The organism is Croceicoccus sp. Ery5, from assembly GCF_020985325.1.
Taxonomy (GTDB): Bacteria; Pseudomonadota; Alphaproteobacteria; order Sphingomonadales; family Sphingomonadaceae; genus Croceicoccus.
In genome coordinates this window covers 1347479-1578164 of the sequence record NZ_CP087587.1, presented here as the reverse complement: position 1 = coordinate 1578164, position 230686 = coordinate 1347479, and the positions used below count along the sequence as shown (strand labels likewise).

At 62.7% G+C, this 230686-nt stretch carries 197 protein-coding genes, 4 tRNA genes and 1 pseudogene (2 of these 202 cut by a window edge); 97 read left to right on the top strand and 105 right to left on the bottom strand.

What is annotated here, in order from left to right:
• From LOZ74_RS07275 to lexA, 8 genes are all read left to right on the top strand, one after another.
• A protein-coding gene (locus LOZ74_RS07275; protein ID WP_230293488.1) for a peptidyl-prolyl cis-trans isomerase crosses the window boundary here: on the top strand, positions 1–990 show its 3' portion. It extends 948 nt beyond the left edge of the window; the window shows 990 of its 1938 coding nt (coding positions 949–1938); its start codon lies beyond the left edge, outside the window; it ends in the stop codon at positions 988–990.
• A gap of 30 nt (positions 991–1020) precedes the next feature.
• Complete coding sequence (trpE, locus tag LOZ74_RS07270; protein WP_230293487.1) at positions 1021–2571, top strand: anthranilate synthase component I; 1551 nt, start codon at positions 1021–1023, stop codon at positions 2569–2571.
• Between the two features lie 61 nt (positions 2572–2632).
• Positions 2633–3250: an aminodeoxychorismate/anthranilate synthase component II gene (locus LOZ74_RS07265; RefSeq protein WP_230281283.1), complete on the top strand. Its 618-nt coding sequence runs from the start codon at positions 2633–2635 to the stop codon at positions 3248–3250.
• A complete protein-coding gene (gene trpD / locus LOZ74_RS07260) occupies positions 3247–4236 on the top strand; it encodes an anthranilate phosphoribosyltransferase (protein WP_230293486.1) in 990 nt (329 codons plus the stop codon). Before LOZ74_RS07265 ends, trpD begins: the two co-directional genes overlap by 4 nt.
• Positions 4233–5063 carry an indole-3-glycerol phosphate synthase TrpC gene (gene trpC, locus LOZ74_RS07255; RefSeq protein WP_230293485.1) on the top strand — a complete coding sequence of 277 codons (831 nt, stop codon included), beginning with the start codon at positions 4233–4235 and terminating at the stop codon, positions 5061–5063. Before trpD ends, trpC begins: the two co-directional genes overlap by 4 nt.
• Positions 5063–5557: a cyclic pyranopterin monophosphate synthase MoaC gene (gene moaC / locus LOZ74_RS07250; protein WP_230293839.1), complete on the top strand. Its 495-nt coding sequence runs from the start codon at positions 5063–5065 to the stop codon at positions 5555–5557. Before trpC ends, moaC begins: the two co-directional genes overlap by 1 nt.
• Complete coding sequence (locus LOZ74_RS07245; protein WP_230293484.1) at positions 5554–6774, top strand: molybdopterin molybdotransferase MoeA; 1221 nt, start codon at positions 5554–5556, stop codon at positions 6772–6774. Before moaC ends, LOZ74_RS07245 begins: the two co-directional genes overlap by 4 nt.
• Positions 6775–6893: 119 nt before the next feature.
• Entirely contained in the window at positions 6894–7595 is a 702-nt protein-coding gene (gene lexA / locus LOZ74_RS07240) for a transcriptional repressor LexA (protein ID WP_230281287.1), read from the top strand.
• Positions 7596–7608: 13 nt separating this feature from the next.
• Here lexA and LOZ74_RS07235 read toward each other — a convergent pair whose 3' ends face one another.
• Positions 7609–9807 (bottom strand): ComEC/Rec2 family competence protein, encoded by a 2199-nt coding sequence (locus LOZ74_RS07235; RefSeq protein WP_230293483.1) that lies wholly within the window; start codon positions 9805–9807, stop codon positions 7609–7611.
• 85 nt (positions 9808–9892) lie between these two features.
• Between LOZ74_RS07235 and gltX the strand changes: the two genes are divergently transcribed.
• The 3 genes from gltX to LOZ74_RS07220 all read left to right on the top strand — a co-directional run bounded on the left by gltX (position 9893) and on the right by LOZ74_RS07220 (position 13017).
• The gene (gene gltX / locus LOZ74_RS07230; protein WP_230293482.1) at positions 9893–11383 is read left to right on the top strand and encodes a glutamate--tRNA ligase; all 1491 of its coding nucleotides are present in this window, start codon (positions 9893–9895) and stop codon (positions 11381–11383) included.
• A 111-nt stretch (positions 11384–11494) separates the two neighbouring features.
• Entirely contained in the window at positions 11495–12778 is a 1284-nt protein-coding gene (locus LOZ74_RS07225; protein WP_230293481.1) for a citrate synthase, read from the top strand.
• Between the two features lie 35 nt (positions 12779–12813).
• Positions 12814–13017, top strand: a complete 204-nt coding sequence (locus LOZ74_RS07220) for a hypothetical protein (protein ID WP_230293480.1) — start codon at positions 12814–12816, stop codon at positions 13015–13017.
• 23 nt (positions 13018–13040) lie between these two features.
• On the opposite strand, the gene LOZ74_RS07215 is transcribed toward LOZ74_RS07220, so the two are convergent.
• The 3 genes from LOZ74_RS07215 to LOZ74_RS07205 are packed head-to-tail and all read right to left on the bottom strand — an operon-like array spanning position 13041 to position 16605.
• Positions 13041–14411, bottom strand: coding sequence for a sensor histidine kinase KdpD (locus LOZ74_RS07215; RefSeq protein WP_230293479.1), 1371 nt, complete (start codon positions 14409–14411; stop codon positions 13041–13043).
• 5 nt (positions 14412–14416) lie between these two features.
• The gene (locus tag LOZ74_RS07210; RefSeq protein ID WP_230293478.1) at positions 14417–15391 is read right to left on the bottom strand and encodes a hypothetical protein; all 975 of its coding nucleotides are present in this window, start codon (positions 15389–15391) and stop codon (positions 14417–14419) included.
• Positions 15392–15414: 23 nt separating this feature from the next.
• Positions 15415–16605 carry a hypothetical protein gene (locus tag LOZ74_RS07205; RefSeq protein WP_230293477.1) on the bottom strand — a complete coding sequence of 397 codons (1191 nt, stop codon included), beginning with the start codon at positions 16603–16605 and terminating at the stop codon, positions 15415–15417.
• Between the two features lie 287 nt (positions 16606–16892).
• Here LOZ74_RS07205 and LOZ74_RS07200 point away from each other — a divergent pair, with 287 nt between their 5' ends.
• The gene (locus LOZ74_RS07200; RefSeq protein ID WP_230293476.1) at positions 16893–20171 is read left to right on the top strand and encodes a hypothetical protein; all 3279 of its coding nucleotides are present in this window, start codon (positions 16893–16895) and stop codon (positions 20169–20171) included.
• Positions 20172–20214: 43 nt separating this feature from the next.
• Here the strand turns inward: LOZ74_RS07200 and LOZ74_RS07195 are convergent, their stop codons facing one another.
• From LOZ74_RS07195 to LOZ74_RS07085, 24 genes are all read right to left on the bottom strand, one after another.
• Positions 20215–20532 (bottom strand): DUF1467 family protein, encoded by a 318-nt coding sequence (locus tag LOZ74_RS07195; RefSeq protein ID WP_230293475.1) that lies wholly within the window; start codon positions 20530–20532, stop codon positions 20215–20217.
• 16 nt (positions 20533–20548) lie between these two features.
• Positions 20549–22204 carry a ribonuclease J gene (locus tag LOZ74_RS07190; protein WP_230293474.1) on the bottom strand — a complete coding sequence of 552 codons (1656 nt, stop codon included), beginning with the start codon at positions 22202–22204 and terminating at the stop codon, positions 20549–20551.
• Positions 22201–22989 carry a type III pantothenate kinase gene (locus LOZ74_RS07185; protein ID WP_230293473.1) on the bottom strand — a complete coding sequence of 263 codons (789 nt, stop codon included), beginning with the start codon at positions 22987–22989 and terminating at the stop codon, positions 22201–22203. Before LOZ74_RS07185 ends, LOZ74_RS07190 begins: the two co-directional genes overlap by 4 nt.
• 1 nt (position 22990) lies before the next feature.
• Positions 22991–23746 (bottom strand): biotin--[acetyl-CoA-carboxylase] ligase, encoded by a 756-nt coding sequence (locus tag LOZ74_RS07180; protein WP_230293472.1) that lies wholly within the window; start codon positions 23744–23746, stop codon positions 22991–22993.
• A 4-nt stretch (positions 23747–23750) separates the two neighbouring features.
• Positions 23751–25220 carry an NADH-quinone oxidoreductase subunit NuoN gene (gene nuoN / locus LOZ74_RS07175; protein WP_230293471.1) on the bottom strand — a complete coding sequence of 490 codons (1470 nt, stop codon included), beginning with the start codon at positions 25218–25220 and terminating at the stop codon, positions 23751–23753.
• The gene (locus tag LOZ74_RS07170) at positions 25220–26776 is read right to left on the bottom strand and encodes an NADH-quinone oxidoreductase subunit M (protein WP_230293470.1); all 1557 of its coding nucleotides are present in this window, start codon (positions 26774–26776) and stop codon (positions 25220–25222) included. The genes nuoN and LOZ74_RS07170 overlap by 1 nt, the downstream gene beginning before the upstream one ends.
• Positions 26777–26780: 4 nt before the next feature.
• Complete coding sequence (nuoL, locus tag LOZ74_RS07165; RefSeq protein WP_230293469.1) at positions 26781–28781, bottom strand: NADH-quinone oxidoreductase subunit L; 2001 nt, start codon at positions 28779–28781, stop codon at positions 26781–26783.
• Positions 28782–28791: 10 nt separating this feature from the next.
• The gene (gene nuoK, locus LOZ74_RS07160) at positions 28792–29097 is read right to left on the bottom strand and encodes an NADH-quinone oxidoreductase subunit NuoK (protein WP_230281303.1); all 306 of its coding nucleotides are present in this window, start codon (positions 29095–29097) and stop codon (positions 28792–28794) included.
• Positions 29098–29108: 11 nt separating this feature from the next.
• Complete coding sequence (locus LOZ74_RS07155; protein WP_230293468.1) at positions 29109–29726, bottom strand: NADH-quinone oxidoreductase subunit J; 618 nt, start codon at positions 29724–29726, stop codon at positions 29109–29111.
• A gap of 27 nt (positions 29727–29753) precedes the next feature.
• Positions 29754–30239, bottom strand: a complete 486-nt coding sequence (gene nuoI, locus LOZ74_RS07150; RefSeq protein WP_230281305.1) for an NADH-quinone oxidoreductase subunit NuoI — start codon at positions 30237–30239, stop codon at positions 29754–29756.
• Positions 30236–31279, bottom strand: a complete 1044-nt coding sequence (nuoH, locus tag LOZ74_RS07145; RefSeq protein ID WP_230293467.1) for an NADH-quinone oxidoreductase subunit NuoH — start codon at positions 31277–31279, stop codon at positions 30236–30238. The genes nuoI and nuoH overlap by 4 nt, the downstream gene beginning before the upstream one ends.
• On the bottom strand, positions 31276–33282 hold the full coding sequence (nuoG, locus tag LOZ74_RS07140; protein ID WP_230293466.1) for an NADH-quinone oxidoreductase subunit NuoG: 2007 nt from the start codon (positions 33280–33282) through the stop codon (positions 31276–31278). The genes nuoH and nuoG overlap by 4 nt, the downstream gene beginning before the upstream one ends.
• Positions 33282–34571, bottom strand: a complete 1290-nt coding sequence (gene nuoF / locus LOZ74_RS07135) for an NADH-quinone oxidoreductase subunit NuoF (protein ID WP_230293465.1) — start codon at positions 34569–34571, stop codon at positions 33282–33284. The genes nuoG and nuoF overlap by 1 nt, the downstream gene beginning before the upstream one ends.
• Before the next feature lie 3 nt (positions 34572–34574).
• Positions 34575–34709: a hypothetical protein gene (locus tag LOZ74_RS18225; protein WP_255671210.1), complete on the bottom strand. Its 135-nt coding sequence runs from the start codon at positions 34707–34709 to the stop codon at positions 34575–34577.
• The gene (locus tag LOZ74_RS07130; protein ID WP_230293464.1) at positions 34709–34876 is read right to left on the bottom strand and encodes a hypothetical protein; all 168 of its coding nucleotides are present in this window, start codon (positions 34874–34876) and stop codon (positions 34709–34711) included. Before LOZ74_RS07130 ends, LOZ74_RS18225 begins: the two co-directional genes overlap by 1 nt.
• Complete coding sequence (locus tag LOZ74_RS07125; RefSeq protein WP_230293463.1) at positions 34876–35544, bottom strand: NAD(P)H-dependent oxidoreductase subunit E; 669 nt, start codon at positions 35542–35544, stop codon at positions 34876–34878. Before LOZ74_RS07125 ends, LOZ74_RS07130 begins: the two co-directional genes overlap by 1 nt.
• On the bottom strand, positions 35544–35879 hold the full coding sequence (locus tag LOZ74_RS07120; protein ID WP_230281786.1) for a nuclear transport factor 2 family protein: 336 nt from the start codon (positions 35877–35879) through the stop codon (positions 35544–35546). The genes LOZ74_RS07125 and LOZ74_RS07120 overlap by 1 nt, the downstream gene beginning before the upstream one ends.
• A 10-nt stretch (positions 35880–35889) precedes the next feature.
• Positions 35890–36102 (bottom strand): hypothetical protein, encoded by a 213-nt coding sequence (locus tag LOZ74_RS07115; protein WP_230293462.1) that lies wholly within the window; start codon positions 36100–36102, stop codon positions 35890–35892.
• The gene (locus LOZ74_RS07110) at positions 36099–37310 is read right to left on the bottom strand and encodes an NADH-quinone oxidoreductase subunit D (RefSeq protein ID WP_230281312.1); all 1212 of its coding nucleotides are present in this window, start codon (positions 37308–37310) and stop codon (positions 36099–36101) included. Before LOZ74_RS07110 ends, LOZ74_RS07115 begins: the two co-directional genes overlap by 4 nt.
• A complete protein-coding gene (locus LOZ74_RS07105) occupies positions 37307–38188 on the bottom strand; it encodes an NADH-quinone oxidoreductase subunit C (protein ID WP_230293461.1) in 882 nt (293 codons plus the stop codon). The genes LOZ74_RS07110 and LOZ74_RS07105 overlap by 4 nt, the downstream gene beginning before the upstream one ends.
• Positions 38188–38739, bottom strand: coding sequence for an NADH-quinone oxidoreductase subunit B family protein (locus tag LOZ74_RS07100; RefSeq protein WP_230281314.1), 552 nt, complete (start codon positions 38737–38739; stop codon positions 38188–38190). Before LOZ74_RS07100 ends, LOZ74_RS07105 begins: the two co-directional genes overlap by 1 nt.
• Positions 38730–39104 carry an NADH-quinone oxidoreductase subunit A gene (locus LOZ74_RS07095; protein WP_230281315.1) on the bottom strand — a complete coding sequence of 125 codons (375 nt, stop codon included), beginning with the start codon at positions 39102–39104 and terminating at the stop codon, positions 38730–38732. Before LOZ74_RS07095 ends, LOZ74_RS07100 begins: the two co-directional genes overlap by 10 nt.
• 128 nt (positions 39105–39232) lie before the next feature.
• Positions 39233–40120, bottom strand: a complete 888-nt coding sequence (locus tag LOZ74_RS07090; RefSeq protein WP_230293460.1) for an A24 family peptidase — start codon at positions 40118–40120, stop codon at positions 39233–39235.
• Complete coding sequence (locus tag LOZ74_RS07085) at positions 40099–40707, bottom strand: SH3 domain-containing protein (protein WP_370638884.1); 609 nt, start codon at positions 40705–40707, stop codon at positions 40099–40101. Before LOZ74_RS07085 ends, LOZ74_RS07090 begins: the two co-directional genes overlap by 22 nt.
• A gap of 2 nt (positions 40708–40709) precedes the next feature.
• On the opposite strand from LOZ74_RS07085, the gene LOZ74_RS07080 reads away from it, so the two are divergent.
• Entirely contained in the window at positions 40710–41759 is a 1050-nt protein-coding gene (locus LOZ74_RS07080) for a 2-hydroxyacid dehydrogenase (RefSeq protein ID WP_370638883.1), read from the top strand.
• Positions 41760–41763: 4 nt separating this feature from the next.
• Here LOZ74_RS07080 and LOZ74_RS07075 read toward each other — a convergent pair whose 3' ends face one another.
• From LOZ74_RS07075 to LOZ74_RS07045, 7 genes are all read right to left on the bottom strand, one after another.
• A complete protein-coding gene (locus LOZ74_RS07075; protein ID WP_230293459.1) occupies positions 41764–42168 on the bottom strand; it encodes a GFA family protein in 405 nt (134 codons plus the stop codon).
• Between the two features lie 35 nt (positions 42169–42203).
• Positions 42204–43610: a nitronate monooxygenase family protein gene (locus tag LOZ74_RS07070; protein ID WP_230293458.1), complete on the bottom strand. Its 1407-nt coding sequence runs from the start codon at positions 43608–43610 to the stop codon at positions 42204–42206.
• Positions 43607–44368, bottom strand: coding sequence for a class I SAM-dependent methyltransferase (locus LOZ74_RS07065; RefSeq protein WP_230293457.1), 762 nt, complete (start codon positions 44366–44368; stop codon positions 43607–43609). Before LOZ74_RS07065 ends, LOZ74_RS07070 begins: the two co-directional genes overlap by 4 nt.
• Positions 44369–44394: 26 nt before the next feature.
• Complete coding sequence (gene prfB, locus LOZ74_RS07060; protein WP_230293456.1) at positions 44395–45522, bottom strand: peptide chain release factor 2; 1128 nt, start codon at positions 45520–45522, stop codon at positions 44395–44397.
• Positions 45523–45675: 153 nt separating this feature from the next.
• Positions 45676–46227: a peroxiredoxin gene (locus LOZ74_RS07055; RefSeq protein ID WP_230293455.1), complete on the bottom strand. Its 552-nt coding sequence runs from the start codon at positions 46225–46227 to the stop codon at positions 45676–45678.
• A 28-nt stretch (positions 46228–46255) separates the two neighbouring features.
• The gene (locus LOZ74_RS07050; RefSeq protein WP_230293454.1) at positions 46256–48772 is read right to left on the bottom strand and encodes a penicillin-binding protein 1A; all 2517 of its coding nucleotides are present in this window, start codon (positions 48770–48772) and stop codon (positions 46256–46258) included.
• Positions 48773–48861: 89 nt separating this feature from the next.
• Complete coding sequence (locus LOZ74_RS07045) at positions 48862–49764, bottom strand: N-acetylmuramoyl-L-alanine amidase (RefSeq protein ID WP_230293453.1); 903 nt, start codon at positions 49762–49764, stop codon at positions 48862–48864.
• Between the two features lie 678 nt (positions 49765–50442).
• Here LOZ74_RS07045 and LOZ74_RS07040 point away from each other — a divergent pair.
• Positions 50443–53235, top strand: coding sequence for a ribonuclease E/G (locus LOZ74_RS07040; protein WP_230293452.1), 2793 nt, complete (start codon positions 50443–50445; stop codon positions 53233–53235).
• A 49-nt stretch (positions 53236–53284) separates the two neighbouring features.
• Here the strand turns inward: LOZ74_RS07040 and LOZ74_RS07035 are convergent, their stop codons facing one another.
• Both LOZ74_RS07035 and LOZ74_RS07030 read right to left on the bottom strand, forming a co-directional pair.
• A complete protein-coding gene (locus LOZ74_RS07035) occupies positions 53285–54013 on the bottom strand; it encodes an SDR family NAD(P)-dependent oxidoreductase (RefSeq protein WP_230293451.1) in 729 nt (242 codons plus the stop codon).
• The gene (locus LOZ74_RS07030; RefSeq protein WP_230293450.1) at positions 54010–54792 is read right to left on the bottom strand and encodes a nucleotidyltransferase family protein; all 783 of its coding nucleotides are present in this window, start codon (positions 54790–54792) and stop codon (positions 54010–54012) included. The genes LOZ74_RS07035 and LOZ74_RS07030 overlap by 4 nt, the downstream gene beginning before the upstream one ends.
• 79 nt (positions 54793–54871) lie before the next feature.
• On the opposite strand from LOZ74_RS07030, the gene LOZ74_RS07025 reads away from it, so the two are divergent.
• Positions 54872–56044, top strand: coding sequence for a CDP-alcohol phosphatidyltransferase family protein (locus LOZ74_RS07025; protein WP_230293449.1), 1173 nt, complete (start codon positions 54872–54874; stop codon positions 56042–56044).
• A 13-nt stretch (positions 56045–56057) separates the two neighbouring features.
• Positions 56058–56486, top strand: a complete 429-nt coding sequence (locus LOZ74_RS07020) for an HIT family protein (RefSeq protein ID WP_230293448.1) — start codon at positions 56058–56060, stop codon at positions 56484–56486.
• Positions 56487–56554: 68 nt separating this feature from the next.
• On the opposite strand, the gene LOZ74_RS07015 is transcribed toward LOZ74_RS07020, so the two are convergent.
• A complete protein-coding gene (locus tag LOZ74_RS07015; RefSeq protein WP_230293836.1) occupies positions 56555–57304 on the bottom strand; it encodes a sugar phosphate nucleotidyltransferase in 750 nt (249 codons plus the stop codon).
• A gap of 112 nt (positions 57305–57416) precedes the next feature.
• Between LOZ74_RS07015 and LOZ74_RS07010 the strand changes: the two genes are divergently transcribed.
• The 5 genes from LOZ74_RS07010 to LOZ74_RS06990 all read left to right on the top strand — a co-directional run bounded on the left by LOZ74_RS07010 (position 57417) and on the right by LOZ74_RS06990 (position 62121).
• Positions 57417–58784 (top strand): lipopolysaccharide biosynthesis protein, encoded by a 1368-nt coding sequence (locus LOZ74_RS07010; RefSeq protein ID WP_230293447.1) that lies wholly within the window; start codon positions 57417–57419, stop codon positions 58782–58784.
• A 146-nt stretch (positions 58785–58930) separates the two neighbouring features.
• Positions 58931–59716, top strand: coding sequence for a succinate dehydrogenase iron-sulfur subunit (locus tag LOZ74_RS07005; protein ID WP_230293446.1), 786 nt, complete (start codon positions 58931–58933; stop codon positions 59714–59716).
• Positions 59717–59721: 5 nt separating this feature from the next.
• Positions 59722–60165 carry a PaaI family thioesterase gene (locus tag LOZ74_RS07000; protein ID WP_230293445.1) on the top strand — a complete coding sequence of 148 codons (444 nt, stop codon included), beginning with the start codon at positions 59722–59724 and terminating at the stop codon, positions 60163–60165.
• 4 nt (positions 60166–60169) lie between these two features.
• Complete coding sequence (gene zapE / locus LOZ74_RS06995) at positions 60170–61285, top strand: cell division protein ZapE (RefSeq protein ID WP_230293444.1); 1116 nt, start codon at positions 60170–60172, stop codon at positions 61283–61285.
• Between the two features lie 137 nt (positions 61286–61422).
• The gene (locus LOZ74_RS06990) at positions 61423–62121 is read left to right on the top strand and encodes a pirin family protein (protein ID WP_230293835.1); all 699 of its coding nucleotides are present in this window, start codon (positions 61423–61425) and stop codon (positions 62119–62121) included.
• Here the strand turns inward: LOZ74_RS06990 and LOZ74_RS06985 are convergent.
• Both LOZ74_RS06985 and LOZ74_RS06980 read right to left on the bottom strand, forming a co-directional pair.
• Complete coding sequence (locus tag LOZ74_RS06985; protein ID WP_230293443.1) at positions 62118–63341, bottom strand: pyridoxal-dependent decarboxylase, exosortase A system-associated; 1224 nt, start codon at positions 63339–63341, stop codon at positions 62118–62120. The genes LOZ74_RS06990 and LOZ74_RS06985 overlap by 4 nt on opposite strands.
• Positions 63338–64876, bottom strand: coding sequence for an acyl-CoA ligase (AMP-forming), exosortase A system-associated (locus LOZ74_RS06980; protein ID WP_230293442.1), 1539 nt, complete (start codon positions 64874–64876; stop codon positions 63338–63340). The genes LOZ74_RS06985 and LOZ74_RS06980 overlap by 4 nt, the downstream gene beginning before the upstream one ends.
• Positions 64877–64954: 78 nt before the next feature.
• Between LOZ74_RS06980 and LOZ74_RS06975 the strand changes: the two genes are divergently transcribed.
• Positions 64955–65236: an acyl carrier protein gene (locus tag LOZ74_RS06975; protein WP_230281337.1), complete on the top strand. Its 282-nt coding sequence runs from the start codon at positions 64955–64957 to the stop codon at positions 65234–65236.
• Positions 65237–65242: 6 nt separating this feature from the next.
• Here the strand turns inward: LOZ74_RS06975 and trxB are convergent, their stop codons facing one another.
• From trxB to thiE, 5 genes are all read right to left on the bottom strand, one after another.
• Complete coding sequence (gene trxB, locus LOZ74_RS06970; RefSeq protein ID WP_230293441.1) at positions 65243–66208, bottom strand: thioredoxin-disulfide reductase; 966 nt, start codon at positions 66206–66208, stop codon at positions 65243–65245.
• A 93-nt stretch (positions 66209–66301) separates the two neighbouring features.
• On the bottom strand, positions 66302–66754 hold the full coding sequence (locus LOZ74_RS06965) for a cupin domain-containing protein (protein ID WP_230293440.1): 453 nt from the start codon (positions 66752–66754) through the stop codon (positions 66302–66304).
• A gap of 1 nt (position 66755) precedes the next feature.
• Positions 66756–67277 carry a M23 family metallopeptidase gene (locus tag LOZ74_RS06960; RefSeq protein ID WP_370638905.1) on the bottom strand — a complete coding sequence of 174 codons (522 nt, stop codon included), beginning with the start codon at positions 67275–67277 and terminating at the stop codon, positions 66756–66758.
• A 194-nt stretch (positions 67278–67471) separates the two neighbouring features.
• Complete coding sequence (locus LOZ74_RS06955) at positions 67472–68713, bottom strand: L,D-transpeptidase family protein (RefSeq protein ID WP_230293438.1); 1242 nt, start codon at positions 68711–68713, stop codon at positions 67472–67474.
• Between the two features lie 78 nt (positions 68714–68791).
• The gene (gene thiE / locus LOZ74_RS06950; RefSeq protein WP_230293437.1) at positions 68792–69433 is read right to left on the bottom strand and encodes a thiamine phosphate synthase; all 642 of its coding nucleotides are present in this window, start codon (positions 69431–69433) and stop codon (positions 68792–68794) included.
• A gap of 41 nt (positions 69434–69474) precedes the next feature.
• On the opposite strand from thiE, the gene LOZ74_RS06945 reads away from it, so the two are divergent.
• Entirely contained in the window at positions 69475–69873 is a 399-nt protein-coding gene (locus tag LOZ74_RS06945; protein ID WP_230293436.1) for a hypothetical protein, read from the top strand.
• A gap of 74 nt (positions 69874–69947) precedes the next feature.
• Here the strand turns inward: LOZ74_RS06945 and LOZ74_RS06940 are convergent, their stop codons facing one another.
• Genes LOZ74_RS06940 through tkt form a run of 5 tightly spaced genes read right to left on the bottom strand, consistent with a single transcriptional unit; the run spans position 69948 to position 75642 of the window.
• Entirely contained in the window at positions 69948–70820 is an 873-nt protein-coding gene (locus LOZ74_RS06940; RefSeq protein ID WP_230293435.1) for a fructose bisphosphate aldolase, read from the bottom strand.
• A gap of 57 nt (positions 70821–70877) precedes the next feature.
• Positions 70878–72077 (bottom strand): phosphoglycerate kinase, encoded by a 1200-nt coding sequence (pgk, locus tag LOZ74_RS06935; protein WP_230293434.1) that lies wholly within the window; start codon positions 72075–72077, stop codon positions 70878–70880.
• Positions 72074–72544, bottom strand: coding sequence for an MOSC domain-containing protein (locus tag LOZ74_RS06930; RefSeq protein ID WP_230293433.1), 471 nt, complete (start codon positions 72542–72544; stop codon positions 72074–72076). The genes pgk and LOZ74_RS06930 overlap by 4 nt, the downstream gene beginning before the upstream one ends.
• 22 nt (positions 72545–72566) lie before the next feature.
• Positions 72567–73574, bottom strand: coding sequence for a type I glyceraldehyde-3-phosphate dehydrogenase (gene gap, locus LOZ74_RS06925; protein WP_230293432.1), 1008 nt, complete (start codon positions 73572–73574; stop codon positions 72567–72569).
• A gap of 43 nt (positions 73575–73617) precedes the next feature.
• Positions 73618–75642 (bottom strand): transketolase, encoded by a 2025-nt coding sequence (gene tkt / locus LOZ74_RS06920; protein ID WP_230293431.1) that lies wholly within the window; start codon positions 75640–75642, stop codon positions 73618–73620.
• A 303-nt stretch (positions 75643–75945) separates the two neighbouring features.
• Between tkt and LOZ74_RS06915 the strand changes: the two genes are divergently transcribed.
• The 4 genes from LOZ74_RS06915 (at position 75946) to LOZ74_RS06900 (ending at position 77586) form a co-directional block, all read left to right on the top strand.
• Complete coding sequence (locus LOZ74_RS06915) at positions 75946–76233, top strand: hypothetical protein (protein ID WP_230293430.1); 288 nt, start codon at positions 75946–75948, stop codon at positions 76231–76233.
• Positions 76234–76245: 12 nt separating this feature from the next.
• On the top strand, positions 76246–76578 hold the full coding sequence (locus LOZ74_RS06910) for a cell division protein ZapA (RefSeq protein WP_230281350.1): 333 nt from the start codon (positions 76246–76248) through the stop codon (positions 76576–76578).
• 193 nt (positions 76579–76771) lie between these two features.
• The gene (locus LOZ74_RS06905) at positions 76772–77368 is read left to right on the top strand and encodes a 5-formyltetrahydrofolate cyclo-ligase (protein WP_230293429.1); all 597 of its coding nucleotides are present in this window, start codon (positions 76772–76774) and stop codon (positions 77366–77368) included.
• Positions 77365–77586 (top strand): DUF2842 domain-containing protein, encoded by a 222-nt coding sequence (locus LOZ74_RS06900; RefSeq protein ID WP_230293428.1) that lies wholly within the window; start codon positions 77365–77367, stop codon positions 77584–77586. The genes LOZ74_RS06905 and LOZ74_RS06900 overlap by 4 nt, the downstream gene beginning before the upstream one ends.
• A gap of 94 nt (positions 77587–77680) precedes the next feature.
• Here the strand turns inward: LOZ74_RS06900 and LOZ74_RS06895 are convergent.
• A tRNA-Asp gene (locus LOZ74_RS06895) sits at positions 77681–77757 on the bottom strand.
• 136 nt (positions 77758–77893) lie between these two features.
• On the bottom strand, positions 77894–78781 hold the full coding sequence (thyA, locus tag LOZ74_RS06890; protein ID WP_230293427.1) for a thymidylate synthase: 888 nt from the start codon (positions 78779–78781) through the stop codon (positions 77894–77896).
• 282 nt (positions 78782–79063) lie between these two features.
• Here thyA and LOZ74_RS06885 point away from each other — a divergent pair.
• The 4 genes from LOZ74_RS06885 (at position 79064) to LOZ74_RS06870 (ending at position 85092) form a co-directional block, all read left to right on the top strand.
• Positions 79064–79140 (top strand) — tRNA-Pro (locus tag LOZ74_RS06885).
• A 295-nt stretch (positions 79141–79435) separates the two neighbouring features.
• On the top strand, positions 79436–80101 hold the full coding sequence (locus tag LOZ74_RS06880) for a DUF6875 domain-containing protein (RefSeq protein WP_370638904.1): 666 nt from the start codon (positions 79436–79438) through the stop codon (positions 80099–80101).
• A gap of 4 nt (positions 80102–80105) precedes the next feature.
• Positions 80106–82763 (top strand): amino acid adenylation domain-containing protein, encoded by a 2658-nt coding sequence (locus LOZ74_RS06875; RefSeq protein ID WP_230293425.1) that lies wholly within the window; start codon positions 80106–80108, stop codon positions 82761–82763.
• A gap of 166 nt (positions 82764–82929) precedes the next feature.
• Positions 82930–85092, top strand: a complete 2163-nt coding sequence (locus tag LOZ74_RS06870; RefSeq protein WP_230293424.1) for a M3 family metallopeptidase — start codon at positions 82930–82932, stop codon at positions 85090–85092.
• A gap of 70 nt (positions 85093–85162) precedes the next feature.
• On the opposite strand, the gene LOZ74_RS06865 is transcribed toward LOZ74_RS06870, so the two are convergent.
• The gene (locus tag LOZ74_RS06865; protein WP_230293423.1) at positions 85163–85534 is read right to left on the bottom strand and encodes a helix-turn-helix transcriptional regulator; all 372 of its coding nucleotides are present in this window, start codon (positions 85532–85534) and stop codon (positions 85163–85165) included.
• On the bottom strand, positions 85531–86217 hold the full coding sequence (locus LOZ74_RS06860; RefSeq protein WP_230293422.1) for a peroxiredoxin: 687 nt from the start codon (positions 86215–86217) through the stop codon (positions 85531–85533). Before LOZ74_RS06860 ends, LOZ74_RS06865 begins: the two co-directional genes overlap by 4 nt.
• A gap of 76 nt (positions 86218–86293) precedes the next feature.
• Between LOZ74_RS06860 and LOZ74_RS06855 the strand changes: the two genes are divergently transcribed.
• The 8 genes from LOZ74_RS06855 (at position 86294) to LOZ74_RS06820 (ending at position 92583) form a co-directional block, all read left to right on the top strand.
• Positions 86294–87226 (top strand): MBL fold metallo-hydrolase, encoded by a 933-nt coding sequence (locus LOZ74_RS06855; RefSeq protein ID WP_230293421.1) that lies wholly within the window; start codon positions 86294–86296, stop codon positions 87224–87226.
• Complete coding sequence (locus LOZ74_RS06850; RefSeq protein WP_230293420.1) at positions 87223–87666, top strand: YeeE/YedE family protein; 444 nt, start codon at positions 87223–87225, stop codon at positions 87664–87666. Before LOZ74_RS06855 ends, LOZ74_RS06850 begins: the two co-directional genes overlap by 4 nt.
• A complete protein-coding gene (locus LOZ74_RS06845; RefSeq protein WP_230293419.1) occupies positions 87663–88100 on the top strand; it encodes a YeeE/YedE family protein in 438 nt (145 codons plus the stop codon). Before LOZ74_RS06850 ends, LOZ74_RS06845 begins: the two co-directional genes overlap by 4 nt.
• Positions 88097–88525 (top strand): TIGR01244 family sulfur transferase, encoded by a 429-nt coding sequence (locus LOZ74_RS06840; protein ID WP_230293418.1) that lies wholly within the window; start codon positions 88097–88099, stop codon positions 88523–88525. Before LOZ74_RS06845 ends, LOZ74_RS06840 begins: the two co-directional genes overlap by 4 nt.
• Before the next feature lie 33 nt (positions 88526–88558).
• Positions 88559–89803 carry an FAD/NAD(P)-binding oxidoreductase gene (locus tag LOZ74_RS06835; protein ID WP_230293417.1) on the top strand — a complete coding sequence of 415 codons (1245 nt, stop codon included), beginning with the start codon at positions 88559–88561 and terminating at the stop codon, positions 89801–89803.
• A gap of 21 nt (positions 89804–89824) precedes the next feature.
• On the top strand, positions 89825–90583 hold the full coding sequence (locus LOZ74_RS06830) for a sulfite exporter TauE/SafE family protein (protein WP_230293834.1): 759 nt from the start codon (positions 89825–89827) through the stop codon (positions 90581–90583).
• A complete protein-coding gene (locus tag LOZ74_RS06825) occupies positions 90580–90729 on the top strand; it encodes a helix-turn-helix domain-containing protein (RefSeq protein WP_230293416.1) in 150 nt (49 codons plus the stop codon). Before LOZ74_RS06830 ends, LOZ74_RS06825 begins: the two co-directional genes overlap by 4 nt.
• A 93-nt stretch (positions 90730–90822) precedes the next feature.
• Positions 90823–92583, top strand: a complete 1761-nt coding sequence (locus tag LOZ74_RS06820) for a cation:proton antiporter (RefSeq protein ID WP_230293415.1) — start codon at positions 90823–90825, stop codon at positions 92581–92583.
• Positions 92584–92606: 23 nt separating this feature from the next.
• On the opposite strand, the gene alaS is transcribed toward LOZ74_RS06820, so the two are convergent.
• From alaS to smpB, 5 genes are all read right to left on the bottom strand, one after another.
• Entirely contained in the window at positions 92607–95267 is a 2661-nt protein-coding gene (gene alaS / locus LOZ74_RS06815; RefSeq protein ID WP_230293414.1) for an alanine--tRNA ligase, read from the bottom strand.
• Positions 95268–95431: 164 nt separating this feature from the next.
• Entirely contained in the window at positions 95432–96502 is a 1071-nt protein-coding gene (gene recA, locus LOZ74_RS06810; protein ID WP_230281358.1) for a recombinase RecA, read from the bottom strand.
• Between the two features lie 114 nt (positions 96503–96616).
• Positions 96617–99055: a response regulator gene (locus LOZ74_RS06805; protein WP_230293833.1), complete on the bottom strand. Its 2439-nt coding sequence runs from the start codon at positions 99053–99055 to the stop codon at positions 96617–96619.
• Positions 99052–99606, bottom strand: a complete 555-nt coding sequence (locus LOZ74_RS06800; RefSeq protein WP_230293413.1) for a DUF2062 domain-containing protein — start codon at positions 99604–99606, stop codon at positions 99052–99054. The genes LOZ74_RS06805 and LOZ74_RS06800 overlap by 4 nt, the downstream gene beginning before the upstream one ends.
• 193 nt (positions 99607–99799) lie before the next feature.
• Positions 99800–100282 carry an SsrA-binding protein SmpB gene (gene smpB / locus LOZ74_RS06795; protein ID WP_230293412.1) on the bottom strand — a complete coding sequence of 161 codons (483 nt, stop codon included), beginning with the start codon at positions 100280–100282 and terminating at the stop codon, positions 99800–99802.
• 190 nt (positions 100283–100472) lie between these two features.
• On the opposite strand from smpB, the gene LOZ74_RS06790 reads away from it, so the two are divergent.
• Entirely contained in the window at positions 100473–102479 is a 2007-nt protein-coding gene (locus LOZ74_RS06790) for a S9 family peptidase (RefSeq protein ID WP_230293411.1), read from the top strand.
• A 30-nt stretch (positions 102480–102509) separates the two neighbouring features.
• Here the strand turns inward: LOZ74_RS06790 and dapA are convergent, their stop codons facing one another.
• Positions 102510–103400 carry a 4-hydroxy-tetrahydrodipicolinate synthase gene (gene dapA / locus LOZ74_RS06785; protein WP_230293410.1) on the bottom strand — a complete coding sequence of 297 codons (891 nt, stop codon included), beginning with the start codon at positions 103398–103400 and terminating at the stop codon, positions 102510–102512.
• Positions 103401–103511: 111 nt separating this feature from the next.
• Between dapA and LOZ74_RS06780 the strand changes: the two genes are divergently transcribed.
• The 3 genes from LOZ74_RS06780 (at position 103512) to LOZ74_RS06770 (ending at position 106590) form a co-directional block, all read left to right on the top strand.
• A complete protein-coding gene (locus LOZ74_RS06780) occupies positions 103512–105572 on the top strand; it encodes a lytic transglycosylase domain-containing protein (protein WP_230293409.1) in 2061 nt (686 codons plus the stop codon).
• Between the two features lie 69 nt (positions 105573–105641).
• Positions 105642–106121 (top strand): GreA/GreB family elongation factor, encoded by a 480-nt coding sequence (locus LOZ74_RS06775; RefSeq protein WP_230293408.1) that lies wholly within the window; start codon positions 105642–105644, stop codon positions 106119–106121.
• On the top strand, positions 106114–106590 hold the full coding sequence (locus LOZ74_RS06770) for a hypothetical protein (protein ID WP_230293407.1): 477 nt from the start codon (positions 106114–106116) through the stop codon (positions 106588–106590). Before LOZ74_RS06775 ends, LOZ74_RS06770 begins: the two co-directional genes overlap by 8 nt.
• A 75-nt stretch (positions 106591–106665) precedes the next feature.
• Here the strand turns inward: LOZ74_RS06770 and LOZ74_RS06765 are convergent, their stop codons facing one another.
• The gene (locus tag LOZ74_RS06765; protein WP_370638882.1) at positions 106666–107349 is read right to left on the bottom strand and encodes an outer membrane protein; all 684 of its coding nucleotides are present in this window, start codon (positions 107347–107349) and stop codon (positions 106666–106668) included.
• A gap of 236 nt (positions 107350–107585) precedes the next feature.
• Here LOZ74_RS06765 and LOZ74_RS06760 point away from each other — a divergent pair, with 236 nt between their 5' ends.
• Positions 107586–108323, top strand: coding sequence for a 2OG-Fe(II) oxygenase family protein (locus tag LOZ74_RS06760; protein WP_230293406.1), 738 nt, complete (start codon positions 107586–107588; stop codon positions 108321–108323).
• A 61-nt stretch (positions 108324–108384) separates the two neighbouring features.
• Positions 108385–109632 carry a 23S rRNA (adenine(2503)-C(2))-methyltransferase RlmN gene (rlmN, locus tag LOZ74_RS06755; protein WP_230293405.1) on the top strand — a complete coding sequence of 416 codons (1248 nt, stop codon included), beginning with the start codon at positions 108385–108387 and terminating at the stop codon, positions 109630–109632.
• Here the strand turns inward: rlmN and LOZ74_RS06750 are convergent.
• Positions 109629–110069: a helix-turn-helix domain-containing protein gene (locus tag LOZ74_RS06750; RefSeq protein ID WP_230293404.1), complete on the bottom strand. Its 441-nt coding sequence runs from the start codon at positions 110067–110069 to the stop codon at positions 109629–109631. The genes rlmN and LOZ74_RS06750 overlap by 4 nt on opposite strands.
• Positions 110070–110105: 36 nt before the next feature.
• Between LOZ74_RS06750 and LOZ74_RS06745 the strand changes: the two genes are divergently transcribed.
• From LOZ74_RS06745 to LOZ74_RS06715, 7 genes are all read left to right on the top strand, one after another.
• On the top strand, positions 110106–110699 hold the full coding sequence (locus tag LOZ74_RS06745) for an FMN-dependent NADH-azoreductase (RefSeq protein WP_230293403.1): 594 nt from the start codon (positions 110106–110108) through the stop codon (positions 110697–110699).
• Between the two features lie 209 nt (positions 110700–110908).
• The gene (locus tag LOZ74_RS06740; RefSeq protein ID WP_230281369.1) at positions 110909–111265 is read left to right on the top strand and encodes a glycine zipper 2TM domain-containing protein; all 357 of its coding nucleotides are present in this window, start codon (positions 110909–110911) and stop codon (positions 111263–111265) included.
• Positions 111266–111362: 97 nt separating this feature from the next.
• Positions 111363–112127, top strand: a complete 765-nt coding sequence (locus LOZ74_RS06735) for an SDR family oxidoreductase (RefSeq protein WP_230293402.1) — start codon at positions 111363–111365, stop codon at positions 112125–112127.
• A 115-nt stretch (positions 112128–112242) separates the two neighbouring features.
• Positions 112243–113538: a cyclopropane-fatty-acyl-phospholipid synthase family protein gene (locus tag LOZ74_RS06730; RefSeq protein ID WP_230293401.1), complete on the top strand. Its 1296-nt coding sequence runs from the start codon at positions 112243–112245 to the stop codon at positions 113536–113538.
• A 109-nt stretch (positions 113539–113647) separates the two neighbouring features.
• Positions 113648–114871, top strand: a complete 1224-nt coding sequence (locus tag LOZ74_RS06725; RefSeq protein WP_230293400.1) for an argininosuccinate synthase — start codon at positions 113648–113650, stop codon at positions 114869–114871.
• A 163-nt stretch (positions 114872–115034) separates the two neighbouring features.
• On the top strand, positions 115035–115184 hold the full coding sequence (locus tag LOZ74_RS06720; RefSeq protein WP_230293399.1) for a hypothetical protein: 150 nt from the start codon (positions 115035–115037) through the stop codon (positions 115182–115184).
• A 534-nt stretch (positions 115185–115718) separates the two neighbouring features.
• On the top strand, positions 115719–116255 hold the full coding sequence (locus tag LOZ74_RS06715; protein ID WP_230293398.1) for a septal ring lytic transglycosylase RlpA family protein: 537 nt from the start codon (positions 115719–115721) through the stop codon (positions 116253–116255).
• Between the two features lie 3 nt (positions 116256–116258).
• On the opposite strand, the gene LOZ74_RS06710 is transcribed toward LOZ74_RS06715, so the two are convergent.
• Together LOZ74_RS06710 and recG are read right to left on the bottom strand one after the other, a co-directional pair.
• On the bottom strand, positions 116259–116705 hold the full coding sequence (locus LOZ74_RS06710) for a hypothetical protein (RefSeq protein ID WP_230293397.1): 447 nt from the start codon (positions 116703–116705) through the stop codon (positions 116259–116261).
• Positions 116706–116780: 75 nt separating this feature from the next.
• The gene (recG, locus tag LOZ74_RS06705) at positions 116781–118847 is read right to left on the bottom strand and encodes an ATP-dependent DNA helicase RecG (RefSeq protein WP_230293831.1); all 2067 of its coding nucleotides are present in this window, start codon (positions 118845–118847) and stop codon (positions 116781–116783) included.
• Between the two features lie 64 nt (positions 118848–118911).
• On the opposite strand from recG, the gene LOZ74_RS06700 reads away from it, so the two are divergent.
• The 6 genes from LOZ74_RS06700 to LOZ74_RS06675 all read left to right on the top strand — a co-directional run bounded on the left by LOZ74_RS06700 (position 118912) and on the right by LOZ74_RS06675 (position 125927).
• Positions 118912–119208, top strand: a complete 297-nt coding sequence (locus tag LOZ74_RS06700; protein ID WP_230293396.1) for a succinate dehydrogenase assembly factor 2 — start codon at positions 118912–118914, stop codon at positions 119206–119208.
• 80 nt (positions 119209–119288) lie between these two features.
• Positions 119289–122834, top strand: coding sequence for a transcription-repair coupling factor (gene mfd / locus LOZ74_RS06695; protein WP_230293395.1), 3546 nt, complete (start codon positions 119289–119291; stop codon positions 122832–122834).
• A gap of 95 nt (positions 122835–122929) precedes the next feature.
• Positions 122930–123712, top strand: a complete 783-nt coding sequence (locus LOZ74_RS06690; protein ID WP_230293394.1) for an NAD kinase — start codon at positions 122930–122932, stop codon at positions 123710–123712.
• 114 nt (positions 123713–123826) lie between these two features.
• Positions 123827–125305, top strand: a complete 1479-nt coding sequence (locus LOZ74_RS06685; protein WP_230293393.1) for an NAD-dependent succinate-semialdehyde dehydrogenase — start codon at positions 123827–123829, stop codon at positions 125303–125305.
• Between the two features lie 160 nt (positions 125306–125465).
• Positions 125466–125540, top strand: a tRNA-Asn gene (locus LOZ74_RS06680).
• A gap of 216 nt (positions 125541–125756) precedes the next feature.
• On the top strand, positions 125757–125927 hold the full coding sequence (locus tag LOZ74_RS06675; RefSeq protein WP_230293392.1) for a CsbD family protein: 171 nt from the start codon (positions 125757–125759) through the stop codon (positions 125925–125927).
• Between the two features lie 77 nt (positions 125928–126004).
• Here the strand turns inward: LOZ74_RS06675 and LOZ74_RS06670 are convergent, their stop codons facing one another.
• The 3 genes from LOZ74_RS06670 to LOZ74_RS06660 form a co-directional block, all read right to left on the bottom strand.
• Complete coding sequence (locus LOZ74_RS06670; RefSeq protein WP_230293391.1) at positions 126005–127573, bottom strand: Ppx/GppA family phosphatase; 1569 nt, start codon at positions 127571–127573, stop codon at positions 126005–126007.
• A gap of 13 nt (positions 127574–127586) precedes the next feature.
• The gene (locus tag LOZ74_RS06665; RefSeq protein ID WP_230293830.1) at positions 127587–129710 is read right to left on the bottom strand and encodes an RNA degradosome polyphosphate kinase; all 2124 of its coding nucleotides are present in this window, start codon (positions 129708–129710) and stop codon (positions 127587–127589) included.
• 381 nt (positions 129711–130091) lie between these two features.
• A complete protein-coding gene (locus LOZ74_RS06660) occupies positions 130092–130454 on the bottom strand; it encodes a hypothetical protein (protein ID WP_230293390.1) in 363 nt (120 codons plus the stop codon).
• A 279-nt stretch (positions 130455–130733) separates the two neighbouring features.
• Here LOZ74_RS06660 and LOZ74_RS06655 point away from each other — a divergent pair, with 279 nt between their 5' ends.
• From LOZ74_RS06655 to LOZ74_RS06645, 3 genes are all read left to right on the top strand, one after another.
• On the top strand, positions 130734–132290 hold the full coding sequence (locus LOZ74_RS06655) for a hypothetical protein (protein WP_230293389.1): 1557 nt from the start codon (positions 130734–130736) through the stop codon (positions 132288–132290).
• 127 nt (positions 132291–132417) lie between these two features.
• On the top strand, positions 132418–135174 hold the full coding sequence (locus LOZ74_RS06650; protein WP_230293388.1) for a TonB-dependent receptor domain-containing protein: 2757 nt from the start codon (positions 132418–132420) through the stop codon (positions 135172–135174).
• Between the two features lie 195 nt (positions 135175–135369).
• Positions 135370–138159, top strand: coding sequence for a DUF3857 domain-containing protein (locus LOZ74_RS06645; RefSeq protein WP_230293387.1), 2790 nt, complete (start codon positions 135370–135372; stop codon positions 138157–138159).
• Positions 138160–138165: 6 nt separating this feature from the next.
• On the opposite strand, the gene LOZ74_RS06640 is transcribed toward LOZ74_RS06645, so the two are convergent.
• The 5 genes from LOZ74_RS06640 to guaA all read right to left on the bottom strand — a co-directional run bounded on the left by LOZ74_RS06640 (position 138166) and on the right by guaA (position 144398).
• A complete protein-coding gene (locus tag LOZ74_RS06640; protein WP_230281394.1) occupies positions 138166–138840 on the bottom strand; it encodes a response regulator transcription factor in 675 nt (224 codons plus the stop codon).
• Positions 138841–138996: 156 nt separating this feature from the next.
• Complete coding sequence (secA, locus tag LOZ74_RS06635; protein ID WP_230293386.1) at positions 138997–141795, bottom strand: preprotein translocase subunit SecA; 2799 nt, start codon at positions 141793–141795, stop codon at positions 138997–138999.
• A 151-nt stretch (positions 141796–141946) separates the two neighbouring features.
• Complete coding sequence (locus LOZ74_RS06630; RefSeq protein WP_230293385.1) at positions 141947–142213, bottom strand: hypothetical protein; 267 nt, start codon at positions 142211–142213, stop codon at positions 141947–141949.
• A 116-nt stretch (positions 142214–142329) separates the two neighbouring features.
• A complete protein-coding gene (locus LOZ74_RS06625; RefSeq protein WP_230293384.1) occupies positions 142330–142554 on the bottom strand; it encodes a hypothetical protein in 225 nt (74 codons plus the stop codon).
• A gap of 227 nt (positions 142555–142781) precedes the next feature.
• On the bottom strand, positions 142782–144398 hold the full coding sequence (guaA, locus tag LOZ74_RS06620; RefSeq protein ID WP_230293383.1) for a glutamine-hydrolyzing GMP synthase: 1617 nt from the start codon (positions 144396–144398) through the stop codon (positions 142782–142784).
• A 257-nt stretch (positions 144399–144655) separates the two neighbouring features.
• Between guaA and LOZ74_RS06615 the strand changes: the two genes are divergently transcribed.
• From LOZ74_RS06615 to gyrB, 3 genes are all read left to right on the top strand, one after another.
• A complete protein-coding gene (locus tag LOZ74_RS06615; protein WP_230281399.1) occupies positions 144656–144961 on the top strand; it encodes a UrcA family protein in 306 nt (101 codons plus the stop codon).
• Positions 144962–145311: 350 nt separating this feature from the next.
• Positions 145312–145539, top strand: coding sequence for a hypothetical protein (locus LOZ74_RS06610; protein ID WP_230293382.1), 228 nt, complete (start codon positions 145312–145314; stop codon positions 145537–145539).
• Positions 145540–145882: 343 nt separating this feature from the next.
• Positions 145883–148387 carry a DNA topoisomerase (ATP-hydrolyzing) subunit B gene (gene gyrB, locus LOZ74_RS06605; protein WP_230293829.1) on the top strand — a complete coding sequence of 835 codons (2505 nt, stop codon included), beginning with the start codon at positions 145883–145885 and terminating at the stop codon, positions 148385–148387.
• 40 nt (positions 148388–148427) lie between these two features.
• On the opposite strand, the gene LOZ74_RS06600 is transcribed toward gyrB, so the two are convergent.
• The gene (locus LOZ74_RS06600; RefSeq protein WP_230293381.1) at positions 148428–149345 is read right to left on the bottom strand and encodes an ROK family protein; all 918 of its coding nucleotides are present in this window, start codon (positions 149343–149345) and stop codon (positions 148428–148430) included.
• A 66-nt stretch (positions 149346–149411) separates the two neighbouring features.
• On the opposite strand from LOZ74_RS06600, the gene LOZ74_RS06595 reads away from it, so the two are divergent.
• Genes LOZ74_RS06595 through LOZ74_RS06585 form a run of 3 tightly spaced genes read left to right on the top strand, consistent with a single transcriptional unit; the run spans position 149412 to position 156234 of the window.
• Positions 149412–152798: a DUF2126 domain-containing protein gene (locus tag LOZ74_RS06595; RefSeq protein ID WP_230293380.1), complete on the top strand. Its 3387-nt coding sequence runs from the start codon at positions 149412–149414 to the stop codon at positions 152796–152798.
• A complete protein-coding gene (locus tag LOZ74_RS06590) occupies positions 152798–155320 on the top strand; it encodes a circularly permuted type 2 ATP-grasp protein (RefSeq protein WP_230293379.1) in 2523 nt (840 codons plus the stop codon). Before LOZ74_RS06595 ends, LOZ74_RS06590 begins: the two co-directional genes overlap by 1 nt.
• Complete coding sequence (locus tag LOZ74_RS06585) at positions 155317–156234, top strand: transglutaminase family protein (protein ID WP_230293378.1); 918 nt, start codon at positions 155317–155319, stop codon at positions 156232–156234. The genes LOZ74_RS06590 and LOZ74_RS06585 overlap by 4 nt, the downstream gene beginning before the upstream one ends.
• Positions 156235–156247: 13 nt before the next feature.
• Here the strand turns inward: LOZ74_RS06585 and proC are convergent, their stop codons facing one another.
• Positions 156248–157102: a pyrroline-5-carboxylate reductase gene (gene proC, locus LOZ74_RS06580; protein WP_230293377.1), complete on the bottom strand. Its 855-nt coding sequence runs from the start codon at positions 157100–157102 to the stop codon at positions 156248–156250.
• A gap of 149 nt (positions 157103–157251) precedes the next feature.
• Here proC and putA point away from each other — a divergent pair, with 149 nt between their 5' ends.
• Positions 157252–160890 carry a bifunctional proline dehydrogenase/L-glutamate gamma-semialdehyde dehydrogenase PutA gene (gene putA, locus LOZ74_RS06575; protein WP_230293376.1) on the top strand — a complete coding sequence of 1213 codons (3639 nt, stop codon included), beginning with the start codon at positions 157252–157254 and terminating at the stop codon, positions 160888–160890.
• Between the two features lie 40 nt (positions 160891–160930).
• Here the strand turns inward: putA and LOZ74_RS06570 are convergent, their stop codons facing one another.
• The 5 genes from LOZ74_RS06570 to LOZ74_RS06550 form a co-directional block, all read right to left on the bottom strand.
• Complete coding sequence (locus LOZ74_RS06570) at positions 160931–162778, bottom strand: hypothetical protein (protein ID WP_230293375.1); 1848 nt, start codon at positions 162776–162778, stop codon at positions 160931–160933.
• Between the two features lie 177 nt (positions 162779–162955).
• The gene (gene fghA, locus LOZ74_RS06565; RefSeq protein ID WP_230293374.1) at positions 162956–163795 is read right to left on the bottom strand and encodes an S-formylglutathione hydrolase; all 840 of its coding nucleotides are present in this window, start codon (positions 163793–163795) and stop codon (positions 162956–162958) included.
• A complete protein-coding gene (locus LOZ74_RS06560; protein ID WP_230293373.1) occupies positions 163792–164184 on the bottom strand; it encodes a VOC family protein in 393 nt (130 codons plus the stop codon). Before LOZ74_RS06560 ends, fghA begins: the two co-directional genes overlap by 4 nt.
• 52 nt (positions 164185–164236) lie before the next feature.
• Positions 164237–164629 carry a VOC family protein gene (locus LOZ74_RS06555; RefSeq protein ID WP_230293372.1) on the bottom strand — a complete coding sequence of 131 codons (393 nt, stop codon included), beginning with the start codon at positions 164627–164629 and terminating at the stop codon, positions 164237–164239.
• 38 nt (positions 164630–164667) lie between these two features.
• Complete coding sequence (locus LOZ74_RS06550) at positions 164668–165780, bottom strand: S-(hydroxymethyl)glutathione dehydrogenase/class III alcohol dehydrogenase (protein ID WP_230293371.1); 1113 nt, start codon at positions 165778–165780, stop codon at positions 164668–164670.
• A gap of 93 nt (positions 165781–165873) precedes the next feature.
• On the opposite strand from LOZ74_RS06550, the gene LOZ74_RS06545 reads away from it, so the two are divergent.
• Positions 165874–166773, top strand: a complete 900-nt coding sequence (locus LOZ74_RS06545) for a LysR family transcriptional regulator (RefSeq protein WP_230293370.1) — start codon at positions 165874–165876, stop codon at positions 166771–166773.
• Positions 166774–167032: 259 nt separating this feature from the next.
• Here the strand turns inward: LOZ74_RS06545 and LOZ74_RS06540 are convergent, their stop codons facing one another.
• The 7 genes from LOZ74_RS06540 to LOZ74_RS06510 all read right to left on the bottom strand — a co-directional run bounded on the left by LOZ74_RS06540 (position 167033) and on the right by LOZ74_RS06510 (position 174082).
• The gene (locus LOZ74_RS06540; RefSeq protein ID WP_230293369.1) at positions 167033–167227 is read right to left on the bottom strand and encodes a helix-turn-helix domain-containing protein; all 195 of its coding nucleotides are present in this window, start codon (positions 167225–167227) and stop codon (positions 167033–167035) included.
• Positions 167224–167430 carry an AlpA family transcriptional regulator gene (locus LOZ74_RS06535; RefSeq protein ID WP_067673162.1) on the bottom strand — a complete coding sequence of 69 codons (207 nt, stop codon included), beginning with the start codon at positions 167428–167430 and terminating at the stop codon, positions 167224–167226. The genes LOZ74_RS06540 and LOZ74_RS06535 overlap by 4 nt, the downstream gene beginning before the upstream one ends.
• Positions 167431–167799: 369 nt before the next feature.
• Positions 167800–169551 (bottom strand): ATP-binding protein, encoded by a 1752-nt coding sequence (locus LOZ74_RS06530; RefSeq protein WP_230293368.1) that lies wholly within the window; start codon positions 169549–169551, stop codon positions 167800–167802.
• A gap of 9 nt (positions 169552–169560) precedes the next feature.
• A complete protein-coding gene (locus LOZ74_RS06525; RefSeq protein ID WP_230293367.1) occupies positions 169561–170583 on the bottom strand; it encodes an SIR2 family protein in 1023 nt (340 codons plus the stop codon).
• Positions 170580–173396 (bottom strand): DNA methyltransferase, encoded by a 2817-nt coding sequence (locus LOZ74_RS06520; protein ID WP_230293366.1) that lies wholly within the window; start codon positions 173394–173396, stop codon positions 170580–170582. The genes LOZ74_RS06525 and LOZ74_RS06520 overlap by 4 nt, the downstream gene beginning before the upstream one ends.
• 136 nt (positions 173397–173532) lie before the next feature.
• Positions 173533–173754 (bottom strand): conjugal transfer protein TraD, encoded by a 222-nt coding sequence (locus LOZ74_RS06515; protein ID WP_230293365.1) that lies wholly within the window; start codon positions 173752–173754, stop codon positions 173533–173535.
• A gap of 22 nt (positions 173755–173776) precedes the next feature.
• The gene (locus LOZ74_RS06510) at positions 173777–174082 is read right to left on the bottom strand and encodes a conjugal transfer protein TraD (protein WP_230293364.1); all 306 of its coding nucleotides are present in this window, start codon (positions 174080–174082) and stop codon (positions 173777–173779) included.
• 173 nt (positions 174083–174255) lie between these two features.
• Between LOZ74_RS06510 and traA the strand changes: the two genes are divergently transcribed.
• The 3 genes from traA (at position 174256) to LOZ74_RS06495 (ending at position 178663) form a co-directional block, all read left to right on the top strand.
• Positions 174256–177141 (top strand): Ti-type conjugative transfer relaxase TraA, encoded by a 2886-nt coding sequence (gene traA / locus LOZ74_RS06505; RefSeq protein WP_230293363.1) that lies wholly within the window; start codon positions 174256–174258, stop codon positions 177139–177141.
• A gap of 10 nt (positions 177142–177151) precedes the next feature.
• Positions 177152–177910, top strand: coding sequence for a DUF6118 family protein (locus LOZ74_RS06500; RefSeq protein WP_230293362.1), 759 nt, complete (start codon positions 177152–177154; stop codon positions 177908–177910).
• A 171-nt stretch (positions 177911–178081) separates the two neighbouring features.
• Complete coding sequence (locus LOZ74_RS06495) at positions 178082–178663, top strand: hypothetical protein (protein WP_230293361.1); 582 nt, start codon at positions 178082–178084, stop codon at positions 178661–178663.
• A 73-nt stretch (positions 178664–178736) separates the two neighbouring features.
• Here LOZ74_RS06495 and LOZ74_RS06490 read toward each other — a convergent pair whose 3' ends face one another.
• Together LOZ74_RS06490 and LOZ74_RS06485 are read right to left on the bottom strand one after the other, a co-directional pair.
• The gene (locus LOZ74_RS06490) at positions 178737–179936 is read right to left on the bottom strand and encodes a site-specific integrase (protein ID WP_230293360.1); all 1200 of its coding nucleotides are present in this window, start codon (positions 179934–179936) and stop codon (positions 178737–178739) included.
• Between the two features lie 197 nt (positions 179937–180133).
• A tRNA-Tyr gene (locus tag LOZ74_RS06485) sits at positions 180134–180219 on the bottom strand.
• Between the two features lie 178 nt (positions 180220–180397).
• On the opposite strand from LOZ74_RS06485, the gene rlmB reads away from it, so the two are divergent.
• Both rlmB and LOZ74_RS06475 read left to right on the top strand, forming a co-directional pair.
• A complete protein-coding gene (rlmB, locus tag LOZ74_RS06480) occupies positions 180398–181201 on the top strand; it encodes a 23S rRNA (guanosine(2251)-2'-O)-methyltransferase RlmB (protein WP_230293359.1) in 804 nt (267 codons plus the stop codon).
• Positions 181202–181251: 50 nt separating this feature from the next.
• The gene (locus LOZ74_RS06475; protein WP_230293358.1) at positions 181252–182079 is read left to right on the top strand and encodes a hypothetical protein; all 828 of its coding nucleotides are present in this window, start codon (positions 181252–181254) and stop codon (positions 182077–182079) included.
• 250 nt (positions 182080–182329) lie between these two features.
• Here LOZ74_RS06475 and LOZ74_RS06470 read toward each other — a convergent pair whose 3' ends face one another.
• The 3 genes from LOZ74_RS06470 to LOZ74_RS06460 form a co-directional block, all read right to left on the bottom strand.
• Positions 182330–182905: an IS110 family transposase gene (locus tag LOZ74_RS06470; protein WP_230293357.1), complete on the bottom strand. Its 576-nt coding sequence runs from the start codon at positions 182903–182905 to the stop codon at positions 182330–182332.
• A 45-nt stretch (positions 182906–182950) separates the two neighbouring features.
• Entirely contained in the window at positions 182951–183346 is a 396-nt protein-coding gene (locus LOZ74_RS06465) for a transposase (protein WP_230293356.1), read from the bottom strand.
• A gap of 169 nt (positions 183347–183515) precedes the next feature.
• Positions 183516–183788, bottom strand: a complete 273-nt coding sequence (locus tag LOZ74_RS06460; protein WP_230281440.1) for an HU family DNA-binding protein — start codon at positions 183786–183788, stop codon at positions 183516–183518.
• A 91-nt stretch (positions 183789–183879) separates the two neighbouring features.
• On the opposite strand from LOZ74_RS06460, the gene LOZ74_RS06455 reads away from it, so the two are divergent.
• A complete protein-coding gene (locus tag LOZ74_RS06455) occupies positions 183880–184113 on the top strand; it encodes a hypothetical protein (RefSeq protein ID WP_230293355.1) in 234 nt (77 codons plus the stop codon).
• On the opposite strand, the gene lon is transcribed toward LOZ74_RS06455, so the two are convergent.
• The 3 genes from lon to LOZ74_RS06440 form a co-directional block, all read right to left on the bottom strand.
• Positions 184110–186497, bottom strand: coding sequence for an endopeptidase La (gene lon / locus LOZ74_RS06450; RefSeq protein ID WP_230293354.1), 2388 nt, complete (start codon positions 186495–186497; stop codon positions 184110–184112). The two genes, LOZ74_RS06455 and lon, sit on opposite strands and share 4 nt — an antisense overlap.
• Positions 186498–186806: 309 nt before the next feature.
• Positions 186807–187151, bottom strand: coding sequence for a YbaB/EbfC family nucleoid-associated protein (locus LOZ74_RS06445; protein WP_230281442.1), 345 nt, complete (start codon positions 187149–187151; stop codon positions 186807–186809).
• A gap of 11 nt (positions 187152–187162) precedes the next feature.
• Positions 187163–189013 carry a DNA polymerase III subunit gamma/tau gene (locus tag LOZ74_RS06440; RefSeq protein ID WP_230293353.1) on the bottom strand — a complete coding sequence of 617 codons (1851 nt, stop codon included), beginning with the start codon at positions 189011–189013 and terminating at the stop codon, positions 187163–187165.
• 175 nt (positions 189014–189188) lie between these two features.
• On the opposite strand from LOZ74_RS06440, the gene exbB reads away from it, so the two are divergent.
• The 9 genes from exbB (at position 189189) to LOZ74_RS06395 (ending at position 197862) form a co-directional block, all read left to right on the top strand.
• Entirely contained in the window at positions 189189–189941 is a 753-nt protein-coding gene (exbB, locus tag LOZ74_RS06435) for a tonB-system energizer ExbB (protein ID WP_230293352.1), read from the top strand.
• Between the two features lie 5 nt (positions 189942–189946).
• On the top strand, positions 189947–190372 hold the full coding sequence (exbD, locus tag LOZ74_RS06430) for a TonB system transport protein ExbD (protein ID WP_230293351.1): 426 nt from the start codon (positions 189947–189949) through the stop codon (positions 190370–190372).
• Positions 190369–191157: an energy transducer TonB gene (locus LOZ74_RS06425; RefSeq protein ID WP_230293350.1), complete on the top strand. Its 789-nt coding sequence runs from the start codon at positions 190369–190371 to the stop codon at positions 191155–191157. The genes exbD and LOZ74_RS06425 overlap by 4 nt, the downstream gene beginning before the upstream one ends.
• A gap of 18 nt (positions 191158–191175) precedes the next feature.
• Entirely contained in the window at positions 191176–193524 is a 2349-nt protein-coding gene (locus LOZ74_RS06420; protein ID WP_230293349.1) for a TonB-dependent siderophore receptor, read from the top strand.
• 65 nt (positions 193525–193589) lie between these two features.
• Complete coding sequence (locus LOZ74_RS06415; protein ID WP_230293348.1) at positions 193590–194273, top strand: Fe2+-dependent dioxygenase; 684 nt, start codon at positions 193590–193592, stop codon at positions 194271–194273.
• Positions 194273–194872 carry a ferric reductase-like transmembrane domain-containing protein gene (locus tag LOZ74_RS06410; protein ID WP_230293347.1) on the top strand — a complete coding sequence of 200 codons (600 nt, stop codon included), beginning with the start codon at positions 194273–194275 and terminating at the stop codon, positions 194870–194872. Before LOZ74_RS06415 ends, LOZ74_RS06410 begins: the two co-directional genes overlap by 1 nt.
• Positions 194869–195195 carry a PepSY domain-containing protein gene (locus tag LOZ74_RS06405; protein ID WP_230293346.1) on the top strand — a complete coding sequence of 109 codons (327 nt, stop codon included), beginning with the start codon at positions 194869–194871 and terminating at the stop codon, positions 195193–195195. Before LOZ74_RS06410 ends, LOZ74_RS06405 begins: the two co-directional genes overlap by 4 nt.
• Before the next feature lie 164 nt (positions 195196–195359).
• A complete protein-coding gene (locus tag LOZ74_RS06400; RefSeq protein WP_230293345.1) occupies positions 195360–197135 on the top strand; it encodes a hypothetical protein in 1776 nt (591 codons plus the stop codon).
• A gap of 43 nt (positions 197136–197178) precedes the next feature.
• Positions 197179–197862: a 4'-phosphopantetheinyl transferase gene (locus LOZ74_RS06395; protein ID WP_230293344.1), complete on the top strand. Its 684-nt coding sequence runs from the start codon at positions 197179–197181 to the stop codon at positions 197860–197862.
• Here the strand turns inward: LOZ74_RS06395 and LOZ74_RS06390 are convergent.
• From LOZ74_RS06390 to LOZ74_RS06355, 8 genes are all read right to left on the bottom strand, one after another.
• Positions 197755–203832, bottom strand: coding sequence for a non-ribosomal peptide synthetase (locus LOZ74_RS06390; RefSeq protein ID WP_230293343.1), 6078 nt, complete (start codon positions 203830–203832; stop codon positions 197755–197757). The two genes, LOZ74_RS06395 and LOZ74_RS06390, sit on opposite strands and share 108 nt — an antisense overlap.
• A gap of 334 nt (positions 203833–204166) precedes the next feature.
• Entirely contained in the window at positions 204167–205678 is a 1512-nt protein-coding gene (locus LOZ74_RS06385) for a hypothetical protein (protein WP_230293342.1), read from the bottom strand.
• Between the two features lie 140 nt (positions 205679–205818).
• Positions 205819–207330, bottom strand: coding sequence for a M20/M25/M40 family metallo-hydrolase (locus LOZ74_RS06380; RefSeq protein WP_230293341.1), 1512 nt, complete (start codon positions 207328–207330; stop codon positions 205819–205821).
• 73 nt (positions 207331–207403) lie between these two features.
• Complete coding sequence (locus LOZ74_RS06375) at positions 207404–207685, bottom strand: DUF3325 domain-containing protein (protein WP_230293340.1); 282 nt, start codon at positions 207683–207685, stop codon at positions 207404–207406.
• 6 nt (positions 207686–207691) lie between these two features.
• A complete protein-coding gene (locus LOZ74_RS06370) occupies positions 207692–209461 on the bottom strand; it encodes a PepSY domain-containing protein (RefSeq protein ID WP_230293339.1) in 1770 nt (589 codons plus the stop codon).
• Positions 209458–209754, bottom strand: a complete 297-nt coding sequence (locus tag LOZ74_RS06365) for a hypothetical protein (RefSeq protein ID WP_230293338.1) — start codon at positions 209752–209754, stop codon at positions 209458–209460. Before LOZ74_RS06365 ends, LOZ74_RS06370 begins: the two co-directional genes overlap by 4 nt.
• Positions 209755–209773: 19 nt before the next feature.
• Positions 209774–211753 (bottom strand): TonB-dependent receptor domain-containing protein, encoded by a 1980-nt coding sequence (locus tag LOZ74_RS06360; RefSeq protein WP_230293337.1) that lies wholly within the window; start codon positions 211751–211753, stop codon positions 209774–209776.
• Between the two features lie 92 nt (positions 211754–211845).
• On the bottom strand, positions 211846–212751 hold the full coding sequence (locus LOZ74_RS06355; RefSeq protein WP_230293336.1) for a LysR family transcriptional regulator: 906 nt from the start codon (positions 212749–212751) through the stop codon (positions 211846–211848).
• A 597-nt stretch (positions 212752–213348) separates the two neighbouring features.
• On the opposite strand from LOZ74_RS06355, the gene LOZ74_RS06350 reads away from it, so the two are divergent.
• From LOZ74_RS06350 to LOZ74_RS06310, 9 genes and pseudogenes are all read left to right on the top strand, one after another.
• The gene (locus LOZ74_RS06350; protein ID WP_230293335.1) at positions 213349–213768 is read left to right on the top strand and encodes a hypothetical protein; all 420 of its coding nucleotides are present in this window, start codon (positions 213349–213351) and stop codon (positions 213766–213768) included.
• 60 nt (positions 213769–213828) lie between these two features.
• Positions 213829–214053, top strand: a pseudogene (locus LOZ74_RS06345) (hypothetical protein); the annotation flags it as partial.
• A 289-nt stretch (positions 214054–214342) separates the two neighbouring features.
• On the top strand, positions 214343–215404 hold the full coding sequence (locus LOZ74_RS06340) for a hypothetical protein (RefSeq protein ID WP_230293334.1): 1062 nt from the start codon (positions 214343–214345) through the stop codon (positions 215402–215404).
• A gap of 225 nt (positions 215405–215629) precedes the next feature.
• The gene (locus LOZ74_RS06335; protein WP_230293333.1) at positions 215630–217801 is read left to right on the top strand and encodes a polysaccharide biosynthesis tyrosine autokinase; all 2172 of its coding nucleotides are present in this window, start codon (positions 215630–215632) and stop codon (positions 217799–217801) included.
• A 130-nt stretch (positions 217802–217931) separates the two neighbouring features.
• Positions 217932–218969 (top strand): endonuclease/exonuclease/phosphatase family protein, encoded by a 1038-nt coding sequence (locus LOZ74_RS06330; RefSeq protein ID WP_230293332.1) that lies wholly within the window; start codon positions 217932–217934, stop codon positions 218967–218969.
• A gap of 74 nt (positions 218970–219043) precedes the next feature.
• Positions 219044–220198, top strand: coding sequence for a glycosyltransferase (locus LOZ74_RS06325; RefSeq protein ID WP_230293331.1), 1155 nt, complete (start codon positions 219044–219046; stop codon positions 220196–220198).
• Positions 220195–221289, top strand: a complete 1095-nt coding sequence (locus LOZ74_RS06320) for a glycosyltransferase family 4 protein (protein WP_230293330.1) — start codon at positions 220195–220197, stop codon at positions 221287–221289. The genes LOZ74_RS06325 and LOZ74_RS06320 overlap by 4 nt, the downstream gene beginning before the upstream one ends.
• Positions 221290–221331: 42 nt before the next feature.
• The gene (locus tag LOZ74_RS06315; protein ID WP_230293329.1) at positions 221332–222738 is read left to right on the top strand and encodes an O-antigen ligase; all 1407 of its coding nucleotides are present in this window, start codon (positions 221332–221334) and stop codon (positions 222736–222738) included.
• A 38-nt stretch (positions 222739–222776) separates the two neighbouring features.
• On the top strand, positions 222777–223448 hold the full coding sequence (locus LOZ74_RS06310) for a serine O-acetyltransferase (RefSeq protein ID WP_230293328.1): 672 nt from the start codon (positions 222777–222779) through the stop codon (positions 223446–223448).
• On the opposite strand, the gene LOZ74_RS06305 is transcribed toward LOZ74_RS06310, so the two are convergent.
• Genes LOZ74_RS06305 through LOZ74_RS06295 form a run of 3 tightly spaced genes read right to left on the bottom strand, consistent with a single transcriptional unit; the run spans position 223383 to position 226962 of the window.
• A complete protein-coding gene (locus tag LOZ74_RS06305) occupies positions 223383–224306 on the bottom strand; it encodes a glycosyltransferase family A protein (protein ID WP_230293327.1) in 924 nt (307 codons plus the stop codon). The genes LOZ74_RS06310 and LOZ74_RS06305 overlap by 66 nt on opposite strands.
• A 1-nt stretch (position 224307) precedes the next feature.
• Positions 224308–225315 carry a glycosyltransferase family A protein gene (locus LOZ74_RS06300; protein ID WP_230293326.1) on the bottom strand — a complete coding sequence of 336 codons (1008 nt, stop codon included), beginning with the start codon at positions 225313–225315 and terminating at the stop codon, positions 224308–224310.
• Positions 225316–225348: 33 nt separating this feature from the next.
• A complete protein-coding gene (locus LOZ74_RS06295) occupies positions 225349–226962 on the bottom strand; it encodes a lipopolysaccharide biosynthesis protein (RefSeq protein ID WP_230293325.1) in 1614 nt (537 codons plus the stop codon).
• Between LOZ74_RS06295 and LOZ74_RS06290 the strand changes: the two genes are divergently transcribed.
• The 4 genes from LOZ74_RS06290 to LOZ74_RS06275 all read left to right on the top strand — a co-directional run.
• Positions 226961–228007, top strand: coding sequence for a phosphoribosyltransferase (locus tag LOZ74_RS06290; protein WP_230293324.1), 1047 nt, complete (start codon positions 226961–226963; stop codon positions 228005–228007). The genes LOZ74_RS06295 and LOZ74_RS06290 overlap by 2 nt on opposite strands.
• Positions 228007–229461, top strand: a complete 1455-nt coding sequence (locus tag LOZ74_RS06285; protein WP_230293323.1) for a GMC oxidoreductase — start codon at positions 228007–228009, stop codon at positions 229459–229461. Before LOZ74_RS06290 ends, LOZ74_RS06285 begins: the two co-directional genes overlap by 1 nt.
• A gap of 24 nt (positions 229462–229485) precedes the next feature.
• The gene (locus LOZ74_RS06280) at positions 229486–229941 is read left to right on the top strand and encodes a hypothetical protein (protein WP_230293322.1); all 456 of its coding nucleotides are present in this window, start codon (positions 229486–229488) and stop codon (positions 229939–229941) included.
• Positions 229942–230153: 212 nt separating this feature from the next.
• Positions 230154–230686, top strand: the 5' portion of a protein-coding gene (locus tag LOZ74_RS06275) for a hypothetical protein (RefSeq protein ID WP_230293321.1). Its footprint extends 310 nt past the window's final position; only the first 533 of its 843 coding nucleotides appear in the window; the start codon lies at positions 230154–230156; its stop codon lies off the right edge, out of view.

Here is a 230686-nt window from a genome sequence, read left to right as displayed (position 1 = left end):
ACCAGCCGCCAGCAACTGGCCTCGACATCGACGCCGCAGGTCGCCGCTGCCGTTTATGATGCGGCGTCGGGCAGCATCGTCGGGCCGGTTCGCGGCCCGCTGGGTTTTTACCTGATCCGCATCGGCAAGGTCACGCCGGTCGCGGCGCGCGGTATCGATGCCGTGCGCGGCGAGATTGCCGAAGCGATCGGGCAGGAAAAAACCCGTAGCCTGATGGCCGACCGCGCCTCGCAGATCGAGGATCGCCTGCAGTCGGGCGCAAGCCTTGCCGATGTCGCCAAATCGCTGAATGCCAAGGTGACCACCACGCCCCCGCTGACCGAGGATGGCAGCGTGTTCGGCGAAGGCGAAGTCGATCCGTCGGAAGCGCGTCTGGCACAGACCGTGTTCGCCATGCAGCCCGGCGGCGATGCGCAAATCGCGGCCAGCATGGACGGACAACGCTATGTGATCTTCGAACCCGGTGAAGTCACCCGTGCCGCGCCGCCGCCGTTCGACGACATCAAGGACGTGCTGACCCGCAATTACAAGCTGGAACAGGGCTCTGAAAAGGCAAAGGCGGCCGCCGACAAGGTGATGGCCGCGATCAAGGGCGGCAAGACCCTGTCCGAGGCGCTGGCCGCTCTCGATGTTCGCACGCCGCCGGTCGACAGCATCGATCTGTCGCGCCGCCAGCTGATGGCGCAGCGCCAGCAACGCGGTATCGCGCCGCCGCTGGCCCTGATGTTCACCATGGCACCTAAGACCGCAAAGCGGCTGGAAGCGCCCAATGGTCTGGGCTGGTTCATCGTCTCGCTCGACAGTATCGACGTTCCCGAACTGGCCGACGACGATCCGATTATCGCGCAGACGCAGGCCGAATTGTCGCGCCTTCGCCAGCAGGAGCTGATCGACCAGCTTCGCGTTGCGATTGCAAAGGAAGTGCCGGTGACGCGCAACGACAATGCGATTGCCGCCGTGCGCACGCAGCTTGCGCCCCAGCGCAATTGATCGCCCGTATATAAGCGAACCGCCGACACGATGACCGACACTGCCGCCCCCGAAAACGCGGATCACGCCCGCGACGCCTTTGCCGCCAGCCAGTTGCGCGCCGGTCGCGCGGGCGTGGTCTGGCGCAAGGTGATCGCGGATTGCGAAACGCCGGTGGCCGCCGCGGTCAAGCTGATCGAACCGGGTCGCGGCGATTTCCTGCTGGAATCGGTCGAAGGGGGCGAGACGCGCGGGCGTTACTCGCTTGTCGGGCTGGACCCCGACCTGCTGTTCCGCGCAAGGGGCGATACGGCGGAAATCAACCGCATCTGGCGGCATGACCGCAACGCTTTCGTCCAGCTGAAGGACGAGCCGCTGACCGCATTGCGCAATCTGGCGGCCAGCTGCCGTTTCGATGTGCCCGATGAATTGCCGCCCGCGCTTGCCTGTCTTGTCGGCTATTTCGGGTATGAAACGATCGGTCTGGTCGAGGATATCGCACGGCCCGCGCCCAATCCGCTGGACCTGCCCGACATGATCTTCGCGAGGCCCACGCTGATCCTCGTGTTCGACCGGCTGAAGGACACGCTGTTCTGCATCGCGCCCGTCTGGCCCTCGGAAAGCAGCGCCGATAATGCCGTTTCCGCCGCGGCAGAGCGGATCGAGGCCTGTCTGGCAAAGCTGCAGGGCGCGCGCCTTTCCACGCCTCCGCTTTTGCCAGAAGAGACCGAGGCAGCGCTGACCCCGCAATTGCCCGCGGGCCGCTATGCCGAGATGGTGCGCGCGGCCAAGGACTACATTACGGCGGGCGATATCTTTCAGGTGGTTCTGGCCCAGCGTTTCACGTGCCCCTTCCCGCTGCCTCCGCTGGCGCTCTACCGCGCGCTGCGACGGGTGAACCCGTCGCCCTTCCTCTATTTCCTCGACCTGCCCGGCTTTGCGCTGACGGGGTCCAGCCCCGAAATCCTCGTGCGCGTGCGCGGCGGGGCGGACGGCAAGCCCGAGGTGACGATCCGGCCCATCGCGGGCACCCGTCCGCGCGGCAAAGACGCCGAGGAAGACCGCGCCAATCGCGACAGCCTGCTGGCCGATCCCAAGGAACGCGCCGAACATCTGATGCTGCTGGATCTTGGCCGCAACGATGTGGGCCGCGTGGCGAAACCGGGCACGGTGCGCGTGACCGAAAGCTATACGGTCGAACACTACAGCCATGTCATGCATATCGTGTCGAACGTGGTGGGCGATCTTGCGGCCGATGCCGATGCCATCGACGCCATGTTCGCAGGCTTTCCCGCAGGCACGGTCAGCGGCGCGCCCAAGGTGCGGGCCTGCCAGATCATTGCCGAGCTTGAGCCGGAAACCCGCGGTGCCTATGCGGGCGGCGTCGGCTATTTCGCGCCGGACGGATCGGTGGACAGCTGCATCGTCCTGCGCACCGCCGTGGTCAAGGACGGGGTGATGCATGTGCAGGCAGGCGCGGGCATCGTGGCCGATTCCGATCCCGCCTATGAACAGCGGGAGTGCGAGGCAAAGGCGGGCGCATTGCTCGCCGCCGCGAAAGAGGCGCTCAGCCTCGCGGGTGAGCCGGGATACGGGCAATAGGCCCGCCCCGCTTCCCCCGCCGCCTTGATCTCGGTCCTATTCGCGCGCAAAGGCGGGCATCATGATCCTTGTCATCGACAATTACGACAGCTTCACCTGGAACCTCGTCCATTATCTGATGGAAATGGGCGCAAAGGTGGAAGTGGTGCGCAACGACGCCATCACGGCGGCAGACGCATTGAAAACCGGCGCGAAAGGCTTTCTGATCTCGCCCGGGCCCTGCACGCCGGACGAAGCGGGAATCAGCCTCGACCTCGTCGGCGCTTGCGCCGATGCGCGGCTGCCGCTGCTGGGCGTGTGCCTTGGCCACCAGTCCATCGGGCAATATTTCGGCGGCAAGGTCGTTCGCGGCGGGCTGATGCATGGCAAGACCTCACCCGTCGATCATGACGGAACGGGCGTGTTCGCGGGCCTGCCCTCGCCCTTTACCGCCACGCGCTATCACAGCCTTGTGGTAGAGGACGTGCCCGACTGTCTGAAGATCAACGCCACCACGCCGCGTCCGGACGAAGATGGCACCCATGCGATGGGCTTCCGCCACGAAAGCCTGCCGATCCACGGGGTTCAGTTCCACCCCGAAAGCATCGCCACGCAGCACGGCCATGCCATGCTCGCCAATTTCCTTGCGCTATGCGGTATCGACGCGGTTCTGCCCGCCGAACAGGCCGTGGTCGCATGATGGCATCGACCGGACTGACCATCGACGAAGCCGAAGCGCTGGTCGGGAAGATGCTCGACGGCGAAATGGCGGACGATGCCATTGCCGATGCGCTGACCGCCATGGCCGAGCGCGGCGAAACGGCAGAGGAAATCGCCGGTGCCGTGCGCGCCATGCGCGCAAGGATGAAGCCGGTTCCCGCGCCCGCACTTGCCATCGATGTTTGCGGTACGGGCGGCGACGGGCAGCATTCGCTGAACGTATCCACTGCCGTGGCGCTGGTGGTGGCCGCTTGCGGCGTGCCGGTGGCGAAACACGGCAATCGCGCGGCCAGCAGCAAGGCGGGCGGGGCCGATACGCTGGAAAGCCTAGGCCTGAACCTCGACAAGGCCGGTGCGCTGGCGGCTCAGACCCTGCCGGATCTGTCCATCGCCTTTATGTTTGCCCAATCGCACCATCCCGCGCTGGGCCGCATTGCCCCGATCCGCAAGGCACTGGGCCGCCGCACCATCTTCAACTTCACCGGCCCGCTGGCCAATCCCGCCGGTGTCACCCGCCAGCTGGTCGGCGTCGCCAGCCCCGCTCTGGTGCCCGTTTACGCGTGCGCCATGCGCGATCTGGGCACCGAACGCGCACTGGTCGTGTCGGGCATGGAAGGTCTGGACGAATTATCGATTGCCGGGCCCAGCAGGACCGAAGCGATCGGGTTCGACTTTCCGTCCGAGATCGGCCCCGAAGACGCGGGCCTGCCTGTCCATCCGCTTGACGCGATCAAGGGGGGCGACGCGGATTTCAACGCCGCTGCCCTGCGCGACTTGCTGATGGGGGCCAAAGGTGCCTATCGCGACACGGTGATCTTCAACGCCGCCGCCGCCCTTGTGGTTGCGGGCGAAGCCGAAACCTTGCGCGAAGGCGCGGAAGAAGCCGCCGAAGTCATCGACAAGGGGCTGGCGAAGGCCTTGCTCGACTGCTGGATCGGCGTCGTGAATTCGGGACAATTGGCATGAGCAACCGTCTGCTCGAAATTTGCGACGTCAAACGCGGCGAAGTCGCCCTTCGCAAGGCGCAGCGTTCCCTGCGCGATCTGGAAGTGCTGGCCCGCGCACAGGAAGCACCGCGCGGTTTCGCCGCGCGGCTGGAACAGGCATCGCGGCGCGGCTTTGGCCTGATCGCGGAAATCAAGAAAGCTTCGCCTTCCAAAGGCCTGATTCGCGCTGATTTCGACCCACCCGAACATGCCCGCGCCTATGCCGCCGGCGGGGCGACCTGCCTGTCGGTGCTGACCGATGCGCCGCATTTTCAGGGGCACGAGGATTATCTCGTCGCCGCGCGCGCCGCCTGTACCCTGCCCGTGCTGCGCAAGGATTTCATGGTCGACCCCTGGCAAGTGACCGAAGCGCGCGCCATTGGCGCCGATGCGATCCTGATCATCGTCGCCGCGCTCGACGATACGCTCGCCGCCGAGATCGAGGCCGCCGCCATCGAAGCGCATATGGATGTGCTGGTCGAAGTGCATGACGAGGCCGAGATGGAGCGCGCGCACCGGCTGCGGTCGCGGCTGATCGGCGTCAACAACCGCGATCTGCGCACATTCACGACCGACATCGCCACCACCGCCCGGCTCGCCCCGCTGGCACCCCAAGGCGCCCTGCTGGTCAGCGAAAGCGGCATCGCCAGCCATGCCGACGTGCAGACCGTGTGCGAAACCTCGGGCGCGCGCTGTTTCTTGGTGGGAGAGAGCCTGATGCGGCAGGACGACGTGGCCACCGCCACGCGCGACCTATTGGGTCTTCCCCGCCTGTCCGGCATGGCCGGTCCGCTCGGAACGCGATGATGGGCAGCAGGCTGTCCCATATCGATGCCGCCGGCAATGCGCGCATGGTCGACATCGGCGGCAAGTCCGCAGCGCGCCGCATCGCGGTCGCCAGCGGGATCATCACCATGTCGGACGAAGCATTGCAGGCGATCCGCGAAGGCAGCGTGAAAAAGGGCGACGTGCTGGCGACGGCCCGCATTGCCGGTATCATGGCGGCCAAAAAGACGGGCGAGCTGGTGCCGCTGTGTCATCCGCTGCCCATCGATGCGGTGAATGTCGATTTCGCGTTCGAACACGGTGCGATCCGCGCCAGCGCCAGCGCCGCGATCGAGGCGAAGACCGGCGTAGAGATGGAAGCGATCACGGCCGTTTCGGTGGCGCTGATCACGATTTACGACATGGCCAAGGCTCTGGACAAGGGGATGGTCATCGGCGGTATCCGCCTGATCGCCAAGGATGGCGGCAAATCGGGCCGCTGGCGCGCCGCAGGGCACGAGGATCTGGAGCTTTGACGGCTCGCCCGTCGCCCGGGTCGCTGCTCGATCTGGACGAGGCGCAGCGACGCCTGCTGGCGATGGCACAGCGGTTACCCGCCGTCGATTTGCCTGCCGAAGAGGCATCGGGCCGCTGGCTGGCGCGCGATGTCATGGCGCTGCGATCGCAGCCGCCCGATCCGATGTCGGCCATGGACGGCTATGCCGTGCGGCAGGCCGATATGCCGGGACCGTGGAACATCGTCGGCGAAAGCGCGGCGGGCCATGTGTATCAAGGCTCTGTCGGTGCGGGTCAGGCCGTGCGCATCGCCACGGGCGGCGTGGTGCCCGACGGTGCGGACATGGTCGCCGTCCAGGAAGATTGCCGCCGCGAGGGCAACCGCCTTTATTTCGAAGGGGAACCGCCCGTCCCGCTTCACCGCCATATTCGGCCGCGCGGACTGGATTTCAGCGACGGCCAGACAGTCGCCAGGGCGGGCGAAAGGCTGACACCGGCACGGCTGGCGCTGGCCATCACCGCAGGTCATGGCATCTTGCCAGTGCATGAAATCGCCAACGTCGCCGTCATCGAAAGCGGCGATGAATTGCGCCCTGCCGGTGAACCGCTGCCCGCCGGTTCCATCCCCGCCAGCAACGGGGCGATGCTGGGCGCGTTGTTCGCAGATATCGGCTGCACGGTTCAGCGTCAGGGCCCCGTCCCCGACCGGCGGGATGCCTTGCGCAGCGCCTTCGAAAATGCAGGCGATGCGCAGATGATCGTCACCAGCGGGGGCGCTTCGGTGGGGGACCACGATCTCGTGCTGCCCGTACTGCAGGAGATGGGTGCCAAAATCGATTTCTGGCGCGTTGCGATCAAGCCGGGCAAGCCGATCCTTGTCGCAAGGCTGGGCAAGCAGCTCGTCATCGGCCTTCCCGGCAATCCGGTTTCCAGCTTCGTCACCGCGCATCTGTTCGCCCTGCCCGTCGTGCGCGCGCTGATGGGCGACCGGTCGCCGCTGCCCGCGCTGCAGCCCGCGTTCTGCCTTGCCGATCTGCCCGCAACCGGCAGGCGGACGGAATTTCTGCGCTGCCGCTTTACCGATGCAGGCGTCATGCCCCTGTTCCTTCAGGATAGTGCGGCATTAAGCCCGCTGGCCGAAGCCGATGCGCTGATCCTGCGCCCTGCAGGAAGCGGAACGGTTGCCAGCGGCGATATCGTACAAGTCATGCCCTTTGCCCCGCGCAATCGCGCCTAGTGGAACATTGCGTTAACATGGCTTGACGATCATTCTGATGTTGCTTAATTGTTCCGCATTCGTTCGCGCCATTGGGGTGCGGAACGGAACAGGACTTTGGGCGGAACAGGATATCGGCCATGCTTACGCGCAAACAGCACGAATTGCTGCTCTTCATTCAACAGCGGCTTGAGGATACGGGCATTTCCCCCTCGTTCGAGGAAATGAAGGAAGCGCTCGACCTGAAATCGAAGTCGGGTGTCCACCGGCTGATTTCCGCCTTGGAAGAACGCGGGTTCATCCGCCGCCTGCCCAATCGCGCCCGCGCGCTTGAAGTCATCCGTCAGCCCGACGACGTGACCGGCACGGCGAAACCGGCGGCAGTGGCGCCAAGCGCGGCGAAAGCCGATAATGTGGTCGAATTCAGGCGTCCGTCCCCGCCGTCCGGCGCGTCGAACGATGTGATCGAAATTCCCCTGCACGGTCGGATCGCCGCCGGCGTCCCGATCGAAGCGATGGAGGATACGCAGGTCCTGCCTGTTCCCGCAGCCTTGCTGGGCAGCGGTGAGCATTACGCGCTGGAAGTATCGGGCGATTCCATGGTGGAGGCCGGTATTTTCGACGGCGATTACGCTCTGGTCCGCCGCACCGACACCGCCCGCGACGGAGAGATCATCGTCGCGCTGGTGCGGGGCGAGGAAGCGACGCTGAAATATCTGCGGCGCGAAAACGGCATGGTCCGGCTCGATCCCGCCAATGCTGCCTATGAACCGCAAATCTACGATCCGTCGGAGGTTCAGGTTCAGGGACGGCTCGCCGGATTGCTTCGCCGCTATCACTGATCGGATGATTAGGTCACCATCCGTGGCGGTCGCCTTGGGGTCTGACCGCGCGGATGGTGCCGTTCGATAGGTCGACGGCCAGCCCGCCGCGCCGCGTCAGCAGGCTGCTGTCCGCCTTCAGCATGGCCGGCTGGCAATCGGCGGGAAGCCGCCTGCTGGCGATCACGATATCGGCGCGCGCACATGCCGCGACCATCGGGCCATAGGGCACCTCTGCCGGTCGCTGGGCGACAAGTAACACGCGCCCCTCCGCTTCGATCTGGCAGAAATCGCCATTGCATCGTGCCCCCGGCCATTCTGGAAACTCGGCGAACGGCTCGACGCCATATTGCGCGCCTTTTCCCATCGCCTCCACCATGGCCTCGGCAGAGAAGCTGGTACTGTTGCGCAACAGGTAAAGCCGTCCGTCCGGCGCCAGTAGCGCAGCGTTGCGGCCACTTTGCTCGATCAGCAAATCGGCTGGCCGAGCCAGAAACAATGCAGGCAGCCCGATCGCCAACGGTGCCAACCCCCACAGGCGGAGCCGCCCAGACCAAAGCGCCAGCCACAATCCGCCCGCAACACAGGCAAGCACGGCCCACAGGGCGATCTGCGGCAGTTGCAAAACCGCCCCCCGCAATGACGACGTGCCATGCGCCAGCGCGATAATCAGATCGAGCGATTTGGCCCCCGCCCACCAGAACGGTGCACCCCAGCCGACGGCATCGAAGACCAGCCCGCCGATCAGCACCGGCAGCGTCAATCCCGTCATCAGCGGAATCGCGATGACATTGGCCAGCGAGCCGTAAACCCCTGACCGCTGGAAATGGAACAGCACCAAAGGCGTCAGCGCCGCCTCTACCACAAGACCGGTCAGGAACAGCAGCAAGCCGGCGTGGAGCAGTCGCCCCGGACGACCCTCTCCCCGCCTCTCTCCCCGCTTCCCCCGCAGCCATGCGACGAACCGGCTGTTATGGAACGCCACGATCGCGATCACCGCGGCAAAGCTGAGTTGAAACGACGGGCCGATGACGGCCTCTGGCCAGAACAGCATCACGCCCATTGCGGCCAGTGCAATCAGGCGCAACGACAATGCCTGCCGCCCCAGCGCCAGCGCGCCCACCACCAGAAGGGCCGCAAGGCAGGCGCGCACCGTGGGCAAGGCCGCTCCCGTCAGCAGCGTATAGGCGATACCCGCCACCGCGCCCGTCCCCGCTGCCGCCAGAGGCAGCCGGACCCGCAGGGCCAGCCATGGGAACAAGGCCCCCACACGGACGACCAGAAGCCACGCGATTGCCACGATGGCGCCCACATGCAGCCCGCTGATCGAGAGCATATGCGCCAGACCTGCATCGCGCATCGCTTGCCCGTCGCTGTCGGGAATTGCGCCCCTGTCACCGGTAATCAGCGTGGCCGCGATCGCCGCGGACGCCGTGCCGCCGAACCGCCCGACCTGTTCGCGCACATGCGCGGCCAGCCTGCTGCGCCAACCCGCGATTCCGCCGCCCTCGCGCGTGATCGCCGGCTGCTCGAGCAGAGAGCCCGAAGCCGCCAGCCCGTCGAACCATGCTGCCCGTGCGAAATCATACCCGCCCGGCACGGCAGCGCGCTGGGGCGGTATCAATCGCAGCTTTGCGCGGAATTGCGCCCCCGCCGTCAGCCGCGGATCATCCATCTCCTCCGGCACGTTCAGCCGTGCGCGGATCGACCTTGCATCCAGCGGATCCCGCGTGGCGACGATCAGCCGTACCCGTTCGCGCGCCGGTTGTTCCTCGCGCTCCAGTACCAACGCCTCGACCACGGCGACACGCGGGCCTGCCACCGGCTCTGTCCCGATCAGGGCGGATCGCGCCCAGATCAGCACGATCCCCGCCGCGATCATCAGCGGCACCGCAACGGCGGCAATGCGCAGCAGGGCGCGATCGTCTGCCCGCAATGCAATCAGGGCCAGACCGGCCGGCAATCCGCACAGCCCCAGCGCGATCAGCCAGTCGCCGGGGCCCGGCAGGGCGAACCAGATACCGATCCCCGCCAGCATCGCGACCGCCAGCCATGGCATGCGTTCAAAGCCGCGATCGGCAAGCAACGCCTCTAATCGTGCCACGGCACTGGACAAATGCGCTTCGCTCCCCCATTTCCGCAACCGCGAAGGAAGGCGGGAATCGCCTTCGTCCTCGCCCGCTATCGGGACGATGGTATTGGCAACGATGGTATTGGCACGGGCCTTCCCCATGGCACCGCGCAAGTCATTCATACCAAATCGTCTCCGGTTCGAGCGGCTCGCCCATGACATGTATTGAAAGAGGAAGCACGCGCAGATGGCAAGCGGCCAGGCAGACGGAACCGGCAGCGGAACGGGGAAAAACCCGACGCAAGGAACTGTCGTCACGCGTTTCGCACCCTCGCCCACCGGTTTCCTGCATATCGGCGGCGCGCGCACCGCGCTGTTCAACTGGCTCTATGCCCGCCACTTCGGCGGCAAGACGCTGCTGAGGATCGAGGATACGGACAAGGCGCGGTCCACGAAGGAAGCCATCGACGCCATTCTCGACGGGCTGGACTGGCTGGGCTTCGATTACGACGAAGCGCCTGTGTTCCAGTCCGAACGCGCGGCCCGCCATGCAGAGGTTGCGAACACGCTACTGGAAGCGGGCCATGCCTATCGCTGCTATGCCACGGCCGAAGAGCTTGAGCAGATGCGCGCCGAGCAGCGCGCCGCGAAAAAGCCGCTGCGCTATGATGGCCGCTGGCGCGACCGCGATCCTGCCGAGGCTCCCGAAGGCGCGCCCTTCGTCGTCCGCCTGAAAACGCCGACCGACGGCGTGACCGAGATCGAGGATGCCGTGCAGGGCAAGGTCAAGGTTCGCAACGAAGAGATCGACGATTACATCCTGCTGCGTTCGGACGGTTCGCCGACCTATATGCTGGCCGTGGTGGTCGACGATCACGAGATGGGGGTGACCCATGTGATCCGCGGCGACGACCATCTGAACAATGCCTTCCGCCAATTGCCGATCTATCGCGCGATGAACGCTATCGAAGGCGGATGGGACGATCCGGTCTATGCCCATATCCCGCTGATCCACGGTGCGGACGGCGCGAAACTGTCCAAGCGTCACGGCGCGATGGGTGTCGATGCCTATCGCGACGAGCTGGGTCTGCTGCCCGAAGCGGTTGTGAACTATCTGCTCCGTCTGGGCTGGGGCCATGGCGATCAGGAAATCTTCAGCCGGGACGAAGCGGTCGCCTTGTTCGACCTGCCCGCCGTCGGCAAAAGCCCGTCGCGCTTCGATTTCAAGAAGCTCGCCAATATGAACGGGCAATATATGCGCGAGGCGGATGATGCGCGGCTTGCCGATCTGGCCGCACCGCGCATTGCCGCGCTGGAAGCCGGTTTCGACGCTGACAGCCATCGCGATCTGCTGGTGCAGGCCATGCCATCGCTAAAGGCGCGCGCCAAGAATCTCGACGAGCTGGCCGAAGGAGCCTTGTTCCTGTTCCGCCAGCGTCCCTTGCCGCTGGACGACAAGGCCGCCTCTCTGCTGCAGGCCGAAGGCGCGGGCGAATTGCTGGCCGATGTGGCCGATCGTCTGGAACAGGCATCCGACTGGTCGATCGGGCCGCTGGAAACCGAATTGAAAGCCATGGCCGAAGAGCGCGAGCTGGGCCTTGGCAAGATCGCACAGCCGCTGCGCGCGGCACTGACCGGGCAATCGACATCGCCCGGGATTTTCGACGTGCTGGTGCTTTTGGGCCGCGAGGAAAGCCTTGCGCGCATCCGCGAGCACGCGGGCGCGGCAGTGCCATAGGCATCGGGGCCATAGGCATCGGGGCCATAGGCATCGGGGCCGGATGCCATTCCGGCTTGACGGGTGCGCCGGCACAGGAAATTGAGACGTTAGAAGAAGAGGAGTGAGTAAGTGGGCGATACGGCGAAACTGACCGCAGGGGGCGGCGACTACGAATTTCCGGTAAAGAGCGGAACGCTTGGTCCGGATGTCGTCGATATCGGCAAGCTTTACGGCAAGTCGGGCATGTTCACTTATGACCCCGGCTTCACCTCCACCGCCAGCTGCGATTCAGGCCTGACCTTTATCGATGGCGAAGAAGGCGTGCTGCTGCACCGCGGCTATCCCATCGGCCAGCTGGCCGAACAGTCCAGCTTCATGGAAGTGTCCTATCTGATGCTGAACGGCGAGCTTCCTTCCAAGGAAGAGCTCGACAAGTTCGAATTCACCATCACGCGCCACACCATGCTGCACGATCAGCTGCGCCAGTTCTATCAGGGTTTCCGCCGCGACGCGCACCCGATGGCGATCATGTGCGGCGTTGTCGGCGCGCTGTCGGCTTTCTATCACGACAGCACCGATATTTCGGACCCCGAACACCGCAAGATCAGCTCGCACCGCCTGATCGCCAAAATGCCGACCATTGCGGCGATGGCGTATAAATATTCGATCGGTCAGCCCTTCCTGCAGCCCGATAACTCGCTGAGCTATACCGGCAATTTCCTGCGCATGACCTTTGGCGTCCCGGCCGAGGAATATGAGGTGATCCCCGCCGTCGAAAAGGCGATGGACCGCATCTTCATCCTGCATGCCGACCATGAACAAAACGCCTCGACCTCGACCGTGCGTCTGGCCGGTTCGTCGGGTGCGAACCCGTTTGCCTGTATCGCGGCGGGCATCGCCTGTCTGTGGGGTCCGGCGCATGGCGGCGCGAACGAAGCCGCGCTGAACATGCTTCACGAAATCGGCACCCCCGACAAGATCCCCGAATATATCGCGCGCGCCAAGAACAAGGACGACCCGTTCCGCCTGATGGGCTTTGGCCACCGCGTCTATAAGAACTACGACCCGCGGGCGACCGTGATGCAAAAGACGGTGCGCGAAGTGTTCGACGCGCTGAAGGTCAACGACCCTGTGTTCGAAGTTGCCCTGCAGCTGGAAGAAATGGCGCTGAACGATGAATATTTCATCGAGAAGAAGCTGTTCCCGAACGTCGACTTCTATTCGGGCGTGATCCTGTCGGCCATCGGCTTCCCGACCGAGATGTTCACCGCACTGTTCGCCCTTGCCCGCACCGTCGGCTGGGTCGCGCAGTGGAACGAGATGATTTCCGATCCCGGCCAGCGCATCGGCCGTCCGCGCCAGCTTTACACCGGCCCGGCAGAGCGCGATTATGTGCCTATCAATCAACGCTAATTTCTGGCGCTGATTCGGCGATAAAGGATATGACGATGCTGAGACTGGCTTTTACCATCCTCGGCATCGTCATTTTTCTTATGGGGACCTTGTGGACGCTGCAGGGTCTGGAACTGGTCTCATGGCCTGCCAGCAGCTTTATGATCGGCAAGCGGCAATGGGCCTATATCGGCGTGCTGGCGATGGCCGCGGGGCTGATCCTGGCATGGCTGATGCAGCGTCGACGCAGCGACCGCTGACGGCATTCCGGTAAGGGGCGCGTTCAGCCTTCGGCCGTTTCGGCGGCCTTCAGGCGAAGCGTAAAGCAGTTTCCGCCCTGCGATGCAGGCGTAACGGTCAGGCTTCCGCCCATCGCCTCGGCCAGACGGCGCGAAATATGCAGGCCAAGGCCTGTGCCCCCGCCCCCCTCGCGGCCCAGCCTTTCATATTTGCTGAAGATCAACTCGCGCTCTTGCGCGGACAGGGGCTTGCCCTCGTCGCTGACGCTGACGCTAGCCCATTTTCCCTCGACCTTACAATCGACAAAGATTTCCCCGCCGCGCGGGCCGTAATCGACCGCATTGCCCAGCAGGTTCAACAGTACCTGCATGCACCAGCGCCGGTCGCCCAGCGCATGGGCAGGGTGATAGGCAATGGTGAACCGCGCCTGCCTGCGTGCCGCGCGCGTCGTTTGCAGGCGGCACGCGCTCTCGGCAATCTCGCCCAGTATCAGCGGCACCATCTCGGGCTCGGGCTCGTCCTCGCCATCGGCCAGCGATTGCGCCAGCCCCGCCAGATGGGCGCCCGCATTCACGATATCGCCAGCGTAATTGACATATTCGCGCGCAAGCGGCCCCGCCAGACGGTCGCGCATGATCTCACCCAGCCGGATGATCCGCCGCACCGGCACGTCGAGCGCGGGGGCAAGCTGGTCGGCCAGCAGATTATCAGGCAGCAAATCCTCGTCATTCGCGGGTTGCGAGCTGATAAGCTCCTCGTGCCTGCGGATCAGGATCTGCTGCCCCGCATTGCCCGTCGTGCCGCCTGCCAGCATCAGGTGCCAGCGCCGCTGCGACCCTTCGATCCCTGCGACGATCCCGCTGCGAATGCCCCATTGCGCCTGATGCTCGCCGCCCGTCTGGAACAGGGTGGACCAGTTCTGCCCCCGCTGGTGCCGCGCGCGGACCACCAATGGCGACAATTCGGCGCATTCCGTCTCCAGCGCGACGATATTCTGCTGCGCGTCGAGCCACAGCACGGCCTCGGCCAGCAATTGCTCGATCGCAAGGCGGGTTTCGGCGGCTTCTTCGTCTCCGTCCGCAATCGCGCCGGCGGACGGCGTATGATCAACGGCGGTCCAGTCCGACAGCCGGATCGCACAGCCATTCTCGTCCGGCTCGATCTCTGCCCAACCCGACAGCGAGCCGCCCGGATGCGTCACCGCCAGCGCCTGCGCCAGTTTCATCCCGTAAACGCGCGCCTTGCGCACCAATTGCAGCAATTCGGGCGCCGCAATGGCGCCCGGCAGGTCACCGCCACACGCCCTTTGCAGCGCGGCAATACGGCCATCGGCCTCGACCAGGCGGTCCTGCCGGTCGCAACGCGCCGTCAGCGGAATTGTCGCGCCGGTCGCCGCCATGGTGCCGCCCGCCACTGCCTTCAGCCTTCCGGCACTTCGCCGGAAGCGGGAGCGGAAGCCCCGCCCGTCAGCAACGCCTGTGCGTCATTGCCGCGAAGCGCCGCGAAATTATCGGGCAGCGTGATGTCGGGATGGATCGCAAAGAACTCGCGCTCGATCTCCTTGTCCCCCAGCCCCGCCGCGCGCAGCGACAGCGCAAGCCGCGCCAGCTGGCTCTCACCCGTGGATGAAGCGATATCGTCACGCGTCTCGCCCGTGGTTGCGGCCAGCGCCGACAGGAACACCGCGACGCCCGCATGGCTGACCGACAGCGCCGCAAAGGCCCCTGCCCCCAGCGCGCGCACCAGCCGGTTGGCGACCGCGATGCGCGTGGTCGATTCGTCATAGGCGGTGCGGATCTTGTGCTCTGCCGTGCGCGCATGTTGTTCGAACGAGAGATCGCCCGCCACCACACCGCGCAATGTGTTGAGCACCGCGAACAGCACATCGGCGGGCAATTCGGTCATCGGCAGCGTCATGCGCTGCATATGGCGCACGAAAGCCGCCTGCCCCGTCAGCAGATCCATCGCCAAAGAGCTTGCATTGGGATCGTCCGCGCTGATCAGCGCCTGCAGCAGCGGCGACAGAGCGGGATCCATGCCCGCCCTTCGTTCAAGGCTTTCGGTCAGCTGCCATTCCATCGCCACCGAATGCAGATGTTCCAGCAACAAAGGTTCATCGATCAGAGCGCCCGCCAGCGGTTCCGAAAGATGCTCGACCCATTGGTCGGGGTCTTTCTCTCCCGCGGCTTCGGCCAGTTTCACGGCCAGCTGCGCGGCAATATCATTGGCCAGTCCGCGCACGCGCGCGACAATCGCGTCCGAGAACATGGCGCGATCCTCGCACCCGATGATATGGCGCAGCACGACCCCGCGCGCACCCAGCACCCGATCTCCGCGCTTCAGTTCGGAGCGCATGGCGGAAGCGATTCCGCCGGTCTTTTCCAGTTCGCCCATGGGCTTGGCTTATCACCGTGTGGTTAAGGGCGCGTTAGTTTCGTGCGAGCCGTGCCCGATTGGAACGTAAGCACAATCCACCCCAGTGCAATCACCCCTGCGAGCAGCATCGAAAGCGTTACCGGCCCTGCCCAGATGGCCGATAGTGCCAGCGCAAGGCACAGCAGAAACCGGTCGTCCAGCCACGGGCGAATCGGGGCAAAAGGCAGTTCCGCCGCGCCCAGACGCAGCAGCGCCACCGCCATAAAGGCCGCAAACCACGCGGGCGGCCGCGCCAGCCCCGGCCCGCCATTCACCGCGATTACCGCGACCAGCAAGGCATCGAATGCCAGAAACAGCACCGGCCCCATGTCGCGTCCGCGCGGCCGCATACGCGCCTGCCGCCGAACTGCCTGCAAAACGCGGTGTCCGCGCAGCACCATCCAGCTCAGCCCCATGAACAGGAATGCCAGCCAGCCCAGTTGAAACCCCGTCGCTGCCAGCGCCGCGCCCGCCAGCAACATGCCAAAGGCCGCGACCAGCAGATCGCCGTGGTCCTGTTCCAGAAACCTGCCGCCGACTTGCTGGGCGACGCGGCCAGCGATCTTCGTGCCCACCGTCTGCCCGCTCGCTTCGGCTATCGTACTGTCCAGCCTGCGTTTTTCGGCGGCCTGCGCATCCGTTTCGCTGCGGATCAGGTTCCAGCGCCCCTCGGCAATCGCCACAGGGTCCACCGGTCGTGCCTGCAACCGCGTCATCAGTGCGATGCGCAGCAGCGAGGATGCAATATCGCAATCGCGCGGCAATTCGCGCAAGCGCTCGGCCAGAGAGCCGGGCACGATCATCAGCCCCGCCCATGCATATTCGGCATCGATCCGTTCGAAACCGGCAGCCAGCCCCTGCTCCACCGGCAGGGTCGCCACGCCCCGCCCGCTGCACAGGTCCAGCGCCATGGTCGCATCGGCCATCAGCGAATCGCCGAATATCAGCATTTCATCGGCAGCGGTCACTTCGGCGCATAAGGCCGGGGCGTCGCGGATGATCTTAGCCTGCAGCCCGGCTACGCGCGCCGCGCCCAGCATCATTTCCACCCGCTCGTCCCCCGGATCGCCCAGCACCAGCAAGCGCTTGGCACCGGCAGCGGCGGCGATTTCCAGCTGGTGCCGGGCAATCGGCTCCCCCGCAATGCGCAGCGAGGCCGACGGGCGATTGCCGCCCTCTACCCAATCCAGCATTGGAATGACTGCTATGCGCAAGGATCACACCCGTCTTGGCCCGTCGCCCGCAAGGCAGGCTGCACCTCTATTGCGGTGGAATGTGCCCGTCGCGCAAGATGGCGCGCGCGATCTGTGCAAAGGCGGCAAGCGATTGCGCCGTCCAAGGGGTCGCCCATCCCGCCCTGTCAACGATTTATCCACTGCTATGTCCCGCAGGCTTCCCCGATAAAATTGCGCTGCGGGGCCTGTTTCGCGCTGCCTTTCGTGCTAGATCATCCTGCCTAAGGTCGGGACGGGCGAACAGAATGGACAGACGGCGTAATATCATCCGCTTTGGGCAGGAAGATCAGCAGGATACGGCAGACAATGCCGAATCCGGCGAATATGGTCATGGTGCCAATTTCGACCATTCCGGCCATGATCAGGCCGATCCCGCATCGCATTACGAGTTGACCGAAGACATGGCCTATGCCGAACCCGCGTTCGAGGCAGAGGCACCGCGCCGCGCCGGATGGATCGTTCCCGTCTTCGCCGTGCTGGCGCTGGCCGCATGGACCGGCGTTTTCGCCTATGCGCAGTGGCTGGGCGGTACCGTTCCTGCCGATATTCCGGCGTGGACCGCGCTGATCGCGCAATGGTCGATGCCGGCCGCCCTGATCGTGGCGCTGTGGATGCTGGCCCTGCGGCACAGCCGTGCCGAGGCCGGACGTTTCGCCGATGCCGCCGCGTCGCTGCGCAACGAATCGCGCGCGCTGGAAGAACGGTTGGGCAAGGTGAATGCCGAATTGTCGATCGCGCGCGAATTCCTGACCTCGCAAGGCCGCGACCTTGAATCGCTGGGCCGCATTGCCAGCGAACGCCTTTCTGAAAATGCAGAGCGTTTGCAGGGCCTTATCGTCGACAATGGCCAGCAGGTCGATCGTCTGCACGGCGTATCGGGCGCCGCGCTCGACAATATGGAAAAATTGCGCGGACAGCTGCCGGTGCTGACCAATGCTGCGCGCGATCTGGTCAATTCGATCGGACAGGCAGGCGAAGGCGCGCACGGACAGATCGCGCGGCTGACTGAGGGATTCGGCCGCCTGGGCGAAGCGGGCGAGGCTTCGACGCTGAAGGTTGACGAGATGCGCGCCCGCGTGAACGAGGCGCTGGCCGAATTCGAACGTTGCGCCGATCAGCTGGGCACGATCGCGGCAGACCGCTTCGCTGCGCTGGATGCCGAAGGGGCCGTGCTGCGCGAGCGTCTGGACCAGCAGGAAATCGATGCTCTGGCCGCCGTGCGCGATCGCGCCGACGCGATGGAACGCATTCTCGAACAGGCCCGCGCCCGTCTGGCCGAAGCGGAAAACGAGGCATTGGGCGCCTTGCGCGACCGCCTGGCGCAGCTGGAACGCGAAAGCGGCGATATCGCGGGCCGCGTCGCTCGCGGAGAGACCGAGGCGCTCGACCGCTTGCGCAATCAGCTCGCCAGCCTCGGGCAAGAGGCGGAGAGCCTGTTCGCAGGCTTCGACAGCTCGGGCGACAGCGCGATCCACGGCTGGCGCGACCGCCTGACCGCCGTAAACGACGAGGCGGACGCGCTGATGCAGCGCTTTGCGGAAGTGGGCGCCGAGGCCGTGGCCGCATGGCGCGACCGCATGGCCGAGGGTGGACGCGAGGCCGCGACGATGTTCTCGGGGCTGGATCGCAAGAGCGAGGAAACGCTGGAAACCGTTGGCTCGCGCATATCCCTGCTGTCGCTGGAAATCGGGCGCTTGCACGGCGAATTGCTTCAGCACGGCGAAACGCTGGAAAGCGAGATTTCGGGCCGCATCGAACGCAGCGAGGCCGCAACCCGGACGCTGGCAGATCGCTTGCGCGCCGGTCTGGAGGCATTGGACAGCGAAATCGATCAGCGCCGCCAGAAGGGCGAGGCCGCCGGTCGCAGCCTGACAGAGGCACTGGCCACCCAGCTCGACGAAGTCGATGGCCGGATCGAGGAACGCCGCCAAAGCTATCTGACCGCGCAGCGCGAGTTCGGCGATGCCGTCACCGGCCAGCTCGACGATTTCGACGCGCGCATCGAACAGCGCCGCGCAACATACCAGAACGTCCAGCGCGAATTCGGTGAGGCGATCGCCCAGCAATTCGCCGCCATCGAGCAAGGATTCGAAGAACGCCGCCTGCGCCAGCTGGCTGCGGGCCGCGAAATGACCGAGGCGGCCGCCGAACAGCTCGATGCCATCGACCGCAGCTTCGACGAACGCCGCGAGGCGCGCATCGCCGCAGGACAGGAAGGCCTGCAGACGCTGGAACAGCAGCTTGCCGAGATCGACAGCCAGCTCGACGAGCGTCGCCGTCGCCAGCAGGCAACCAGCGAATCGCTGGCGCGCCATGCCGAGATTATCGCCGGACGCATCGCCGACTTCGGCAAGCGCATGGAGCAAGTCGCCGACTGCGGGCGCGAGGCCGAATCGATCGTCGGGGCCAGCCTTGCCTCGCTGGCGGCCAAGCTGACCGAAAGCCGCGAGGCTTTGGCAGGCACCGATACCGCGGTGCTGGCGCTGACCGATAATTCGGTGCGCTTGCTTGAACTGATCGAAGCCAGCGCGCGCCACAGCCGCGAAGCGCTGCCCGAATCGCTGACCGAGGCGGAAACGCGCCTGACGGGCGTTTCCGAACGCATGGACGGCCTGCGCGCGGCGCTGGGCGAAGCGGGCGAGAACAGTAAGGCGCTGGACACGGCGGTCGAAACCGCCCGCCAGAGCACCCGTTCCGCCATTGCCGAGCTGGAGCAGCTGCATGCCAGCCTGCACGAACGCGGCAGCGAGCACGCGAGCCAGATCGCCGAGTTGCGCGATACGCTGGCCCTTGCGCGCAGCGATAGCGAAGCCATGGCCGAAGCCGCAGAGGCCACCCTGGGCGGCGCCATCAGCCGCCTTGCCGAAGCAAGCCGCGAAGCCGTCGCCAATATCGAGGGCACATCATCCGAAGCCGTGCGCGCCATTGCCGAAAAGCTGGCCCACGAGAGCAGCATCGTGGTGCGCGAAGCCGTCGAAGCGAGCACAAAGGACACGCTGGAAACACTGGACGCCGCCGTGTCGCGTGCGACCAGTGCGGCCCGCGACGCCGCTGGCGAGCTTGAGGATCATCTGAACCGCGTGAACGAAATCACCGGTCATCTGGAATATCGCGTGGCCGAGGCGCGTCGCCGTGCCGAAGAGGACATCGACGATCATTTCGCACGCCGCGTGTCGCAGATCACCGAATCGCTGAACTCGACGGCCATCGACATCGACAAGGTGCTCTCTGCCGATGTCAGCGACAGCGCATGGCAGGCCTATCTCAAGGGCGAACGCGGCATTTTCACCCGCCGCGCCGTGCGCCTGATCGACAATGCCGACGCCCGCCTGATCGTCGAACATTTCGAAGCGAACGGCGAGTTCCGCGAACACGTCAACCGTTACATCCACGATTTCGAGGCCATGTTGCGCAATCTGCTGGCCACTCGCGAGGGCAATTCGCTGGCCGTGACCGTGCTGTCGAGCGATATGGGCAAGCTCTATGTCGCGCTTGCCCAGTCGATCGAGCGGCTGCGTCGTTGAACGTAGAAAGGGGCGGAAACCTTAACGGTTCCGCCCCTTTTCTTTATTCGCCCGCCGCGTGGCCGGTCGTCAGGCTCTGTTCGGCCGAAATATCCGGGGGCGCGGGGAAGAAATCCAGATCCTCCGCCGTGATCCAGCCCTGTGTGTAATTCAGATAGAACAGCACGAACAGGACGACCGCCAGCAATGTGGTGCGCCACACGATACGCCACGGACGAAAATTGACCGGCGCGCTATCGGCATGGCCCGTTTCGGGCACCGTCCCCGCATCGTGATGGGTCCGCACGCCGAACGGCATGACGATAAAGGCGCTGAAGATCCACAAAAGGAAGTAGATCGCGATTCCCGAAGTCCATTGCATGGACGGGGGATTAGGCTCAGCCCGCTTCCATCGCAAGCACCGCGACTTGCGGGTTTTTGCCGGACCACCGCCGCGCCGCACGGCGGGCAGCCAGTCGAGCCGCTTCCTGCACCGCCTCGGGATCGCGCGCACGCCCTTTCAGGCGTGAAATGGCGGTCAGAACGTCGCTTTTCGCTTCGTCGAGAAACTCGTCCATATCCTCGACCAAAGGCAGGCCGATCGCATTGATCAGCACGTCGCCCTTGGCGCCGTCGGGCGGCAGCACCACCGTAATATGGCCGTTATGCGCCAGACGCCGCCGCTCGACGATGGAATCGCCGTCGGCGGGGACGATGATGTCACCATCCAGCACAAGCCTTCCCGCCCTGCTTTCGCCGATCTTGCCCGGCTTTCCGGGCGCAAGGCGGATGATATCGCCGTTTTTCTGCACGATCTGCTTCGGAATGCCCGCAAGCGCACCGACGCGCGCCTGTTCGGCCATGTGCCGCATCTCACCATGCACGGGGACAAGAATTTCGGGCCTGATCCAGCCATAAAGCGCTTCAAGCTCCGGCCTGCCGGGATGGCCCGATACGTGAATCAACTCCTGCCGGTCGGTCACCATGTCGATCCCGCGCGCGGCCAGCTGGTTCATGATGCGCCCGATGGCCAGCTCGTTGCCCGGAATCTGCCGACTGGAGAACAGGACGACATCGCCTTCGTCCAGATCGATCGGATGCTGCTCTGCCGCAATGCGCGCCAGTGCGGCGCGCGGCTCGCCCTGACCGCCGGTCGCGATGATCAGCACCTCGCCGCGCGGCAGAGCCATCGCGGTGTCGAAATCGACAGTCGTCGGGAAATCGCGCAAATATCCGTTCGATTGCGCCGCACGGATGATACGGTCCAGCGACCGCCCCGCCACGCACAACTTGCGCCCCGAATCCCTTGCCACCTGCCCCAGGGTTTGAAGCCGCGCCACATTCGACGCGAATGTCGTGACCAGAACACGCTTGCCGCGATGGCGGGCAATCTCGCTCTCCAGCCCCGCACGCACTTCGCCCTCGCTGCCCGAAGGCTTGGGATTGAAAACATTGGTCGAATCGCACACCAGCGCGAGCACGCCCCCGTCGCCGATCTCGGTCAGCTCCTCGGGCGTGGAGGGTTCGCCGATCTGCGGATCCTCGTCCAGCTTCCAGTCGCCGGTGTGAAACACGCGCCCGAACGGCGTTTCGATCAGTACCGCGTTCCCCTCGGCAATCGAATGGGCCAGCGGGACATAGCGGACCTGAAACGGCGAAATCGAACCGCCGGGCCGGAAATTGTCCAGATGGTCGATGACATGCAGCTCGACCTCGTCCTCGATCCCCGCCTCGACCAGCTTTTCGTGCACCAACGCCGCCGTGAACGGCGTCGCGTATAGCGGCACGCCCAGATCGCCCGCGAAATAGGGGACCGCGCCAATGTGATCCTCATGCGCATGGGTCAGCACGATGCCGACCAGATCCTCGGCCCGCTCCTCAATGAAATCGAGGTCGGCGAACACCAGATCGACGCCCGGATAGCCGGGATCGGCAAAGCTCATGCCCAGATCGACCATCAGCCATTTGCCGTCGCATCCATAGAGATTGACGTTCATGCCAATCTCTCCCGACCCGCCGAGGGCGAGGAATATCAGTTCTTCTTTCGGAGTCATCGCGCCTTCATATCGGCGCGCTCTGCCAGAATTGCGAGGCCCCGAAGGGTCAAATCCACATCGATATGGTCGAAAATATCGGTGCATTCGTCGAACAGCACCGCCAATCCGCCCGTGGCGATCACCTTGGCCGGTCGACCGACTTCGGCCTGCAGCCGTGCGACCAGCCCCTCGATCATGGCGACATAGCCCCAGAACACGCCGATCTGCATCTGGCTTTCGGTGTTGCGCCCGATGACGCTGCGGTCGGCACCGGGCGCTTCGATGGCGATGCGCGGCAGCTTCGCCGCAGCATTGACCAGCGCGTCGAGCGACAGGTTGATGCCCGGCGCGATGATCCCACCCTTATAGGTGCCGGCAAAGTCCATCACGTCGAATGTCGTTGCCGTGCCGAAATCGATGATGATCTGGTCGCCCTGCCATAGCTCGTGCGCGGCGACCATGTTCACCGCACGGTCGGCGCCCAGCGATCCGGGTTCGTCAACATCGGCGCGGATGCCGTAACCGACGGGCGGTTCGCCCGCGAACATGGGTGTGCCGCCGAAATATTTCTCACCCAGCACGGTCAGATTATGGCGCGCACGCGGGACGACGGTCGAGACGATCATCTGCGACACCGCCTTGAAGTCCAGCCCTTCCAGCGCGAACAGCTGCATCAGCCAGACGGCATATTCATCCGCCGTGCGTCGCGCATCGGTCGCGATGCGCCAGCGTGTGCGGGCCTTGCGCCCCTCCATCAAGGCGAAAACAATATTGGTATTGCCGACGTCGCAGGCGAGCAGCATGTCAGTCTTCCCCGTTGCCGAGCAGTTCAACCTCGCCCGCGTGAATGGCACGATCGGCCCCGCCCGCCAAGCGCATCAACAGCGCGCCGTCAGGATCGAGCCCCCGATAGGTTCCGGTCAGTTGCCCCTCTCCCGCAGGATTGGCAGCGACGCGGGTTCCCAGAACGGGGCCGCGAGCGGTCCAGCGGGCGAGAATATCGGCAAGGCCGTTCGTTCGCCATCGGATGAGTTCGTCAGCCATCGACGCGGCGAGCCGGTTCGCGAACCGGTCACGGTCCACTGGTGTATCGTTGACCGCAAGCGATATGGTGGCCCGGTCGGCCAGATCGGGCGCGCTGGCCAGATTGACGCCTATTCCGATAATGACGTGATCGCCCTTGCGCTCCAGCAATATCCCCGCCAGCTTCGCACCGCGCAGCAGCAGATCGTTCGGCCATTTGAGCATGAGCCCGCCACGGTCAGGCAGAAAAGCAGCGACCGCATCATGGACGGCGATCCCCGCCACAAGGGCCAGCGTATGCGGCATCGGATCGCCGGCGCGGATCGCCACGCCGGTCGAACCCATGAAATTGCCGCTCGCGTCCTGCCACTGGCGGCCGAGTCTTCCGCGGCCCGATTCCTGCCGGTTGGCGATCAGCCAGTCGCCCTCCCGAAGCCCCTCGCCGCGGGAGAGGCGGTCGAGCAGTTCGCCATTGGTCGAAGCGATCGTTTCGACGACCTCGAGCCTGTGAGGGAAGGATGGCGCAGGGGCCTCCACCCGATCAGCCGACGAAGAACAGCGCCTGCGCAGCCTTGTCCGCCAGCGCGCCCAGCCATGGGGTCAGCACATAGCCCAGCGGCGAAATGAACAAGCACGAGACAAGCAGGATGATCTGGTGCGACAGCGGACCGCCTTCCTTGGCGATACGCCCGCTGGGCTCGTCAAAAAAGGCGACCTTCAGCACTTTGATATAATAGAACGCACCGATCACGCTGGCCGCGATGCCCAGCGCCGCCAGCACGATCATATCGGCATCGACAGCGGCCTGAAACACGACAAACTTGCCCCAGAAACCGAACAGCGGCGGAATGCCGGCAAGGCTGAACATCACCGCAAGCAGCGCCCATGCCATTGCCGGCCGGACCGAGGACAGGCCTGCCAGATCGGCAATCGCCTCCACCGGCTTGCCGTCGACGTCGCGCAGCATCAGCACCACGGTAAAGCCCGCAATGCTCATCGCCACATAGATCGCCAGATAGACGAGCATGGCCGATGCGCCCTGCGGCGTCGCGGCAGCAAGTCCGATCAGCAGGAAGCCGATATTATTGATCGAGGAGAACGCCAGCAGCCGCTTGATATTGGATTGCCCGATGGCGCCCAATGCACCCACGATGATCGAGGCGAGTGCCACGAAGATCACGATCTGCTGCCATGCGCCGGTCTGCCCGCCGAATGCGCCCAATGCGACCCGCATGGTCAGCGCAAGGGCGGCAACCTTGGGTGCGGTGGCGAAAAAGGTGGTGACCGGCGTCGGCGCGCCTTCGTACACGTCGGGCGTCCACATGTGGAACGGCACGGCGCTGATCTTGAACGCAAGACCAGCCAGCACGAAGACAAGGCCGAAGATCGCGCCCGTCCCGATCTCGCCATCCATGGCGGCGCGCACGGCGCTGAAATCGGTGCTTCCGGTAAAGCCATAGGTCAGGCTCATGCCGAACAGGATGATGCCGCTGGCCAGCGCGCCGAGCACGAAATATTTAAGGCCCGCCTCGGCAGAACGTTCGTCGGTCCGCAGGAAAGCGGCGAGCACATAGGCCGACAGCGAGTTCAGCTCCAGACCGATATATAATGTCAGGAAATCGCCCGCCGACACCATCATGTTCATGCCCAGCACCGCGAACAGCACCAGCACGGGGAATTCCGCCCGCATCGCGCCATAATGTTCGAGGAAGCGCGGCGCGACCATCAACGTCACCGCTGCCGAGATATAGATCAGCAGCTTGGCGAACGCAGAGAAGGCGTCGGCATTATACTGGCCCAGAAATGCCAGACGATCCGGCCCCATCAGCCCGCCGCACAATGTGGGCACAGCAAAGGCAGCACAGGCGACCAGCACGGCGACCGCTGCGATCGAAATGGCGCGCGATGCCTTGTCGCCCATCCATGCGGCGGCAAGCAGCAGGACAAGGCCCGCTACGGTGAGGATTTCCTCTGCGACGATAAGCGCGAGGGATTGCGAGAAATCGGTCATCAGTGGGCACCCTCACCCGCATCATGGTGTTCTTCGGCAGCGGCCGCTGCGGCAGCTTGCTCTTCCGCGCTCGGCATGGCGAGATGCGCATCGCCGGCGGGCGCCACGCTTTCAAGCCGTTGGTCGAGCCATTCGATATCGCCGCGCATCGGTGCAAGGAAGCTTTCGGGATAGACGCCCATCCACAAAGTCGCTGCCGCGAGCGGGACCATCATCATCCATTCGCGCGCATCCATGTCGGGCATGGCGGCGGCATCGGCGTTCTTCTGGTCGCCAAAGGCCACGCGGCGATAGAGATAGAGCATATAGCCCGCGCCCAGAATAATGCCGGTGGTGCAAACGAACGCCACCCAGCTCGACGCCTGATAGATGCCTGCAAGGCCGAGGAATTCGCCGATGAAATTGCTGGTCCCCGGCAGGCCGATCGAGGCCATGGTGAACAGCAGGAAGAAGGTTGCGTATTTGGGCATGTTTATCGCCAGCCCGCCGTAACGCGAAATTTCTCGCGTATGCAGACGGTCATAAATCACGCCCACGCACAGGAACAGCGCACCCGACACAAGGCCGTGGCCCAGCATCACCATCATCGCGCCTTCGAAACCCTGCACGTTGAAAGCAAACAGCGCCGCCGTCACGATCGCCATATGCGCGACCGACGAGTAGGCGATCAGCTTCTTCATATCGTGCTGGACCAGCGCGATCAGGCTGGTGACGACCACTGCGATCATCGACATCGCAAAAACCAGCCATGCGAAATGCACGGATGCGTCGGGGAACATCGGGATCGAGAAGCGGATGAAACCATAACCGCCCATCTTCAGCAGCACGCCGGCCAGAATGACCGAGCCGGCCGTCGGCGCCTGCACGTGCGCGTCGGGCAGCCAGGTGTGGACCGGCCACATCGGCATCTTCACCGCGAAGCTGGCGAAGAAGGCCAGCCACAACCAGTTCTGCGCGCCCGCCGGGAAGTCATAGGACATCAGCGTCGGGATGTCGGTCGTCCCCGCTTCGCGCACCATCCAGAACATCGCGATCAGCATCAGCACCGAGCCGATCAGCGTGTAGAGGAAGAATTTATAGGCAGCATAGATGCGGTTATCGCCGCCCCAGATACCGATGATCAGATACATCGGGATCAGTCCTGCTTCGAACATGATGTAGAACAGGAACAAATCCTGCGCCGCGAACACGCCGATCATCAGCGTTTCCATGATCAGGAACGCGGCCATGTACTCGCCAACGCGCTTTTCGATCGAGTTCCAGCTGGCACCGATGCAGATCGGCATCAGGAACAGCGTCAGCATGATCAGCAGCAGGGCAATGCCGTCAATGCCCAGCGCATAGCTGAAGCCCGCGAACAGTTCTGCCCGTTCGGTAAACTGCCACTGCGCGCCGCCGACGTCGAATGCGCCCCAAAGCACGATGCCCAGCGCCAGATTGACCAGCGTTGCCGCCAGCGCGACCACGCGCGCCGTCTGCGCGGATACGAAGAAGCATGCGATGGCGCCGACCAGCGGCACCGCAAGCATGAGCGAAAGGATCGGAAAGCCGTCCACGAACTTAATGCCCCGCCATGGTTGCAATGACCCAGCTGATCGCGGCGACAAGGCCAAGCAGCATGGTCAGAGCGTAGGAATAGATATAACCCGACTGCGTCCGGCTAGCGATGCGCGAGCTGGCTGCCACGACCAGCGCCGCGCCGTTGGGCCCGAAGCGGTCGATGATGCCGACATCGCCGATCTTCCAGAACTTGCGCCCCAGCCAGAAAGCCGGCTTCACGAAGATCGCATTATACAGCTCGTCGAAATACCATTTGTTCTTAAGGAACTGGTACAGGAAGCCGAACTGCGCCACGAAGCGCGCCGGTGCCGAGGTGTCGCGGATGTAATTGTTCCACGCGATCGCAAGGCCGATCAGCATCACGATGCCCGGTGCGACCTTAACCCAGGTCGGCACATTGTGCATCGCATGGACCAGATGCTCGTTATAGTACAGCGACCCGCCCCAGAATGCCTCGCTGTCGAGGAAGCTGTGGGTGAAGACAAAGCCTGCGAACACGGCACCGACCGACAGCACGATCAGCGGTATCAGCATGACAAGCGGGCTCTCATGCGGGTGATAGCCACCGGTGGTGTCCGCACCTGCCTGTTCGGGCGTCTTGTGAACGCTGTGCTGGATGTGCTCGCTCTCGATCCAGCGGGGCTTGCCCCAGAAGGTAAGGAACATCAGGCGCCAGCTGTAGAAGCTGGTCAGCAGCGCGGCGAAAATGCCGAGGAAGAAGGCCACCTGCGACAGTTCGGTGCCCTTGGCAAAGGCCGATTCAAGAATCGCATCCTTGGAATGGAAGCCCGCGAAACCGGCATGCGCGAACCACAGGCCCACGCCCGTAATCGCAAGCGTCCCCGCCATCATCGCCCAGAAGGTGATCGGGATCTGCTTACGCAGGCCGCCGTAATAACGCATATCCTGTTCGTGGTGCATCGCATGGATGACCGAGCCCGCGCCAAGGAACAGCAACGCCTTGAAGAAAGCGTGGGTGAACAGGTGGAACATCGCCGCATTGTAAGCACCAACGCCCGCCGCGAAGAACATATAGCCCAGCTGCGAACAGGTCGAATAGGCGATCACGCGCTTGATGTCGGTCTGCGTGGTGCCGACGGTCGCGGCGAAGAAGCAGGTCAGCGCGCCGATGGCAATGACGAAGCCGGAGGCGACCGGCGCCACCTCGAACATGGGGGACAGGCGGCAGACCATGAATACGCCCGCCGTCACCATCGTCGCAGCGTGGATCAGCGCCGACACGGGGGTCGGGCCTTCCATCGCGTCGGGAAGCCATGTGTGCAGACCGAGTTGCGCCGACTTGCCCATCGCGCCGACGAACAGCAGCAGGCACAATATGTCCATCGTGTAGAGACGCATCCCAAGGAAGGTAATCGTCGAACCCTGCATGCCCGGAGCCGCCGCCAGTATTTCGGAGATCGACGTCGTGTTGAACACGAGGAAGGTGCCGAAAATACCCAGCATGAAGCCAAGGTCGCCGACGCGGTTCACCACGAAAGCCTTGATCGCGGCGGCATTGGCGCTGGGCTTCTTGAACCAGAACCCGATCAGCAGATAGGACGCAAGACCCACCCCTTCCCACCCGAAGAACATCTGGACGAGGTTATCGGCCGTCACCAGCATCAGCATGGCGAAGGTGAACAGCGACAGATAGGCGAAGAAGCGCGGCTGGTCCGGATCGTCGGACATATAGCCCCACGAATAGAGGTGCACGAGGGCCGAAACGCTGGTGATCACCACCAGCATCACTGCCGTCAGCGTATCGACACGCAGCGCCCAGTCGAAGCTCATGTCACCCGACTGGACCCATTTCAGGACCGGCGCGACATAGGCCTCCGCGCTGCCCGCGATGAACGGGATGAAGATCGACCATGCCAGAGCGCAGGACAGGAACAGCGCGCCGGTGGTGATCACCTTGGCCGGAAACGCCCCGATGGAACGGTTGCCGAAACCGGCGATGATCGCCGCCAGCAGCGGCGCAAAGACGAGAATCTGGATCATCGCGAGCGGCCTATCCCTTCATCCGGTGGATATCGTCCACCGCGATCGTTCCGCGGCCACGGAAATAGATCACGAGGATTGCAAGGCCAATCGCCGCCTCGCCCGCAGCAACAGTCAGGACGAACATGGCGAATATCTGGCCGGTCAGATCGCCCAGAAAGGCGCTGAAGGCGACAAGGTTCAAATTCACCGCCAGCAGGATCAGTTCGATCGCCATCAGGATGACGATAACGTTCTTGCGGTTGAGGAAGATGCCCAGCACGCCCAGCACGAACAAAATCGAGCTGACGACGACGTAATGTTCGATTCCGATCACGGCGCCCTCCTTTAAAGCTTCACGCCCGCGCCCACGTCGGGACGGGTCTTGACGATGGCCTCTTCCGGACGGCGCTTCACCTGCTTGGAGATGTTCTGGCCGCGCACGTCGGGGCGATGGCGCAGCGTCAGCACGATGGCGCCGACCATGGCGACCAGCAGGATCACGCCCGCAGCCTCGAACAGGAAGAGATATTTCGAATAGAGCAGAGCCCCGATCGACGCGATATTGCTGTGGTCCATCAACGGAGCATTGGCACCGTCGGGCGTGCCCAGCACGATGCCGCCTGCGCGGTAAGCGCCAAGGCCCAGCACCAGTTCGGCCAGCAGCACGACGGTCAGCACCATGCCCAGCGGGAAATTCTTGACGAAGCCCGCACGCAATTCGGCAAAATCGATGTCGAGCATCATCACGACGAACAGGAACAGCACCGCGACCGCGCCGACATAGACGATGACAAGCAGCATCGCGATGAACTCTGCCCCCACCAGCACCATCAACGCCGCCGCGTTGAAGAAGGCAAGGATCAGCCACAGCACGGAATGCACAGGGTTCCTCGCCATGATGACGAAGCAGGCCGATGCAATCACGAGGGCCGCGAAGAGGTAGAAGGTGATGGTCTGGATCATGGGTTTTGATGTCCCGCGAGCGCGCCCCTAGCGATACGGCGCGTCGGCTTCAAGGTTCGCGGCGATCGCACGCTCCCACTTGTCCCCGTTCGCCAGCAGTTTCGCCTTGTCGTAAAGCAGTTCTTCACGCGTTTCGGTGGCATATTCGAAATTCGGCCCTTCGACGATCGCGTCGACCGGACATGCTTCCTGACAGAAACCGCAATAGATGCATTTCGTCATATCGATGTCGTAACGCGTGGTCCGGCGGCTGCCGTCATCGCGCGGCTCGGCCTCGATCGTGATCGCCTGCGCAGGGCAGATCGCCTCACACAATTTGCAGGCGATGCAACGCTCTTCGCCGTTCGGATAGCGGCGCAGCGCATGTTCTCCGCGGAAACGGGGCGACAGCGGGTTCTTCTCGAACGGATAGTTGATCGTCGCCTTGGGCTTGAAGAAATACTTCAGCGTGAGGGCGTGCGCCTTCACGAACTCCCACAGGGTGAACGATTTTATCAGGTGAGCGACGCTCATGAATACCTCGTGATCATAAGCCAGCCCGAAACGAGCACGACGAACAGCAGGCTCATCGGCAGGAAGATTTTCCAGCCAAGACGCATCAGCTGGTCATAGCGGAAGCGGGGCACGGTGGCCTTTACCCAGCTGAAGACGAAGAAGAAGAACAGGATCTTCAACAGGAACCAGATGATGCCGGGCACATAATACAGCGGCGCCCAGTCGATCGGCGGCAGCCAGCCACCGAAGAACAGGATCGCGTTCAGCGCACACATCAGGAGCACGTTCGCATATTCGCCCAGCCAGAACAGCGCAAAGCTCATCGACGAATATTCGGTCTGGTAACCGGCGACGAGTTCGCTTTCCGCCTCGGTCAGGTCGAACGGCGCGCGCGCGGTTTCGGCCATGCCCGATATCAGGAACAGCACCCACATCGGGAACAGCAATATGTGGAAGAAGAACCCGTTGACGATGCCAAAGCCAAAGCCGCGCTGCGCCTCGATCATTTCCGACAGATTGTTCGTGTTGGCGAACAGGATCACGCAGATCAGGATGAAGCCGATCGACACTTCATAAGAGATCATCTGAGCAGCGGCACGCATCGCGCTGAAAAACGGATATTTCGAATTCGATGCCCAGCCCGCGATCACCACGCCGTAAACCCCCAGTGAGCTGATCGCGAGGATATAGAGCAGGCCGATATTGATATCCGCCAGCACCACGCCGGGGCCGAACGGCACGACCGCCCAAGCCATCAGCGCGACGGTGAAAGTGATGATCGGCGCGATCAGGAACAGGCCCTTGTTCGCGGCCGAGGGGATGATGGTTTCCTGCAGAAACACCTTCAGACCGTCTGCGAAGCTTTGCAGCAGGCCGAACGGACCGACCACGTTGGGACCGCGGCGCAATGCCATGGCGGCCCAGATCTTGCGGTCCGCATAGATGATCATCGCCACGCCCAGCATCAGCGGCAGGGCGATCAGCAACACGCCAATGACCGTGGCAATAAACCACGCCCATTCGTACTGCATGCCGAGGGATACGAAAAAGTCGGTCATTCCGCGGCCTCCGCAATGTCCTCGCCATGGAACAGTTCTGCCGAGCAGCGCTGCATCGTCGGGCTGGCGCGCAGGATCGGATTGGTGAGATAGGGATCGGCAATCGGATAGGCCGCGATCACGCCCGAAGCGTCACCGCCACCCGCCGGAAGCGTGCCGCCGGTCACGGCCAGTCCTTCATTCGCGAGCGCCGGCGTATCCGCGAACATCGCCGCGCGCAGCTGGTCGAAATTGTCAAAACCGACCGAAACGCCCAGCGCATCCGCCATGGCACGCAGGATCGTCCAGTCCTCACGCGCGTCTCCGGGCGCGAATACCGCCTTCTCCGACCGCTGCACGCGGCCTTCGATATTGACGTAGGTGCCCGCTTTTTCGGTATAGGCCGCTGCAGGCAGGATGATATCCGCCGCATGCGCGCCCTTGTCGCCGTGATGGCCGATATAGACCTTCAGCGCATCCTCGAACGGCGTGTAATCCATCTCGTCCGCACCCAGCGACAGCAGCAGCTTGGGCTTGGCCGCGACGATATCCGCCATCCCGCCCTTCTGCGCGAGGCCGAGCAGCAACCCGCCCATGCGCGAGGGCGAGAAATGGAGCGCGTTGAACCCGTTCCAGCCGTCTTTCACGACATGGAATTCCGCCGCCAGCGCCAGCGCCTTGCCCAGCGCGCCGCGGCCCAGCGCCGCGCCGCCGACGATGATCGCAGGCCGCTCGGCCCCCTTCATCGCATCGACCACTTCGGCAGGCAGCGCGTTCAGCACCGCCAGATCATTGCCAAGGAAGCGCGTCTTGTACGTGGTGTCATATTCGGGGCCGACGTGGAAAATCGCCGCGCCCTTCTTCACCGCCTTGCGCAGCCGGACGTTCAGCAGCGGAGCCTCGTGCCGGATCTGGCTGCCGATGACCAGCACCGCATCGGCATTCTCGATACCGGCGAGCGTGGTGTTGAAATTCACGGCGGTCAGGCTCGACGTGTCATAGACCAGGCCGGTCTGGCGCCCTTCGATCAGGGTCGAACCGCAAGCCTTCAGCAGTGCCTTGGCCGCGAACATGGTCTCGCAATCGACGAGATCGCCATAGACGGCGGCAATATCCTTGCCGGCCTTGGCGGCCTTGATCTTCTTAAACGCCTCGTCCCAGCTCGCCTCTTCCAGCTTGCCCCGCTTGCGGATCCAGACCTTGTCGAGACGACGACGCGTCAGCCCGTCGACCGCATAGCGCGATTTGTCGGCGATCCACTCCTCGTTCACATCGTCGTTGATGCGCGGCAGGATGCGCAGCACTTCGCGGCCGCGGCTGTCGATGCGGATATTCGCGCCGACCGCGTCCATCACGTCAATGCCCAGCGTCTTCTTCAGCTCCCACGGACGCGCTTCGAACGCATAGGGACGGCTGGTGAGCGCGCCGACGGGGCACAGGTCGATCACATTGGCCGAAAGCTCATGCTTGGCGGCCTGCTCCAGATAGGTCGTGATCTGCATGTTCTCGCCACGGAACAGCGCGCCGATCTCGTCCACGCCCGCGATTTCCTCGCTAAAGCGGACGCAGCGCGTGCAGTGGATGCAGCGGGTCATCACCGTCTTGATCAGCGGACCCATATATTTCTCGGTCACTGCGCGCTTGTTTTCGTCATAACGCGTCGCGCCGCGGCCGTAGGCGATCGACTGGTCCTGCAGATCGCATTCGCCACCCTGATCGCAGATCGGGCAATCGAGCGGATGGTTGATGAGGAGAAACTCCATCACCCCTTCGCGCGCCTTTTTGACCATCTCGGTATCGGTGCGGATTTCCTGCCCGTCGGCAGCCGGAAGCGCGCACGAAGCCTGCGGCTTGGGCGGTCCGGGCTTCACCTCGACGAGGCACATGCGGCAATTGCCGGCAATCGACAGCCGCTCGTGATAGCAGAAGCGCGGAATTTCCTTGCCCGCAAGCTCTGCCGCCTGCAGCACGGTTGCGCCTGCCGGAACCTCGATTTCCTGTCCGTCTACGGTTACCTTGGGCATCACTCCGCCGCCTCTGCCATGTTACCTGCCGCCGCGATCCGCCGTTCAAGCTCGGGGCGGAAATGCTTGATCAGGCCCTGGATCGGCCATGCCGCCGCATCGCCAAGGGCGCAGATCGTGTGGCCTTCGACCTGTTTGGTGACCTGGAACAGCATGTCGATTTCCTCGACCGCCGCCTCGCCGGTGCGCAGCCGTTCCATCACGCGCCACATCCAGCCGGTGCCTTCGCGGCAAGGCGTGCACTGGCCGCAGCTTTCATGCTTGTAGAAATAGCTGAGGCGGCTGATCGCCTTTACGATGTCGGTCGACTTGTCCATCACGATGACCGCGGCAGTACCAAGGCCCGAGCCCTGTTCCTTGCAGCCATCGAAATCCATCGGCATGTCTAAACACTGGTTGGCAGGCACCAGCGGCACCGACGAACCGCCAGGGATCACCGCGAGCAGATTGTCCCAACCGCCGCGAATGCCGCCGCAATGCTTTTCGATCAGTTCGCGGAAGGGAATACCCATTTCTTCTTCGACCACGCAGGGGCGTTCGACATGCCCGCTGATCTGGAAGAGCTTGGTGCCCTTGTTGTTCTCGCGCCCGAAGCTGGAAAACCATGCCGCGCCGCGCCGCATGATCGTTGGGGCAACCGCGATGGATTCGACATTATTGACCGTGGTCGGGCAGCCATAAAGCCCCGCGCCTGCCGGAAACGGCGGCTTCAGGCGGGGCTGGCCCTTCTTGCCTTCAAGGCTTTCGATCATCGCGGTTTCTTCGCCGCAGATATAGGCGCCCGCGCCGCGATGGACAAAGACGTCGAAATCATAACCCGAACCGCTTGCATTCTTGCCGATCAGGCCCGCGTCATAGGCCTCCTGCACGGCAGCGAACAGCACTTCGGCCTCGCGGATATATTCGCCGCGGATATAGATATAGGCCGCACGTGCGCGCATCGCGAAACCGGCGACCAGCGCCCCTTCGATCAGCTTGTGCGGGTCGTGACGGATAATCTCGCGGTCCTTGCACGAACCGGGTTCGGATTCGTCGGCATTGATGACCAGAAAGCTGGGACGACCGTCGGGGCTTTCCTTGGGCATGAACGACCATTTCAGACCGGTCGGGAAACCCGCGCCACCGCGACCGCGCAGGCCCGATGCCTTGATCTCGTCGATAATCGCATCCTGCCCTTTGGCAAGGATGTCCTTGGTATTGTCCCAGTCGCCGCGCTTTTGCGCAGCGGACAGGTTCCACGGCTGGTAGCCGTAGACGTTCGTGAAGATGCGGTCTTTATCAGCCAGCATCGATCAAACTCCGAATACGAAAATAGCGGCGGCGATCAAGATCGCGACCAGCGCGACCGTCTTGACGACGCCCTTGAGGACTTTCCACGCGATAATCACACCAAGCAGCGCGACCGCGATCGGGATCAAGCTTTCCATCACTGGCCATCCTGCTTCCCGTTCTTGTACGAAAGCGCGAGGAATACAGCGCCCAGCGCGACAAAGCTGGCGCCCATGGCGGTGTTCTGCGTAGCGAAGAAAATCGCCGCCGCGAACATAAAGCCCGCGCCCGCGAAACGGTAATTGCGTTGCTGAAGCGAGGCCATCACCATTCACCCCGGTAATCGTGGTTTTCGTCCACCATCGCGGTCAGCGTGGTCGGGCCGCCGACGGGTTCGACGGTGTGACGGGCCGGATCCTGCGTGCCTTCCTTGGGCGTTTCGCCCTTGGCCAGCGCGTCGAGCACAGCGTCGAAACGCTCGGCCGTCAGATCCTCGTAATTGCCGTCATTGATCTGGACCATGGGGGCGCTGGCGCAATTGCCCATGCATTCCACCTCGGTCAGCGTCCACATGCCGTCGTCGGTCGTGTGGCCCTTTTTCATGCCGCGCGCCTTGCAGCGTTCCATGATGTCGTCGCTGCCGCGCAGCCAGCACGGAGTGGTGCCACACACCTGCACGTGGAATTTGCCCACGGGAACAAGGTTGTACATGGTGTAAAAGCTGGCCACCTCGACCACGCGGATCACCGGCATGTCGAGATAGCTCGCCACATATTCCATCACCGGAATCGGCAGCCAACCCTGCGTGCCGGTTTCCTCGCCCACTTGCCGCTGCGCGTAATCGAGCAGCGCCATGACGGCCGATTTCTGGCGACCCTCGGGATAGCGGGCAATCGCCGCCCTGGCTTTTGCGTCCCATTCGGGATTGAACGCAAAACCGCCCCAGCGGGCGCGCAATTCAGGCGTATCGGGTTCGAGGTAACGGTCGGCCATTAGCGGATGAACTCCACCCGAGAGCATTTGTCGCCCTCGAAACTATAGACGGCAAGCACGTCGAAGGGCTGCGCATCGGCGCTGCGCCACACGCGTTCGTGCAGGGTGACGAAAGTGCCGAACTGCTTTGCATCGATCACTTCGGCGCGGTTTTCGGGAAATTCGGCGAACATCGCTTTCAGACCGGCGCGCGTTCCTTCACGCCCATCGCGCACGACAGCGCCGCGATAACCCGCTTCGCAGGCATCCTCGGTCATCAGGGCGACATAGGCGTCGGCATCCTGCGCATTATAATGCGCGATCATCTGCCGTGCGGTTTCCAGATTGTCGGTCATAGTCTCGGTCTCAGCCACGCGGACCTCCGCGGCGGCGTTTCCAGTTTCGGTATTGCGACTGCCCGAAGGCAAAGAATTCATAGCCCGCGACGCAGGCGATCAGTTCGGGCAGCCAGTAATTGGTATCGAACCCCAGCAGCAATGCGCCGAAGAACACCGCGATCAGGGCAAGACCCGTCCCCGATGCCAGCACGCTCATCTGCTCGGAATGCGACAGGTTCAACGGTCGCACTCCCCGAACACCACATCGATCGCGCCCAGAATGGCGGTCGCGTCGGGCAGCATGTGGCCCTTGCACATCATGTCCATCGCCTGAAGATGGCTGAACGCGGTCGGGCGGATCTTGCAGCGATAGGGCTTGTTGCTGCCGTCGCTGACCAGATAGACGCCGAATTCGCCCTTGGGGCTTTCCGTCGCCACGTAAACCTCGCCCGCAGGGACATGGAACCCCTCGGTGTACAGCTTGAAGTGGTGGATCAGCGCTTCCATCGACTGCTTCATCTCGCCGCGCTTGGGGGGCGAAACCTTGCGGTCGTCGGATGCGATCGGCCCTTCGGGCATTTCGGCGAGACATTGCTTGATGATGCGCGCCGACTGATAGACCTCTTCGACGCGGACCATGAAACGATCGTAGCAATCGCCATTGGTGCCGACGGGAATTTCGAAATCCATCCTGTCGTAAACGTCATAGGGCTGCGACTTGCGCAGGTCCCAGGCGATGCCGCTGCCGCGGATCAGCGGGCCGGAAAAGCCCCACTTCACCGCATCGTCCTTGCTGACGATGGCAATGTCGACATTGCGCTGCTTGAAGATGCGATTGTCCATCACAAGGCTCATCGCGTCGCCGAACAGTTCGGGCAGACGCTTGTCCACCCAGTCGCCGATATCGGTGAGCAGCTTTAGCGGCACGTCCTGATGCACGCCGCCGGGACGGAACCATGCGCTGTGCATGCGCGCACCCGAAGCCCGCTCGAAGAAATTGAGGCAATCCTCGCGCAGTTCGAACACCCACAGGTTCGGCGTCATCGCGCCCACGTCCATAACGTGCGACCCGATGTTGAGCATGTGGTTGCAGATGCGCGTCAGTTCCGCGAACAACACGCGCAGATATTGCGCGCGCTGCGGAACCTCGACATTCAGCAGCTTTTCGATGGCGAGCACATAGCTGTATTCCTGCGCCAGCGGCGAGCAGTAATCCAGCCGGTCGAAATAGGGCAACGCCTGCAGATAGGTCTTGTATTCGATCAGCTTTTCGGTGCCGCGGTGCAGCAGGCCGACATGCGGATCGATACGCTCGATAATCTCGCCGTCAAGCTCCATCACCATGCGCAGCACGCCATGTGCCGCCGGGTGCTGGGGCCCGAAGTTGATCGTGTAATTGGTGATGACCTCGTCGCCGGTTGTGGGCGACTGTTCGAGTTGCAGGCTCATGCGTCCTTACCCTTCTCGCCGCCCTCATCCGCGTCCGGATCGTTCTTGTCGACTTCGGTCGCGCCTTCGGTGTCGGCGGTCTTGCCCTCGCGCCGTGGCTGGCCTTCGCGGCTTTCGGTCGGCTCCGGAGCGTCGGAGGCCTTACCTGCGTCGCCTTCGGGCGCCTTTTCTGCCGCCTTGGCGTCGGTTTTGGCGCCCGCACCGGTATCCTTGGGACTGTCGGTGGTTTTGGGCTTGTCCACCGGCGGCGGTGCGGGTGTTTCGGCGGCCTTTTCATCGCCGGGCAGCACGTAATCAGCGCCTTCCCACGGGCTCATGAAATCGAAGCTGCGGAAATCCTGCGTTAGTTCCACGGGCTGATAGACGACGCGCTTCTCATCTTCGGAGTAGCGCAGTTCGACATGGCCCGTCAGTGGGAAATCCTTGCGGAACGGATGCCCTTCGAAGCCATAATCGGTCAGGATGCGGCGCAGGTCGGTATTGCCGGCGAACAGCACGCCGAACATGTCGAAAACCTCGCGCTCCAACCATCCGGCGACAGGCCAGATATCGGTCACGGTCGGCACCGGCTTTGCCTCGTCAGTACAGGTCTTGACGATGATGCGATGGTTCCTGGTAAGCGACAGGAGGCAATAGCACACCTCGAACCGCTCGGCCCGCGAGGGATAGTCGACGCCCGCGATTTCCATCAGCTGCTGGTAATCATGCGCATCGCGCAACAGGCGCAGCGCGGCATTCAGCTGCGGACGCTCGACCGTCAGCAGAATTTCGCCATGCTCTTCATGCGCCTCGACCAGCATCGGGCCGAGAGCCGACGCCAGCGCATCCTTCACGCCGTCATTGGGCGCAAATCGGGGAGCGGAATGAACGACAGCCATCAGCGTTTCACCGTGCCTTCGCGGCGGATCTTCCGCTGCAATTGCATCACGCCGTACAGCAGCGCCTCTGCCGTGGGAGGGCAACCGGGGACGTAGATATCGACCGGCACGATCCGGTCGCAACCGCGCACCACCGAATAGCTGTAATGGTAATAGCCGCCGCCATTCGCACACGAACCCATGCTGATCACATATTTGGGATCGGACATCTGATCGTACACCTTGCGCAGTGCCGGAGCCATCTTGTTGCACAGCGTGCCCGCGACGATCATCACGTCGGACTGGCGCGGCGATGCGCGCGGGGCGGCGCCGAAACGCTCCATGTCATAGCGCGGCATGTTCACGTGGATCATTTCCACGGCGCAGCAGGCCAGACCGAACGTCATCCACCACAGCGAACCGGTGCGCGCCCACTGGAACAGCTCTTCCGTGCTGGTCAGCAGGAAGCCCTTGTCGTTCACTTCGGTCGACAGGGCGTTGAAATAGTCGGCGTCGGGCTGGCGCACTTCGCCAGCTTGCGCGGCGGCGGGAAGAGTTTGATCTACTCCCATTCCAGCGCTCCCTTCTTCCATGCATAGGCAAAGCCGATGATCAGTTCGAACAGGAACACCATCATGGTGATCCAGCCCGGCCATCCGGTCAGATCGAGGCTGACGGCCCATGGGAACAGGAACGCGGCCTCAAGATCGAAAATGATGAACAGGATCGCCACCAGATAGAAGCGCACGTCGAACTGGCTGCGCGGATCCTCGAACGCGGGAAAGCCGCATTCATACTCCGACAGCTTTTCCGCGTCGGGGTTGTGCGAACCCGTCAGGCGCGACACGCCCATCGGCAGGAATACGAAGAGGGCGGAGAGCCCCAGCGCGATCACCAGGAATATGAAGATCGGCAGATATTGTGACAGGTCGACCAAAAGGCCCTCTCTGGCTGTATGCCGCGATAACGGACTTCAAGTTTGCGGATAACATCGCACCCGCGAAATGCGCCCTAGGCAACGGCGCGCCGCTGCGCAAGGGGGCTGAACGCCCCTAAATGCAGGGCTTAGGGGGTAAGCAGCGAAAAACCTGCAAAACTGACCGCGATGGTTGCCAGTGAAAGCAGTGTTCCCAGTGGCAGGGCATTGCCGGAGTCGCCCTCGCTTGCGGCGGAATCGCCATGATCGGACGGCTTGCCGCGCATCAGCTTCGCGGCGGCAATTGCGATCCCCAATCCTGCCGCCAGCAACACAATAAAACAAACGCCCAGCGGCCCTGCCCACAGGCCGATCGCGCCCATCAGGGGCGGATCGGCGCTGCCCATCCCTTCCCTGCCGCGTATGGCCCGAAACAGCAGCGCGGGTGCGGCCAGCAGCACAAAGCCGAGCCCGCCACCCGCAAGCTGACGCAACAGCAGGGGAAGCAACTGCCGCCCGTCCAATGCCGCCACAGCCGGTATCATCAGCGCACTGAACGCCAGTATCGCGATCCCGACCGGCGGCAAATGGAACGAGCGCCAGTCCGACATTCCCAGCACCAGCAATTGCCACCCCAGAACGGCGGCCGGAATGGCAGTCAGCGGACCGGGCATGAACAGCCACGCGGCAAGGCCGATGGCCGCCCCCGCCACTTCGGCGAAGGGCTGCAAGGGATCGATCGGCGCGCGGCAAGTGCGGCAGCGCCCTGCCAGCATCAGAAAGGACAACACCGGCACAAGATCGCCGACCCCCAATACGCGCCCGCACGAATCGCAACGTGACCGCCCCGTCACCACGCTGTCGCCGCGCGCGATGCGCAGTGCCGCCGCACCGGCAAAGCTGCCGATCACGGCTCCGGTCACGGCCAGCAGAATCGGAAGACAAAATGCCATCGTCGTATCGGCCGAACCGAACAGCGCCGGCGCCCTTGCCTCGATCAGCGGATATTGATCGATCAGGGTTCCCCGTCGCCCCACAGCCGGTCCTGCCGGACCCAGCCTTCCTGCATCGGACCTTCGCGTTCACCGACGGCGAATCGGCACCATCCCCCGTCGCATTCGCCCAGCCAGCCGGTGACGCCCGGTTCCAGCTGCCACAACAGCTTGGCATCGTCGGCAGGCAAGGCGCGCATCATGACATTGTCGTCGCCGGTCACGATGGCGCTGCGTTCGCGGCTGAGGAAGCGCGAGACCACCCAGCCCCGCGTTCCATCGGGGTCTTCCACCAGTCGCCAGCCCGAAAGGCGGCGCACCACTTTAAGCGGCAGGCCCTTGCGCTGGTAAACCCACAGGATCTTGTAACTGCCCCCCGGCCCCACGCGCATATTCGCCTTGTCGGTGGTGAGCGAGGCCCAATAGGGCACCTCGTCCGTATCCTGCGCGGCAGCGGGCAAAGCCGGCGCGATACTGGCGCATAACAGGCTGGCAAGAAGGATCCGGCGAAGCGTCATTCCCTTCGCATAGCCCCGCCCGCTGGCCGCGCCAAGATGGCGGATGCAGCCACCCACACCGGCGATCGCGCGAAGCCTGTTGACCGCGCCGCCCGTCGCAGCGTAGCGCCGCAATCATGGCCCAATCCGATCCCGAGGCAGCCCGACCGATGTCCGAACCCGCCCATGCGACCGCCCGCCGGATCGATGGCAAGCCCCGCGTTGTCGTCACCCGCAGGCTGATGCCCGCGATCGAGGCGCGGATGGCCGAATTGTTCGATACCACGCTCAACCCCGACGATCACGCCTTCACGCGGGAGGAACTGGCGGCGGCAATGGCCGGTTGCGACGTGCTGGTCCCGACCGTGACAGACGATATCGATGCCGCGCTGATCGAAGGGGCAGGCAACAGGCTGCGCATGATCGCCAATTTCGGCGCTGGAACGGACCATATCGCACTGGGCGCGGCGCGCGCGCGGCGGATCGTGGTGACCAATACGCCCGGCGTGTTCACCGACGACACCGCCGATCTGACCATGGCGCTGCTGATCGGCGTCATCCGTCGCATGCGCGAAGGTACGCGGATCGTGCGGCACGGCGAATGGACGGGGTGGAGCCCCACCGGCATGCTGGGCCGGTCGCTTGGCGGCAAGACATTGGGCATTATCGGCATGGGTCGCATCGGTCAGGCCGTCGCCCATCGCGCCCGCGCATTCGGCCTGCGCATCGCCTATCACAACCGCCGCCGCCTGCCCGAATCGGTCGAACGCATGCTGGGCGCGGAATATGCGGGCGATGTCGACAGCCTGCTTGGCAAAAGCGATATCGTCACCCTGCATTGCCCGACCAGCGCCGCCACGCATCATCTGATCGACGCGCGCCGGATCGCGCTGATGAAGGATGGCGCGGTGATCGTGAACACCGGACGTGGCGATCTGATCGATCAGGAAGCCATGATCGCCGCGCTGGAAAACGGCCATCTGTGGGGTGCGGGCCTCGATGTCTATCCGGACGAGCCGGTGGTCGATCCGCGGCTGATCGCGCACCCCTATGTGATCACCCAACCCCATATCGGCAGCGCCACCGAAGAAGGACGGACCGCGGCGGGCATGAAGATCCTCGCCAATATCCAGAGCTGGGTTGATGGCCACAGTCCGCCCGACCGCGTGATCGAGGGTTACGCCTGAGCGATCAGTCCGCGGTGTAGCGCAAGACGCCCGAGCGGCGGGTCGCGCCCGTATCCTTGGGGTGGGCCTGCCCGTTCAGCACTTCGACTTCGGGAAAATCGAACGGGCTCATCCCTTCGAGGCAGGCGACATTCACGCCATATTGCGTGGGGTTCGAACGGCGCTGGTGATGCGTATAAATGCCGCAATTCCCGCAGAAATAATGCTTCGCCGCGCCGGTATTGAATTGATAGAGGCGCACCGCAACCTCTCCGGCCAGCAGGGTGAAGCGGTCCAGCGGCGCGCTGACCGCGACGGCTCCGCGCATCCGGCAGAGCGAACAGTCGCACCGGCGGGCAGAGGCCAGATCGACCTCCGCCTCGAAACGGACGGCGCGGCAGTGACAGGTCCCCTTTTTCAGTTCTCCCATCGCCTGCGGCTTCCTTTTTCCGGTGGCCGGGCCGGTCAGTCGCCCGTCAGAATGCGCTCGACCAGTTCCTTCACGCTCGGCGTATAGCCGTTGGAATAGAACGGGTCCTGCTTGAAACGGTACGCGGCGTGCCCTGCGAACGCGAGATTCTCGTCCGTCGGTCCGCCATGGGCAATGTCCTGCAAGGTCTTTTGAATGCAGAAGCTGCGCGGATCGGCAAGGCGGCCCGTGGTGTAATCGTCATGGTCCTTCCACGACGAAAATCCGCAATGCGACAGGCAGCCCATGCAGTCGGCCTGATCCTTGCGGATAATCTCCCGCTCTTCGGGCGAGACGAAAACGACCGTGTCGTCAGGCGTCTTCAATGCAGTCGTGTGGCCGGCGTCGGCCCATGTGCGGGCGCGTTCGCGATCATGCGGCGTGACCCAGAAATTCTTGCCCTTCACGCCTACATCCAGCTGGACGGTATGATCGCCCGCCTCGATCCGCGAATAGGGGATCTGACGTTCGCTGCGTTCTTCCAGATTGCGCAGGAACGGATTGCGCACCGCGCTGGAATAGAAACCGGTGGGCGAAAACTTGTGCAGCAGCACGTCGCCCGGCTCCAGCGTACGGAGCATGTCCTTCCAGCCCTGCGGGATCGGGCTTTCCTGCGTCAGCAGGGGGCGCGTTCCGAACTGAAAGGCGATCTTGCCCAGTTCGGGATTGTCGATCCAGTCGTTCCATTCGCGCAGGAACCAGACCCCGCCCGCCATCACGATCGCGGTATCTTCCGACACGCCTTCCTTGCGCATGGTTTCGCGCAGAGCCTTGACGCGGGGATAGGGATCTTCGGGCTTTTTCGGGTCTTCGGCATTCGACAGCCCGTTATGCCCGCCCGCCAGCCACGGATCTTCATAGACCACGGCCGCCATCAGTTCGGGCACCTTGGAATAGCTGCGCTTCCACAAGGCGCGGAACGCACGGGCCGACGAAACGATGGGCAGGTAATGCACCCCGAAACGCTGCGCGATTTCGGCCAGCTTGTACGGCATGCCCGCACCGCAGGTGACGCCGGTGACAAGGCCCCTGGTCCGCTCCAGCGTCCCTTCCAGCACCGCCTGCGCGCCGCCCATTTCCCACAGCACGTTGATATTGATCGCACCCTTGCCGCCCGAAATCTCGTGCGCGCGCCTGACCTGCTCCACCGCGCCGTCGATTGCGTAATCGATCAGCTGCTGGTGACGTTCCTTGCGGGTCATCTGTTCATAGACCTGCGGGATGATCTTGCCCTCGGCGTCATAGCTGTCGGCGTTGACCGCGCTGACCGTGCCGATGCCGCCCGCGGCTGCCCACGCACCCGAACTGGCGTGATTGGTCGCCGAAACGCCCTTGCCCCCTTCGATCAACGGCCAGACCTCGCGTCCGCCATAGTTGATCGGCTTCAGTCCCTTAAAGCTCATGTCTCAACAATCCTGTCAGGGCGGCTGGCGGTGCCATCGGCGCCGCCGTCCGCCGTTCCTGCGGCAACAACTTCCTGCTCGCAGGGTTCGATATCGGCCGGATCCGGCCTTGGGCCTGCCGCCTCGAAGCGGGCGTAATAGCCTGCCAGTTCGGGGCGGCGAATGAAAGCGGCCAGCTTGAAGCCGACCGATTCGAATTCGCAGAAAAGCAGCTTGGGGGGAATACCGTGATTGTCGGTCGCGCGGTCGACATCCACGACAATCACCTGCCCGCCCTGCCGCAAGGCGGGACGCAGCCGCCATAGAAACGCATAGGGTTCGCTGACCTGGTTATAGACATGCACCAGGAACACACGGTCGAAACTGCCTTCGGGCAAACCCGGATCGTCGGGCGTTCCCAGCTTGATCGACACATTGTCGAGCCGCTCGCGCTCGACCCGGGAGCCGAGGCGCTGCAACACTTCCGCGTCGATGTCCTGCGCCAGAACGCGTCCGTCCTTGCCGACGCGCTCGGCAAGGCGGGTTGTGTAATAGCCCTCGCCCGCGCCGATATCGGCCACGGTCATGCCTTCGCCGATATTGGCAAGATCCATGACGGTAACCGCTTCCTTGCGATCGTCGCGGGTCCGTTCCGGCATCTGGCTGGCCGAAACGGTGGACACCGGGCGGTCCGCTTCGGGAAAATCGCGCGCGCTTTCGGGACGGCCGTCATCCTTGTCGGTGATATTGCATCCCGACAGGACAAGCGCAGCCGCCATTGCCGCAAGCAGGGACGCGCGATGGATCAATCGTCGTCCTCCACATCCACCTTCTCGCCCGTCACGCGCTGCGACAGGGCAGCGGTGATGAACGGATCGAGCGCACCGTCGAGCACGTCGGAGGGATTGGTCGAAACATGACCGGTGCGCAAATCCTTTACCTGCTGGTACGGTTGCAGCACATAGGAACGGATCTGGTGGCCCCAGCCGATTTCGGTCTTGGCCTGATATTCGCCGCTGGCCGCAGCCTCGCGCTCGGCCAGTTCCTTTTCGTACAGCCGCGCCTTGAGCATGTTCATCGCGGTGGCGCGGTTCTTGTGCTGCGAACGGTCGTTCTGGCTCGCCACCACGATGCCAGTCGGCTGGTGGGTAATGCGAACGGCGGAATCGGTCGTGTTGACGTGCTGCCCGCCCGCACCCGATGCGCGATAGGTGTCGATCTTCAGATCGGCGGGATTGATTTCGATCTCGATATCGTCGTCGATGACGGGATAGACCCAGACCGAACTGAACGAAGTGTGCCGCCGAGCGCTGGAATCGTAAGGGCTGATGCGGACCAGCCGGTGCACGCCGCTTTCGGTCTTGGCATACCCATAGGCATTTTCGCCGCGGATCAGCAGGGTCGCGCTTTTGATGCCCGCCTGTTCGCCCGCGTGGTAATCGACCACCTCGACCTTAAAGCCGCGCCGTTCGGCCCAGCGCACATACATGCGCTGCAACATTTCGGCCCAGTCCTGGCTTTCGGTGCCGCCCGCGCCTGCGTGAACTTCCAGATAGGTGTCATAGCCATCGGCCTCGCCCGACAGCAGCGCGCCCACCTTGTCGCGGTCGGCGCGTTCGGCCAGCGCGTTCAGGCTGTTCAGCCCGTCCTTGACCACGCTGTCGTCGCCCTCGGCCTCGCCCATCTCGATGAACTCGACCGCGTCGGACATTTCGGCGCCAATCTCGTTCACCGCCTTGACCGCATCGCCCAGCTGCTTTTGCTCACGCGTGATCGCCTGCGCCTGCTTGGGGTCGTTCCACAGGTTCGGGTCTTCCACCCGCGCGCTCAGCTCGTCCAGACGGCGCAGCGCCTGTTCCCAGTCCAGCGACTGGCGGATCAGCGCGAGCGATGCCTCGATACGGTCGACAAGGGCCTGCCCTTCGGCACGCATGAAATTTCTCCTTAAAGGGCCACCTGCCCTGCGGACTCGGGTCCGCTTAGCGAAGGGTCAGGATTTGTGAAAGTGCGCAATGCGTTTGTGCGCAGCGATGGCGCCATGGCCCGCCGCAAGGGCGATGGGCCGGTCAGTCTGAAACCGGCCTCGTCAGCGGTCCAGCGCGCGCACCGCCTCCAGCGTGCGCGAGACATGTTCGCGCCAGTCGGAATCGGAATGCACCATGGCGATCCGCCCGTCGGGCGCGATGACATAGGATGTCCGGTCGCTCATCAACCCGCTGACGTTCTTCATATCCAGCGCGACATCATAGGCGCGGATCGTGGCGGGCGTTGCCTGTGCAACGGGAAATGCGTTGCGGCATTCCTCGGTCGAAAATTTCTTCAGCGTTTCGATATCGTCGGCCGACATGCCCACGACCTGCGCGCCTGCCGCCTTGAAATCGGGCATCGCTTCGGCAAAGGCGCGGGCCTCCAGCGTGCAGCCCTGGGTGAACGCCTTGGGAAAGAAATAAAGCACGACCGGCCCGCTTTTCAACGCCTTGGCCAGATCGAAAGAGAACGCTTTGCCCGCCATCGCACCCGTCGTCATCACCGGCGGCGCCTCGGCACCCTTGGGCAGAGACGCGGCAACAGGCCCCGCGGCAAGGGCGGTTGCGGCAAGGGCGCCTGCCAGAAGGCTCGATCGGATGCGCATGTTCATGGGTTCACCCTTAAGCCAGCGGAACAGATCAGTAAATGCCGCCCTGATCTTCGAGGAAAGTGTCGTCGATGGCCGTCGCGTCGTTGCTGATCGCGGCGCGGCTTTCGGCACGTGCCGCGCGGATCGCCGCCAGTGCCGCCATGCGCTTTTCTTCCAGCGTCTGCCGGTCGAGAGAGCGGCGCGGTTCGGTATCGGGCTTGAACGCTTCCCAAATGGTCGCGGGCGTATATTCGGTCAGCGATGGCCAGCCTTCGAACACGCGCTTGCCGCTGCGGCGGTCGATCCGGACCATGCGAATGCCGTCGGGCGCCTGAACCGGCGTGGTCGGCCAGCGCGCCTTGGTATCCTGGATCAGTTCCTTGACAATCGGCGCAGCTGTATTGCCGCCCTGCACCCAGCCGCCCAGATTGCGCGGCGTGTCAAAGCCGACATAAACGCCTGCGACCAGATCGGCCGATCCGCCCATGAACCATGCATTGGTCGGGCCCGATGTCGTGCCGGTCTTGCCGAACAGCGGCAGGCCCAGATCGCGCAGCCGCGTCGCCGTGCCGCGCTGGACCACGCCTTCCAGCATATGGACCACCTGATAGGCGGTGCCCGCATCCATCACCTGCTTGCCCCCTTCGGCAAGGCGCGGCATGGATTTGCCATCCCATTCGTCCTGATTGCAGCGGGCGCAGCGGCGCTTGTCGGCGCGCCAGATCACCTTGCCGTTCTTGTCCTGCACGTAATCGATGACCGACGCCTGATACTGCCGCCCGTGATTGGCGAGCGCGCTATAGGCGTTCACCATTTGCAGCACCGTCGTATCGCCCGCGCCCAGCGCAAAAGCGAGATAGGGGTCATAGCTGCCGATGCCGACACGCTCGAACGTGTCGATCACATTGTTCATGCCCGAATCATTGGCGATATGGACGGTCATCAGATTGCGCGACTGCTCCAGCCCCCAGCGCATCGTCTGTTCACCCGCGCCGCGGGTGCCGCCGAAATTGCGGAAACATTTCTCGCCCAGACGCGCGCCCTGATAGACGCAGAACGGCCCGTCGGTGACCAGCGTGGCGGGCGTCATCCCCTGATCGAGGCCGGTCGCATAGACGAAGGGCTTGATCGTCGAACCCGGCTGCCGTTCCGCCTGCGTGGCGCGGTTGAAGCTGCCAAGCCGCGAATCGAATCCGCCCTGCATGGCAAGCACGCGGCCCGTCTGCGGGTTCTGCACGACCAGACCGCCCGACACCTCAGGAATGGTGCGCACACGCCAGCCGCTGCCGTCGGGCGACGCGACGATCACATCGCCCGCCTTCAACGCATCGGGCAGATTGCCCAGCGGGAAGGTTTCGCCGTCGCTGAAACCGATCCGCGCGTCAGAGCCGCTGCGTTCGGTGACCACGCCCACGCGCCAGTCCTGATAATCGACCGCAAGGTTCGATACGATCAGCTGCGTCTGCCAGTTCTGGTCCATGTCGATCTTGGCGATCGGGCCGGTCCAGCCACGCGTTCCGTGATAGCGCATCAGTCCCGCGCGCAGCGCCTTGCGCGCGGCATGCTGCATTTCCATGTCGAGCGAGGTGCGCACCCATAGCCCGCCGGCGTACACCGAATTCGGCCCGTCTTCGGCCTTTTCGCCATAGGCGTCGAGCAGACGGCGGCGCACTTCCTCGATGAAATAGCCGCCCGCCGGATCATAGCCCTCGCGGCGACGCTCCACGAGGCCGAGCGGCATCGCCTTGGCCGCATCCGCCTCTGCCCGCGATGCCCAGCCATTGTCGACCATCTGGTCCAGCACGTAATTGCGCCGTTCGATCGCCATGTCGCGGTAACGCGCGCGGCCATAGCGTTCGGGCGCCTTGGGCAGGATCGCCAGAAACGCCGTCTCGTGCAGGTCCAGCTCGTTCACATCCTTGTCGAAATAGGCGCGCGCGGCGGCCTGTACGCCAAAGCTTTGCCGGCCAAGCGGAATTTCGTTGAGATACAGCTCGAGGATCTGCTCCTTGGTCAGCACGCCTTCGATGCGCTGGGCCAGGATCATTTCCTTCAGCTTGCGGGTGACCGAATATTCGTCGCCCACAAGGATATTCTTGGCCACCTGCTGCGTGATCGTCGACCCGCCCTTGGCGCGTTCGCCCGACCCCAGCTTGGACACATAATCGACGACCGCACCGGCCAGACCGCCGACATCGACGCCGCCATGGCTCCAGAATGTCTTGTCCTCGGCCGACAGGAACGCATCCTGCAATTGCTTGGGAAAATCGACATAGCGCAATTGCACGCGCCGTTCGCGGGCATAGCTGTTCACGATCTCGCCGTCCGCGCCGCGCACCATGGTCGGCAACGCGGGTTGATAGGTAAGCAGGCGATCGGCCGACGGCAGCCCCGTGCCCAGCCATGCATAGCCGCCCACGAACAGCAGCAAGCCTGCCGCAACCAGCACCGCCAGCACCTTGAACAGGCGACTTTCGCGCCACCGGCGCGTAAAACCGGCCCAAAACGCGGCAAATGCGGCGCCAATGCGTCCGGTTATGGTCTGGAATTGCTCGGTCAGGCTCATGATCGGGGCGGCACTAGCATGGGGTTCGCGCAAGAGAAAAGACGAAAGGGCATGACGATACGATGAATAGGGTGATGCATGGGGATAAGCTAACGCCCTGGCGCCAGTAATCCGGCAGTGATCGCGTCGGCCAGCGCCGTCACGATGGCGGCACGCCCTTCCTCGCTGCTGACCCGGGCGGCATCGTCGGGATTGCTGATATAGCCTGCCTCGAACAACAGCGATGGCATGCGCGCGGACCGCAGCACTACCAGATTCGCGCCGCGCCGGAACTTCCCGTGAACCGGCATCGCGGCCCGCACCCGCGCTTCCAGCCGGTCCGCGATGCGGGCCGAGGCAAGGTTCGTCTCGCGCCGCGCCAGTTCGGCCAGCACCGCCTCGACATCGCCCAGCCCGGCATCGTCCGCCGTTCCGTCGCCGTCCGCCTCATTGAAATCGCGCGCCAGTGCCAACGCCTCGGCATCGCTGGCACGGGCGGACAGCACATAGATATTGGCCCCCTGCGCTTCCTCGACCGGAGCGCTATCGGCGTGGATCGACAGGAAGAGGTCGGGTTCCAGCGATTCCGCCAGTTCCACCCGCGCTTCCAGCGGCAGGAAACGGTCGTCCTCTCGCGTCAGGGCAACGCGCACCGCGCCAAGCTCCAGCAATCTTTCGCGCAGGGCGAGCGCGATGGGCAGGATCACGTCCTTTTCGCGAATGCCGCTGGGGCCGGTCGCGCCCGGGTCGAACCCGCCATGACCCGCATCGATTACGACCAGGGGCGCTTCATCGCCCGCGCGTCCCGCGCTGATGCGCGGCAAGGCCGCCGCGCGCGATTCGGGCAGTGCCATCGACAGCACCGCCTCCCCCCGTCCGTCCGCCGGGAAAATCACCGCCAGAACCAGCCCCAGAACGCCGCCCGAAAGCAGCGATCCCGCCGCCAACAGCGCCGCCCGCGCCTTCCGGCCCGCCGCTGTGGCTTCCTCCAATTGCAGAACCGGCTGTTCCATGGATCAACCGCTTGCCCGTCCGGTCAGCGCCGGACAAGCCCGCCATATGGAATATCGCCCCTGTTTTGCCCGGTTTCCGACCGCAGATGCGCCCGTGAACCGGCGAGCCAACCGGATCGCGTGCGCGAACGATCTAACTGTACGATGGCTTTTTATTGCCGAACCGCCGGACCGGTGCTAGCGTGCCTTTCGTCGGGTGGATCGGATATCCGGCGCATCGCAAGTCGGCCACCATGGCCGACGGTTCCTGATGGGAACCGACGAGCGCCAGTGTCCCGTCCTCTATCTTCCGACATTTGGCGCGATACCGCCGGAGCGAGCAGACTGCCGATCGATCGGCCTGCCCCATCGCATCCCGCGTAGCGCGCATCCCGGATCAAACCGGGACCGGATTGGAATTGGTGGATATGGCCAGGAAGACAATGAATGCGGCGACCACCCTGCCTTGCAGGGCCGCTCGCATCGTCGTCTTTGCTTCACACGCGCCTGACCGTTTCGCTTCAATATTTTCGCCGCCGGTATCGCGCAGCCATGCGCGCCCTGCCGGCTATTCGCTTTTCGCGCCGGACAACGGGATCAAATCCGCACGATCCGCGCGCGCCTTACTGAAATGTCGCGCCCGACTGCCCCACCGTCCCTTGCGGCCGGCGGGCGGTTCGCGCGTCTGGAGAATCATAAATGACCACGCGCATGCTCATCGATGCGCGCCACCCGGAAGAAACGCGGGTGGCGGTGCTAAAAGGCAACCGGATTGAAGAATTCGACTTTGAGTCGGCAGAACACAAGCAGATCAAGGGTAATATCTATCTGGCAAAGGTGACGAGGGTCGAACCCTCGTTGCAGGCGGCCTTCGTCGATTTCGGCGGCAACCGGCACGGCTTCCTTGCCTTTAACGAAATTCACCCCGACTATTACCAGATCCCCAAGGAAGACCGCGACGCCCTGCTCGCGGCCGAGGCCGAGCACGCCGAGGAAGAGGCCCGCCTGCGCGCCGAGGACGAGGACGCCGACGACAGCTCCGAGGACGGTGACGAGGGCAGCGACGCGCTGGCCGAGGAACTGGCCGGCGACGATGGCGTCGAAGACGTAAGCGACGAGGAATCGGACGCAGTCGCCACGATCGAGGATGGCGCGGTTTCGGGCGACGACGATTCGGATGACGACGACAACGGCGACGAAAGCGCCGAAGACGAGAACGGCGGCGAAGAAGGCAACAGCCGCTCGCGCGGTCGTGGCCGCGGTCGCGGACGCCGGCAGGGCAAGGGCGGCGGAACCCGCTCCAAGGCTGCTGACGAAGCGCGCGCCAAGCGTCTTGCTCTGCGCCGCAAGTACAAGATCCAGGACGTCATCCAGCGCCGTCAGGTATTGCTGGTGCAGGTCGTCAAGGAAGAGCGCGGGAACAAGGGCGCGGCCCTTACCACCTATCTTTCGCTGGCGGGCCGCTATTGCGTGCTGATGCCCAATTCCAGCCATGGCGGCGGCATCTCGCGCAAGATCAGCAGCGCGGCCGACCGCAAGCGTCTGAAGCAGATCGTGGCCGAGATGAGCCTGCCCAAATCGATGGGCTGCATCGTGCGAACCGCAGGGCTTCAGCGCACCAAGACCGAGATCAAGCGCGACTTCGACTATCTGGCACGCCTGTGGGACGAAATCCGCGAAAACACGATGAAGTCCAGCGCTCCGGCGCTGATCCATTCGGACAGCGATCTGATCAAGCGCGCGATCCGCGACATCTATAACCGCGAGATCGAGGAAGTCGTGGTCGAGGGGCCGGAAGGCTATAAATCGGCCAAGGAATTCATGAAATTGCTGATGCCCAGCCATGCGCGGCGGGTAAAGCAATATGCCGACCCCGTGCCGCTGTTCCAGCGCTATGGAGCCGAGGATCAGCTTTCGGCGATGTACGACCCTGTCGTGCAGCTGAAATCGGGCGGCTATCTGGTGATCAACCCGACCGAGGCGCTGGTGTCGATCGACATCAACTCGGGCCGTTCCACCAAGGAACACGGGATCGAGGCAACCGCGCTCCACACCAATATGGAAGCGGCAAAGGAAATCGCCCGCCAGCTGCGCCTGCGCGACATGGCAGGTCTGGTCGTGATCGACTTTATCGATATGGAGCACAACAGCTCTATCCGTAAGGTCGAGAAGTGCATGAAAGAGGCGCTGAAGAACGACCGCGCGCGCATCCAGGTGGGCCGCATCTCCGGCTTTGGCCTGATGGAGATGAGCCGCCAGCGCCTGCGCACCGGCGTTCTGGAAGCGACCACACGCACCTGTCCGCATTGCGACGGGTCGGGCCTTGTCCGCACGGCATCGAGCGCGGGCCTGTCGGCGCTGCGCCTGATCGAGGACGAGGCGGCGAAGGGCAAGGGTTCGATCATCACCCTGCACGCCAGCACCGAAGCGGCGGTCTATTTGCTGAACGCCAAGCGCGCCGATCTGCAAGAGATCGAGGATCGCTATGCCGTCAGCGTCGAAGTCCTGCCCGAGGGTGAGGACGAAGGCGCGAAGATGCGCGTCGGATCGTCGGGCCCGCGCCCGACCGGCGTGCCCAAGTTCGAAGTCATCGTCGACGAGGAAGACGATTACCTGCCCGAAGACGACGACGACGACGATCAGGACGAGACCGAGAACCGCGACAACCGTTCGGGCGAGGACGAGGACGGCCAGACCCGGCGCAAGCGCCGCCGCCGTCGTGGCGGTCGCCGCAAGCGTGGCCGCGGCCGCGAGGATGGCGAGCAGAACGGCGAACAGCAGTCCGATGGCGACGACGACGCATCCGACGATGCCGAAGGCACAGAGCAGGTCGCAAATGAAGATCAGGGCAGCGACAATGGCGGGGCGGACGAGGACGAAGCCGCGCCCAGGAAACGCCGCCGCCGCCGCCGTAAATCGAGCCGCGACACCGAAACCGGTGAAGGCGAAAGCGACGCCGCGACCGAAGGCGTGGAGCCTGAGGCTGCACCGGACGCGGTAGAGGCAGCGGCAGAGGTCGAAGCACCGGCAGAAGTCGAAGCGCCGGCAGAAGCGGAAGCAGCCGTGGAAGAGCCGGTGGCCGAAGAAAAGCCAAAGCGCCGCCGCGCACCGCGCCGCAAGAAGGCGGATGCGGAAGCTGAAGCCGATGCCGCGCCCGCAGAAGCGGCTCCGGCAGTAGTCGAAACGGAAGCCCCGGAAGAAGCCAAGACCGAGGAAAAGCCGAAGAAGCCCCGCGCCCGCCGCAAGAAGAAGGTTGAGGAAGAGGCCCCCGCAGCTGCGGACGCCGAATCCGCCCAAGCCGAACCTTCTGAGCCTGTGCCGTCAGCGGCGCCCGAACCGGCGGCCGAGGAAGCACCTGTTGCGGCCAATGATGCGGCACAGCAGGCCGAACCGGCCGGTGAAACGCCCGCCAACGACGGCGGCGACGATGCCGACGAAGGCTCGGGCGGTGCGCCGCGCAGGGGTTGGTGGCAACGGACCTTTGGCAACTGATCCAGCGAAAGGCCGCCCTTTACGGGGCGGCCTTTTTCGTAGCGGATGGCTAATACGGAACCGGCTGACCGTCCCATGCGAAAAAGCCGCCGCTGTCCTTTGCGTCAAGGCTCTCGATCACATCGATCAGGTATTGTGCCGAATGATCGGCGCTGAACAGCTTTCCATCGGGCACATTGCCGCTGAACGGCGCGGAGAGCACGGTTTCGACCGTGCCGGGATGCAATGACACCGCCAGCGCGCCCTTGTTGCGCCGCCCCAGCTCTATCGCGAAATTGCGCATGATCTGGTTCAACGCCGCCTTTGACGCGCGATAGGAATGCCAGCCGCCCAGCCGGTTGTCGGAAATCGACCCCACGCGGGCCGAGATCGCCGCGAATACGGGCCGCCCTTCTGCCCTTAGCAATTCGATGAAATGCTTGCCGATCAGCGCGGAACCGATGGTGTTGATCCGGAACACCTCCGCCATGGCCGCCGCGTCGATGGCGCGCCAGCTCTTTTCCGGAGCAATATCCGGCTCTCGGTGCAATAGCCCGGTGGCGACGATGACCAGATCGAGCGGCCCTTCTGCGCCTATGGACGCAGCGGCAAGGGCGATGCTATCCTCGTCGCCAAGGTCGATCGTCACGGCCACGCATTTCGGCCCCGCCGCAATCCTGCCGACATCGCGCGCGGCGGCGTAAACGGTCGCCACATCGCCGCGCGCCGCCAGAATGCGCACCAGCGCCGCGCCGATCCCGCCCGAGGCGCCGACGACAAGGCAGCGCTTGCCGGTCATACACCTGCATCCCTGCGCGCCAGCAATTGCCGCGCCAGCACCAGATCGTCCGCCTTGTCGACATCGACCGCAGCCTCGCCATCGCGCGCGGCGACGACCTCGGCCGCGATACCATTGCGCTTGCCAAGGCGGCGGACCCCATCGGCCAGGGTCAGCCTGCCCAAGGCATAGCTGACCAAGGTGCCCAGCCCCAACCGGCCGACGATACGCCATGGCCGCTTGCGGTCAGCTTCCACCGCGCTCCACACCTGCAGCGCCCTGGCCGCCCCCGCGCCGTTCAGCAGGAACAGATTGCAGCCAGACCAGTCGCCATCGGCAAATCGCAGCCATGTCCGCCTTGTATCGGGGACCGCCTTTTCCACCTCGCCCCGTTCGGCCAGCAGGATGGCCACATCGCAATGCGCAGGCGCATCATGGGTGAAATCGCGCACCCATTCGGGCCGCAGCAGCGCATGATCGGATGTCGTGACCAGCAAGGGCGCGCCCGACAATTCGAAGACGCGCGCGACGCTGCCGCTGGGGCCTGTGGCGGGCGGCACGACGATCATGCCCAGCCCTTTGGCCAGTGCCACCACGCCGTCATCTGACGCGGAGACATATATCCGGTCATACCCCGCCTGCACCAAAGCAGCGTGCACCCGTTCCAGCATGGTTTGACCGTCGATACGGATCAGCGCCTTGTGGCTTACGCCTTCCGACAGGGCCAGCGGATCGGGTTCGGGCCGCGAACCGGCAAGGATCAGGGCGCTGGCCGCAGGCGCTTGGGTGCTTTCTTCCATGCCCCCGCCTTAGACGCTGGCGCCGCGCCGCTGCAATCTCCGTTGCGCAGCGGCGCTGCCGGAATTAGGGGAACGGAGGATGACAGAGAACACGCCCGCCGTCGCCGCCGCGCCAATCGCGATTGAAAGCGTCGGAGAGAACCCGACCCCGATCTGGGGCCTGACCAATCGCGAACGCACGCGGCGCATTGCTGTCGCCATCGGGCTTGCTCCCGACATGCAGACCTCTGGTGCGCCCAGTCCGGTCGCATCAAGCGGGACGCGGGTGATCGTGCACGATGCCTTTGCATGGGACCCTGCATGGCTGCGCCATATTGCCGCCAATCCGGGACTGGTGCTGACCATGGGCCACGTTCCGGCCATTGCCCATGCACGCAATGACGAAGAAGCCGAGGCGATCCGCAAGTCGATCCGCGAGGACAAGCCGCTTGTGCCCGGCAATCTGACCGTGCTTGCCTATGAAAACGGCCCCACGATCGAAAACAAGCAATTGCGCAAGCGCGAGACTCCCTTCGTCATGGCGCTGTTCCCCGACACGGTGCGCAAGATCGAACGGGCCAGCTATTTCGGTGCCTATAAGGGCGTAACCGATATCCTTACCAAATATCTCTGGCCCGAATGGGCGCTGGTGATCACGCGCATCTGCGCCAAATTCGGCATAACGCCCAATATGGTGACCGCGGTGGGCGCAATCCTGTGCGTCTATGCAACATTCCTGTTTTCGTGGGGCCAATACTGGGCCGGCATGGCGGTCGGGCTGGGCTTCATGGTGCTCGACACCGTGGACGGCAAGCTGGCGCGCTGCACCATAACCTCAAGCTGGTGGGGCAATATTTTCGACCACGGCATCGATCTGGTCCACCCGCCTTTCTGGTGGTGGTTCTGGGCCACGGGACTGGTGCATTGGGGCCTCGAACTGTCGCCGCAGGCTTTCAACTCCGTGATGATCGCGATCATCGGCGGCTATGTGCTGCAGCGCGTGATCGAGGGGATATTCATGCGCCGCAACGGGCAGATGCATATCCATGTCTGGCGTCGTTTCGATTCGCGGTTCCGCCTGATCACGGCGCGGCGCAATCCCAATATGGTGATCCTGCTGGTGGCGATGATCTTTGGCCGTCCCGATTTCGGCATTGTCGCCGTGGCGTGGTGGACGGTGATTTCCTGCGCGATCCACGCCGTGCGCCTGTTGCAGGCGGAAGTCGCGCGCACGCGCGACGGCGGGCTGACCAGCTGGCTGTCCGAGGGCTGAGGAGGACATCGCTGTGAACGAGACAATGCGCAAGTTCGGCTATCCCGCGACTCTGGTGGCGGAATTCGACCATTGGGCAGTGCTGCTCCGCCCTGCCCAGCCGACTTTGGGCAGCCTGATCCTTGCCGCGAAATCCGATGCCACCGCCCTGTCGGACCTGCCTGCGGAGGCCCATGCCGACATGCACCAGGCCAGCGGCGCGATCGAACGGGCGCTGGCCGCATTCACCGGCTATGCCAAGATCAACTATCTGATGCTGATGATGGTCGACCCGCATGTCCATTCGCACGTCATCCCCCGGTACGAGGGTACGCGCACGTTCGGCGGTCTGGAATTCACGGACGCCGGCTGGCCAAAGCTGCCCGATCTGGGCAGCGCGGTGGCACTGGACGATGCGCAGATTGCGGCCATCGTCTCTGCGCTGAAACCGCATTTCGCCTAAAGCCGGGCCAAGTCAGGCGGGCCGTATCAGGCGGGCTGTTCGCCCCCCGCTGAATCGACCCGCCGAGTTTACCAGCGGCGGGTCAGTTCGGTCGCGTTTTCGATATCGGTCAGGAAATCGACTTCGGCCCATTCCGAACCCGTAATGGTGCAAGTGCCGACCTGACCGGTTCCGGCGATCATGTCGATCACCTTCAGATACCAGTGTTCCACCCCGTCCCGCTCGCGCATTTTCTGGCGCACGGCTTCGCGGAACAATTCGACGCCATCGCCGCGAAAGGCAAGGAAGCCGATCGATTCGCAATTGGTCTCTTCCGCCGTCAGCGTCTTGCCGATGTGGACCAGCCTGCCGTTCGGCTCGCGCAGCACCTTCATGTCGTCGCTGTCATAAGCAGGCTTTTCATCGACGGTGACGGCAATCGGCCAATCCCCGTCGGGCCCTTGCGCGCCCTGCTGCACCTTTTTCACGATCTCTTCGGATACCAGCGTGTCGCCGTTCAGGATCATGAAGTCGTCCTTCATCAGATGGCGGACGATCCAGCACGACCCCAGATTGTCGGCCACCTTGAAAAACGGGTTGAAGTGGCATTTGATCTCGACCCGCAGATCGTTGATCTGCGACAGCGCATATTCCACCTCGTCCGTCTTGAAGCCGGTGACGACATCGATTTTCTTGACGCCGCCGCGGGCCAGAATCTCGATCTGCCATTCGATCAGGGTGCGCCCCGAAAAATCGATAAGGCATTTGGGGCGTTCGGCGGTCAGCGGCAGCAGGCGCGAACCCTGTCCGGCGCTAAGCAATATGGCATGTTCGATCATGGCCAGCCATGTAGTGCTATCACCGGCCATCCGCAATCCGGCTTGCGAAAGGCCGTGAGTTCTCGCCCGCACCCGCTTGCCTAGCGGGCCGTGATCGGCCAAGCACCTCGATATGAAGCGTAAACGCCCTGCCGCTGTCGAGGATCGTTCGCTGCTCGGGCGCATGCTGGCCAATCTGGGCTGGCTGATCGGCGGCAAGGGATTCGGTGCGATCTGTTCGCTGATCTATCTGGCGATCCTGACGCGGACGCTGGGGCTGAAGGATTTCGGCCATTTCTCGCTGATATTTGGCACATCGCAGGCGCTGATCGCGGTCGCGGGGTTCCAGACATGGCGCGTCGTGGTGCGTTTTGGCGCCGAACATGTGCATCACAAGAACTGGGAAGCCTTCGGACGGCTTGGAATGCTGGCAGGCGTGCTGGATGTTTGCGGCGCGCTGGTCGGCTGCGGCATCGCCTATCTGGCGTTCTTCCAGTTCGCCGGCGCGCTGGGGCTGAACCCCGAACTGATCGATCTGGCATTCTGGTTCAATGTCGCCTCGCTCTGGGCGCTGGTATCGGCCCCCACCGGTATCGTCCGCGCGCTCGACCGGTTCGATGTCGCCGTTTATGTCGAGGCTATCGTTCCACTGGGCCGGCTGCTGGCTGCATTGGCGATCTGGCTGACGGGCCCCAGCCTGACCCGTTTCCTGATCGCATGGGCCGCCATCGATATTCTGGAGGCACTGCTTTACTGGATCATGGCGCGCAGGCTGTGCCCTCAGGCGATCCGCCTGTCGCACCTCAAGGATTTCACTGGCGCGCTGCGCGATAATCCGGGCGTGATCCGCTTTTTCTTCATCACCTTTTGCTCCGCAACTCTGGAAGCGGCCTATCGCAACGGGCCATTGCTGGCGGTCGGCTATCTGGTCGGCACGCGCGCGGCCGGACTCTACCGGCTGGCGCAGCAACTGGCGCAGGGGCTGGCCAAGCTGTCGACCCTGCTGGCGCGCGCAGCCTATGCCGAAATCGCGCGGGCGCGGGTCGCGTCAAAGCTGGATGAATTCCGCAAGCTGATCCGCCAGACCAGCGTGCTCGCCGGTGCGGGCAGCGCCATCGTGGTGCTGATCGTGCTGGTCGCGGGCGGCCTGCTGCTGGAGATTCTGGGCGGCGAACAATTCGCGGCGGGCAAGCCGATCCTGATCGCGCTGGTCGTGGGCGCCAGTTTCGAACTGGCAAGCGTCGCCTTTGAACCCATGCTCGATTCGACCGGCAGGGCGAAACTCTCGCTTACCGCACGGGCACTGGCCGTCGCGGCGACCGCTGCGGGTGTGTTCGCCTTTGCCACCTCGGGCGGGGCCGAAGGCGTGGCATGGGGAGTCGCGCTGGGCGGTGCGGTGCATTATCTGGCCATGGGCGGCATGGCGTGGCTGGTGCTGCGCAGCCTTGTCCGCGCGGACCGGCGCGAGAGCGAAATGGTGCAGCGCGGGGGCAATGCTTGAACCGCAGGGCGGGTGCTGGCACAAAAGAACTGCAATCCACCGCTTGTGCAGCGCGGCAAGCTTGGCTAACCCGCAGCGCAGACAGGGGCCTTTGCGCATATCCGGCGTAAGAGAGGGCGGCCCCGCAGAACGGAAAAGCGACGATTATGGCGACCTTTACCCTTCCCAAGAACAGCAAGATCACCGGCAAGAGCCAGACGCATGGTACGGCTACTGGCGGGAAGGTGAAGAAGTTCAAGGTCTATCGCTATGATCCGGATAGCGGGGAGAACCCGCGCTACGACATTTTCGAGATCGATCTGGATGAATGCGGCCCCATGGTGCTGGACGCGATCATCAAGATGAAGAACGAGATGGACCCGACGCTGACCTTCCGCCGGTCCTGCCGCGAAGGGATTTGCGGGTCCTGCGCCATGAATATCAACGGGCGCAACGGCCTTGCCTGCACCACCGCGATCGAGGATTGCGGTTCGGGCGAGATCCGCATCACTCCGCTGCCGCATATGGATGTGATCAAGGACCTCGTCCCCGATTTCACCCATTTCTATGCGCAATATGCCTCGATCCGTCCGTGGCTGCAGACCGTAACCCCTGCTCCGTCGGGCAAGGAACGCCTGCAGTCGCCCGAAGACCGCAACAAGCTGGACGGCCTCTACGAATGCATCCTGTGCGCATGCTGTTCGACCGCGTGCCCCAGCTATTGGTGGAATTCGGACAAGTTCCTCGGCCCCGCCATCCTGCTTCAGGCCTATCGCTGGCTGGCCGACAGCCGCGACGAGATGACGGGCGAGCGTCTGGACGAGCTGGAAGACCCCTTCCGCCTCTATCGCTGCCACACGATCATGAATTGCGCCAATGTCTGCCCCAAGGGCCTGTCGCCCGCCAAGGCCATTGCCGAAATCAAGAAGATGGAAGCCGAACGGCTGGTCTGAGCGGAGTGGCAGAGGGCGTATCGTTCTCTCCGGCCGACGAATACCCGGGCTGGACCGACTGGATCATCGGAGAGCGTGGCGAATTCAATCGCCACGTCTTTGGCCGAATGCTGTCGCGGCTGGACGATCCCGCCACCGCGCGCATACGCATCTTTCCCGATCAGACGCATGCGAACACCAATGGCGTTGTACATGGCGGGGCCATACTGGCTCTGATCGACATGGCGATCTATCCCGCCACCATACTGATTACCGGCAAGTCGCAGCTGAACGTTGTCACGGTCGATCTGCATACCCAGTTTATCTCGCCGGGCGGCTTTTCGGCGCCGATCGACGCGGTGATTACCTTGACGCAGGAAACGGGGCGCATGTGTTTTACCCGCGGAACGCTGGTACAGGATGAAAAGGTGATCGCCACCTTCAACGCGCTGCAGCGCAAGATCGGGTGACGATTTGACCGGCCTGATTGCCCGATACGAAGAATTGCTGGCCCACGGCGAACTCCGCCCTGACGGGGAGCAGCGCGCCGCGATCCATCGCCTTGCCGTTTTGCAGGACGAGCTGGAGGCCGAACCGGCCCGACAGGGCTTTTTCGCGCGGCTAAAGGGCGTCAAACCCCCTCGCCCGCGCGGCATTTACATGTGGGGCGATGTCGGGCGCGGCAAATCCATGATGATGGATCTGTTCCACGACACGCTGGCGATCGGCGCCAAGCGGCGCGTGCATTTCCACGAATTCATGCTGGAAGTCGACCAGCGCCTGCGCGAAGAGCGCAAGAAGGAGGCAGGCGATCCCGTCGCCCCCGTCGCGCGCCAGATGGCAGAGGGTATCCGCTGCCTGTGCTTCGACGAGATGGTGGTCAAGAACACGGCCGATGCCATGATCATGAGCCGGCTTTTCACCGCCCTGATCCGCGACGAAGGCGTGACCGTCGTCACCACGTCGAATCGCCCGCCCCGCGATCTGTACAAGGACGGGATCAATCGCGGACTGTTCATGCCCTTCATCGATCTGATCGAGGGAGAGCTGGATACGCTGACGCTTAATGGGCCCACCGATTACCGGCTGGAACGGCTGGGCGGCATGGATGTATGGTATTCGCCCACCGGCCCCGAAGCCACCGCCAAAACGCGCGAGGCGTTTTTTCGTCTGACCGATTACCCGCCAGAAGATGCAGAGCATGTAACCGGATGCGATCTGAAAGTGGGCGAACAGCGCACCATATGGGTTCCCAAAAGCCTGAAGGGTGTGGCCGTATTCTCGTTCAAACGCCTGTGCGCCCAGCCCCGCGGGTCGAGCGATTTTCTGGCCATCGCGCGGCATTACCATTCGGTCATTGTCGTCGGCATCCCCGTCATGGGGCCCGACATGCGCAACGAGGCGGCGCGCTTCGTCACGCTGATCGACGCGCTTTATGAAAACGGGGTCAAGCTGATCGCCACTGCCGATGCCGAACCGGCGCAGCTTTACCCTTCCGGCGACGGGGCATTCGAATTCGGCCGCACGGTCAGCCGGCTGATGGAAATGCAATCCGCGGATTACCTCGCGCGCGGCCACGGCGAGCAATAGAGGCACGCACCACTCAGCGCCAACGTCAGGGCAGGCACAAATCTGTGCCTTCTTGAAGCTGCTCGCGAACCTGCCATCTCACCACCATACCGGCGGCCCCGCAGCCTGCGGGCAACCCCGCCGATGTGAGAATGACCATGATCGAAATTCGCCCTTTCGACCGGCTTGGCAAGTCCAATCACGGCTGGCTCGACACGAGTTTTCATTTCAGCTTTTCCGGCTATCACGATCCCGACCGCATGGGCTGGGGCCGGCTGCGCGTGTGGAACGACGACTGGATCAAGGCGCAAAGCGGCTTTCCGCCTCATCCGCACCGCGACATGGAAATCGTGACTTTCGTCCGCAGCGGCGCGATCAGCCACCGCGACAGCCTTGGCAATCAGGGACGCACCGCGGCAGGCGACGTTCAGGTGATGAGCGCGGGCACCGGCATTACCCATGCCGAGTATAATCTGGAGAGCGAGGACACCACGCTTTTCCAGATCTGGATCATGCCCGACAAGACCGGCGAAGCGCCCGGCTGGGGCCAGCGCGAATTCCCGCGCGGCGACCGTGCCGGTTCGTGGGTCACCGTCGCCAGCGGCGAGCCGGAAAAGGACGATGCATTGCCCCTGCGCGCCGATGCGCGGGTGCTGGCCGCGACTTTGAAGGCAGGCGACACGCTGGAACTGCCGCTAGAGGCTTCGCGCCATTACTATACCGTGCCGGTGGGCGGCGCGGTGGTGGCCAACGGGCACGAAGCGCAGGAACGCGACGGCATTGCGGTGACGGGAGAGGACCTGCTGGCCATCACAGCGAAGGACGATGTGGAACTGCTGCTGGTCGATACACGCTAGACCAGTAATTCGCGCGCGGGACCGTGGCCCAGAAAGGCCGACGGGCTGGCACTGGCGCCATAGGCCCCCGCGCAGAATATAGCGACAAGGTCGCCCGCACGGATTTCCGGCAGGGCGACCTTGTTCGCCAACAGGTCAAGCGGCGTGCACAGCCGCCCGACGATCGTCTGCTCGCTTTCCATCGCGCCCTCGTCGAACCGATTGGCCACCGCCACCGGATAGTTGCGCCGCACCACCGTGCCGAAATTGCCCGAAGCCGCCAGCTGGTGATGCAGCCCGCCATCGGTGACGGCAAAAATCTCGCCATGGCTGCGTTTCACATCTATCACGCGGGTCAGGTAAACCCCCGCCTCGCCCACCAGATAACGGCCGAGTTCGATGGCGAACTGCGTCTCCGCCAGACGGTCGGGCAGCGCGCGAAACGCATCGTCCAGCGCCGCGCCGACTTGCGCGATATCCAGCGGCGCGTCGCCGGGGAAATAGGGGATGCCGAAACCGCCCCCCAGATTGCAATGCGGCACATCGACGCCCGCCTGTTCCGCCAGATCGCCCGCCAGCGCCAGGGTCGCTGCCTGCGTTGCGATCACGGCGTCGGCATCCAGCGCCTGACTGCCCGCATAGATGTGAAATCCGCGCCACTGCGCGCCGCTGTGCGCAATTTCGCGCGCCAGAGGCGGCACAAGATCGGCATCCACGCCGAACGGCTTGGCTCCGCCGCCCATTTTCATGCCCGAACCCTTGATGTCGAAAACGGGGTTTATACGGATCGCCAGACGCGGCGCGATGCCCAGCCGCTCGCCAATGGCCAAGGCGCGGCGGATTTCGGCAGCGGATTCGGTATTCAGCGTAACGCCTGCTGCAATCGCGGCTTCCAGTTCGCCGTCGTCCTTTCCCGGCCCCGCAAAGCTGATCCGGCCCGCCGCCATGCCTGCGGCCAGCGCCAGCCGCATCTCTCCGCCCGAGGCAATGTCGAAGCCGTCGACAAGCCCCGCCAAATGCGCCAGCAGCGGGGGAAAGGGATTGGCCTTCATCGCGTAATGCACGGCCAGCCGTTCGGGCATGGCGGCGCGCAGATCAGCGACGCGAGCGTCCAGCAAGGCGCGATCATAGACGAACAGCGGCGTGCCTTTTGCCGCCAGATCGCCGGCCCTTTGGCCGCCAATCGCCAGATCGCCATCGATGCTGGCAAAACCCGCCGGCACTGGCCCCATCGGCTTCATTGCGATCCCTCCAGTTCGCGCTTCAATCCTGCGCGGTCCAGCTTGCCGGTCGCGCCGCGGGGCAATTCGTCACGCCAATGCACCTGCTGCGGCAGCATATAGGCCGGCAATTCGCGCCGCATGGCTGCGATCAGCGCATCGGTCGGCGCTTTTTCACCGCCCGCCCCACCGCGCGCGACCAGATGGAGCACTTGCCCCATTTTCGCATCAGGCAGGCCCAGCGCGACACATTCCGCGACCAGACCCGTCGCCATGGCCGCATCCTCCACTTCCTGCGGGCTGATGCGCTGGCCCAGCACCTTGATCATCGCATCGCGCCGCCCCACGAAATAGAGCAGACCCTGCTCGTCACGCACCACGCGGTCGCCCGACCAGACGGCGGTTCCGCCATAGTCGGACCATGCGGGCGCCGGGCGAAAGCGTTCACGCGTGCGTTCGGGGTCTTGCCAATACCCTTGTGCCACGAACGGGCCGGCATGGACCAGCTCGCCTTCCTCGCCCGCCTTGGCAGGCAGGCCTTCGTCGCTGACCACCATTATTTCGACATGCGGCACCGCCTTGCCGAACGATGTGGGGTGACTGTCGATCAGATCGGGGTTCAGATAGGCCGACCGGAACGCCTCGGTCAGGCCATACATCGCGAACAGGCGGGCATCGGGGAATTGCGCGCGCAGGCGGCGGACCAGCACTTCACCCAGCGCGCCGCCCGTGTTGGTAAGCCGTTTCAAGGGCGCGATTGCCGCGGCGGGCCACTCCTGCTCCAGCAATTGCACCCACAGCGGCGGCACGGCCGCCAAGGTCGTGATCCGCTGCGCCTCGACCGCTTTGACCACTTCGCGCGGCAGCAGATAGTCGATCGGCACGACCGCGCCGCCCGCATACCATGTCGATAGCAGCTGGTTCTGCCCGTAATCGAAGGCGAGCGGCAGGACCGCCAGAACGCGGTCTTCCGGGGTGACGGCCAGATATTCGGCCACGCTTTCCGCGCCCAGCCACATATTCGCATGGCTCAGCATCACGCCCTTGGGCTTGCCGGTCGAACCGCTGGTATAAAGGATCGCCGCCAGCGCATCGGGATCGGCTGCCGAGGGCGACAGCGGCGTGCACGCCTCCGCTTCCTCCATCACCGCTTTTTCGTCCAGTGCCGCACAGTCCGCCGCCAGATCGTCGCCATGCAGCGCGCCCAGACGCCCGCTATTCGCGATCAGCAGGCGCGCGCCGCTGTCGGCAATGATGTGACGCACCTGCGCGCGTTTCAGCACCGGATTCACCGGCACATGCACCAGCCCCGCCCTGGGAGCGGCAAGAGGCATCAGGCAGGCCAGCAGGCCCTTGCCCGCCCAGCTTGCCACCCGCGCGCCGCTCTGCCAGCCCTGCGACGCGGCGCGTGCGGCCAGCCATGCGGCCAGCCTGCCGGTCCATAGTTCCAGCGCGGCATAGTCCAGCACACGGTCTTTCAGGACCAGTGCGGGCGCATCGCCAGCACCGCGCAACGGCAGGTGATCGAGCGGTTCGGGAAAGGCGGGACGGGTCATCGAAGGCACGATAGCATCCGTCGTCGATGTCGCCACGCTTGCTTCGCGTTTTATCAAAAGCTAAGCCCCCGCCCCGTCATGACCGATGCCATCCCGCCCGCGACCGAATCGAGCGACGCCAAGCTGCGCACCATTCTGGTCGATGTTCTCGCTCTGGAAGAAGAGCGCGTTTCCGCCTTTGACGATGACACCGAGCTGTTCGGCGCCATCCCCGAACTCGATTCGCAAGCCGTGATGGGCCTGCTGACCGAGATCGAGGATCGCTTCGGCTTTATCATCGACGATGATGACGTCGACGGCGAAATGCTGGAAACCTATGGCGCGCTATTGCGCTTTGTCATGGCGCGCCGTCCGGAATAACGCCGGTCAGGCGTCCGCCGTCTCGGCCTTGGCGAAATCCAGCGTGCCGAGGAAGCGTTCGGCATCCAGCGCCGCCATGCATCCGGTGCCCGCCGCGGTCACCGCCTGACGATAGGTGTGGTCCATGACGTCGCCGCAAGCGAACACGCCGGGCACGGCGGTCTTGGGCGTGCCCGCTTCGACCACCAGATAGCCGCTTTCGTCCATGTCCAGCTGGCCCTTGAACAATTCGGTCGCGGGCGCATGGCCGATGGCGACAAAGGCGCCCTGCGTTTCGAAACGCGATTCCTCGCCCGTCACCGTGTCTTTCAGGCGCAGGGCATTCAGCCCGCCCTCGTCACCCAGGAATTCCTCGACCGTCTTGTTCCACAGCACGCTGATCTTGGGATTGGCGAGCAGTCGATCTTCGAGGATCTTTTCCGAACGCAGCTCGTCGCGGCGATGGATCAGGGTGACGTCATCGGAATGGTTGGTAAGGTAAAGCGCCTCTTCGACGGCGGTATTGCCGCCGCCGATGACCACGACCTTCTTGCCGCGATAGAAGAACCCGTCGCAGGTGGCGCAGGCCGAAACGCCCTTGCCCGAATATTTCTGCTCACCCTCTACGCCCAGCCATTTCGCCTGCGCGCCGGTGGCGATCACCAGAACGTCGCCGATATATTCGTCGCCGCTGTCACCCACTGCCCTGAACGGCGAACCGCCCGCGATATCGACCGACAGGATCGTGTCCCACATCATGCGCGTGCCGACATGTTCGGCCTGCGCCTGCATTTCCTGCATCAGCCAAGGGCCCTGAATCACATCGCGGAAACCGGGATAATTCTCCACATCGGTGGTGATGGTCAGCTGGCCGCCGGGTTGCAGCCCCTGCACCACGATCGGTTCCATCCCAGCGCGCGCGCCATAGATCGCGGCAGACAGGCCCGCCGGGCCAGAGCCGATGATGAGCATGCGAGTTTTATGGGTGGTCATGGTCGGGTTCCCGTCAAATGATGCGCCAAGGCTGTATCGGGCCACGATCTAGGCAAACGGCCCGGCAATGCAATGGCCAGACGGGGATAGGATTTATTGCGTCCCCAGATAGCTGCCCTTAGGCCGCCATCCGGGCGCGGCAAGGTCGAAGCCGGCAAATTCGAACCCCGGCGCAACGATACAGCTGACCAGCACCCAGCCGTGCGCCGCATGGGCGGCCTGCCATTCACGCGGGCGATAGAGATGCTGCACCTGCTGCCCCGCCGCCACATCGCTGCCCAGAATCACATCGGGGAGCCGCTCCTCCCCCTCATCGCCGCGCGCGATGGACAGGGTCAGCGGCGCGCCTGCGTTGAATATCCACATTTCCGATGCATCGATCCGGTGCCAGTGCGATTTCTGCCCCTGCTCCAGCAGGAACAGGATCGCGCTGGCATGGCCGCGCTCCAGCCCGGCAGAGGGCTGCCGCCATGTTTCGCGATACCAGCCGCCTTCGGGATGGCGCTGTAATTGCAGGCTGGCGATCAGATTGGCCGCGTCCGCCATTTCAACGTTGCCCCGTCAGCAGCGGATAGGGATTGACGGCTGCACCCTCGTGCCATTGCTCGCCGGGGGCCATGGCCATGACAGCAAAATGCAGATGCGGCGCTGCGGGATCGGCGTTACCGGTGGACCCCACGCTGGCAATGCGCTGCCCCGCCCTTACCGCCTGCCCCTCGGCCAGACCGGGTGCATAGGATTGCAAATGGGCGTAGTAATAGATCCAGTTCCCGTCGCCCGACCGGATATAGACCGTCTTCCCGCCCTCGTCAGAGGTAAAGAGTTTTTCCACCGATCCCGATGCCGCCGCCATGACCGGCGTGCCCGCTGGCGCCATGATGTCGATCGCATCGTGATGGCGGGCGCCTGCTGCGCGCGAATCGGTAAATGTATCGGTCAGCCGGTCGGCAGTTACGCCCGCGACCGGCACGATCAGATTGGCACCCGGGGCAAGCGGTTGCGGAACCGGCTCCCCCCCGCCGTCAGACATTTGCGGGTCCCCGTCCGGTTGCGCCTCTGCCGCAGCCATGACGGGTGCCGCCGCATCGGGGCGGTCCCACAACCAGCCGACGAAAAACCCGCCGATGACCAGCCACGCCAGCGAGGTAAAACCCATCGTCGTCAACACGATCCGCACATCGCGCCCGAATCTGCCTTGCGGTTTGGCGGTCGGTGCGGATGGGGGCGCTGGCGCGGCTTCTGGCGGGGCGGTCACCGGTTCGGTCATGGCTGGAAATGCACCTCCGTCGATTGCGACACCATTTGCGCCAGCCGCGCCGCATCCCAATTGGTCAGCCGCACACAGCCATGGCTTTGCGCCCTGCCTATCGTCTGCGGCTCGGGCGTTCCGTGGATACCATAATGCTCTTTCGACAGGTCGATCCAGACCACGCCGACGGGACCATTGGGTCCGGGGGGCAATTGCTGCTTCTCCTCGCTGTCGGGCACATCCCAGAATAGCGCGGGATCATAGGCGAAGGGCGGATTATAGGCCGTGCCAAGTATCTTCCAGTCGCCGATCGGCAGCGGATCATGCTCCGATCCGCTGCTGACGGTGAACGCACCGATGATCTTGCCGCTCCCGTCATAGGCGATCAGCGTATCGTCGGACTTGTCGACAACGATGCGCGCTGCCTTTGGCTGGTCGCTGCCGACACCCAGATCGCGCAATGTATCGCGCCATGTGGCGTCCAGATCGGCGCTGGCGTCGATAAAATCCGCACCGATATTGGGCACGCGGATTTTCTGACCTGCAGTAAAATGGCTGATCGGTCCGGATGAAGTGTTATCGCCTGAGGCTGATTCGGTCGCGGCACTGCCCGCCCGCGCCGCATCGCCGGGGGAATTCAGCATTTTCAGGACATCGACGGTGGTGTGGAAGCGTTCGGCCAGCTTTTCGTCCAGCGATTCATATCCCATCCGGCTCAATTCCGCCTGCTCTGCCGGATCGTCGGGCAGCTTTTCGAACCGGCCTACGGCGAATTCGGCCGGGATGGTCACGATCCGCGTGGCGGGCACGGCTTTGGCACCCGAAGGCGTCGATGTGGGCATCTCGGCCCGCTGGCCGCTGTCGACCGCGGTGGTGCCCAGCAGGGCCGCGCGCGTCGCATCGTCCAGACTGCCGCTTTCCGGCAGCCCGTTAGCCTGCTGGAACGCCCGCAGCGCGTTTTCGGTGCTCAACCCCATCTCTCCGTCGATCACGCCGGGAGAGAAGCCCATGCGGTCGAGGATGACTTGTGCCTGCATGACGGGCCGTTCTTCGGTATCGGCCAGTGCGTCGGGGGCCGCAGCCTCGTTATCGCGGCTGCGCATGGCATCGGCGTAATTGCTGTCGGCTTCGGGTGCCGCGGCAGCCTGCTCCTGCGCGGGTTCATCCGCCGAACCGCAAGCGGCGAGAGCCAGCGCGAGCGCAAACGGTGCCGCGATCGTGGCGGCCTTCGTATAATTGGGCGATCGTTTGGGCATTATCTTCCCTTCTTATGTCGTTTCATCGCCTTAACGGCTGGAAACGGCGAAGGGTCCGCGCCCTGAACGAGCGCGCGATCAGTCCTCCGGCGGCGGGGGCGCGTCGGCAATGACCCTGGCAAAGGCGCGCACGGCGGCTTCCTCGTCGCCGTTCCAGACCGCACCCGATACGGCCAGGAAATCCGCGCCCGCCGTCACCAGCGGGGCGCAGTTATCGGGCGTGATCCCGCCAATCGCCACGCTGGGAATTTCGAAGATACGATACCACCATTCCAGCGTCTCCAGATCGGCGCGATGCTCGGTATCCTTGGTCGTACTGGGGAAGAACGCGCCGAATGCGACATAATCGGCGCCCGCCTCGCCCGCTTCCATCGCAAGATGGCGGCTGTCGTGGCAGGTCACGCCGATCTGCGCGTCGCGCCCCAGTTCCTCGCGCGCTTCCTTTACCGAACCGTCCTTCTGGCCCAGATGCACGCCATCGGCCTTCAGCCTTTTGGCAAGCGGCACCGAATCGTTGACGATAAAGCCCACCTCCCGCTCCGCGCAGATCGCCTGCAGGGGCGCGGCCAATGCGGCCGCCTCGTGCTGGTCCACATTCTTCACGCGGAACTGGAAGGCCGTGACCAGGCCCGGCGCGGCATCGATGGCGCGGGCCAGCCGCTGCGGAAAATCGCCCGAGACGTCGAGCGGCGAAATAAGATAGAGTTGCGTCGCGTTCATCCGCGACCGTCTAATGCGGCCGGAACGGAGAGTGAAGCCTTATGCGTTATGGAATTGCGCTTATCTTGCCGATGGCCGCGCTGGCAGGCTGTGCCGGCTATGCGGGCGATGCCCCGATCGTCGAAGGCGGGCCGGTCGCAGCCGAAGGGAGCGCGGTTGCTTTGGGCCAGCCGGTAGCGGCGGGCGATGTCGTGCTGACCCCCATGGCAGTGATAGAGGACAGCCGGTGCGCCACGGGCACGCAATGCGTCTGGGCGGGCCGTGCAGTGGTGACGACGCGCATCGATGGCGCCGGATGGCGCGAGACCGTCGACTTGGTCGCAGGAGACAGCACCGCCGTGCGCGATTACGGCATCATCCTCGCGCATGTCGCGCCCGAACGAACGGCGGGTGGCGACATCGCCGCGGGCGATTACCGCTTTATCTTCATGGTGGAATGAAAGTTCACGCGAAACGGGAAAGGCCGCCCTTCCCCATGGAAAGGCGGCCCCTTTGAACCGGTATCGTGTCCCGATCAGGCGACGCTGGCCGCGTGGATCTTGTCGATGGCTGCCGACAGGGTGCCGTCGAATTCCTCGGCAGTCTGACCGGCACGCAGATCCTGCAGCAGGCCGCGGCTGAAGCTGGCGATCATGCCCTTGTTCTTGGCAAGATGTTCACAAGCTTCCTCGGTGCTATAGCCTCCCGACAGGGCGACGACGGCCAGAACCTTGGGATGCGCGATCAGCTCGGCATAAAGGTTCGCCTCGACCGGGATCGAGAGTTTCAGCATGATCTGCTCGCCCTCGGGCACGGTGGGAAGCAGCTTCAGGATTTCTTCCTTCAGCATCTTCTCACCCTCGGCGCGACCCTCGGACTTGATCGAGTACTCGGGCTCCAGCATCGGCACCAGCCCGTGCGACAGGACCTGCATGCCCACTTCGAACTGCTGCTTGACGATGGCGGCAATGCCTTCTGCATTCGCCGCGTTGATGACCGAACGTTCCTTGGTGCCGAAAACGCCCAGACCCTTGGCGCGGGTCAGCAGCGCATCAAGCTCGGGCATGGGCTTCATCAGCTGAACGCCATTCGCCTCGTCCTCCAGCCCCTTGTCGATCTTGATAAAGGGCACGATGCCCCGATCGATCAGTGCCTGCGGCGTCGGCTTGCCCTCGACCATGCCGTCCATGGTCTTTTCGAACAGGATCGCGCCGATGACCTTGCCCTTCGAAAAACAGGGCGAGGTGATGATGCGGCTGCGCATCTCGTGGATCTTGCCGAACATTTCATCGTCGCCCGACCATTCATGATCCTCGACGCCATAGCCCCGCAGCGCCTTGGGAGTGGAACCGCCCGACTGGTCGAGCGCGGCAATAAAGCCCTGCCCCTCGGCGATCTGCTTCTTCATATCCATCGTCAATGCTCTCCAATTGATCGACAACGGCCCCCGATCGGGCCAACTGATTTAAACCGTAAGGGCCGCAACGCCCGGCAATTCCTTACCTTCCATCCATTCGAGGAAGGCGCCGCCAGCCGTTGAAATATAGGAAAACTGGTCGGCCACACCGGCATGATTGAGCGCCGCGACCGTGTCGCCGCCGCCCGCTACCGACACCAGCGACCCCTCGGTCGTCAGTGCCGCCGCAATCTTGGCCAGCTTGACCGTCGCCTCGTCGAAAGGTGCGGTCTCGAACGCGCCCATCGGGCCGTTCCACACCAGCGTCTTGCAGGTCTTGAGCACATCGCCCAGCGCTTCCACCGCCTGCGGCCCGACGTCGAGGATCATCTCGTCCGCAGCCACCTCGTGCACATTGCAGATGCGCAGCGACGGCGGGTTGGCCGCGAATTCCTTGGACACCACCACGTCATAGGGCAGATGCACGGTACAGCCCAACGCATCGGCGGCCTCCATGATCTTGTCCGCCGTGGCGGTCAGATCGTGTTCGCACAGCGACTTGCCCACATCCACGCCGCGCGCGGCAAGGAAGGTGTTGGCCATGCCCCCGCCGATGATCAGGTGATCGACCTGCCCCACCAGATGTTCCAGTACGGCCAGCTTCGACGAAACCTTGGCCCCGCCGACGACTGCCGCGACCGGCTTTTCGGGTGAGCCCAGCGCCTTGTCGAGCGCCTCCAGCTCCTTTTGCATCGCGCGGCCTGCATAGGACGGCAACAGCTTCGTCAGACCTTCCGTGCTGGCATGGGCGCGGTGCGCGGCGGAAAAGGCATCGTTCACATAGAAATCGCCGTTCGCCGCAATGGCCGCCGCGAAATCGGGATCGTTCTTTTCTTCACCCGGCCAAAAGCGCGTGTTTTCAAGGATCGCGATGTCGCCGTCGCGCATGATGCCGATCGACTGGTCGACCACCTCGCCCGCCACTTCGGGGACGAACATGATTTCGCGGCCCAGCACGTCCTGAACGGCGTCGACGACCATCGACAGGCTCATCACCGAATTGCGCGCGCCCTTGGGGCGGCCGAAATGGGCCAGCAACAGCACCTTGGCACCGGCATCGGCCAGTTCCAGAATGGTCGGGGCGCTGGCATTGATGCGGGTCTTGTCGGTTACCTGACCGCCGTTCATCGGCAGGTTCAGATCGACACGCACCAGCGCGACCTTGCCTTTTACAGCGCCGATATCGTCCAGCGTCTTGAAAGCGCTCATTCCTCAATCCTTATCTGATCGCCAACGCGGATGGTGCCGTCCACCAGCACGCGGCCCAGCACGCCGCCGCGCCAGTCGGGTGTCAGCGCGGCTTTCAATCCGGGGCGGATTTCTTCCATGCGGCTGCAGGGATCGCATTCCTGCACTGCCTCTATCACCAGTGTTTCGCCGATATGGATGCGCGCGCCTTCACGCCGTGGCAGGGCGACCCCCTCCACCAGCAGATTGGCGCGGCGCTGCCACCATTCGATGGCATCTTCATCCAGTTCAAGATCGGATAAAGCGGCGGCCCAATCTTCCGCCGCGATCAGTGAAACCTGCCGCTTGCGCGGTCCGTCGGGCTTCATCGCGCCGCGATAATCGCCGTGAATACCCTCGCGGATCGTCACGGCGACTTCGTCGACGGTTTCAATAGGGCCACGCGGACGATCGTGCCTGGCGATGCCTGCCAATCGTCCGCTGCTCATGCCCCGTGCTCCCCCGCTTTCCTTAAAGGAAGCTCGCCATCACTCCGGCGGTGTCGATCATGCGGTTGGAGAAGCCCCATTCATTGTCGTACCAGCTGACGACGCGGGCCAGCTTGCCTTCCATGACCGAGGTTTCGAGGCTGTCGATGGTCGAGCTGGCGGGATAATGGTTGAAATCCGACGACACCAGCGGCTGGTCGGTAAAGGCCAGAACGCCCTTCATCGGGCCTTCCGAGGCAGCCTTCAGCGCGGCGTTGATCTCGTCCTTGGTCACGTCCTTCTTGGGGACGAAGACCAGATCGACCAGCGACACGTTCGGGGTCGGCACGCGGACCGACGAACCGTCGAGCTTGCCGTTCAGTTCGGGCAGCACGAGGCCGACCGCGCGGGCCGCGCCCGTAGTGGTCGGGATCATATTGGTCGCACCGGCGCGCGCACGGCGCATGTCGCTGTGCATCTGGTCCAGCATGCGCTGATCGTTGGTATAGCTGTGGATGGTGGTCATAAAGCCGCGCTCGATACCAAAGGCATCGTTCAGCACCTTGGCAACCGGAGCAAGGCAGTTGGTGGTGCAGCTGGCATTGGACACGACGATATCGTCTGCGGTCAGCACGTTCTGGTTCACGCCGAACACGACGGTCTGGTCCACACCCGACGCGGGGGCGGAAATCAGCACGCGCTTCGCACCTGCGGTCAGGTGCGGGCTGGACGCTTCCTTCGACTGGAAGAAACCGGTGCATTCCAGCACGATATCCACGCCCATCGCTGCATGCGGCAGGTTCGCGGGGTCGCGCTCTGCGGTCACGGCGATCTTCTTGCCGTTGACGGTGATGCTGTCATCGCCTGCCTCGACCGTGCCGGGGAAGCGGCCGTGGGTCGAATCGTACTGGAACAGAAGCGCATTGGCCTTGACGCTGGCCAGATCGTTGATGGCAACAAGCTCCAGATCATGGTCGTCACGCTCAAGCAAAGCGCGCGCGACAAGCCGCCCGATACGTCCGAATCCGTTGATCGCAACCTTGGTCGCCATTGAATTATGCTCCTGTTATACGGCCATTTTATCGAGCCGGAGTTCAGTTTCCGGCCAGTGCAGCCTTGATTTTGGCGGTGACCGCCTCGGCCGTAAAGCCAAAGCGCGCGAAAAGTTCGTCCGCGGGTGCGGATGCGCCGAAACGGTCGATCCCGATATTAAGCCCTCGCGCCATCGTGTAGCGTTCCCAGCCCTGCGTGACACCCGCCTCGATGGATACCCGCAGTATCTCCGAGGGATTAACCTCCGGAAGAAGTTCCTCTTTATAGGCAGCGTCCTGCTGCTCGAACAGGTCGAGGCAAGGCATCGAAAGGACATCCGCACCGATGCCCTCGGCTTCCAGAGCCTTGGCCGTCTCGATCGCGACATGCACTTCCGAACCCGAAGCCATCAGGATCACCTTGCGCTCGGCTTCCGCCGATTTCAGGCGATAGCCGCCACGCGAAGACCGGTTCGACAGGCGGGTCCAGTTCTCGTCACCCTCTCCGCGAAGCTGCGGCAGGTTCTGGCGGGTCAGCGCCAGCACCGAGGGCGCGTCGGATGTTTCCAGCGCCAGCGCCCAGCATTCTGCGGTTTCGATGATGTCGGCGGGGCGGAACACGTTGAGGTTCGGGATCAGGCGCAGGCTCATCACCTGCTCGACCGGCTGGTGGGTCGGCCCGTCCTCACCCAGACCGATCGAATCGTGGGTCAGCACGAAGATCGAGCGGGTCTGCTGAAGCGCAGCCATGCGGATCGCGTTGCGGGCATAATCGCTGAAGATCAGGAACGTGCCGCCATAGGGGACCACGCCGCCATGCAGCGCCATGCCGTTCATCGCACAGGCCATGCCGAATTCGCGAATGCCGTAATAGACATAGCGGCCCGCGTAATTATCGGCCGTCAGCGGATCGGTGAACTTGGTCTTGGTGTTGTTCGATCCGGTCAGGTCGGCGCTGCCGCCGATCAGGCTGGGCAGCTTTTCGGTCAGCGGGCCCAGCGCCATTTCGCTCGCCTTGCGGGTCGCGACCGTCTTGGGTTCGGCGGCAAGGCCGGTGATGAAGCCTTCCAGTGCCGCGCTCGCCAGATCGCCGACGGGCATCATATGCTGTTCCCACTCGCCGCGATTGGGCGCGCTTTCCAGACGCGCATTCCATTCGGCATGGGCGGACTTGCCCCGCTCTCCGGTCTTGCGCCAGTCGGCCAGGATATCGGCGGGGACGACGAAGGGTTCGGCCGTCCAGCCCAGTTCCGCGCGGGCAGCGGCCACTTCGTCCGCTCCCAGCGCCGCGCCATGCACGCCGCTGGTCCCCTGCTTGTTGGGCGCACCCTTGCCGATGATCGTCTTGCAGGCAATCAGCGAAGGGCGCGGATCGGCCAGCGCCTCGTCGATGGCCTTGCGGATAGAGGCGGCGTCATGCCCGTCGCAGCGCACCGTGTGCCATTTGGCCGACCGGTAACGCGCCTCGATATCCTCGCTCGACGACAGGCCGACGGCACCGTCGATGGTGATGTTGTTGTCATCCCAGAACACGATCAGGCGGCCCAGTTCCAGATGGCCGGCCAGTCCGATGGCTTCGTGGTTCACGCCTTCCATCAGGCAGCCGTCGCCTGCGATGACCCATGTGCGGTGATCGACAAGGCCGTCACCGAACTTGGCGTTCAGATGCCGTTCGGCCATTGCCATGCCCACCGCCATGGCAAGGCCCTGCCCCAGCGGGCCGGTCGTGCATTCGACACCCGGCAGCAGGAAATTCTCAGGATGGCCGGCGCAGGGGCTGCCCAGCTGGCGGAAACGGCTGATCTCGTCCATCGTCGGATTGGCATAGCCCGACAGGTGCAGCAGCGAGTAGATCAGCATCGAGCCATGGCCCGCCGACAGTACGAAGCGGTCGCGGTCCATCCAGTCCGGTGCCGAAGGATCGAATTTCAGATATTCGCCCCACAGAACGGTCGCCACTTCGGCCATGCCCATCGGCATGCCGGGGTGTCCCGAATTGGCCGCCTGCACAGCGTCCATGCTCAGCGCGCGAATGGCATTTGCCATGGGGCCGATGCTGGCCTCGGCGATGGGGGTGTCGATGCTCATAGGGGTAATCCGGGCCTTCCCAATCATAGGTCCGAACGGCCAGCAGGCGGCGGCCGATTCGGCTTGCGCGCGTGCAATGGGACGCAGGCCCCGCCTCGTCAAGGCTGCCCCGCTCTGCCGCCGTGGGTGACCGGACCGGCGCAAAACTTTTGAAATCAACGCGCACCGGCGGCCTGAGGCTGAAGGTTCATGCAACTTTACCGCTGCGTTACGATGGATTAACTTTGTTTGTTATGACCCAGGATCAGGAATTGCCACGCGCGCGACGCACAGGCAACGGCAGTCGAGCGACGGAGCATACCTATGGCGAAAGCTAATCCGCAGTCGCTCTTTACCGACGATCATGGCGGAGCGACGATGGACGGCGCCTCGCCCCTATATCAGGATGGCGAGGATAAAGGTCGCCTCGACCTCTCCTTCGCCCGGCTCGACGCAGCCCTTTCGCGACTGGAGCGTGCGGCGGTTCTGCGCCCCCGTGGCGATGACGAACAGGAAAAGCTGAGGCAGGAAAATGTCCGCCTGCGCGCCACGGTCGGAGAAGCATTGGGCGAGCTTGACAAGGTGCTGGCGGAACTGGACGCCGATGGCTGAGGCGTATCTGTAATGGCCGACAGCAATCTGATGCTGGAAATCGCCGGTCGCCGGTTCGCCGTATCCTGCCGCAAGGGCGAGGAAGCGCATATCACCGCGCTGGGCCGCATGATCGACGGCAAGGCGCGCGCGGCGGGCGCGGTCGAAATGTCCGAACCGCGCATGTTGCTGTTCGCCGCGCTGATGTTGGCGGACGAGCTCGACGCCTTGCGCAAATCGCCCGACCTGCCCCGCCCTGCCATCGACGATCATTTGCGCGATACGCTGGCCAATCGTGTCGATTCGCTGACACAGCGCATCGAAAATATCGCAAGACATCTTGAGGGCGAGGACCACCACGCCTAGATCGCATGGCGACGGGTTCTGCCCGGCACGAGCCGACAGAACATCCCTGAGGCTATAAACAATCCTAGGGGGCTGACCCTGAACCGGCTCGTGGGCCGGGGCATTCGGTCCCCACCTGATGCTTGAGGCGTCAGAGGATATCATACGGCAAACGACCCATGGTGGGCCCGTCACTATTTTACCGGAAACGGGGTTGAAGTTGGAAGCCAAGCGCAATCTTCGCAAGAACCTGCGCAAGGCGCGGCTGGATCATGTCGCTTCCTTGCCCGATTCGGTGCGCGGATTGCTGTTCAGGCGCCCGCCCGCCCCGATCGAGGCGCTGGTTCCCGCCGGTGCGGTCATCGGCCTGTATCACCCCACTATCGGCGAAGCGCCCACCGGCGGCTATGCCCGCTTTTTCGCAGAGACCGGCCATGCGCTCGCCCTGCCCCGCTTTGCCGATCAGGACGCGGTGATGGAATTTGCGCAATGGTCCGACCCTTGGGGCGACGCCGATCTGGAAGTCGGCCCCTATGGCGCGCTGCAACCGTCGGGCGATGCCGATGTGCTGGACCCCGATGTACTGATCGTGCCGCTGCTGGGCTTTACCGCCAGCGGGGCACGACTGGGTCAGGGCGGCGGTCATTACGACCGCTGGCTGGCCGAACATCCCGACACGCTCGCCATCGGCCTTGCGTGGGATGTGCAGGAACTGCCCGCCCTTCCCGTCGAAGCGCATGACAGGCCGCTGGCCGCCGTGGTGACGCCGCAGCGCATGTTCGGCCCCTTCGGACTGGTCGGCGCGCGATGAGCAGGCCCGACTGGCAACCGACATGGCGCAAGCCCGTGGGCATCCTTCTGCTGCTGCTCGCGCTGATGATCTATGCCGGAATTTGCGTCACGCTGGTCGAACCGGTTTCACGCTGGCATGTCCTGTTGCAGGTGCCGGTGTGGCTGGTGCTCGGCGTGCTCTGGCTGCTCCCGCTCAAGCGTTTTCTGATCTGGATGGAAACGGGCCGCTGGCGCTGATCGCGCCGCATTTCGCATAGCGCAAACGACTTCCGGGCCAGTCCGAAGACCGGCCCGAAGCGTTTATTCTCAACATGTTAGAGAATTCCCAAGGTGGCGCGAGTGACGGGGCTCGAACCCGCGACCTCCGGCGTGACAGGCCGGCGCTCTAACCAACTGAGCTACACCCGCGTATGCCTTGTTAGGGGCAGTCCGTGGAGGCGTGCGCCCCTTGGGAGCCGCGCAACTAGGGCAGGCATTTCGCCCTGTCAACGGCTTTCAAATACAAAAAATGACGAATTTTTGAATCCCGCCGTTTCCCGCGGATTTATACCGCCACCGGCGCCGAGATATGCGCCTGCGGCGTATAGCCCTCGACCGCGAAATCCTCGATCCGGTAGTCGAAAATCGAATCCGGCTTGCGCAGGATCGCCAATTTCGGATCGCCAACGGGCGTGCGCGTCAATTGCTCTTCGACCAGATCGGCGTGATTGAGGTAAAGATGCACGTCGCCGCCCATCCATGTGAACTCCCCCGGCTCCAGACCGGCCTGCTGCGCCAGCATCACTTGCAGCAAGGCCGCCGACCACAGGTTGAAAGGCAGTCCCAGCGCAATGTCGCAACTGCGCTGGAACATCAGCCCGTTGAGCTTTCCGTCCGCCACATGGAACTGATAGGTCTTGTGACAAGGCGGCAGGGCCATCAGGTCCAGCTCGGCCACGTTCCAGCCTTCGAGTATGTGGCGACGGCTGCCGGGATTGTTACGCAGGCTGTCGACCAGTCCGGCAATCTGATTGACCCCCTCGCCTTTTCTGTACAGCCCGTCGCCCGCAGGCAGATAGACCGGCCAGTCCACCCATTGCTTGCCGTAAACCGGCCCAAGCTCTCCCCATTGCGCCGCAAACTCGGCATCGTCGGCGATGCGGGCCGAGAAATCCTCCATGCCGATATCCTCGCCCGTCGCGGCGCGATATTTGGCCAGCGGCCAATCGGTCCAGATCCCTACCCGCTGCTGCACCAGCGAGCGGATATTGGTGTCGCCCGTCAGGAACCACAGCAATTCGCGAGTCGCCGTTTTCCAGTACACGCGCTTTGTCGTGATCAACGGCATCGCGCCGCCCGACAGGTCGAATCGCATCGTCTCGCCAAACAGGGATCGCGTGCCGACACCGGTGCGATCGCTCCGCTCGCTTCCCTGCTCCCAAACGCGGCGCATCAGGCCCAGATACTGGTCTTCGTAATGCGCGTGTCTTTCTTCGCTCGCACGCGCGCGCGAAGATTCCTGGGCGGATGGGGCGGTTTGTTCTGCGTGACTGGCCATGCTCGGCAGCATAGACCAAGCCTTGGCCAAGCGCGCTGCGCCCGTGCGCAAAACCTTGTGGATAGGCTGTGCGGGGGGATGTGGATGAAAACTTGCGAAATGCCCGCTTGCCAGCCCCGCTCCGCCCGCCTATAGGCGCGCCTCTGCCTCACCGCCCGCAAGCCGGGCGCGTCCGGTCGGGGAGTAGCTCAGCCTGGTAGAGCACTGTCTTCGGGAGGCAGGGGCCGGAGGTTCGAATCCTCTCTCCCCGACCATTTCATCCCTTGTAACGGCCTGAACACGGGCCGGCAGCGTGGATGTCGAAACGTCATTGTTCCAACAGCGCATCCACCGCTTTTCCACAGCGGCGGGTACCCTATCCCTTTCCCCGAACACATCTTTTTTGGGTAGTTTTGGGACGCCCCCAATTCGCAAGCGCAATATTAACTTGCCTGCGGTATCATCCGCGCAGGTCAGGCAGAGGATGCACGTCGATATTGCCCCTGCTCCTTGCGCTCCTGTCCCGGAATTTGGCCACGGCCGGTTACCAAAGGTACAGTCATAGTGACGATGCATGCGCGGTTTTCGGTCGATCCGGTGGCGATTTCGCCCTTCAGGACCGTTCGCGAGATTGCGGAATCGACGGCTACCACTCCCGGTCACCAGGCCATGGCCAAGATGGCCTGTTTCGTATCGCAAAAGCTTGCCAGCAAGCACGCCGATCTGGGCCGTGCGGGACCCGTCTGCCCGTTTGCACGGCGCGGCGCGGCCAGCGGCGGCATCCGCTTTGCCGATTGCACCGCCGGACCGGATGACGAGGCGCAGATTACCGGCCTGATGACAAAGGTCAGGGACGAATTTCTGGAATGGGGCGAAAAGTCGGGCATTCCGCCCATGTTGCGCGCCTATGTGGTGACCTTTTCGGCGCTTGGCGGTGCCAAAGATGCCGCCATGATCGAAAATGTGCAGAAAAGGCTGAAGCCCGATTATGTCGAACGGGGGCTTATGATCGGCCAGTTCTATCCGGGCTGCGAGGAAAGCGGCATTCGCAATCCCGATTTCCGCCCGCTCGATGCGCCGGTGATCAGCCTTGCCGTGCGCTTTATGGCACTGGCTGATGCGCCCTTTATGCTGGGCGATGCGCAATTCCGCGCCGCTTTCGTGGCGCGGCACGGGGCTGCGGGCGAAAGGGAACTGGCTCTGGCGGAGCAGGCCCGTCCGGCCGCCGCTGGGTGAGGTCGTGAACGCACAAAGCGATTTTACGATCATGGCGCGCAAGGGATCGACAGGTTTCGGCACATCGGGCGCGCAAGATTTCGATGCCCTGACGACCCGCCTCGACGACATGTTCGCGCGGCAGGCGGCGCGGACGCCCGCTGCCACGGCAATCCTGCGTCGGGGAGAGGCGACCAGCTATGCCGACCTTGAGCGGCGGGCGAACGTTTTTGCGAATGCGCTGATCGCGCGCGGAATGGGGCCGCAAGATCGCATTGCCATCGCGCTCCCCCGTTCGGTCGATATGATTGCCGCGATGATCGGCGCGATGAAGACGGGCTGCGTCTATGTGCCGGTCGACACGGCCCAGCCGCCTGCGCGCATCGCTTTTATGCTGGAGGATAGCGGCGCGCGGGCATTGATAACGCTCGATCCCGCACTCGCTCCGCAAGGCTTTACCGGCACGCTTATCGCAGCGGATCGCATTGATGCGCCCGATACGCCGCCCAAGATCGTCACATCGCCTGCCGATCCGGCCTATATCTTCTATACCTCGGGCTCGACCGGGCGGCCCAAGGGAGTGTTGCTGGGCCATAATGCCTGTTTCTATATCGCCGGTTCGATCCGCCATTTCTGCGATGGAGAGCTGTCGCGGGTGGCAGCGGTTACTTCCATATTGTTCGATCCGTCAGTCTTCGAAATTTTCGCCCCGCTGGCTTGCGGCGGTACCATCGTGCTCAAGGACGATGCGCTGGAACCGTTCACCGCGGACGAGCGCCCGACCCTGTTGCAAGGGGTGCCGACCGCTTTGCGCCAGCTGGCGCGCGCGGGCGCCATTCCCGATACGGTGATCGCGATCAACAGCGGCGGCGAAACGCTGACCCGCGATATCGCGGACGAGATCTTCGGCGCATGCGCGGCGCGGTGCATACATAACCATTACGGCCCGACAGAAGCATCGATCTGCACATCCATTTCAACCATTCGCCGCGACGATCATGGCGTGCCCGATATCGGCACCCCCGTCGCAGGCGCGCGAGTGTTGATCCGCGACATGATGAACGGCGATCCGGTCGCGGATGGCGAAACCGGCGAAATCTGCATCGGCGGACCGGTGCTGGCGCATGGCTATCTGGGTGACAGGGCATTGACCGATGCGCGTTTCGTGCACGACCGGCATAGCGGAATGCGTGTCTATCGCACCGGCGACCTCGGGCGCATCGGGCCACAGGGCCGCCTGCAATTTCTTGGCCGCATCGACGACCAGTTCAAGCTGCGCGGCCATCGTGTCGAACTGGCCGAAATCGACGATGTCATGGCCTCTATCGGCGGTATCGCCGATGCAGGCACAATCGTCGTTGAAGAAAAGGGGGAGCCGAGGCTGATCGGTTTCGTCGTATCGGCCGGAAATGCCGTGATCGACGAGAGCGCTTTATTCGCCGCCATGCGCGAAAACATGCCTGCCAGCATGGTGCCGCATCGCATCCTGCGGATCGACACAATCCCGCGCCTGCCCAGCGGCAAGGTGGACCGGGGCGAATTGAAAAATATCGCCGCGAAATACGTGGACGTAGCCGTGAACGGGGGCGTAGCCGTGGACGCGGGCTCGGGCGCGGTTGAATTCGCCGCATCCGAAACTGGCGAAACCGTGACCGAAACGGTCGCCCGCCTCTTCGGGGAAGCACTGGACCGGCCACCGCTTGGCCCGACCGAGGATTTCTTCACCGCAGGCGGCGATTCGCTGATGTGCGTCGATATCGCGTTGCGGTTGGAAGAATTGCTCGACCGGCCCATCCCGGTCAATCTGCTGACCCACCATTCCACGCCCGACGATCTGGTTACCGCGATCAGCCATGTACGCAGCGCCGACCGGCTTGTGACATATGACGGTAATCCCGACGGAGACACGATCTTTATTGCCCCCGGCATCCGCGGCACCGACACCGACTATGACAGCCTGAAACCGCTTCTTGCCCACCGCCGGCTGGTGATGCTGCATGCCCTGCCCCTTGCTAAGGACATGATCCGCGAACCGCAGATCGAAACACTGGTGCGCGCACTGGTCCCGCTGATCGAAGCAGAGCAGCCCGAGGGTCCGGTAGCGCTGCTCGGCTATTCTTTCGGGGGCGTGATGGCCTATGCGCTGGCCCGCGAACTGGAAGCGCGGGGGCGCGAAACGCGGCTGATCATCGTCGATGCGCAAATCTCCCACTGCAAGGCGCAGCCGATGGACTGGCTGCACTGGACCAGAGGCGAGCTTCGGCCTGCCCTGCGGCGACACGGGTTCGATCATGTCGGCCGCCGGCTTGCCCGTTCGTTGTTCTTCTGGTTTCCCAACAGCTTGGGGCGCTTCAGGCCGGAATATATTCCCGACTTCATTACCAGCGCCAATCCCGCCTTTGTGGGAAGCCTGGTCAAGGCGGCCACCAGCCTGCGCTATACGCCGCGGCGCGCGCCGACCTTGCTGATCGTGGCAGGCAAAATGCACCCGACCGACCTGCTGAACAATCCCGACGGGGTTTCGGGATGGCGCGGCCTGTTGAATGGTCCCGACATCGTGATCCGCAAAATGCCGGTCACCCATTCGGAACTGGTTCGCCGCCCCGTGGTGAACCGCGTCAGCAGCCTGTTGGAAGGCTGGCTTGCAGGCGACATTGCGAGCGAGCGAAGCGACGACAGCTGATTTCGCCCTGCGCGGCATTTGTCGCATAAAGGTTTCATTTGCGACCGGAATTGGGCATGTAGCGGCCAAGGTCGCGCGGTGCATGCCACGATTTGCGCCGGATTGGCCCTGACGCCGCCGCTGGCTGGCGCCTTTCCCGAACGTCATATTTTCCGGAGAGTTCCCCTTGTATAAACCTGCCCTGCTGATCGGCACGGCGCTGTGCGCCGCAACGCTTGGCGCATGCACCACGACCGCGACGGATACCACCATGGCCACGACCGCCCCCACGATCCCGGAAGGCACCGGCATCTTTGCCACCGAATCCACCCTGCCCTTCAAGGCGCCGGATTTCAGCCGCATTCAGGAAAGCGATTTCCAGCCCGCCATCGAACAGGGCATGGCCATCGAAAAGGCCGAATGGCAGGCGATCGCGGATAATCCGGAAGCTCCGGGCTTTGACAATACGATCGTCGCTTTGCAGCGTACCGGTCGCATGCTCGGCCGGGCGCAGCGTGCCTTTTCGATCCTGACGGGCACGGTCACCAACGACAATCTGGACGCGATCGACGCCGCCCTGTCGCCCAAGCTGGCAGCGCATAGCGATACGCTGTTCCTGAACGACAAGATTTTCGCACGGGTCAAGGCGGTTTACGACAATCGCGCCGCGATGAGCATGTCGGCCGAAGATGCGGTGCTGCTGGAAAAAACCTATGAACGTTTCGTCCACGCCGGTGCCGAACTTTCACCCGAAGCAAAGCAGCAATTGCGCGATATCAACACGCAGCTTTCGACGCTGGATACCAAATTCGGCCAGATGCTGTCGCAAGCGAGCAAGGACAATGCGCTGGTCGTGCCCGACCGTGCCGCGCTGGCGGGACTGTCGGATGCAGAGATTACCGCAGCGGCCAAGGCTGCCAGCGATCGCGGGCTGGACGGGCAATATGTGATTGCGCTGCAAAACACGACGCAGCAGCCTTTGCTCGCCTCGCTCGACAATCGCGAAACGCGCAAGGCGCTGTTCGACAAAAGCTGGAACCGCGCCGTCAACGGCGATGCCAATGACACGCGCGAGATCGTGAAGCAGATTGCGACGCTGCGGGCACAAAAGGCCGCCCTGTTCGGCGAGCCCGACTATGCCAGCTATCAGATGTACGATCGTATGGCCGAAACGCCCGAAAACGCGATCACCTTCATGCAGGGTCTGGCCGGTCCGACGGCCAAGGCGCAATTGACCGATGCCGCCGCGATCAATGCGATGATCAAGGCCGATGGCGGCGACTTTACCGTCCAGCCGTGGGACTGGGATTATTACGCATCCAAGGTCCGTGCCGAGAAATTCGCCATCGACGACAATGCGATCAAGCCGTTCTTCGAAGTCAATCGCGTGCTGGAAGACGGTGTCTTTTTCGCGGCGAACAAGCTGTACGGGCTGAGCTTTGAAAAGCGCACCGACATTCCGGTCTGGCATCCCACCGTCTCGGTCTATACCGTATTCGACAAGGACGGTTCCGAGCTGGCGCTGTTCTATTTCGATCCGTTCCAGCGCGATAACAAGCGCGGCGGGGCATGGATGTCGAGCTTTGTCGGCCAGTCCGGTCTGTATGGCGAAAAACCCGTCATCTACAACGTGTTGAACATTCCTCCTCCGGCCGAGGGTGAGCCTGCGCTGACCGATTTCGACAATGTGGAAACGATGTTCCACGAATTCGGCCATGCGCTGCACGGCATGTTCTCCGACGTGAAATATCCCTCGCTTGCAGGTACCGCGACTCCCCGCGATTTCGTGGAATTCCCCAGCCAGGCGAACGAAAAATGGGCGGTCGAACCCAGCGTGCTGGCCAATTACGCCAGGCATTACCAGACCGGCGCGCCCATGCCCGCCGATCTGCTGAAAAAGTTGCAGGACGCGCAAGGTTTCGATCAGGGCTACGCACTGGGCGAAACGCTTTCGGCTGCCATGCTGGACATGAAATGGCACGATCTGGGCGCTGGCGAGATTCCCGCCGACGTCAATGCGTTCGAGGCGCAGGCACTGGCCACCACGGGATTGCACACCGATCTGGTGCCCCCGCGCTATCGCACGAGCTATTTCCGGCATGTCTGGGGCAGCGGATATGCGGCGGGTTATTACGCCTATCTGTGGACCGAAATGCTGTCGGCCAATACCGGCGAATGGTATGATGCGAACGGCGGATTGACCCGCGCCAATGGCGACAAGTTCCGCGCCACCGTGCTGTCACGCGGCGGGACCATCGATTACAACGATGCGTTCGTGGCTTTGACCGGCAAGGAACCACAGGTCGCGCCGCTGCTGCGCGCGCGCGGTTTGCTGCATACCGGCGAATAAGAGCGGCTATTCCAGCCGGAAACACCCCGCCCGCCGCGTCGTTGCGGCGGGCGGGGTTTTCATTTGGGTATCAGTCCAGACGCGCGAAATTGGCGACGCCGGGGGTCGGCGTGCGGCGCGTGCGTCCCGCCAGCGCGTCGCGCTCTACCGTCCCCTCACGCTTGGCAAGATCGCGACCGGCCAGCCCTGCCAGCACAGCGGCGATAACGGAAAGCGCTGCCCCGTCATGGCTGTAATAGACCAGCTTGGCTTCCTTGCGCGTTTCGACCAGCCCCGCATTACGCAGAACGGCCAGTTGCTGGGACAAGGCCGGCTGGCTGATGCCGGTCGCTTCCTCGATCTCACCCACATTGCGCTCACCGGTCTTCAGCGCCTCGAGCAGTTTGAAGCGCACCGGATGGGCAATGGCCTTCAGCGCGTCGATCGGCGGACGGTCGTTCATCGACCTTCCCTGTCACTCGCGTTCACAGGGTCCGCCTCGTTCAGAAACCAGCCGGTCGCATCACCGGCGGCGAACACATCGTCCAGATTAACCGCCGGCTGGCGCAGCAGCTTGCCGCCCTTTTGCCAGTTGGCAGGCGCCAGAAAAGGACCGCTATCGACGGCCTGCAAAGCCTCCAGCGTGCGAAGCATTTCGGGGATAGAGCGGCCCACGCTGGCGGGATAGCAACTCATCGCGCGGATGACGCCGTCCGGATCGATGAAAAAGGTCGTCCGCACGGTCGAGCTGTCGTTATCCTCGGGCGCGACCATGCCATAGGCGCGGCCGATTACCAGCGTCGGATCCTCGACGATAGGAAAGCGCACTTCGACGCCGAACCGGTCGCGGATCATCTTGAGCCACGCAAAATGCGAGAACAGGCTGTCGACCGACAGCGCCATCAAGGCGCAGCCGCGCTTGTCGAATTCGGGCGCCATCTTGGCCAGCTCGACGAATTCGGTCGTGCATACGGGCGTGAAATCGGCCGGATGTGAGAACAGCACCAGCCAGCGATCGCGGAAATCGGCCAGGCGCACGTCACCCGTGGTGCTGCGCGCGGTGAAATTCGGTGCCGTGTCGCCAATCCGCAGCCCCGCGCAAGGCGGGCGTCGTTCGGCGGGGCGGTTCATATCCGTCTGATCCATGCACCTTGCTTAGCCTCTTGACAGGCAAAGTGCAATACATATACACACTTTATGAAATCATAATTTGGAAACTGACATGACAGACCAGGATCAGGCCATCCGCGCCGCATCGGCGCAAATCGCCCGCGCACAATCGGACAAGACCCTGCGCCCATCCATCGCCGGATTCTTCGACGAGGCTACCAATACGGTCACTTACGTCGTGCACGACCCCGCCACCAGCGAGGCTGCGATCATCGATTCCGTCCTCGATTACGAGGCAGCCTCGGGGCGCACTTCGCATGGGTCGGCCGATCTGGTGATCGAATATATTACTACACATAATCTGAAAGTGACATGGCTGATCGAAACCCACGCCCATGCCGACCATATCTCGGCAGCCCCCTATCTGCAGGAGCGGCTGGGCGGTCAGCTGGCCATCGGGGCCCATATCGTCCGGGTTCAGGAAGTGTTCGGCAAATTGTTCAACGCGGGCACTGATTTCCAGCGCGACGGCTCGCAGTTCGACCGGCTGTTCAACGATGGCGAGACCTTTCGGATCGGCACGCTTGAGGGGATTGCCTTGCATGTCCCCGGCCACACGCCTGCCGATATGGCCTTTATCATCGGCGATGCCGCATTCGTGGGCGACACGATCTTCATGCCCGATTTCGGCACCGCGCGCGCCGATTTTCCGGGCGGCGATGCGCATCAGCTCTACCGCTCGATCCGTAGGCTGCTTTCGCTGCCCGACGGTACACGGCTGTTCCTGTGCCACGACTACAAGGCGCCGGGCCGCGAGGATTACGCGTGGGAAACCACTGTCCGCCAACAACGCGAAGAAAATATCCACGTGCATGACGGCATCACCGAAGAGGAATTCGTGAAAATGCGCACCACGCGCGACAGGACTTTGGCGATGCCGAACCTGATCATGCCCAGCGTGCAGGTGAACATTCGCGGCGGCCGCTTGCCAGAGCCCGAGGCGAATGGCGTCAGCTACATCAAGATCCCGGTGAACGCGGTATGACCCTGCCCGGTTTTCCCGAAGCCACCCCGCTGGCGGGTCTGGGCGGCGGCGTGCTGATCGGCCTTGCCGCGGCGATCATGCTGCTGGGGCTGGGTCGCATCGCGGGCGTTTCCGGCCTTGCCGCCCGCGCCATCGGGTTCAGCGGCGGCATAGAGCGTTCCGCTGCCATCGCCTTTATCGTCGGACTGCCGATCGGCGCGGCGCTGGTGGCGCTGATGCAGGGACACAGCGTGCCGGATTTTGCCGGCCCTGCCCCGCTGATCATCGCCGGATTGCTGGTCGGCATCGGCACCCGCCTTGGCAGCGGCTGCACAAGTGGCCACGGCGTATGCGGCGTAAGCCGGCTGTCCACCCGATCGCTGGTCGCAACTGCCAGCTTCATGCTGGCGGGAATCGTGACCGTCGCCATCACCAATGCCCTTGGGATCAACCTGCCATGAAACGCGATGCATCCAGCGGACACAGCCCCCTGACGGCGCTTGTTGCGGGTACTCTGTTCGGCGCCGGTCTGGCGATGGGCGGCATGACCGATCCGGCACGTGTCCGCAGCTTCCTCGACCTGTTCGGCGACTGGGACCCGACCCTTGCCTTCGTCATGGGCGGAGCGGTGCTGGTCATGGCCATCGCATGGCGCATACAGCCGCGCATGGTGGAACCCTTGTTCGCCGATAAGTTCGCCCTGCCCGGCACCAGCGATCTCACCTCGCGCCTCGTGCTCGGTTCGGCCTTGTTCGGCATTGGCTGGGGCATTGCGGGCCTGTGCCCCGGCCCTGCCATAGCCTCGCTTGCCCTGCGCCCGTCTTCGGCGGCGATCTTCGTCGTGGCGATGATCGCCGGCATGACGATCGCCCGCATGTTCGAGAAGGAAGCATGACGGACTTCGCCGGCCTGCCGCTTCGCCGCGTCGATGCGAATTTCGCCGTGGCTCCGCAATTGCAGCCGGCGGACATGGCCGGTGTGGCCGATGCGGGATATCGCATCGTGATATGCAACCGGCCCGATGGAGAGGAAGCGGGACAGCCTGCCAGTGCCGACATACGCAGTGCCGCGCAAACGGCGGGACTGGCCTATTACGATTTGCCCGTCAGTGGCGGTGTTTTTCCTCCCCCGACCGTCGATGAATTCCGCCGCATCCGGCGCGAGGCCATCGGCCCCGTGCTTGCCTTTTGCCGCACCGGCACCCGTTCGATCACGCTCGACACGCTTGCCAATCCCGACAGCCTGCCCGTGGAAGAACGCCTGAACCGCGCCATGGCCGCGGGATATGATCTGTCCGCGCTGGTGGCGGACCGCGCGTAATGCGCGGCCGAGCAAACGAGAGAGGATAAAGCCATGGCCAATGCCACGCACGAAATCGTTATCATCGGCGGCGGATCCGCGGGGATCGCAACCGCTTCCTCGCTGCTGAAACGGCGGCCCGAGCTGGATATCGCGATCGTCGAGCCTGCCAATCTGCACTATTATCAACCCGGCTGGACCATGGTTGGCGGCGGCGTATTCGATGCTCCCGTCACCGCTCGTCCAATGCGCGATGTAATGCCATCCGCAGTAACATGGGTGCAGGAATCCGCAGCAAGCTTTCAACCTGAAATCAAGCAGGTCACGCTGCAAAACGGCGATACGCTGCACTATCGGCTGTTGATCGTCGCCGCCGGCATCCGCCTGGCGTGGGAACAGATCGAAGGGCTGGGGCAATCGCTGGGTGCCCATGGGGTGACATCGAATTACCGTTACGATCTCGCCCCCTATACCTGGCAATTGGTAAAGAGCCTGAAGCAGGGCCGCGCATTGTTCACACAGCCGCCCATGCCCATCAAATGTGCAGGTGCACCGCAAAAGGCGATGTATCTGTCCTGCGATGCATGGCGCGATGCGGGCGTGCTGGGCGATATCGACGTGCAGTTCCACAATGCGGGTGCCGTTTTGTTCGGCGTCGATGCCTATGTCCCCGCGCTGATGGATTACGTCGACCGCTATGGTATCGACCTGAATTTCGGGTCCACGCTGACGGCGATCGACGGCCCTGCCCGGCAAGCCATTTTCAAGACGGCTGACGGAGAAATCACGCGCGATTTCGACATGATTCATGTCGTCCCGCCACAAGTCGCGCCGGACTTCATCGCCGACAGCCCGCTCGCGGCAGAGAGCGGCTTTGTCGATGTCGACCAGTTCACCCTGCGTCATCATCGCTTTCCCGACATTTTCGCACTGGGTGACGTCGGCTCCATGCCAAATGCCAAAACTGCCGCCGCCGCGCGCAAACAGGCGCCCATTGTGGCGGTCAATGCACTGGCTGTACTCGACGGGCACGCTCCTGTTTGTGACTATGACGGCTATGGCTCGTGCCCGTTGACGGTCGAACGCGGACGGATCGTGCTGGCCGAGTTCGGTTATGGCGGCAAGCTGCTGCCCAGCTTTCCCGACTGGATCATCGACGGCACAAAACCGCACCGCCTGTCATGGCTGCTCAAGTCCGAAGCGCTGCCGTGGATCTATTGGAACGGCATGCTGAAGGGTCACGAATGGCTTGTTAAGCCAAAGCCGCGGCTTACGCCAAACCCCCGACAGGCCGCGTGACCCGTGTTTGACGCGCTTCATATGGCGCTGGGCGCAGTTTCGGGCGCACTGGTGGGCTTTTCGCTGGGGCTGGTCGGCGGTGGCGGGTCGATCCTTGCCGTGCCGCTCATGGTCTATCTGGTCGGGGTTTCCAGCCCCCATGTCGCCATCGGCACCAGCGCGCTTGCCGTGGCCGCCAATGCCGCGACCGGCCTTGCCCAGCATGCGCGCGCGCATAACGTGCGCTGGCGTTGCGGCATGATGTACGCCGCCGCGGGCATTGTCGGTGCGTTCGGCGGATCGACATTGGGCAAGAATTTCGATGGGCAGAAACTGCTGTTCCTGTTCGCGCTGCTGATGCTGGTCGTCGGCGGGCTGATGTTGCGTTCGCGCAATGCACCGGGAACGCCGGGTGCGGCCTGCAATCGCCGAAACGCCCCCAAAGTCCTCGGCTATGGCTTTGGCACGGGCGCTTTCAGCGGATTTTTCGGCATCGGCGGCGGCTTTCTGATTGTGCCGGGGCTGATCGCATCGACCGATATGGTGATGATCAACGCGGTCGGCACCAGCCTTGTCGCTGTCACTGCATTCGGCCTGACAACGGCCGCCAATTATGCCTTTTCCGGATTGGTCGACTGGGTTCTGGCAGGCGTCTTCATCGCGGGCGGCATAGTGGGCGGCTTTGGCGGCACCGCCATGGCCAAACGCCTGTCGGGCGGCGGACAGTTGAAGACGGTTTTCGCGCTGCTGATCTTTGTCGTCGCGATCTATATGCTGTGGCAAAGCTGGAATGCGATGTGACCGCGATCCCCGACAAGGATGCCCGTTGCCGCCAGATCGAGGCACTCATCGCCAAAGGCATGGGCATATGCGAAAGCTGCCGCGAGATCGGCATTTCGGAAAAGACCTTCTGGCGCTGGCGCAAGTCGCAACAGATAGCGCGCTGACTGAGATGCCGCGCGCAGGGTTTTGCGCGAAAATCAACTGGATTGCCGCCTTCGGCCTTTCATTCCTGCGCCAGCGCGCCATAATCGGCCGATATGGCGAGCGAACTTCACCTTACCCCCGTTTTGTCCGATGCATTGGTGATTCTGGGGGCGGCAGGGATCGTCATTCCCGTATTCGCCCGTTTTCGCGTCACCCCGATCATCGGTTTCATTCTGGTCGGCATGGCTGTCGGTCCGTTCGGTCTGGGCCGCCTGGTATTCGATTATCCATGGCTGCAATATGTGACCATAACCGACCCGCAAGGATTGGACCCCTTCGCGGAATTCGGGATCATCCTGCTGTTGTTCACCATCGGGCTGGAACTCAGCTTTAACCGCCTGTGGGCGATGCGGCGGCTGGTGTTCGGGTTGGGCGCGCTGGAACTGACGATATCGGCGGCGCTGATCGCCTTCGCGCTGATGGTAATGGGCCAATACTGGAGCGGCGCTCTGGGCCTTGGCCTTGCTCTGGCCCTGTCGTCGACCGCCTTGGTACTGCCGATATCGGGCACCAAATCGCCGGTGGGCAAGGCGGCCCTGTCGATGCTGCTGTTCGAGGATATCGCCATCGTCCCCATCATCTTCCTGCTGGGCGCGATGGCACCCTATGCCGCGACCGAGGGGATGGACGGGTTGTGGACCACGCTTTGGACCGGCGCTCTGACGGTGGCCGTGCTGATGATCGGGGGCCGCTTCATGCTGCCCCGCCTGTTCGCACAGGCCGCCCGCACCAAAAGCCCCGAACTGTTTCTGGCCGCCAGCCTGCTGGTGGTGATCATCGCCAGCCTTGCGACCGCTGCGGTAGGGTTGTCACCCATCGTCGGCGCGCTGATCGCGGGTTTGCTGATCGCGGAAACCGAATATCACACCGAGGTCGAAGGCATCACCGCACCGTTCAAAGGGCTGGCACTGGGTATCTTTCTAATTACGGTCGGCATGGGTGTCGATCTGGGCGTGGTGATCGACAATATCGGCCCGATTGCCCTGGCTGTTGCGGGCGTGCTGCTGGCAAAGGCGCTGGTCACCGGCGTGTTGCTGCGCATGATGGGCGCGCGGCGCGGGACGGCAGTGGAAACGGGCATATTGATGTCCGCTCCATCGGAAACCACGCTGATCGTGATGGCCGCTGCCGCCAGCGCGCAGCTGATCCAGCCCCAGACGGCGCAATTCTGGCAGATCGTCACGGCCATCGGCCTGACCATCACCCCGATCCTTGCGCTCATCGGCAAGGCGGTTGCCCGCCGCGTCGATGCCGCCCCGCCCGTGCCGGTGGAGGAAGTTGCGCAGGAACGCGCCATTATCCTCGGCTATGGCCGTGTGGGGCAATTGGTGGCCGAAATGATGCAAAAGCATGGCCGGCCGTTCCTTGCCATCGATGCCGACCCCGAAGTCGTCCATATCGCGCGCAAGAAGCAGCACCCCTTGCTGTTCGCCGATGCGCGTGGCCCTGCGCTCGACCGGCTGGATTTGTCAGGCGCGAACGCCTTTATCCTGACGATGGACGAGCCGGTGCTGGCCGCGCGCCTTGTAAAGAAGCTGCGTGAGAGCCATCCCGATGTGCCCATCATCTCGCGCGCCCGCGATACCAGCCACGCAGCGGAACTCTATCGCGCGGGCGCAACCGATGCCGTGCCCGAAACACTGGAAAGCTCTCTGCAATTGAGCGAGGCGGCGCTGGTCAGTGTGGGCACCGCCATGGGGCCGGTCATCGCGTCGATCCACGAAAAGCGCGACGAGTTCCGCGACCAGCTGATGCTGGAAGGCGAATTGAGCAAAAGGCCGAAGCTGAAAACCTCACCCGCAGCGGCGGAGTGAGGGTTTCGCCATGACCGCAGCGATCATCCTGCCATAGCCGCCTTTACCGCAGCGATGGCAACGGCGGCCTTGTCGCCATCGGGGCCGCCGCCTTGCGCCATATCGGCGCGGCCACCACCGCCCTTGCCGCCCAGGGCCGCCACGCCTTCACGCAGTAGCGCCACCGCGTCGAAACGGCCCGTCAGATCGTCGGTGACCGCCACGGCAATGGCCGCGCGCCCTTCGTTGACGGCAACGATGGCCGCAACACCCGAACCCATGCGCTTTTTCGCCTCATCCAGCAGTCCGCGCAATTCCTTGGGGTTCATGCCGTCGAGCACCTGTCCGGAGAACTTGACCCCGCCAATGTCCTCGTCCGCAGGGCCCGCCGTCGCACCGCCGCCGCTGGCACCGGCCAGCGCGAGCGCCTTTTTCGCCTCGGCCAGTTCCTTGTCCAGCTTCCGGCGTTCATCGACCAGAGCCTGCACACGCTCCAGCGCCTCGTCCGGAGAAGCCTTGATCGCGCCGGCAATCGCCTTCAACGCATCCTCACGCGCGACGAGCCATTGGCGCGCTGCCTCGCCCGTCAATGCCTCGACACGGCGCACGCCCGAAGATACCGCGCTTTCCGACACGATGCGGAACACGCCGATATCGCCCAGCGCATTGACATGGGTGCCGCCGCAAAGCTCGACCGAGTAATTGCGCGCTCCCGTCCCGACACGCCCCATGGACAGCACGCGGACTTCGTCGCCGTATTTCTCGCCAAACAGCGCCATCGCGCCTGCTTCGATCGCATCGTCGGGGCTCATAAGGCGCGTCGTAACGGTTTCGTTATGGCGGATTTCGGCATTCACCTCGGCCTCAATCGCGGCAATGTCCTCATCGGTCAGCGCCTTGGGGTGCGAGAAGTCGAAGCGCAGGCGGTCTTCCGCGACCAGCGAACCCTTTTGCGTGACATGACCGCCGAGCCGGTTGCGCAGGGCGGCGTGCAACAGATGCGTGGCCGAATGGTTGGCACGGATTGCGTCGCGACGCTCCGCATCGACGGTCAGATGCACCGTTTCGCCGACCGCGATGGCTCCGGCCACGATTTTGCCGTGATGGGCATGGAGGCGACCCAGCGGCTTGCTGGTGTCCGAAATGGTAATCTTCAGCCCGTCGGGACGCGTGATGGTGCCTGCATCGCCGCTCTGGCCGCCACTTTCGCCATAAAACGGGGTCTGGTTGGTCAGCACGATGACGTCCTGCCCCGCACCGGCGCTTTGGGTTTCCGCGCCATTGACGATCAGCGCGACGACCGTGCCCTCGCCAGCAGTAGAGGTATAGCCAGTGAATTCGGTCGCACCTTCGCGTTCCGCGATGTCGAACCAGACTTCGCCCGAAGCCGAATCGCCCGACCCCTTCCATGCGGCGCGGGCGGCAGCCTTCTGCTCTGCCATAGCGGCATCGAAACCGGCGCGGTCGACGCTGACCTTGCGGGCGCGCAAGGCGTCTTCGGTAAGGTCATAGGGGAAGCCGTAAGTGTCATAGAGCTTGAACGCGGTTTCGCCGGGCAGTTCGTCACCCTCTCCCAATCCGGCGGCAGCGTCGTCTAGCAGGCGGAGCCCTTTTTCCAGCGTCTGGCGGAAACGGGTTTCCTCACGCTCCAGCACTTCCTCGACCAGCGGCTGGGCGCGGGTCAGTTCGGGATAGGCCTGCCCCATTTCAGCCACCAGAGCGGGAACGAGCCGGTGCATCAGCGGTTCGCCCGCACCCAGAAGATGCGCGTGGCGCATCGCGCGGCGCATGATCCGGCGCAGCACATAGCCGCGCCCTTCGTTCGACGGCAGAACGCCATCTGCCAGCAGGAAACCGGTCGAACGCAAATGATCCGCGATCACGCGATGGCTGGCGCGGGCATCGCCTTCCGCCGCTACGCCGGTCAGGCTTTCCGATGCGGCGATCAGCGCCTTGAACGTGTCGATATCGTAATTGTCATGCACGCCTTGCATCACGGCCGAGATGCGTTCCAGCCCCATGCCGGTATCGATCGACGGCTTGGGCAGCGGCTGGCGGGTGCCGTCGGCCTGCTGCTCGAACTGCATGAAGACGAGGTTCCAGATCTCGATAAAGCGGTCGCCGTCTTCCTCGGGCGATCCGGGAGGGCCACCCCAGATCTTGTCGCCATGATCGTAAAAGATCTCGCTGCACGGGCCGCATGGTCCGGTATCGCCCATCGACCAGAAATTGTCGCTGGTGGCGATCCGGATGATGCGTTCTTCGGGAAGGCCCGCAATCTTGCGCCACAGGTCGAAAGCTTCGTCATCCGTATGATAGACGGTGGCGGTCAGCTTCTCGGGCGCGAGGCCCCATTCCCTCGTCAGCAGGGTCCAGGCGTTGAAGATCGCCTCTTCCTTGAAATAATCCCCGAAAGAGAAATTGCCGAGCATCTCGAAGAACGTGTGGTGCCGCGCCGTATAGCCGACATTGTCGAGATCGTTGTGCTTGCCGCCCGCGCGCACGCATTTTTGCGAAGAAGTTGCGCGCGGGATTTCGCGCTTTTCCAGACCGGTGAATACGTTCTTGAAGGGTACCATGCCCGCGTTCACGAACATCAGAGTCGGATCGTTATAAGGAACGAGCGGTGCGGAATGGACCTTCTCGTGCCCCTTACCGGCAAAGTAGTTCAGGAACGAGGAGCGGATATCATTGGTCGACGTCATGCGGGGCAGTTAGGACAGGCGCGCCGCTTCGACAAGAAGCCATCGTGCAGAATGCCCGTTCTGTCCCGTTTCGTGTTGCCCAAAGGCCAGTTAGCCAAGCCCACAAATAGAAAGGGCGAGGATCGCTCCCCGCCCCTTCCCGAATAATCAATCGCAGTGGCCGGTCATTCGTCGCCGCTGTCGTCATTGCCGGGATTGGTCATCATTTCCTCGGCCACCTGATCGGTTTTGCCGCGAATCGCCGCCTCCAGCTTTTCGCGCAGTTCGGGGTTCTCCTTCAGGAAGGTCTTCGCGTTTTCACGCCCCTGCCCGATCCGCACGCTGTCATAGCTGAACCATGCGCCCGATTTCTCGACCAGACCTGCCTTGACGCCAAGGTCGAGTATCTCGCCAACCTTGGAAATGCCTTCGCCATACATGATGTCGAACTCGACCTGCTTGAACGGCGGCGCGACCTTGTTCTTCACCACTTTCACGCGAGTCGCGTTCCCGACGATGTCGTCGCGGTCTTTGATCTGGCCGGTGCGGCGAATGTCGAGACGGACCGAGGCATAGAATTTCAGCGCATTGCCGCCCGTCGTCGTCTCAGGGTTGCCGTACATTACGCCGATCTTCATGCGGACCTGGTTGATGAAGATCACCATGCACTTGGAACGGTTGATCGAACCGGTCAGCTTGCGCAGCGCCTGGCTCATCAAGCGGGCCTGCAGGCCGACATGGCTGTCGCCCATCTCGCCCTCGATCTCCGCACGGGGCACCAGCGCGGCGACCGAATCGACCACCAGCACGTCGATGGCGTTCGACCGCACCAGCGTATCGGTGATTTCCAGCGCCTGCTCACCCGTGTCGGGCTGCGAAACGATCAGCTCGTCAATGTCCACGCCCAGCTTTTTGGCATAGACGGGGTCGAGCGCATGCTCGGCATCCACGAAGGCCGCGGTGCCGCCCGCCTTTTGCGCTTCGGCGATGGCATGCAGCGCCAGCGTGGTCTTGCCCGAGCTTTCAGGACCGTAAATCTCGATAATGCGGCCCTTGGGCAGGCCGCCGATGCCCAGCGCAATGTCCAGACCCAGCGATCCGGTCGAGATCGCCTCTACATTCATCGCTTCGCGACTGCCCAGCTTCATGGCCGAGCCCTTGCCGAATGCCCGGTCGATCTGGGCGAGTGCGGCGTCCAGCGCCTTTTGACGATCCACGTCGGATTCCCCGTTCACGAGTTTCAGATTTGCTGCCATTTCACGGCCCCCTGCTGCCTAGTTAGTTGCCCCCAAAGGTCAACTGCATGGACAGCTATGTATCGCATATGTTCCACTAGAACAAGGGGGGAACAAAGAAATTTCCTACAGGCCCTATCCGCCGTTTTCCGCCGGTTTCGCGCCAGCCGCCCGTTCTCCCAAGATAGCCCCAGTTTTCTTTCCTATCTGCGCGACGGAAAAAGGCTTGGGCAGGAAATGCATGCCGGCGAAATCGATCTGGCGGCGCAATTGCTCTTCGGCGTAGCCGGACATGAAAAGAACCGGCAGGTCGGGCTTCAGCTTGCGAATCTCGCGCGCCATGGCGGGGCCGTCCATCGTGGGCATCACAACGTCCGAAATCACCAGATCGAACTCGCCGCCGTTCTGCACGATCTGCAGGCCTTCCTCGCCATCATTGGCGGTGGTGACCGTATAGCCCTGTCGCACCAGCGCCCGTTCGGCCACGGCGCGGACGGTATCCTCGTCCTCTACCAACAGGATGCGGCCCGTGCCGCCGAACACGGCGCGCGGCTCAGCCTCGGGCTGTTTGCGGGCAGGCTCCGTCCCCGCCGCGGGAACATGTACGGGAAGATAGACGGTAAAGCGCGCGCCCTCGCCCGGCTCGCTTTCGGCGAAGATATAGCCGCCCGATTGCTTGACGATGCCATAGACGGTGGAAAGGCCCAGCCCCGTCCCTTTGCCCATTTCCTTGGTCGTATAGAATGGTTCGAAAATCTTGCCCAGGGCATCGGCGGGTATGCCCGTGCCCGTGTCCTCAACCACCAGAGCGGTATAATTGCCCGAAGGCAGAACGTCGTTCTTCATGCCGCGAATATCGCGCGGCCCGATCTTGCGGGTCGAGATCGTCAGGACACCGCCTTCGAAATCGCCCTTCGACATCATCGCGTCACGCGCGTTGACGGCCAGATTGACGATCACCTGCTCCAGTTGCTGCGGATCGGCCCGCACCGCGCCCAGCGCACGGTCATGATCGACCCGCAGCTCGATCTTCTCACCGATCAGCCGCTTGAGGAGATTCGAAACCTCGCTCACTACGTCGGGGAGTTGCAGCGTTTGCGGGCGCAATGTCTGCTGGCGGGAAAAGGCCAGCAATTGCCGCGTCAGCGATGCGGCGCGGTTGGAATTCGCCTTGATCTGCTGGATGTCGTCGTAATCGCTGTCGCCGGGCGCATGGCGCAGCAGCATCAGATCGCAATAGCCGATGATCGCGGTCAGCACATTGTTGAAATCATGCGCCACGCCGCCCGCCAGCTGGCCCACCGCCTGCATCTTGGTCGCCTGCGCGACCTGCCGCTTCAGCCGCGTTTCCTCGGTCGTGTCCTTCAGGCTGAGCAGCACCGCCGCATCGCCCAGCCCGCGCACGCCCGCAAGGCTGAGCGTCACCGGCTCGTCCGGGCTTGCATCCAGACGCACCGGCATGGCGCCCGACGTGGATGCGCCCGATGCATGGCGGCGGATCGAATCGGCAAAGGCGCCCTTGTCCTCGCGCACGACCAGATCGCTGGGGAACGGCGGAATTTCGCCCTGTTCCTCCAGCCCCGCGGCGCGGCGGAACGCCTTGTTCGCGAACAGGAAGCGTCCGTCGCGGTCGGTCATGGCAAGGCCCAATGGCAGCAGGGCCAGCAATGCCTCGATCTCGGGCAAGGCCGCCGAATCGCTGGCGCGGATACCGCCGTCGAGGATCAGGAACAGCGAGGGCGCGGTATCGTCAGGCGGCAGATCGGGATCGGCGATCGGAATATGCAGCAGACGCAAATCCTCTCCGCTCGTCCCCTCGCGCGCATAGAAGATGCGGTCATATTCGTCGGCAGTCAGGAATTCGACGAATTCGCGCCCCGCCAGCTCGCTTTCGCTGTCGCCGGTTGCGCGGCGCAGGAAATCGGTATTCGCCCCCAGTATCTCGCCATCGGCATTGACGGCGGCGGCCTGAATCCCTGCGCGCGACAGGGCATTGCCCAACTTGTCTGCCAGCAGACGCACGACCCGCGCGCCAAGGTCGACCATTTCGACCGGCGAGAGTTCCCAGACCAGATAGTCCTGCCCGCGCCCCGCCCGCCGGATGACCGCGTGCCAGCGCCCGCTGGTGCCGACCAGCGATTCGACGCGGATCGTGCCCGTGCGCCACGCTTCGCGCGCGCCTTCGCGCAGGCGGTCGGTCGAATCCTCGTCCAGTTCCAGATCGGGCGGCGCGCTGTCGAAACCGAACCATTCGCCATAGCGCGTGTTGGCGCACACCACGCGGCCCGCCCCGTCGGTGATGACGGTGGCCAGATTATCCCGCTCTATCGCAGAAACGGTGACCGACCAGTCGGGCGGCGCAAGGCTTTGCTGTTCGGGCACCGCATTGCGCGCGGCCAGAGTCCGCAGCGCCAGCGCAAAGATGACCGCGCCGCCCGCATAGGCCGCGGTCAGCAGCCAGATGCCCGACAGCAGCTGGATGATGACGGCGCTGATCGCCAGGGCCGCCGCGACCGGCAGCCAGTCAGGCCATGTCGAAAGCCCGCGCGGGCCGGTTACGCTATTGCTGCTCAGCTTTCAGATCCCATCGCCGCGACTTCGCGACGGCGGCGCATGGTGCGAAACCTCTTGCGCCCGATCCACCAGCGCCAACCCCATGACGACACGAGATAACCCACCCCCGCCGACACGACCGCAAGCACCAGAAAACCGAATACCGTCACCCCCGCAAGCTGGAACAATTCGCGCAGCCAGTCCAGTCTGCCGCCTTCTATTTCCTGCATCGCGGATTGTGCGGTGGTGGCATCGATCTTCAGGATGAAACTGCCCAGCCGGTTCGCCGCCACGGCCCAGAACGGGAAGGTGAACGGGTTGGTGACGAAGGTGACCAGCGTCGCCACCGGCACATTGGCGCGGGTCGGCAGGGCAAGGAATGCGGCAAGAAAAATCTGGCCCAGCGGCACCACGAAACCGGCGAACAGGCCCAGTGCCACCCCGCGCGGCACCGAACGGCGCGTAAAACGCCACAATTCGGGCGACAGAAAGCGATGCGCGATCGGCGCCAGCCAGCGGTTGCCGGCCAGCCCCTCACGCGTGGGCATGTGCGTGCGTGTCCAGCGGATCATGCGATTCAGCACTGACGGGACCTTTAGAACCTTTATCAACCAGCCGCTCCGCACCCGTGTGGCCAGAGCGATTCCCGGTACCGGCCGCCATAGCCGATGCCGATACACAAGATATGAACGGGACCGCCGATTTTCGACGTAAGCCCGAAATTTCCGGTCCAACCGACGGGCAGTCAGACCAAAGCGTCTGCCGCTAGCCGTTTTCCCGCATCAGGCGCGCCTTGTCGCGCTGCCAGTCGCGGTCCTTGATCGTCGCGCGCTTGTCGTGGGTCTGCTTGCCCTTGGCCAGCGCCAGTTCGACCTTTGCCCGCCCCTTGCCGTTGAAATAGACCGACATGGGGATCAGCGTCATGCCCTTGCGCTCTACCGCACCGACCAGCTTTTCGATTTCGCGGTGATGGAGCAGCAGCTTGCGCGGGCGCTTCGGCTCGTGGTTGAAACGGTTGCCGTGGCTGAATTCGGGTATATTGGCATTGACCAGCCATGCCTCGCCATCGCGGACCTCGGCATAGGCTTCCTGGATCGAGCCTTCGCCGAAACGCAGCGATTTCACCTCGGTCCCCGTCAGCGCGATCCCCGCTTCGAAAGTATCTTCGATAAAATAGTCGAACCGCGCGCGACGATTGTCGGCGACGGTCTTCACCTTGTCGAAAGCAGAGGGTTTGGGGCGGGCCATGGCGCCCATCTAGGGATCGGCGCGCGGAAGGGAAAGGGTCTGCTGCCAGAATATGCCCCGTCGCAAGCGCACACCCGCGCACAGTTTCGGCTCGGGCAACAGATCGGTCCGGTGTGGACCGTTTTCGATTAACGGCTTGCAAGGAAACTGCGCTTAGTGCGAACACAAGGACCGGAAACGGGGGTTGCAGATGTTCGGAATGATAGGGCGTTGGGGCGCGGCATGGCTTGCCGCGGCGATATTGGTAACGGTTAGCGGCGGGATTGGCACAATGCCGGCCGCGCTGGCGCAGGAAACGCCTGCCCTGCCCTCTCCGCCTCCGCTCGACGCCTATGGCAATCTGCCGGAGTTCGAGGACGCGGCCCTGTCGCCATCGGGCGATCTGATCGCTGCGCTGCTGACCAGCCAGGGGCGCCGCTATGTCGTCGCGATGCAGCCGGATATGAGCGTGGTTGGCGTCCTGCCGGTCGACGATGCCAAGGTCCGATCGGTCGGCTGGGCGGGAGAGGACCGGATGGTCGTCACGCTGACCAGTACCGAGGATCTGGGCTTCGGCTTTACCACCGATCAGGCCGAATTCACCCGCGCGGTCGTGGTCCCGCTGGGCAAGGACGCCGGCGAACCGCAAGTGGTATTCGCCAACCAGCGCAATCTGGGCAATTTCACGCGCGGCAGTTTCGGCACGCGCCTCGTCAACGGGCGGTGGAAGATGTTCTATGGCGCGCTGACCTTCAAGCGCGGCTTTGGCGGGTCGATGATGGACTACCAGTTCGATCACAACCGGCCCAGCCTCTATGCGGTCGATGCGCAAACGCTTGAGAACGAGCGGATCGATCCCTCTCCGCCCGAAGGTTCCTATCGCGACTGGCTGATCGGCGCATCGGGCGACGTCGTCGCGCGGCTCGACATGGCAAGCAGTTCGGGAAGCTGGAAGCTGACCAATGCGGACGGCAAGGCGCTGGCGACGGGGAAGGAACCCTATGGCAATGTCTGGCTGGTGACGATCGGCTATGACGGCGACACCGCGATCTATTCGGTGGAGGATAATGGCGTCGACCGCTGGATGGAAGTGCCGCTCGACGGTTCCGCCGGTGCGCGGGAAATCATGGCGGACGAGGAGATCGACCGGCTCTATTACGATTACAGTTCGGGCCAGCTGATCGGCTATCTGCGCAGCGGGGTGGAGCCGCAGCCGGTGTTCCGCGACCCGCGCCGCCAGCAGATCGCCGAAAAGATCCGCCGCGCCTTTGCGGGCAAGCGTCCGCGCATGGTGGACTGGACCGCGGATATGGGGCGCGTGCTGGTGCGCATCGACGGCGGACAGGACAGCGGCAGCTGGTTCCTTGTCGATATCGCGACCATGAGCGCCTCTGCCATCGGCTATGAACGCTCGCAAATCCCGCCCGCATTCGTCGGCAAGGCAAGCGAGTTCGATTACACCGCCCGCGACGGGCTGGAGATGGACGGCATTTTGACCCTGCCTCCGGGTCGCGAGGCAAAGAACCTGCCTCTGGTGGTCATGCCGCACGGCGGGCCGCACAGATATGATACGACCGGTTTCGACTGGTGGTCGCAGGCCTTCGCATCGCGCGGCTATGCCGTCTTCCAGCCCAATTTCCGCGGGTCGACCAATCGCAACCTTGCCTTTCAGCGGGCCAGCGACGGCGAATGGGGCGGCAAGATGCAGACCGATATTACCGATGGCGTCGACGCGCTGGCGAAACAGGGCATCGTCGATCCGTCACGCGCCTGCATCGTCGGGGCAAGCTATGGCGGCTATGCCGCGCTGGCGGGGGTTACGATCGAGCAGGGCCGCTATCGCTGTGCCGTGGCCGTCGCGCCGGTGACAGACCTGTTCCTGATGGTCGACAACGACATGCGGCGGACCAATCGCAATCGCATGTTGAAACGCTCTCTGGCGCAGGAGCTGGGTCCGCGGTCCAATTTCGACGCACGTTCGCCGCGCAGGCAGGCGGCAAAGGCCGATGCGCCGATCCTGCTGATCCATGGCCGCGACGATACGGTGGTGGACATCTTGCAAAGCGAGAAGATGGCCGACGCATTGAAGGACGCGGGCAAGCCCCACGAATTCATCGTCCTCGACGGCGAGGATCACTGGCTGTCGCGCGCCGAAACGCGCAAGGCGATGCTGGACGCTTCGGTCGGGTTCGTTACAGAGCATAACCCGCCGGACTGATCCGGCGGGACTGATCCGGCGGGTATGCAATCAGGCCGTTTCCAGCAATCCGGCATGCACCAGCGCCGCGTCCACAGCCTGCCGCGCGGGTTCGCTGCACGCGGTCAGCGGCAGGCGGACCGAACAGTTCATCCAGTCATGCACCCGCGACAGCGCATATTTGACCGGCGCGGGTGAGGAATCCTCGAACATGGCGTAATGCAGCGGATAGAGCCGGTCGTTGATCTTGCGGGCCAGCGCGAAATCATTGCTGGCGCAGGCTTTCTGGAATTCGGCGCACAGTCCCGGCGCGACATTGGCCGTTACCGAAATACAGCCCGCAGCCCCCGCCGCATTGGCAGGCAGCGACAATTCGTCGTCGCCCGACAGCTGGCAGAAATCGCGGCCGATGCCCATGCGGTGATCGACCACGCGTGACAGATCGCCGCTTGCATCCTTGATGCCGATGATTTTTTCGGGGAACAGGTTCACCAGTTCGCATACGGTTTCCGGTTCGATATCGGTGACCGTCCGGCCCGGCACGTTATACAACACGATCGGCAGGTCCGAATGGGTCGCCAGATGCGAAAAATGGGCGATCAGGCCGGCCTGGCTGGGCCGGTTGTAATAAGGCGCGACGACCAGTGCCGCATCCGCGCCGTATCGAGCCGCATGCTCCATGTGCATAAGTGCGGTGGCGGTATCGTTCGACCCGCAACCGGCTATAACCGGAACACGGCCCGCCGCCTGTTCCACGCAAATCTGGACCACGCGGTGGTGCTCGTCGACAGAGAGAGTAGAGGCCTCGCCCGTGGTGCCGCAGGGGACCAGCGCGGACGAACCGCTCTCGATCTGCCAGTCGATCAGTCGGCGGAAAGCGGCTTCGTCAACCGCGCCGTCGTTAAAGGGGGTGACCAGTGCCGGAATCGAACCCGAGAACATTGTTGGAATCGCTCCTGAATACAGTATCTTGTTGGCGGGGCTTGCCGCGATCCTGCAGGATCACCTGCGCGAACCCGCCGTTCATTCGCTGATAAGGAGGGACCCCCTACTATGTCCAGCATGGACACAAAACGTCTTTCTCGCCTTTTTGCCGGACTTCGTACCGGCGTTGCGCCTTTGGCCGTACTGGCGCTGACCGCTTCGCCCGCATGGGCAGACGATGCGGCGTCGGGCACCGCATCGGCAACGCAGGATCATTTCAGCGACGTTCAATGGCAGCCGGGCGACTGGGAACGGGCGCGTCAGCGCCAGATGGCGGTGCGTCCCGGCCCGATGGCCTATGCCGTGTCGCGCTGGCAACAATTGCAGAACCAGCCGAACCCCAGCTTTGCCGAGGTTTCGGGCTTTATCGCGCAATACCCCGGCCTTCCCAATCAGGAATCGCTTCAGGAAAAGGCCGAGGGGCGGCTGGCCAGCGAATATGTTGATGCCGCGCGGCTGGTGTCCTTTTTTGACAGCCATCCCCCGCTGACCGCGCAGGGACAGGCGCAATATGCCTTGGCACTGCGGTCGCTGGGCCGTCCGCAGGCGATCGACGCGGCCCGCCGCGCATGGCGCGCGGGCGCGATGTCGCCCACGGCAGAGGCTTCGCTGTCGGCCATGTTCGGCGGCGCGTTCACCACGGCCGACCATCTGGCCCGCGTGGACGAACTGCTGTGGCAGAACGAGGGTGAGGCCGCGGCGCGGCAGATGCGCTATATCACCGGCCCCGAACGCGGGTTGATGATGGCACGGCTTGCCACGGCGCAAGGCAGCGATCCGTCGGCACTGGGGCTGCAGGTTCCGGCCAGCGCGGCGGGCGATCCGGGCTGGATCTATAACCGCGCACGGCAGTTGCGCAATTCGGGCCAGCAGGCGGCGGCACGCAGCTTTATCGTCAATTCGCCTGCGCTGAACGGTATTCCGACCGATCCGCTGCAATTCGTGCGCGAAATGCGTTATCAGGCGGGCTTCGCGGTCGAAAGCGGCGACATCGGCACGGCCGTCCGCATCGCGCAGCGCGCGGATTCGGCCTTTCCGGCGGGCACCGATGTGTCGAAACTGTCGGGCCCGATCCGCGACGAATATGAAAAGCTGTTCTACACGGTCGGCGAGGCTGCGATGCGGCGCGGCGACAATGGCAGCGCGGCGCGCATGTTCGCCATCTACGGCGCATCGCAAATGACTGCCCCTGCCCGAACCAAGGGATTCTATTTCGCCGGACTTGCCGCGCAAAAGGCAGGCATGGGCGATTTCAGCCGCGCAGAATTCGAAAAGGCCGCGGCCTATCCCGACCAGTTCTATGGCCAGATGGCGCTGGAAAAGCTGGGCCGTCCGCTGGCGGTACCGGCAGGCCGCCTTGCCACCCCCAGTGCCGAGGCGCGCGCCGAATTCAACCGCCGCCCGCTGGTGCAGGCTTCGCGCGAAGTCGGCCGTGCAGGCGACTGGCGCACCGGCGTCGCCTTTTTCAAGGAACTGGGCCGACAGGCGGAGACGGCAGAAGAATATGCGCTGATCGCCGAGCTGGCGCGCGAAACCGGCCGCCGCGACCTTGCCGTGATCGCAGGGCGTGAGGCTTCGACCAAGCAGGTTTATGCATTCTCTCCCTATGCGTTTCCGCGTGTCGACGTGCCGACGGGTGCGGGTGACTGGACGATGGTGCACGCGATCTCCCGTCAGGAAAGCCAGTTCGCCACCGATGCCGTCAGCCATGCGGGCGCGCGCGGGCTGATGCAGCTGATGCCCGGCACCGCGCAGGAACAGGCCGGCAAGATGTATCTGAGCTATAATTCCGGCTCTCTCATCAGCGATCCGCAATATAACATCCGCCTCGGTTCGGGCTATTTCGCGCGGATGATGGATGTGTTCGGCGGTTCCTATCCGCTGGCCATCGCGGCCTATAATGCGGGCCCCGGCAATGTCGGCAAATGGCTGCGCGCCAATGGCGATCCGCGTCGCGGCGAAATCGGCTGGGTCGAATGGATCGAGGCGATTCCGTTCAGCGAAACGCGCCGCTATGTAGCCCGCGTGCTGGAAAACGCGGCCTATTACGACGCGCTCTATCCCGATGCGGGCAATAACAGCGGCGCCTATCCGCTCAGCTATTACATGCGCAAGCAGCCGGGAAGCTGATCTTTATCCCATCGAAAACAGCCCCGGGCCGGGTGACAGGATCATCCGGCCCGCGCTAGGGCAATTCCGATGAAACCGACCGGCAATCCCATCACCCCGCAAGGGTTCGCGGCCATGCGCGCGCGATATGATACGCTGCTGGGCAAGGACCGGCCCGAAATTGTCGAGATCATCAGCTGGGCAGCCGGAAACGGCGACCGCAGCGAGAACGGCGATTATATCTATGGCCGCAAGAAATTGCGCGAGATCGATCGCGAACTGGCCCGTCTCGCCCGCCGGATGAAGGCGGCGCGTGTCGTCAATCCGGCAGAACAGCCCGACAAGGGGCGCGTCTATTTCGGTGCGACCGTGACCATCGCGGACGAGGATGACGAGCATCGCGTTGTGACCATCGTCGGCGATGACGAAGCCGACGCGGGCGCGCACCGGATCGGCTGGGGCAGCCCGCTGGCCCGTGCCTTACGCGGCGCGGCAACGGGCGATTTGCGCACCGTGCGCCTTCCTGCGGGGGACAAGGAGTGGGAAGTCATTGGGATCGCCTATGATTAGGCGCCTTGCCCTGCTGGCGCTGCTGGGCTTTGCCATGCCCGCCATGGCGGCTCCGCAGGCGATTTCGGTCCACGCAGGCTGGGGCGCGTTTCAGGATGGCAAGCGCTGCTATGCCATTGCCGAGGCAGAACCGTCGACCGCCGCGCGCGAACTGGACCCTTTCGCCTCGGTCTCGCTTTCGCCCGATGCCCCTGCGCTGCAATTGCGCCTGTCGCGGGTGATCCGCACCGGCAGCGCGGTTACGCTGCAGATCGGCAACCGGCGTTTTCGACTGTCGGGCGAAGGCGCGACGGCCACCAGCCGCGACACCGAACGCGGCGGCAGCAAGGCGATTATCGCCGCTTTGCGCGAGGCGGACAGCATGACCGTTTTCGCCCGCGACCAGAGATCCCGCTATTTCCGTGACATCTATGATCTGACCGGCGCGCCCACCGCGATGGATGCCGCCATCGTCGCTTGCGCGCGTTGAGCCAAAGGGTTTCGAGAACGCAAAAGGGCGGGACCGGTTGACCGGCCCCGCCCCTTTCGCGTCGGAAACTTACGCTTAGAAGCGCATGCCGACCGAACCGACGATTTGGTGACGGTCGGTATCGATGTCGAAACGGTCGCTTTCGATATCGTTGCCGTAATCGAACTCGGCCTCGCCATAGTTCGAGTAGCGGTATTCGAATTTCGCGAACGTGTTCTCGCTCATCGCATATTCGACGCCGGCACCCAGGCGATAACCGTCGGTGTCGATATTGTCCTTCAGCTCGGTCTCACCGTCGCGGGCCAGCACGTTGTAACGCGCATTGGTGTAGCCGCCCTTCACATAGGCAAGCACATCGGGCGCCACCTTCGCACCGACGCGCGCGCCGATATAGAGATCCCGGCCCGTATCGACGCGGCCAAGGCCAAAGCCTTCGAAATCGCCGCCGTCGCTATATTCGGTCTTGGCGGTCGAGTCGGTGTATTCACCTTCGAGACCCAGCACGACGCCGCCCATATCGACGTCATAGCCAAGGCCGACACCATACAGCAGGCCGTCGATGCTTTCGTCGTCCATGTCGTTCAGATCATTGTCGGAATCCGAACCGGCACGCGAAATATCATAGCCGATGATCGCCTCGACGCGCGGGCCCGAGAAATCGTAATCGCCCGACTGCGCAGCGGCTGGCATGGCGACGATGGCGGCAGCGGTACCGGCGGCGGCCATGGAAATCAGCTTTTTCATAAGTACTCCAATCATTTCCCTCATTGCCCCTTTCGCGGGGCATGGACCGGGGAAATGCCCGGACACAATCTTGCGTTTCATGAACATAAGACAACAATGCGACTTGCCGCATATTCTACACCTCAGGTCGCCAAAATGTGCCGGATTTGCGACAAACACCCTGCGATACAATAAGATGCGGAACTTTTCCGGATTTTGCGCTTCGCGCGCGTTCTTTCTATATGGGGCAAGATGATCTAGGGGCGTGGGCCATGAACGCGATAACGCAAGACCAGCCCGGCATCGCCCTGCCGGAGACAGAGATCGAGCGGGTGGCCGGCGTTTACGCCGCGACCGGCCATGCCCGTGCCGAGGGTGTTCTGGAAGAAGGGCACGCCGCGATGCTGGTCCATTACATGATGACCGGAGCCGAATGGTGGCGGGCGTTCAATCAGGGAGAGCGGACGTGGGATCTGGGGCCCGATTCGATCGCAGAGCTTGAGAATACGCCAAAGGGTGCCCAGCTTAACGCCGCGATCTATGAAGGTGCGCGTGAACAGTTCCAGCGCTATTACGATGTCTCCCGCGTTTCCGAAGACCCGGCGGAGCGCGCCGCGCGCGGCAATGTGCTGGACCGGCTTCTCGACCTGTTCAATTCGGATGCCGGTCTGGCCCTGTTCCGCAGGTTGACGGGCGACGATCGCATCGCCCTGGTCGACGGACAGGCCACACGCTATCAGCCCGGTCATTTCCTGACGCGCCATCATGACGAGATCGAGGGGCGCAGCCGCATTGCCGCCTATGTGCTGAACCTGTCGCCGCGCTGGCGCCCCGAATGGGGCGGGTTGCTGCAATTCCACGACGACGATGGCGATATCACCACCGGCTATGTGCCGCGGTTCAACACGCTGCATCTGTTCCGCGTGCCGCAATGCCATTCGGTAAGCTTCGTCACCCCCTTCGCGGGCGGGCCGCGCCTGTCCTTTACCGGCTGGCTGCGCAGCGCCTGAACCGCCTGCCTTCCGGCGGGACTGGCGCAACGGGGCGCTTCCCCTTATATGGCGGCGCATCATGACAGCAGTGCCAGCCAATATGCCCATTCCGGGCCACATCGATCCCGTGCCCGTCCCGCGCCCGATTACCGAGCGGGAGGATGGCCGCATCGATTTGCTTGGCCTGCCCAAGAAACAGATCGCGGGCCTGTTCGAGGAAGCGGGTCTGGACAGGAAACAGGCGAAGCTGCGCGCCAAGCAGGTCTATCACTGGATCTATCACCGCGGCATTTCGGACTTCGATGCGATGACCGACATCGCCAAGACCATGCGCCCGTGGCTGGCCGAACGTTTCGTCATCGCCCGCCCCGAAGTGGTCGAGGCCCAGCATTCGAGCGACGGCACGCGCAAATGGCTGCTGCGCACTGCCGACAACCATGATTACGAGATGGTGTTCATTCCCGACGCGGATCGCGGCACGCTCTGCGTGTCGAGCCAGGTCGGCTGCACGCTGAATTGCCGGTTCTGTCACACCGGCACGATGCGCCTTGTCCGCAATCTGACACCCGGGGAAATCGTCGGACAGGTCATGCTGGCCCGCGATGCGCTGGGCGAATGGCCCAAGGGCCGGATGGACATGGCGGACGAGGAGACGGAGGCCGAATATACCGCGGACGGCCGCCTGCTTACCAATATCGTGATGATGGGGATGGGCGAACCGCTGTATAATTTCGACAATGTCCGCGACGCGCTGGGCATTGTGATGGACGGCGAAGGGCTGGCCCTGTCCAAGCGGCGCATCACATTGTCGACCAGCGGCGTGGTGCCGATGATGGACCGCTGCGGCGCGGAGATCGGCGTGAATCTTGCCGTCTCGCTCCATGCCGTAACCAAGGATGTGCGCGACGAGATCGTGCCCATCAACAAGAAATACGGGATCGAGGAACTGCTGCAGGCCTGCGCCGACTATCCCGGCGCGTCGAATGCGCGGCGCATCACATTCGAATATGTGATGTTGAAGGACAAGAACGACAGCGACGACGACGCGCGCGAGCTCGTCCGCCTGATCAAGAAATACAGGCTGCCGGCGAAGGTGAACCTGATCCCGTTCAACCCTTGGCCCGGCGCGCCCTATGAATGCTCGACGCCCGAACGCATCCGCAGCTTTTCGAATATCGTGTTCGAAGCCGGTATCAGCGCCCCCGTTCGCACCCCGCGCGGGCGCGACATCGATGCGGCTTGCGGCCAGCTGAAAACGGCCGCGGAAAAGAAAAGCCGTGCCGAGCTTGACCGGATCGCGGCAGAGAAACAGGCCGCGCAGGACTAATCGTTTTCTTCGCGCAGGTCATAGGTGCTGCGCGCATCGGCCACGGCCTGCTTGTTCCGGAACGCCCATTCGCCCAGCCGACTGACCGGCCCGCGCAGCGATTCGCCCAGCGCGGTCAGCGTATAATCCACCCGCGGCGGGACGCTGGGCGTTACCTTGCGGCTGACAAGGCCATCGCGCTCCAGCCCGCGCAGCGTGCGGGTCAGCATGCGCTGCGATATGCCGTCGATCTCGCGCCGCAGCTGATTGAACCGCATTGATCCGCCGCCCAGTTGCATAACGACTTGCATCGACCATTTATCACCCACGCGCGACAACACCTCGGTAAAGGCGGGGCAGGCTGCTGCCGAATGCGCAAAATCTGCTCCGTCGGTCACATCGGTGTGCCCTGCGGACGATAGTGTGCCTTCTTGCGCGATGCTGTGGGTCGTCTCCATATGTCATTGGTTATCGTTTGATACCGGAGTTGTCACATGAAAATTCTTCGAGTCGATTCAAGCACCAATGGTGCCCGTTCCGTCACCCGCGAGGTCACCGATCTGATTATCGCGAAGCTGCAAGCCGACCACCCCGATGCCGAGGTCGTGGTCCGCGATCTGGGTACCGAGCCGCTTGCCCACCTGAACCCGATCACCACCGGCGCGATCCGTTTGGGCGAAGACCAGTGGACCGACGATATGAAGGCCGCCGCCCCTGCCGAGCAGGCGATCCTCGACGAATTCCTGTCGGCCGATATCGTGGTCGTCGGCGCGCCGATGTATAATTTCACCATCCCCTCCTCGCTCAAGGCGTGGATCGACCGGCTGGGCGTTCCCCGCGTCACCTTCCGCTATTCCGAAGCCGGTCCCGAAGGCCTTGCGGGTGGCCGGAAAATCATCGTCGCATCGGGCCGCGGCGGCGCCTATGGCGACGACAGTCCCGTCGATTTTCAGGAAGGCCTGCTGAAGACCTTTTTCGGCTTTATCGGCATCACAGACCTGACCATCATTCGTGCCGAAGGCGTCGGAATGCCCGGCGGCCACGAGACGGCGATTGCCGCCGCGAAAGAACAGATCGCAGCGCTGTAAGCCGGCTCCCTCCCCTTTCCTGCATCGCAGCCGGTGTTCGATCCGGTCCGGTATTCAACGGGTTAACCTCATTTCATCGCCCGCCGGACACCATTCACCGGAGACAACACTGGCTGAAAGGATCGTTCATCAAAGGTTTGGCTTTCCTGAAGCAATCTGCATGCAAAGCCGCCCTCGTGGCGGCATCTTTTGAGGAAAGGGACGTAACAATGAAAATGGCACTGATCGGAACCGTGCTTGCCGCCGCCGTGGCCATTCCGGCAGCCCCCGCCGCTGCCGACCCTCCGCCATGGGCCCCTGCCTATGGCAAGCGCGCCAAGGACCGCCACCACTACGAACCGCGCCGCATGCGTTCGGGCGACCGGTATTGGCGCGGCGACGACGGCCGGTATCGCTGCAAGCGCGACGATGGCACCACGGGCCTGATCATCGGCGCGGCCGGCGGCGCATTGCTGGGCCGCGAAATCGATGGCGGACGCGACCGCACCACCGGCACCGTGCTGGGCGCGGCTGCGGGTGCGCTGATCGGGCGCGAGATCGATCGCGGCAACGCACGCTGCCGCTAAGACAGCTTGCCATTGTCGAACCGACAGGAACGGGGCCGGAAAGCATCTGCCTTTCCGGCCCTTTTCTTTGCGATCCAACCATGGCTAGTTGACGGATATGACCAAGCCAGCCGTATTGATCACCGGTGCCGCCAAACGACTGGGCGCGACCATGGCACAGCGTTTTGCCGATGCGGGCTGGCACGTCGTGATCCATTATCGCGGCTCCGCCGATGCGGCTCAGGCGCTTTGCGATGCCCTGCCCTCTGCCCAAGCGGTTCAGGCCGATCTGTCCGATGCGCAGGCGACCGCCGCCATGGCCGACGATCTGGCGGCCCGCTTGCCCGACTGGCGCGCCGTGGTGAACAGCGCCTCGCTATTCGAATATGACGATGCACGCGCCATCGATTCCGCCATTTTCGCGCGCGCCATGCATACCAATGCGGCAGGTCCTGTCGTGCTGGCGCAGCGCTTTCTGGCCCGCGCGAATGCCGCGCATGGCAAGCGCGTGATCAATGTGCTCGACCAGAAATTGTGGAACGCCAATCCCGATTTCTTCTCCTATTCCATGTCAAAGGCCGCGCTGGGTATGGCGACGCGCATGCTGGCGATGGAACATCGGGGCAGTGCCGACCGCATCTATGGCCTCGCGCCCGGTGCGATGCTGCCCAGCCATGACCAGCAGGCTGACGAGCATCAGACCAGCGGGCGCATGAACCTGTTGCAAAGGCTGACCCGCCCCGAAGAGCTGGCCGATGCGGCGGTGTTTCTGGCGCAGGGCCATCTGGCGAGCGGAGAGACGATATGCGTCGATTCCGGACAGCATCTGCTGGATCAGCCCCGCGACGTGTTGTTCATGGCGCGCGCGGCGGCGGGCGCCTGAAGTGGCCTGTCAAAAACGGGCAATCAACCCTTGAACCCATGCGATCAGGCCATAATCTGCAAGCCAGCATGCCCCGCGCTATCCGTTCAGCGTGCCATATCCGGAGAAACCGCCCATGATCGGCGCCAAGCGTCTTCTTGAAACCATGCTGGCCAAAGCGGTGAAGCGCGGGCGACTGCGCATTGCCTATGCCGACGGATCGACCAGTTCCTTCGGCACCCCCGACGGGGTCATGCCCGAAGTTTCGATCCGCTTTACCGACAGGAACGTCCCCCGCGATATCGTCATGGACATGCGCCTTGGTGCGGCAGAGGCATTCATGGATGGCCGGCTGATCGTCGAGGATGGCGGCGGCATCATGGAAATGGTCGAGCTGTTGCAGGGCAATAACCATTGGGACGCGGGACAGCGCATTTCACCGCCCCGTTTCCGCCGCCGCATGGCCGACCGGCTGAAATTCCTTGCCACCCAGTTCAACAAGGCAACAAGTTCCAAGGCCAATGTCGCCCATCATTACGACATCGGGAACGACCTCTACCGCCTGATGCTGGATGCGCCCCATATGCAATACAGCTGTGCCTATTGGCCGCGCGAGGGGATGACGCTGGAGGAAGCCCAGACCGAAAAGCTGGCGCATATCGCTGCCAAGCTGGACCTGAAACCGGGGCATTTGGTGCTGGACATCGGCTGCGGCTGGGGCGGCATGGCGATCTTTCTGGCCCGTCATGCCGATGTAAAGGTGCTGGGCATCACGCTGAGCGAGGAGCAGCTTGCCCTCGCCCGCGAACGGGCACAGGCGGCGGGCGTCGCCGACCGCGTAACCTTCCGGCTGGTCGATTACCGCGATCTCGCGGCCGAAGGGGCGCAATTCGACCGGATCGTATCGGTCGGCATGTTCGAACATGTCGGACAACCGCAATTCGAAACCTATTTCCGCTGCTGCGCCCGGCTGATGAAAGAGGATGGCGTCGCACTGATCCACACCATCGGCCGCATGGGCAAACCCGGCACGACCGATGCCTTTACGCGCAAATATATCTTCCCGGGCGGCTACATCCCCGCCCTGTCCGAAACCGTCGCCGCGAGCGAGAAGGTGCGCCTGATCGCTTCCGATGTAGAGACATTGCGCCTTCATTACGCGCTGACATTGCGCGAATGGTATCAGCGCTGCCTTGCGCACAAGGACCAGATCGTCGCCATGTATGACGAAAAGTTCTTCCGCATGTGGACATTCTATCTGTCGGGCGCGACCGCCGCGTTCGAAAGCGGCGGCATGTGCAATTTCCAGATCCAGTATGTCCGCAACCGCCGCGCCCTGCCGCTGCACCGCGACTATATGGCAGAGGCCGAGCGGATGATCATGGCCGGGGAAACCGCGCCCACACCCGAAAAGGCGCTTTCGACGGCCTGAAACTGCGCCGCTTCCCCTTGCCCCCTTATCCGCTCTGTTTTAGGGGCGCGCTGCGACGCGCATTCGCGCCGGAACCGCATACGCATCCTGTTCAGAAAGCCATGCAGCCATGACCGATACATCGAACATCAAAAAGGTCGTCCTTGCCTATTCGGGCGGTCTCGACACATCCGTCATCCTGAAATGGCTGCAAGTGACCTATAATTGCGAGGTGGTGACCTTTACCGCCGATCTGGGTCAGGGCGAGGAACTGGAGCCCGCGCGGGCCAAGGCCAAGCTGATGGGCCTGCCCGACGAAAATATCTATATCGACGATCTGCGCGAGGAATTCGTACGCGATTTCGTCTTTCCGATGATGCGCGCCAATGCCCGTTACGAAGGCGACTATCTGCTGGGCACCAGCATCGCCCGCCCGCTGATTTCCAAGCGGCTGATCGAAATCGCGCATGAAACCGGCGCCGACGCGATCGCCCATGGCGCAACCGGCAAGGGTAACGACCAGGTCCGTTTCGAACTGTCGGCCTATGCGCTCGACCCCGACATCCGCGTGATCGCCCCGTGGCGCGAATGGGATCTGAACAGCCGCACCGCGCTGATCCAGTGGGCCGAGGCACACCAGATTCCCGTGCCCAAGGACAAGCGCGGCGAAAGCCCGTTCTCGGTCGACGCGAACCTCCTCCACACTTCGTCGGAAGGCAAGGTGCTGGAAGACCCGTGGGAAGAAACGCCCGATTACGTCTATTCGCGCACGGTCAATCCCGAGGATGCGCCCGATACGCCCGAATATGTCGAGATCGGCTTTGAAACGGGCGACGGCATATCGCTGAACGGCACGGCGATGAGCCCGGCCACGCTGCTGGCTGCGCTCAACGATCTGGGCCGCAAGCACGGCATCGGCCGGCTCGACCTGGTGGAAAACCGCTTTGTCGGCATGAAGTCGCGCGGCATGTATGAAACACCCGGCGGCACGATCTATGCCGCTGCCCATCGCGGGATCGAACAGATCACGCTGGATCGCGGCGCAGCCCATCTGAAGGATGAGCTGATGCCGAAATATGCCGAGCTGATCTATAACGGCTTCTGGTTCGCGCCCGAGCGCGAGATGCTGCAGGCCGCGATCGACCTGTCGCAACAGAAGGTGACCGGCACGGTCCGTCTGAAGCTTTATAAGGGCGGCGTGCATCTGGTGGGCCGCAAGAGCCCGATGAGCCTCTATTCCGAAAAGCATGTCACGTTCGAGGATGATGCCGGCGCCTATGACCAGAAGGATGCGGCAGGCTTCATCCATCTGAACGCATTGCGTCTGAAGCTGCTGGCCAAGCAGGGCGGCTGAGACCGGAGAATTTTATCCACCGGCTGCGTGGCGGCAAAAATGGCGGATTTCCGCCACGCCGCGCGTCAGGAACCGGACGAAACCGCGCACTCATAGTGGCTTTTCCACTCTTGTCCACCGGAAAACCGCATTTCTGTGGATAAGTAAATTGCGCGACTCATGCATGCGGCGCATTCTTCAACTGTCGAACGGGAAGGTTGCTTTCCGGATCATGCCGCAAGGCACTGAAGCGGGACGATTTACCGAAACGTACGATGCATCGGTCAAAGACCGGCAAGACGGAAACGGCACCCCTTTGAAGGCTTCCTTGTGAAGCATTCGAAATGCCCGACCGGATCGCCACAAAGTCGATGGGCGATGGATGGCCAGAAAACCGGCAATCGCGGACAAGTCACGCGGCCTTCGGGTCGATGATGCGGATGAAGCGGCAGCAGGAAACATGACCTCGGTATGCGGATGCGCTTGCGAACCGATCCCGACGGGCTTTGCCCATGGCGATCAAACGGCAAGGCGGAAACAGACCGGATGCCGGCGCGAGCGCCGTGCGACAGAGGCGATGGCCTTAGGGTCAATGCCGAAACCGCCGGGCGCCAAGCCTTCCAATCGTGCCAGCACGAATTGGAAGCCACGGGCCGGTGAGAGTGGGGCCGGTAGCGATACCGGCCCCATTTGCTTTGGTTCGCCCGACAACATCCACAAAAGCAACAAAACAGGCTGATTCGCCGCGGGATAGGCGGCGCATAAACGCGGCCAATGCGCGCGTTATCGCAAAAATGCCGGTTCAAATGTGGCCGAAAGGCGGCAAACCGAAACCAATTGGAAGTTTTTGCTGCTATTGTCCGGCCCCATGAAGACGCAAGTCAACATGCGGCTGCGCCCGATGCGCGCCATCGCCCTATTCGGCATCGCCACCATGGCGGCAATGCCGGTATCGGTCGCCCGCGCAGGCACCGAGGACCCGATGGCCGCCGCGCTGGAGGCCGAACTCGCCCTCGCGACTGTTCCGGCGACTGCCATTCATAACGCAGGGTCCGCCGATACAGTTCCTGAAATGGCCGAACCCGAAGCCGCAGAGCCCGAGATTGCCGAATTGCTCGGCACCGGCGAAGCCAGCTGGTACGGCCCCAAATTCGCAGGGCGCCGGACGGCCAGCGGCGAGACTTTCGACCCGACGGAACTGACGGCCGCGCACCGCACCCTGCCCTTCGGCAGCCTTGTGCGCGTTACGTCAAACCGTACCGGCAAGTCGGTAGTGGTCCGCATCAACGATCGCGGCCCCTATCACGGCAATCGCGTGATCGACCTGTCCGAAGCCGCCGCCAAGGAAATCGGAATCAAGAGCCGCGGGCGCGGCAATGTCGATCTGGCGCTGCTCGAAGGCTAAACCCTACCCGGCAGGCGCTGTTTCCGGCCGGTTTGTTTCTGCCTCCACTTCCGGCACTATCTCTTTATCAACGGCATCAGGCGTTTCATCCGCGCCATCGGGCGATCCGTGTCCGGCATCGGGCGCTCCGATCACGCCCGGCGTTTTCAGCGGCGCGGCACCGGTTTGCGTCATGCACCATCGCACCTGCTCCATCGCGCGGTCGCGGTGTTCGCCGTCCAGGTCGGACAGGGTGAAACCCTGCTGCGCCAGCCGCCCCGTGGTGCAATCGCACAGGCGCTTCAGCTGCTTCTCTCCATTGGCCAGCGCGGCCAGCTTTACGTCGCAGCGTTCCAGCGCCTCGGTCCGCTCGGGCGTTTCCAGCCCCGGTTGCGGATCGCCGCACGATGCCAGAGCGGCCAGAACCGCGAGCGGCACAACCGCAAAACCCGTCTTAGAAATGCGTGGCAATTGGCCTACTCCGCCCGTTCAGTCCGCTTGCAACTCTTTCGCATGTGCGCCCCGCATGCAAGCCTGTCGCACATGCTACCCCCCGCGCAAAAGCTGCACGCCATAGTCGCGTTCGAAGAGATACAGCGCCAGCCGCGCCGCATCGCCGCGCGGGCCCTCCAAATCGCTGCCCGCACGGTCGAGCAGTAAGCGGGCATCGTCATGCGCGGCTTCGAGCAATTCCGTAATCTGTTCGGGGCTGGCAACGCGAAAAGCGGTTTCGCCCGACTGGCGCGTGCCCAGAATTTCGCCCCCGCCGCGCAGCCGCAAATCCTCTTCGGCAAGGCGGAAACCGTCCTGCGTCTCCCGCATCAGCGCAAGCCGCTCACGCCCCGTTTCGCTCAACATCTGGCCGCGCAGCAGCAGGCAGACCGATTCCGCCGCCCCACGCCCGACGCGCCCGCGCAGCTGGTGCAGCTGGGCAAGGCCGAAGCGCTCCGCCTGTTCGATCACCATCAGCGAGGCATTGGGCACATTCACCCCCACCTCGATCACCGTGGTCGCCACCAGCACCGCAACTTCGCCGCTGGCAAAGCGGGCCATGTTCGCGTCCTTGATCTCGGGCCGCAATTGTCCGTGGACAAGGGTCACATTCCCCTCGCCCAGCACGTGCTTCAGCGCATCGAAACGCTCTTCGGCCGCGGCCAGATCCTCGCGCTCGTGCTCGTGCACCATGGGGCACACCCAATAGGCCTGCTTGCCCGATTGCACATGGCGGACCAGACCGGCGACGACATCGTCCATCCGCTCGACCGGCACGACGCGCGTATCGATGGGTTTGCGCCCCGGCGGCAGTTCGTCCAGCTGGCTGACCTCCATCTCGCCATGCTGGGCCAGCAGCAGGGTACGCGGGATGGGCGTTGCGGTCATGGCAAGGCAATGGGCAGTGGTGCGCGCCTTTTGCTGCAACATCAGCCGTTGACCCACGCCAAAGCGGTGCTGTTCGTCGATCACGACAAGGCCGAGATCGCGGTAATTCACGCTGTCCTGAAAGATGGCATGGGTGCCGACGACGATATGGATCGATCCATCCAGCAGCCCCATCAGGATGGATTCGCGCGCACGCCCCTTGTCCCTGCCCGTCAGCAATGCGATTTCGACACCGGTGCCGCGTGCCATTTCCTGCAAGGTCGCGTGATGCTGGCGCGCCAGAATTTCGGTGGGCGCCAGCAGAGCGGCCTGTTTCCCGCATTCGATGGCGTTCAGCATGGCAAGCAGCGCCACGACCGTCTTGCCGCTGCCGACATCGCCTTGCAACAGGCGCAACATCGGGTGCGGCTGCGCCATATCGCCCTCTATCTCGCGGATCGAGCGCGCCTGCGCGCCGGTCAGCGCGAAGGGCAGCGTCAGCCGGTCGCGCAAATGACCGTCGCCCTGCATCGACGTGCCCTTGCGACGGCGATTGTCGGCACGCACCAGCATCAGCGCCAGTGCGCTGGCGAACAACTCGTCATAGGCAAGCCGGTCGCGCGCTTCCTTGTGCCGACCGCGATGGACCAGATGAAGCGCATCGCGCCATTTCGGCCAGCCGCGCCGCTCCATCACGCCGGGTTCGATCCATTCGGGCAATTCGGGCAGCGCGCCCAGTGCCTGCTCGATCAATGGTTGCAGCCGCCCTGCCGTCAGCCCGTCGGACAGCGGATAGACCGGCTCGCACGTTTGGCCCAGCGCCGCGCCGCCATCCTCCGACACGTGATCGGGGTGCACCATTTGCAGCGTGTCGTTAAAGTGCTCCAGCTTGCCCGCCACCCAGCGCGCTTCTTCCAGCGGCAGCAATTTGCGCGCGGAATAGGACGCCCGCCCGAAATAGGTCAGCGCGATCCGTTCGCCCGCGTCATCCTCTGCCATCACGCGGAACGGACCCCGCCCGCTGCCGCTGGCGCGATAGGCCTTGGGCGTCAGCCTGACGATGATGTGTTCGCCGATCCCGCCTTCGGCCAGCGCGCCGATCTGGCGGCGTTCGATAAACCGGTCGGGCAGATGATAGGCGAAATCCTTCACATGCCGCAGGCCCAGCCGGTCGAGCGGCTTTTCAAGCTTCGCGCCCACGCCCTTCAGGCTATCGGCAGCGGCGAACAGGGGATTGAGCACTTCGGGACGCATGACGATGCTATAGCGCCGCATTCCGGCGCTTGCACCGCATCGCGCACGAGTATACCCGACCAGCATGAGCGACACCGCGAAACCCGACCAAGACCGGCTGAACCCTGAACGTTTGGGGCGGGCCAAGTTCCGCGCATGGCACCGCGGCACGCGCGAAGCCGATTTCATGATCGGCGGCTATTTCGACAAATGCCACGCCGAATGGGTGGAACAGGAATTGGCCTGGTTCGAGGCCTTGCTGGACGAGGACGACGTCGACATCATGGCATGGGCACTGGGCACGCAATTGCCGCCCGAACGCTTTGCAGGGCCAATGATGGATGCGCTGCAACGGCTGGATTACGTTCATATCCATAGATAGGCGGGCCCGGCAGCCGCCGATCGGGGCTTGCGGCAGGTGAATTCCGTCGCCAGATAGCGCCCCGAAATGACGAATTGCGCATGACCGATCTTCCCCGCCTGATCGCCGCGGATCAACCGCTGGTGCTGTCCTCGCTTGCGCGCGGCGCATTGCCGCTGGTTCTGTCCGATCTGGCGCGCGCGGCGCGCGGCACGGGCAATGCGGCACGAGCGGTCTTTGTCGCACCCGACGAGCAGGCGATGCAGGCAATCGCCGATGCCGCCCCGTTCTTCGCGCCCGAACTGGATGTGATCGAGTTTCCGGCGTGGGACTGTCTGCCCTATGACCGGTCCAGCCCTGCATTGTCGGTCAGCGCGCGGCGACTGGCGGCACTGCAGGCTCTAAACAATCGTGGGCAGGGCAAGGCCGACGGCCCGCAATTGCTGGTCACCACGGTCAATGCGCTATTGCAACGCGTGCTGACCCCGTTCCGCATACGCGAAGCTACGCGCATGCTGAAACCGGGGGCGGAGATCGGGCACGAAAGCCTGATCGCGCTGCTGCAACGGCAGGGTTATGCGCGCAGCGATACGGCGATCGACGCAGGCGAATTTGCGGTGCGGGGTTCGATCTTCGATATCGTGCCATCGGGCCTGAAGACGCAGAATGACGCGGGCGAGACGATACAGGCGGGCCTGCGGCTGGACTTCTTCGGCGACGAGCTGGAGAGCATGCGCCTGTATGATCCCACCACCCAGCGCACCACGGGCGTTGCCGAACACCATCTGCTGCTGCCCGCGAGCGAGGCGCTTTTGTCGGAAGACACGATCAAACGGTTCCGCGGCAATTACCGCGAGATGTTTGGCGCGAATGCCACCGGCGACCCGTTGTATCAGGCGGTGAGCGAGGGGCGGCGGCTGGCAGGGATGGAGCACTGGCTGCCCCTGTTCGAGGAAAAGCTGTCCACCCTGTTCGATCATCTGGGCAAGGACGACACGATCGTCATCGATGGCGGCGCGATCCGTGCGGGTGAGGAGCGCCTGGCCGAAATCCGCGATTACCGGCAGGCCCGCCAGCAGGTCGCAGGGCAAAAGGCAGGCAGCTATCGCCCGCTGGCGGCTGACGCGCTCTATCTGTCCGAGGATGAATTCAACGCCGCGCTGTCAAGCTGGCCGGTGCACCGCAGCTCGATCTTTGCCGAACCCGAAAGCGACAGGACGCTGGATTTCGGCTTTGCCTCCGCCCGCGATTTCGCGCCCGAGCGTTCGCGTTCGGAAAACATCTATGATGCCGCGTCGAAACATCTGGAAAAGCAGGCGAAAGCGGACAAGCGCGTGGTGCTCGCCTGCTATTCCACCGGATCGCGCGGGCGGATCGTTTCCCAATTGGGCGAAGCCGGAAAGCGCGAACCCGCGCTGGCCGACAGCTGGCAGGAAGCGCTGGGCATCGCCGCCAAGGGACGCCCTGTCGCCGTGGTGCTGCCGCTGGAGAGCGGGTTTGCCAGCGAACAGATCGAGCTGCTGACCGAGCGCGACCTGCTGGGTGACCGGCTGGTCCGCCGCAAGAAACGCCGCAAGGACGCCGATGCGTTTCTGGCCGAATTGCAGGCGCTGTCGCCAGGCGATCTTATCGTCCACATGGACCACGGCATCGGCCGTTATCTGGGCTTGCAATCGGTGCCCGTGGGCAAAAGCCCGCATGATTGCGTCGCGCTGGAATATCACGGCGGCGACAAGCTGTATGTGCCGGTCGAAAACCTCGACGTGCTGTCGCGCTATGGGTCCGAGAACGAGAATGCCGCGCTCGACCGGTTGGGCGGAGAGGCATGGCAAAAGCGCAAGAGCCGCCTGAAAGAGCGCATCCGCGAAATCGCGCATGAATTGCTGGCCACCGCCGCCAAGCGCGCGCTGCAAAAGGCGCCGGTGATCGAACCGGATGCCGATTACAATGCATTCGTCGACCGTTTTCCCTGGGACGAGACCGACGATCAGGACCGCGCCATCGGTGACGTGATGGGCGATCTGGCCGACGGGCGCGCGATGGACCGGCTGGTCTGCGGCGATGTCGGCTTTGGCAAGACAGAGGTGGCCCTGCGCGCCGCCTTCCTTGCGGCCATGGCAGGGCAGCAGGTCGTGATGATCGCGCCGACCACCTTGCTTGCCCGCCAGCATTACGCCAATTTTACCGAGCGGTTTGCCGGTTTCCCCATCAAAATCGGCCGGCTGTCGCGCCTTGTCCCTGCGAAAGAGGCCGCGGAAACGCGCGACGGGCTCGAGGCCGGTACCGTCGATATCGTCGTCGGAACCCATGCGATCCTGTCCAAGAGCGTCAGGTTCAAGCGCCTCGGCCTTGTCATCGTGGACGAGGAACAGCGCTTTGGCGTCACGCATAAGGAAAAGCTGAAGGCCCTGCGCGCCAATGTGCATGTGCTGACCCTGACCGCCACGCCCATCCCGCGCACATTGCAGATGGCGATGTCGGGCCTGCGCGAGCTTTCGGTCATCCAGACCCCGCCCGTCGACCGGCTGGCGGTGCGCACCTATGTGATGGAATGGGACGATATGGTCGTGCGCGAGGCTTTGCTGCGCGAACATCATCGCGGCGGGCAGAGCTTTATCGTCGTGCCGCGTATTTCCGACATGGGCGCGATAGAGGACTGGCTGCGCGAGAACGTGCCCGAGGTGCGCTATGTCGCCGCCCACGGCCAGATGCCCGCGACCGAGCTGGAAGAGCGCATGAGCGCGTTCTATGAGAAGAAATACGAAGTCCTGCTGTCGACCACCGTGGTCGAAAGCGGGCTGGACATTCCTTCGGCCAATACCATCGTGATCCACCGCGCCGACAAGTTCGGCCTTGCCCAGCTGTATCAGCTGCGCGGGCGCGTCGGCCGGTCGAAACTGCGTGCCTATGCGCTGCTGACGCATGATGCCGGGGTGCAATTGTCCGAAGTCGCCGAAAAGCGGCTGAAGGTGCTGGGCGATCTGGATTCGTTGGGCGCGGGCTTCCAGCTCGCCAGCCACGATCTGGATATTCGCGGCGCAGGCAATCTGCTGGGCGACGAACAATCGGGCCATATCAAGGAAGTCGGCTTCGAACTCTATCAATCGATGCTGGAAGACGCGATCATGGCGGCCAAGGCGGGCGATCTGGGCGTGGTGGAGGACCGCACTGGCCTGTCCCCGCAGATCACCGTCGACGCCCCGATCATGATTCCCGAGGACTATGTTCCCGATCTGGCCGTGCGCATGGCGCTGTATCGCCGCCTGAACGATGCCGACGACAAGGACGCGATCGAGGGTATTGCCGCCGAGATGATCGACCGCTTCGGTCCGCTCCCGTCTCCCACCGAAAACCTTGTGAAGCTGATCGAGATCAAGGCGCAGGCGCTGGCCGCCAATATCGCCAAGATCGATGTCGGACCGCGCGGCGCGCTGATCCATTTCCACAAGGACGAATTCCCCGATCCCATGGGGCTGATCGCCTATGTCGAACGGTTGAAGGGCACCGCCCGCCTGCGTCCCGACAACAAGCTGGTGATCGAACGCGCATGGGGCGATCCGAAGGCACGGCTGAACGGGCTGTTCCAGCTGACCAAGGGGCTGTCGTCCATCGTGCGGCGAGCGGTGAAACAGGCGCAACCCGCCTGATCGAACCGTCAGCCGCCCGATGGTCCCATTCCGGCGATTGCCATTACGCCCTACCATCCATAGGGTCCGCCGCGACAATCCGACTAGAGGGGCGCATGGCAGAGTATAAGCGACTGGCGCTGGCCGTTTCCGACACCGACAAGGCGCAGCGCGCCGCCCAGCGCCTGCAGGGTGAGCACGACTGGGCACCGCTGGAGGACGCCGATGCCGTGGTCGTGCTGGGCGGCGACGGTTTCATGCTTCAGACGCTGCACCAGATGCTGGATGCAAAGCGGATCATCCCCGCCTATGGCCTGAACCTTGGCACGGTCGGCTTCCTGATGAACAAGCTGGGCAGCGTGGGCGGCCCCATCGTCGAACGCGTGGCCAATGCCCGCGCGCAGACCGTCTCGCCCCTCGACATGACTGCCGTGACGCGCAGCGGCGAGACGATCACCGGCCATGCCATCAACGAAGTCTCGTTGCTCAGGGAAACGCGCCAGACCGCCAAGCTGCAGATCAGCGTCGGCGGCAAGATCCGCATCCCCGAACTTGCCTGCGACGGCGTGCTGGTGGCGACCCCTGCGGGCTCCACCGCCTATAATTTCTCGGCCAATGGCCCGATCCTGCCCTTGTCCTGCGGGCTACTGGCGCTGACCCCGATCAGCGCATTCCGCCCCCGTCGCTGGCGCGGGGCGATCCTGCCCGATCATCTGCCGATATCGATCAAGGCGCTGAACGTATCGAAACGGCCCGTTTCCGCGGTGGCCGACCAAAAGGAAATCCGCGACATCGTCAGCATCGATGTGAAGATCGCGCATGAATGCGACCTCACCCTGCTGTTCGACCGCGGCCACAGCCTGGACGAGCGGATCGTGGGCGAGCAGTTCATGATCTGACCTGCACCCTGCTGATCCTCCGCCAGCAACGCCTGCCCGATGCCGTTGGCGCAAGGGTTTGCGGCGGGCGCAAGGCGCTCCATATCGGACGGAAGCGCAAATGAAGGATGAACGATGAGTGATAGCCTGACCGTTTACTCGGCCGCCAAGGGCCTGAAAGACCCGTCCCTGTTCGTCCAGAAAGTCTATATCGCGGGCGAATGGCGCGACGCGGCGACGGGCGCAACCACCGGCGTCACCAATCCGGCCACCCGCGAAATCATCGGCACCATACCGCGCTGCGGCGCCGACGAAACGCGCGAGGCGATTGCCGCCGCCGACACTGCTTTCAAATCGTGGCGCAAGATGCCCGCGGGCGAACGTGCCGCGATCCTGCGCGAATGGCACCGGCTGATCATGGCGAACAAGGACGATCTGGGCCGGATCATGACCATGGAACAGGGCAAACCGCTGGCCGAGGCGGTGGGCGAAATCACCTATGCCGCCAGCTTCGTCAGCTGGTTCGCAGAGGAAGCGCGCCGTGTTTACGGCATGGAAGTCCCCGCCCCCTCGCCCGACCGCCGCATTCTTGTGCGCAAGGAACCGGTGGGCGTGTGCGCCGCGATCACGCCTTGGAACTTCCCCGCCGCGATGATCACCCGCAAGGCGGCCCCCGCGCTGGCAGCGGGTTGCACGATGGTCGTCAAGCCGGCCGAAGCGACCCCTTTCACCGCGCTGGCGCTGGCCGTGCTGGCCGAACGCGCGGGCGTACCCAAGGGTGTGCTGAGCGTGGTGACCGGCGATTCGCGCGCGATCGGCGGCGAGATGACCGGCAGCGAGACGGTGCGCATGCTGTCCTTCACCGGATCGACCGGCGTGGGCGCGAAACTGATCGAACAATGCGCGGGAACGGTCAAGAAACTGGGCATGGAACTGGGCGGCAATGCGCCTTTTATCGTGTTCGACGATGCCGATATCGACACGGCGGTAGAGGGCATCATGGCCAGCAAGTTCCGCAATGCGGGCCAGACCTGCGTCTGCGCCAACCGCATCTTCGTGCAAAGCGGCATTCACGACGCACTGGTCGAGGCGTTGGGCAAAAAGGTCCGCGCGTTGAAAGTCGGCAACGGGTTGGAAGACGGTATCACTACCGGCCCGCTGATCGACGACAAGGCCGACGCCAAGGTCGCCGAACATGTCGATGACGCATTGGCAAAAGGCGCCAGCATCTTCGCCCGCGCCGATGCGCCCGACGGTTTCACTGCCCCCGTGGTGCTGACCGGCGTGAAGCCGGGCATGCTGCTGATGGACGAGGAAACCTTTGGCCCGCTGGCGGGCATCGTCAAATTCGATACCGAAGAAGACGCGCTAACCATGGCCAATGACACGCCATTCGGCCTCGCCTCCTATTTCTACACGCGCGACATGGCGCGCGCATGGCGTGTCAGCGAGGGGCTGGAATATGGCATGGTCGGCCTCAACACCGGGGCGATCTCCATGGCCGAGGCGCCCTTTGGCGGCGTCAAGCAATCGGGCCTTGGGCGTGAGGGCGGCACGGTCGGGATGGAGGAATTTCTTGAAATGAAGACCCTGCACTGGGCCGGCCTTTCCTGATCCGGTCCCCGCCTGAATCCGAACGGTTTTGCTGGTCCGGACGCAGTTTTGCACAGCAAGCCCGTCCGGACCGGAAAAGATGTGAAATTCCGCTCTTGCCAAACGCCGCGCCCCTCCATATAGGCACGGCCCTGCCCCCTAAGTACCGCTTGGGGGCTGCTCCCCGATAGCTCAGCGGTAGAGCATTCGACTGTTAATCGAATGGCCGTAGGTTCGAATCCTACTCGGGGAGCCACTTCCTTCCTTTTTCAAGCGACGGCGCCGCCCCGCCGGAACGGGCACGGCGGTGTCGGCCGTGCAACCCCCTTGAAATCAGGCATTTTTGTGGCGCCGCGACCAGTCGCGCGCCTTGCGCGGCAAGGCGTTGTGACGGGCGGATCGTATTGGCCGTTCGATGCGTTTTCCTATCAAAGCCCGAATGGTCGGGCACGCAAATCGAAAGGAAGACCCCATGGGCGAGCTGACCGAGAAGATCAAAGGCAACACCAATGAAGCCATTGGCGAAGTCAAGCAGCAGAGCGGCAATCCGCAGACGCGACAGGAAGGCCGCGAACAGGAAGTCAAGGGCAAGGCCCAGCAGCTGAAGGGCGAAGTCGAAGGCGCGCTCGGCAACGACATCTGATCGCCGCCGCATCGCAATTAAGGACAAGGGCGTCCCTGCCATCGCAGGGGCGCCCTTTCTGTTTCGCGGGCTCCAGTCTATTTGGCCGAAATCGCATCGGCCCATTTACGGTCGGCAATCTCGTCGCGTTTCGCCGTGAAATCATCCTTCGACAGGATCTCGACCGCGGGGTTCAGCCCCATATGTTCGGCAAGAAGCTTCATATCCTTGCGCGTGGGCGAACCGTAAAGCGCGGCATGGCTGCTGCGCAGATAGAGCCGCAAATCGCCTCCTTCGACTGCCAGCACGCTGACGTTCAATGACTTGCGCGACTGGCCGCCCAGACGGCGGCACAGGCGGATGGCAAGGCCCCAGCCGATCGCCTCGTGCAGCCGGTCTTCGGGCGCAAGAGCCGCGATAGCTTCGGGCATGGCAGTCTGGCCGCTATTGGCCATGATCGCCGCGGCCAGCATGCCGCGCTCCGTATCCGACAGATCGAGCCATCGCTTGTAGAGCGCCCATTCCACCGCCTGCGTGGTCCGCAGGTTCGGCTCCACCTGCATCGAGGCGAGCGCCAGCATGGTCGCCGCCAGCCGCAGCCGTTCGGTGCCGTGCCGTTCGCCGGGCAAAGCTGCCACGGTCCAGCCCGCAACGCGCGCGGAAACCGCCGGAGAGGCACCGATTTGTGACGAAAACTGCCCGACACCTGCCAAAAGCGGGTCCTGCGCACGCTCGGCCTTGCTCAGCCGTGCGTTCAACAGCCCTTCGCGCAGACCCCATGAGGAGAAAACCAGACCTTCGGGCTGCAAACGTGCGAGCAAGGCCCCAAGCAAGACCGCCGCACCCGGCAGGATCGCGGCGCGCATCGACGATACGCGCGGCACCGCTTTCAGCTCGCTATTGTCGGTACGCGCAATCCGCTTGGCCAGTTTCGCCGCCTCGGCCGATGTCATCCCCAGACCGTGCGGGTCCGACAGCGGGTGCGACTGGCGGTGCATCGCATAAAGCGCCATCGCCCGCCACGTGCCGCCCACCATGAACAGCGGCCCCGTGATCGAATGGTCCCAGCCGGCATCGTGCAGCGCCTGTTCGATCACCTCGTCCAGCCGCCCCTCGCCCTGCTCCAGCAGCGCGGCCAGGCGCAGCGTGCCCAGCGGCATGCTGACCCCGCCCTGCGGCTCGCCATCGCGGATGGCAACGAGTTCAAGACTGCCGCCCCCCAGATCGGCGACCACGCCGTCGCGGCCGGGAAACGCGCCGGTCACGCCCATGGCGCTGATCCGTGCCTCTTCCTCGCCCGAGATCAGCTCGGGACTGAGCCCCAGATCGCGGACCTTTGCCAGAAACTCGGCCCCATTGGAGGCATCGCGCACGGCGGCGGTCGCCACCGTTTGCACATCCTCGATCTCCAGATCCGAAAGGATCAGCGCAAAACGGGCAAGCCCGGCCAGTGCCAGTTCCATCGCCTCGTCCGGCATGCGGCCCGTATCGGCCAGATCGCGGCCCAGCCGTGCCGTGACCTTTTCATTCATCAGCACCGATGGCGCGCGCGGCGATCCGCCATAGACGACCATGCGGACGGTGTTGGAACCGATATCGATAACGGCGCAGCTATAGCCGCCATTGTGCCTTGCGGCTTCGCGATTGCGTCGGGTGATTGAACTCATCGTCTCGATCTTGTCAGACCTGCGCACCCTTGCGCAAGGCGAGGCGCGGCACGGCATCTTCGACAAGCGCCTGTCCGCGACCCGAAAGCGAGGGATTGGTCATGAAATAATTGTGCAGGTTAAACGGCCTGTCGGTGGAATCGGCGCGGGTATAGCTGCCATCGGCCTGCAATATCCAGCTTTGTTCGGTGTCCAGCAGATTAGCCAGCAGCACCTGTTGCAGGATCTGGTCGTGCACCGTGCGGTTGCGGATCGGCACCATCGCCTCGACCCTGCGGTCCAGATTGCGGCTCATCGCGTCGGCGCTGGTGATGAACACGCGCGCGCGCGGGCTGGGAAGGCGATAGCCGTTGGCAAAGGCCCAGATGCGGCTGTGTTCAAGAAAGCGGCCGATGATCGATTTAACCTCGATCGTGTCGGAAATGCCGGGAATTCCGGTTTTCAGGCAACAGATGCCGCGCACCACAAGGCTGACGGGCACGCCCGCCTGCCCCGCTTCATACAGCTTGTCGATCACGCCCTTGTCGGTCAGCGAATTGAGCTTGGCCCAGATCGCGGCGGGGCGTCCGGCCTGCTGGTTCGCGATTTCGCGGTCTATATTGCGATACAGCTCGTTCCGCATGTCGATGGGCGAGACGACCAGCTGTTCCAGCCCGTGCGGTTCGACATAGCCGGTAACGAAATTGAACAGCTTGGCAGCGTCGCGGCCAAAGCGCGGATCGGCGGTAAAGAACGACAGATCGGTATAGATGCGCGTCGTCACCGGATGGTAATTGCCGGTGCCAAAGTGGCAATAGGTGCGATATTTGCTGCCCTCGCGCCGCACGACCATCGACACTTTGGCGTGGGTCTTCCAGTCGACGAAGCCATAGATCACCTGCACGCCCGCGCGTTCCAGCTGATTGGCCCAGAGAAGGTTCTGTTCCTCGTCGAAACGGGCTTTCAGTTCCACCACGGCGGTCACCGATTTGCCTGCCTCTGCCGCCGCGATCAGCGCGTTGATGATCGCCGATTGCTTGCCCGCGCGGTACAATGTCTGCTTGATCGCCACCACATCGGGATCGTTCGCGGCCTGACGCACGAAATCGACCACCACCTCGAAACTTTCGTAAGGGTGATGGATGACGATGTCCTTTTCGCCGATCGCGGCAAAGCAGTCCCCGTCGTGCTCCATGATACGTTCGGGATAGCGCGGGCTATAGGGCTCGAATTTCAGCTCGGGCCGGTCCTCGTCGACGATGTCGGACAGGCCTTCGACGCCGATCATGCCGTTGGTCTTGATGACCTGCACATCGGTCAGGCCCAGCTGTTCGCGCAGCAATTCGCCCGCGACGGGATCGAAATCCTCTTCAATTTCAAGCTGGATCACCTTGCCGCGGCGGCGGCGCTGGATCGCCGTGCGGAAATAGCGGACAAGATCCTCGGCCTCTTCCTCGAGCTCGATATCCGAATCGCGCAGCACGCGGAACGCGCCGTCGCCTTCGATCCGGAAGCCGGGGAACAGCAAGTCCGCAAAACGGCAGATCAGCCGCTCTATGGAAATATAGGTCGCCTCTTCCCCACCCGGCACGCGCACGAAACGCGGCAGAGCCGACGGGATCAGGATCATCTCCACCACCTGCTCGCCGTCCGAAATGCGGGTCAGGTGGAACAGCACGCCCAGACCCTGGTTCGCGACGAAGGGAAACGGATGCGCGGGATCGATCGCCTGCGGGGTCAGGACCGGCAGCAAGTGATCGAGGAAATATTCCTTGAGCCAGTTGCGCGCGTCGACATCGATGCGGCCTTCGTCGGCAACATGGATACGCTCTTTGACCAGCAGGCCGTGAAGCTCGCGCCATATGTCCTGCTGCTCGGCCTGCAATGCCTCGGTCGCCTCGCGGATGGCGGCAAGCTGCTGCGAAGGGGTGCGCCCCTCTATCGACAGTTTGGAAATGCCGCGCCGAACCTGCCCCGCCAGTCCCGCGACGCGGATCATCATGAATTCGTCGAGATTGCTGCCCGAGATCGAGAGGAAGCGCACGCGTTCCAGCAGCGGGTAATCGGGGCGCGCAGCCTCTGCCAGAACGCGCCTGTTGAACGCCAGCCAGCTCAGCTCGCGATTATAATAGAGGTCCTGCGGAGGGATCGAGTCCATCGCCGCAGGTGTCGCATCGGCCGGCTCGGACCTGGTCATCTCGTTCATCACGCTCGCCATATTGGATCGGATCGGGCAGCATCGGAACTGCCCGCCGCGCGATGCGGATGCGGTGTTACGACCGTGTTACAGTTTTCTAACCGGGATCGGACCGTCATCATGGCTGCATGGGCTGCTGAATGGCAGAAAACCGCCCCGAAACCGGTGCGGCAACCCCATGATCATGCGCGTTTGCAGCATGGGTTACAAGGCCGGAATAAGGCGGCGCAGGGCGCGGATATCATGCGCCCTATGATCGCACACATAAAAAAGGGTGCGGTCTGGCAAAGGGGGACGGCCAGACCACACCCTGCGTGGCAATCGTTTTACCGAGTCGCGAAATCAGTCGGCCTTGGCCATCCGCGACGCGGTGAACTCGCCGCGATCCAGCATGCCCAGCGCCTTGCGCGCCAGCACCCGCGAATCGGCCCATGAACCGTCCGCCGTTTCCATCTGATAGCGCATGCGATTATCCGCCACGCGCGTGAACATGGCCCGTGCCTTATCCGTATCGCCCTGCCGCGCATATTCGACGCCGCGGTTCAAAAGCTGCACCGGATCGCCATTGTCGATGATGGCGGCAACCTCGATCTCGTCGGCCACAGCAGGCTGCGGCGCGGCATTCGCCTTATAGTCGGCGGCTCCGGCATTGGTGGCGGCAGTCCCCGCCATGAGCAGGCCTGCAAGCAGCGTAGCAATCGCCATATCTTACTCTCCTTATCCGTCTCGTTGAGCAAAACATGCGCCCGATCACCCCGATCTGCAACATTTCTGTAACATTGTCATTTTTCTGAAACATTTGCGGCAAGCACCCCCGCAAAAGTTTTTGCAGGCGCGAAACCGCTGATTTCCGCGGCTTTGGACAAATATGTCAGCCGGATGATCATTTGATTGCAAAGAAACTGTCACAAGGCGGGTCTAGCGGGGCCTCGCGATCCGAAATCGCACGCAATTCGATTCTCGGTACCAAGGGGACCAACCGCCGTGACCAATATTCACCGCTCGCTTATTCTTGGCTGCAGCATGCTGGCGCTTGCCGGCTGCGGTGGCGACCAAATCGTCTCCCCCGGCACGGGCGGTGACATCATCATCACCAACCCGACGCCGACTCCCACGCCGACGCCGACGCCGACTCCCACGCCTACCCCGTCGGTGACGCCGGCAACCGGTTGCCCGACCATCAATTCGACGGGCGGTCTGACCGATTCGGGAACGATCACCGGCGACGCGGGCGAATATCGCATCTGCACGCTGCCCGCGACTTTCGACGAGAGCGACAACCTGCCCTACATCGAAGGTCTGCTCTATTCGATCAACGGCCGCGTTGACGTGGGCACCGATGGCGGCGCGACCGACACCGGCGCCGACAGCGACGTGACCCTGTCGATCGAGCCCGGCGTGATCCTGTATGGCGCGACCGGCCGTTCGTATCTGGTCGTCAACCGCGGCAACCAGATCGACGCCGTCGGCAGCGAGGACATGCCGATCATCTTCACCAGCCGTGACAACGTGCTGGGCCTTGCGACCGACAATTCGGACGCGCAGTGGGGCGGCGTCGTGCTGCTGGGCCGCGCACCGGTTTCGGATTGCCGCGACGGCGTTCCGAACAAGGCCAACCAGGCCAATTGCGAGCAGGAGCTTGAAGGCGCTGCCGTGACCACGCTGTTCGGCGGCAACACGCCCGGCGACAGCTCGGGCACCATGCAGTATTTCCAGATCCGCTTCTCGGGCTTCACGCTGGAAGGCGGTTCGGAACTGCAGTCGCTGACCACCGGCGGCATCGGTTCGGGCACCACCATCGACCACTGGATGAGCTTCAACAGCTCGGACGACGGCACCGAATTCTTCGGCGGCGAAGTCAATATGAAGAACGTCGTGGTCGTGGGCGCTTCGGACGACTCGCTCGACGTCGACACCGGCGCGCAGGCGAACCTGCAATATGTGATCGTGGCCCAGCGCGCGAGCGCCGGCGACAACATCATCGAGCTGGACTCGCCCGATGACGATTACACCACCGGCGCCCTGCCGCGCACCAATCTGCAGGTTGCCAATGCGACCTTCATCTCGCGCAGCTCGGCCAGTGCACAGGCACTGCGCCTGCGCGGCGGTGCGCAGTTCAGCCTGGTCAACACGGTTATGGACATCGACGGCGACAAGACCTGCATCCGCCTCGACGAAGCGGTAACGCTGGCCCAGAACCCGACCTTTGAATCGGTGGTCGCAGATTGCGGCACGACCCAGCCGTTCCGCGGTTCGTCGGGTGTTACCAATGCCGAAGTCGAAGCCGCTTTCGACGCCGGCGACAATAACGACTCGGCTTTCGCCATCACCCTCACCGGCTCGTTCATCAACGGCACCGGAGAGGCGGGCGTGACCGCATTCGACCCGACCGCCCTGTCGAGCTTCTTCGATGCGACCGATTATGTCGGCGCCGTCGAGGACGCGACCGACACCTGGTACGAGGGCTGGACCTGCGACAGCGCCACCCTCACCTTTGGCAATAACACCGGCCTGTGCACCGAACTGCCGGTTTATTCCTGATAGCGTAATCGGGGAGGGCGCGTTTGACCGGACGAGTGCCGGCATCCGCCCTCCCCCTTTTCGTTTTGCGATTTTGACGGGCCCACGGGGCCCGACCCGACTGATCCATTGAGGGGGTTTCAAAGCCATGTCGACCGGCAAGCGCCTTGCAGGCGTACTCCTGCTTTCCACCGCGCTTTCCTTTCCCGCCACCGGTTTCGCGCAGGACGTAATCGGCGTACCCCCGGGCGATGATCCCAGCACCGAAGCTGCCGAGATCCAGCAGGCCGAGGATGCACTGGGCCCCGGCGCCGAGGTTCTGGCCGATAGCGACGAGCAGACCGAGGACGATTATTCCGAGCCCGATATCTCGGTGCCCGGCGGCGACATCATCGTCACCGGCCGGCGTATTCGCGACGTGACCCGTTCGTCGACGCAGGTCGTCAACGTGCTGTCCGCCGAACAGATCGCCCGCACCGGCGAAGGCGACATCGCGGGCGCGCTCAACCGCGTGACCGGCCTGTCGGTGGTCGGCGACGGCCGCGTTTACGTGCGCGGTCTGGGTGACCGTTATTCGCTCGCCATGCTGAACGGCCTGCCCCTGCCCAGCCCCGAACCGCTGAGCCGCGTCGTTCCGCTCGACATCTTTCCGACGAATGTCATTGCATCCTCGCTGGTGCAAAAGACCTATTCGCCCAACTTCCCCGGTGAATTCGGCGGCGGTGTGATCAACCTCACCACCCGCGCCGTGCCCGAGGAAAGCTTCTTCACCATTTCGGTCAGCGGTGGCGGCGACACGCGCACCACGGGCCGCGACGGCCTGTCCTATTTCGGGTCCGACATCGACTGGACCGGTTTCGACAACGGTAACCGCGACCGTCCTTCGAACCTCGAGGCCTTTATCGACAGCGGCGAGCGGATCGAAAATACCGATATCGCCACGCAGGAAGGGATCGCCGCGCAGATCTGGCCGACCAATCTGGCCACTGTCCAGAAAATCGGCAATCTGCCCCCGAACTGGTCGGCTTCGGCCACGGCGGGCACGTCGTTCGACGTCGGTTCGGACGCGGTTCTTGGCGTGATCGCCACCGCTGGCCTGAAAAACAGCTGGCGCAACCGTCTGGTCGTTTCGCAGACCGGCAACACCGATCTGGAACTGCGCGACGATTCCGAAAACTTCATTACCGACCAGCGCATGTTGTTCAACGCGCTGGTGGGCATCGGCATGGATTTCGGCGAGCACACCATCCGCTGGACCAACCTGTATATCCGCGACACGCGCAAGCAGGCCAGCCTTGCCAATACGTTCCAGTACGAAGACGAATATGACGTCGTCACGCAGAACACGGCATGGTACGAACGCCAGCTGATCGACAGCCAGATCGTGGGCGAGTTCGAATTCGGGCCGCTGTCGGTCGATGTGCGCGGCGGCTATGCCCGCACCGACCGCGAGGCGCCGTATAATCTGACCTTCAACTATGTCCGCACCAATCTGGACACCCCGACCGGCGATTATTACGTTGCCAATGTCACCGGCAACCAGATCCAGAACGTCGACCCGATCACCTCGGTGTTCGAGGATCTGCAGGAAGAGCTCTGGTTCGGCGGCATCGACGCCAGCTATGAAATCCTGCCGAACCTCGTTTCGACGGTCGGCTATGCCTATTCGGACACGGACCGCTATTCCGAACGCCGCGAATTCCAGCTGCAGATGAGCGTCGACCCCAATATGGTCGATTATGGGCTGACCAACGAAGTGCTGACTGCCGTCGGCCTGCGTCGTCCGGGCGACATCGTGAACGGCGCGACGCTGGCGGGCTTTAACGTCGGCCTGGTCGAGCCCTCGGAAAACCCCGCGTTCAACGCCGCGCTGGAAGTGCATGCGGGCTATGGCCAGTTGCGCTGGCTGCCGCTCGACACGATGACGGTCGATGTCGGCGTGCGCTATGAAAGCGGCAAGCAGAACGTAGCTTTGGCCCCGGTGTTCAACGACATCGACCCGACCGCCGCGGTCACCAATATCGAGGAGGATTATTTCCTTCCCGCCGCGACGCTGACCTGGGAAGCAAGCGACGATCTGCAGCTGCGCCTGTCGGCATCGAAGACCATCGGCCGCCCGCAGTTCCGCGAGCTGATCGAGCAGACCTATTACGATCCCGAAAACAACCGCCAGTATCGCGGCAACCCGTTCCTGACCGATAGCGAGCTGTTCAATGCGGAAGCGCGCGGCGAGTATTATCTGGGCGGCGGCGACCGGCTGAGCGTGGCCGGTTTCTATAAGGAAATCGACAATCCGATCGAGGCGGTGACGAACATCACGTCGGGTGGCGGGCGCATCACCAGCTTTATCAACGTGCCCAAGGCCAAGCTGTATGGCGCCGAACTGGAAGCGCAATATAGCTATGAGCTGTTCGACGTCGGAGGCTGGTTCGAAACGAAGCAGCTGATGCTGATCGCGAACTATACCTATTCGAAGTCGGAACTGTCGGGCTTTGACGATGCGACCACGGCCCCCTTCCCCGGCAGCCCGGTCACCATCGACAGCTATTTCGACACGGGTGACGCCATGACCGGTCAGTCCGAGCATGTCGCCAACCTGCAGTTCGGGCTTGAGGATATGGACGTGCTTCAGCAGTTCACCATCCTGCTGAACTATGCCAGCGAGCGTGTGATCGGCTATGGCCCGCAGCAGCCCCCGATCGTCGAGGATCCCGGACTGACCGTGGACTTCGTCGCCCGTACCGAAGCCAGCTTCCTGGGCCAGAACGTCGAACTGAATTTCCAGGCGCGCAATATTTTTGCCCGCGACCATCTGGAATATCAGGACAACGGCACCAACCGGATCGAGGTCAACAGCTACAAGCGTGGCGCCTCGTTCTCGCTGGGTGCTTCGATGGAATTCTGATCCACGACAATTTCTGCACCTGTCGGCCCGGTTTCCCAGCGGAAACCGGGCCTCTTTTTATCCCCCGATGCGGGCGCCCTTGCCCCTTTTCGGCACATGGGCGTGCAAATTTTCGCAAGTTTAAAGAAGTCTTTGCCTAAACAGGTTTCACTTGGCACTAACAGGCCCAGGGGACTGAATAGGGGGAATTTGCTGATGCGTTTTGCAACCGCGCTGCTGCTTGCACCTGTCATGCTGGCGGCAACGCCCGCCCTTGCGGGAGAGGAGGTCGTCTATGGCCCCGCGCCCGACTGGGTGGATGCTCTTGCGACCGATCTGATCGATACCGACGCCAAAACCGCGATCGCGCGTTACGACGTGCAGCAAAGGATCGAGGGCGGAACCGTCACCGTCTATATCGACCGCGCGATCAAGCTCGACAGTGCCGAGGCGCTGACGCAGGCAGGCACCAGCACGGCGACATGGATGCCCGAAAAGGGCGATCTGACAATCCACGCCGTACGCATCCTGCGCGGGGACGAGGTGATCGACGTACTGGCAGGCGGAGAGAAATACACCGTTCTTCGGCGCGAGATGCAGCTGGAAAGCCGCACGCTGGACGGCATGTTGACGGCGACCATGGCCGTGCCGGGCCTGCGCATCGGCGACGTGCTGAATATCGTATTCAGCCAGACCATTCATGACGAAACGCTGGCTGGCGGCGCGCAGCTCAATTCCTTTCTCTTCGCCAAGCCGGCCGAAGCGGGTTTTGCGCGCAATGTCGTATCCTGGCCCGCGGACGAGGCGATACGCTGGAAGGCCGGCCCCGATTTGCCGCAGCCGCAAGAGGAAACGCGCAAGGGTTACCGCTATATCCGCTTTGACCTGCCGCTGGACGAGCGGGACGAGCTGCCCGACGACGCGCCCAGCCGCTATACGCGCCCCCAGATCGTTCAGGCAGGCACGTTCCAGAGCTGGGAGCAGGTATCTTCGGTGTTCGCCCCGCTATACGACATGACCGGTTCCATCGAACCGGGCAGCCCGCTGGCCGAAGAAGTCGCGCGCATTGCCGATGCCACCGATGACCCGCTGGAACGCGCGGCGATGGCCACTCGGCTGGTGCAGGAGCGTATCGGCTATTTGATGAACGGCATGTCGGGCGGCAATTACACCCCGCAGGCTCCGGCGAAGACGTGGGAATTGCGCTTTGGCGATTGCAAGGCGAAATCGGTGCTGCTGCTGGCGCTGCTGCACGAACTGGGGATCGATGCCGAACCGGTGCTGGTGAACACGCAATATAGCGATGCCGCGCCTGAAATGGTACCGATGCCTGCCGCTTTCGATCATGTGATCGTGCGCGCCGATATCGACGGAACGCCATATTGGCTTGATGGCACGATGACCGGAACGCGGATCGGCAATATCGCCAATACGCCGCCCTATCGCTTTGCGCTGCCCATCCGCGCCGACGGCACCGGCCTGCAACCGGTCGAACCACGCGTGCCGGCACAGGCCGACATGACCATGACGGTCGTGCTCGACCAGCGCGGCGGCGTCGATATCCCGACGCTGGCCACTGTCACCACCAGCCTTTCGGGCGCCAGCGCCAGCAATCTGGCCGCAAGCGTCGGGCAAATGAGCGAGGAGCAACGCGACAAGCTGCTGGAAAACCTTGCCGGAAGCAGCCCGCTGGGCGCGCTTACGCTGGTTGACGGGGATGTCGAAACCGATGACGAAGCGGGCACGGTCAGCTTTACCATTACGGGGCTGATGACCACGCCATGGCATACCGAAGGCGCGCGCAAGCGGCACGACCTCGATATGCTGCCTGCCGCCGGATATGAATTCAACGCCGACCGCGCGCGGGCCGCGTGGCGCGATATTCCCGTCGAACTGGGCTATCCGGGTCTGGTCGAAGCGGATGTCACCATTCTGCTACCCGAAATGGGAGAAGGTTTTGTCCTGCGCGGGCGTCCCGATCTCGACATCGGTTACAGCGGAGAGCGGGTGATCCGCCATGTCGAACTGGCCGGCGACCGGCTGGTGGCGCACGAACGGCTGGAAAGCACCGGCGGCGAAATGCCGTCTGCCGAAATCGGCCGTGCCCGCACGCAGGCCGCGCGCGCCAGCAATGCCGCGCCCTTCCTGCTCTCGCCCGCCGACGCGCCGCGTGCATGGCAATATGCGCAACCCGATCTGGCAAAGCGGCTTGCCCCGTACGAGGATGCCTATGCCAAAGCGATCGAACGCGATGACGAGGATGCGCGCAGCTATACCAACCGTGCCCTGTTCCGGCAGCTGACAGGACGCCTTGCCCTGTCGCTGGAGGATATGGACGCCGCCATCGCCATCGATCCCGGTGCCGACAATTACCGCAGCCGCGGCTTTACCCGCCGCAATCTGGGACGCGGCAAGGATGCCCTCGCCGACTTCCGCAAGGCGTTCGAATTCGACCCCACCGGCTATAACGCCCGCATTCTCGCCGGACAGCTGGCGCGCATGGGAGAGACTGAAGAGGCGCTGGAACTGCTCGACGATTACGACGACTACGGCGACGACCACGAAGCGTTCGTCTATGTCCGGTCCGAAGTGCTCGCCTATGCCGACCGCGCCGACGAAGGCATGGCGATGCTGGATGCCCTGATCGAGGAGCAGCCCGGCAAAGGATACCACATGAACAATGCATGCTGGTATCGCGCCCGCTTCCACGTGGGCAAGGACAACATGATCGAGATGTGCGACAAGGCAGTCGAACAGGCCGGCAATCCGGCATCGGTGCTCGACAGCAGGGCGCTGGCATGGCTGACCATGGGCGATCCTGCAAAGGCCAAGGCCGATGCCGAAGCCGCCTTGGCCACAGCGCCCGATGCCTATCGCACGCGCTATATTCTGGGCTTTGCGCAGCGCCGACTGGGCGAGGATGGCGGCGATGCGATCATCGACTATGTCGCAGACACTTGGCCCGGCATTGCCGAGGATTACGCCCGCTATGGCCTGAAGCCGTAAGCGACCCTAGCCGATGTCGAGGACATAGCCGAGCGAACGAACCGTTCGCAGCGGATTGCCTGCGCCCGCCGCTTTCAGCGCGCGGCGCAGGCGTCCGATCCAGACATCGACCGTGCGTTCGTCGATCGGCGGCTCCAGCTTGCCCAGCCCCTCGATCAGCTCGTGCCTTGTCAGCACGCGATTCGGGTTCTCGGCGAAAAAGCGCAGCAGGCGGAATTCATTGGGTCGCAGCGTGACGGGCGTCTGCCCCCAGCGCGCCTGTAACGCCATCAGATCGATGGCAAGATCGCCTGCCTGCAGTAATTGCGTCGCATGGCGATGGCGGCTGCGCGCCTGCACTGCCAACACGCGGTCAAGCACCGCATTGCGGTCCAGCGGACCGACCATGTAATCGTCGGCCCCCGCGCTCAGCGCGCGGCGGCGGTCTTCGATATCGTCGCGTTCCAGTACCATGGTGACATGGGCATCGCGCGTGCGTTCGTCGGCGCGCAGGCGGCGGCACATTTCAAGGCCCGACAGATCGTCCATCACCCAATCGACAAAGGCCCAGATCGGCCCGTCGAGCAGGCGGCGCGGGCCGCTCGCTTCCAGCCGTTCGAAAACGAAGCGCATCTCGTCATGCGCGAAAGGCTCCATCGCCTCTGCGTACGGGTCGGTCAGATAGATGTAAACTTGGTCCACGATGTGACAGTCCCCCGGTTGCGGGGACGGGTTGGCGCAATGATGTGACGCATTCGTGACGCTTTCGCGGCGATCGTAACTATGAACGAAAACAGGCCTCCGGACAGCGAAAAAACCTGTCCGAAGGCCCGAATTATCGCCGGTGACGGCTGAAGATCAGCTGATCGCGCCGTGGCAATGCTTATATTTGTTGCCCGAACCGCAGGGGCACGGCGAATTGCGGTTGATGTCCATCCCCGCATAGGGATTCTCCCGCTCCGACCCGCCGGGGCCGACCTGTGCAAAGGTCGAACCCGCCAGCGCGCCGAACAACGCCTCGCGCCCCAGCGAACCGTCGCCATCATTGCTGTTGTCGGTACCGGTCAGCGGATCGACATGGCCCGTCATCATCCCCGCGCCTTGATCGGCTTCGGGCAGCATCGCACCCGGGTTGGTCAGGAATTCGGGCAGTTCGGGCAGCGGCGCCGGTTCGGGCGCAGCCATGCGCAGATTGGTCGTCATCAATATGCGGGTCACATCCTCGCGGATCGCTTCCAGCATGCGTTCAAACAGCGCAAATGCTTCCTGCTTGTACTCGTTGATCGGCTGCTTTTGCGCATAGGCGCGCAGCCCCACCACCTGCCGCAGCGCGTCGAGCGTGGCGAGATGTTCCTTCCAGTGGAAATCCAGCCGGTCGAGCAGCACCGATTTTTCGACCTGTCGCCAGATCGACGGGTCCACGCTGGCGATCTTGGCGTCCATCTTCGCATCGGCCTGCGCGGCAAGGCGCTGTTCGATGTCCTCGGGATCGATGCCGTCTTCTTCCAGCCACGCCTCGATCGGCGCGTCCTCGCCGGTGATGTCAGCGAAACGCTCCTTCAGCCCCTCGATATTCCATTGCTCGGGATAGGACCCCGGCGGGCACGCTTCTCCCACCAGCCAGTTGACCGTGTCGTTGCGCATGTCGAGTACGACATCGTCCACCGTTTCGCTGTCCATGATTTCCGAACGCTGCTCGTAAATCACCTTGCGCTGGTCGTTCATCACATTGTCGTATTCGACGACCTGCTTGCGGATATCGTAATTGCGCGCCTCGACCTTTTTCTGCGCGGTTTCGATGGCTTTCGACAGCCATTTGCTGCCGATCGCCTCGCCGTCCTGCAGATTGGCGTTCATCATCTTGGAAAACAGCGTGTCGGGCCCGAAGATGCGCAGCAGATCGTCTTCGAGGCACAGGTAGAACCGCGACAGACCCGGATCGCCCTGACGGCCCGAACGACCGCGCAGCTGGTTGTCGATACGGCGCGATTCGTGCCGTTCGGTGCCCAGCACGAACAGGCCGCCCGCCTCCAGCACGCGCTGGCGTTCGGCGGCGATCTCTTCCTTGATCTTCGCGACGGCGGCATCGCGCTCGGGCCCTTCGGGCATGTCGCGCAGTTCATCCTCTGTGCGGAATTCCAGATTGCCGCCCAGCTGGATGTCGGTGCCGCGGCCCGCCATATTGGTCGCGATGGTCACCGCGCCGATGCGGCCCGCCTGCGCCACGATATGCGCTTCCTTTTCGTGCATACGCGCGTTGAGAACGGAGTGCCGGACCCCTTCCTTGTTCAGGAAGTCGGACAAAAGCTCGGATTTCTCGATCGACACCGTGCCGACCAGAACCGGCTGCCCGATCTCGTTTTTCTCCTTGATCGCCTTGGCAATGGCGGCGAATTTTTCCAGCGTCGTCTTATAGAACTGGTCTTCCTCGTCGATCCGCATCACCGGCAGGTTGGTCGGGATCTCGACGACATTCAGCTTGTAGATGTCGAAGAATTCCGCCGCCTCTGTCGCGGCGGTGCCGGTCATGCCAGCAAGCTTGGGATACATGCGGAAATAGTTCTGGAAAGTGATCGAGGCCATGGTCTGGTTCTCGGGCTCGATCTTCACGCCTTCCTTGGCCTCGACCGCCTGATGCAGACCGTTCGACCAGCGGCGGCCATCCATCATGCGGCCCGTGAACTCGTCGATGATGACGACCTTGTCGTCCTTCACGATGTAATCGGTGTCGCGCTTGAACATCATGTTCGCGCGCAATGCCTGATCAAGGTGATGGACGACCTGCGTATTCTCGAAATCGTAGAGGTTCTCGGTTTCCAGCAAGCCTGCCGCAATCAGCTTCTGCTCGACCTTCTCGATCCCGTCCTCGGTCCAGCCGATGTTCTTGGTCTTCTCGTCTTTCTCGTAATCTTCTTCGTCCATCGTTTTCACAATGGCGTCGATGGCGACGTAAAGTTCGGACTTGTCCTCGGTCGGGCCCGAGATGATCAGCGGTGTCCGCGCTTCGTCGATCAGGATCGAGTCCACCTCGTCGACGATCGCGAAACTGAACGGGCGATGCACCTGCTGGTCGCGCGAATGTTTCATATTGTCGCGCAGATAGTCGAAGCCCAGCTCGTTATTGGTCGAGTAGGTGATGTCGCAGTTATACGCCTCGCGCCGCTGGGTTTCGTGCAAATTGGGCACGATCACGCCCACGGTCAGCCCGAGGAAATTATAAAGCTTGCCCATCGTTTCGGCATCGCGGCGGGCCAGATAGTCGTTGACGGTCACGACATGGACGCCCTTGCCCTCCAGCGCGTTCAGGTAAACCGCCAGCGTTGCCACCAGCGTCTTGCCCTCACCCGTACGCATTTCCGCGATTTCGCCGCGGTGAAGGACGATACCGCCCACCATCTGCACGTCGAAATGGCGCATGCCGAACACGCGCTTCGATACCTCGCGCACAACGGCGAAAGCTTGCGGCAGGATATCGTCCAGCGTCTCGCCCTCGGCCAGACGTTCGCGGAACGTCGCGGTCGCGCCCTGAAGCTGCTCGTCCGACAAAGCCTCGTAATCGGGCTCTAGCGCGTTGATCTTTGCGACGATCTTCTCGATCGATTTGACGTAACGGTCGTTGGAGGACCCGAAAATACTCTTGGCAAGGCCGCCGAACATGGGCGTTCCCTTCTATGATGCGGTTCGTGGAAGAATGGCGTGACCCTGCGTTCAGGGCCTGAAGTTCCGAGCGTGACGGGACGATGCGCATGGCAAGCTGCCCCGAAACGAAAAACGCCGCGCGGCCAATCGCCGTCGACGGTTCGCAAGCTCACTCTAGCGGTCGGTCCACCAGCATGACGGTGGGCACGATGATCGTGCGATAGCTGCGTGCGAAGGGCTTGCCCGGTTCGCGGTCGCGCTGTTTCTGCCGTGCGGACACGCTGCATTCGCAGTGCCGTTCCGCGCGGATCGAGGGCGCAGCCTGCTGCCCCGCCGATTCGCTGCATTCGGCACTGACCACCATGCGCGCATGGGCGGGCGCGACCAGACTGGTCATGCCGAGCACAAGGGCAAAGAGGGCGAGGAGCCGTTTCATGCGTGCGACAAGATAGGGACTATCACGCCCCCCGTCCAGCGCGAGCGGGCGATATGGACAATTTTACCCGTCCGGCCTCGGATGCCGGCGACCGGCGGAAGGTTACTGACCGAAGATCAGGCGAACAGATCGTGGTCCATATCCTTCTGGTGCGAATTGGGCACCGGAAGCTGGCAATCCTCGCACTCGCGGTCGATCTCGGGGTCGTCGTCGACCTCGGTCCGGCCCATGCCCATCAATTGCGCGGTCATGGTGATGGGCATCATCCACCACTCCAGCCAAAAGGCCTGAAGCGACAGCTTGAGGTCTCGCGGTTTGAAATCGTCGGTCATGGCGTTCACCGGACACTCCCAATCCGGCCACCAGACGCGTGGCGGCCTGTTATAACGGGCGACATGCTCTGCCTGTTCACCACCTGGGGCGAACAAATGTGAGAATAGCCTTTTCCGCCGCGCGAGGGAACCGGTTTAATGCTTGTGCCCCGGAGTGCATGCAAAAGCCCCGCCGCTCGCTATCGCCCGCGGGGCATCCGTCCAAATTCATCCCCCGCATGAATTCGTATCCCGGATCACTCCCACTCAATCGTCCCCGGCGGCTTCGAGGTGTAGTCATAGACCACCCGGTTGATGCCCTTCACCTCGTTCACGATGCGCGTCGCACACTGGGCAAGGAAGGCCCCGTCAAAGGGATAGACGTCGGCTGTCATGCCATCGGTGCTGGTCACCGCGCGCAGGGCGCAGACGAAGTCATAGGTGCGATAATCCCCCATCACACCCACGGTCTTCACCGGCAACAGGACGGCGAAGGCCTGCCAGATCGCGTCATACAGGCCGGCGTTGCGGATTTCTTCCAGATAGATCGCATCGGCCTTGCGCAGGATATCGGCCTTTTCGCGGCTGACTTCGCCCGGAATGCGGATGGCAAGGCCGGGTCCGGGGAACGGATGGCGGCCCACAAAAATATCGGGCAGGCCCAGTTCGCGGCCCAGTTCGCGCACTTCGTCCTTGAACAGTTCGCGCAGCGGTTCGACCAGGTCCATATTCATGCGTTCGGGCAGGCCGCCGACATTATGGTGGCTCTTGATCGTCACCGACGGACCGCCGGTGAACGAAACGCTCTCGATCACGTCGGGATAAAGCGTGCCCTGCGCAAGGAAGTCGGCGCCGCCGATCTTGTTGGCCTCATCCTCGAACACGTCGATGAAGGTCTTGCCGATGAACTTGCGCTTGGCCTCAGGGTCGGAGACGCCCTCAAGCCCCTTCATGAACAGCGTCGTCGCGTCCACGTGGACCAGCGGGATATTGTAATGGCCGCGAAACAGCGAAACGACCTGATCCGCCTCGCCCATGCGCATCAGCCCGTGATCGACGAAAACACAGGTCAGCTGGTCGCCGATGGCCTCGTGGATCAGAACGGCGGCCACCGCGCTGTCGACACCGCCCGAGAGGCCGCAAATGACCTTGGCATCGCCGACCTGCTCGCGGATTTCGGCGATCTTCACCTCACGGAACTGGGCCATGGTCCAGTCGCCCGCGCAGCCGCAGACATGGCGCACGAAATTGGCGATCAGCTTTCCGCCATCGGGCGTGTGCACGACTTCGGGATGGAATTGCGTTCCGTAAAAGCGGCGCTTTTCATCCGCGATCACGGCAAAGGGTGCGCCGTCGCTGGTGGCCACGATTTCGAAACCGGGTGCGAATTTTGTCACCTTGTCGCCATGGCTCATCCAGACCTGATGACGCTCGCCCGATTGCCACAGCCCGTCGAACAGCGCGCATTTTTCGGTCACGGTCAGGAACGCGCGGCCGAATTCGCCGCCCTCGCCGGTTTCGTGCCCCGGGCGGACCTCTCCGCCCAGCTGATGCGTCATGACCTGCTGGCCGTAACAGATGCCCAGGATCGGCACCCCCGCCTCGAACAGCATTTGCGGCGCGCGGGGGCTGTCCTCGTCGGGCACGCTGGCGGGGCTGCCCGACAGAATGATCCCGCGCGGCTTCATCCGCTTGAACGCCTCTTCCGCCATGGTGAAGGGCGCGATTTCGGAATAGACGCCCGCCTCGCGCACGCGGCGCGCGATCAGTTGCGTTACCTGACTGCCGAAATCGACGATCAGGATCGTGTCCGCGCTGGAATCGGAGCCGATGCGCGCCGCCGCGCCCGAATTTGCTGAGGGTTCGTGAGCCATGGGCGCGCGATAGGAACGCTTCCCGATTCTGTCCAGATGCGCCGGACGATTCGGATGGAAGGGCATCAATCCCGCCCCTGCCGGAGCTTGCATCGTTAACGCACAATTCAATGTTGCATAAAACGCAAATGCAGGGGCTGTTTTCGCATTTGCACAACTGAATGGTGCAGTGCACAACACACTCGAACGAATGATAACTGGCTGACCAAAACCAGACTGGATGTTTGAACCTGGCGGCAACTCATTAGGAGGAAAATATGCGTAAGTTTATCGTTCCTGCTCTGGCCGCTCTTGCCACTTTCGGCATTGCTCCGGCCGCGCACGCTGAAGACGTCGAAGTCCGCGTGGACTTCTCGGATCTCGACCTGTCGCAGGAAACCGACGTGAATGCGCTCAAGTCGCGCGTTCTCGCCGAAGTGACCGAAACCTGCAATGAAGAGGTTCCGACCTTCGCCAGCCGTCTGCTCGTCCGTTCGTGCATCCGCGACGCGATGGAACAGGCCGATGCGCAGATCGAAGCGCAGCGTTCGCTGGCCATGGGCTCGACCGCCGAACTCGGCTGATCGCACCAGGCAGAATTCCGAAGGGGGCCGTTCCGGATCGTCGGAGCGGCCCTTTTTCTTTCGGGCACAGCTTTTCCTTCGGATACCAGCGCTGGATGTTGCTGCGCCTCACCCGCCCAGATTGCCCAGCAGAAATGCCAGCACCAACCCCAGCGCGGTCGCCACGCCCGCCAGATGGTGATCCTGTCGATAGGCCGTCGGGAATACTTCCCGTCGCAAGACTGGCGACCACTGCCCCTGCTGCGAAACAGCGGATAAAGGCGAGCAGGTGGGGCGACGCACCCGCCAGTGCGACATTCCCCAATATCGCCGCTAGCGACAGCACCGCCGCGGTCAGCGCCCAGATCGCGATGATGCGTATATTCGAACGCCCGCTATTCTGCGCCATCTGCCGCGCGCCGCCCGCCGCCTCGGGCAGGTTCGACAGGAAAATCGACCCTGCCAGCGCCGCCACGCCCATCGGTCCGGTTCCGATCAGCGCGACGCCCAGCGCCAGATTTTCGGGTATGCCGTCAAGGCTGATCGCCGCCAGCAGTCCGCCGCCCGAATTGGGGCCCCATTTTTCGTCGATGAAATAATCAGCAACCGCAAATACGATCGCGCCCGCCGCCACGCCCGCGCTGGCCAGATAGACGCTCGACTGGCTGATCGACGGTTCGATCATCTCGCTCACCAGCGACAGCACCAGCGCACCGCCTGCCAATGCGACCAGAAACCCCTCGGTCCTGGCGGACATGCGGCCGTAAACGCCCCATATCGCGCCCAGCATCAGCGCGCCGGAGGCGATACAGACGGTAATCAGGGTCATTAACATGGGCATTTCCTGCATTTGGCGGCACGCGCGGACCGCAATTGTGGAAAATCGCCGCGCGCGATGCGGTTCCGCTTGGGGGATTGGACCACAATTCCTATATCGTGGTCATGGAAGATAACGGTGCAACGCCTGCCAAGACGGGCCTAAACAACGGCTACGGGGCCGAATCGATCAAGGTGCTGAAGGGGCTGGACGCTGTCCGCAAGCGCCCGGGCATGTATATCGGCGACACCGACGACGGCTCGGGCCTGCACCATATGGTGTTCGAAGTGTCCGATAACGCCATCGACGAGGCGCTGGCGGGCCATTGCGACCGGGTTATCATCGAATTGCACCCTGATAATTCGGTCAGCGTCGACGATAACGGCCGCGGCATCCCCACCGACATCCACAAGGAAGAAGGCGTGTCGGCAGCAGAGGTCATCATGACCCAGCTGCACGCGGGCGGTAAGTTCGAAAACACCAGCGACGACAATGCCTATAAGGTGTCGGGCGGTTTGCATGGCGTGGGCGTTTCGGTGGTGAACGCCTTGTCCGAATGGCTGGAGCTGACGATCTGGCGCGACGGCAAGGAGCACTGGATGCGGTTCGAGCATGGCAATGCCGTTGCTCCGCTGAAAGTGGTCGGCGATGCGCCGCTGAATGACGGCGGCGAACCGCGCAAGGGTACGCGGGTGCGCTTTCTTGCCAGTGACGACACGTTCAAGAACGTCAACGAATATGATTTCGAGAAGCTGGAACACCGCTATCGCGAGCTGGCCTTCCTGAATTCGGGCGTGCGCATCATCCTGAGGGATCTGCGTCATGAAGAACCGAAGGAGCACGATCTGTTCTACGAAGGCGGCATCGGCGCCTTCGTCAAATATCTCGACCGCAACAAGGAAGCGCTGATCCCCGAACCCATCGCGATCAGCGCGGACAAGGACGGGATCGGGATCGAAGTCGCTCTCGAGTGGAACGATTCCTATTACGAGAATGTGCTCTGCTTCACGAACAACATTCCGCAGCGTGACGGCGGCACCCATCTCGCCGCATTCCGCGCCGCGCTGACCCGCACGCTCAATGGCTATGCCGACCGGTCGGGGCTGATCAAGAAGGAAAAGGTCAGCCTTTCGGGCGAGGACATGCGCGAGGGGTTGACCGCGATCGTTTCGGTCAAGCTGCCCGATCCGAAATTCGGATCGCAAACCAAGGACAAGCTGGTCAGTTCCGAAGTGCGTCAGCCGCTGGAAAGCCTGATGAGCGACAAGATGAGCGAATGGCTGGAAGAAAACCCCGCTAACGCCAAGACGATTATCCAGAAGGTCGTCGACGCCGCCGCTGCGCGCGAAGCGGCCCGCCGCGCCCGCGAAATGAGCCGCAAGGGCGCGATGAGCGTCGCCAGCCTGCCGGGCAAATTGTCCGACTGCCGCGAGCGCGATGCGACCAAATGCGAACTTTTTCTGGTCGAGGGCGATTCCGCGGGCGGTTCGGCCAAGAACGGGCGCGACAGCCAGTATCAGGCGATCCTGCCCCTGCGCGGCAAGATCCTGAACGTGGAACGCGCGCGTTTCGACCGCATCATTTCGTCAAAGGAAGTCGGCACGCTGATCCAGGCGATGGGCACGGGCCTGCGTGACGAATTCGATCTGGAAAAGCTGCGTTATCACAAGATCGTGATCATGACCGACGCCGACGTTGACGGCGCGCATATCCGTACGCTGCTGCTCACTTTCTTCCACCGCCAGATGCCCGAAATCGTAAAGGCGGGGCACCTCTATATCGCGCAGCCGCCGCTCTATAAGGTCGCGAAGGGCCGGTCCGAGGTTTACCTCAAGGATAATGATGCGCTCGAACGCTATCTTGTCGATGCGGGTTTGGGCAATCGCGTGTTGGAAACCGCCGGCGGCGCGCGCAGCGGCGACGATCTCGCCGCGCTGGTGGAAAAGGCTCGCCGGTTCAAGAATGCATTGGGATTTGCGCCCAACCGGTATGATCAGGGCGTGATCGAGGCGCTGGCCCTGTCGGGCGCGCTGGCCCCCGGGATCGATGCCGCAACCCGCGAAGCCGCCTTGCAACGCGCGGCACAGTGGCTGCAGCGCGGGGACGAGGAAGCGCGCTGGTCGGCGCAGATCAATGACGAGGGCTATGGCATTTCGCGCGTCTGGCGCGGGGTGACCGATTATCACCTGATTGAGAACAAGTTCCTCGAAAGCGCGGAAGCCCGCAAGATCAGCAAGCTGGCCGAGGAACTGGCCGAACCGTTCGAACAGGGCGCCAGCCTTGTCCGCATTTCCCAGCAGGCGCAGGCCGATGCTGCCGAAGAGGACGAGGAAGCGGTCGAAACGCCGACCGCCGCATCGATGAACCGGCCCAGCCAGTTGCTTGACCAGATCATGGCGGCGGGCCGCAAGGGCCTGTCGGTCCAGCGTTACAAAGGTCTTGGCGAGATGAATGCCGAGCAGCTTTGGGAAACCACGCTCGACCCCAACAACCGCGCCCTGTTGCAGGTCAAGGTCGAGGACGCCGACGTGACGGACGAGATCTTTACCCGGCTGATGGGCGATGTGGTCGAACCGCGCCGCGAATTCATTCAGGAAAACGCGCTCAACGTCGCCAATCTGGATATCTGACCGGACAGGTCGCTGCCTGCGCCAACGCGCGGGCGGCGGTTCAGACTGGCGCCCCGTTTCCGCAGGAAGCCGCACGCTCGGCCAGCAGGATCGCGCCCAGCGGCCCCGCATCATGGCCCAGAACCGGTGGCACCACGATCCGCGCCATCGCATCGTCATCGATATCGGGCAGATAGCCCGCCAGTAACGCAGGCGCCTTGCGCGCGGCCTGTCGCACCATGGCGCGCTGCCCCAGCCCCACGCCGCCACCGATCACGATCCGCTGCGGCGAAAGCGCCAGCATGAGATTGGCGATCAGCCGCGCCAGATCGCCCGCGACCGCGTCCCAACGCGGATCGCCTGCCGCCACTGCCGCCGGATCGGTACCGAAGCGCGATTGAAGAGCGGGACCGCTTACCAGCCCTTCGATGCAATCGCCATGGAACGGGCAAATTCCCGCAAAATCGTCACCGGCCTCGCGCCGCAGCATCACATGGCCCAGTTCGGGATGCAGCAGCCCGTGCGCGGGTCTTCCGCCCACGACCACGCCGCCCCCGATGCCCGTGCCGATGGTGATATAAATCACGGTTTCGCACCCCTGCCCCGCCCCCAGTGCCATTTCGGCCAGGGCAGCGGCATTCACATCGGTGTCGAGCGCAAGCGGCACGCCGAAATCTGACAGTCCGGCCAGCAGATCGGCCCCTTCCCAGCCGGGTTTGGGCGTTGCCAGAACATGACCGTAATCGGGAGCGGCCCGATCGATGCGCACCGGGCCGAAAGCGGCGATACCGATGGCGGCAAGCGCCTCGCCAGCATGCCAGCGCGCCAGTAATTCGCGCGCCGCGTGCAGCGTAGCCTCTGGCGTGGTGGTCGCGATCGTCACCCGTTCTGCAATGGTCCTGCCATATGCGCGTGCGGCCACCAGCTTGGTGCCGCCGATTTCCAGTCCGGCAAGATGCGATCCGGCATCATGTAACAATGCGCCATCCTTTCACGCAATTTCGCAGTTGCAATGCAACACGACACGGACCGATAAGCACAGGCCATGATACGCGCCGCTCTGCATCACCGCACCGCCTATGTCTATGACAGGCCCGTCCGTCTTGGCCCGCAGGTGATCCGCCTGCGCCCAGCCCCGCACACACGGACAGAAGTGCCCAATTACGCGTTGAAAATCGAACCGGCGGGCCATTTCATCAACTGGCAACAGGACCCGCATGGCAACTGGCTGGCGCGCGTCGTCTTTCCCGAACGCGTGACCAGCTTTTCCATCGATGTCGATCTGATCGCGGATATGGCGGTCATCAATCCCTTCGACTTTTTCGTCGAGGAAGAGGCCGAAGAAGTCCCCTTTTCCTATACCGACGAAGCAAGGGCCGAGCTTGCCGCCTATTTCGATGCCGAACCGGCGGAAGAGAAGTTCGAGGCACTGGTCGGCGAATGGGCAGGCAGGCAACAGGGCCGCACCATCGATTTTCTGGTGGCCATCAATCAGGCGCTGGAACAGCGGATTTCCTATGTCGTGCGCATGGAACCCGGCGTGCAGACGCCCGAAGAGACGCTGGAACTGGGCACCGGCAGTTGCCGCGATACGGGCTGGCTGCTGGTCAATCTGTTGCGGCGGCTGGGTTATGCCGCGCGTTTCGTATCGGGCTATCTGATCCAGATGAAGGCCGATGTCGAACCGGTCGAAGGTCCCAAGGGGCCCGAGGCCGATTTCACCGATCTTCATGCATGGTGCGAGATTTTCGTCCCCGGCGCAGGCTGGATCGGGCTGGACCCCACCAGCGGGCTGTTCGCGGGCGAAGGCCATATTCCGCTGGCCGCAACGCCGCATTTCCGCTCTGCCGCGCCGATCACCGGCGTGGCCGAACCCGCCGAAGTCGATTTCACCTTCGAAATGAGCGTCGACCGCGTGCACGAGGCTGTGCGCATCACCAAGCCCTTTACCGACGGCCGCTGGCAGGCTCTGCTCGATCTGGGTGCCAGGGTGGACGAGGCGCTGGAAGCAGGCGATGTGCGCCTGACCATGGGGGGCGAACCGACCTTTGTCGCGGCGGCCGATCCCGAAGCGCCCGAATGGAACGGCGAGGCCGTGGGCCCGACCAAGGCCGATTATGCCGACCGCCTGATCCGCAAATTGCGCGACCGTTTCGCGCCGGGGGCCCTGCTGCACCACGGACAGGGCAAATGGTATCCGGGCGAAAGCCTGCCACGCTGGGGCTTTTCGCTCTATTGGCGGCACGATGGCGCGCCGATCTGGCAAAACCCCGATCTGATCGCGGGCGGCAGTGACGATCCCGATGCGGCGGTCGAACAGATTGTCGATGCCGAAGACGCACAGGCGCTGATCGAAGGCACCGCGACGGTGCTGGGGCTTGGCGGCGAAACGGTGCAGGCGGTTTACGAAGACCCGCAGAAATGGATCGAGCGCGAGGGGGAACTGCCGGTCAATGTGACGGCGCTCGACCCCAAGATCGAGGACCCCGAGGAACGCCAGCGCATCGTAAAAACCTTTACGCGCGGGCTGACGAAGCCGGTGGGCTTCGCCCTGCCGATCCAGCGGCAACAGGCCCAGCCCGCAAAGGGTCCGCGGTGGAAGACCGAACAATGGACCACGCGGCGCGGCGCACTGTTCGCGGTGCCGGGCGATTCGGCGCTGGGCTATCGTCTGCCGCTCGGCTCGCTGCCGCATGTGCCCAAATCCGACTTTCCCTATATCCACCCGCGCGTATCCACCGATGCGGCCGAACCATTGGCCGATTTCCGGCGGCAGTCGGTCCCCGTCGGCAGCGACAGCCGCGAGGCCGCGCCACCTGCCGAGGGCTTTGCGCCGACCGGTCAGCGGGTCGAGCGCGTCGCAGGGCCCGACGGGCATGCACAGGACCGCGTGGAACAGGAAATCAGCGCCGATGCCGTCCGCACCGCCATGACGGTCGAGCCGCGCGGCGATTACCTGTCGGTGTTCATCCCGCCGGTCGAAGCGATGGAGGATTTCCTCGAACTTGTCGCCGCGATCGAGGACGTCGCCGCGAAAATGGACAAGCCGGTGCGGATCGAGGGGTATTCCCCGCCGCCCGACCCGCGCGTCAACGTGCTGAAGGTCACTCCCGATCCCGGCGTGATCGAGGTGAACATCCACCCTGCCGCCAGTTTCGAGGAAATCCGCGCGATTACCGAAGGGCTGTACGAAGACGCGCGCGAAGTGGGGCTGACGGCCGACAAGTTCATGGTCGACGGGCGTTCGGTAGGCACGGGCGGCGGCAACCATATCGTGCTGGGCGGCAAGACCCTGCCCGACAGCCCCTTCGTACGGCGGCCCGATCTGCTGAAAAGCTTTGTGCTTTACTGGCAGCGCCATCCGTCGCTGTCCTATCTGTTTTCCGGCCTGTTCATCGGCCCCACCAGCCAGGCCCCGCGCTTCGACGAAGCCCGGCATGACAGCCTGTACGAGTTGGATATCGCGCTGGCGCAAGTGCCCGGCCCCGAAACACCGCCGCAATTCCCGTGGATCAGCGATCTGCTGTTCCGCAACCTGCTGGTCGACGTAACGGGCAACACGCATCGCAGCGAGATTTGCATCGACAAGCTCTATTCGCCCGACGGGCCGACGGGTCGCCTCGGGCTGGTCGAGTTCCGCGGGTTCGAAATGCCGCCCGACGCGAAGATGAGCGTGGCGCAATTGCTGTTGATCCGCGCGCTGACGGCCATGTTCTGGCAACGCCCCCTGTCGGGATCCTTGGTCCGTTGGGGCACCAGCCTGCACGACCGGTTCCTGCTGCCGCATTTCTGCTGGTCCGATTTCCTCGACGTGCTTCAGGACCTGCGCGAGGCGGGCTTCGATTTCGACCCGAACTGGTTCGAAGCGCAGCGCCAGTTCCGTTTCCCGATCCACGGCGAAGTCGAGGCAGGCGGCGTGGCGCTGGAAATCGCCCATGCGCTGGAGCCGTGGAACGTGCTGGGCGAAACCGGCGCGATCGGCGGCACGGTGCGCTATGTCGATTCCAGCACCGAACGGCTGCAGGTCAAGGCGCGCGGGCTTGTCCCCGGGCGCCATGTCGTTGCCTGCAACGGGCGGCGCGTGCCCTTGCACCCCACGGGCAAGCCGGGAGAAGCGGTGGGCGGCATCCGGTACAAGGCCTGGGCCCCGCCCTCGTGCCTCCATCCGCTCCTCGCCGCAGACGCTCCGCTCACCTTCGATGTGTTCGACAGCTGGAACAATCGCTCGCTGGGTGGTTGTGTCTATCATGTGGCGCATCCGGGCGGACGATCCTATGACGACGTACCGGTCAACGATTTCGAGGCGGAGGCACGCCGCCGGGCACGGTTCCAGCCGTTCGGCCACACGCCCGGCGATGTCGAGATTCCGCCCGCAGAGGATGGGGGAGAGTTCCCGATGACACTGGACCTGCGACGACCCAAGCGCGGATAATGAACGACGGTTCGCCTGTTTTTCAGGGGGATACCCTTTTCGGCCCCGATCCCGGCAGCGATCCGCTGGGCTGGTATCCCGCGCCCGAAAGCGGCGACATCTTCGCCTCTGCCAGCAGCGATATGGCGCCGCTGTGGCATCGTGTGGCCGCCGCCCTGTGCCAGCTTGGCGAAGGCAATCTGGGGCAGATACAGTCCTATCTCGACCGCAATGTCGAGGATCTGGGCCTTGCCTTCCGCCTGACGGGGGACGAGCGGGAGCGGCCATGGCCACTGGGGCCGATGCCGGTGCTGATCGGCGCATCCGAATGGGACGTTCTGGAAACGGGTCTGATCCAGCGGGCCGAATTGCTCGAACATGTCGTCGCCGACATCTATGGCGCGCAAAACCTGGTGGGCGAAGGGCATTTGCCTGCCGCTCTGGCCAGCGGAAGCCCCAATTTCGCGCGCAGAATGGTCGGGTTGCGTCCCCCGGGCGGCTATCATCTGCGCGTCTATGCCGTCGATCTGGCACGCGGTCCCAATGGCGAATGGCGCGTGCTGGCCGATCGCACGCGGCTGCCCACCGGCATCGGCTATGCGCTGGAAAACCGGCTGGCGCTGATCCGCAGTACCGGCAATCTGCTGGCGGGCATCGGCGCGCGCCGCATTACCGAATTTTTCGAGGCCCTGCGGTTCGGCATTGCCGAGGATTGCCAGCGGTCGGACCCGCGCATCGGCCTGCTGACCCCCGGACGATTTAACCAGAGCTATCCCGAACAGGCGCATCTGGCCCGCCATCTCGGCTTCTCTCTGGTCGAAGGCCGCGACCTGACGGTGCGCGACGGACGGCTTTATGTGCGCACCGTCGCCGGGTTGAAGCGGATCGACGGGTTGTGGCGCTGGATCAATACCGCCGATATCGATCCGCTGGCATTCGACCAGCATTCGCAGATCGGCGTCGCCGGACTGGTCGAGGCGTGCCGGTCGGGGCAGCTGTCGGTGGCGAACTGGCCGGGTGCGGGCGTCGTGGAATCGCGCGCCATGTCTGCCTTTCTGCCGCGGCTTGCCCAGGTGGTGACCGGCGGGCCGCTGATCCTGCCCAATGCGGCGACATGGTGGTGCGGGCAAAAGGCCGAGCGGGACGAGGCGCTGGCCCGTTTCGACGAGCTGGTCTTTGCCTCCTCGTTTCGTGGCAGCATCCCCGGCATTCCCGAAGGCAGCACGCGTATCGGCGCGCAGATTCCGGCCGAAGAGCGCGAAAAGCTGCTGCAAGGGCTGGCCCGCCGCCCGATGGATTATGTCGCGCAGGAAATCGTCGAAACCTCGACCGCGCCCGCCATCGTCGACGGGCGGTTCGAACCGCGCCGCTTTACCTTGCGCTGCTTCCTTGCGCGCGGGGCGAACGGGCAATGGGTGGTCATGCCGGGCGGCTTCGCGCGCATTTCCAAACAGGGCCATCTGCGCACCGCATTGATGGAGCGTGACGATTTCTCCGCCGATCTGTGCGTTGTCGACGGGCAAGGAAGCGCGCGCACCGTGCGCCCGCCCAATCTTGACCCGCCATCGGTGCGGCGCGGCGGCGGGCAATTGCCCAGCCAGGCCGCCGATAATCTGTTCTGGCTGGGCCGTTATGGCGAACGCCTGAACCTGACCGCGCGGATCGTGCGCATTCTGGTCGAAAATTCCGATGGCCCCGCCGGACGCGCCGCCGTGCCCGAAGCGGTGACCACTGCCGACCGGCTGGCCGCGCTGCTACGCCAATGGGGTGCCGCGCCCGCTCCGACCGAGGACGAAGCGCATCCCGCCCCGCACGACATGGCGGTCGCGGCGCTGACCGACAAGACGCTGAACGGGTCGATCCCCGTCCTTATCGAAAAGGCGCAGCAGATCGCGCTTTTGCTGCGCGACCGGCTGTCGCGGGACAGCTGGCGCGCGGTTCAGCGACCCCTGCCGCCCGTGGATGCAATGGATAGCGACACGCTGATCGATGCGTGCGACATGGTGGTCGGGCGCGGCGCTGCGGTGGCGCAATTGCTGTCGGACAATATGGGCCGCAGCGCGGCATGGCGCTTCTTTGACATGGGCATCGCGATCGAACGCGGGTCGATGATGCTTCAGGCAGCGCAGGCCATCGTCCCCGGCAGTGCCAGCGCCGAAGACCTGACTGCGCTGCTCGACCTGATCGACGGCATATCGCTCTACCGCAGCCGCTATCTGACGATCCCCTTCATCGCGCCCGTGCTCGACATGGCGCTGCTCGACCCTGCAGAGCCGCGCGGCCTTGCCTATCAGGCCAAGCGCGTGGCCGAACATCTGGCCGCCCTGCCCGACCTGCGCGAAGACGGCCTTCCCGAAGAGCCGCTGCGCATGGCGCAAATGCTCGACGCGAAGATCGGCGGCCTCGATGCCGAAGACCTCGACACCAATGTGCTTCAGGGGCTGCGCGACGATCTGGGCGCCTTGTCGGCCGCGATCGGGCGACGCTATTTCCTGCAACCGGACAAGCCCGCCCCGCGCGATCCGGGGGCGCTGCTGGCATGAGCGGCCCCGTCACCTTCCGCGTCGAACATCGCACCGACCTGTCCTATGCCGCCCCCGTGGCGCAGGCGCGCTTCAACATCAGGCTCAAACCCTATCCATGGGCGGGGCAGGAGATTTCGGACCAGTCGCTCGTGCTCGACCCTGTACCCGCCAGCGCGGTGGACGAGGACGGGCCCTATCTCGTCAACACCACGCGCGTCCGGTTTGAACAGCCGCTCAGCGAATTGACCGTGCAGAGCAGCTTTACCGTCGCGATCACCCCGCCGCGCGCGCCCGCGACGGCCATGACGATCGAGGATGTGCGCGAAATGGCCGCCGCTTCACGCGATCTCAGCGTATGGTCGCCCGCGCCCTATCTGTTCGCGTCGCGCATCGCAGGGCTGGATCAGGCAATCGCGGACTGGGCCGCGCCGATCCTGTCGCCCGAACGTTCGATCGTGCAGGCTGCCCATGATCTGACCCATGCGGTGCATGAAAAGATCGCCTATGTGTCCGGCTCTTCCACCAGCCGCACACCCCCGCAAGAGGCGTTCGCGGCGGGACGCGGCGTGTGTCAGGATCAAAGCCACGTGATGATCGCCGCGCTGCGTTCGCATGCGATCCCGGCGGCCTATATCTCGGGCTATCTCAACACCCGCCCGCCGCCGGGGCAGGAAAAGCTGGTCGGCGCCGATGCGATGCATGCATGGGTGGCGGTATGGTGCGGAGAGGATGGCTGGGTCGCATTCGACCCGACCAACGACCGGCTGGCCGATACCGATCACGTGACCGTGGGCATGGGGCGCGATTTTGCCGATGTCTCGCCCATCGACGGCGTGTTCGTGGGTTCGGCGGTGCAGGATCTGAAATATGCGGTCGATGTCCGCCGCATCGACGAGATGGCGGATCAGGGGGCAGGCACCCCCGCCCCCTGATCCGGTATTCCCGTCAATCCCGTGCCAGCTCGCGCGAGCGTTCGGCAGCCGCCTCGACCGCTTCGGCCAACAGGGCGCGCAGGCGGCCCGTGCCCATCAGCACATCCAGCGCCGCCGCCGTGGTGCCGTTGGGGCTGGTCACATTGCTGCGCAGCTGGCCCGGATCCTCGTCCGACGAACGCGCATAGACCGCCGCGCCATAGACCGTCTGGATCGCCAGCTCTTTCGCCAGTTCTTCGGGAAGTCCCGATTTGACGCCCGCCTCGGCCATCGCTTCGATGAAATGGAAGACATAGGCAGGGCCCGACCCCGACACGCCGGTAACCGCGTCCATCAGGCTCTCTTCCTCGACAAAGGCGACGCTGCCGCTGGCCGACAGCAGCGTTTCGCAAACGGCGCGTGCTTCACCGGTCACGGCATCATTGGCACAGCAGACCATCATGCCCTTGCCCACGGCCGCAGGCGTATTGGGCATGCAGCGGATAACCGCGCTCCCCTCGCCCAGCGCCTTTTCGATGGTGCCCAGCAAGGTGCCCGCCGCAACCGAAACGAATGTCGTGCCCGCTGCCGCAAAGGGGCGGTAATCGGCCAGCACCTTGGCCATCACCTGCGGCTTGACCGCGATGATCGCCATCGCCGGGGCCTCTCCGCCGATGATCTCGTCCACGCCCGCATGGACCTTTGCGCCGGTTCCCGCCGCGCGCTTGCGCAGATCGTCATTGGGTTCGACCACGTCGATCCGATTCGCCGGCGTGCCCTGTTCGATCCAGCCTTTCAGCATGGCAAAGCCCATGTTCCCGCATCCGACGAGAAGCACCCGACCATCGGGTTGCGCGTTCGTTTCGTTGCTGGAAATATCCGTGCTCATAATTCCTCTTTCAGGTCGAATGTCTGTCTTTTCGGATCGAAGTCCGCTGCGAACGGTTGCAGCTAACATAAAGAGATGATTTGGCCACCCGCAGCAGGCGGGAATTTGCCGATCAGGAGAGAGAACGTTCAACCCGCCGAAAGGACCCCATGCTCGACAGGACTGCCGATTTGAACGACAAGTTTGCCCGTTTTGCGCCCCCCATCCGCGAAGCAACGCCGCTGCGACAGGCGATTACCGATGCCTATCGCCGCCCCGAACCGCAGGCCGTGGCCGAATTGCTGCCGCGCGCGACCATGCCCGACCATTTGCGCCAGCAGATCGAACAGACCGCCCGCGATCTGGTGCTGAAAGTCCGCAAGAAGCAGGACGGCTGGGGCGTCGACGGCCTGATGCAGGAATATTCGCTGTCGAGCGAAGAGGGCGTCGCGCTGATGTGTCTGGCCGAAGCGCTGCTGCGCATTCCCGATGCGGGCACGCGCGACGCGCTGGTGAAGGACAAGATCGCGCGCGGCAACTGGCGTTCGCATCTGGCGCCCGATCACTCGCTGTTCGTGAACGCGGCCACATGGGGTCTTGTCGTCACGGGCGAGCTTTCCGAACGGACCGACGAATTCGGCCTTGCCGCCGCTCTGAAACGCCTGATCGCCCGCGCGGGCGAACCGGTGATCCGGTCGGGCGTGCGCCTTGCCATGGAATTCATGGGCGAACATTTCGTCGCGGGCGAGACGATCGAGGAAGCGATCAAGCACGCCAAGGGCCCCGAAGCGCGGGGCTTTACCTATAGCTATGACATGCTGGGCGAGGCTGCGGTCGATCTGAACGATGCCGCCGCCTATTACGCGGCCTATGAAAAGGCGATCCATGCCATCGGCCGCCGCGCCGACGGCAAGCCGGTCCACACCGCGCCGGGCATTTCGGTCAAGCTGTCGGCCCTGCACCCGCGTTACCAGCGCGCACAGGCCGGACGGGTGATGAAGGAGCTGCTGCCCCGCGTCCGTGCGCTGGCCGTGTTGGCGAAATCATATGGCATCGGCTTTAACATCGATGCCGAGGAAGCCGACCGGCTGGAACTGTCGCTCGACATTATCGAGGAACTGGCCACCGCGCACGAGCTGGCGGGCTGGAACGGGCTTGGCTGCGTGATACAGGCCTATGGCAAAAGATGTCCGCAAGTGCTGGACTGGCTGATCGATCTGGCCAAACGGTCCGAACGCCGCATTCCTGTGCGTCTGGTGAAAGGCGCCTATTGGGATGCCGAGATCAAGCGCGCCCAGCTGGACGGGCTGCCGGATTTCCCCGTCTATACGCGCAAGGTCCACACCGACCTGTCCTATATCGCCTGCGCCCGCCAGCTGATCGAGGCGCGCGAGCATATTTTTCCGCAATTCGCCACGCATAATGCGCAGACTCTGGCGACGATCTATCACCTTGCGGACGAGATCAAGGGCCGCCCGTTCCAGGCAGGCGATTACGAGTTCCAGTGCCTGCACGGCATGGGTGAGGAGCTGTATGACGAGGTCGTTCCCAAGAGAAAGCTGAACCGCCCCTGCCGCATCTATGCGCCGGTCGGCACGCATGAAACGCTGCTTGCCTATCTGGTGCGGCGCTTGCTGGAAAACGGGGCCAACAGCTCGTTCCTGAACCGCATTTCCAATCCCGATGTCGCCATCGCGGACCTGACGGCCGATCCGGCGCAGCAAGTGGCCGAAATGGAACGCCCCGGCAGCATGCATCCGCAGATTTCCCTGCCGCTGGGAATTTTCCCGATGCGGCTGAATTCGGCAGGCATCGACCTGACGAACGAGGATCGTCTGGCCGAACTGACCGAAGATCTGGAGGAAAGCGCCAGCCGCGAATGGGTGGCGGGCGAAGCGGGCACCGGCACGCCCCGCGATGTGACCAATCCGGCGGACCGGCGCGATATCGTCGGGGTCAGCCACGATCTGTCGCCCGACGATGTGCCGGCCATTGCCTCTATCGTCGCCGCATCGCACTGGAACGAGGTGCCCGTCAGCCAAAGGGCTTCGGCGCTGCACCGCGCAGCCGATACGATGCAGACGCAAATGGGCGTGCTGATCGGCCTGACCATCCGCGAGGCGGGCAAGAGCGCCACCAACGCCATTGCCGAAGTACGCGAAGCGATCGATTTCCTGCGCTATTACGCGAACCGCGCGGTCGAAAGCTTTGGGCACGAGCAGGAGCCTTTGGGCACGATCTGCTGTATTTCGCCGTGGAACTTCCCGCTTGCGATCTTCACCGGACAGGTTGCGGCCGCATTGGTCGGCGGCAATTCGGTGCTGGCGAAACCGGCCGAGGAAACGCCGCTGGTCGCCGCCGAAGCCGTGCGCATCCTGCACGAGGCGGGGATTCCCGACCACGCATTGCGGCTGGTTCCCGGCGACGGCGCGGTAGGCGCGGCTCTGGTCGCGTCGGAAGACGTGCACGGCGTGATGTTCACCGGATCGACACAGGTCGCGCAGCTGATCCAGAAGCAATTGTCCAAGCGCCTGTCGCCTGCGGGCAAGCCGATCCCGCTGATCGCGGAAACGGGCGGCATCAATGCGATGATCGTCGATTCCTCCGCGCTTGCCGAACAGGTGGTGCGCGATGTGATCGCCAGCGCCTTCGACAGCGCCGGTCAGCGTTGTTCGGCCCTGCGCCTGCTGTGCATTCAGGACGATGTCTATGACCGCACACTGGGCCTGTTAAAGGGGGCATTGGCGCAGCTGGCGATCGGTTCCACCACGCAATTGTCGAACGATATCGGTCCCGTCATCACCGACGAGGCATTGGAAGGTATCGAAAGCCATATCGCCGAGATGGAGGCCGCCGGGCACAAGGTCACGCGGCTGAAACTGCCACAGGGGGTAGAGCATGGCAGCTTTGTCGCGCCGACCATCATCGAACTGGATTCGACGACCGAACTGACCCGCGAAGTGTTCGGGCCGGTGCTGCATGTCACCCGTTTCGCGCGCCACGATCTTGTGCCCTTGGTGCACGAGATCAATCTGTCGGGATATGGGCTGACCTTTGGCCTGCACACGCGGCTGGACGGCACGGTCGATCAGGTCGCCCGTGTGATCGAGGCGGGGAATATCTATATCAACCGCAACCAGATCGGCGCGATCGTGGGCAGCCAGCCGTTCGGCGGGCATCGCCTGTCGGGCACGGGGCCAAAGGCGGGCGGTCCGCTGTATCTGGGCCGCCTTGTCAGCCAGCCCCCTGCCCTGCCGATGGCACTGTCCGATCCGGCCGTGCACCAATATGCGCAATGGCTGCGCATGCGGGGCGAGATTGCGGCATCCGACGCCGCCCGTGCCTATGCCGATCAGGGCGGGCTGGGTTACCGCGAAGTCCTGCCCGGCCCGGTGGGCGAGCGGAACAGCTATGAACTGCGCAAGCGCGGCCATATTCTGGTCCGGCCCAAGACCACGGCCGGTTTCCAGCAGCAGCTGGCCGCCGTGCTGGCCACCGGCAATATCGCCTTGCTCGAAGATATGGGCTGGGCCAGCGATCTGCCCCCCGAACTGCACGGAAGGGTCGAGGCGCTGGCGCATCAGCCGGTCGCGGGCGCGCTGGTCGAAGGGGACGAAAGCGATCTGCGCGCCGCCCTTGCCGAGTTTGCGGAGCGTGAAGGGCCGCTGGTCCTAACCCAGTCTGCCAGCGAGGCGGATTGCGCATCGGACACGCCCGCCTATTGCCTGCACTGGCTGTTGGAGGAAGTCTCGATCTCGGTCGACACCACGGCAGCGGGCGGCAATGCCAGCCTGATGACGCTTGAATGATCGTGTCGGGGCCGGTTTTGCGACCGGCCCCGAGATCGCATCAGATCTTGCGCCAGCTGGGGCAGTCGACGGCGCTGGCGGTGCCCCGTTTGAACACTTTTGCGCGCATGCCGAACGCATCATTGCCCCATGTCTGGTTCGGCCCGCCCGACACCATGATCTTGTCGCCCGCCGCCAGATCGATGTCGGCGCTGATCTGCGTCTGCCCGTTCGTCAGGATCTTGGTCGCCGCCGCCTTGCCGTTATGGTCGATCGCAAGGTCGATACCGTCGCCGCCGTCCTCACGCTTGTGGAAGCAGGCAGTGACCGTGACCGAGACAGGCTTGTCGGTCTGCCATTGCCACAGGGCGCGCAGCGGATCGCTGCCATCGCGGGCGGGCACCGCGCCATCAGGCCCCATCGACAGAACCGCATCCCACGCGCTGCGCAAATCGCTGCCATACCACTGGGTCTTGTAGGTCAGCGGGTCCATCCCGCCATCGCGTCCGCGCGCGAAATATTTCCAGTCGCCCGTGCCGAATTGCAGCAGCGTATCGGCCAGTACATTGCTCGACCCCGGATCGCTGATATTACCGCCGACGAAAATGACCGGCACGTCCGACACCTGCATCTGCGTGGTCGACGGCAGGCGGTTGCCATAGGCGTCAAAGGCCTCGCTCGCCCCTTCCACCCGAATGGTGCGCGGCGTGCCCCATACGATGGTCGCACCCTTGCCATAGCGAAAGGCGAACAGGCCCGGATCGCCGGTGTTCAGCTTGACCGGATTGCCATGGGGCAACAGCTTGCTGGCCGCCAGCCGGACGGCGCGGCCCTGCTGTTTGATGGCCGATCCGTCGAACAGGCCCAGGTTGGGGAACCAGCGCTCCTCGAACAGGGCATACCACACCGCCGCGTCGACACCGGCGGCGGCCATCAGCGTGATCGACTTGATCCCTTCGGATGCGGCAAGTTTCTGGTCGGGATGGTCGTGGGCGAATTCGGATGCCCAGATCTCCACCTCTTTCCCGTGGTCGCGCATCGCCTGTTTCAGCCGCGCGATTTCCATGGGCAGTCCATAGGAATAGCCCGAATAGGGATGCACCGCGACGCCATCGACATAATCGAGCATGCCTGCGGCGAAGAATTTCTCCAGATAGCCGGTACCGATCATATTGGTCGAACCGCCAAGGATGCGGATATGGGGATGGCTTGACCCCATGGCCGCGTCGATATCCTTGAGCAGCGCGATATAGGTGTCCTCCAGATCGTAACCCGCCGGATAGCTGAGGCCGAGGCCGCCGCCGCCATTGATCTCGTTCCCGATTTCAAAGCCCGAGATGCAGGTGCCGAAATGATCGGCCACCGCGCGCAGATATTTCGCAAATGCCGCGCGCGCGGCGGGGGTATAGACGAATTTCCCGCCGTCGTAGTGCGGGTTGACCGGAATTTCGACCAACAGGAATTTCTTGCCGCGCGCGCAGGCCGCCTCAAGCTTCTTCGACGTCGCGCCGGTGAAATCGAGCTTGCCCTTCGTCAGCTCGACCTGATCCCATTCCTGACCGTCGCGCAGCAGGGCGATGGACAGATCGTCAGCCCGGTCGATGGTGTCGAGCTGCCAACCCTGGCTGAAATGCGTCGCCGCGCCCAGGGCCATCGTACCCGACGGCGTGCTGGCGGGCGTCGGGCTGGGCGTGGGGGCCGGTGCAGGTGCAGGCGAAGGTGAAGGCGCCGGTGCGGGGGCCGGTGTCGGAGTGGGTGCCGGTGAAGGCGCAGGCGTCGGGCCGGGCGCGGGCGCGGCGGTTACGGGGACAGAGGCGACCCCCTCGGTTCCGGCCTCGCCCCCTCCGCAGCCGGCCAGACAGACCAGCGCCGTTCCTGCCAGTAACAACATCCCTCGACCGTTCGCCATGAACCCCGCCCTTCGCAAGTGCGATTTGTTGCCAGATCGCGGCGGACCAGATCCCGAACTTGGCCCGTCGCATGGGGCATGGCATTGGGGAATTGGGTAAATTTGGGATTAACGCGCCTCCCCCGATCGGCTCTGACGTGGGGAAGGCGCGGCGAAGCGTTTGGCGGGAGAAAAGCGTCAGCCTTTCAGCCGCGCGGCATGCCATGCGACATGGTCGGCCATAAAGGTCGAGATGAAGTAATAGGAATGGTCATATCCCGCCTGCATCCGGATATCGGCCTTCATTCCGGCGGCGGTTACCGCCTGTTCCAGCAGGCCGGTTTTCAGCTGGTCTTCAAGGAAATTATCCGCCGTCCCCTGATCGACCAAAAGATCGGGCAGACGCGCGCCGTCCGCGATCAGGGCGCAGGCGTCATAGTCGCGCCAGGCGGCCTGGTCGGGCCCGATATAGCCTGTCAGCGCCTTTTCGCCCCACGGGCAGTTCAGCGGGCTGACGATCGGCGCGAACGCGCTGGTCGAACGGAACCGCCCTGGATTGCGCAGCGATATGGTCAGCGCGCCATGCCCGCCCATCGAATGGCCGGTAATGCCCTGCCGCGCCATATCGGCGGGGAAATGCGCCTGTATCAGCGCGGGCAATTCCTCCTCGACATAGCGGCGCATGTTGAAATGCGTGGCCCATGGCTCCTGCGTCGCATCGACATAGAACCCTGCGCCCTTGCCAAAGTCATAGGCTTCGTCATCGGGTACATCGTCGCCGCGCGGGGACGTATCGGGCGCGACGAACATAATGCCGTGCTGCGCGCAGGCGGCGCGATATTCGCCCTTTTCGGTCACATTGGCATGGGTGCAGGTCAGACCCGACAGATAGGTCAGCACCGGCAGCATCGCCCCTTCGGCATGGTCGGGCACGAAGACGGAGAATGTCATCTCTGTCCCCGTCGCTTCGCTCTGATGCTTAAAGACGCCCTGCATGCCGCCGTGGCTGCGGTTCAGCGATATCGTTTCGAGTGTCACTTCGGCTCCATGAATTTCATTGCGCATAATTTGTGCCCGTCGGGATCGCGCAGATAGGCGAGATAAATCTGCCCGCGCGCACCGCGGTCGCGGATGCCGGGCGCATCCTCGATCAGCGTGCCGCCATGGTCCAGCCCCGCCCGAACCCATGCGGCGCCCTGTTCTGGGCTGTCGACGCGGAAACCGATGGTCGACCCGTTGCTGACGGTCGCTTCTTTTTCGTCCAGCGGTGCGCCCACGATCAGCAAGGCGCCTTCGTGGCTATAGAAATAGCGGTCGCGGTCGGGGTCCTTTACCCCTTCCCCGCCGCCCAGCGCGCCGATCAACGCGTCATAGAAACGCTTGGCACGGGCGGTGTCGTTGCTGCCGATATGGATGTGGCTGAACATTAAGTGTCTCCGGATCTTCGCAGCGGTCAGGCGGGTCGGTCAGGCTGGGCGGTCAGGCGGGGCGGTGAATGCCGCACAGCTTGTTGCCGTCAGGATCGCGCAGATAGCAGAGATAGACCGCCCCCGACGAGCCCGCACGCGGTCCCGGCGGGTCCTCTATCGACGTGCCGCCCGCCGCGACGCCCGCATCGTGGAACGCCTGCACCTGTTCGGGCGATCCGCAATGAAAGGCGATCGTCCCGCCATTCGCGTGGGTCGCGGGTTCGCCGTCGATCGGTTCGCAAATCCCTACCATGCTGCCCTGCGCGCGATAGAAATAGCGCGCCTTGCCCTGATCGGTCACATGGCGAACCGGCTCGCCCGCGCCCAGCACGCCCAGAACGGCGTCATAGAAGATTTTCGAACGCTCCAGATCGTTCGATCCGACCAGAACATGGCTTAGCATGGCGGGCATCCCTTTTTGTGTTGGCTGCCCGCCTGCTATCAGTAAACGACCACGCTGCGAATGCTCTCGCCCGCATGCATCAAGTCAAACCCCTTGTTGATTTCCTCGAGGGTCAAGACATGGGTGATCATCGGGTCGATCTCGATCTGGCCGTTCATGTACCAGTCGACGATCTTGGGCACATCGGTCCGGCCCTTCGCACCGCCGAATGCCGTGCCCTTCCACACGCGGCCGGTGACCAGCTGGAACGGGCGTGTGCTGATTTCCTTGCCTGCTTCGGCCACGCCGATGATGATGCTTTCGCCCCAGCCGCGATGGCATGCTTCCAGCGCGGTGCGCATCACATTGGTGTTGCCCGTGCAGTCAAAGGTGTAATCCGCGCCCCCGTCGGTCATGGCGACGACCTTCTGCACGATGTCGTCATGGCTCATGCCCGTGGTGTTGAGGAAGTCGGTCATGCCGAACTTGCGGCCCCATTCCTCGCGGTCGGGGTTGAGGTCGATGCCGATGATCTTCGACGCGCCTGCCATCTTCGCGCCCTGAATGACGTTGAGGCCAATGCCGCCAAGGCCGAACACGACCACATTGTCGCCCACCTGCACCTTGGCCGTGTTGGTCACCGCGCCGACACCGGTGGTGACGCCGCAGCCGATGTAGCAGCTGGTCTTGAACGGAGCGTCTTCGCGGATCTTGGCCACCGCGATTTCGGGCAGGACGGTAAAATTCGAGAAGGTCGAGCAGCCCATATAGTGATGGATCATCTCGCCCTTATAGCTGAAGCGGCTGGTGCCGTCGGGCATCAGCCCCTTGCCCTGCGTGGCGCGGATCGCGGTGCACAGGTTGGTCTTGCCCGACAGGCAGGATTTACACTGGCGGCATTCGGGGGTGTAGAGCGGGATGACGTGATCGTCGGGCTTTACGCTGGTCACGCCCGGCCCAATTTCGCGAACGATGCCGGCGCCTTCATGGCCAAGGATCGAGGGGAACAGCCCCTCGCTGTCCAGCCCGTCCAGCGTATAGGCATCGGTGTGGCACAGGCCCGTCGCCATGATCTCGACCAGAACCTCGCCCTCCTTCGGGCCTTCCAGATCGACTTCGACGATTTCGAGGGGCTTTTTCGCCTCGAAAGCTACGGCAGCGCGGGTTTTCATATGTGTGCTCCAATCGAACGAACGGCTTTGGTGCATCATAGACATCGAACCGGATGGTGATAAAGCGCGATATCTGCAAAGCATTATCCCCATATGGCAATAATCACGGGCGCTTCCATGATCTCTGGCTGGGACGGTATCGAGGAATTTGTCGCGGTTGCCCGCGCCGGCAGCTTTACCGCAGGCGCACGGGCCTTCGACGCATCGGTCACGCATATGAGCCGGTCGATCGGGCGGCTGGAACAAAGGCTGGAAACACGCCTGTTCAACCGCACCACGCGCTCTCTTTACCTAACCGAAAGTGGCCGCGTGTTCTTTGCCCAATGCCAGCGGCTGGTCGAAGAGCGCGAGGAAGCGATTGCCGCGCTCATCCAGCATAACGAGCCGTTCGGCCTGTTGCGCGTTACCTGTTCCTATGCGCTGGGTGAGCGGTTCATTTCGCCCCTTTTGCGCGAATTCGCCCAGATACACGCGGGTGTTCAGGTGGAAATCGACCTCGACAACGATGTCGTCGATATCGCCGGGCGCGGGTACGATCTGGCCGTGCGCACCGGTCATCTGGAAGATTCCCGCCTGATCGCCACCCGCGTCGCCCAGCGCGAGCTGATTACCGTCGCCTCGCGCGATTATATCTCGCACCAGGGCAAGCCCGCGCGGATCGCCGATCTGGCGGCACACGAATGCCTCACCGGCTCCGCCTCGCAGTGGCAGTTCCGCTATGGCCAGACCTGGCGGCCCGACGGACGGTGGAAATGCAATTCAGGGTCTTCGCTGCTCGACGCGTGCCTTGCGGGCATGGGCATATGCCAGATTCCCGCCTTTTACGTGGGCGAACATCTTGCCGCAGGACGGCTGCAGTCCGTGCTGGACGATCAAAAGCCGGAGGACGAGCCGATCTGGGCCGTCTATTCCGCCCGTCGCCAGCTGGCACCCAAGGTGACGAGACTGGTGAGCCATTTGCGCACGCGGCTGCAGACCATGCTGGACGGGTGAAGGCAGAACGCTGGCCTGCGGGCCGCTCCGGTGGTGGCAGGGCTTGAATCGAACCGGAAAAATAACGCTTTGATATCAATCCCGTTCTTGGAATGAGCGGGAGGCCTCCCCCACACTCTCCCCCACATTTTCGTTCATTTAACGGTGGTTCGGTTCAGCGTTTTGGCCGAGAAGCTGAATAAAAACGCGGTTCGCGGAGCGACTGAGTGCAGCATAATTGCACGTGCTGACACTGTCCAATTACAAGTTGGCGGCGTGGTCAGTTCATTGCCCGATGCCGCTCAACCAGATTGTGCAGACTGGCGGTCGTGATGCGCGTTGCCTTGCCGAGCTTGACTGTCTCAAGGTCGCCGTTGGCAATCAACTCGTAGAGTTTTGTTCGGCCAACGCCGATCATGCGGGCGGCGTCATTGACCCGGACGCAGATCGGCTCGACAGGTAGCTGGCCGCTCATTCTGCCGGCTCCTCTTCACGATAATGCGCAGGATCGGCAATCCAGCGATTGATTGCTGACTCATGCCAGCCTGCGCCGTGGACGCTGATCTTCACCTGTGAAGGAAAAGTGCCTTCAGCGATCTTGCGATAGATTGTGGAGCGGGAAAGGCCGGTGCGGTCGAGCACGGTCTTCAAGCGGATGATGCGTTCAGTATTAGACATTGGGCGTTCTCACATTGACATTGGCAGCCCCTCCATGGAACATAATGAGAACATTCTTGTGCAATGCAAGTGTCAGTCTAAAATCGAATTCGGGCGAAACTTCAGCGGTTTGCGTGATTTGAAACGTCTATGGACAGCTAGAGACATTCACGGACAATCTTCTCAGTCGCCTCCGATCATGAGACTTTTCTCACGCTGCCATATCCTGCGATCAAAGCGCGCGGAATTGCGACGGCAAAGAAGGATTTCTGCGCCAACGGTGCCGGAGTTTGCGCGAATCGAGCACAGTGCAGTTCGAGATCGCGCGTTGTCCCTCGCCAACTGCCGCAACCTCCGTCGCCGGAGAGGCCCCCTAGGCTGTGTCTTCAGCTATTGGATGCTTTGGCGGCGCCATGACAACACAGCCTTTTCGGTATCCGATTTCGGATCATCCTCATTCCAGCATTCCCAGAACGCCACTGTTTGACTGTCTGGTTTCATCGCCGGTTCGGAAATCCGAACTCGAGTGGGGAGCAGGCTAGCGTCCCCCACGACTAGGGCTTCGCCCGTATCGAGCACAGGAAGAAGGTCGCCAAAGCCGCCAAGACTGTCAGGCAAGAGCCTCCTAATGACACTCTGATCGTCACCATTTGTCAGTCTCATCGCAATGACGTTGTTGCATTGGCTGAGCACAGTCCGATTGACCTCGGACGGTCGCTGACTAATCACAACCAAGCCTATGCCATATTTGCGTCCCTCCTTGGCGATGCGTTCGAATATCTCAACCGCGACTGAGTCGGAGCTGTCCGCTTGAGCGCGCTCAGGAATATAAAGATGCGCCTCATCGCACATCATGGCGATCGGATGACGCTTCTCCCGTTCTGTCCAAAGGCTGGAAGAAAAAAGTATCTGTGCCAGTAAGCTAACCATGAGAGGAAGAATGTCCGACGGAACTTCAGAAAAGTCGATGATCTTAATACCACCGGTCCCTTCTTCTTGGGCACCACGCCCGGCTGAAATCGTGTGAACCATCTTTCCGAGCCAAGCCATTTCCATGCATTCCGCTGGGGGCCGGAAGAGGAAAGCCAAACGTCGATCTTGCCGCTTAGCGCCCAATCTTTGGATCAAACGACTCAACTTTCCATTGAAATCGCCAGCCTTTCCATCCGGTTTACCCCGAGCATCAGGCACGCGTTCGGTGTCTAGTCTGCTCAGTTCTGCCAACACCGCGTCCAAGTCGAACGGGACTGGGCTATCGATGGTGAAATTCGCCAGAATGTCCGCATGGTCCTTTACATTCAGCGCAGATCTCTTTGCGTCCGTAATGGTGCGGGTCATCACCATCGACTGATTAGGTGCATTCTGATCGCTCCGATCCACAAACATCGAAACCAAAGCTTCGTAACCCAGCAACCAATAGGGGAGATGCAAAATGCCATCACCCAGCCCCCTACCGCTATCAATATCCGATGGTCCCGCGATCTTGAGATGATGAAATGCATCGCTTTGAAGTGGACGATATTCGCCATGAATATCGAAAAGGACCACATTCGCCTGTGGCAGCTCTGCAATCTGATCGAGCAGGCGAGCTGTGGTCCAGGACTTGCCAGACCCAGTGCTGCCCACAATCACGGCATGACGCTGAAACAGCTTGTTGCCGTTGAGGTAGGCAATCGCTGCATCGTCCAATGTGAAATGACCAAGGGAGAGCTTTGGGCCATCCACCTGCACATCTGATATTACCTGCATGAAGTTGGTCAGGCGGTCACCTTCGAGAGAAAAGCAATTCGCATCGATCTCTGGGACGGTCTCCAATGTTCTACGGAAGACGTTCTCCCGCTCCCCCTCCTTGTCAATCAGGGTGCCGATTAGGGCTATGCGGACAAGGTTGTTCTCGTTGGGAACAAGGTCAGCATCTGACTCCTCCATCCCTTCCAGATCACGATCATCGGGCTTGCGGGTTATCTTCGCAACGACGCCGATCAGGTGCTGACCGGGCCGGCTGCTCTGAAGAACTACTAGGCGATTGACCTGAAGTCGCTTGAGCCTGTCGAGATCGTCAACCCTTACTACAACAGCTGCGGTGTCGACCGAAATCACGCTACCGAGAGCTTCGCCGTCACCGAAATCGAAAATCGCCATGTTCTCTGCCTAAGTTACAAGTTTATTGAAGCCATCCAATGACCAGATATCTTCTTCTTCGATTTCAAAGCCATCAGGTTCCTGAGCGGTGAATATTTTACTCCCAGCGTCTGAATATTCCAAACCCAAATAGTTGTTTCCCGCCCGGTTTTTCAAAAAATCCTTTGCCTCGTCGGTGAGAGTGTGAGCCAACACAACAACGGGGATATTTCCTTCACGGCAGCGTTGTTCAATTTTTGGGTGCAGTTGCTTGTCCCGGAAGCCATAGCCAACGCAAAGGAGCGCGCCCGACTTCTGCAAAGCTTCGTCTGCCCCATTGAAGGTTGATCTGAACGGATCCTCGGTGATCTTTTCGTACTTGTTTAAACCTGGCGTCACGATCAACGGAGAAAGCACTCCTTCAGGCAATCGATAAGTTGGAATCCCTATCGGCAAGCCTTGCGGCGTCGCAAACCAATCTAATGAACCGTGAACCTTCCAGATTTTCACAACCCGAGCCGCTTTCGCACCATGTTGAAAGCGCAGCTGGTTTGCACCACTTTCCCATTTCTGCCGATAACCAGGTGTGAAGCCGGTTTGGAAAAGTATATCGACAGAGTTACAGGCGTATTCGATTACACGGTCATAGTTGGTCGTGACGATGTTAAGTGTGGTATGCGTGCTCTGGAACAGGCCTCGCAGTAGTTGTCCAAGCGGGAACGCACCGCCATTCAACGAAGCTTCAAACACTTTTTCGTCATCTTGGTTGACACATTTCCACGTCAGACGGACTATTTTGTCGATAAGTGACGGCGGCAAATTCTTGCCTTCCAATGCTCCTTCAAGGTGATCTCCGGCCGCAAGGTCCCGCCGCACTCCAAGCCACGCATCTTCTTCTACTTCGTCCTCGGTCAAGAGATTGTCGTTGAGGAATGTACTCAGCGCACCCATGCTCGGCAGTCCATGAGGCATTGATGCTCCACTACCGAGCACAATGGTAGGCACCCCTTGGAAGCAGGCCAAAGCCAGTTTTTGGACTTTTTCTAGTGTCATTTCTTGGAGCGTTTTCTCTTGGGCTTGGCCTGTGTTACCAGCGGTGCGATCATCTTTTCGTATCGCTGGAACAAGTATTCGACCCGCTCTCGCTCAGACTTAAAACCTGATGGCTTGTAAAGGCGGTCTATCGCATGATCCAATGCTGCATGAGCCTTCTTGAGATTGGAGGGCATCAGGTCTGGATCATATAAATCAGCCAAACACGTATCTGGGTGCTTCGCTCTTGCCGACAGCACCGCATCTACCAGCGGATCGAGCTTGCCCTTAGCGGGCATTTTTGCAGGCAGCGGGAAGGTATTGTAGACGAGGCCGATAGCGTAGCGATACCGGCTCTCCAACCGTCCGCTTGTAGCTCGCATCCAAGCCATATGCATCGCCGACGTCAGTAGAGCAAAAGCTTGCTTGCCACCTTCGCCAAGCACAAAGACAAGGTCGCTCGGAATCGTTGGCGGAGACAAATAGGCAATCGGAACGTATTCTCGGCGCTCTGAGCTTACTTTCGGAATGACGAGAAACGGTACCTCAGGAACAACCGTTACGTGATATTTCCGAGGCGTTTCAGCTAGCTGCAACGATGATATGCCGGGCTTTTTTATCTTGTTTAGTGCTTTTCCTTTGGCCGCGATCTTGCCCTGCCGATATGCTCTCACATTGGTTATCGCATCCCTGAATGGCTGCACAGATTTCAGGACGGTCGGCGGGACATCTGCCAAATTCATGATGAAACGTTCTTCCCCATGCAGGAGCTCGCGGCTGCCGATGTAGGGGTGAACATGATCCTTCGCTTGCGGATGAGTCTTTATCAGCTCATCCCGCTCTTCACGCGACATAATGAAATACCCACCATCGATAGGTTTGGAACCGATAACGAGTTTAGCGAGGCCATTGAGTGGCTTGCTGGTTTCTCGAACCACAAGGTGTCGGTCTTGCAAACTACCTGCATCGAACAAGTAGGCTGTTATCGCAGCATGTTTGCTCTCCAGCGGTTCGCCATTGATATCGTCATAGGAGAAAAGCCGACGATCTGTTGGAGCATTCTTTCTCCCGGCAAGGCCAATAATCACCACATGAACATGCGCCTTACCTCGCGCATCCGATCCCCATGCAAAGGTCCTGTGGGCGAAGGTGATTTCAAGTTTGAACTTTTGGAATAGCGACGGCCAGAGTTGTGCCACTTGCTCTCCCTGAGTGATCGAGTTGGTTGAGACAAAGCCAACCTGCGCTTCGGTATCTTGTACATAGTCAGCAGCCTTCAGGAACCAGGCAGAAACATAGTCCAGTGTGCCACCGCTTTTCCCTAGGGCAGCGATCCGACGCACCTGCTCTCTTTGTTCGTCCGACTGATACTTTGCGCCTATAAAGGGTGGATTGCCCAGCACATACGAGCAGACCTTCGCTGCAAGAACGTCGTTCCAATCTGTTTCGAGCGCATCTCCATGAACGATGTGTGGAGATTTCCGCAGCGGAATTCGCACATATATCTGGCCAAATTCGAGGCTAAGACGATTGTTCATGATGTGGTCCATCATCCACATCGCAACCTCAGCTATCCGAGCTGGAAACTCGCCAATTTCGATCCCGTGAAATTGGTCTACATCGACCTTCGAGAGATTGATCGCATCGAGCGTAAGCTGCTGATCAGTTCGCATCTCAATGAGAACTTCAAGCTCCAACTGGCGAAGTTCACGATAGGCAATAATCAGGAAGTTTCCGCAGCCGCAGGCAGGATCGAATAGTTTCAGACTGGCTAGCTTGTCCTGAAACTCGCGCAGCAATTTTTGCCTTTGAGTCTTCCGAGATTTGATGCGTTCAAATTCTTCACGCAGCCCGTCGAGGAAAAGAGGTCGAATAACCTTCATGATGTTCTTTTCAGTCGTGTAGTGAGCGCCTTGCTTGCGACGCTCCTCTCTGTCCATCACCGACTGGAACAATGAGCCGAAAATTGCGGGCGAGATTGCATCCCAAGAGAACTCGCAGGCCTCGATGAAAACTTTTCGCATCTCACTGTCGAAGGATGGGATGGGCAATCGAGCGGCGAAGAGGTCGCCATTAACGTAGGGGAATTCAGCCAGGTCTTCGTCGAGGGTTTTGTATCGTTCGTTTTCTGGCGTATTCAGAACATCGAATAGCTGCGAAATCCACTGCCCCAGGTCAGAACCGTCTTCCGCGGTTCGGTCTTTGATGAGAGTCTCAAAAATTCCTCTCGGTTCGAATATGCCGGTGTCATCGGCAAAGAGGCAAAAAAGCAATCGAACCAGAAACTGCTCAAGATCATGACCAGCGTAGCCTGACTCTTCCAGAGCATCATGGACTTTGCCCATGAGTTCTGAAGCATCAATGTTGACCGGGTCTTGGTCACTAAACGTCCGCTTTTGAACGCCAATGATGAAACCCAGATGTTCTACCTTTTCTGGCAGCTCGGAAAGTGTGAACTCAACCTCGGTTTGCTCTTCCAGGTCGAAAAGCTCAAAGGTCTGGAAATCGCTTACGAGGACGTATCGTGGAAACTCGTTTGGCTTCAGGCCAAGGCAGTATTCGTCCGCCTGTAGTCGCGCCTTAGCTAAATCGCGCCCCGCGCTCTTTTGTTCAACCAGTAGTACCCCCGGCCAAAACAGGTCAATGAAACCTTGCTTGTTGTTGAGCTTTTTGACCTGCCGTTCGTATACCGCAACGCGGCGACGCTGAACGCCAAACACCTCGAAAAACTCATTGTAAAAACTCTGTGTCTCGCCCTTTTCATAGTGAGCATCTGCCCAGTCCTTTGCAAACTTGGCAGCACGGACTCGTATTTCGTTCCAGTTCAATCGCATGATGAGAGGTGTAAAGCGAAAATGATGTGCCTCGCTAGCTGATTTTGCCGTGTCATGATTGGATGGGGACCGGGCGACGCAGTTAAACCTCTCTGATTCCAACCCATAGCTTCGCCATCGAGTAAGATTTTCCGCTCTACTTCTCCGCCTCAAACGCCCGCTTTCCCCTGCGCCGGAACAGCACCAGCGCCTGCGCACCATCAGGCCCGCGCAGCTTGGCGGCAACGGTGAGGAACGCGCCGTAGAGCGTGGCGCGGTCGTCATCGGTCAGCTCGACCAGATCGGCTTTGGCGACCAGGCCGCCCAGTTCGATCAGTTGCCGCGTCCGCTCGCGTCGTTTAACCTGCCATTCGCGCATGTCGGTTCGTGCCTTTGCCGCCTCAAGCCGATGCCGCGCCGCCGTCGAGCGGGAGAGTACCTTCCGGCTGCTGGCAAGGTCCGCTCGCAGTGTCGCGTGGCTTGCCCTGAAAGAAGGCCGCGCCGCGCTTGCGCCAGCCCTCCCCGATTGCCTTGTCGGTATTGGCGACAGCGTCGAGCAGCACGCCCGCCAGCACATCGGCATCGAGCGCATCGGCTCCGGTTGCCGTGACCAGCGCGCCAAGATCGCGCACACGGCGTTCCTTCAACTGCTTTGCCTTGTCGGCAAGGGCCTTCAGTTCCGAATCAAAATCGCGGGGCTTGCGCATATGTTGTCTCCATCGTTGGTGTGATGGAGTGTTGATAATCTCTGAGCTTTCCCAATGCAGTAAGGTCGCCGGGACAGTGTGATACCGCCTAGTCCCGATCAGGATTTTATCATGAGAGGGCGCGCTTATACGTCGTGCCGACGTGGCGTTTGCGGTGTAACTGGATTGCCGACATGGCAATCTTTCACTTCAGCGCAAAGGTCATCGGAAGGTCGAGCGGACGCAGTGCCGTTGCGGCGGCGGCCTATCGTGCGGGAGAGCGGCTGCACGATGAGCGCATCGACAGAACCCATGATTTCACCAACAAGGCGGGCGTCCTTCACACCGAAGTGATGCTGCCGAAAGGCGCTCCGGAAGCCTTCGCCGACCGAGCAACCTTGTGGAACGCGGTCGAGGCGGCCGAAAAGCGCAAGGATGCCCAGCTTGCCCGCGAGGTCGAGTTCGCCCTGCCCCGCGAGCTGACGAAGAAAGACAACATCAAGCTGGCGCGCGAATTCGTCAAAGCCGAGTTCGTCGAGAAAGGCATGATCGCCGATCTCAATGTGCATTGGGATATTGGCGAGGACGGCAGGGCCAAGCCGCACGCACATGTCATGCTGACGATGCGCGAGGTCACGAAAGACGGCTTCGGCGCAAAGGTCCGCGACTGGAACAAGACCGCGCTGATCGAGCAATGGCGCGAACGCTGGGCCGATCATGTGAACCGCGCGCTTGCGACACGCGACATCGATGCGCGGATCGATCACCGCAGCCTCGAAGCCCAAGGAATTGCGCTGGAACCGCAGGACAAGATCGGCCCCGCCGCCACGCGCATTGGCGGGCGCGGCCTCGAAGCCAAGCGGATCGAGGAACACCGCGCCATTGCCCAGCGCAACGGCGAGCGGATCATCGCCAATCCGGCGCTGGCCCTGGATGCCATCACGCACCAGCAAGCGACGTTCACCAAGCGCGACCTTGCTGCCTTCGTTCACCGACACAGCGACGGCAAGGAGCAGTTCGACGCCGCCTACTATGCGGTGCGCAGTTCGCCCGACGTGATTGCGCTGGGCAAGGACGGACGCGGGCAGGATCGCTTCACTTCGCGGGCAATGATCGAGACCGAACAGCGGCTCCATCGCGCCGCCGACACGATGGCCGCGCGCACCGGGCATGGCGTCGATGATGTGCAACGAAGTGCTGCATTCGCCAGCGCTGCTAAGCGCGGTCTGGTGCTGTCAGGCGAGCAGAAATCTGCCTTCGAGCATGTGACCAACAGCAAGGGACTTGCAGTCGTTGTTGGCTACGCCGGAACCGGCAAGAGCGCGATGCTGGGCGTGGCGCGCGAAGCATGGGTAAGTGCAGACTACAATGTGCGCGGCGCAGCGCTTTCCGGCATTGCTGCCGAGGGGTTGGAGAACGGCTCCGGCATCGCATCGCGCACCATCGCCAGCCTTGAGCATCAGTGGGGTAAAGCCCGCGATCAACTCACGGCCAAAGATGTGCTCGTCATCGACGAAGCGGGCATGGTCGGCACGCGCCAGATGGAGCGCGTCCTCTCGCATGCCGCCAAGGCCGGTGCGAAGGTGGTCTTGGTCGGTGACCAGCAACAGCTTCAGGCAATCGAAGCAGGCGCGGCCTTCCGCGCCATCCACGAGCGCCACGGCGGCGTCGAAATCAGCGAAGTCCGCCGCCAGCTTTCCGCATGGCAGCAGGACGCGACCAGGCACCTCGCCACGGGCCGAACCGGCGAAGCGATTCGCACCTATGAAGAACGCGGCATGGTCCATGCCGCCGACACCCGCGAGGTCGCGCGGACAGAGCTGATCGAGCGTTGGGATCAGGATCGGCAAGCCAGCCCCGGCGACAGCCGGATCATCCTCACCCACACCAATGACGAGGTGCGCGAGCTGAACCAGATGGCGCGCGAGAAGATGCGCGCGGCTGGCGCACTGGGGACGGATGCCACGATCAGGGCTGCACGCGGCGAACGGCAGTTTGCATCGGGCGACCGCATCATCTTCCTGCGCAACGAGCGCGGGCTTGGGGTGAAGAACGGGACGCTGGGGACAGTCGAAATGGCCAGCGCTCTGAGCATGTCCGTGCGCACGGACGATGGGCGGGAAGTCGCGTTCGACACCAAGGACTACGCCCATATCGATCACGGCTACGCGGCCACGATCCACAAGGCGCAGGGCATCACGGTGGACCGCTCCCATGTGCTCGCCACGCCGGGCATGGACAGCCATTCCGCCTATGTCGCCATGTCGCGCCATCGCGACGGGTTGGCGCTGCATTATGGCCGCGATGACTACGCCGATCAGTCAAAACTTGTCCGTACGCTGAGCCGCGAGCGTGGGAAGGACATGGCGGGCGACTACAAGCCCGAACAGGCCTTCGCCGAGCTGCGCGGCATCAGCTTCCGCGAGCGGATCGCGGCGATGGTTCGGCAGGTGCCGGAGAAGGCCAAGTCCATCTTCGGAAACTTCCGTCCACAGGCCCGCCAGCTTGAGCCGCTGCCAGTGCAGGGAAACACGCAAAACGATCAGCGCCGCGCGGTCGAACGCTACGCCCGTGCGCTCGGTGATATCGGCACGATGCAGGCCCAGGGCTTGCCCGTCCTGCCGCACCAGAAGGACGCGCTGGAGAAGGCAGGAAAGGCGCTAGAAGCCATCCGGCCCTATGCCGCCACCGATCTCGCCAAGGCGCTTGATCGCCGTCCTGAGCTGATCGCAGAGGCCGCTGGCGGGCGGACTCAGGAAACCATGCGCGCCATGCAGAACGAAGCCGCCGTGCGCACCGATCCGGCGCTGCGAACCGAGCGCTTTATCAGCGACTGGCAGGGTCTGACCGCTGCGCGCAAACAACTTGAGCAGCAGGGCGACCAGGCAGGTGCAGCGCGCGTGTCGGCCAAGCTGACCGAATTGGCGAAGGGACTTCACCGCGATCCGCAGGTTGACGGCCTGCTGCGCGGCAAGGCCCGCGAACTCGGCATCGATCCGAAGCCCGAACGCAGCATCGCAAACGAACTCACCGCAACCCTCGCCCGCGAGCGCACCCGCGCTTTCGACATGGGCATCTAGGAGAAACGAAATGGAAGACGACCAAATCGAAGAAGTGCAACTGGACCTCGATGTCGAGGAACCGCCCGCGCCGCAGCCAGCGCCGCCGACGGTTGCAGAAACCGATCCGGCAACGGAAGCCTTTGCCCGCCTCGAAGGTGAAATGGCAATGGTACGCCATACGGTCCAGAACATGGCCAGGGAGCGCGCCGACATCGTGATCCCGGACTACACTGCAACGCTCAGCCAGATGGCCGATCATCTGGCACAGGTCTCCAAGACGCTGACCGCAATCGGCAACAAGCCCGCCATCGAGCTGACGCCGGAAGACATCGCGGTTCAGATCAAGCGTGCCTCAAATGACATGCAGCGCGATACGAGCGACCTTTTCCGACAGGGCCGCAGGAACTTCGACAGCGCCGCCACGCAAATCAGTGCGATGGTGGGGCGTGTCCGCACTGAGGACGAACAGAAGCGCCAAACATGGCGCTTCGCAGGAATGGGGTTGGCTGCCGGTATGTTGCTATGGTCGATCCTGCCCGGCACCATCGCGCGCGCCATGCCTGAAACCTGGCATTGGCCCGAACGGATTGCTCGCAAGGCCGTTGGCGAGCCAACCATCGTGGAGGCGGGCATCCGGTTGATCCGGTCGCAAAATCCCCAAGCTTGGGAAGAACTAGCAGCGACGCAGCACATTGTAAGCGTTAACCGGGAAGCCTTGGAGCGCTGCAATGAGCGCGCGAGAGAAGCGGAAAAGCCAATCAATTGTTCAATAAGGATATCACCATGAGAGGTCCACATTACCATTGCCTAAGCATCGTCCCGCCGCTCAGCCTAAGGCTCCTAATGCCGCCGTTCGATACTTTTGCCTTTTGGGAAGCGAGAACTCGACAAGGCACCTAATGTGCTCTGATAATCTTGTTTTTCCTGCTAGGTCCGACCCGAACTGATGGGAGCGTTTATGACTTGGATAGTGTGGATCGGCATTGCGATTGTGGTGTTGTTTTTCCTCATGCGTTCGAAATCAGCGACATCCGGCCATCCTGCGGACGTTCGTAGGCAAGTCGGCGATGCGAGAACGCGCGCTGAGGTATTGCCAAAGGAGCAGCGCGTCGAGCTGGCCAATGAAGTACGAGAAGGGGCACTCGAAAACTACGACCGAAATTTTCAGATCGCAAAAGATCATGGAAAGGACGATAGCTTCGCTCACCAAAATGGCGTGCTGTCGGCAGTAAAGTCGATTTTGGCGCCAAACGGTACAAGCTCCCGACACGCCGAGCAGGAATTGTTGACGGAGGGAGTTCCATTCAACAAGACCGAGCCTTCCAGCGGCCGTGTGGCCATCGCGGAGTATCTCGTTTGGAAGTTTTTCCCCGCCGAGGCGGACGAACTTCTCTTTGCCGAGCAGCTGCTCCGCTACCGAGACGAGATCATTGAGGCATCAGAGACGGAGGATGAGCCTGACCAGTTCATGATGGTGATGCTTTACAGCATGAAGTTCGACTGGATGCGCTGGATCGCGGACAACCGGCCAGCAGCATAATCTCGGTGTTAGGCGGAGGCGATGACAACATCCTTCTTGCCGGTTGCGCCCCTGTCAACATTCACCCCCAATCTCACTGGAGTTCTTCGAGAGCTGCCACGCCATTGCAATAGCTTCCCCAAGCCTCCATTAGCTTCACCCGTGCGCCGGGATTCTCCGGCGTGCCGAGATAGGTCGTGCGGCGATATGCGGCCTGCACGGCATCGGGCGTCTTGTGCGCCAATGCCGCTTCGACAACCGCATTGGGAAAGCCTTCGTTCGCGGCCCAGTCGGTAAAGCTGGAGCGGAAACCATGAACGTGGAAAGGCTCCTGCATGTCGCGCATGACCTTGAGCAGCGTCATGTTGGACATTGCCTTGCCGGTCATGCCGGGGAAGACCACTTCGGCGCCCTCCATCTGCATCGCTTCTGCCTTCATGAGGACCGCCAGGGACGCCTCTGAAAGCGGCACCATGTGCGCCCTGCTGCGCTTCATGTGTTCGGCTGGGATTGTCCAAAGGCGCTGGTCCAGATCGAATTCGTCCCATTTCGCGAGCCGCACTTCCTGCGAACGAACGCCAGTCAAAATGAGTAGGTCCAGCGCCAAACGCGAATAGGATGGTTTGCGACGCAGCGCGGTCAGGAATGATGGGACGGCGACGTATGGCATCGCCTTGCGGTTTGACGGTTTCTTGATCTGTCGCGGCAGCCCTCGCCCAGCTTTCAGGCTGCTATTGCCCGATGGAGCCTCCGTGGAGCGCCAGCCCTTTGCATGGGAGTAATCAAGCACCGCGCAAATCCGGTTGCGAACCTGGCGGGCCGTTTCGGGAATTTCCTGCCAGATGGGGGTGAGCACCCCGATAATGTCGGCAGCGGTGATTCCGCCTGTCGTCATGTCGCCCAGCTTTGGGAAGGCATAGTTTTCGAGGCTGGCCAGCCACTGGCGACCATAGACATCGCTTTTCCAGCCTGCCTCGTTCTCGGAGTGATATTGGGTGGTGGCTTCGCGGAAGGTTACCTTGGCCGCTTCCTCGTCCTTGCGCTCCGTCAGCACATCCCGCTTTTCGACCTTTACCGCCTTGCGGAGTTCGGCTGCTTTCGCGCGCGCCTCGGCCAGCGTCACCAGCTTGGCGCTGCCCACACCGATATCCCGTCGCTTGCCATCCTGTTGGAGTCGCAAATTCCAGTACGCACCCCCGCGTTTGTCCACTTTCAGGAATAATCCGTCACCGTCCTGATAGGTGCCCGGATTCGCCAAAGCTGCCTTGACCGCTACTGCCGTGAGTTTGCCCATTGCTCTACCCCCACAATTTTCGGGACCGAGTTGCGAAACCAAAGTGTGGGGGTAAGCCACTTTACCCCCACATTACCCCCACACTTGGTTCCGACTGCACGCAAATTGCAGCGGACAAATGCGGACGGTAAGGGCGATAATACCCTTGGTTTTCTGCGATTTCTAGGGCTTTTCGGGGATGTTCTGAGAAAGGGCGGTGGTGGACAGGGCTGGATTCGAACCAGCGTACGCTTGCGCGGGCAGATTTACAGTCTGCTGCCTTTAACCACTCGGCCACCTGTCCACACCGGTGCATGAAGGGTCCGAAAAGACCCCTGGCGAAATGCTCCGTAACCGGAGCCAATCGGCCGAGAGGCGCCCCTTTGGCGAAGCTGCGCTTGCCTGTCAATGGGGGGACTGGCAACAGCGCGTTGATAAAGCAGATTCATGGCCGCACCGGCCATTCCAGAAACGAGGTACCAGTGGCCAACAAGGGCGAAAAGAAAGCATTGCGCGGACGCGCGGGGCGCATGCAGGGCGGACGCGGAAGCGGGCGCGGGACCAAGCGCGCGGTGCGCCTGTGGGGCCGCCACGCCGTGCTTGCCGCGATGGAAAACCCCCATCGTAGCATCAACCGCATCTGGGCCACCCATGAAATGATGGACGAATTGCGCGCCGAAGGGATCGAGCCTGCCCCGGACGTTCGCGTCGAATTCGCCCAGAACACCGACCTTGCCCGTCTGGTCGCACGCGATGCGCCGCATCAGAATATCGTGATCGAATGCGACCCCCTGCCCGATCTGTTCCTGAAGGACATTCTGGAAGGCGATCCGGCCGCCCCCGTGGTCATGCTGGACCAGGTGACCGATCCGCATAATGTGGGCGCTATCATGCGCTCTGCCGCGGCGTTCGGCGCGGCGTGCATCGTCACGCAGGACCGGCACGCCCCGCCCGAATCGGGCGTTCTGGCCAAATCCGCATCGGGCGCGCTGGAAACCCTGCCGTGGGTGCGTGTCGTCAACCTTGCCCGCGCCCTGGACGAGCTGGCCGAGGCGGGATACTGGCGCATCGGCCTTGACGGCGACGGCGAGGTAACCCTGGCCGAGGCTTTGCCAGCCGGACCCGTCGCGCTGGTGCTGGGCGCCGAGGGCGACGGATTGCGCCACAATATCGGCCAGCACTGCGACCAGATCGCGCGCCTGCCGATCAGCTCTACGGTAGAGAGCCTGAACGTGTCGAACGCGGCGGCGATTTCGCTTTACGCCTGCGCAATGCGTTCGTTCTAAACAGGCTGCAATGGGACGGGCCGGGCGATTCGGCCCGAAGGGGGGATCACATGTTTCTGAACAGACTGGCGTGCGCGTCGCGCATTCTGCTGGCCGGTGCGGGCGCGATGGCGTTGACGGGGTGCCTGTTCACGCCCGGCAAGTTCGATTCGCAACTGGTGCTGACCAAGGGCGGTCATTTCAGCTTTAGCTATGAGGGTGAGATCACCACCATGGGGCTGAGCCAGATGGCCGCGATGGACGAGCCGGAACCGTTCGAGCCCGCCTGCTATGACGAGGATATGGAGCTGCGCGACTGCACCGGCGAGGAAATTCAGGAGCAGCAGGCAGACTGGGAAGACGAACAGGCCGAAGACGCGCGCGACAAGGAGCAATTCGCCAAGATGTTCGCCGGCATGGATCCCAGCGATCCCGAAATGGCCGAAAAGCTGGTCTTGTCGCTGAAAAAGATGCGCGGCTGGGACGAAGTCTCGCATCGCGGCAATGGCGTCTATGATGTGAAGTTCCGCACCGATGGCATGCTGACGCACAGTTTCCTGTTTCCGGTGCTGGAAGACATGCCGGGGATGACTCAATTCGTGTCGGTCACCCCGCGCGCCGATGGCAGCGTGCGCGTAGTGGCCCCCGGCTTCGGCGGCGACCAGTCGGGCATGGGCCAGAGCATGTCGATGATGATGGCTATGGGCGCAGCAAAGAACAATGGCGGTGACGATACCGAAATCGTCCTGCCCGACGGCCAGTTCACCATCCGCACCGATGGCGACATCCTGACCAACAACACCGACGAAGGCCCCGTGACCGAAGGGACACTGAAAGTGCTGCACTGGACCGTCGACACGACCAGCAAGGTCGCGCCCACCGCGCTGATCAGGCTGTAACGCGCGCCTGTACGCGTTCGATTTATCCGGAGTGTTGTCTAATTGATTTGATCATCGGACTTCCTTCTTCCCGTTGGCCAAGGGTTGTCTTCGAGGTCATTGGACGGCTTTGCCAGCCTGTTGTCCAAGCCTTCATGATCGCGGCCGGGCGGTCTGGGTTGGATGTCTCTGTGTCCGACACGAGGTTAGAACCTCGACGATCCGGTCGAGATCATCCGGGCATGGCTGTCCGGGAAGAGATACGCCAGGCTCAGGCCCAGCGGAACTCTGTCTCGTGCAGCCAAAGCGAATGGAGCAGGATAGCGAGCTTGCGGGCTACCGCCGTCCGTGCACGTTTGGTGCCTTTAGCCTCTTCGATACGCTTGCCCCATTCCCGCAACGCGAATGGGCGCTGCACGCGAGATAGCACCACATTGGCAGCTTCATAGAGGGCACGGCGCAGCAGCCCGTCACCGGCTTTGGATATACTACCCAGCGTGTCGCGTTCTCCAGATTGGCTTCGGCGCGGAACGAGACCAGCATAAGCACCAACATCCTCACTTCGCGCAAAGCGATGGGGGTCTTGGATACTGGCTGCATAGGTGAGCGCTGTAATCGGACCTACGCCTGGAACTGTCATAAGTCGAACGCAGACGGGATCGGCCGCCGCACGCCTTTCAAGCAGTCGGCCAGATACACGCAATTGCTCCTCCAAAGCCTCGATTGAAGTTATCAATGGGGCAAACAACGGTTCGAGATCCGGTCGCTGCTGGAACAGCGCATGCAGACGTTCTGCGTGCTTCCCGGTCGTATTCACCGATCCCATCCGCAGGCCGAAAAGTTTCATGAGCCCCCGCAACTGGTTCGCCATGGCATTCCGTGCAGTAATCAGTTACATGCGAATACGGAGGGCAGCTCGGTCAATGTGTGTGGCCGATGCCTTCATATGGACACGCTTGAACCATCCGGTCCGCGCAAGATGCGCCAGCCCTTCAGCATCATGGACGTCGCTCTTATTGACCCGCGCGGCCAACACACCCTTAGCATGTCGAGCACAGATGCACTCGACGGGGACACCTCGCTCGGTCAGGCCATGATAAAGGAATGTGGCAAGTGCACCGGTTTCGAGCACGGCGCGAACCAGATCAGGGCCATATTTCTCGAACCATTTGGCCAGAACCTCCGGATCACTCGCCACGACATCACATCGCAGAACTTCCCCGTCAGAATCTACGAGACATACATGTGTGGTCTTGTCGCTTACGTCCAACCCTGCATAGATCGACATTGGTCACCCTCCTGCATTGAAGCGTTCATGCGACTTCGTACCATCTAGGAGGGTGGCTACATCAATTACGCGGTGTCCATAGAAAAACCGCGCGGAGGGCATGGCCTTCCGCGCGGTTTTGCTTGCCGTGTCCGCCGCGCTTTTCAGGCGGCGGCGCAGCGTGCGGTGATCAGTTCACCGAGTCCTTCAGGCCCTTGCCGGCCTTGAACTTGGGCTGAGTCGATGCCTTGATGGTCATCGGCTCGCCGGTACGCGGGTTGCGGCCGGTGGATGCCTTGCGCTTGGCGACCGAGAAGGTGCCGAAGCCTACCAGACGAACCTCATCCCCTTTTGCCAGCGAGGCAGTGATGGCGTCGAAAACGCCTTCCACGGCCTTGGTGGCATCGCTGCGCGACAGTCCGCTGGTTTCGGCGACTTCGCTGATCAGCTCGTTCTTGTTCATTTAGGTAAACCCCCTTCAGTCAGGTTTGTCTTTATGGGTAACAACGATCCCTCCGCATTCGGCCGGAATCGAAAGCGCGGATGGCGGGCAAGTGAGCATTTTTTACACCGCTGTCAAAGCCAAAACTTGGCCTCAACTGGCGAAAATCCGCGATTTTTTGAACGAATGCGGCCTTAGATACGACGAGTTGAGCAGGCGCAGCAGAGCCTTGCCGAGAATGCTGCAACGCACCACGGGCCGACGGGCTTTTTATATGACAGAAAAGCGTAATTTACCGCTGGCGGGGCAAGGCGATTCGCCATCCCTGTCCCGCCAGCCAAATTAATGTGCGGTCGGCGAAAGCCCTCCGCCCGCAAGCCCGCTGGGCTGGCTGGCCAGATCGTCTTCCTCGCTCCATTCGATCGGCATGACCGGTTCGGCCAGGGCGCGGGCCAGCACTTCGTCGACATGTTCGACCGGAACGATCTCCAGACGCTCGACGATATTGGCCGGAATTTCGACCAGATCCTTCTTGTTTTCCTCGGGGATCAGCACGGTGGTGATCCCGCCGCGCAGGGCCGCCAGCAGCTTTTCCTTAAGCCCGCCAATGGCCAGCACGCGGCCACGCAGCGTGACCTCGCCCGTCATCGCCACATCGGCGCGCACCGGAATGCCGGTCAGCGTCGAGACGATGGAAGTGACCATGCCGATGCCCGCGCTGGGCCCGTCCTTGGGCACCGCGCCTTCGGGAAGGTGGATATGGATATCCTTGTGGCGGAAGATCGACGGCTTGATGCCGTAATGCGGGGCGCGCGCTTTCACAAAGGAGAATGCGGCCTGCACGCTCTCGTTCATCACCTCGCCCAGCTTGCCGGTCGTCTTCACCGCGCCCTTGCCGGGGACGGTAACGCTTTCGATGGTCAGCAATTCGCCGCCCACCTCGGTCCATGCAAGGCCGGTGACGGCGCCGATCTGGTTTTCTTCGTCCGAAACGCCGTGGCGGAACTTGCGCACACCGGCAAAGTCGCCAAGGTTTTCGGGCGTGATCACCACGCTCTCGACCTCGCCCTCAAGGATCTTGCGCAGGCTCTTACGCGCCAGACGGGCAATCTCGCGCTCCAGCGTACGGACGCCGGCTTCGCGCGTATAGAAACGGATCAGGTCGCGCAGCGCGGGTTCGGTCAATTCGAACTCGCCCTTCTTGAGTCCGTGGGCCTCGACCTGCTTTTCGATCAGGTGACGCTCGGCAATCTCGACCTTCTCGTCCTCGGTATAACCCTCCAGCCGGATGATCTCCATACGGTCGAGCAGCGGCTGCGGCAGGTTCAGCGAGTTCGCCGTGCAGACAAACATCACGTCCGAGAGATCATAATCGATCTCCAGATAATGGTCCTGAAACTTCGCGTTCTGTTCAGGGTCAAGCACTTCCAGCAGCGCCGACGCCGGATCGCCGCGGAAATCCTGACCCAGCTTGTCGATCTCGTCCAGCAGGAACAGCGGGTTCGACGCACCGGCCTTTTTCAGATTGGTCACGATCTTGCCGGGCAATGAGCCGATATAGGTGCGGCGGTGCCCCCTGATCTCGGCCTCGTCCCGAACGCCGCCCAGCGACTGGCGTACGAATTCGCGTCCCGTCGCCTTGGCGATCGAACGGCCCAGCGAGGTCTTGCCCACACCCGGAGGGCCGACGAGGCACAGGATAGGCCCCTTCAACTTGTTGGTGCGCGCCTGCACGGCCAGATATTCGATGATCCGGTCCTTGACCTTGTCGAGCGCATAGTGATCGGCGTCGAGCACATCCTGCGCCTTGGCGATGTCTTTCTTGACGCGGCTCTTCTTGCCCCACGGCAGGCCGAGCAGCACGTCGAGGTAATTGCGGATGACGGTTGCCTCCGCGCTCATCGGCTGCATCGAGCGCAGCTTCTTCAGCTCGGAATTCGCCTTTGAGCGCGCCTCTTTCGACAGCTTGGCCTTTTCGATCTTCTCGGCCAGTTCGGCAAGTTCATCACCGTCTTCACCGTCGCCGCCCAGTTCGGACTGGATCGCCTTGAGCTGTTCGTTGAGGTAATATTCCCGCTGCGTCTTTTCCATCTGGCGCTTCACGCGGCCACGGATACGGCGTTCGACCTGCAGCACGCCCAGTTCGCCCTCCATGAAGGACAGCGACATTTCCAGCCGCTTCACCGGATCCCGCTCGGTCAGCATCGCCTGCTTGTCGGAAACCTTGGCGGCGATATTGGCCGCGACCGCATCGGCAAGCCGCGATGCATCGTCGATCTCGCCCAGCTGCTCGCCCGCGTCGGCGGACAGCTTCTTGTTCAGCTTGGCATAGTCGTTGAACTGTTCCAGCACCTGCCGCATCAGGGCCGACACTTCGGTCCCGCTGGCGGTGATTTCATCCATCAGCTCGACATTGGCGACGAGCATGTCGTTCTGCAGCGCCATGGATTTGACCGAGGCACGCTCCTGCCCCTCGACCAGCACGCGGACCGTGCCGTCGGGCAGTTTCAGCAATTGCAGCACGCTGGCGATCACGCCGATGTCGTAAAGATCGTCCGATGTCGGATCGTCGCAGCCGGGGTCAAGCTGGGCGACCAGCATGATATCCTTGTCGCCCGCCATGGCGGCTTCCAGCGCGGCGACCGATTTTTCGCGTCCCACGAAGAGCGGCACGACCATGCCGGGGAACACCACGATATCGCGCAGGGGGAGAAGCGGGTAGCTGTTCATCTGTCACTTTCCGATTGACCGGCCGGCCGGACTGAAGTGCAGCCCCGCTTGCCTGATGGCGACATAACGACCGGGTTCATACAACGGCCCGATTGTCACCTTTTATACATGCGCCCGCCGCTGCGGGAGCCCGATGGCTCCGTTTTCGACCCTTTTATGCCATTTGCGCGCATGAAATGCGCACTGGCAAGCCGCTTTGGCAGGCGTTTCCCGCAGAATATGGGGCATATGCGGCACGGGACAAGTTCCCCGCCGCACTAATCCGAACGGGACGAAACCGTCCCGTCGAAGCAGTCGCAAGACGCGCGATCAGAAACCCAGCTTCGACAGGTCGAAACCGGCGGGCAGTCCCGAACCCTGCTGCACCTTCTGCATTTCCTCGTTCGCGCGGCTGTCGGCGCGGCTGCGGGCATCGTTGAAAGCGGCCGCGATCAGATCTTCCAGCATCTGCTTGTCCGAAGGCACCATCAGGCTGTCGTCGATGGAAACACCCAGAATGCGGCCCTTGGCGGTGCAGCGGATCTTGACCAGCCCGCCGCCCGAAACGCCTTCCACCTCGATCGCGTCGAGCGTGGCCTGCGCCTCGTTCATCTGCTTCTGGATGTTCTGCGCGGCCTGTTGTGCGGCCTGGAACATTTCTTCCATCGATTTCATCACTTCGATCCTTATGCCTGCCGGTAGCGCGGAGCTTCGTCCGCCGTGCCACCATTGTCCATGCGCCCGTGTTCGAGCAGTTTCGCGTTCGGAAAGGCAGCCAGTGCAGCCTTTACCAGCGGAGATTCGTGAATGCCGCGCGTCTCCGCCTCGGCCCGTGCCTTGGCGGCTTCGCCCAGCGAAGGGGTGCCATCCTCGCCCGCGTCGGCCAGTTCGACCTGCCAGCGGTCGCCCGTGGCCTGCATCAGCCCGTCGCGCAGGTCGGGTCCGGCATCGCCTTTATATTCGGGAGAGAGATGGTAGCGCAGCCGTCCCTGCGCAAGTTCGACCACACGCACATAATCGCGCATGATCTGCCCGATGCGCAGTGCGCCCGCGTTTTCGACGCTTTCGACCAGCGTTTCCCAATCCAGCCGTGCAGCAGGAGCCTGGGCAGATGGCCCGCCCTGCCCGTCGGCCGCCGGCGCCGCGGCGGCAGGGCGCGAGGCAATATCGTCCAGCCTGCGCGCCAGTTCGCCGGGATCGGGCATGTCGGCGGCATGCATCACGCGCAGCAGCGCCATTTGCACCGCAACCAGCGGATCGGGCGCGGTCCGCACCTCGTCATGGCCCTTCAGCAGCAATTGCCACAGGCGGTGCAATTGCGCGGGGCGCAGTTTCTCTGCCCATTGCGCGATGGCCTCGCGCTCCTCGGCCGTAGGGGCGTCAGGCTCTGAACCCTTGCCGCCCCTGCTGCCCAGCTGGAACAGGGTGATCCGGTGCACCAGGTCCATCTGCGCCCGCATCAGCGCCAGCGGTTCGACCCCCAGCGCATATTGGTTGTCGATGACCGACAGCATATCCGCCCCGTCACCCGCCAGCAGAGCGGTCAGCAGGCGGCGCTGCACGCCCTTGTCGGCAAGGCCGAGCATTTCCCGCACCTGGGCGGCGGTGACGAGCGTCCCGTCACCCTCTGTCGCCATATCGGCATGGGCGATGGCCTGATCCAGAATGGAAAGCCCGTCACGCACCGACCCTTCGGCCGCGCCTGCGACCATGGCCAGCGCCTCGTCCTCGGCCTCCACGCTTTCCTCGCGGCAGACCCATGCGAAATGGTCCTTCAGCATGGGCGCGGTAATGCGGCGCAGGTCGAACCGCTGACAGCGCGACAGGACAGTCACGGGCAGCTTGTCCACCTCGGTCGTGGCGAACAGGAATTTCACATGGGCGGGCGGTTCCTCCAGCGTCTTGAGCAATGCGTTGAACGCATTGCGCGACAGCATGTGAACCTCGTCGATGATGTAGATTTTATAGCGGGCGGAAACGGCGGCATAGCGCACCGCCTCGATAATCTCGCGCACGTCGTCGACGCCGGTGTGGCTTGCGGCGTCCATCTCGATCACGTCGATATGGCGCCCCTCGGCAATGGCACGGCAGGGTTCGCACACGCCGCAAGGGTCGATGGTGGGGCCGCCGGTGCCGTCCGGGCCGATGCAGTTCAGCGCCTTGGCGATCAGCCGTGCGGTCGATGTCTTGCCCACCCCGCGCACACCGGTCATCAGGAACGCGTGGGCAAGCCGGTCGCGCTTGATCGCATTGGCCAGCGTCTGGACCATCGCGTCCTGACCGATCAGCTGCCCGAAGGTCTGCGGACGATATTTACGCGCCAGCACGCGATAGGGCTGCGCAGGCGCGGTGACGGGCGCGGTAGAAGGCGCGGCGGGCCGGCTTTCGGCCTGGCTGACCGGCGAGGGTTCGACAGGTGCAGCGGCTGGCGCGCCGAACAGGGCGTTCTGCCCCGCCGCTTCCAGTTCCGCCGCCGTCGGTTGCGCTTCGCTTTCACCTTCCGGTTCAGCGCCAAAAATATCGGGTGAATCGCCCATGCCCGCCAATCTAGAAGCGCCGCGCGCGATTGTCGAAGGCGTTCCGATAATTGCCTGTGGGATTATGCCTTCCCCCGCCACGCAAACAATGAAAATCAGTTGCAATAGCGCTGCGCCGGTGTAATGGACGCTCCCAAGTTGCGGATGACTCGCAATAGAGGGTGGAATTTCAAGAATGCGTAAGCTGATCCCATGGGGGGCAGCCGTGGGGCTGCTATGTGTGACGTCTCCGGCGTGGGCCAATCCCGCGGCAGAAGTGCCGACCGACCTTTCGGTCGGTTCGATGTTCGCGCAGGCCGACTGGGTGGTAAAGCTGGTGATGATCGGGTTGATCGTCGCCTCGGTCGTCACATGGACCGTGTTCTTCGCCAAACATGTCGAATTGCGCAAGGCGGGCCGCGATGCCGACGGGCTGCGCGATATGTTCGCTTCCGCCCGCTCGCTTGCCGATCTGCCTGCCGCTGCCGAAAACTCGCCGCTGGTCCGGCTGACGCGCGAGGAGCTGACGCAATCCGCCGATGCACTGGATGACCGCGAGGGGCTGAAAGAACGCATCATCTCGCGCTTTGACCGGCGTGAGGCATTGCTGGCGCGCAAGATGACGCAGGGCGTGACCATTCTGGCCACTATCGGCGCGACCGCGCCCTTCGTCGGCCTGTTCGGGACCGTCTGGGGCATCATGAACGCCTTTATCGGCATTGCCGAAAAGCAGACGACCAATCTGGCCGTCGTCGCCCCCGGTATTGCCGAGGCGCTGCTGGCAACCGCGCTGGGGCTGGTCGCGGCTATTCCCGCCGTCGTCATCTATAACCATTTCGCCCGCCAGATCGCAGCCCATCGCGCCATCGTCAGCGACAGCGCCGCCGCGTTGCTGCGCCTTGTCTCGCGCGATCTCAGCCGCGGCACGCTGCGCGCGGCACAGGGCTGATCGCAATGGCGCTGCGCCTTGCCTCTGACAGCGAAGACCTTGCGGTCGCGCACGAAATCAACGTGACGCCGTTCATCGACGTCATGCTGGTGCTGCTGATCATCTTCATGGTCGCCGCACCGCTGGCGACGGTCGATACCAAGGTCGATCTGCCGACCTCTAACGCGGCCCCTGCCCCGCGGCCCGACCAGCCGGTGTATCTGTCGATACAGGCGGACGGCCAGATGACGGTGAACGACCGGATTGTCAGCACGCAGGATCTGGGCGCGGCGATTGCCGATGCGGCGGGGTCCGATCCCGAACAGCGCATCTTCCTGCGCGCGGACAAGTCCATCACCTATGACACGATCATGCAGGCGATGAACGCCTTGCGTTCGGCAGGCTATCTGCGCGTGGCACTGGTGGGTGCGGAGACGGCACAGGCGCAATGAGCACGGCAGCCGCCCCCATGGCCACGATGCCCGATGCTACGCGTCATTGGGCGATGGCGGGCGCGGTTGCGCTGGCTGCGCATGGCGCGGCGATCGCGCTGGTCGTGGGGCTGGTCGCGCAGAACAGCGATCGTGCCGAGCCGGAACCGGTGATGATCGTCGAGCTTCCGCCCGAAGGCATCGAAACCGCGCCCGAGGCGGCAGCCGCCCCCGCCACGCAGGCAGAGCGCGAACCGCAGCAGGCGGAACCGGCCCAACCGCAGCCGCAACCGGTGAATATTCCGCCGACCCGCGCGCCCGCGCCCGAACAGGCCGTTAACCTGCCGCCGCCCGCCGCGCCTGCACGGGCCGTCCCGCCGCGCCCTGTGAAACAGCCTGTCCAGACCGTCGCCGCGCCCGTCGCAGCATCGGCCCCCGCCGAACGCGCCGCCCCCGCGGCTGTGGCCAAGGGCGCACCCGATTCCCCCGGCGACAACCCGCGCGCCAAGGCTGCGGAGGCGGATTATTATTCGCTGCTGTCCGCGCATCTGAACCGCAAGAAAAAATATCCGACCGAGGCGAAGAAGGCGATGCAGCAAGGCATCGTCACCGTCCGCTTTACCGTCGCGCGCGACGGCAGCGTGTCGGGTGTCTCGATCCGCAAGACCAGCGGGCACGAATTGCTCGATCAGGCGACACTCGACCTGATGCAACGCGTCGCGCCCCTGCCCCGTTTCCCCCGAAGCATGACGAAGGACAGCGTCACCATATCGCTGCCCATCGAATATTCGCTCAGAACATCCTGAAAAAAAGGAAATTTTCACATGAGGAACCTGAACAAGGGCGTAAAGCGCCCCGTCAGCCTGCGCCGTCTGGGGCGCGATGGCGCCGCCGTCGTCGGCCTGTCGGCCGCGATGATCGCCAGCCCCGCCTATGCCCAGAGCGCCGAGGATGACGAAGTCGTGCTCGACACGTTGCGGATCGAGGATGCGACCGCCGATGTGAACCCCAATGCCGAACCGGGCGCTCCCTACAAGGCGCGCACATCGGGCGATATCCGCCTGACGCGCCCCATTGCCGAACTGCCGCAGACGATTTCGGTGCTGACCGAAAAGCAGATCGAGGATTCGGGCTATACCGACCTTGCCCGCATCCTTGACGCGCAGCCGGGCGTGACCGTCGCCACGGGCGAGAACGGCAATGCATTCGGCGACCGCTATATCATCCGCGGTCAGGAAGCGCGCAGCGACGTGTTCGTCGATGGCCTGCGCGATCCCGGCATGACGACGCGCGAAAGCTTTGCTGTCGATCAGGTCGAAATCTCCAAGGGTCCCAATTCGACCTTCGCGGGCCGCGGCACGGCGGGCGGCGCGGTGAACCTGATCACCAAGCAGGCGACCACCGATTACGATTTCATCAAGGCAAGTGCCGGCATCGGCACCGACCGCTACGTCCGCACCACGCTCGACGCCAATATTGTCGCCAGCGACACCATCGCGGTGCGCGCCAACGCGCTTTATGGCTATACCGAAATCCCCGATCGCGGCCCCACCGACCGCGAACGTCTGGGCCTTGCCATCTCGGGCACCTATTCCCCGTCGCAGGATTTCGCCCTGACGCTCGACTATTACGGCCTGCGTGCCGAGGATAATGCCGACCTTGGCGACTACCTCAGCGGCGATGCCAGCACCGGCGATCGCAAGCCTGTCAAAACGCCGGTCTATGCACAGAGCCAGGACTTCCAGAAATCCGATGTCGATGTGTTCACCGGTCGTCTGGACTGGCGGATCGCGGATAATATGACGCTCAGCAACCGCATGCGTTACGGCATGTCGGACAATGGCTATGTCGTCACCGGCGCGCGCGGCACGACCACCGATGCGACCGATCCCAATGGCGAATACGATACGATTTCCTTCTCGACCCATCAGGGCTGGCAGGAAGTCGATTATTTCGCCAATCAGGCCAACCTGCTGATCGAAAGCGAGATGCTGGGCGGGCATAACGATCTGATCATCGGTATCGAATATACCGACCAGCGCGTGCTGAACGGCGTTTACGACGTACAGAACAATGGCGCGACCAATTGCGTCGTGTCGGGTCGCGGCGGCACCAGCCCCAGCTGGTGCGGCATCGGTCCCGACGGGCAGGTGGTGAGCGGCATCAATACCCTGCTGGGCCGCGACATTACCAAGGACCGCTGGGACCAGGACTGGCAGATGGAAACCATCTCGGCCTATGTCATGGACACGATCGACCTGACCACCGCGCTGACTCTGTTCGGCGGCGTGCGTTACGATCACTTCAGCTTCGATCTGGGCCTGCAGGGCAGCGATCTGGTCGAATCCGGCTATGATTACAGCGACGATTTCTGGAACGGCCATCTGGGCGTGACCTATCAGCTGTTCGAAGACGGCATGATCTATGCCTCTGCCGCGACGGCCGCCGATGTGAACTGCGGCGAATCCGACGTTGGCACCAATGCGGGCTATGGCGGCTGTATCGTGCTCGACGGGCAGATCGGCATGGGCAAGCCGGAACGCTCCGTGAATCTTGAGCTTGGCACCAAGTTCAACCTTTTCGACGACAAGTTCCTGCTGACCGCGGCGGTGTTCCAGATCACCAAGAGCGACGTGTTCGAGGCATCGGGCGGCGGTTATGAACCCACCGGCACCGGCAACACCGGCAAGAACCGCGTGCGCGGCGTGGAGCTGGGCCTTGCAGGCAATATCACGCCCGAATGGTCGATGCAGGGCGGCGTGACACTGATGGATGCCGAAGTGCGCGAATCCGCCAGCAATCCGGAGAGCGTCGGCCTGACCCTGTCGAACTTTGCCGATTTCCAGGCGCAGTTCCAGACGCGGTACCAGATCGGCGATTTCGCACTGGGCTTTGCAGTCAAGCACAAGAGCAAGCGCTATGCCGGCCAGCCCGATACGGCACCCGGCTTTGGCACGCGTGAAGACGGCAGCACCTATTACAGCCAGCCGGTTCCGGCCTATACGGTGGGCGACCTGTTTGCCGAGTACAAGTTCAACCGGAACATGGATTTCCGCCTGAACGTCAACAACCTCACTAACGAGGATTACTATACGGCGGCCTATCGCAGCGGCGCGTTCCTGTACAAGGGCGATGCGCGGCAGATCGTGGGCACGCTGAACCTGCGTTACTGATGCAATTGGCGGGGGGCGGTTCGTTCCGCCTCCCGCTTTTGCCCTGAATGCGTTAGGCACAGCCTATGCTGACCGTGATCGAAAACCTGCTGACCGCCGACGAAGTCCGACAATTCCGCGCCCGCCTGTCCGATGCGGAGTGGGCAGACGGCGCCGCCTCGGCGGGCACGCGATCGATCGCCGTCAAACAGAATTTGCAACTGGGCCGGCAGGATGAAACCGCACGCGAACTGGGTGCGGACATCCTGCGCCGTCTGGGGCATCATCCCCTGTTCGTCTCGGCCTCTCTGGCAGAGGTAATCTGGCCGCCGGTTTTCAACCTGTATCAGGATGGCGGCCATTACGGCACCCATTCGGACGCCGCGCTGATGCGCCTGCCCGAAGCAAACCTTACGCTGCGCAGCGATCTGTCGGCCACGCTGTTCCTGTCGGATCCCGACGATTACGACGGCGGCGAATTGCTGATCGAACAGGCATTCGGCGCGCAAGCGGTAAAGCTGGCAGCAGGCGACATGGTGCTTTATCCCAGCTCAAGCCTGCATCAGGTCACGCCCGTCACGCGCGGGCAGCGCATTTGCGCAATCACCTGGATTCAAAGCGCCGTGGCAGACACTGCCGCGCGCGAATTGCTGTTCGATCTCGACCAGTCGGTCCAGTCGCTCTCTGTCGGCAAGGCCAAGGATGATCCCGATATCGACCGGCTGATCCATGTCTATCACAACCTGCTGCGCCGCTGGGCCAAACCGTGATGCGGGGCAAACGATTGCTGTTGTGGGCCGTGCTGGCGCTGCCTGCCGCGCTGATGGCATATGATTTGCAAAGCGGGCGGGTGCTGGCCATGGACCTGCTGCATCCCAGCGGCGAATTATCGGTGCGGCTGATGGTCGCCGCCATGTTGCCCGGACCATTGGCGGAATTCTTCGGCCTCAACCGCTTTTTCCGTGCTTGGCTGGCAATCCGGCGCAATCTGGGTGTGGCGGCTTTTCTTTACGGCCTGCTCCATCTGGTGATCTATGTGATCGATATGCGCATGCTGTCCGCCATTGTGGACGAGCTGACGCTGCCCGCGATCTGGACCGGCTGGCTGGCGCTGGCGCTGATGTCTGTGCCTGCCGCGATCAGTTTCAATGCCGCGATGCGCGCGCTGAAACGGCGCTGGAAGCAGGTGCAGATGTTCGTCTATCCGGCCTTCGCACTGGCGCTGGTCCACTGGCTGCTGCTCGACTGGGCATGGCAGCCAGCCTTCATTCACCTCGCCCCGCCTATCGCGGCGTGGCTGTTGCGCCTGATCGCGCGTATCCGCAAGACACCGATGGACAAGACACCGATGGAAAGGTCCGCCGCATGAAACGCACCCGCCAGTATCTCGCCCTTGCCGCCGCAGCCGCGCTTGGCCTTGGCATGGCAACGCCCGCACTGGCCGATGGCGATGTCGTCTGCGGCGGCGGCCCCAAGGACAAGTGGCAGCCCGAAAACAAGCTGAAGAAAGAGGCATGGCTGGAAGGCTGGGAAATCCTGAAGGTTCAGGTCGAGGGCGACTGCTATGAAGTCTATGCCCGAACCGAACAGGGTCAGGCGATCGAGGCATTTTTCCACCCCGTCACCCTGCAAAAGCTGGTCGTGTTCCGCCGCGGGCAGGAAATCTATCGCGCCAAGGGCTTCAAAGGCTGAACAGCCGAAAAATAACCTACGCGATTCAGCGCGTTTTGCTTGATTATTTATGAAATGCACCGAAGCCGGTGCAATACAGGCGCCACTGCGCTAAAGTAATGCCATCCGCGCGGGGGTACGGATAATTTCGTCCGGCATGACACCGCGGCACGCAGGAGGATGGCATGCAGCGGCTTTTCGGCCTGACCGCCTTGCTCACCGGTTCGCTCGCCATGGCGGGCCCCGCTTCGACTGGCGACGCGCCGGTGATATCCGACATGGAAATGCTGGCGACGTTGCCCGGCAGGCTGGTGTGCCGCGGACAGGAAGGGGCGGCCAAAGCGTTGAAGGCCCGCCTCGCTTCGGCCGAGGCGCTGTCGCTGGCGCAGGGCATGGGCGCCAGCCGGATGGCGCTGTATGATGCCATTCCCGCCAGCGATCTGCCGCTGGGCGATATCGACCCGCTGGCGCGCCGCTATTTCGATCAGGGTCTGGCGCTGGCCTATGGGTTCAACCATCGCGCCGCGATCCGCTCGTTCCGCCATGCACAGGCGATCGATCCATCATGCGCCATGTGCTGGTGGGGCGTCGCCATGGCCAGCGGTCCCAACATCAATGCAGGGATGAGCGAGGCCGAAAACGCCGCCGCGCTGGAGGCGATGGCCATGGCGCAGCGGCTGGCCGCGAATGCCCCGCCCCAGGCGCAGGAACTGATCGCCGCGCAGGCCCTGCGGTTCAGCAGCGATGCGGGACCCGATCGCGCCCCGCTCGACCAGGCCTATGCCAACGCGATGATCGCACTCGCGCGTAAATATCCCGACGGCGACGATCTGGCCGTGCTGGCGGCGGAATCGGCCATGAACACTGCGCCGTGGAACTATTGGGACCTGCCCAGCGGCGAACCCCGCCCGCTGATCGGCGATGCGGTCGATCTGATCGAAACGGTCAGCACGCGCAGCCCTGCCCATCCACAGGCATCGCATCTTTATATCCATCTGCTCGAACTGCCCGAACCCGAACGTGCAGAGGCAGCGGCAGACCGGTTGCGGGCATCGGGTCCGGCTACGCTGGGCCATCTGGTCCATATGCCGTCGCATATCTATTACCGCGTCGGACGCTATGCCGATTCCGCCGCCGTGAACCGCGATGCGGTGCGCGCGGACGAAGCCTATCTGGCGTCGGTCGGTGACGATGGCATGGTTCGCTATGGCTATTACCCGCATAACGTCCATTTCCTGCTGACATCGGCGCAAATGATGGGCGATGTCGACACGGTGCTGACCCAATCGGCACGGCTGTCCCAGATCGTGGACGAGGAAACGGGCCGCGACCTGCCATGGGTGCAATCGATCTATGCCGCGCCCTTTTTCGCGCTGGCGCAATATGGATCGCCCGCTTCGGTACTGGCGCTGACGGATGACCCCCACCCCCTGCCCTTTGTGGACGCGCTGCGCCATTATGCCCGCGCGGTGGGGATGGCGCGCATGAAGGACGGGGCCGGTTTCGACCGCGAACTGGCCGCGCTGAACGCGGCCCGCGCATCGCAGGGCATTGCCGATCTGGAAGCGATGGAGTTTCCCGCCGGTGCCATTCTGGACCTTGCCGCAGAGGTCGCGCGCGGGCGGCAGAGGCTGGTGCTGGGCGATGCGAAGGGCGCGATCCCGCATTTCGAACGCGCGGTCGCGCTGGAAAAGGCGATCCCCTATAACGAACCGCCGTTCTGGTATTATCCGGTCAGCCAGTCGCTGGGCGCGGCGCTTTTCATGGCGGGGCGCCATGACGATGCGCGCGGCGCGTTCCGGCAAGCCCTGTTCGAAGCGCCCAACGATGCGCTGGCGCTTTACGGGCTGGCGCAGACGGAAAAAGCACTGGGCCATGATCGCGAGGCCGCCGTCGCGCGCAAGGCATTCAGCGAAATCTGGATGGGGCCGGAAACCGGCATGGATATGACGATCATCTAGACTGCGGATTTTGCCGCGCCTTGCTTTGCGCTAAGGCCCCGACATGAACCGCCCCACCATGGATCACCCCGCCATCGCCGGAATAGAGGCCTGTCCGTCCTTGGCCGCTTTGCTGCCGGTTCCGGTGGCCGCAATGCGCTGCACGATCCCGCTGGCCGGTGCGAGCCTGTGGCCCTCTGAAGAAGCGGCCATCGCGCAAGCCGTAGCCAAGCGGCGCGACGAATTCACCGCAGGCCGTGCCTGTGCGCGGCATTGCCTGATCGAACTGGGCCTCGAACCCGCGCCGATCCCGGTGGGAGAGATGGGCATGCCGCTATGGCCGGACGGCGTAACCGGAAGCATCACCCATAGCGACGGGATCGCCATGGCGGTCGCCCTGCGCGATGGCGCGGTGCGATCTTTGGGGATCGACATCGAACCCGCCAGCAGCGTCACCGATGCCATGCATGCCATCGTGCTGACACCGGCCGAACGCGACGCCCTTCCCCCGCAGGATCGCGCCATCGCCGCCACGGCCCTATTCGCGGCCAAAGAGGCTTTCTACAAGGCGCAGTTCCCGATCAGCCGCCGTTTCGTCGATTATCGCGAAGTTGGCGTCGAACTGGCGGAGGGGCGGTTTTCAGTGCAGGTCCAGTCGGATATTCCGTCCATCGGTGCGGCAGGCCAGCGTTTCGACGGACGCTGGTGCATGCTTGACGGCCATGTCCTGACCGCCATCGCCCTTTAACGGTCCGGCCCTGTCACCCGACAGGCTGCGCGCGATGTAATCGGTCAGCCGCGTCAGTTGCGGATCGTGCAGCAGGGCATGATGGCCGCAGTCGAAGTGATAGACTTCCACTCCCGCGCAATGGTCGCTCCAGCCGCCGGTGCCGGTGGGATCGACGAAGGTCGCCCAGAAATTCTCGGCAATCGTGCCGCTGGCGCGCGTCCAGTGAATGGTCGCCGCAATATCGCTCGACACATAATTCTTCTGCGCCTTTTCGGCCCGCTCCTCGGCCAGCCGCAGCCGGTATTCCAGCTCGGTCTCCTCCTTCCGCCGCGTCGGCAGAAAGCCGAACATGCGGCGCGCGCGGAAACGCAGATGATTGGGCACCTTGCGCAGGGGCAGGCCGGCAATCTCGTCGAAATGACCGCGCCAGCGGGCGCGCTGGCTGGTCAGGTATATCGTGCCGGGTGCATAGGCATCGACCACCCACAGGGTTTCCACCCTGTGCCCCCGCCGTTCCAGCAGCGCCGCCACTTCTACGGCCAGATTACCGCCCGACGAAAAGCCGATCATCGCGAACGGCCCGTCGGGCTGCACGCGCTGCATCATATCCGCAACGATTTCGGCATAGTCCTGCATCGATGGCCAGCGCGTTCGGCCAAAGTCCAGATCGTGCAGTTCGAATGCATAGACCGCGCGATCGCCGCCCAGCCGTTGCGCCAGATTTTCAAATTGCAGCGCAACGCCGCCTGCGCCGGGGATGCAAAAAATCGCCTTTTGCCCCGCATTGCCGCGCAGGCGGACCAGCCCGTCGGGCAAATCCGCCGCGCCGCCGACCGGCAGGCGTTCGGCGATATTGCGGATCGTCCGCCCCTCTACCACCGACCGGATCGGGAAGCGCAGGCCCAGTTGCCGCTCCACCCGCACCAGCATTTGCAGGGCAAGCAGCGAATGGCCGCCCAGCGCGAAGAAATCGTCGTCGATCCCCACTTGCGCAATGCCCAGCATGTCCTGCCAGATCATTGCCATCGCGACCTCGATCTCGTTACGCGGCGCCACGCGGTTGCGGCTGGCCTGCGCGGGTGACGGATCGGGCAGCGCCCTGCGGTCGGTCTTTCCACTGGGCGTCAACGGCAGCGCGTCGAGGAGCACGAAAATCGCAGGCACCATATAGGCAGGCAGGTCGTTCGCCAGATCCGCCTGCCACTGCGCGACAACGGGAACCCCGCCCTCTGCCACCACATAGGCGACCAGCTGCGCGCCCTGTATCGCATCTTCGCGCGCGATCACCACGCATTGCGAGACGCCCGAAAGCGTTTCCAGCCGCGCCTCGATCTCGCCCAGTTCGATGCGCTGTCCGCGGATCTTCACCTGGAAATCGCTGCGGCCCAGATATTCGATCGCGCCATCGGGAAGATAGCGGCCGATATCGCCGGTTTTGTACAGTCGCGCGCCTTCGCGGTCCGCGAACGGATCGGCGACAAAACGCTCCGCCGTCAACTCGGGCCGGTTCAGATAGCCGCGCCCGACCTGTACGCCGCCAATATGGATATGGCCGACCGCGCCATGTGCCACGGGGCGCATGTGATCGTCGAGGATGTGGATCGCCGTATTGGCGACCGGCCGGCCGATCGGCACGACCGTCCCTTCGCCGCCACGCTGACAGGTCCAATGCGTCACATCGACCGCAGCCTCGGTCGGGCCATAAAGGTTATAAAGGTCGGCATCGGCGAAGCGGGCGAAGAAAGCCTGTTGCAGATCATGGCTCAGCGCCTCGCCGCTACAGATCACGCGGCGGATCGACGTGCATTCGCCTGCCGCCGGCTCATCCAGGAAAACGCGCAGCATCGAGGGCACGAAATGCAGTGTGGTGATGCCGCTCTGGCGGATAAGTTCGGCCAGATAGGCGCTGTCGCGATGCCCTTCGGGCCGCGCAATCACCAGACGCGCGCCCACCATCAGCGGCCAGAAGAATTCCCAGACCGAAACGTCGAAGCTGAACGGTGTTTTCTGCAACACGCGATCACCCGCAGTCAGCCCGTATTCGGCCTGCATCCAGTTCAGCCGGTTCACGATACCGCGATGTTCGTTCATCGCCGCCTTGGGCCGTCCCGTCGATCCAGAGGTAAAGATGACATAGGCAAGGTCGCCCGGCGCATTGTCGACCTCCGGGGGCGTATCTACCTCGCTCTCAAGCCCGGCGCCATCGGGTTCCAGTTCGATGACGGCACCCGTGAATGCGGGCAGGCCCTCGCGCAGATGCGGCTGGCACAGCACCACGCGCGGGGCGGCATCGTCCAGCATATCGGCCAGACGCGCCGACGGCAGCGCAGGGTCGAGCGGCGCATAGGCCCCGCCCGCTTTCAACACGGCATAGATCGCAACGACCATCTCAAGGCTGCGATCGGCACAAATCCCCACCAGCACATCGGGCCCGACGCCCGAACGACGCAAGACATGGGCCAGCCGGTTCGCCCGCCGGTCCAGCTCGCCATAGCTGAGCGTCTTGCCCTCGAATTCCAGCGCTATCGCGTCGGGCGAGCGCGCGGCCTGTGCCTCGAATGCGGCATGCAGGCGCTCGGGCGTGCCATAATCGACCCGCGTATCGTTGAATCGATGCACTAGGCGTGTACGTTCGTCGTCCGACAAATGCTCGACGGCGTTCAGCGATGCCGCGTTCTCGCCTTCCAGTAAATCGGCAAGACTGGTCAGCACCGCCTCTACACTTGCACACAGATCGGCGGGGGCGACGGGCGCGCGGGCCTGTGCCTCCAGCATGAAATCATCGCCCAGATCGTCGACCGACAATTCCAGCGCGAAATTGGTACGTTCTTCAAACGCCAGAAGTTCAAGGCCCATTTGCGCAATGGCGGCCCCCATGGCGTGAATGCCCGTGTGCGCCTCGTCACCCCTGATCTGCACATGGCGGAAATTGATGAGCGCGTTGAACAGCGGCGCGCCCGCACCAAGGCCGGTGCAGTTCTGCGCCATCGAGAGCGCCGCATGTTCGTGCCGCAACAGGCCTGCCAATGCGCCATGCATATCCGACAGCGCATCGCCGACCGGCCGGTCGCCCAGCCGCAGGCGCACAGGCAGCGTGTTGATCATCGGACCGAAAATATTGCGCGCATTCTCGCCCGCTTGCATCCGGCCGAACAGAACCGTGCCGAATGTCACATCCTCCCGCCCCGAACTGCGGGCGAGCACGATGCCCCATGCAAGGTGGAACAGGCTGGCGACGCTGACGCCCCTGCTTTTGGCGAGGCTGCGCAATCGTGTCGCCAACCCGCCGCCCAGCCGCAGCCGCGCCTCACCGATCCCGGCGTCAGATGCGGTATCGCCCAGCGCAAAGCCGATCGTCGGCTCGTCCACATCGCCCAGCGTTTCGCGGAAATATGCACGCGAAACATCGCTTTGCGCCTTTTCCTTCGTATGCGCCACGAAATGCCTGAACGGCACAGCTTCGGGCAGTGACACCCCCTGATCGGCCATCAGCGCGATGATCTCGCCGCTCATCAACTCGTCGGTGGTGTGGTCCTCTATCAGGTGGTGATGCGAACGCAGGATCAGCCAGCGGTCGTTTGCCTTGTCATGCGCATAGAACAGGCGAATGGCAGGCGCGCGGTCGACGGGCAGGCGATGGCGGCGCATATCGAACCGCGCCAGCAATCGCGCTGCAATGTCGCCGCCCGCCGGATCGAGCGCGAGTTCCTCCACCGGAACCTGCGCCTGTCGGCACACCACCTGCACCGGCACATGCAACCCTTCGCCCAGAAAGGCGCTGCGCAATATGTCATGCCGGTCCACCACGGCCTGCATCGCCGCGGCATAACGCATCACCTGTTCGCGCGAAGTCGCCGCCATCAGCGTGGTGACCAGATAGGGATCGCCCTTGGCCGTCACACGATGGTGATAAAGAATGCCTTCCTGCAGCGGGGTCAGCGGATAGATATCCTGAATATTCGCCGCGCCGCCCGGTATCGTGCGTTCGATCGTCGCGATTTCCCCTGCCGACAGATCGACAAGGTCCAGCATATCGGGCCGGATCGACGGGCAATTGGCAGGGATGCGGCTGTGGCCCGAGAAACCCTCGGGCACATAGACCGCCGCCATTTCGGCCATGGCCGCGACCGTCGGGTTAAGAAAGATATCCCCTGCCGACAGGGTCAGCCCTGCGGCGCGCAGGCGTTGCAGCACCTCGATCACCAGCAGCGAGTAACCGCCCAGTTCGAAGAAATCGTCCTGTGCGCCCACGCGGTCCACGCGCAGCACATCGCGCCAGATGCCCGCGATCAGTTCCTGTCGCGGCCCTTCTGGCGCGACAAAAGCGGCGCTGGCCTGCGCCTCGCCCGGTTCGGGCAGTTTCGCCCGGTCGAGCTTCCCGTTCTCGGTCAGTGGCAACTGGTCCATCGGCACGAAATGCGACGGGACCATGTAGTCGGGCAGACCCGCACGCAATCGTGTACGCAGGCGCGGAACCAGTGCATCCATCGCCTCGCCCGTGACCAGATAGGCCACGATCCGCTGCTCGCCCGCGCAATCGGGGCGGGCAATCACCGCGACATTGGCAATGGCCGGATCGGCGGCAATCTGCGCCTCGATCTCGCCCAGTTCGATGCGGAAGCCGCGGATCTTCACCTGATGGTCGGCGCGGCCCAGATATTCGACCTCGCCCTCCTCGTTCCGCAGGGCAAGGTCGCCCGTGCGATACAGCCGCGCGCCCGCCACTTCGGAAAAGGGGTCGGGCAGGAACCGCTCTGCCGTCAGTTCGGGGCGGTTGAGATAGCCCGACGCCACCCCCGCGCCGCCGACATAGATTTCGCCGCACACGCCGGTGGGCGACGGCTGCATCCCCTCGTCCAGAATGTGCATGGTCAGGTCGGGAATCGGCTCACCGATGATGCTGCCGCGTCCTGCCAACAGATCGCGCATGGTGACCGGGCGGTATGTGACGTGCACGGTCGTCTCGGTAATGCCGTACATATTGATAAGGCGCGGCGCTTCATCGCCATAGCGGTCGAACCATGGGCGCAGCGACTGGAACTCCAGCGCCTCGCCGCCGAAAATCACGTGGCGCAGCGCATAACATGCGGGCTTTTCCGCCTGATCGGCCTGAATGAAGCGGCGGAAGGCCGAGGGGGTCTGGTTCAGCACCGTCACCCCTTCGTCCAGCACAAGGCGGCGGAAGCTTTCGGTGGAACGGCTTGTTTCGGCGGGCACCACCACGACGCGGCCGCCATACAGCAGCGCGCCCCAAATCTCCCAAACCGAAAAGTCGAAGGAATAGGAATGGAACAGCGTCCATACATCGCTGTCGTCGAATCCGAACCAGTGCGCGGTCGAATCGAACAGGCGCAGGACATTATGGTGGCTGACCGTCACGCCCTTGGGCTTGCCGGTGGAGCCGGAGGTATAGATCACATAGGCCGGATCGTTGCCCCTGCACGCGATCTGCGGATCGGTGCCAGCCTCGGTGCTGCAATCGGCGATATCGACCAGACGCGCGCCGCTGTCGTGCAGGTTTCCGGCGAGAGAAGCGCTGGTCACGATGATCGCCACGCCCGCGTCTTCGGCCATAAAGGCGATGCGGTCGGCCGGATAGACAGGGTCCATCGGCAGATAGGCTGCGCCAGCCTTAAGAATGCCCAGAATGCCGACCAGAATATCGAGATCGCGCCCGACATGAAGCCCGACCAGCGCGCCGCGCCGCACACCCTCGTTCAGCAGCCGGTTGGCCAGCCGGTTAGAGAGATCGTCCAGCGTCGCATATCTGAGTTCCAGATCGCCGCAGCTTGCCGCGATCCGGTTCCCGCAATGCTGCGCGACAGTGCGGAACCGGCCGGTCAGGCCGTCCTGCGGCGCGGCAGGCGGGACCTGCCACGCACCGGCGTCTTTCCGGTCCGCCACGATGCGCGGACGTTTGCCTTGAAGTGGAAAGGCAGCCCCCCGCCCTTCATTCTCTGCCAGCATCATATTCGACTTCGGCCGCATCGGCCCGCCCCCCCTAACGAACCTTTTGGCCGGCGCCCGTAGAAAGCGCCCGCATACCGTCGGTTCAGAACGGTTAATGGAATGTGCCCCGGGGGAATGAATAGCGAAAGCAGGGCGAAGAATAAAACCAAAACTAGAATGCGTACCATTTCGCTACTTGCAAATAGCCAAGTAGATGCGATCGCTTTGCAAAGCAGCGCGTCGAAACATGGTTAATGTTTCACACTTGGTCCTTTATGATTGCACTCAGGCGTATGCAAATATCCCGCACGCGGAATCACTTGCCGCCCAGACAGAATAGAATGTCGCGCGCGGGATTTGGCGAAATTGCGCCCTAGTTGCAGGCAGAATTACCGGCGGCAGGTACGGCGATAAAAGCAATCGCGCGAGAGGGGACCGAAACGCTGTTTTTCACGGAAATTCCCTCAATACCGGTCAGCATGCCGTGCGAGTCGAAGGCTGGACTCCGCCCGCTGATGGTAAGATTACGGCTGTCCAGCGGTTCGGCCTGCATCACCCATGCTGTTCCCTCTCCGCCAATATCGACGCTGGCCGCACTCTCGCCCGGATTGATTGCCGCCAGCCCCACACCGCCGCCGCCAGATGGCAGGCAATGGGCATAAAGGCGCAGGTCGGAACCGCTCACCGAGGGCGGATCCAGAACGACCCGCCCCATCACCTGTCGCCACAACACCGCCGCCCAGTAATTCGGGCGCGGATCATAGGTTTCGTCGTCCAGCAATGCGTAGTCCGACGCGGCCAGCGTATTATGCATCACCACCTGCACCCCGCGCTGCGCCAGCAGACCCAGCTGGTTCACATAGCGAAAGCTGTCGAGGAAGCTTGATGCCCAGGGACTGCCTCCGCATGCAGCCTGAGCGGTTTCGGTGATCCAGATCGGGTCGCCGGGTTCGAATGCGTCGCGCAGCCTTTGGTAATAGGCCAGATCGCGCAATGTCAGGTCCAGCCATTCGGGCGTCAGCGCCTCTTCCTTTTGCGCGGTGGTGGGCCGCATTTTCGCGCAACGTTGCGAGACATTGCCATAGAAGTGGTAGGAAAATCCGTCGAGCCGGTCAGGATTGGCGCTCAGCATATCCTTGCTGAGGATCGCGCCGCCCAGTGCATTGACGGGCACGCCCTCTATCGCGCCTTCGCCAACGCTGCCCGGGCCGATGAGGGCCATGTCAGGCGCGGCTTCCCGTGCCCAGCCTTCGAAAATGCGGAAGTCGCGCGCGTAATCCTGCGCCGAATAGCCTTGGGGCAAGCCGCCGACCATCGATGCATTGGGTTCGTTATAGAATTCGGCCGCCGCGATGCTGCCGCCCGCCTCGCGCGTCAGATCGATCAGCCGCTGCGCCTGATCCATGCGCCACACGCCTTCGGCATCGCGGGTGCCGGGGCTGACGGCAAAGCTGGTGACGATCTTGCCGTCGATCTTGTTCGCAAATCCGATCACGCCGCGCCACTGGTCGCGGGTCAGCACTTGCTTGTATCCGTCAGGCGGATCGCCAATCCGTTCGCCTTCTGCCGGAAGATAGGTGCTGTTGGCCCAGGTTCCGCTGACCCTGATATAGGCAGGCCCCAGATGGCGGGCGAGTTGCACCAGCTTTGGATCGGCCAGATCCATGGGCGGACGCATGCGATATACTTCACCCGCCGGGCCGCCATAGGGTGCCCAGAACCGCCCGCCGGTCACTTCGACCATCTCGACATTATAGGATTGGAAACGCTCGCTCACCGTGCCTGTGCTGGCAAGGCTTGCCAAAGGGTGCGGCGCATCGGGCAGGCTGGCGCAGCCGCACAGCAGGGCGGTCAGGCTGGCGGCAGCAAATGCCTTTGCTTTCATGGCGCGGCTCCTCTCTTGCATTTTGCCAGAGTGTGTCGCCGCATTTCGCCGCGATAAAGCGTCAGCGCATAATCACCGCCGGGGCGTTCCGGATGGCCTGCCCGTCTGCGCGGGCCATCCGGACCATATCAACCGTCAGATCACTCGCCCTTGGCCGCCTCTTCGCTCACGACATAGAGATAGTCGACATAGGCCATCGTTGCTTCATCAAGCCCGTTGACCTTGGGATTGGCGCTGTCGATCAGGAACCATTCGTTCGGCGCATGCGCCCCGCCCCCTCGGCTCAGCCCGAATTGCGAGGCCGGCAGGTTCAGCGGCGGTCCGTTAAAGATCACGCCCGGCCAGCTGCCCGCATTGCGCGGACGGATGGAGTAGGGAATGCCGCTGCGTTCGAACAAGGTCTTCTGCGCGCGGATCAGCACGCTGTCCTCGTCCGTTTCGTTCGGGCCATAGCCGCCCGAAACCGTCACCTGAACATCGTCGAACCCGCGCTTGTCCAGATGCGCTTTCAGCTTGGTGACCGCCTCGTCCTTGGTCATGGCGGGGACGAGCCGGAATTCCAGCTTGGCCTCTGCCCGTCCCGGCAGAACGGTCTTGCCGCCCGTGCCGGTATAACCCGCGATCAGACCCTGAATATTGACGGTCGGCTGCGAATAATAACGCTCGAGGCTGGTGATATAGGGTTCATCGTCGATCCAGCGGCCAACGCCCAGCAAGTCCTTTTCCTGCTGCTCGGGGTTCATCTTGGCCCCTTCGGCGATCAGCTGCTTCTGCCGGTCGGTCAACGGGCGCACATTTTCGAACCAGCCGTCGATGGCAGGCGTATGGCCATCGTCCGCGACCAGCGTGTCGAGCGCCTTGACCAGACGCCACGCCGGATTTTCGATGCGCGAATGGTTCGACGAATGAATGTCGGTCTTGGGATATTTGTCCGAAGTCTCTCCGCCTACCACCAGCTGGAATTCGACCGCGCCCTTCGCGCCCAGCGTGATATTCGCGCCGCCATCCTTGCTCTGCGCGGCAGAGGGGATGAACACACCGATCGTCTTGGCCAGTGCATCGCGCACTTCGGGTACGGCCACGACCTGGTCGAAATGGGTGGAGGCGACCTCTTCCTCACCCTCGGCCACCAGGACGAGGTTGACGGGGAGCTTCTTGCCGCTGGCCTGAATCGCCTTGATCGCGGCCAGAAACGCCATTTCGGGACCTTTCTGGTTGACCGCGCCGCGACCGACCAAGGTCATGCCCTCGCCCTCGCGCTCAACCATCTGCCCTTCCAGCGGCGGGGAATCCCATTCGGCGGGATCGAACTGTTTGACGTCATACATGAAATAAAGGCCGAGCGTGGTATCGGCCCCCGCGTCCAGCGTTGCAAAAACGGCCGGCACCCCGTCGGTCGGGATGATCTTGGCCTGCTGGAAACCGGCGTCGAGCGCCAGTTTCTTCATATATTCCGCGCCCTCGGGCGTATTGCGCTTTTCCGCTGCGATGGTCGGCAGGGCGATCCAGTCGCGCAGGGCCTGAACCGTGGCATCGTGCTGCTGCGTGACAGTGCCAAGGATCTGGTCCCGATCGGGCGTTTGCGCCGCAGCGGGCAATGCCGAAGACGCCAGCAGCGCCGCCACCAGAACACGCGAAATCCGTATTGCCATATTCAACCCCCGGTTGCCAAAGTCCGCGAAGCTAACAGCGAACCCGTCTTACGCAACTCGTATCACGAGCTTTTCAGCCTGACCGCCGCCAGGATGGCACGACACTCATCACGGCCAGCACGACCAGCGCTGCCAATGCGGCAAGGCCGAGGAACCAGACCGGCCCCAATTGGCCCCCGCGCGCCACACAGCAAGTGACCAGGCCCAGTGCCAGAAAAAGCCAGCCGCCGCTCCGCAGCGCAAGGCGGCGACCGGCAGGCAGCTTGCCGCCCAGCACATCGCGGTAATGCCGGTCCAGTGAGAGGGCGAGCGCGAGGAAACCGAGGCCGGTAAGGATCGCAGACAGAAACAGCATCGGCATTTACTCCGCAGGAACGCTGGCAACAGGCCGGGCCCGTAGTGGGCCTACGGCAGACGTCCGGGACTGCTTTTGCCAAAGATGAAACAGCGCATAGATCAGGCTGCCCCCGAACAGCAGGGCCGTCAGGTCGAATCCGGCGACCAGCCAGTTGCCCTGCCCTACGGCGGCGGACAGCCCCATACCGCCCGTCATCGGGTTCAGCAGCGGCAGGGTCACGAACAGACCTCCCGCTACCGCCAGTTGCTCTTGCCATGCGGAGCGGGCGGGACGGACCAGCGCGTGCACCAGTGTCGCTGCCCAGACGCCGAAGAATACCGCAATCTCGGTGTCCACGCGGTCTGGCGCATCGGCGGCGACCAGACGGTTGGCCCAGAAATAGGCACCTGTCGCCAGCGGCAGGCCCGCGACGGTGGCGATATTCAACCCGTCGACCAGCCGGTTTCCGAAATGGCCAGCGGCCCCGCGCCGCTTCTCCGCACGCTTCACCGACCATAGCACCAGCCCCGTGCCCACCATGACGGTGCCCATCACGCCCGCCGCGAAATAGAGCCAGCGCAGGTCCCATGGTGCAAAGCGGCCGAGATGAAGCGCGCTCATCACACGGTCGGCAGCGACTATTCCGTTCTCCGCCATCTCGTCCGAACGGTCCGTCATCGCGCCGCTGCGCGCATCGAACTGCATGGTCCGCCCCGGCCCGCCGCCGGGCCTGAGCAACAGGCTGTCATTGCGCTGGATCGCCAGTTCCACATTCTGCGCTTCCCCGCCGCTGCGCGTGATGGACAGGCGACCTGCCGGAACACCCCATGCGGCCTGTGCTTCTGCCAGAATCCGGTCGATGGGGATCTGCCATCCGGACTGTCCCGAACCTGTCGCTGGCGCGGCTGCAGCTGCGCCGCGATCGTCACCGCGCCCATGGCCGCCGCGCCCGTCGGACGCCCATGGCAGCAGCGTTCCGCCCAGCAGCAACAATCCCGAAAAGGTGATCATGATGTGGAACGGCAGCGACAGCACTGCCATCGCATTATGTCCGTCGAGCCAGCTTCGTTGCCCTTTCGCGCCGCGAAAAGTGAAGAAATCGCGGAATATCTTCTTATGGGTGATGATACCGCTGATGATCGCGACGAACATGGCAAAGGTCGCTATGCCGACGATCCAGCGCCCCCAGTCGCGCGGCATGGCGTAAAGCTGGTAGTGGAAGCGATACAGGAAATCGCCGCCAGCCGTTTCACGCGCATCCAGCACCTCGCCCGTTTTCGGATCGAGAGTCAGGCCCGGATCGCGCGGACGGCCGCCGCGCGCATTGGCGCGGCGCGCGGCTTCCTCTGCAGCGGCCCTGATCTGCGCATCGGCGCCAGAAATTGCAGAACGCTGGACAGCGCCTTCGCCTCTATGACCCGATCCGGCGCGATCCGTCCGTCCGCCGCGTTCGCTGCGTCCGCTCCGTCCGCTTGCAGTACCCTCGCGACCGCCGTCGCCGCGACGTTCGCTTTCCCATGAAATGCGCAGGGAAGGATTGCGCTCGCTTGGCAGGTTGATACCCCATTTCGACGCATCGGGGGCAATGGCATTCAGCCGCTCCATCCCCAGCCGTGCGGCCTGTTCGGCAGAGACCGGTGCCGCGCGGTGCAATTCGGGCTGCATCCAGACGGTCACTTCCTGCCGGAAGAACGCGATAGTGCCGGTGAAAAAGATGGCGAACATCAGCCACCCGAGCAACAGACCGGCCCAGCCGTGTAGCCAGCTGTTGCTTTGCCGGATGCCGCCCTTCATGCGCCGACTCCCGATTTACCAAAGGCAAAGGCCGCCACCAGCAGGACCCCGGAAGCGCCCCCGATCAGCAGCCATGCCCGCGTGGCGCTGCGCATGGAAAAGGCCGCGATTGCCGCCGCGCCAAACAGCATAAAGCCGATCATTTCCCCAAGCGATGTCGCGGTGCGCCCGCCGTCGGGCCACAACCGCACGACCGCCAGCAGGCACGCGCTGGCCAGAGCATAGCTGCCGAAAATTCCAAGAATGGTGCGCGAGACGATTTCGCCCCGCCGCATCGCATCAGGCTTTGCCATCGATCATCGAACCTTATTGTCAGAAACGGGCAGTCACACCCACCCAGACGCGTGCCGGATCGATCAGATAGGCATATTCGTCATAGGTAAGCTGCTTGTTGAAGACATTCTGTACGCCGCCATGCAATTGCAGGCTGGGCGTCAGGCGATAGGACGCGCCCAGATCGACCGTCGTATAGGACGATGCGACGATATTCTCGCCGCTGATCTGCGCCTCGGTCACGGCTTCCTCGCCGCGGAAGATCGCGCGGACGTAGCCGCTGAACGCCTTGCCCGGCTTCCAGTTCAGCGATGCGCTGGCCTGTTGCTTGGGCGTATCGTTTAGCGCCGCGCCCTCGTTCGCGCCGGAAAGCTGTTCGGAATCGGTCAGCGTGCCCGTCACCGCCAGATCGAGCGTGGACAGCAGCGGCAATTCGACCGATGCCTCCACGCCGCGCACGCGGGCCTTGTCGACATTGACATAGGTCGTCGGCGGGCGGCCAAGCGAGCTGAGCGGCTCGTCCACGCACCACGCGCCCGCCTCTTCACAGGTTACGCGGGTGATCTTGTCGTTGAACCGCGTGTCATAGGCCGACAGGCTGGCCTGAACCCGCCCGCTTTCGAACAGCAGCGATGCCTCCACCGTGCGCGAGGTTTCGGCCTCCAGATCGGGATTGCCATAGATCGTGCCGCCACGGCTGGTCTGTCCCCAGTCCTCCAGCGTCTGGCGCAGGTTCGGCGCGCGGAAGCCCTGCGAATAACCACCTTTCAGGGTAAAGCGTTCGGTGAAATTCCACACCGCATAGATGCGCGGCGTCCAATGCGTGCCGTAAAGCTCATCATCGTCCATACGCAGCCCGCCGGTCAGCTTCAGACTGTCGGTGACCGACAATTCGTTTTCGGCAAACAAGGCCCAGTTCAGCCGCGCCGTACCCGTGCGAGTAGAGCCCGACAGCCGGTTACTGGTCAGATCGGTCAGATCCTCGTTCCGGATAAATGCACCCAAGGTCAGCACATTGGACGGCAGAGGCACGGTCCAGATCGACTGGCCGACGATATTCTTGATCTGCTTCTCGCCCTCGATATGGGTGGCGTCCTCATATTGCAGATAGGATTCCGATCCGACCGCACCCCATTTTCCGCTGTGGCTGACCGATGCGACCCAACGTTCTTCGGTCATGGTGGATTCGGTGCCGATCGGCGCGTCTTCGGTGATTTCGACCGACTTGCCTGCGGTTGACAGGGTCTGCTGGCGGTAATAGCCGCCTTCGACGATCAGCCGGTGGCCTGCCCCCAGATCGAAACCCAGCTTGCCGCCCAGCGATTCATCCTCGCGCTGTGGCGTGCCGTCGACCACCATATCCTCGGCGCGACGGTTAAGCGATCCGCTGACCTGCAGGCCCACCACATCGCCGATCAGCGGCCCGCTGACATAGAAATTGCCGTCGCCGTAATTGCCGAAGTCATCATCGGTTTGCAGCGTGCCGTTGACTCGCACCGATCCGCGCCATTCGCTTGCCACGGCGCGGGTGATGATATTGACCACCCCGCCCATCGCATCGGAGCCATAGAGCGACGACATCGGTCCGCGCACCACCTCGATCCGCTCGATCGATTCCAGCGGCGGAAGCAGACCACCTTCGCTGATACTGCCGCCATTCGTGCGCGATTCCCGCGCGCTCAGCCGCTTCCCGTCGACAAGGATCAGCGTATATTGGGGGGCCATGCCGCGAATGGAGATATCGCGGCTGTTGCGCTCCCCCTGCGTGACGGTGACGCCGGGGATTTCGAGCAAGGCGTCGGTCACCTCGCGGTATGGCAGACGTTCCAGATCCTCCCGCGTGATCACGCTGATCGATGCGGGCGCGTCCTTGACTTCCTGTTCGCGGCTGGTCGCAGTGACGACGATATCGCTGCCCGTGCTTTCGGTAGCGGCATTCTCGGCCGCGGTCGCCACGGGCGCGGCAAGGCTTACGCCCATCAGGGCAGAACCGGCGAAAAGGACATATCTGGCGAACACGAAACCCCCGAAACAAATGCTATTGCGATTGAATTGCAGAAGCCTAATGTTCGGAGGCAGTATTCGGAGCAAGATTCAAATATGGATATCGCCTATTCAGCAGCGACGCAGGCCTCGACCAGCCTTTCGCGCAGCCATTGCGACGCCGGGTCACGATGGCTTCGCTCATGCCACAAGAGCCAGTATTCCATCGTACCCAACTCTTGCGGAGCAAGGCGATAGGGGTTTCCATGGATTGCCCCGTAATGCCGCGCCGCCCTTTCAGGCAGGGTCAACAGCATGTCCCCCTCCACCAATTCGGGCGCGAGCGAGAAATAGGGTGCGACAAGCGCAAGTTTGCGCCGCGAGGAATGACAACCGAGCAGCTGGTTGATCCGGTCGAACCGCGCGTCGCTGACCGTCATGCCCAGATGCGGACAGGCAAGATATTCGTCGAGCGTGAGGGGTTCGTCCGCCCCGCCAGACAGCGGATGCTCCGGCTTCATCATGCAGGCAAAGCGGTCGGTAAACAGCAAATGGCGATGCAATTGCGCCGGGTCGCTATCCAGCCCCGAAATGACCAGATCGACGGCACCTTCGGCCAGCGTGCTATGCGCCGACCAGTCCAGCGGCACGATCTGCACCGACACGCCCGGCGCTTCTTCGCGGATTTCTGCCAGCGCCGGCCTTAGGACCGACAAGACTCCGAAGTCGGTCGATCCGATCTGGAACCGGCGTTCCAGCGTCCCTGGATCGAAACTCTGCTGATGGATCACATCGGCCGTATGGACCAGCCACCGGTCAAGCCGGTCGAGCAATTCCTCGGACCGCGGGGTCAGCACCATGCTATTGCCGTGACGGACGAGCAGCGGATCCTTTAATTCGTCCCGCAACCGCGCCAGTGCGCGACTGACGCTCGGCTGGCTGACGCCCAACGCCTCTGCCGCCGCGCTGACGCTCTTGGTACGCAGCAGCATCGCCAGTTTGACGAGGAGATTGGGTTCGATCGGCACATGCATGCACAACCCGTAATGAGAGGGCCTCGCAATAGCAAGTTGCATTGCGGCAAAGGTTCCGGCAAGGTCGTCGCCGCCTTTCGCGCGCACAACGCGCAACGTTGGGCCAACACAGGTGGGCGAGCAACTACACGCGACCATTACGCCGATGATGCGCGAACTAGAAACGCATGTTCTTCACAATGATCCACCGGTATTTCAGGCCTGCAGACTTGCCACCAAGATAAATGCGGACGCCCACGATACTTCAGACCTTCGCTGACCACTGACGCCTCGGCTTTTGGACATCCCAATGATTCAGATGAGGCTTCAACGCACCGGGCATGCCCACACTGCGGATGCCACCCTTCCGAACAGGTATCCAAAAATTCGCCAAAGTAGTGCTAGTGCTCGCAGTTTGATCAGTTTAAAATACGCCCAATTCATTTTCATATAATTGCCGTCCGGTTTTGAGCGAAGAGTTAGAATTTACTGGATTAATGACTCAGACTCTATGGCGAACAGAATCTGAATGGGAGCAGGTCCGCGATTCTTGGAATTTTTGATCGTGAGCTGAGGCTGCATTGCCAGTCCGGCTTTGGAAATGCACTCATGCGGTACTTGATCACATTCAATGGAGACGCGTCAGGCACGCGCCAGCCGATAGAATTCGAGGCGGCGCGCGACGGCATCGCGCTCGAATGGCTTCACCTGATGGGATGTGGTTACGATGCGCAGCTGTGGCGCGATGCTCGTCTGTTGTGCAGTCTCAAGGCCAACCTTTCTCATGGCTTTCTTTCCGACAGGAAACGCAAGGACAGACCTGTTGGTCACGGCTGGCACAGTCGACCGGACTGGCTGGACGCTGACGAATCGGTTCAACAAAAGAGTCAACCGACCATGGGACGGGCACTCGACACGTCGTCAAACGACGACGAGACAGCGAGGCGGCGCCTGATCCAACGGCCCATGAAAATCCGCGATAAACCAGAGGACTCAACTGCCACCGGGATCTTCGAAGTGCTGGCCCGGCGCGATTGACCGCGGTAGCCGAAGGCTGCCGGTTGCTCAGTCGAGATTATCCCGCGCACTGCCGCTTCGGGTGACCTCGAATGCCAGCTCGAGGCCTTCATCGAGCACTACAACCACCAGTGCCACCACGAGAGCCTGAACAATGTGACACCTGCAGATGCCTACTTCGGAAGGGGTTCAGCGATCCTCGAGCGAAGCAGAAAGGTCAAACGAAAGACCATCGCCCATCGGCGCTTGCAGCACCGCAAGAACGCCGCTCAAGATCAACCCTCCAGACGAAGCCAACACTCATAAAGCGAGCGGTCAAATCTGTGCCCAATGTCTTGACGACAGACAGTCTCACGATTCGTAGCATGCCTACAATGTAAAGAGATCGGCCATTCTAAAATGTGAGCACGACAGGTAGTGTCTGTTTTACGCCTTGGGCAGACGAGCTAAGCAGTCCGACATTAGTCGGATCGCGCTGGTTATACTGCTATTTACCATTTGCCGACACCCCCCGTAAGGCAATTGCGTCATAACTTGACGCATGTCCAACGCTCGCAGTGCCACGCCCCAAATCCGTTCCGCTAGCGTACTGGCCATGGCCTTCATACTTGCTTCGTGCGGTGGCAGCAAAGAAGTGCAGTCAAGTACAAACGCGTCAGTGACCGTCTCGTCCGAAAGTTCCACCGGATCTTCAGTCAAGGCCACTCCTTCGCCTGCCCCGACACCGGCACCTACGCCTGATGCGATCGTGCCGCGTTTCGTCATGCCAAGTATCGCTCCCCCAGCCTTGCCGAGCGGGCTGGCCTATGAAACCCCCCAGACGATATACAGCACCAGTCACAGCGTGGATGTTTCGGATAGAAAAATTGAAGGCGGCACGATCTTGCTACGTGCGGATGACGTCTCAAATCTGACGATGAGCGATATAGTCGCACGCAAATTCGGTCCGATCATGCGCGGGCGCTCGCTTGACTACATCACGCTGAACAGGATCGCAGTTTCACAGGCGAAGGCCAACGCGACTTATGGCTTGGGCATCACTAATACGTCAGGCGGGTTCGTGACGGCTGTCATGCAAGATCTCGTCTTCGAGGGCGACACCACCTCGCCTGCTCCCAATGCCGCAGATGCATGGGCGGCAATCGCGTTGAAGGGCAAGACCAGCGCCGATGCCGGCAACTTCACCATCGACCGATTCGATTTCCGCGACCTGTGGATGGCATCGGGCAGCAACTACGAAAACGTCGACGGCATCTCAACTGAGCGCGGTTACAGCGGTACGATCAGCAATGGCCGTATTGTCAACGCCAGCGATGCTTGCCTTGACATCAAGGGCGATGTCACGGTCGACAATGTCTATCTCGAAAATTGCCGTGAAGGTATCAAGCTGTGGTCCTCGCAGTCGCACGGCCTGATCGAGATGGGGACGCACCGATTCGTGGCGATTATCGCCAAGGGGGGCAGCAGCAGTGCCTCCACCGTCTATATCGAGACCCTCATTCTGACGGGTGATCCGATGGTGCCGGCCTTCCGGGCCGAAGGTGGTCCGGTCACGCTGACCATCGGCACGCTCGTCGCCGACCCCGATCAGGTGCTGAACGCCAGCAGTTCCTATGCCGGATCTTCAGTAAAAGTGCTGAACAGGATCGACTTTTAGGACTGGACGGTCTGCTAGCGCCACGACCTGCCGATTAATCCGATAGACCACGACCGACAGCGCTTGTATTCTTGAAATGCTGCAACGGCGAGATGGCTTGCCGCTGCATAAGTCCGATCGCGCAATCGGGCCACATTTGGGCCTAAAGGGTTACGCCTCTTGCCAGAACACCCTTTCAATAGCAGCTTCGTTTCCATGACTAATTTCTGCATCGGGGCCTGATCCTTGATTCACGATAGCGAAAACACGCGCAAGGCAGGCATGATGCCCGATTACGCCTACGACACTTATAGTGACGAGGGCGGTGCAAAGAACCTTATCGATTTTCGTGCCATCGGCGATGCACTGGCACGACGCAAATGGTCGGTGCTGACCGCGGTGCTGATCGTGCTTGCAGTCGTGGCCGCGATTTTCCTTTTCAGCGACAAGCGCTTCGACGCGATTGCCCTCGTCGGCCTCGAACGCAAGCCAGAGCGCGTGATCAACACGCCGGGCGACGGCGGTTCAAACGTCCTGATCGACATGCCGTCGGTCGATACCGAGGTGACGATCCTCCTCTCGCCCGAAGTGGTGCGCCGGGCTGTCGAAACCGAGAAGCTGAACGAAGACCCGGCATTCGTTGCCGCCGCCGCCAATGGCGAGAAGGCGGCCCCTATCTCAGTGGGCGAAGCAACCGATCGCATCCTCGGCAAACTTAGCGCGCAGCGCCAAGGCGCGTCTTATGTAATCGAGGTGATCTACAGCTCGCGCGATCCGGAAGTGGCGGCCCGCGTCGCCAATAATGTCGTCGATGCCTATCTCAACCGGCAAGTCGTCTCGAAGGAATCGGTCCGCACTGGCGACATCTCGGTTCTGGAAGACAGGCTGGAAGGCCTGCGCAACGACGTGATCGACGCCGAAAGCGCAGTCGCGCGCTACAAGGCCGCCAACAGCCTCGTCACCATCGGCGGCGACGGAACCGCGGTGCAGGACGAGATCGGCAATCTCAACACACAGCTTGCACAGGCGCGCGCCGAACTGGCCGTTGCGCAGGGGCAAGCGCGGGCCAACTCGGACGATTCGGGCACCATGGTGAGCGGTTCCGATCTTGTCAGGAACCTGCGCCTCGAAGCCGCGCGACTTTCGGCCGAAAGCGCCAATCTGGCCGAACGTTACGGCCCGAACCACCCTGAACGGGTTCGCGTGAACACTCAGCTTGCCTCCATCCGCGCAGATCTCGCGCGCGAAACGTCAAGGATGCAGCAAGGAATCAAGAGCGATGTCTCGATCGCCAGCAACCGAGTTGCCGCGCTGGAAACGGCGCTGAACCGGGCACAGGGCCGGCTCGTTTCGGGGAACAACGCCTCGGTGCGCCTGAACGAGCTTGAACGCGTGGCGCAAAGCGCGCGCGATCTCTACCAAGTGTTCCTCGAACGTTATCGTTCCGAACTGGCGACGGCCGGCACTGAAAAAAGCCAGGCCTATGTGATCGCCAAGGCGGTGACGCCCCAGCTGCCGTCCTCGCCCAATCCGATCGTATTCACCCTAATCGCGCTGCTGGGCACCATTGCCGCGGGTGGCGCCACCACCTTCTTCCTAGAATCACGCGAAAAGGGCGTGATGGTGCGCGATGATGCCGAACGTCATTTCGGCATTCCCGTGATCGCCGCGATACCCAATCTCGCGACGGTAAAGGACATGCCCTTCAAGGGCGGGCAGACTTTCGACATCGCCAATTACGTCGTCAACAATGACGGTTCGATCTTCAACGAGGCATTCCGTAGCATTCGCACCGCGCTTCGCGTGGGACAACCAAAGCAGCTTGCCAAGACTGTAGTGATCACCTCGACCTCTTCGGGCGAAGGCAAGACGACCTGCTCGATCTGCCTTGCGCGCACCACCGCCATGGCCGGTATCAAGACCCTGCTGATCGACGCCGATACACGCCGCACCGCGACCAGTCGCACGATGTCCTCAGATAGGGAAATTGGGCTGCTCGACGTCCTCGACGGCAGCGCGACGTTGGATGAGGCGCTGCTGCTCGATGAGACCACAGGCATGTATCTGCTACCGCAGAAGGTGCGCGGCACCCCCAATCTCGACGCGCTGCAAAGCACGCGAATGGAGGAACTTCTCGAAAAGTTGAAGGCGCGCTTCGACTTCATCGTCATCGACACGGCACCAGTGCTGCCGGTGGCGGAAACGAAGGCGCTGGCCGCCATGGCGGACGTAACCCTGCTGGTCGTTCGCTGGCGCCAGACCAAGGTGCGCAATGTGCAGATGACCATACAGCAACTACATCGCGCCGATGCGACCCTGCTGGGCACGCTGATGACGCAGGTGAATCTCAAGGCAACATCGATGCTTCGCGAAGACGAGATGTATTACGAACCATACTATCAGCCCGCAGCGCAGTGAGCAGCAAGGCATATCGGGCTAATTGCATGCCCGACTGAGGCCACCACAGGGTTAAGGCGTTTGCCTTCTCGGTCTCGTCCGCACTAATATGCTGCGCCGCAACACAAAGGGTGGATTTCGTAAAACCAGCATGCCTGAACTCGCCACCCCTTTCAATTCAAACGGTTTTTGCGTGGGCCATTTCCGACCTTCGTCCAACCGACGTGGTCGTATCGGGACAATCGTCAAGACACTTCTGGCCCTAACCATGCTGACAATTGCCGCGAGTGCGCAGTTGGGCAGGATCTTCCCCATACTCGATCCACTTAATGCGTTGACCCCAGTGATCCTGGCAATGGCTGTCGTCATTTGCATTTTTTCGTTTCGCCATCAGCATTTGGCGTTCGCAATCGCTGTGCTTGCGGCATTGTGCAGTGTTGAAAGGGTGGCGCAGGTGAGCGTCGAAACCGGGCAGCTGGCTATTCCTGCCGACCCCGGCATTACCGTTCTCTCATTTAACGCATGGAGGCACCAGCACTCGCCGAAGGAAACGGCTCGCGCGATTGCAGTCAGCGGCGCAGATATCGTCCTGCTGCAGGAAGCCGGACCAATGCTAAATCAAGCGGACATGATGCTGAAAACCGCTTATCCCTTCCAGTCCGACTGTCCGATGGGCTGCGACCTAGCTATTCTCTCGCGTTTGCCCGTCCGGGATTTCCGTTATCGTATCCGAGGCGACGACGGCCGTTTTGTGGGCCCCCGTATCGTGTTCGCGGATATCGACGACGCATCGGTGATGGGCCCAATCACGGTGGCCTCGATTCATGTCGATCGCGGCAATAGCCCCGCTGGCAACCGGAGGCAACTCGATAAGAGCCTCGATGAAATGTTCACTCTGATGGGTAAGGAAAACCTGATCATCGGCGGCGATTTCAACATGACACCTTACAGCTTCGACTTCGAACGAATGGATCAGGCGATGCTTCCGATCCGCCGGGTCAGCGCAGGGGATCGGAGCTATCCGTCGCAGATTGCGGGACTGCCGACCATTCCCCTCTTTGCCATCGATCATATCTATGCATCGCGGCGATGGCGGGCTGCGAAGATATCCGTAGGGCCCGGTTTTCATTCCGATCACCGCCCCATCGCCGTTCGCCTTTTCGAAAGCAGCCTAAACCCGTCCCATTGATAGACACACCCGCAAGTATTCTCTCAAAAGCATCGCTTTAAATTAAAGTACCCAAGAAGAACGGAAACGGACGATTGAAGCGAGAAAGACGAACATGTCTCCTGGTCATCAACTCGCTTGCCGGCGGGGGAGCTGAGCGCGTCTTCACGACTCTAGTAACCGATCTTGCCCGATTTCGCGGAGAATGCGATTTTGTGGTCGCCCTTCTCGATGACGAGGAGGTCGAGGCCTATATCCTGCCCGACTGGGTCAAGGTCTATCGCCTCGACAGCAAAGCTAGCCTTAACGCCAGCGTACGGCGTCTGTGCGGGCTGTTCAGGGAACTGCGACCTGATGTCTGCATTTCGTTCCTCACCCGGGCCAATTTCGCGGCGATCGTCGCTGGACGGCTATATGGATGCAAGACGATTATCAGCGAGCGGGTCAACACCACCGCCCATCTTGCCGGCAGAGGTAAGAATGCAATCAGCAGGGCATTAGTGCGCATACTCTATCCGCGCGCCGATGGGATCATCGCTGTCTCGCAAGGCGTGAAGGATACGCTGGTCAAGGATTTCTTCGTATCGGCTGACCGGGTGACGGTGATACCCAACCCCTTCGACATTGACCGGATTGCAACTCTCGCACTTCAACCTGCCCCATTCGAGATAGCACAAGGTGACTGGGCTACCATGGGGCGGCTGGTCCCTACGAAGAACGCCGCGCTGGCGATCCGCGCCTTTGTCGCTGCTTCTACGAAAGGCAGGCTCTTCGTGCTCGGCGATGGTCCCCTGCGCGGCGAACTTGAGGCCTTGGTCCGCGACCTCGATGCGAGCGACCGCGTGCGGATTTGCGGCTTCGTTGAAAATCCTTATGCGGTACTCGGCCGCTGCGACGCGTATATCCTGCCATCGGAAGCGGAGGGATTTCCGAACGCCATGGTCGAGGCTATGGCATTGGGAAAGCCCGTCGTTGCCACCGATTGTCCTTCGGGCCCTTCCGAAATCTTTGAAACCGAGTCTGCTTCGGACGAACCGTCCCGTGGCAGAGGCGGCATGCTGGTCAAATGCGGAGCGGTCAACATGATGGCACGCGCTATTACCGCACTGGACGACAGCGATCTGCGCAGGGATCTTGGCAAGCTCGCGCGTGAACGAGCAATGGAATTCTCAGTCGAGAGAACCACGCTCGGTTTCTGGCAGGTCATCACTGCGAATTTCGCTGCCGCCAACAGGAGCAGTGTCCAGTGAAGGTTTCGGTCGTCGGCTTGCGCGGGATACCCGATGTTCTTGGGGGTGTGGAAACGCACTGCGAAGAATTGATGCCGCGCATTGTGGCCAATAATCCCGATATCGAGATACAAGTCATCGGCCGACGCCCCTTCATCTCGGGTGATTTCGAATACAAGGGTGTGGCAGTGACGTCTGTCTACGCCCCGGTCGGCAAGCATTCAGAGGCGATTGTGGCCACTTTCTTGTCGATTTTGAAGGCACGCGGCAGCGGAACCGATGTACTGCATATCCACGCCATCGGCCCCGCACTTCTAACTCCGCTGGCCCGGATGATAGGCATGCGCGTCCTGCTCACCCATCATGGCGAGGATTTTCGGCGCGCGAAGTGGAACATTTTCGCCAAGGCAGCACTCCGCCTTGGCGAATCTCTCGGCGTAAGATTCGCAAACAAGGTCATCGCCGTATCGCCTTCGTTGCGGCGCAAACTTCAGCTGCGATATGCGGGATCCGCCGGCAGGATCGACTATATTCCCAATGGCATGTCGCAGCTTGCACTAACCAGCCAGGAAGATCGGGCAATCCTTAAGAGTTTCGGGCTAGAGAAGAGAGGCTTTTTCCTGGTTGCCGCGCGGCTTGTGCCGGAAAAGGGAGTCGATTATCTCATCGAAGCGCACCGCTTGAGCGGCAGCGACAAGCCTCTCGTCATCGCGGGCGCATCCATGCATGGATCGGACTATTCAGAAAAGCTAAAAAAGGCAGCCGGTCCTGATGTCCACTTTTTGGGAAAGGTTCCACGCAGGAAGCTGGCTAGTCTGTATCGCAATGCCGCGCTGTTCATCCTGCCGTCCTACCACGAAGGACTGCCCATCTCCGCGCTGGAGGCATTGTCGCTCGGAGCGTCGGTGCTGCTCAGCGACATAGATGCTAACACCGATCTGGGCCTGCCCGACCGTCACTACTTTCCCGTAGGCGATTGCAAGGCACTTGCCTCCAAGCTGGAATCGGCCGACTTTTCCGATCTCGACACCTCGAACTGGGACGGGGCCAGCGTTTTTGACTGGGATACTATCGCCTGCACTACGGCCCATTCCTACAGGGAGCTTGGCTGATTTGCTGCGAATCGAGCGACAGGATCGGATAGAAGCAGCGGTATGAATCCCGGTGGCGCCTCTCCCAGCCTGCCCGGCTATGTTCTGGGCCCCAGCCTTCTGGTCTATGCAGTGCTGGTGATTTTCCTGGCGTTGCGCTGCCGATCGGCGTCCGGAGCCTTCGTATTGATTGCGGTCGCGATCCGGCTTGGCATGTCTGCGGCGCCGTTCATCTCCTTTTCACCCTCGGGCGTCGGGCTTAGCTGGAACGCATTGATGTCGTGCCTGGTCATTGGAACGGGTGGCCTTGTCGTGCGGCGCAGCAACATTCTGTCTTATGCATTGCCGCCGGTACTGGCGCTGGTTGTTATTATCGCAATCAGCGGGTTGGTAAACGACCGCATTCCCGAAAGCATCGAAACAATCCTGAAATACGGATATTTCGTCATCCTTACCCTGACCGTGCACGATGCCTGCAAGTCCGAAGGGGCCGATCCGTTTCTCGGCAAGCTGCTGTTGGTCCTACTACTACCTGTCGTACTGCAGATCGAAAGCATTGGGCTAGGCGTGGTGAAGGCGAGCGAGGGGGATGGATCCGCATCCTACATCGGTGGCTATAACCATGAAGCCAGCTTTTCACTTCTGCTGATGGCAGCACTCCTCGCGGTATCGATGAACCAGCGCGTTTCCATCAAGTTGCAGCTCCTAGTCGCTACGGTCTGCGCGGTTGGCGTCCTTCTCGCCAACTACCGGACTGCTATGGGCGCGATGGTGCCAATGATCATCGTACTGCTAGTGGTAAGCAGCATGCGCAACGTGGTGAAGAACCAGCGGATTTATGCGATCGGAGCCGTCAGCCTTGCGATCATGTGCATTGCGCCAATTGTCCTGTCCCTATTCGCCGAGCGGTTCGAGACGCTGACTATATTACTCCAAAATCCTGGCCTTCCCTTTCAGGATCCCGGCGCGTTCACGTATGAAGAGCGGCGGGTCATGTCGGGGCGCGCCTTTATCTGGTCCGAATATCTGAAAATGTGGCGCGAGGCGCCGGCGCTCCAGAAGATCATCGGCTTCGGTGCCGATGCATGGGAGGATTACTTCAACCTCTACGCCCACAACACACTGGTCTCGACGGTGTTTGAATATGGCATCGCGGGCTTGTCGCTCATGCTACTGCTGTGGGGGTGGATGATTACGATCGCATGGCGGTGCGGTCCGCCGATGAGCTGGATCTTCATCGCCTCGCATCTCGGCTTTATCCTGCTCAACATGGCGACCATGCCGTTCTGGATGATTGAGGGCTTGGTCTTCTACGGCCTGCTATGCGGCGTTAGCCTGTTTGCCTTCGATGCGGCGCTGCGGACAGAGAGGCGTGCCTTGGCGAACCCGGCAGCGCAGCCGAGCCGGCCATCCGGCTGGACCCGTTCAGCCCCGGACCAGGCGACGCCCGGCACCGCCTCGGAGCGTTGACCGCATGACTTGCTCCAAACCAGCGCAGGAAAAACCACATGCAAAGGCTCAGTTTCTCTCGATTGAGGGCCTATCTCGCCGCCGACCTGTTCCGGTACGAAGGGCGCGTTTCGGCCAAAGCTTTCGTGAAGCATTTCCTCTTTACGCCGGGCTTCAATTACACCGTGTGGCTGCGCGCCTGCGTATGGGCAAAGTCGGGCGGAGCCGCAAAGTTGTTCTACCCGCTACTCAAATGGCGGCTGCTGCATTCGCGCTACAAATACGGCATCGCTATCGCCGAGCGGACGGCGATCGGACCGGGCTTGTTCATCAACCGCTTCGGCGGGATCTATGTGCATCATGATGTAGTGATCGGCTGCAACGTCAACATCACCCACGGGACAATGCTGGGCTACATGAACCGTGGCCCACGCGAAGGTTCGCCGATCATCGGTGACGAAGTCTTCTTCGGCTCGGGAGCCAAGGCAATCGGCAAGGTGCATATCGGCAACCGCGCCGCAATCGGCGTCAATGCCGTCGTCACCAAGGATGTTCCCGATAATGGCGTTGCGGTGGGGCTTCCTGCCAAGGTAATCGGGAACGACGGATCGGACGGCTACATAAACAAGACGGCCAGCCCGGCGATGATCGAGCGGACCGGTTGGTCAGCGTTTCGACCGCAAATGGAACGGCAGGCTGGCGGCGACCATCGCGATATGGCGCCAGTCTGAAGGTGCGCTCCACTGTAGCGAGCGCAGGAAACCCAACGGAACTGGCTGCCGCTTGCCGAGACGGTAGCGAATATAGAGACCGATTTCCTGGCTCTTTAGGCGGCGCAAAAGTTCCGGATCGAGACTGCCCCGCGCCATCAACCGGTCGATTGTTGCGGTGATCGCGGGCAGCCTTGTGTGCGCCGCCGAATTGGAAACGCGGTTTACCGTGTCCTGATAAAAACCCGCCGTAGGTCTTGGCCCGAACCGGCTTTGGGTTGCCGCGACGATGCGCAGCCACATGTCCTTGTCGCCTCCACGCGTAATGCCTTTTTCCCGAAACGGTCCGACCCGATCCAGCACGTCGCGCCGCACGGCGACCGCGCCGGTCCACAACGGGCACCGGCGCGAGACCAGCCATGCGGTGAGGATGTCGTCCGCGTCCAGGTCGCGACCGACCAACATCGCGGACTGTGCGTTGGTGGGGTATTGCGTGCCCACAGGCTCGATCCGGTGCGCGCTGAATACGCAGCCGATTTCCGGCCCTGCCAATCGCGCGATCTGCGCCAGATGATCGGCGTCCCACTTGTCATCTGCGTCGAGAAAGGCAATCCAGTTACCCTCGGCCGCCGCAATACCGGCGTTGCGGGCGGCATAACCGCCCGGCCCCGGCGTATCACGCGTGATCATGCGAATGCGCTCGTCCTTGATGGCGAGTACCTGATCGGGACCATCATCGCTCGACGCATCGTCGATCACAACAATCTCAAACGCGGGATGGGTCTGCGCCAGCACGCTGTCGATCGCGCGCCTGACATGCGGGCCCTTGTTGTGCAGCGGAATGACGACGGTGAAACGATTGGAGTCTGGGCCGGGCATTTCAGTCATTCGCGGCAGGGGCCGGATGCGCGACCTTGCGCGCGGCATATTGCTGCCGCTTCAAGTCGCGACGCTCCATGATCCTGCGGCGGAAATCCTGGCTGAAGGGCATGGGAAGCCGCCGCATTGCCTGAACCCGCGCGTAATAGCCAAGGCCGCCGCCGATGGTTAGGCCGCGCACCATGTCGTCGTTGATCCTGTCCCCGTCCTTCCAGGCCTTGAGCACATATTGGTATATCTCGCGATTGGCGATCTGCTGCAAACGCTCCGCAATCTCGGGAGGTTCGCTCTTGAGCCTCTCGTCGATGGTGCTCATCAGCCCGACACGGAAGTCGAATTTCACCTGACGAGTGACCATGTTATCGCTGTCCTTGTGGTACACTGCGGTCGGCTTGCCGCTATAGGCGCTCGACCCGGCCAGCACTGTGCGCAACCACAGGTCGCGGTCGCCGCCGCGCCGCACCCGACCCACCGGAAACATGCCGATATCCAGCAGCGTCTGACGCCGGATCGCGACCGCACCGGTCCAGAAGGGGCAACCGCCTGCCAGCCATTTATCGAGCATGTCGCGAGCGTCGAAACAGCCTGCCGGATAGCCCGCGCGCGTGAACCAGTCCTTCAGGTTCAGCGTCTCAGTCACGATATCATAGCCGCTGAAGGCGCTGACCGCCTTGCCATCTGCGCGCCGGATAGCAGCGGCCAGCCCTTCCAGGTGATCGGGTGCCCAGCTGTCATCGGCATCGAGAAACGCGATCCACTCGGACTTCGCACTCTCGATACCGAGGTTTCGGGCCGCATATCCGCCCGGCCCCGGCTCGTCTCGGCGCAATGTGACGATAGGGGCTCCAATTTTGACGATTTCTGCCATCGAGCCGTCTTTCGAGGCATCATCAATGGCGATGATCTCGTTCGCGGGATGGCTTTGCGAAAGCGCCGAAAGCACCGATCGCGCTACATGCCGTTCCTTGTTGTGCACCGGAATTACGACAGAGAATTCGACGTCAGTCACTTAGCCTCCTGGCTGATGCAACCCTGTATCGGTTCACACACGGCGTTGCGCGAATCTTTTGCGGAACTGTTGGACCACAAGTTCGATCCCTTCCCCTATAGTCGCACGACCGGAAGCTGTCAGGGCAATAATGCACCAATACAAGGCGCAAGCTGCACAGGCCATCGTAACAAGGATCAAGATCACCGGCCAGCCGATTGCCAATAGCCCCATTCGAAGCAGCAGCAGACCGCTAAGCACAAGCAATGCCGTCGTGCCGTAAACCAGACCCAGTTGAAATAGATCACGAGTGCCGACGGGCCCCTTGCGGCCAACATACCACCAGACCGCAGGCATCCTGACAACAAGGTCGGAAATCGCATAGGCCGCAGCCACGCCAACGACTCCCCATGGCAGCCCCGCCATGAAAGCCATCACGCAGGTCACAGCATTTACCACCCCCCATCTAGCGAATTCGCCGGTGCGGTTCTGCGTGATAAACAGCCAGCCGATCGTTGCCGTCAACGGTTGATGGAGCGCGGCGATCGAAAGCCAAACGAAGACATCGGACGCCGCCGTCCACTGTGGTCCCAGCAGGAACGGGATCAGTTCATAGGCGCTAGCGATGCAGAAGCAGACGATCGGCATGGTGACCAAGAGCAGAATGCGCAGCGACCGCAGATACGCGAAGCGATAGCGCGCCGGTTCGTTCATGAGCCGTGACATAATCGGGATCATCACCCGGCCCGCCGGCCCGTTGATCTGCTGCAGCGGCATCAGCATCAACTTATAAGCCCGGTCGTAATAGCCCAGTGGACCTGCTCCGATGAACTTGCCGATAATCACATTGTCGGCGTTGCGTGCAAAGAAATTAGTGAAGTTGAACCCCGTCAGCCCTCCCCCGAACTTCAGCATCTCCAAAACGCGGACGCGATTGCCAGGCCGCCCAGGCATCCACCGCGTCGTTGTCCATGACTGGACCAGTTGTACGAAGCCGGTGACGACATTGACCGTCGCAATAGCCAGCGCGCTGGGCGCGATCCACGCATGGGCAAGTCCTGCCAAAACCCCCAGCGCAGCCGACACGACCTCGATCCGGCCCAGCGTGCCAAAGCGCAGATCGCGCGTCAGAATGGCGCGATGCACTGAAGAGGTACCGTTCATCGCCACGCCGAGCGCGACGAACTGGACTACGGAGATGACCCCGTCATTATCATAGAATGTAGCGACCAGCGGCGCGGCAAGCGCAATCACCGCGGCGATCCCCACCGACAGAGCAAGGTTCACATAGAACATGGCGCTGAGCAGCGGCTTGCTGATCGTTGGTGACGTCACAATGGCCTGAGTCAGACCCAGGTCCTTGATTAGATTTATGATTGCGACGACCGGCGCGGTCATCGCATAGATACCGAAATCCTCCGGCGCGAGCAGGCGCGCCAATAGGATCGTCGATGCGATCTGCACCAAGAAGCGAGTGGTCTGGGTCGCAATCGTCACGATTGCGCCGCCGGCCGCCTTGAACTTCAGGCTTTGCTTGGAAGCGGTAGCGTCTATCTCGAATTTTCCCTGCGCGGCTACTTCCTGGTTAGTCCCTATTTCAGGCTTAACGGTCTTGGCTGTATAGCACGATCTGCGGTAAGAATTGCAGCTGATTTTGGGGGATCTCATGCAATATCGCTCTATCGGTGATTTAAGCCTATCGGTTGCGGCCGGCGCCTGGAAGGTGCCCGCAGATGTCGACTTGATCGTGGGGATCCCGCGCAGCGGCCTGCTCGCTGGCTCAATGCTCGCGCTCCACCTCAATATCCCGATCGTCGAGCTTGACTGCTATCTGAATGGCGGGGCCGGACGCATCGGGCGAACTTCCAAACACACGGTAAGCGTCGGGGGCAATGACGTACGCAAAGTGCTGGTCGTCGACGATACCGTCGCCACCGGCAGCACCATGGCGCAAATCCGCCGCGAGATCGATGCGGCCGACTTCGGCGACAAAGTGCTGGTCTGCGCAATCTATGGGACGCAAAAATCTCATGACGGGTTCGACCTCGTCTTCGAGACAGTCGGCACACCGCGCATCTTCGAATGGAATATGATGCGGCACAAACGTATCGCCGATGCCTGTTTCGACATCGACGGCGTGCTGTGCCACGACCCCGATCCTGCCGACAACGACGATGGCCAGCGTTACGCACGTTTCCTCTCGACCGCCCGCCCGCTCTACATCCCCAAGCTGAAGGTCGCTCATTTAGTAACCAGCCGCCTCGAACGCTATCGCCCCGAAACCGAAGCGTGGCTGAAGACGATGGGCATAGAATACGGGAAACTGTGGATGATCGACCTTCCCAGCGCCGAGGAACGCCGCCGCTTAAAAGCCCACGCCCCTTTCAAGGCAAAAGTCTACCAGGAAAGCGGGGCAAGCCTCTTCATCGAAAGCGAGGACAAGCAGGCCGAAGATATCGCACGACTGAGCAGTCGGCCCGTTTTGAGCATTGGTGGTCAGCGCATGGTATGGCCGGACGATCCCGCCGCCAATCGCCGCCATATCCGCCGGGCGGGTTGGAACGTACCGAAGCGGTCCACCAAGAGCCGGGTCAAGCGTGTGGCTCTGCAACTTTGCCGCCATCTACACCTGCCGGTCGACGGCCTTTCTCATCCCGCCGCGCGTCCGACGTCGACTCCAGCCGGTATTAGTAGCCCAAGCTTGAACAAGTGATGCGCTCGCTGGGGTCCCGGCAAATACCCGATGCCGCCGATATCGTCCTGGTAGGCACAGGTTTTGCGTCCACCTTCTTCCTGAGCGCGATCCTGCCGCGCGCGCGACCGGGCCTGAAGATCGTGGTGTTGGAACGCGGCGGCAATGTCCCGCACGCTGAGCGGATCGAGCGCCGCAACGACGCGAAATTCAATGCTGACGGGTATTATAGGACGACCGGCGATCCGAACAAGAAATGGCGCTTCTCGACGGGATTCGGCGGTTCTTCCAATTGCTGGACAGGAAACACGCCGCGCATGCTGCCTGCCGATTTCGAGATGCGAACCCGCTTTGACCAAGGGATGGACTGGCCCTTTAGCTATGATGCCCTGGAGCCTTACTACACCCGCGCCGAGGAAATGATGCAGATCTCGGGTGCTCGGAACAGCCTTGCACCGAGCACCTCGCCCTACCCCCTCCCGCCTCACCGGCCCAGCATGCCCGAAGTGGCTTTGTCGAAAGCCTGGCCCGGCCTTTTCGAGCCCATGCCTACAGCTCGCGCCAGCCGCGCCACGCCGACACGGCCGCAATGCTGCGGCAATGGCGTCTGCAACTTGTGTCCGGTGCAGGCCAAGTTCACAATCATGGGCGATCTTTCCGCGCCCTATAACGATCCTCGCGTCAGCTGCGTCTTTGATTGCGAAGCGACAGCGGTACTGACCGAAGGGGGGGCAGCCCGTGCTATTGCGTGGCGCTCGGCTGACGGCAACACTGGTGAAATCCGGGCAGACCAAATTGTGCTGGGCGCCAATGGATTGTTCAATGCGACCCTGCTCAAGCAATCCGGAGACACCAGCCCACTGACCGGTCGCCGTCTGCACGAACAGCTCGGCATTACGGGAAGGGTCTATCTCGACGGCATGGACAGTTTCCAGGGCTCTACCTACGTCACAGGCATCGCTTACCCGCTCTATGTCGACGAGGAGCGCCGACGCACCACCGCCGCTGCCCTGATCGAAACCCGCAGCGTCGGCCGGATGCGACTTGAAGCGGGACGCTGGCGGCAAGTCCTGCCGATCCGTCTGGTGATTGAGGATCTGCCGGATGAGGCCAATGCAGTAACGCCTGGCAGCGACGCCGATCCCCGTCCCGTTGCGCATTTCGGTGGCATCGGCGACTATGCGCGTAAGGCCATGGAGCGGGCAGATCAGGACCTCGCGCGGATTTTCGCCTCGCTCCCTGTTGATTGGATCGAGCTTGACGACCCGGCCCCAACCGAAAGTCATATTCAGGGTACGACCGTGATGGGCCACGATCCGGCGCATAGCGTTACCGACCAAGATGGTCTGCATCATCGATGGCGCGACCTGCGGGTCTTGGGCAGTTCGCTGTTCCCGACAGGGGCACCGGCCAACCCGACACTGACTCTAAGCGCACACGCATTGCGAGCAGGAGATAGGGCAGGAAGCCTGTGAAGCACATGTGAACGAGGCAGTGACATGACCATCAATCGAAGAACTTTTGTGGGCGGCGCTCTTGCCGGTGCAGGAACAATCGCCGCAGCCTCTGTTTATACCATGGGCATCAACGCGAATGATGCGGTGGAAAGCCTGATCCGCTCCAGCTTCCCTGATGAATATTTCGACCCGAGGGAGTTGGCCGAATTCGCGAATGCTGCCGTCCGGCGTCACGGGCCGTTTTCGCGCGGACAGGTTCTGGCGATGGAAAACCCGCTGGTCTGGCAGCTGACCGACAAACTAACCGATCGCGACGTCAGGTCCGAACCTGAGGCGATCGTGACAGATTACATCCGGTCCAGCGATATGCTCGATCCAGACAGAACCGGTCGGTCTTCTTATTTTGCATTCGCCGATCCATATGAGGTGGGATGCTCCAACCCCCTCCTCGGTTATTCCGATGCGGCGCTTGACTGGCCCGAGACCGTCTACAGCTGATCAGGGTGGAGGACAGAAACGGGGCCAAGTGCAAATAAAGACAGGAGGTTTTTTTGATCACCAGGCGCCAATTCGGACATTCGATCAGAGCAGCGGGCGCTGCAGGCCTCACGTTTAGCGTTCCCGCTCTAGCCGCACCCTATGGCCAGATCCTCCCGCCCGAACCGCCCCGCATTACAACGCCGCGCAAGACCGGCGAAGGTGCGCGAAACATGTCATCTCGCCAGTCGTTAACCGTGTCCGATGCGTGGTGGTCCGACAAGTGGATCGGCATCAAGGCCAATGGCACGACTGACATGGGCCCGGTGCATTTCACCGACGTCAGGTTGGAACGCTATGGCCCGATGATCGTCATGCGCGGGTCGCCCGAAATCCTGCTCGATCGAATTGAAAGTTTTGAAGCCCGGCCATCCAGCTATGGCATGGGATTCCTGCGCGCGACCGACCGGATTGGTCGGCTACGCGCCCGCAATCTGAAATTAGTCGGCGCTCGCGAGATTAACAATACCAGCGATGCCTTCGCCGCGATCTGCCTTTGGGGCAAGGGGACGGACGATGTCTGCCGCGACTGGGAAATCTCTCGCTTCGACTTGCGCAACCTTATCATGAAGAAGGGTGAACGATATCGCAACGCGGACGGTATCTCGGTTGAACGCGGACATGATGACGGACTGATCGAGAACGGGGTGATCCGGAATGTGTCGGACGCTGGGATCGACTGCAAGGGCGCCAATTGCAGAATTAC

Coding starts and splice junctions, on each gene's coding strand:
- trpE (WP_230293487.1), top strand. CDS start 1,021: ATGACCGACACTGCCGCCCCCGAAAACGCGGATCACGCCCGCGACGCC.
- LOZ74_RS07265 (WP_230281283.1), top strand. CDS start 2,633: ATGATCCTTGTCATCGACAATTACGACAGCTTCACCTGGAACCTCGTC.
- trpD (WP_230293486.1), top strand. CDS start 3,247: ATGATGGCATCGACCGGACTGACCATCGACGAAGCCGAAGCGCTGGTC.
- trpC (WP_230293485.1), top strand. CDS start 4,233: ATGAGCAACCGTCTGCTCGAAATTTGCGACGTCAAACGCGGCGAAGTC.
- moaC (WP_230293839.1), top strand. CDS start 5,063: ATGGGCAGCAGGCTGTCCCATATCGATGCCGCCGGCAATGCGCGCATG.
- lexA (WP_230281287.1), top strand. CDS start 6,894: ATGCTTACGCGCAAACAGCACGAATTGCTGCTCTTCATTCAACAGCGG.
- LOZ74_RS07235 (WP_230293483.1), bottom strand. CDS start 9,807: ATGGGGAAGGCCCGTGCCAATACCATCGTTGCCAATACCATCGTCCCG.
- gltX (WP_230293482.1), top strand. CDS start 9,893: ATGGCAAGCGGCCAGGCAGACGGAACCGGCAGCGGAACGGGGAAAAAC.
- LOZ74_RS07220 (WP_230293480.1), top strand. CDS start 12,814: ATGCTGAGACTGGCTTTTACCATCCTCGGCATCGTCATTTTTCTTATG.
- LOZ74_RS07210 (WP_230293478.1), bottom strand. CDS start 15,391: ATGGGCGAACTGGAAAAGACCGGCGGAATCGCTTCCGCCATGCGCTCC.
- LOZ74_RS07205 (WP_230293477.1), bottom strand. CDS start 16,605: ATGCTGGATTGGGTAGAGGGCGGCAATCGCCCGTCGGCCTCGCTGCGC.
- LOZ74_RS07200 (WP_230293476.1), top strand. CDS start 16,893: ATGGACAGACGGCGTAATATCATCCGCTTTGGGCAGGAAGATCAGCAG.
- LOZ74_RS07195 (WP_230293475.1), bottom strand. CDS start 20,532: ATGCAATGGACTTCGGGAATCGCGATCTACTTCCTTTTGTGGATCTTC.
- LOZ74_RS07190 (WP_230293474.1), bottom strand. CDS start 22,204: ATGACTCCGAAAGAAGAACTGATATTCCTCGCCCTCGGCGGGTCGGGA.
- LOZ74_RS07185 (WP_230293473.1), bottom strand. CDS start 22,989: ATGCTGCTCGCCTGCGACGTCGGCAATACCAATATTGTTTTCGCCTTG.
- nuoN (WP_230293471.1), bottom strand. CDS start 25,220: ATGACCGATTTCTCGCAATCCCTCGCGCTTATCGTCGCAGAGGAAATC.
- nuoL (WP_230293469.1), bottom strand. CDS start 28,781: ATGATCCAGATTCTCGTCTTTGCGCCGCTGCTGGCGGCGATCATCGCC.
- LOZ74_RS07155 (WP_230293468.1), bottom strand. CDS start 29,726: ATGATCCAGACCATCACCTTCTACCTCTTCGCGGCCCTCGTGATTGCA.
- nuoI (WP_230281305.1), bottom strand. CDS start 30,239: ATGAGCGTCGCTCACCTGATAAAATCGTTCACCCTGTGGGAGTTCGTG.
- nuoH (WP_230293467.1), bottom strand. CDS start 31,279: ATGACCGACTTTTTCGTATCCCTCGGCATGCAGTACGAATGGGCGTGG.
- nuoG (WP_230293466.1), bottom strand. CDS start 33,282: ATGCCCAAGGTAACCGTAGACGGACAGGAAATCGAGGTTCCGGCAGGC.
- nuoF (WP_230293465.1), bottom strand. CDS start 34,571: ATGCTGGCTGATAAAGACCGCATCTTCACGAACGTCTACGGCTACCAG.
- LOZ74_RS18225 (WP_255671210.1), bottom strand. CDS start 34,709: ATGGAAAGCTTGATCCCGATCGCGGTCGCGCTGCTTGGTGTGATTATC.
- LOZ74_RS07130 (WP_230293464.1), bottom strand. CDS start 34,876: ATGGCCTCGCTTCAGCAACGCAATTACCGTTTCGCGGGCGCGGGCTTT.
- LOZ74_RS07125 (WP_230293463.1), bottom strand. CDS start 35,544: ATGGCCGACCGTTACCTCGAACCCGATACGCCTGAATTGCGCGCCCGC.
- LOZ74_RS07120 (WP_230281786.1), bottom strand. CDS start 35,879: ATGACCGACAATCTGGAAACCGCACGGCAGATGATCGCGCATTATAAT.
- LOZ74_RS07110 (WP_230281312.1), bottom strand. CDS start 37,310: ATGAGCCTGCAACTCGAACAGTCGCCCACAACCGGCGACGAGGTCATC.
- LOZ74_RS07105 (WP_230293461.1), bottom strand. CDS start 38,188: ATGGCTGTCGTTCATTCCGCTCCCCGATTTGCGCCCAATGACGGCGTG.
- LOZ74_RS07100 (WP_230281314.1), bottom strand. CDS start 38,739: ATGGGAGTAGATCAAACTCTTCCCGCCGCCGCGCAAGCTGGCGAAGTG.
- LOZ74_RS07080 (WP_370638883.1), top strand. CDS start 40,710: ATGGCCCAATCCGATCCCGAGGCAGCCCGACCGATGTCCGAACCCGCC.
- LOZ74_RS07075 (WP_230293459.1), bottom strand. CDS start 42,168: ATGGGAGAACTGAAAAAGGGGACCTGTCACTGCCGCGCCGTCCGTTTC.
- LOZ74_RS07070 (WP_230293458.1), bottom strand. CDS start 43,610: ATGAGCTTTAAGGGACTGAAGCCGATCAACTATGGCGGACGCGAGGTC.
- LOZ74_RS07065 (WP_230293457.1), bottom strand. CDS start 44,368: ATGGCGGCTGCGCTTGTCCTGTCGGGATGCAATATCACCGACAAGGAT.
- prfB (WP_230293456.1), bottom strand. CDS start 45,522: ATGCGTGCCGAAGGGCAGGCCCTTGTCGACCGTATCGAGGCATCGCTC.
- LOZ74_RS07055 (WP_230293455.1), bottom strand. CDS start 46,227: ATGAACATGCGCATCCGATCGAGCCTTCTGGCAGGCGCCCTTGCCGCA.
- LOZ74_RS07050 (WP_230293454.1), bottom strand. CDS start 48,772: ATGAGCCTGACCGAGCAATTCCAGACCATAACCGGACGCATTGGCGCC.
- LOZ74_RS07045 (WP_230293453.1), bottom strand. CDS start 49,764: ATGGAACAGCCGGTTCTGCAATTGGAGGAAGCCACAGCGGCGGGCCGG.
- LOZ74_RS07040 (WP_230293452.1), top strand. CDS start 50,443: ATGACCACGCGCATGCTCATCGATGCGCGCCACCCGGAAGAAACGCGG.
- LOZ74_RS07035 (WP_230293451.1), bottom strand. CDS start 54,013: ATGACCGGCAAGCGCTGCCTTGTCGTCGGCGCCTCGGGCGGGATCGGC.
- LOZ74_RS07030 (WP_230293450.1), bottom strand. CDS start 54,792: ATGGAAGAAAGCACCCAAGCGCCTGCGGCCAGCGCCCTGATCCTTGCC.
- LOZ74_RS07025 (WP_230293449.1), top strand. CDS start 54,872: ATGACAGAGAACACGCCCGCCGTCGCCGCCGCGCCAATCGCGATTGAA.
- LOZ74_RS07015 (WP_230293836.1), bottom strand. CDS start 57,304: ATGATCGAACATGCCATATTGCTTAGCGCCGGACAGGGTTCGCGCCTG.
- LOZ74_RS07010 (WP_230293447.1), top strand. CDS start 57,417: ATGAAGCGTAAACGCCCTGCCGCTGTCGAGGATCGTTCGCTGCTCGGG.
- LOZ74_RS07005 (WP_230293446.1), top strand. CDS start 58,931: ATGGCGACCTTTACCCTTCCCAAGAACAGCAAGATCACCGGCAAGAGC.
- LOZ74_RS06990 (WP_230293835.1), top strand. CDS start 61,423: ATGATCGAAATTCGCCCTTTCGACCGGCTTGGCAAGTCCAATCACGGC.
- LOZ74_RS06985 (WP_230293443.1), bottom strand. CDS start 63,341: ATGAAGCCGATGGGGCCAGTGCCGGCGGGTTTTGCCAGCATCGATGGC.
- LOZ74_RS06980 (WP_230293442.1), bottom strand. CDS start 64,876: ATGACCCGTCCCGCCTTTCCCGAACCGCTCGATCACCTGCCGTTGCGC.
- LOZ74_RS06975 (WP_230281337.1), top strand. CDS start 64,955: ATGACCGATGCCATCCCGCCCGCGACCGAATCGAGCGACGCCAAGCTG.
- trxB (WP_230293441.1), bottom strand. CDS start 66,208: ATGACCACCCATAAAACTCGCATGCTCATCATCGGCTCTGGCCCGGCG.
- LOZ74_RS06965 (WP_230293440.1), bottom strand. CDS start 66,754: ATGGCGGACGCGGCCAATCTGATCGCCAGCCTGCAATTACAGCGCCAT.
- LOZ74_RS06960 (WP_370638905.1), bottom strand. CDS start 67,277: ATGGCTGCGGCAGAGGCGCAACCGGACGGGGACCCGCAAATGTCTGAC.
- LOZ74_RS06955 (WP_230293438.1), bottom strand. CDS start 68,713: ATGCCCAAACGATCGCCCAATTATACGAAGGCCGCCACGATCGCGGCA.
- thiE (WP_230293437.1), bottom strand. CDS start 69,433: ATGAACGCGACGCAACTCTATCTTATTTCGCCGCTCGACGTCTCGGGC.
- LOZ74_RS06945 (WP_230293436.1), top strand. CDS start 69,475: ATGCGTTATGGAATTGCGCTTATCTTGCCGATGGCCGCGCTGGCAGGC.
- LOZ74_RS06940 (WP_230293435.1), bottom strand. CDS start 70,820: ATGAAGAAGCAGATCGCCGAGGGGCAGGGCTTTATTGCCGCGCTCGAC.
- pgk (WP_230293434.1), bottom strand. CDS start 72,077: ATGAGCGCTTTCAAGACGCTGGACGATATCGGCGCTGTAAAAGGCAAG.
- LOZ74_RS06930 (WP_230293433.1), bottom strand. CDS start 72,544: ATGAGCAGCGGACGATTGGCAGGCATCGCCAGGCACGATCGTCCGCGT.
- gap (WP_230293432.1), bottom strand. CDS start 73,574: ATGGCGACCAAGGTTGCGATCAACGGATTCGGACGTATCGGGCGGCTT.
- tkt (WP_230293431.1), bottom strand. CDS start 75,642: ATGAGCATCGACACCCCCATCGCCGAGGCCAGCATCGGCCCCATGGCA.
- LOZ74_RS06915 (WP_230293430.1), top strand. CDS start 75,946: ATGGCGAAAGCTAATCCGCAGTCGCTCTTTACCGACGATCATGGCGGA.
- LOZ74_RS06910 (WP_230281350.1), top strand. CDS start 76,246: ATGGCCGACAGCAATCTGATGCTGGAAATCGCCGGTCGCCGGTTCGCC.
- LOZ74_RS06900 (WP_230293428.1), top strand. CDS start 77,365: ATGAGCAGGCCCGACTGGCAACCGACATGGCGCAAGCCCGTGGGCATC.
- thyA (WP_230293427.1), bottom strand. CDS start 78,781: ATGCGCCGCGTTTGGGAGCAGGGAAGCGAGCGGAGCGATCGCACCGGT.
- LOZ74_RS06880 (WP_370638904.1), top strand. CDS start 79,436: ATGCATGCGCGGTTTTCGGTCGATCCGGTGGCGATTTCGCCCTTCAGG.
- LOZ74_RS06865 (WP_230293423.1), bottom strand. CDS start 85,534: ATGAACGACCGTCCGCCGATCGACGCGCTGAAGGCCATTGCCCATCCG.
- LOZ74_RS06860 (WP_230293422.1), bottom strand. CDS start 86,217: ATGGATCAGACGGATATGAACCGCCCCGCCGAACGACGCCCGCCTTGC.
- LOZ74_RS06855 (WP_230293421.1), top strand. CDS start 86,294: ATGACAGACCAGGATCAGGCCATCCGCGCCGCATCGGCGCAAATCGCC.
- LOZ74_RS06850 (WP_230293420.1), top strand. CDS start 87,223: ATGACCCTGCCCGGTTTTCCCGAAGCCACCCCGCTGGCGGGTCTGGGC.
- LOZ74_RS06845 (WP_230293419.1), top strand. CDS start 87,663: ATGAAACGCGATGCATCCAGCGGACACAGCCCCCTGACGGCGCTTGTT.
- LOZ74_RS06840 (WP_230293418.1), top strand. CDS start 88,097: ATGACGGACTTCGCCGGCCTGCCGCTTCGCCGCGTCGATGCGAATTTC.
- LOZ74_RS06835 (WP_230293417.1), top strand. CDS start 88,559: ATGGCCAATGCCACGCACGAAATCGTTATCATCGGCGGCGGATCCGCG.
- LOZ74_RS06830 (WP_230293834.1), top strand. CDS start 89,825: ATGGCGCTGGGCGCAGTTTCGGGCGCACTGGTGGGCTTTTCGCTGGGG.
- LOZ74_RS06820 (WP_230293415.1), top strand. CDS start 90,823: ATGGCGAGCGAACTTCACCTTACCCCCGTTTTGTCCGATGCATTGGTG.
- alaS (WP_230293414.1), bottom strand. CDS start 95,267: ATGACGTCGACCAATGATATCCGCTCCTCGTTCCTGAACTACTTTGCC.
- recA (WP_230281358.1), bottom strand. CDS start 96,502: ATGGCAGCAAATCTGAAACTCGTGAACGGGGAATCCGACGTGGATCGT.
- LOZ74_RS06800 (WP_230293413.1), bottom strand. CDS start 99,606: ATGATCCGCTGGACACGCACGCACATGCCCACGCGTGAGGGGCTGGCC.
- smpB (WP_230293412.1), bottom strand. CDS start 100,282: ATGGCCCGCCCCAAACCCTCTGCTTTCGACAAGGTGAAGACCGTCGCC.
- LOZ74_RS06790 (WP_230293411.1), top strand. CDS start 100,473: ATGTTCGGAATGATAGGGCGTTGGGGCGCGGCATGGCTTGCCGCGGCG.
- dapA (WP_230293410.1), bottom strand. CDS start 103,400: ATGTTCTCGGGTTCGATTCCGGCACTGGTCACCCCCTTTAACGACGGC.
- LOZ74_RS06780 (WP_230293409.1), top strand. CDS start 103,512: ATGTCCAGCATGGACACAAAACGTCTTTCTCGCCTTTTTGCCGGACTT.
- LOZ74_RS06775 (WP_230293408.1), top strand. CDS start 105,642: ATGAAACCGACCGGCAATCCCATCACCCCGCAAGGGTTCGCGGCCATG.
- LOZ74_RS06770 (WP_230293407.1), top strand. CDS start 106,114: ATGATTAGGCGCCTTGCCCTGCTGGCGCTGCTGGGCTTTGCCATGCCC.
- LOZ74_RS06765 (WP_370638882.1), bottom strand. CDS start 107,349: ATGATTGGAGTACTTATGAAAAAGCTGATTTCCATGGCCGCCGCCGGT.
- LOZ74_RS06760 (WP_230293406.1), top strand. CDS start 107,586: ATGAACGCGATAACGCAAGACCAGCCCGGCATCGCCCTGCCGGAGACA.
- rlmN (WP_230293405.1), top strand. CDS start 108,385: ATGACAGCAGTGCCAGCCAATATGCCCATTCCGGGCCACATCGATCCC.
- LOZ74_RS06750 (WP_230293404.1), bottom strand. CDS start 110,069: ATGGAGACGACCCACAGCATCGCGCAAGAAGGCACACTATCGTCCGCA.
- LOZ74_RS06745 (WP_230293403.1), top strand. CDS start 110,106: ATGAAAATTCTTCGAGTCGATTCAAGCACCAATGGTGCCCGTTCCGTC.
- LOZ74_RS06740 (WP_230281369.1), top strand. CDS start 110,909: ATGAAAATGGCACTGATCGGAACCGTGCTTGCCGCCGCCGTGGCCATT.
- LOZ74_RS06735 (WP_230293402.1), top strand. CDS start 111,363: ATGACCAAGCCAGCCGTATTGATCACCGGTGCCGCCAAACGACTGGGC.
- LOZ74_RS06730 (WP_230293401.1), top strand. CDS start 112,243: ATGATCGGCGCCAAGCGTCTTCTTGAAACCATGCTGGCCAAAGCGGTG.
- LOZ74_RS06725 (WP_230293400.1), top strand. CDS start 113,648: ATGACCGATACATCGAACATCAAAAAGGTCGTCCTTGCCTATTCGGGC.
- LOZ74_RS06720 (WP_230293399.1), top strand. CDS start 115,035: ATGCGGCGCATTCTTCAACTGTCGAACGGGAAGGTTGCTTTCCGGATC.
- LOZ74_RS06715 (WP_230293398.1), top strand. CDS start 115,719: ATGAAGACGCAAGTCAACATGCGGCTGCGCCCGATGCGCGCCATCGCC.
- recG (WP_230293831.1), bottom strand. CDS start 118,847: ATGCGTCCCGAAGTGCTCAATCCCCTGTTCGCCGCTGCCGATAGCCTG.
- LOZ74_RS06700 (WP_230293396.1), top strand. CDS start 118,912: ATGAGCGACACCGCGAAACCCGACCAAGACCGGCTGAACCCTGAACGT.
- mfd (WP_230293395.1), top strand. CDS start 119,289: ATGACCGATCTTCCCCGCCTGATCGCCGCGGATCAACCGCTGGTGCTG.
- LOZ74_RS06690 (WP_230293394.1), top strand. CDS start 122,930: ATGGCAGAGTATAAGCGACTGGCGCTGGCCGTTTCCGACACCGACAAG.
- LOZ74_RS06685 (WP_230293393.1), top strand. CDS start 123,827: ATGAGTGATAGCCTGACCGTTTACTCGGCCGCCAAGGGCCTGAAAGAC.
- LOZ74_RS06675 (WP_230293392.1), top strand. CDS start 125,757: ATGGGCGAGCTGACCGAGAAGATCAAAGGCAACACCAATGAAGCCATT.
- LOZ74_RS06670 (WP_230293391.1), bottom strand. CDS start 127,573: ATGAGTTCAATCACCCGACGCAATCGCGAAGCCGCAAGGCACAATGGC.
- LOZ74_RS06665 (WP_230293830.1), bottom strand. CDS start 129,710: ATGGACTCGATCCCTCCGCAGGACCTCTATTATAATCGCGAGCTGAGC.
- LOZ74_RS06660 (WP_230293390.1), bottom strand. CDS start 130,454: ATGGCGATTGCTACGCTGCTTGCAGGCCTGCTCATGGCGGGGACTGCC.
- LOZ74_RS06650 (WP_230293388.1), top strand. CDS start 132,418: ATGTCGACCGGCAAGCGCCTTGCAGGCGTACTCCTGCTTTCCACCGCG.
- LOZ74_RS06645 (WP_230293387.1), top strand. CDS start 135,370: ATGCGTTTTGCAACCGCGCTGCTGCTTGCACCTGTCATGCTGGCGGCA.
- secA (WP_230293386.1), bottom strand. CDS start 141,795: ATGTTCGGCGGCCTTGCCAAGAGTATTTTCGGGTCCTCCAACGACCGT.
- LOZ74_RS06630 (WP_230293385.1), bottom strand. CDS start 142,213: ATGAAACGGCTCCTCGCCCTCTTTGCCCTTGTGCTCGGCATGACCAGT.
- guaA (WP_230293383.1), bottom strand. CDS start 144,398: ATGGCTCACGAACCCTCAGCAAATTCGGGCGCGGCGGCGCGCATCGGC.
- LOZ74_RS06615 (WP_230281399.1), top strand. CDS start 144,656: ATGCGTAAGTTTATCGTTCCTGCTCTGGCCGCTCTTGCCACTTTCGGC.
- LOZ74_RS06610 (WP_230293382.1), top strand. CDS start 145,312: ATGATGCGTATATTCGAACGCCCGCTATTCTGCGCCATCTGCCGCGCG.
- gyrB (WP_230293829.1), top strand. CDS start 145,883: ATGGAAGATAACGGTGCAACGCCTGCCAAGACGGGCCTAAACAACGGC.
- LOZ74_RS06595 (WP_230293380.1), top strand. CDS start 149,412: ATGATACGCGCCGCTCTGCATCACCGCACCGCCTATGTCTATGACAGG.
- LOZ74_RS06590 (WP_230293379.1), top strand. CDS start 152,798: ATGAACGACGGTTCGCCTGTTTTTCAGGGGGATACCCTTTTCGGCCCC.
- LOZ74_RS06585 (WP_230293378.1), top strand. CDS start 155,317: ATGAGCGGCCCCGTCACCTTCCGCGTCGAACATCGCACCGACCTGTCC.
- proC (WP_230293377.1), bottom strand. CDS start 157,102: ATGAGCACGGATATTTCCAGCAACGAAACGAACGCGCAACCCGATGGT.
- putA (WP_230293376.1), top strand. CDS start 157,252: ATGCTCGACAGGACTGCCGATTTGAACGACAAGTTTGCCCGTTTTGCG.
- LOZ74_RS06570 (WP_230293375.1), bottom strand. CDS start 162,778: ATGGCGAACGGTCGAGGGATGTTGTTACTGGCAGGAACGGCGCTGGTC.
- LOZ74_RS06560 (WP_230293373.1), bottom strand. CDS start 164,184: ATGTTCAGCCACATCCATATCGGCAGCAACGACACCGCCCGTGCCAAG.
- LOZ74_RS06555 (WP_230293372.1), bottom strand. CDS start 164,629: ATGCTAAGCCATGTTCTGGTCGGATCGAACGATCTGGAGCGTTCGAAA.
- LOZ74_RS06550 (WP_230293371.1), bottom strand. CDS start 165,780: ATGAAAACCCGCGCTGCCGTAGCTTTCGAGGCGAAAAAGCCCCTCGAA.
- LOZ74_RS06545 (WP_230293370.1), top strand. CDS start 165,874: ATGGCAATAATCACGGGCGCTTCCATGATCTCTGGCTGGGACGGTATC.
- LOZ74_RS06540 (WP_230293369.1), bottom strand. CDS start 167,227: ATGAGCGGCCAGCTACCTGTCGAGCCGATCTGCGTCCGGGTCAATGAC.
- LOZ74_RS06535 (WP_067673162.1), bottom strand. CDS start 167,430: ATGTCTAATACTGAACGCATCATCCGCTTGAAGACCGTGCTCGACCGC.
- LOZ74_RS06530 (WP_230293368.1), bottom strand. CDS start 169,551: ATGGCGATTTTCGATTTCGGTGACGGCGAAGCTCTCGGTAGCGTGATT.
- LOZ74_RS06525 (WP_230293367.1), bottom strand. CDS start 170,583: ATGACACTAGAAAAAGTCCAAAAACTGGCTTTGGCCTGCTTCCAAGGG.
- LOZ74_RS06520 (WP_230293366.1), bottom strand. CDS start 173,396: ATGCGATTGAACTGGAACGAAATACGAGTCCGTGCTGCCAAGTTTGCA.
- LOZ74_RS06515 (WP_230293365.1), bottom strand. CDS start 173,754: ATGCGCGAATGGCAGGTTAAACGACGCGAGCGGACGCGGCAACTGATC.
- LOZ74_RS06510 (WP_230293364.1), bottom strand. CDS start 174,082: ATGCGCAAGCCCCGCGATTTTGATTCGGAACTGAAGGCCCTTGCCGAC.
- traA (WP_230293363.1), top strand. CDS start 174,256: ATGGCAATCTTTCACTTCAGCGCAAAGGTCATCGGAAGGTCGAGCGGA.
- LOZ74_RS06500 (WP_230293362.1), top strand. CDS start 177,152: ATGGAAGACGACCAAATCGAAGAAGTGCAACTGGACCTCGATGTCGAG.
- LOZ74_RS06495 (WP_230293361.1), top strand. CDS start 178,082: ATGACTTGGATAGTGTGGATCGGCATTGCGATTGTGGTGTTGTTTTTC.
- LOZ74_RS06490 (WP_230293360.1), bottom strand. CDS start 179,936: ATGGGCAAACTCACGGCAGTAGCGGTCAAGGCAGCTTTGGCGAATCCG.
- LOZ74_RS06475 (WP_230293358.1), top strand. CDS start 181,252: ATGTTTCTGAACAGACTGGCGTGCGCGTCGCGCATTCTGCTGGCCGGT.
- LOZ74_RS06470 (WP_230293357.1), bottom strand. CDS start 182,905: ATGAAACTTTTCGGCCTGCGGATGGGATCGGTGAATACGACCGGGAAG.
- LOZ74_RS06465 (WP_230293356.1), bottom strand. CDS start 183,346: ATGTCGATCTATGCAGGGTTGGACGTAAGCGACAAGACCACACATGTA.
- LOZ74_RS06460 (WP_230281440.1), bottom strand. CDS start 183,788: ATGAACAAGAACGAGCTGATCAGCGAAGTCGCCGAAACCAGCGGACTG.
- lon (WP_230293354.1), bottom strand. CDS start 186,497: ATGAACAGCTACCCGCTTCTCCCCCTGCGCGATATCGTGGTGTTCCCC.
- LOZ74_RS06445 (WP_230281442.1), bottom strand. CDS start 187,151: ATGAAATCGATGGAAGAAATGTTCCAGGCCGCACAACAGGCCGCGCAG.
- LOZ74_RS06440 (WP_230293353.1), bottom strand. CDS start 189,013: ATGGGCGATTCACCCGATATTTTTGGCGCTGAACCGGAAGGTGAAAGC.
- exbB (WP_230293352.1), top strand. CDS start 189,189: ATGCGTAAGCTGATCCCATGGGGGGCAGCCGTGGGGCTGCTATGTGTG.
- exbD (WP_230293351.1), top strand. CDS start 189,947: ATGGCGCTGCGCCTTGCCTCTGACAGCGAAGACCTTGCGGTCGCGCAC.
- LOZ74_RS06425 (WP_230293350.1), top strand. CDS start 190,369: ATGAGCACGGCAGCCGCCCCCATGGCCACGATGCCCGATGCTACGCGT.
- LOZ74_RS06420 (WP_230293349.1), top strand. CDS start 191,176: ATGAGGAACCTGAACAAGGGCGTAAAGCGCCCCGTCAGCCTGCGCCGT.
- LOZ74_RS06415 (WP_230293348.1), top strand. CDS start 193,590: ATGCTGACCGTGATCGAAAACCTGCTGACCGCCGACGAAGTCCGACAA.
- LOZ74_RS06410 (WP_230293347.1), top strand. CDS start 194,273: ATGCGGGGCAAACGATTGCTGTTGTGGGCCGTGCTGGCGCTGCCTGCC.
- LOZ74_RS06405 (WP_230293346.1), top strand. CDS start 194,869: ATGAAACGCACCCGCCAGTATCTCGCCCTTGCCGCCGCAGCCGCGCTT.
- LOZ74_RS06400 (WP_230293345.1), top strand. CDS start 195,360: ATGCAGCGGCTTTTCGGCCTGACCGCCTTGCTCACCGGTTCGCTCGCC.
- LOZ74_RS06395 (WP_230293344.1), top strand. CDS start 197,179: ATGAACCGCCCCACCATGGATCACCCCGCCATCGCCGGAATAGAGGCC.
- LOZ74_RS06390 (WP_230293343.1), bottom strand. CDS start 203,832: ATGCGGCCGAAGTCGAATATGATGCTGGCAGAGAATGAAGGGCGGGGG.
- LOZ74_RS06385 (WP_230293342.1), bottom strand. CDS start 205,678: ATGAAAGCAAAGGCATTTGCTGCCGCCAGCCTGACCGCCCTGCTGTGC.
- LOZ74_RS06380 (WP_230293341.1), bottom strand. CDS start 207,330: ATGGCAATACGGATTTCGCGTGTTCTGGTGGCGGCGCTGCTGGCGTCT.
- LOZ74_RS06375 (WP_230293340.1), bottom strand. CDS start 207,685: ATGCTGTTTCTGTCTGCGATCCTTACCGGCCTCGGTTTCCTCGCGCTC.
- LOZ74_RS06370 (WP_230293339.1), bottom strand. CDS start 209,461: ATGAAGGGCGGCATCCGGCAAAGCAACAGCTGGCTACACGGCTGGGCC.
- LOZ74_RS06365 (WP_230293338.1), bottom strand. CDS start 209,754: ATGGCAAAGCCTGATGCGATGCGGCGGGGCGAAATCGTCTCGCGCACC.
- LOZ74_RS06355 (WP_230293336.1), bottom strand. CDS start 212,751: ATGCATGTGCCGATCGAACCCAATCTCCTCGTCAAACTGGCGATGCTG.
- LOZ74_RS06340 (WP_230293334.1), top strand. CDS start 214,343: ATGGCCTTCATACTTGCTTCGTGCGGTGGCAGCAAAGAAGTGCAGTCA.
- LOZ74_RS06330 (WP_230293332.1), top strand. CDS start 217,932: ATGCCTGAACTCGCCACCCCTTTCAATTCAAACGGTTTTTGCGTGGGC.
- LOZ74_RS06315 (WP_230293329.1), top strand. CDS start 221,332: ATGAATCCCGGTGGCGCCTCTCCCAGCCTGCCCGGCTATGTTCTGGGC.
- LOZ74_RS06310 (WP_230293328.1), top strand. CDS start 222,777: ATGCAAAGGCTCAGTTTCTCTCGATTGAGGGCCTATCTCGCCGCCGAC.
- LOZ74_RS06305 (WP_230293327.1), bottom strand. CDS start 224,306: ATGCCCGGCCCAGACTCCAATCGTTTCACCGTCGTCATTCCGCTGCAC.
- LOZ74_RS06290 (WP_230293324.1), top strand. CDS start 226,961: ATGCAATATCGCTCTATCGGTGATTTAAGCCTATCGGTTGCGGCCGGC.
- LOZ74_RS06295 (WP_230293325.1), bottom strand. CDS start 226,962: ATGAGATCCCCCAAAATCAGCTGCAATTCTTACCGCAGATCGTGCTAT.
- LOZ74_RS06285 (WP_230293323.1), top strand. CDS start 228,007: ATGCGCTCGCTGGGGTCCCGGCAAATACCCGATGCCGCCGATATCGTC.
- LOZ74_RS06280 (WP_230293322.1), top strand. CDS start 229,486: ATGACCATCAATCGAAGAACTTTTGTGGGCGGCGCTCTTGCCGGTGCA.